Annotated in this window: 201 protein-coding genes and 1 riboswitch (2 of these 202 only partly in view); of the genes, 84 read left to right on the forward strand and 117 right to left on the reverse strand. The window is 69.7% G+C overall.

The genetic code is table 11. The annotated features are described in order from the left end of the window. The 24 genes from B0I29_RS10565 to B0I29_RS10680 all read right to left on the reverse strand — a co-directional run. Positions 1-1172: the 5' portion of a MinD/ParA family ATP-binding protein gene (locus B0I29_RS10565; RefSeq protein WP_111648750.1), read on the reverse strand. The gene continues 523 nt to the left of window position 1, outside the view; the window shows 1172 of its 1695 coding nt (coding positions 1-1172); its start codon is at positions 1170-1172; its stop codon lies off the left edge, out of view. A 202-nt stretch (positions 1173-1374) separates the two neighbouring features. Next, entirely contained in the window at positions 1375-2286 is a 912-nt protein-coding gene (locus tag B0I29_RS10570) for a hypothetical protein (protein ID WP_245972427.1), read from the reverse strand. A 91-nt stretch (positions 2287-2377) separates the two neighbouring features. Next, on the reverse strand, positions 2378-3307 hold the full coding sequence (locus B0I29_RS10575) for an RluA family pseudouridine synthase (protein WP_111648752.1): 930 nt from the start codon (positions 3305-3307) through the stop codon (positions 2378-2380). Then, positions 3304-3894: a signal peptidase II gene (lspA, locus tag B0I29_RS10580; RefSeq protein WP_111649141.1), complete on the reverse strand. Its 591-nt coding sequence runs from the start codon at positions 3892-3894 to the stop codon at positions 3304-3306. The genes B0I29_RS10575 and lspA overlap by 4 nt, the downstream gene beginning before the upstream one ends. Further along, positions 3867-4280 carry a TraR/DksA family transcriptional regulator gene (locus B0I29_RS10585; RefSeq protein WP_111648753.1) on the reverse strand — a complete coding sequence of 138 codons (414 nt, stop codon included), beginning with the start codon at positions 4278-4280 and terminating at the stop codon, positions 3867-3869. The genes lspA and B0I29_RS10585 overlap by 28 nt, the downstream gene beginning before the upstream one ends. Before the next feature lie 292 nt (positions 4281-4572). Then, a complete protein-coding gene (locus tag B0I29_RS10590; protein ID WP_111648754.1) occupies positions 4573-4857 on the reverse strand; it encodes a DUF167 domain-containing protein in 285 nt (94 codons plus the stop codon). A 111-nt stretch (positions 4858-4968) separates the two neighbouring features. Continuing rightward, a complete protein-coding gene (locus B0I29_RS45665; protein ID WP_181557760.1) occupies positions 4969-6039 on the reverse strand; it encodes an MSCRAMM family adhesin in 1071 nt (356 codons plus the stop codon). 54 nt (positions 6040-6093) lie between these two features. Further along, positions 6094-6909 (reverse strand): DivIVA domain-containing protein, encoded by an 816-nt coding sequence (locus tag B0I29_RS10600; RefSeq protein ID WP_111648755.1) that lies wholly within the window; start codon positions 6907-6909, stop codon positions 6094-6096. A gap of 42 nt (positions 6910-6951) precedes the next feature. Continuing rightward, complete coding sequence (locus B0I29_RS10605; RefSeq protein WP_111648756.1) at positions 6952-7257, reverse strand: YggT family protein; 306 nt, start codon at positions 7255-7257, stop codon at positions 6952-6954. A 23-nt stretch (positions 7258-7280) separates the two neighbouring features. Further along, positions 7281-8009: a cell division protein SepF gene (locus tag B0I29_RS10610; RefSeq protein ID WP_111648757.1), complete on the reverse strand. Its 729-nt coding sequence runs from the start codon at positions 8007-8009 to the stop codon at positions 7281-7283. A 219-nt stretch (positions 8010-8228) separates the two neighbouring features. Beyond that, a complete protein-coding gene (locus B0I29_RS10615; protein WP_111648758.1) occupies positions 8229-8942 on the reverse strand; it encodes a YggS family pyridoxal phosphate-dependent enzyme in 714 nt (237 codons plus the stop codon). A gap of 9 nt (positions 8943-8951) precedes the next feature. Next, positions 8952-10067: a cell division protein FtsZ gene (gene ftsZ, locus B0I29_RS10620; RefSeq protein WP_111648759.1), complete on the reverse strand. Its 1116-nt coding sequence runs from the start codon at positions 10065-10067 to the stop codon at positions 8952-8954. 294 nt (positions 10068-10361) lie between these two features. Next, positions 10362-11129, reverse strand: a complete 768-nt coding sequence (locus B0I29_RS10625) for a cell division protein FtsQ/DivIB (protein WP_111648760.1) — start codon at positions 11127-11129, stop codon at positions 10362-10364. Positions 11130-11131: 2 nt separating this feature from the next. Then, positions 11132-12568, reverse strand: a complete 1437-nt coding sequence (murC, locus tag B0I29_RS10630; protein ID WP_111648761.1) for a UDP-N-acetylmuramate--L-alanine ligase — start codon at positions 12566-12568, stop codon at positions 11132-11134. 31 nt (positions 12569-12599) lie between these two features. Beyond that, on the reverse strand, positions 12600-13703 hold the full coding sequence (murG, locus tag B0I29_RS10635) for an undecaprenyldiphospho-muramoylpentapeptide beta-N-acetylglucosaminyltransferase (RefSeq protein ID WP_111648762.1): 1104 nt from the start codon (positions 13701-13703) through the stop codon (positions 12600-12602). 1 nt (position 13704) lies between these two features. Next, a complete protein-coding gene (locus B0I29_RS10640) occupies positions 13705-15093 on the reverse strand; it encodes an FtsW/RodA/SpoVE family cell cycle protein (RefSeq protein ID WP_111648763.1) in 1389 nt (462 codons plus the stop codon). A 140-nt stretch (positions 15094-15233) separates the two neighbouring features. Beyond that, positions 15234-16349: a phospho-N-acetylmuramoyl-pentapeptide-transferase gene (mraY, locus tag B0I29_RS10645; protein WP_111648764.1), complete on the reverse strand. Its 1116-nt coding sequence runs from the start codon at positions 16347-16349 to the stop codon at positions 15234-15236. Beyond that, a complete protein-coding gene (locus B0I29_RS10650) occupies positions 16346-17734 on the reverse strand; it encodes a UDP-N-acetylmuramoyl-tripeptide--D-alanyl-D-alanine ligase (protein WP_111648765.1) in 1389 nt (462 codons plus the stop codon). Before B0I29_RS10650 ends, mraY begins: the two co-directional genes overlap by 4 nt. Continuing rightward, positions 17731-19227 (reverse strand): UDP-N-acetylmuramoyl-L-alanyl-D-glutamate--2,6-diaminopimelate ligase, encoded by a 1497-nt coding sequence (locus B0I29_RS10655; protein WP_111648766.1) that lies wholly within the window; start codon positions 19225-19227, stop codon positions 17731-17733. The genes B0I29_RS10650 and B0I29_RS10655 overlap by 4 nt, the downstream gene beginning before the upstream one ends. A gap of 78 nt (positions 19228-19305) precedes the next feature. Next, entirely contained in the window at positions 19306-21657 is a 2352-nt protein-coding gene (locus B0I29_RS10660) for a peptidoglycan D,D-transpeptidase FtsI family protein (RefSeq protein WP_111648767.1), read from the reverse strand. A gap of 6 nt (positions 21658-21663) precedes the next feature. Continuing rightward, positions 21664-22278 carry a cell division protein FtsL gene (ftsL, locus tag B0I29_RS10665; protein WP_221401736.1) on the reverse strand — a complete coding sequence of 205 codons (615 nt, stop codon included), beginning with the start codon at positions 22276-22278 and terminating at the stop codon, positions 21664-21666. Positions 22279-22280: 2 nt separating this feature from the next. After that, positions 22281-23342, reverse strand: a complete 1062-nt coding sequence (gene rsmH / locus B0I29_RS10670; protein WP_111648769.1) for a 16S rRNA (cytosine(1402)-N(4))-methyltransferase RsmH — start codon at positions 23340-23342, stop codon at positions 22281-22283. A gap of 251 nt (positions 23343-23593) precedes the next feature. Continuing rightward, positions 23594-24025: a division/cell wall cluster transcriptional repressor MraZ gene (mraZ, locus tag B0I29_RS10675; RefSeq protein WP_111648770.1), complete on the reverse strand. Its 432-nt coding sequence runs from the start codon at positions 24023-24025 to the stop codon at positions 23594-23596. Positions 24026-24530: 505 nt separating this feature from the next. Next, on the reverse strand, positions 24531-25367 hold the full coding sequence (locus B0I29_RS10680; RefSeq protein WP_245972429.1) for a C40 family peptidase: 837 nt from the start codon (positions 25365-25367) through the stop codon (positions 24531-24533). A 6-nt stretch (positions 25368-25373) separates the two neighbouring features. Further along, positions 25374-25555: riboswitch (cyclic di-AMP (ydaO/yuaA leader) on the reverse strand. Positions 25556-25944: 389 nt separating this feature from the next. Between B0I29_RS10680 and B0I29_RS10685 the strand changes: the two genes are divergently transcribed. The 3 genes from B0I29_RS10685 to B0I29_RS10695 are packed head-to-tail and all read left to right on the forward strand — an operon-like array spanning position 25945 to position 28651. After that, positions 25945-27165, forward strand: coding sequence for a Mur ligase family protein (locus B0I29_RS10685; RefSeq protein ID WP_111649143.1), 1221 nt, complete (start codon positions 25945-25947; stop codon positions 27163-27165). Next, positions 27155-27868 (forward strand): type 1 glutamine amidotransferase, encoded by a 714-nt coding sequence (locus tag B0I29_RS10690; RefSeq protein WP_111648771.1) that lies wholly within the window; start codon positions 27155-27157, stop codon positions 27866-27868. Before B0I29_RS10685 ends, B0I29_RS10690 begins: the two co-directional genes overlap by 11 nt. A 42-nt stretch (positions 27869-27910) precedes the next feature. Beyond that, positions 27911-28651 (forward strand): TVP38/TMEM64 family protein, encoded by a 741-nt coding sequence (locus B0I29_RS10695; protein ID WP_111648772.1) that lies wholly within the window; start codon positions 27911-27913, stop codon positions 28649-28651. 163 nt (positions 28652-28814) lie between these two features. On the opposite strand, the gene B0I29_RS10700 is transcribed toward B0I29_RS10695, so the two are convergent. Together B0I29_RS10700 and leuS are read right to left on the reverse strand one after the other, a co-directional pair. Next, a complete protein-coding gene (locus B0I29_RS10700) occupies positions 28815-29933 on the reverse strand; it encodes a winged helix DNA-binding domain-containing protein (protein ID WP_111648773.1) in 1119 nt (372 codons plus the stop codon). A gap of 57 nt (positions 29934-29990) precedes the next feature. Further along, positions 29991-32783, reverse strand: coding sequence for a leucine--tRNA ligase (leuS, locus tag B0I29_RS10705; protein WP_181557761.1), 2793 nt, complete (start codon positions 32781-32783; stop codon positions 29991-29993). A 401-nt stretch (positions 32784-33184) separates the two neighbouring features. On the opposite strand from leuS, the gene B0I29_RS10710 reads away from it, so the two are divergent. The 3 genes from B0I29_RS10710 to B0I29_RS10720 are packed head-to-tail and all read left to right on the forward strand — an operon-like array spanning position 33185 to position 37976. Then, positions 33185-34231 carry an AAA family ATPase gene (locus B0I29_RS10710; protein WP_111648774.1) on the forward strand — a complete coding sequence of 349 codons (1047 nt, stop codon included), beginning with the start codon at positions 33185-33187 and terminating at the stop codon, positions 34229-34231. A gap of 2 nt (positions 34232-34233) precedes the next feature. After that, positions 34234-35532 carry a DUF58 domain-containing protein gene (locus B0I29_RS10715; RefSeq protein ID WP_111648775.1) on the forward strand — a complete coding sequence of 433 codons (1299 nt, stop codon included), beginning with the start codon at positions 34234-34236 and terminating at the stop codon, positions 35530-35532. After that, positions 35529-37976, forward strand: coding sequence for a transglutaminase TgpA family protein (locus B0I29_RS10720; protein ID WP_111648776.1), 2448 nt, complete (start codon positions 35529-35531; stop codon positions 37974-37976). The genes B0I29_RS10715 and B0I29_RS10720 overlap by 4 nt, the downstream gene beginning before the upstream one ends. Before the next feature lie 786 nt (positions 37977-38762). Here B0I29_RS10720 and B0I29_RS10725 read toward each other — a convergent pair. The 9 genes from B0I29_RS10725 to B0I29_RS10765 all read right to left on the reverse strand — a co-directional run bounded on the left by B0I29_RS10725 (position 38763) and on the right by B0I29_RS10765 (position 50157). Beyond that, a complete protein-coding gene (locus tag B0I29_RS10725) occupies positions 38763-39155 on the reverse strand; it encodes a DUF3040 domain-containing protein (RefSeq protein WP_111648777.1) in 393 nt (130 codons plus the stop codon). Between the two features lie 231 nt (positions 39156-39386). Further along, positions 39387-40559, reverse strand: a complete 1173-nt coding sequence (locus B0I29_RS10730; RefSeq protein ID WP_111648778.1) for an alkaline phosphatase family protein — start codon at positions 40557-40559, stop codon at positions 39387-39389. Positions 40560-40569: 10 nt separating this feature from the next. Then, on the reverse strand, positions 40570-41313 hold the full coding sequence (locus B0I29_RS10735) for a methyltransferase domain-containing protein (RefSeq protein ID WP_111648779.1): 744 nt from the start codon (positions 41311-41313) through the stop codon (positions 40570-40572). Positions 41314-41332: 19 nt separating this feature from the next. After that, a complete protein-coding gene (locus B0I29_RS10740; protein WP_111648780.1) occupies positions 41333-41728 on the reverse strand; it encodes an SSI family serine proteinase inhibitor in 396 nt (131 codons plus the stop codon). A gap of 45 nt (positions 41729-41773) precedes the next feature. Further along, positions 41774-45103 carry an error-prone DNA polymerase gene (locus B0I29_RS10745; protein WP_111648781.1) on the reverse strand — a complete coding sequence of 1110 codons (3330 nt, stop codon included), beginning with the start codon at positions 45101-45103 and terminating at the stop codon, positions 41774-41776. A gap of 12 nt (positions 45104-45115) precedes the next feature. Further along, positions 45116-46831 (reverse strand): DNA polymerase Y family protein, encoded by a 1716-nt coding sequence (locus tag B0I29_RS10750; protein ID WP_111648782.1) that lies wholly within the window; start codon positions 46829-46831, stop codon positions 45116-45118. Next, positions 46831-47628, reverse strand: coding sequence for a hypothetical protein (locus B0I29_RS10755; RefSeq protein WP_111648783.1), 798 nt, complete (start codon positions 47626-47628; stop codon positions 46831-46833). Before B0I29_RS10755 ends, B0I29_RS10750 begins: the two co-directional genes overlap by 1 nt. A gap of 631 nt (positions 47629-48259) precedes the next feature. Then, positions 48260-48760 (reverse strand): SAV_6107 family HEPN domain-containing protein, encoded by a 501-nt coding sequence (locus B0I29_RS10760; protein ID WP_245972431.1) that lies wholly within the window; start codon positions 48758-48760, stop codon positions 48260-48262. A 398-nt stretch (positions 48761-49158) separates the two neighbouring features. Then, on the reverse strand, positions 49159-50157 hold the full coding sequence (locus B0I29_RS10765) for an ArsR/SmtB family transcription factor (RefSeq protein ID WP_111648784.1): 999 nt from the start codon (positions 50155-50157) through the stop codon (positions 49159-49161). Between the two features lie 71 nt (positions 50158-50228). Here B0I29_RS10765 and B0I29_RS10770 point away from each other — a divergent pair, with 71 nt between their 5' ends. The 8 genes from B0I29_RS10770 (at position 50229) to B0I29_RS10805 (ending at position 58547) form a co-directional block, all read left to right on the forward strand. Next, positions 50229-51413: an MFS transporter gene (locus tag B0I29_RS10770; protein WP_111648785.1), complete on the forward strand. Its 1185-nt coding sequence runs from the start codon at positions 50229-50231 to the stop codon at positions 51411-51413. Between the two features lie 16 nt (positions 51414-51429). Next, a complete protein-coding gene (locus B0I29_RS10775; protein WP_111648786.1) occupies positions 51430-52242 on the forward strand; it encodes an SDR family NAD(P)-dependent oxidoreductase in 813 nt (270 codons plus the stop codon). 3 nt (positions 52243-52245) lie between these two features. Beyond that, on the forward strand, positions 52246-52716 hold the full coding sequence (locus B0I29_RS10780; RefSeq protein ID WP_111648787.1) for a YbaK/EbsC family protein: 471 nt from the start codon (positions 52246-52248) through the stop codon (positions 52714-52716). Positions 52717-52720: 4 nt separating this feature from the next. After that, a complete protein-coding gene (locus B0I29_RS10785) occupies positions 52721-53425 on the forward strand; it encodes a monooxygenase (RefSeq protein WP_111648788.1) in 705 nt (234 codons plus the stop codon). Between the two features lie 3 nt (positions 53426-53428). Beyond that, complete coding sequence (locus tag B0I29_RS10790) at positions 53429-53995, forward strand: GNAT family N-acetyltransferase (RefSeq protein ID WP_111648789.1); 567 nt, start codon at positions 53429-53431, stop codon at positions 53993-53995. After that, entirely contained in the window at positions 53992-54756 is a 765-nt protein-coding gene (locus tag B0I29_RS10795) for a carotenoid biosynthesis protein (protein WP_221401924.1), read from the forward strand. The genes B0I29_RS10790 and B0I29_RS10795 overlap by 4 nt, the downstream gene beginning before the upstream one ends. Beyond that, the gene (locus tag B0I29_RS10800) at positions 54753-56021 is read left to right on the forward strand and encodes a glycosyltransferase family 2 protein (RefSeq protein ID WP_245972433.1); all 1269 of its coding nucleotides are present in this window, start codon (positions 54753-54755) and stop codon (positions 56019-56021) included. The genes B0I29_RS10795 and B0I29_RS10800 overlap by 4 nt, the downstream gene beginning before the upstream one ends. Before the next feature lie 1101 nt (positions 56022-57122). Further along, positions 57123-58547 (forward strand): phytoene desaturase family protein, encoded by a 1425-nt coding sequence (locus B0I29_RS10805; RefSeq protein ID WP_111648790.1) that lies wholly within the window; start codon positions 57123-57125, stop codon positions 58545-58547. A 17-nt stretch (positions 58548-58564) separates the two neighbouring features. Here B0I29_RS10805 and B0I29_RS10810 read toward each other — a convergent pair whose 3' ends face one another. The 3 genes from B0I29_RS10810 to B0I29_RS10820 all read right to left on the reverse strand — a co-directional run bounded on the left by B0I29_RS10810 (position 58565) and on the right by B0I29_RS10820 (position 62141). Then, positions 58565-60280, reverse strand: a complete 1716-nt coding sequence (locus tag B0I29_RS10810; protein WP_111648791.1) for a substrate-binding domain-containing protein — start codon at positions 60278-60280, stop codon at positions 58565-58567. A gap of 130 nt (positions 60281-60410) precedes the next feature. Further along, positions 60411-61151: a class I SAM-dependent methyltransferase gene (locus B0I29_RS10815; protein ID WP_111648792.1), complete on the reverse strand. Its 741-nt coding sequence runs from the start codon at positions 61149-61151 to the stop codon at positions 60411-60413. 66 nt (positions 61152-61217) lie between these two features. Then, entirely contained in the window at positions 61218-62141 is a 924-nt protein-coding gene (locus B0I29_RS10820) for a LysR family transcriptional regulator (protein ID WP_111648793.1), read from the reverse strand. A 146-nt stretch (positions 62142-62287) separates the two neighbouring features. Here B0I29_RS10820 and B0I29_RS10825 point away from each other — a divergent pair, with 146 nt between their 5' ends. The 3 genes from B0I29_RS10825 to B0I29_RS10835 are packed head-to-tail and all read left to right on the forward strand — an operon-like array spanning position 62288 to position 65639. Continuing rightward, a complete protein-coding gene (locus tag B0I29_RS10825) occupies positions 62288-62953 on the forward strand; it encodes a succinate dehydrogenase cytochrome b subunit (protein WP_281270882.1) in 666 nt (221 codons plus the stop codon). A gap of 2 nt (positions 62954-62955) precedes the next feature. After that, a complete protein-coding gene (locus B0I29_RS10830) occupies positions 62956-64896 on the forward strand; it encodes a fumarate reductase/succinate dehydrogenase flavoprotein subunit (protein ID WP_111648795.1) in 1941 nt (646 codons plus the stop codon). Further along, positions 64896-65639, forward strand: a complete 744-nt coding sequence (locus B0I29_RS10835) for a succinate dehydrogenase/fumarate reductase iron-sulfur subunit (RefSeq protein ID WP_111648796.1) — start codon at positions 64896-64898, stop codon at positions 65637-65639. Before B0I29_RS10830 ends, B0I29_RS10835 begins: the two co-directional genes overlap by 1 nt. Before the next feature lie 153 nt (positions 65640-65792). On the opposite strand, the gene B0I29_RS10840 is transcribed toward B0I29_RS10835, so the two are convergent. Further along, positions 65793-66191, reverse strand: coding sequence for a nuclear transport factor 2 family protein (locus tag B0I29_RS10840; protein ID WP_111648797.1), 399 nt, complete (start codon positions 66189-66191; stop codon positions 65793-65795). Positions 66192-66257: 66 nt separating this feature from the next. Between B0I29_RS10840 and B0I29_RS10845 the strand changes: the two genes are divergently transcribed. Then, complete coding sequence (locus B0I29_RS10845; protein WP_245972435.1) at positions 66258-66806, forward strand: TetR/AcrR family transcriptional regulator; 549 nt, start codon at positions 66258-66260, stop codon at positions 66804-66806. Here B0I29_RS10845 and B0I29_RS10850 read toward each other — a convergent pair. Then, positions 66758-67381 (reverse strand): TetR/AcrR family transcriptional regulator, encoded by a 624-nt coding sequence (locus tag B0I29_RS10850; protein ID WP_220091303.1) that lies wholly within the window; start codon positions 67379-67381, stop codon positions 66758-66760. The genes B0I29_RS10845 and B0I29_RS10850 overlap by 49 nt on opposite strands. Before the next feature lie 46 nt (positions 67382-67427). On the opposite strand from B0I29_RS10850, the gene B0I29_RS10855 reads away from it, so the two are divergent. Then, positions 67428-68834, forward strand: coding sequence for an FAD-dependent monooxygenase (locus tag B0I29_RS10855; protein ID WP_111648799.1), 1407 nt, complete (start codon positions 67428-67430; stop codon positions 68832-68834). Between the two features lie 353 nt (positions 68835-69187). Here B0I29_RS10855 and B0I29_RS10860 read toward each other — a convergent pair whose 3' ends face one another. Genes B0I29_RS10860 through metF form a run of 4 tightly spaced genes read right to left on the reverse strand, consistent with a single transcriptional unit; the run spans position 69188 to position 72715 of the window. Further along, positions 69188-70600: an MFS transporter gene (locus B0I29_RS10860; protein ID WP_221401740.1), complete on the reverse strand. Its 1413-nt coding sequence runs from the start codon at positions 70598-70600 to the stop codon at positions 69188-69190. Between the two features lie 47 nt (positions 70601-70647). Next, the gene (locus B0I29_RS10865; RefSeq protein ID WP_111648801.1) at positions 70648-71106 is read right to left on the reverse strand and encodes a MarR family winged helix-turn-helix transcriptional regulator; all 459 of its coding nucleotides are present in this window, start codon (positions 71104-71106) and stop codon (positions 70648-70650) included. Between the two features lie 39 nt (positions 71107-71145). Next, entirely contained in the window at positions 71146-71784 is a 639-nt protein-coding gene (locus B0I29_RS10870; RefSeq protein ID WP_111648802.1) for a CDP-alcohol phosphatidyltransferase family protein, read from the reverse strand. Positions 71785-71791: 7 nt separating this feature from the next. Further along, the gene (metF, locus tag B0I29_RS10875; protein ID WP_111648803.1) at positions 71792-72715 is read right to left on the reverse strand and encodes a methylenetetrahydrofolate reductase [NAD(P)H]; all 924 of its coding nucleotides are present in this window, start codon (positions 72713-72715) and stop codon (positions 71792-71794) included. 26 nt (positions 72716-72741) lie between these two features. Here metF and B0I29_RS10880 point away from each other — a divergent pair, with 26 nt between their 5' ends. Beyond that, on the forward strand, positions 72742-73812 hold the full coding sequence (locus B0I29_RS10880; RefSeq protein ID WP_111648804.1) for a polyprenyl synthetase family protein: 1071 nt from the start codon (positions 72742-72744) through the stop codon (positions 73810-73812). Positions 73813-73833: 21 nt separating this feature from the next. Here the strand turns inward: B0I29_RS10880 and B0I29_RS10885 are convergent, their stop codons facing one another. Then, positions 73834-74184: an Rv2175c family DNA-binding protein gene (locus tag B0I29_RS10885; protein ID WP_111648805.1), complete on the reverse strand. Its 351-nt coding sequence runs from the start codon at positions 74182-74184 to the stop codon at positions 73834-73836. A gap of 36 nt (positions 74185-74220) precedes the next feature. On the opposite strand from B0I29_RS10885, the gene B0I29_RS10890 reads away from it, so the two are divergent. From B0I29_RS10890 to B0I29_RS10900, 3 genes are all read left to right on the forward strand, one after another. Further along, the gene (locus B0I29_RS10890) at positions 74221-75021 is read left to right on the forward strand and encodes a hypothetical protein (RefSeq protein ID WP_146616760.1); all 801 of its coding nucleotides are present in this window, start codon (positions 74221-74223) and stop codon (positions 75019-75021) included. A gap of 142 nt (positions 75022-75163) precedes the next feature. After that, a complete protein-coding gene (gene pknB, locus B0I29_RS10895) occupies positions 75164-77155 on the forward strand; it encodes a Stk1 family PASTA domain-containing Ser/Thr kinase (protein ID WP_111648807.1) in 1992 nt (663 codons plus the stop codon). Next, the gene (locus B0I29_RS10900; protein WP_181557762.1) at positions 77146-78021 is read left to right on the forward strand and encodes a deoxyribonuclease IV; all 876 of its coding nucleotides are present in this window, start codon (positions 77146-77148) and stop codon (positions 78019-78021) included. The genes pknB and B0I29_RS10900 overlap by 10 nt, the downstream gene beginning before the upstream one ends. On the opposite strand, the gene B0I29_RS10905 is transcribed toward B0I29_RS10900, so the two are convergent. Continuing rightward, entirely contained in the window at positions 77987-78901 is a 915-nt protein-coding gene (locus B0I29_RS10905) for a LysR family transcriptional regulator (RefSeq protein WP_111648808.1), read from the reverse strand. The genes B0I29_RS10900 and B0I29_RS10905 overlap by 35 nt on opposite strands. Before the next feature lie 71 nt (positions 78902-78972). On the opposite strand from B0I29_RS10905, the gene B0I29_RS10910 reads away from it, so the two are divergent. Further along, complete coding sequence (locus B0I29_RS10910) at positions 78973-79662, forward strand: CTP synthase C-terminal region-related (seleno)protein (RefSeq protein WP_111649149.1); 690 nt, start codon at positions 78973-78975, stop codon at positions 79660-79662. Here the strand turns inward: B0I29_RS10910 and B0I29_RS10915 are convergent. From B0I29_RS10915 to B0I29_RS10945, 7 genes are all read right to left on the reverse strand, one after another. Continuing rightward, positions 79659-80564: an IPT/TIG domain-containing protein gene (locus B0I29_RS10915; protein ID WP_111648809.1), complete on the reverse strand. Its 906-nt coding sequence runs from the start codon at positions 80562-80564 to the stop codon at positions 79659-79661. The genes B0I29_RS10910 and B0I29_RS10915 overlap by 4 nt on opposite strands. After that, positions 80564-82096, reverse strand: a complete 1533-nt coding sequence (locus tag B0I29_RS10920) for an IPT/TIG domain-containing protein (RefSeq protein WP_111648810.1) — start codon at positions 82094-82096, stop codon at positions 80564-80566. Before B0I29_RS10920 ends, B0I29_RS10915 begins: the two co-directional genes overlap by 1 nt. Before the next feature lie 60 nt (positions 82097-82156). Continuing rightward, positions 82157-83131 (reverse strand): IPT/TIG domain-containing protein, encoded by a 975-nt coding sequence (locus tag B0I29_RS10925; protein WP_111648811.1) that lies wholly within the window; start codon positions 83129-83131, stop codon positions 82157-82159. 10 nt (positions 83132-83141) lie between these two features. Continuing rightward, positions 83142-84650, reverse strand: coding sequence for an IPT/TIG domain-containing protein (locus B0I29_RS10930; RefSeq protein ID WP_111648812.1), 1509 nt, complete (start codon positions 84648-84650; stop codon positions 83142-83144). Between the two features lie 57 nt (positions 84651-84707). Further along, positions 84708-85727, reverse strand: coding sequence for a threonine aldolase family protein (locus B0I29_RS10935; RefSeq protein ID WP_111648813.1), 1020 nt, complete (start codon positions 85725-85727; stop codon positions 84708-84710). After that, the gene (locus B0I29_RS10940; RefSeq protein WP_111648814.1) at positions 85720-87126 is read right to left on the reverse strand and encodes a class II 3-deoxy-7-phosphoheptulonate synthase; all 1407 of its coding nucleotides are present in this window, start codon (positions 87124-87126) and stop codon (positions 85720-85722) included. Before B0I29_RS10940 ends, B0I29_RS10935 begins: the two co-directional genes overlap by 8 nt. Before the next feature lie 67 nt (positions 87127-87193). Further along, entirely contained in the window at positions 87194-88687 is a 1494-nt protein-coding gene (locus B0I29_RS10945) for a glycosyl hydrolase family 18 protein (RefSeq protein ID WP_111648815.1), read from the reverse strand. A 240-nt stretch (positions 88688-88927) separates the two neighbouring features. On the opposite strand from B0I29_RS10945, the gene B0I29_RS10950 reads away from it, so the two are divergent. From B0I29_RS10950 to B0I29_RS10965, 4 genes are all read left to right on the forward strand, one after another. Next, complete coding sequence (locus B0I29_RS10950) at positions 88928-89605, forward strand: DUF429 domain-containing protein (protein ID WP_111648816.1); 678 nt, start codon at positions 88928-88930, stop codon at positions 89603-89605. A 144-nt stretch (positions 89606-89749) separates the two neighbouring features. Beyond that, positions 89750-91603 (forward strand): SCO2524 family protein, encoded by a 1854-nt coding sequence (locus B0I29_RS10955; protein ID WP_111648817.1) that lies wholly within the window; start codon positions 89750-89752, stop codon positions 91601-91603. A 2-nt stretch (positions 91604-91605) separates the two neighbouring features. Continuing rightward, positions 91606-92508 (forward strand): SCO2523 family variant P-loop protein, encoded by a 903-nt coding sequence (locus tag B0I29_RS10960; protein WP_111648818.1) that lies wholly within the window; start codon positions 91606-91608, stop codon positions 92506-92508. Beyond that, on the forward strand, positions 92505-93485 hold the full coding sequence (locus tag B0I29_RS10965) for an SCO2522 family protein (protein WP_111648819.1): 981 nt from the start codon (positions 92505-92507) through the stop codon (positions 93483-93485). Before B0I29_RS10960 ends, B0I29_RS10965 begins: the two co-directional genes overlap by 4 nt. Here the strand turns inward: B0I29_RS10965 and B0I29_RS10970 are convergent, their stop codons facing one another. After that, positions 93486-94388, reverse strand: a complete 903-nt coding sequence (locus tag B0I29_RS10970; RefSeq protein ID WP_245972437.1) for a DUF6879 family protein — start codon at positions 94386-94388, stop codon at positions 93486-93488. 50 nt (positions 94389-94438) lie between these two features. Further along, positions 94439-95389, reverse strand: coding sequence for an SCO2521 family protein (locus B0I29_RS10975; protein WP_111648821.1), 951 nt, complete (start codon positions 95387-95389; stop codon positions 94439-94441). Between the two features lie 152 nt (positions 95390-95541). On the opposite strand from B0I29_RS10975, the gene B0I29_RS10980 reads away from it, so the two are divergent. Beyond that, positions 95542-96516: an FAD-dependent oxidoreductase gene (locus B0I29_RS10980; protein WP_111648822.1), complete on the forward strand. Its 975-nt coding sequence runs from the start codon at positions 95542-95544 to the stop codon at positions 96514-96516. On the opposite strand, the gene B0I29_RS10985 is transcribed toward B0I29_RS10980, so the two are convergent. The 4 genes from B0I29_RS10985 to B0I29_RS11000 form a co-directional block, all read right to left on the reverse strand. Next, entirely contained in the window at positions 96479-97243 is a 765-nt protein-coding gene (locus B0I29_RS10985) for a GNAT family N-acetyltransferase (RefSeq protein WP_111648823.1), read from the reverse strand. The genes B0I29_RS10980 and B0I29_RS10985 overlap by 38 nt on opposite strands. Positions 97244-97376: 133 nt before the next feature. Beyond that, complete coding sequence (proC, locus tag B0I29_RS10990; RefSeq protein ID WP_111648824.1) at positions 97377-98183, reverse strand: pyrroline-5-carboxylate reductase; 807 nt, start codon at positions 98181-98183, stop codon at positions 97377-97379. 60 nt (positions 98184-98243) lie between these two features. Continuing rightward, positions 98244-99272: a 6-phosphofructokinase gene (locus tag B0I29_RS10995; RefSeq protein ID WP_111648825.1), complete on the reverse strand. Its 1029-nt coding sequence runs from the start codon at positions 99270-99272 to the stop codon at positions 98244-98246. A 216-nt stretch (positions 99273-99488) separates the two neighbouring features. Then, positions 99489-101843, reverse strand: a complete 2355-nt coding sequence (locus B0I29_RS11000; RefSeq protein WP_181557763.1) for an ROK family protein — start codon at positions 101841-101843, stop codon at positions 99489-99491. Positions 101844-102066: 223 nt separating this feature from the next. Between B0I29_RS11000 and B0I29_RS11005 the strand changes: the two genes are divergently transcribed. Next, positions 102067-103338: an MFS transporter gene (locus B0I29_RS11005; protein ID WP_111648827.1), complete on the forward strand. Its 1272-nt coding sequence runs from the start codon at positions 102067-102069 to the stop codon at positions 103336-103338. A 19-nt stretch (positions 103339-103357) separates the two neighbouring features. Beyond that, positions 103358-105166, forward strand: coding sequence for a glycoside hydrolase family 3 protein (locus tag B0I29_RS11010; protein ID WP_111648828.1), 1809 nt, complete (start codon positions 103358-103360; stop codon positions 105164-105166). Between the two features lie 1007 nt (positions 105167-106173). Here B0I29_RS11010 and B0I29_RS11015 read toward each other — a convergent pair. Continuing rightward, positions 106174-107661 carry a DHA2 family efflux MFS transporter permease subunit gene (locus tag B0I29_RS11015; RefSeq protein ID WP_111648829.1) on the reverse strand — a complete coding sequence of 496 codons (1488 nt, stop codon included), beginning with the start codon at positions 107659-107661 and terminating at the stop codon, positions 106174-106176. Positions 107662-107755: 94 nt separating this feature from the next. On the opposite strand from B0I29_RS11015, the gene B0I29_RS11020 reads away from it, so the two are divergent. Then, positions 107756-108409 carry a TetR/AcrR family transcriptional regulator gene (locus tag B0I29_RS11020; RefSeq protein ID WP_111648830.1) on the forward strand — a complete coding sequence of 218 codons (654 nt, stop codon included), beginning with the start codon at positions 107756-107758 and terminating at the stop codon, positions 108407-108409. A gap of 38 nt (positions 108410-108447) precedes the next feature. On the opposite strand, the gene B0I29_RS11025 is transcribed toward B0I29_RS11020, so the two are convergent. Further along, the gene (locus B0I29_RS11025) at positions 108448-108951 is read right to left on the reverse strand and encodes a polyadenylate-specific 3'-exoribonuclease AS (RefSeq protein ID WP_111648831.1); all 504 of its coding nucleotides are present in this window, start codon (positions 108949-108951) and stop codon (positions 108448-108450) included. A gap of 22 nt (positions 108952-108973) precedes the next feature. Beyond that, positions 108974-109828, reverse strand: coding sequence for a phosphotransferase enzyme family protein (locus B0I29_RS11030; protein WP_111648832.1), 855 nt, complete (start codon positions 109826-109828; stop codon positions 108974-108976). Positions 109829-110064: 236 nt separating this feature from the next. Between B0I29_RS11030 and B0I29_RS11035 the strand changes: the two genes are divergently transcribed. After that, entirely contained in the window at positions 110065-110751 is a 687-nt protein-coding gene (locus tag B0I29_RS11035) for a Crp/Fnr family transcriptional regulator (protein ID WP_014441566.1), read from the forward strand. On the opposite strand, the gene B0I29_RS11040 is transcribed toward B0I29_RS11035, so the two are convergent. Further along, entirely contained in the window at positions 110726-111421 is a 696-nt protein-coding gene (locus B0I29_RS11040) for a lysophospholipid acyltransferase family protein (RefSeq protein WP_111648833.1), read from the reverse strand. The genes B0I29_RS11035 and B0I29_RS11040 overlap by 26 nt on opposite strands. A 141-nt stretch (positions 111422-111562) precedes the next feature. Here B0I29_RS11040 and B0I29_RS11045 point away from each other — a divergent pair, with 141 nt between their 5' ends. Then, the gene (locus B0I29_RS11045; RefSeq protein ID WP_111648834.1) at positions 111563-112381 is read left to right on the forward strand and encodes a DUF308 domain-containing protein; all 819 of its coding nucleotides are present in this window, start codon (positions 111563-111565) and stop codon (positions 112379-112381) included. A gap of 59 nt (positions 112382-112440) precedes the next feature. Beyond that, positions 112441-113895, forward strand: coding sequence for an alpha,alpha-trehalose-phosphate synthase (UDP-forming) (locus tag B0I29_RS11050; RefSeq protein ID WP_111648835.1), 1455 nt, complete (start codon positions 112441-112443; stop codon positions 113893-113895). Here the strand turns inward: B0I29_RS11050 and B0I29_RS11055 are convergent. Genes B0I29_RS11055 through B0I29_RS11080 form a run of 6 tightly spaced genes read right to left on the reverse strand, consistent with a single transcriptional unit; the run spans position 113875 to position 118858 of the window. Next, a complete protein-coding gene (locus tag B0I29_RS11055) occupies positions 113875-114510 on the reverse strand; it encodes an alpha/beta hydrolase (protein ID WP_111648836.1) in 636 nt (211 codons plus the stop codon). The two genes, B0I29_RS11050 and B0I29_RS11055, sit on opposite strands and share 21 nt — an antisense overlap. Beyond that, positions 114507-115850: a flavin-containing monooxygenase gene (locus tag B0I29_RS11060; protein WP_111648837.1), complete on the reverse strand. Its 1344-nt coding sequence runs from the start codon at positions 115848-115850 to the stop codon at positions 114507-114509. Before B0I29_RS11060 ends, B0I29_RS11055 begins: the two co-directional genes overlap by 4 nt. A gap of 25 nt (positions 115851-115875) precedes the next feature. After that, entirely contained in the window at positions 115876-116556 is a 681-nt protein-coding gene (locus tag B0I29_RS11065) for an endonuclease/exonuclease/phosphatase family protein (protein WP_111648838.1), read from the reverse strand. A gap of 2 nt (positions 116557-116558) precedes the next feature. Further along, positions 116559-117509, reverse strand: coding sequence for an ROK family glucokinase (locus B0I29_RS11070; RefSeq protein WP_111648839.1), 951 nt, complete (start codon positions 117507-117509; stop codon positions 116559-116561). Positions 117510-117532: 23 nt separating this feature from the next. Next, entirely contained in the window at positions 117533-118378 is an 846-nt protein-coding gene (locus tag B0I29_RS45670; RefSeq protein ID WP_181557764.1) for a hypothetical protein, read from the reverse strand. A gap of 27 nt (positions 118379-118405) precedes the next feature. Next, entirely contained in the window at positions 118406-118858 is a 453-nt protein-coding gene (locus B0I29_RS11080; RefSeq protein ID WP_111648840.1) for an SRPBCC family protein, read from the reverse strand. 153 nt (positions 118859-119011) lie between these two features. On the opposite strand from B0I29_RS11080, the gene B0I29_RS11085 reads away from it, so the two are divergent. Together B0I29_RS11085 and B0I29_RS11090 are read left to right on the forward strand one after the other, a co-directional pair. After that, the gene (locus B0I29_RS11085) at positions 119012-120628 is read left to right on the forward strand and encodes a GAF domain-containing sensor histidine kinase (RefSeq protein ID WP_245972484.1); all 1617 of its coding nucleotides are present in this window, start codon (positions 119012-119014) and stop codon (positions 120626-120628) included. A gap of 7 nt (positions 120629-120635) precedes the next feature. Next, entirely contained in the window at positions 120636-121301 is a 666-nt protein-coding gene (locus tag B0I29_RS11090; protein ID WP_014441555.1) for a response regulator transcription factor, read from the forward strand. Positions 121302-121313: 12 nt separating this feature from the next. Here B0I29_RS11090 and B0I29_RS11095 read toward each other — a convergent pair whose 3' ends face one another. Both B0I29_RS11095 and B0I29_RS11100 read right to left on the reverse strand, forming a co-directional pair. After that, positions 121314-121745, reverse strand: coding sequence for a DUF4395 domain-containing protein (locus tag B0I29_RS11095; protein WP_111648842.1), 432 nt, complete (start codon positions 121743-121745; stop codon positions 121314-121316). An 8-nt stretch (positions 121746-121753) separates the two neighbouring features. Then, positions 121754-122188, reverse strand: coding sequence for a MarR family winged helix-turn-helix transcriptional regulator (locus B0I29_RS11100; protein WP_245972439.1), 435 nt, complete (start codon positions 122186-122188; stop codon positions 121754-121756). A 134-nt stretch (positions 122189-122322) separates the two neighbouring features. Here B0I29_RS11100 and B0I29_RS11105 point away from each other — a divergent pair, with 134 nt between their 5' ends. After that, positions 122323-123552: an MFS transporter gene (locus B0I29_RS11105; protein WP_111648844.1), complete on the forward strand. Its 1230-nt coding sequence runs from the start codon at positions 122323-122325 to the stop codon at positions 123550-123552. Between the two features lie 702 nt (positions 123553-124254). Here B0I29_RS11105 and B0I29_RS46595 read toward each other — a convergent pair. The 6 genes from B0I29_RS46595 to B0I29_RS11135 all read right to left on the reverse strand — a co-directional run bounded on the left by B0I29_RS46595 (position 124255) and on the right by B0I29_RS11135 (position 130983). Next, positions 124255-124854, reverse strand: coding sequence for a TlpA family protein disulfide reductase (locus tag B0I29_RS46595; RefSeq protein WP_111648845.1), 600 nt, complete (start codon positions 124852-124854; stop codon positions 124255-124257). A gap of 21 nt (positions 124855-124875) precedes the next feature. Beyond that, positions 124876-126789, reverse strand: coding sequence for an ABC transporter ATP-binding protein (locus tag B0I29_RS11115; protein WP_111648846.1), 1914 nt, complete (start codon positions 126787-126789; stop codon positions 124876-124878). 170 nt (positions 126790-126959) lie between these two features. Next, positions 126960-128096 (reverse strand): glycosyltransferase family 4 protein, encoded by a 1137-nt coding sequence (locus B0I29_RS11120; protein WP_111648847.1) that lies wholly within the window; start codon positions 128094-128096, stop codon positions 126960-126962. Beyond that, positions 128096-129340: a M48 family metallopeptidase gene (locus B0I29_RS11125; RefSeq protein ID WP_111648848.1), complete on the reverse strand. Its 1245-nt coding sequence runs from the start codon at positions 129338-129340 to the stop codon at positions 128096-128098. The genes B0I29_RS11120 and B0I29_RS11125 overlap by 1 nt, the downstream gene beginning before the upstream one ends. Before the next feature lie 19 nt (positions 129341-129359). Continuing rightward, positions 129360-129566, reverse strand: coding sequence for a hypothetical protein (locus B0I29_RS11130; protein WP_111648849.1), 207 nt, complete (start codon positions 129564-129566; stop codon positions 129360-129362). A gap of 55 nt (positions 129567-129621) precedes the next feature. Beyond that, positions 129622-130983 (reverse strand): NYN domain-containing protein, encoded by a 1362-nt coding sequence (locus tag B0I29_RS11135; RefSeq protein ID WP_111648850.1) that lies wholly within the window; start codon positions 130981-130983, stop codon positions 129622-129624. A 95-nt stretch (positions 130984-131078) separates the two neighbouring features. Here B0I29_RS11135 and B0I29_RS11140 point away from each other — a divergent pair, with 95 nt between their 5' ends. The 5 genes from B0I29_RS11140 to B0I29_RS11160 all read left to right on the forward strand — a co-directional run bounded on the left by B0I29_RS11140 (position 131079) and on the right by B0I29_RS11160 (position 136521). Continuing rightward, entirely contained in the window at positions 131079-132815 is a 1737-nt protein-coding gene (locus tag B0I29_RS11140) for a DEDD exonuclease domain-containing protein (RefSeq protein WP_111649150.1), read from the forward strand. A gap of 208 nt (positions 132816-133023) precedes the next feature. Continuing rightward, entirely contained in the window at positions 133024-134796 is a 1773-nt protein-coding gene (locus tag B0I29_RS11145) for a RelA/SpoT family protein (protein WP_111648851.1), read from the forward strand. 20 nt (positions 134797-134816) lie between these two features. Next, positions 134817-135341, forward strand: a complete 525-nt coding sequence (locus B0I29_RS11150; protein ID WP_111648852.1) for an NUDIX domain-containing protein — start codon at positions 134817-134819, stop codon at positions 135339-135341. Then, entirely contained in the window at positions 135338-136177 is an 840-nt protein-coding gene (locus B0I29_RS11155) for a sugar phosphate nucleotidyltransferase (RefSeq protein ID WP_111648853.1), read from the forward strand. Before B0I29_RS11150 ends, B0I29_RS11155 begins: the two co-directional genes overlap by 4 nt. A 56-nt stretch (positions 136178-136233) precedes the next feature. After that, positions 136234-136521, forward strand: coding sequence for an Lrp/AsnC family transcriptional regulator (locus B0I29_RS11160; protein WP_111648854.1), 288 nt, complete (start codon positions 136234-136236; stop codon positions 136519-136521). A gap of 65 nt (positions 136522-136586) precedes the next feature. On the opposite strand, the gene qcrB is transcribed toward B0I29_RS11160, so the two are convergent. From qcrB to ctaE, 4 genes are read right to left on the reverse strand one after another with little or no spacing between them, the layout of a single operon-like run. Further along, positions 136587-138188, reverse strand: a complete 1602-nt coding sequence (gene qcrB / locus B0I29_RS11165; protein ID WP_111648855.1) for a cytochrome bc1 complex cytochrome b subunit — start codon at positions 138186-138188, stop codon at positions 136587-136589. Beyond that, positions 138185-139291 (reverse strand): cytochrome bc1 complex Rieske iron-sulfur subunit, encoded by a 1107-nt coding sequence (gene qcrA, locus B0I29_RS11170; protein ID WP_111648856.1) that lies wholly within the window; start codon positions 139289-139291, stop codon positions 138185-138187. The genes qcrB and qcrA overlap by 4 nt, the downstream gene beginning before the upstream one ends. Continuing rightward, positions 139288-140136, reverse strand: coding sequence for a cytochrome bc1 complex diheme cytochrome c subunit (qcrC, locus tag B0I29_RS11175; RefSeq protein WP_111648857.1), 849 nt, complete (start codon positions 140134-140136; stop codon positions 139288-139290). The genes qcrA and qcrC overlap by 4 nt, the downstream gene beginning before the upstream one ends. Positions 140137-140187: 51 nt before the next feature. Beyond that, positions 140188-140784, reverse strand: coding sequence for an aa3-type cytochrome oxidase subunit III (ctaE, locus tag B0I29_RS11180; RefSeq protein WP_111648858.1), 597 nt, complete (start codon positions 140782-140784; stop codon positions 140188-140190). A 124-nt stretch (positions 140785-140908) separates the two neighbouring features. Here ctaE and B0I29_RS11185 point away from each other — a divergent pair, with 124 nt between their 5' ends. From B0I29_RS11185 to B0I29_RS11200, 4 genes are all read left to right on the forward strand, one after another. Then, entirely contained in the window at positions 140909-141865 is a 957-nt protein-coding gene (locus B0I29_RS11185) for a cytochrome c oxidase assembly protein (RefSeq protein WP_245972485.1), read from the forward strand. Between the two features lie 48 nt (positions 141866-141913). Continuing rightward, entirely contained in the window at positions 141914-142339 is a 426-nt protein-coding gene (locus tag B0I29_RS11190; protein ID WP_111649151.1) for a response regulator, read from the forward strand. A 36-nt stretch (positions 142340-142375) separates the two neighbouring features. Then, positions 142376-143434 carry an anthranilate phosphoribosyltransferase gene (trpD, locus tag B0I29_RS11195; RefSeq protein WP_111648859.1) on the forward strand — a complete coding sequence of 353 codons (1059 nt, stop codon included), beginning with the start codon at positions 142376-142378 and terminating at the stop codon, positions 143432-143434. 128 nt (positions 143435-143562) lie between these two features. Next, a complete protein-coding gene (locus B0I29_RS11200) occupies positions 143563-143766 on the forward strand; it encodes a hypothetical protein (protein WP_111648860.1) in 204 nt (67 codons plus the stop codon). A gap of 55 nt (positions 143767-143821) precedes the next feature. Here the strand turns inward: B0I29_RS11200 and B0I29_RS11205 are convergent, their stop codons facing one another. Together B0I29_RS11205 and ctaC are read right to left on the reverse strand one after the other, a co-directional pair. After that, complete coding sequence (locus tag B0I29_RS11205; protein WP_111648861.1) at positions 143822-144292, reverse strand: cytochrome c oxidase subunit 4; 471 nt, start codon at positions 144290-144292, stop codon at positions 143822-143824. Between the two features lie 6 nt (positions 144293-144298). Further along, entirely contained in the window at positions 144299-145255 is a 957-nt protein-coding gene (gene ctaC / locus B0I29_RS11210) for an aa3-type cytochrome oxidase subunit II (RefSeq protein ID WP_221401951.1), read from the reverse strand. A gap of 145 nt (positions 145256-145400) precedes the next feature. On the opposite strand from ctaC, the gene B0I29_RS11215 reads away from it, so the two are divergent. Then, positions 145401-146546, forward strand: coding sequence for a cysteine desulfurase family protein (locus tag B0I29_RS11215; RefSeq protein WP_111648863.1), 1146 nt, complete (start codon positions 145401-145403; stop codon positions 146544-146546). Beyond that, positions 146543-146752, forward strand: coding sequence for a sulfurtransferase TusA family protein (locus B0I29_RS11220; protein WP_111649152.1), 210 nt, complete (start codon positions 146543-146545; stop codon positions 146750-146752). The genes B0I29_RS11215 and B0I29_RS11220 overlap by 4 nt, the downstream gene beginning before the upstream one ends. Before the next feature lie 57 nt (positions 146753-146809). On the opposite strand, the gene B0I29_RS11225 is transcribed toward B0I29_RS11220, so the two are convergent. From B0I29_RS11225 to B0I29_RS11240, 4 genes are all read right to left on the reverse strand, one after another. Beyond that, positions 146810-147310 (reverse strand): P-loop nucleotide/nucleoside kinase family protein, encoded by a 501-nt coding sequence (locus tag B0I29_RS11225; protein ID WP_111648864.1) that lies wholly within the window; start codon positions 147308-147310, stop codon positions 146810-146812. A 16-nt stretch (positions 147311-147326) separates the two neighbouring features. Beyond that, positions 147327-148304: a carbohydrate kinase family protein gene (locus B0I29_RS11230; protein ID WP_111648865.1), complete on the reverse strand. Its 978-nt coding sequence runs from the start codon at positions 148302-148304 to the stop codon at positions 147327-147329. A gap of 117 nt (positions 148305-148421) precedes the next feature. After that, complete coding sequence (gene erpA, locus B0I29_RS11235; RefSeq protein WP_111648866.1) at positions 148422-148790, reverse strand: iron-sulfur cluster insertion protein ErpA; 369 nt, start codon at positions 148788-148790, stop codon at positions 148422-148424. Between the two features lie 90 nt (positions 148791-148880). Further along, on the reverse strand, positions 148881-149987 hold the full coding sequence (locus tag B0I29_RS11240; protein ID WP_111648867.1) for a glycerate kinase family protein: 1107 nt from the start codon (positions 149985-149987) through the stop codon (positions 148881-148883). A gap of 62 nt (positions 149988-150049) precedes the next feature. Between B0I29_RS11240 and nadA the strand changes: the two genes are divergently transcribed. The 3 genes from nadA (at position 150050) to B0I29_RS11255 (ending at position 153475) form a co-directional block, all read left to right on the forward strand. Further along, positions 150050-151228 (forward strand): quinolinate synthase NadA, encoded by a 1179-nt coding sequence (nadA, locus tag B0I29_RS11245; RefSeq protein WP_111648868.1) that lies wholly within the window; start codon positions 150050-150052, stop codon positions 151226-151228. Positions 151229-151434: 206 nt separating this feature from the next. Continuing rightward, positions 151435-152790, forward strand: a complete 1356-nt coding sequence (gene murA / locus B0I29_RS11250; RefSeq protein WP_111648869.1) for a UDP-N-acetylglucosamine 1-carboxyvinyltransferase — start codon at positions 151435-151437, stop codon at positions 152788-152790. 67 nt (positions 152791-152857) lie between these two features. Beyond that, on the forward strand, positions 152858-153475 hold the full coding sequence (locus B0I29_RS11255; RefSeq protein WP_111649153.1) for a DUF3043 domain-containing protein: 618 nt from the start codon (positions 152858-152860) through the stop codon (positions 153473-153475). Positions 153476-154350: 875 nt separating this feature from the next. Here the strand turns inward: B0I29_RS11255 and B0I29_RS11260 are convergent. Together B0I29_RS11260 and B0I29_RS11265 are read right to left on the reverse strand one after the other, a co-directional pair. Further along, entirely contained in the window at positions 154351-154659 is a 309-nt protein-coding gene (locus B0I29_RS11260) for an AzlD domain-containing protein (protein WP_111648870.1), read from the reverse strand. Then, positions 154653-155567 carry an AzlC family ABC transporter permease gene (locus B0I29_RS11265; RefSeq protein ID WP_245972441.1) on the reverse strand — a complete coding sequence of 305 codons (915 nt, stop codon included), beginning with the start codon at positions 155565-155567 and terminating at the stop codon, positions 154653-154655. Before B0I29_RS11265 ends, B0I29_RS11260 begins: the two co-directional genes overlap by 7 nt. A 64-nt stretch (positions 155568-155631) precedes the next feature. Between B0I29_RS11265 and B0I29_RS11270 the strand changes: the two genes are divergently transcribed. After that, complete coding sequence (locus B0I29_RS11270; protein ID WP_111649154.1) at positions 155632-156186, forward strand: helix-turn-helix domain-containing protein; 555 nt, start codon at positions 155632-155634, stop codon at positions 156184-156186. Here B0I29_RS11270 and B0I29_RS11275 read toward each other — a convergent pair. The 4 genes from B0I29_RS11275 to B0I29_RS47400 all read right to left on the reverse strand — a co-directional run bounded on the left by B0I29_RS11275 (position 156183) and on the right by B0I29_RS47400 (position 159231). Then, the gene (locus B0I29_RS11275; RefSeq protein WP_111648871.1) at positions 156183-157133 is read right to left on the reverse strand and encodes an ABC transporter ATP-binding protein; all 951 of its coding nucleotides are present in this window, start codon (positions 157131-157133) and stop codon (positions 156183-156185) included. The genes B0I29_RS11270 and B0I29_RS11275 overlap by 4 nt on opposite strands. Continuing rightward, positions 157130-157930 (reverse strand): ABC transporter permease, encoded by an 801-nt coding sequence (locus tag B0I29_RS11280; RefSeq protein ID WP_111648872.1) that lies wholly within the window; start codon positions 157928-157930, stop codon positions 157130-157132. Before B0I29_RS11280 ends, B0I29_RS11275 begins: the two co-directional genes overlap by 4 nt. Continuing rightward, positions 157923-158774, reverse strand: coding sequence for an ABC transporter permease (locus tag B0I29_RS11285; RefSeq protein WP_111649155.1), 852 nt, complete (start codon positions 158772-158774; stop codon positions 157923-157925). Before B0I29_RS11285 ends, B0I29_RS11280 begins: the two co-directional genes overlap by 8 nt. Positions 158775-159075: 301 nt before the next feature. Then, positions 159076-159231, reverse strand: coding sequence for a pentapeptide repeat-containing protein (locus B0I29_RS47400; protein WP_111648873.1), 156 nt, complete (start codon positions 159229-159231; stop codon positions 159076-159078). Between the two features lie 922 nt (positions 159232-160153). Here B0I29_RS47400 and B0I29_RS11305 point away from each other — a divergent pair. Together B0I29_RS11305 and B0I29_RS11310 are read left to right on the forward strand one after the other, a co-directional pair. Beyond that, a complete protein-coding gene (locus tag B0I29_RS11305; protein ID WP_146616761.1) occupies positions 160154-164338 on the forward strand; it encodes a WG repeat-containing protein in 4185 nt (1394 codons plus the stop codon). Positions 164339-164347: 9 nt separating this feature from the next. Next, positions 164348-165346, forward strand: coding sequence for an aldo/keto reductase family protein (locus B0I29_RS11310; RefSeq protein WP_111648877.1), 999 nt, complete (start codon positions 164348-164350; stop codon positions 165344-165346). Here B0I29_RS11310 and B0I29_RS11315 read toward each other — a convergent pair whose 3' ends face one another. Together B0I29_RS11315 and B0I29_RS11320 are read right to left on the reverse strand one after the other, a co-directional pair. Beyond that, positions 165347-166174: a site-2 protease family protein gene (locus B0I29_RS11315; protein WP_111648878.1), complete on the reverse strand. Its 828-nt coding sequence runs from the start codon at positions 166172-166174 to the stop codon at positions 165347-165349. It abuts the gene before it with no gap. A 1-nt stretch (position 166175) separates the two neighbouring features. Then, positions 166176-166373, reverse strand: a complete 198-nt coding sequence (locus tag B0I29_RS11320) for a hypothetical protein (RefSeq protein ID WP_111648879.1) — start codon at positions 166371-166373, stop codon at positions 166176-166178. A gap of 83 nt (positions 166374-166456) precedes the next feature. On the opposite strand from B0I29_RS11320, the gene B0I29_RS11325 reads away from it, so the two are divergent. Both B0I29_RS11325 and B0I29_RS11330 read left to right on the forward strand, forming a co-directional pair. Then, positions 166457-168205: a bifunctional adenosylcobinamide kinase/adenosylcobinamide-phosphate guanylyltransferase gene (locus B0I29_RS11325; RefSeq protein WP_111648880.1), complete on the forward strand. Its 1749-nt coding sequence runs from the start codon at positions 166457-166459 to the stop codon at positions 168203-168205. Further along, positions 168189-168932 carry an adenosylcobinamide-GDP ribazoletransferase gene (locus B0I29_RS11330; protein ID WP_111648881.1) on the forward strand — a complete coding sequence of 248 codons (744 nt, stop codon included), beginning with the start codon at positions 168189-168191 and terminating at the stop codon, positions 168930-168932. The genes B0I29_RS11325 and B0I29_RS11330 overlap by 17 nt, the downstream gene beginning before the upstream one ends. 2 nt (positions 168933-168934) lie before the next feature. Here the strand turns inward: B0I29_RS11330 and gcvT are convergent, their stop codons facing one another. Further along, on the reverse strand, positions 168935-170026 hold the full coding sequence (gene gcvT / locus B0I29_RS11335) for a glycine cleavage system aminomethyltransferase GcvT (protein WP_111648882.1): 1092 nt from the start codon (positions 170024-170026) through the stop codon (positions 168935-168937). A 121-nt stretch (positions 170027-170147) separates the two neighbouring features. Between gcvT and B0I29_RS11340 the strand changes: the two genes are divergently transcribed. Next, entirely contained in the window at positions 170148-171677 is a 1530-nt protein-coding gene (locus B0I29_RS11340) for a leucyl aminopeptidase (RefSeq protein WP_111648883.1), read from the forward strand. Here the strand turns inward: B0I29_RS11340 and B0I29_RS11345 are convergent. Then, positions 171674-171988 carry a hypothetical protein gene (locus tag B0I29_RS11345; RefSeq protein ID WP_111648884.1) on the reverse strand — a complete coding sequence of 105 codons (315 nt, stop codon included), beginning with the start codon at positions 171986-171988 and terminating at the stop codon, positions 171674-171676. The genes B0I29_RS11340 and B0I29_RS11345 overlap by 4 nt on opposite strands. Before the next feature lie 163 nt (positions 171989-172151). Between B0I29_RS11345 and lpdA the strand changes: the two genes are divergently transcribed. The 6 genes from lpdA (at position 172152) to B0I29_RS11375 (ending at position 179136) form a co-directional block, all read left to right on the forward strand. Next, positions 172152-173543, forward strand: coding sequence for a dihydrolipoyl dehydrogenase (lpdA, locus tag B0I29_RS11350; protein ID WP_111648885.1), 1392 nt, complete (start codon positions 172152-172154; stop codon positions 173541-173543). A 36-nt stretch (positions 173544-173579) separates the two neighbouring features. Then, the gene (gene sucB, locus B0I29_RS11355; RefSeq protein WP_111648886.1) at positions 173580-175388 is read left to right on the forward strand and encodes a 2-oxoglutarate dehydrogenase, E2 component, dihydrolipoamide succinyltransferase; all 1809 of its coding nucleotides are present in this window, start codon (positions 173580-173582) and stop codon (positions 175386-175388) included. An 83-nt stretch (positions 175389-175471) separates the two neighbouring features. After that, positions 175472-176389, forward strand: a complete 918-nt coding sequence (locus B0I29_RS11360; protein WP_111648887.1) for a TIGR01777 family oxidoreductase — start codon at positions 175472-175474, stop codon at positions 176387-176389. 64 nt (positions 176390-176453) lie between these two features. Then, on the forward strand, positions 176454-178328 hold the full coding sequence (locus tag B0I29_RS11365; RefSeq protein ID WP_111648888.1) for a DUF6311 domain-containing protein: 1875 nt from the start codon (positions 176454-176456) through the stop codon (positions 178326-178328). A 14-nt stretch (positions 178329-178342) separates the two neighbouring features. Next, positions 178343-178972 (forward strand): lipoyl(octanoyl) transferase LipB, encoded by a 630-nt coding sequence (lipB, locus tag B0I29_RS11370; RefSeq protein WP_111648889.1) that lies wholly within the window; start codon positions 178343-178345, stop codon positions 178970-178972. After that, entirely contained in the window at positions 178972-179136 is a 165-nt protein-coding gene (locus B0I29_RS11375; RefSeq protein WP_111648890.1) for a peptide ABC transporter substrate-binding protein, read from the forward strand. Before lipB ends, B0I29_RS11375 begins: the two co-directional genes overlap by 1 nt. A gap of 1029 nt (positions 179137-180165) precedes the next feature. Here the strand turns inward: B0I29_RS11375 and aspS are convergent. After that, complete coding sequence (gene aspS, locus B0I29_RS11380) at positions 180166-181407, reverse strand: aspartate--tRNA(Asn) ligase (protein WP_111648891.1); 1242 nt, start codon at positions 181405-181407, stop codon at positions 180166-180168. A gap of 386 nt (positions 181408-181793) precedes the next feature. Here aspS and lipA point away from each other — a divergent pair, with 386 nt between their 5' ends. Further along, complete coding sequence (lipA, locus tag B0I29_RS11385; RefSeq protein ID WP_111648892.1) at positions 181794-182690, forward strand: lipoyl synthase; 897 nt, start codon at positions 181794-181796, stop codon at positions 182688-182690. A 51-nt stretch (positions 182691-182741) separates the two neighbouring features. On the opposite strand, the gene B0I29_RS11390 is transcribed toward lipA, so the two are convergent. From B0I29_RS11390 to B0I29_RS45680, 3 genes are all read right to left on the reverse strand, one after another. Continuing rightward, positions 182742-182927: a hypothetical protein gene (locus B0I29_RS11390; RefSeq protein WP_111648893.1), complete on the reverse strand. Its 186-nt coding sequence runs from the start codon at positions 182925-182927 to the stop codon at positions 182742-182744. A gap of 62 nt (positions 182928-182989) precedes the next feature. Further along, complete coding sequence (locus B0I29_RS11395; protein ID WP_245972445.1) at positions 182990-186067, reverse strand: helix-turn-helix transcriptional regulator; 3078 nt, start codon at positions 186065-186067, stop codon at positions 182990-182992. Further along, positions 186064-186228, reverse strand: coding sequence for a hypothetical protein (locus tag B0I29_RS45680; protein WP_181557765.1), 165 nt, complete (start codon positions 186226-186228; stop codon positions 186064-186066). Before B0I29_RS45680 ends, B0I29_RS11395 begins: the two co-directional genes overlap by 4 nt. A 171-nt stretch (positions 186229-186399) precedes the next feature. Here B0I29_RS45680 and B0I29_RS11400 point away from each other — a divergent pair, with 171 nt between their 5' ends. The 4 genes from B0I29_RS11400 (at position 186400) to B0I29_RS11415 (ending at position 191151) form a co-directional block, all read left to right on the forward strand. Next, complete coding sequence (locus B0I29_RS11400; protein ID WP_111648895.1) at positions 186400-187092, forward strand: DUF4191 domain-containing protein; 693 nt, start codon at positions 186400-186402, stop codon at positions 187090-187092. 209 nt (positions 187093-187301) lie between these two features. Continuing rightward, positions 187302-188966, forward strand: coding sequence for a right-handed parallel beta-helix repeat-containing protein (locus B0I29_RS11405; protein ID WP_111649156.1), 1665 nt, complete (start codon positions 187302-187304; stop codon positions 188964-188966). 44 nt (positions 188967-189010) lie between these two features. After that, positions 189011-190168 carry a type VII secretion protein EccE gene (locus B0I29_RS11410; protein ID WP_111648896.1) on the forward strand — a complete coding sequence of 386 codons (1158 nt, stop codon included), beginning with the start codon at positions 189011-189013 and terminating at the stop codon, positions 190166-190168. Further along, complete coding sequence (locus B0I29_RS11415) at positions 190165-191151, forward strand: hypothetical protein (RefSeq protein ID WP_181557766.1); 987 nt, start codon at positions 190165-190167, stop codon at positions 191149-191151. Before B0I29_RS11410 ends, B0I29_RS11415 begins: the two co-directional genes overlap by 4 nt. Here the strand turns inward: B0I29_RS11415 and eccCa are convergent. Then, positions 191148-195095, reverse strand: a complete 3948-nt coding sequence (eccCa, locus tag B0I29_RS11420) for a type VII secretion protein EccCa (RefSeq protein WP_111649157.1) — start codon at positions 195093-195095, stop codon at positions 191148-191150. The genes B0I29_RS11415 and eccCa overlap by 4 nt on opposite strands. 126 nt (positions 195096-195221) lie before the next feature. Between eccCa and eccD the strand changes: the two genes are divergently transcribed. Next, positions 195222-196604 (forward strand): type VII secretion integral membrane protein EccD, encoded by a 1383-nt coding sequence (eccD, locus tag B0I29_RS11425; protein ID WP_111649158.1) that lies wholly within the window; start codon positions 195222-195224, stop codon positions 196602-196604. 4 nt (positions 196605-196608) lie between these two features. Further along, entirely contained in the window at positions 196609-197979 is a 1371-nt protein-coding gene (gene eccB / locus B0I29_RS11430; RefSeq protein WP_111648897.1) for a type VII secretion protein EccB, read from the forward strand. A 912-nt stretch (positions 197980-198891) separates the two neighbouring features. Here the strand turns inward: eccB and B0I29_RS11435 are convergent. The 3 genes from B0I29_RS11435 to B0I29_RS11445 all read right to left on the reverse strand — a co-directional run bounded on the left by B0I29_RS11435 (position 198892) and on the right by B0I29_RS11445 (position 201043). Next, complete coding sequence (locus tag B0I29_RS11435) at positions 198892-200220, reverse strand: S8 family serine peptidase (protein ID WP_181557767.1); 1329 nt, start codon at positions 200218-200220, stop codon at positions 198892-198894. A 159-nt stretch (positions 200221-200379) separates the two neighbouring features. Continuing rightward, a complete protein-coding gene (locus B0I29_RS11440) occupies positions 200380-200664 on the reverse strand; it encodes a WXG100 family type VII secretion target (protein WP_111648899.1) in 285 nt (94 codons plus the stop codon). Positions 200665-200695: 31 nt separating this feature from the next. Further along, positions 200696-201043, reverse strand: a complete 348-nt coding sequence (locus B0I29_RS11445; protein WP_111648900.1) for a WXG100 family type VII secretion target — start codon at positions 201041-201043, stop codon at positions 200696-200698. Between the two features lie 154 nt (positions 201044-201197). Between B0I29_RS11445 and B0I29_RS11450 the strand changes: the two genes are divergently transcribed. Continuing rightward, positions 201198-202172 (forward strand): hypothetical protein, encoded by a 975-nt coding sequence (locus tag B0I29_RS11450; RefSeq protein WP_111648901.1) that lies wholly within the window; start codon positions 201198-201200, stop codon positions 202170-202172. A gap of 1606 nt (positions 202173-203778) precedes the next feature. After that, positions 203779-204345: a hypothetical protein gene (locus B0I29_RS45685; RefSeq protein ID WP_181557791.1), complete on the forward strand. Its 567-nt coding sequence runs from the start codon at positions 203779-203781 to the stop codon at positions 204343-204345. Positions 204346-204873: 528 nt separating this feature from the next. On the opposite strand, the gene B0I29_RS11465 is transcribed toward B0I29_RS45685, so the two are convergent. Next, on the reverse strand, positions 204874-205269 hold the full coding sequence (locus B0I29_RS11465) for an RDD family protein (RefSeq protein ID WP_111648904.1): 396 nt from the start codon (positions 205267-205269) through the stop codon (positions 204874-204876). A gap of 191 nt (positions 205270-205460) precedes the next feature. On the opposite strand from B0I29_RS11465, the gene glnA (B0I29_RS11470) reads away from it, so the two are divergent. Continuing rightward, positions 205461-206885 (forward strand): type I glutamate--ammonia ligase, encoded by a 1425-nt coding sequence (gene glnA / locus B0I29_RS11470; protein WP_111648905.1) that lies wholly within the window; start codon positions 205461-205463, stop codon positions 206883-206885. Positions 206886-207038: 153 nt separating this feature from the next. Next, on the forward strand, positions 207039-207230 hold the full coding sequence (locus tag B0I29_RS11475) for a hypothetical protein (protein ID WP_111648906.1): 192 nt from the start codon (positions 207039-207041) through the stop codon (positions 207228-207230). Between the two features lie 91 nt (positions 207231-207321). Here the strand turns inward: B0I29_RS11475 and B0I29_RS11480 are convergent, their stop codons facing one another. From B0I29_RS11480 to mptB, 4 genes are all read right to left on the reverse strand, one after another. Continuing rightward, positions 207322-207957, reverse strand: a complete 636-nt coding sequence (locus tag B0I29_RS11480) for an ElyC/SanA/YdcF family protein (RefSeq protein WP_181557768.1) — start codon at positions 207955-207957, stop codon at positions 207322-207324. Positions 207958-208033: 76 nt separating this feature from the next. Beyond that, a complete protein-coding gene (locus B0I29_RS11485) occupies positions 208034-210163 on the reverse strand; it encodes an esterase-like activity of phytase family protein (protein ID WP_111648908.1) in 2130 nt (709 codons plus the stop codon). A gap of 9 nt (positions 210164-210172) precedes the next feature. Next, positions 210173-211309 (reverse strand): glycosyltransferase 87 family protein, encoded by a 1137-nt coding sequence (locus B0I29_RS11490; protein ID WP_111648909.1) that lies wholly within the window; start codon positions 211307-211309, stop codon positions 210173-210175. Then, a complete protein-coding gene (gene mptB / locus B0I29_RS11495; protein WP_111648910.1) occupies positions 211236-212639 on the reverse strand; it encodes a polyprenol phosphomannose-dependent alpha 1,6 mannosyltransferase MptB in 1404 nt (467 codons plus the stop codon). Before mptB ends, B0I29_RS11490 begins: the two co-directional genes overlap by 74 nt. Positions 212640-212696: 57 nt before the next feature. Between mptB and B0I29_RS11500 the strand changes: the two genes are divergently transcribed. Beyond that, positions 212697-214397, forward strand: a complete 1701-nt coding sequence (locus tag B0I29_RS11500; RefSeq protein WP_111648911.1) for a hypothetical protein — start codon at positions 212697-212699, stop codon at positions 214395-214397. A 119-nt stretch (positions 214398-214516) separates the two neighbouring features. Here B0I29_RS11500 and B0I29_RS11505 read toward each other — a convergent pair whose 3' ends face one another. Continuing rightward, the gene (locus B0I29_RS11505) at positions 214517-214708 is read right to left on the reverse strand and encodes a hypothetical protein (protein WP_111648912.1); all 192 of its coding nucleotides are present in this window, start codon (positions 214706-214708) and stop codon (positions 214517-214519) included. Between the two features lie 148 nt (positions 214709-214856). On the opposite strand from B0I29_RS11505, the gene B0I29_RS11510 reads away from it, so the two are divergent. Further along, a complete protein-coding gene (locus tag B0I29_RS11510; RefSeq protein WP_111648913.1) occupies positions 214857-215243 on the forward strand; it encodes a MarR family winged helix-turn-helix transcriptional regulator in 387 nt (128 codons plus the stop codon). A gap of 143 nt (positions 215244-215386) precedes the next feature. Continuing rightward, a complete protein-coding gene (locus B0I29_RS45175; protein WP_146616763.1) occupies positions 215387-216397 on the forward strand; it encodes a hypothetical protein in 1011 nt (336 codons plus the stop codon). Positions 216398-216406: 9 nt separating this feature from the next. Here the strand turns inward: B0I29_RS45175 and B0I29_RS11520 are convergent, their stop codons facing one another. The 3 genes from B0I29_RS11520 to B0I29_RS11530 are packed head-to-tail and all read right to left on the reverse strand — an operon-like array spanning position 216407 to position 221326. Further along, positions 216407-219430, reverse strand: coding sequence for a bifunctional [glutamine synthetase] adenylyltransferase/[glutamine synthetase]-adenylyl-L-tyrosine phosphorylase (locus B0I29_RS11520; RefSeq protein ID WP_111648915.1), 3024 nt, complete (start codon positions 219428-219430; stop codon positions 216407-216409). Next, a complete protein-coding gene (locus tag B0I29_RS11525) occupies positions 219430-220257 on the reverse strand; it encodes a type 1 glutamine amidotransferase (protein ID WP_111648916.1) in 828 nt (275 codons plus the stop codon). The genes B0I29_RS11520 and B0I29_RS11525 overlap by 1 nt, the downstream gene beginning before the upstream one ends. Then, complete coding sequence (locus B0I29_RS11530) at positions 220229-221326, reverse strand: acyltransferase family protein (protein WP_146616764.1); 1098 nt, start codon at positions 221324-221326, stop codon at positions 220229-220231. The genes B0I29_RS11525 and B0I29_RS11530 overlap by 29 nt, the downstream gene beginning before the upstream one ends. A gap of 84 nt (positions 221327-221410) precedes the next feature. Here B0I29_RS11530 and B0I29_RS11535 point away from each other — a divergent pair, with 84 nt between their 5' ends. Both B0I29_RS11535 and B0I29_RS11540 read left to right on the forward strand, forming a co-directional pair. Continuing rightward, the gene (locus B0I29_RS11535; RefSeq protein WP_181557769.1) at positions 221411-222349 is read left to right on the forward strand and encodes a quinone oxidoreductase family protein; all 939 of its coding nucleotides are present in this window, start codon (positions 221411-221413) and stop codon (positions 222347-222349) included. 525 nt (positions 222350-222874) lie between these two features. Beyond that, positions 222875-224038 carry a low temperature requirement protein A gene (locus tag B0I29_RS11540; protein WP_245972449.1) on the forward strand — a complete coding sequence of 388 codons (1164 nt, stop codon included), beginning with the start codon at positions 222875-222877 and terminating at the stop codon, positions 224036-224038. A 93-nt stretch (positions 224039-224131) separates the two neighbouring features. Here B0I29_RS11540 and B0I29_RS11545 read toward each other — a convergent pair whose 3' ends face one another. After that, complete coding sequence (locus B0I29_RS11545) at positions 224132-224557, reverse strand: DUF350 domain-containing protein (protein WP_111649160.1); 426 nt, start codon at positions 224555-224557, stop codon at positions 224132-224134. Positions 224558-224746: 189 nt separating this feature from the next. Here B0I29_RS11545 and B0I29_RS11550 point away from each other — a divergent pair, with 189 nt between their 5' ends. Together B0I29_RS11550 and B0I29_RS11555 are read left to right on the forward strand one after the other, a co-directional pair. Then, positions 224747-225328 (forward strand): RNA polymerase sigma factor, encoded by a 582-nt coding sequence (locus B0I29_RS11550; RefSeq protein WP_111648919.1) that lies wholly within the window; start codon positions 224747-224749, stop codon positions 225326-225328. A 23-nt stretch (positions 225329-225351) separates the two neighbouring features. Continuing rightward, the gene (locus tag B0I29_RS11555; protein WP_111648920.1) at positions 225352-226053 is read left to right on the forward strand and encodes a hypothetical protein; all 702 of its coding nucleotides are present in this window, start codon (positions 225352-225354) and stop codon (positions 226051-226053) included. 171 nt (positions 226054-226224) lie between these two features. On the opposite strand, the gene glnA (B0I29_RS11560) is transcribed toward B0I29_RS11555, so the two are convergent. Then, positions 226225-227577: a type I glutamate--ammonia ligase gene (gene glnA / locus B0I29_RS11560; protein WP_111648921.1), complete on the reverse strand. Its 1353-nt coding sequence runs from the start codon at positions 227575-227577 to the stop codon at positions 226225-226227. A 112-nt stretch (positions 227578-227689) separates the two neighbouring features. Here glnA (B0I29_RS11560) and B0I29_RS11565 point away from each other — a divergent pair, with 112 nt between their 5' ends. Then, positions 227690-229474 (forward strand): NAD+ synthase, encoded by a 1785-nt coding sequence (locus tag B0I29_RS11565; protein ID WP_111648922.1) that lies wholly within the window; start codon positions 227690-227692, stop codon positions 229472-229474. A 100-nt stretch (positions 229475-229574) separates the two neighbouring features. Continuing rightward, on the forward strand, positions 229575-230405 hold the full coding sequence (gene panB / locus B0I29_RS11570; protein ID WP_111648923.1) for a 3-methyl-2-oxobutanoate hydroxymethyltransferase: 831 nt from the start codon (positions 229575-229577) through the stop codon (positions 230403-230405). 1 nt (position 230406) lies between these two features. Here panB and B0I29_RS11575 read toward each other — a convergent pair whose 3' ends face one another. Beyond that, a protein-coding gene (locus tag B0I29_RS11575; protein ID WP_111648924.1) for an RNB domain-containing ribonuclease crosses the window boundary here: on the reverse strand, positions 230407-230686 show its 3' portion. 1151 nt of this gene lie beyond the right edge of the window; 280 of the gene's 1431 nt are visible here — the last part of the coding sequence; the start codon falls outside the window, past its right edge; the stop codon is at positions 230407-230409.

Consider the following 230686-nt stretch of genomic DNA (forward strand, 5'->3'; position numbering starts at 1 on the left):
TCCTGGAGCAGCGCGTCGCCGTGCAGGTTCTCGATGCGCATCAGGTCGGCGAGCAGGTGCTTGATGGTCCGGGCGTGCCGGGCCGAACCGGCACGCAGACCGAGCGTGCCGCGCAGCTCGTTGTCGTCCCAGGCCAGCACGCCACGACCGCGCACGCTGCCGATGGTGGCCGCGGCCAGCACGGTCGCGGTGGTCTTGTGCACGCCGCCCTTGGGGTTGGCGAACGCCAGCACCCGCGGCTTGCCGAGCTTGCGGCGCAGCACCGAGGCGGCCCGGTCGCTGCCGTCGTCGTTGCGCGTCTGCCGCCACTCGATCCGGGCGCCCGCGGCACTGGCGGCAGGCGAGATCGGCGCCGGCTGCGGCGCGGGGATGCGCGGCGCGGCCTGCGGGGGCACGACCGGCCCCTGCGCGGCCGGATTGCGAGGGTACGCGGGCGCGGCCGGCGCCGGCGGATAAGCACTCGTCGCCGGAGGCTGCTGAGCCAACGGCTGCGGCGCCAGAGACTGCGGCGCCAGAGACTGCGGCGTCATCGGCGGGGCGGGCGGTGCCACGGGTGCCGCGGCCTGCGGAACGACCGGCGGGGCCGGCGGAGGCTGGGCGGCCGGAGCGTATGCCCCACCGGCGTAGCCGTTCGCGAAGCCGCCGGCCGGCGGCGGGGCCGCGTAACCGTTGGCCGCGGGCGGCGGGTACCCGTTCGCCGGATAGTCGCGCGCCGGTGAGGCGTACCCGGAAGGGGCCGCACCGAAATCACGCACCGGAGGTTGTGGGGGTTGGGCCGGAGGCTGCTGATGCGCCGGAGGCGCAGCGCGGCCACCCGGCTCGAAGAAGCTGCTCGGCTGCTCGGGCTCACGCCGGGCCTGCCAGCGAGGGTCGAGCGGGTTGATCGGACGCTGCGGAACAGCGCGCTGCTCCGGCGGCGGTTCCGGTGCGCGGCGCTCGGGAGCGGGCTGCTGCGCCCGGGGATCGAGCGGGTTGAAAGGCCGGCGCTCCACCGGGGCCGCGCCCCGGCCTGGCTGCTGCTGGCCCCATGGCGCCTGCTGTTGAGGCTCCTGCTGCTGCGGAGTCTCTTCCGGCTCTTCGCTGCGGTTGCCATGCCGAGCCCGGTCGAGCAGCGCCCGCCAGCGCGGGGCTGGTTCCGCAGGCCGGCCCCAGCCGGTCTCGGTCCCGTCCACGGCTCGTCCTCTCTGCGCCTACCCGATTGTCATCCTCGGCGATGGTCTAAGCCTTCAGGCGATGTTCTCGCCCCCTGACAGGCTACGGACGAGACCCAGTTCGGGCCACCGGCCGACCGCCCATCCTCGGGTCATTCTTGATCACATAGCGGCACGCTGGTCGTGCACGTGCATCCACCCGAACGTTTCGGGGTCGGAAAACCTAACGGCCGGGCACTTCGGAGGGCGTGCTGTACCCGTCGCGAACAGGACTCGCGTCCGCCGCCGAGGGTACGGCAACCGGAACCTCGGAGGGGAATACGGACTGCGGTGCGGCGGTAGTCGAACTTTCGGGTGAGGCGGATGTCACAGCGGCCTCGATCGACGACGGTATAGGCGTAGGTGTGGCGGAGGCAACGCCTGCTTCGAGGGATGGCACGGCCGGCACCGACGGCTGTTCCGAGACGGTGTCCGTCTCCTCGGGCAGCGGCGGCCGGAACTCCGCCTTGTCCAGCTGGCGCACTTCCGGCGCCGGGTCGACGACCCGGACCACCGGGGTCGCGGCCAGGCCGCTCAGCACGTTCGGCGCGGCACGCACCACGACCGCGAAGACACAGTCACACCCGGCCCGGTACGCGGCCGCCTCCTGAGCCGCCGTGCGGGCAGCGCTCTGATAGGCGGCCCGCAAGCGGCGCTCGTTGCGCCCGTCGCCGCTCAGCGCCTCGCTCAGCCGGAGGTATTCCGCCTCCTCCTGGTCGCGGGACACCGCGGCGGCGAGCATCCCGCCGATCACGTCGGCGGGCAGCTGATAGACCGGGATCCGGGTCACCTGGGTACGCGCGTCCGGAAGCGGCACCCGCGTGTAGACCTGGGCCACTGTCGCGCCGGCCAGCAGCGCCGGGAGGCTGCTCGGTGACGCGTACGACCGGAGGGTGACCAGCGCCCAGGTGTCGCCGGAGGTGCCGAGCGTCTCCACCTCGTGCTTCGCCGCGTCGGAGTAACCACCGACGGACTGGCCCTCCACCACGCCGACCCGGACCACCTCGCCGGTCGACTCACCGGCGGGCAGTTCGCGGTCGGCCCAGATCAGTGCCGAGACCAGTGCCGTGATAGCCGCCAGCGCGACTCCGGTCATGATCAATGACCGGAGTGAGCCGCCCCCGAACCTGACGAGGACCGCCCGCAGACCAGGCGCGGGGCCCACGTTTCACTCCCGACTGCTGTGGCTAGCTGCTGGCGTCCTCCAGGACGTCCAGCGCGTATTTCAGGTCGTCAGGGTAGTCGCTGACGAACCGGACCTCATCGTGCGTCCGGGGGTGGACAAACGCCAGTTCGCGGGCGTGCAGCCACTGACGGTCCAGTTTCAGCCGGGCGGCCAGGGTGGGATCCGCACCGTACGCCGTGTCACCGACGCACGGATGCCGCAGCGCCGAGAAGTGCACCCGGATCTGGTGGGTACGCCCGGTCTCCAGCCGCACGTCCACCAGGCTGGCCGACCGGAACGCCTCAAGCGTGTCGTAGTGCGTCACGCTGGGCTTGCCGTCCGACATCACCGCGAACTTCCAGTCAGCGGTCGGGTGCCGGTCGATCGGGGCGTCGATGGTGCCGCGCAACGGATCCAGGTGCCCCTGGACCACGGCGTGGTACCGCTTCTCCACCTCGCGCTCCTTGAACGCCCGCTTCAGCTCGGTGTACGCCACCTCGCTCTTCGCCACCACCATGAGGCCGGTGGTGCCGACGTCGAGGCGGTGCACCACGCCCTGCCGCTCGGCGGCACCGCTGGTCGCCACGTTCTGGCCCATCGCGGCCAGCCCGCCGATCACGGTCGGCCCGGTCCACCCGGGACTCGGGTGAGCCGCGACACCGACCGGCTTGTCCACCACGACGATGTCGTCGTCGCTATAGATGATCTTCATGCCGTGCACCGGCGCGGCGACGATCGTCGGCGCGGCCACCGGCGCGGGCAGGGTCACCTCGAGCCAGGCGCCGGCCGTGACCTTCTCCGACTTGAGCCGGGCAACACCGTCCACCAGCGCGTCACCGGACTCCACCAGGTCGGCCGCGGCCGTCCGGGAAAGCCCGAAGAGGCGGGAGACGGCCTGGTCCAGGCGCATGCCGTGGAGCCCGTCCGGGACGGGCAGGGATCGCTGACTCATGCTGGCTCCTCGGCCTTCTTTTTCTTGGCGACGAGCCGGCTGCCGTCACGCTGCCGGCCGGTCAGCTCCAGCAGGACCGCGAGCACCACACCGACGCTGAGGCAGCTGTCGGCGATGTTGAAGACGGCGAAGTACTCACCGTACGGACCGAAGACGCTGATCATGTCGACCACATGGCCGTGCAGGAAGCTGGGCGCCCGGAACAGCCGGTCGCCCAGGTTGCCGAGCGCGCCGCCGAGCACCAGGCCGAGCGCGATCGCCCACGGCACCGAGCGCAGGCGCAGCGCCATCCAGCCGATCCAGCCGACCACCACGATGGTGATCAGCGGGAAGACCCAGGTGAAGGAACTGCCGAAACTGAACGCGGCTCCGCTGTTGCGCAGCAGCGACAGATAAACCAGACCACCGAGGATCCGGACCGGCTCGCCCGGATCCAGGTTCTCGGTGGAGAGGTGCTTGACCCACTGGTCGAGCGCCACGGCGATCACCGCGGTCGCGCCCAGGACGGCCACGGCGCGGGGGGCGAACCGCGGTCTCGCGGTCACCGGCTCGTCGGCGTTCAGCGTCGTTCCTCCAACTGCTTGCACGGGATACAAAGAGTCGCGGACGGGAACGCCGCCAGTCGTTCGACCGGGATCTGGTTACCGCACCGCTCACACCAACCGTAGTTGCCCGCTCCGAGCCGATCGATGGCGCGTTCCACCTGTGTGATCCGCTCGAGCAGGTTGTTGGCCAGCGTGATCTCCTGCTCCCGCTCGAACGTCTTGGTGCCCGCATCGGCCTGGTCGTCCCCGGCCGAGTCGGCGACCCGCTCGCGCTGCAACTCGGTGATCTCGCTGAGCGACTGATCGTACTCGGCCTGCAGCTCGGTGAACCGCGCGACCAGAGCCTGCCGGATCTCCTCGGTCTCCGCCTCGCTGCGGCTGCGCTCCGCAGCGGACGAACCGGACCGGACTTCGGTTGCCTTGGCCATCGTCGCTCCCTCGGCCGCGCCCGGCGCGGCGATCCGCGGTCTGCGGGACTCCTCGTCCCTTGGTCTGTTACCCCGTGAGCCCGGTGGGGTCCCCGGCCGTAGATCTTCCCCCACCTGCACAAACGGCGCGGCAGGAAACAGCCGCGCACGCGTTGAGGTTGGCAAGGATACGGAAGGTGAAGTGGCCCGACAACCCACCATCCCACTCGGTTCCGACAAACCGGCTGAAACGAGTCAGCGGGCCGTCGAGTTACCGACGATACACCCCACGTGACTCACCGATTACCAACAGTCATTGAAGTAGAGCCGTGAGTCGTTGTTCCCACTCACCCGCCGGTGCCGTGACCGTGAACACCTTGTCCCGGCTGGTCGCGCCGAGCCGCAACTCGACCGCCGCCGGGCGCAGGCCCAGCGCCTCGGCGAGGGCTCTGCGGACGGCCTCGGTGGCCCGGCCGTCCACCGCCGGGGCACTGACCGCGACGATCACCGCGGGGCCGTGCGGGCCGTCGTAACGGCCGCCGACCTTGTTGCGACCGGCGCCGGGGCGCACCCGGACCGCGACCGATCCGGGCCTCACCGCCGGACCGGCTCTGATCGCCGGCCAGGCCTGATCGCGCGACCGGCTTTGATCGCCAGGCCGGGGTCATCACATCGCCGGGCCGGGGTCATCGCATCGCCGGATCGAGAGTCATCGCTGGGAGACGGCGGCGACCAGCCGGTCGACCGGCCGGCACAGGCCGCACGGGCTGAAGCCGAGCTCGACCGCCTCGTTCACCGGCAGCGGCTCGGTGAGCCTGCCGACCAGATGCGGGCAGTCCGCCATGTGGTACCGGGGGCGGCCGTCGACCACGAGCACCTCGGCGTCCAGGCGGGCCACCAGGACCGCGTCGGCCGGGCGCACCGACTGCGGCAGCGGCTCGTCGTCCGGGTCGTCGTCGTCCGGCTCGTCGAACTCGTCGTCGGCCTCGTCCACGAGATCGGCCGTCTCGGCCGGGCGGCGTTCCTCACCCGGACGCCGCCAGGGCGGGTCGTCGGCGTCGCTCACCCGGGCCGCGCCGATCGTCGAGGCGGCACGGTCGTAATCGGCCGCGGCCGGCTCGTCGGCGAAACTGGGCGTGGGGCCGAAATCAGACCTGGAGTCGGAATCCGCGTAGTCTGCGGCACGGGACGGAACGCCGTCCGATTCACCCGTGAGATGGTCCGCCGCGTCCCGTTCGCCGGCCGCGCGAGCGGCTTCCGGGGAGTCGTCGAAGTGTTCCGCGGCGCCCGCATGCGGAGTGGCCGCGCCGGCCTGATCGGCGAAGCCGGATTCGGCTGCGAACACCGGCCCGGCCGAGGCAGAATTTTCGGGGTACGGATCCTCGTCACCGGCGTACCGCGCGGACTCGGCGTACTGCGCGGAGCCGGAGTACTGAGCTGACTCTGAATATTGAGCCGACTCGGAGTATTGGGCTTCATCCGCGTAATCGGCGGACTCCGAGTACTGGGGGCCGGGCTCCGGGTACTCAGCGGGCTCTGCGTAATCAGCAGGATCGGGCTGGCTCCGGGACGGCGTCTCGGGCATCGGACCTGGGCGTTCCCAGTTGTCCTGCTCCGCGGCGCGGCGGGCGGCCGTCTGGCGCAACCCGAGAACGAGGGCAGCCGCGACGAGCAGGCTGACCACGATCGAGGCTATGAGCAGATTGCTCGAGCCGTTGATCAGCCCGAACGCGAGAAACAACACCGCGACGGGGATGAGCAGGAGACTAGCAACGATCATGGCTCATCCTCGTCGCGGTTCGGTTCTCGATCGCGGTACCGGGAGGGTGTCCGGTCAGCGACCCGATTCGATGGAGTTGGTCCGGCTGCCGCCGTACGAGCCGGCGAGGCCGGCTGCGGCGAGACCACCCGAACCACCAACAGCGCGGCCCGCGTCGGCCCTGGTCAGCTCGGCCTCAAGGCCCTGACCACGACCGTCCAGGTCACGCAACTGGCTCTCCAGGTACGCCTTCAGGCGGGTGCGGTACTCCCGCTCGAACTGCTTCAGCTCCTCGATGTGCTTCTGCAGCGCGGTCCGCTTGGCGTCCAGGCCGCCCATGGCCTCCTGGTGCCGCTGGCGCGCGTCCCGCTCGAGGGCGTCGGCCTTGGCCCGCGCCTCGCGGGTGACCTCCTCCGCCTTGGAACGAGCGTCGGAGAGAAGCTTGTCGGCCTCGCGGCGAGCGTCCGACACGTGGTCGTCGGCGGTCCGCTGGGCCATCATCAGGACGCGCAGCGCCTGCTGCTCGCCATCGGCGGCGGTCTGGGCAGCACCCGGGCCGGGGCCCTGGGCACGGACCTGCTCAAGCTCAGCCTGCATCTGCCGGGCAGCCTGCTCGGCTGCCGACTTGTCCCGCTGCACACGGTCGAGCTGGGCTTTCAGGTCGTTGAGCTCGGCTGCCATGCGGGGATCGGCACCCGGGGCCACTGGTGCGCCACCCCGGCCGCCGCGCTCCACCTGGGCGCGCAGCTCGTTGTTCTCCTCGATCAGACGGGCGAGCTCGCGCTCCACCTCGTCAAGGAAGGCGTCGACCTCCTCCTCGTCATACCCCCGCTTGCCGATCGGGGGCTTCTTGAAGGCGACGTTGTGCACGTCGGCCGGGGTCAGCGGCATCGAAACTCCTCGGGTCAGTCGCGGCCGCGGTTGGGGCTGCTGCTAGCTGTATGTGTTGATCAGTGGAACCAGCACGAAGTTCATGAGCACGAACAGGATAACCAGCAGCACGATGGAAGCCAGGTCCAAACTCACGTTACCAATGCGCAGCGGTGGGATCACACGCCTCAACGCCTTGAGAGGTGGATCCGTGACGCTCCACACCGATTCGAGTCCGGCGGACGCACCCCGGCTGGGCTGCCATCGGCGTCCGTACTGGAGTACCGCACCCAGCACGAATCTGGCCAGCAGCACCATGAAGAAGAGGTACAGCAAGATATAGAGAGTCTGGAACACGATCGACAGCACGTTCGGCGGATCCCTCGTTCGGGTCAACTCTGAGTGAAGAAGCCGCCCTCAGCGATCTTGGCCTTGTCCTCTGCGGTGACCTGGACATTCGCCGGTGAGAGCAGGAAAACCCGGTTGGTCACGCGCTCGATCGTACCGCGAAGACCAAAGGCCAGCCCGGCGGCGAAGTCAACGAGGCGGCGAGCGTCGGATTCATCCATCTCGGTGAGATTGATGATGACCGGAACGCCGTCGCGGAAGTGCTCGCCGATCGTGCGCGCCTCCCGGTACGTGGTGGGGTGCAGCGTGGTGATCTGGTAACGCTGCTCCTCCTCCACCGGACGCGGCTGGACCTGGGGCTGGACCTGCGGCTGCGGCTTCAGCGCGAGGTTCTCCCGGGTCGAGTAACTGAGCGCGTTGCCCTGGTCCGATGCCGCCTGCGGCCGGGTGATGGAGCGCACGCTCGCCCGATCGAGGCGCTCGCTCTCTTCCCGTTCGAGGTCGGCACGAGCCGCGGACACCCGGTCGAGCCGGGTGCGCTCGGAACGCGCACGCGGAACGGCGCGCTCCTCTTCTTCGTCTTCCTCGGCGAACTCGTCGGCGTACCGGTCGCTGGAGTAACGCTCGCGATCCCGGTCGCGCTCACGACCCCGGTCGCGGTCACGGTCGCGGTCACGGTACGAGGTCTCGCGGTAGCCGCGGTCGTCGTATCCGCGGTCGTCGTCCTCCTCGACGAGGCCGAGCCAAACGCCTGCCTTACGCAACGCGCTCATGCCGCCCCTCCCTGCCGAGCGTCCATGCCCCCACCTCCGTGTCCGCTGTGCGGCCCGCGCCCCCTCGGCGTGCCGCGTCCCCCCTTGTGCGAGCCGAACACACGGGTCCGATTCGGACCCACGACCCGCTGCGACGCTGCGTCGTCGGACGCGTCGGCCGTCGTGCTGGTGGCGCGTCGCGTAAAACAACACCTGTGTAGTTTGCTGCCCGGCGCAAGGCTACCGCAGCGAGTTTCGCATCCCGAGTAAAGATGTACCGATCCGTACGTGTGTCGCCCCGTGCCGGACGGCCGCCTCAAGATCGCCGCTCATACCCGCGGAGACCGTCGTGGCGCCCGGATACCGTTCGCCCATCTGTCCAGCCAGTACGGCCAGACGTCCGAACGCACGATCCGGATCCCAGCCCAGTGGCGCCACCGCCATCACGCCGGCGAGCCGGAGACCGTCCGATGAGGTCACCGTGTCGGATACCCGCCAAAGATCATCTTCAACCACGCCGCCACGTGATGGATCTCCGTCGAGACTGATTTGGATCAGAATGTCGAGCGGAACCTCGCGGGTCTGCGCCGCCCGGCCCAGCGCCTCGGCCAGGCGCTCGGAACCGACCGACTCGACCACATCGGCGTACCCGGCAACGGATTTGACCTTGTTGCGCTGCAGTTGGCCGACGAAGTGCCAGCGCAGGCGTACCCCAGCGGCCTGTGCCTGCGCTGCCTTGGCAGCCGCTTCCTGGTCTTTGTTCTCCCCGACGTCGGTGACGCCGAGCCCGGCGAGCAACAGAACGTCGCTCGCCGGGTACGTCTTGGTCACCGCGGTAAGGGTGACGCCGCCCGCCGGACGACCGGCCGCCTCACAGGCGCGCGCGATCCGGTCCAGCACTTGCTGAAGGTTGGCGGCGAGCTCGGCCCGCCGCCCTTCACTATCACGATCCATCGACGGTGCTCAGGAACCGTTCTTGAGGAAGTCCGGCACGTCCACATCGTCGAAGAGCACCCGACGGGGCGGAGGGGTCGTGTTCTGCACCGGAGCCACCGGGGCCGGCGTGCTGACCGGCGGCGAGCTGGGCTGCGGAACGACCTTGCGCACCGGCTCGGCCGGCTTGTACGAAGGCGTGCCCCCGTCGAAGCCCGCCGCGATCACCGTGACACGCACCTCGTCGCCGAGAGCGTCGTCGATGACCGCACCGAAGATGATGTTCGCGTCCGGGTGGGCCGCGTCGGTGACCAGCTGCGCCGCGTCGTTGATCTCGAACAGACCGAGGTCCGAGCCACCGGCGATGGAGAGCAGCACGCCCCGTGCACCGTCCATGCTCTGCTCCAGCAGCGGGCTGGAGATCGCACGCTCGGCCGCTTCGACCGCGCGGTTGTCGCCGCGCGCGCTGCCGATGCCCATGAGCGCGCTTCCCGCGTTGCTCATGACGCTCTTCACGTCCGCGAAGTCCAGGTTGATCAGACCCGGCGTGGTGATCAGGTCGGTGATGCCCTGAACACCGGAGAGCAGGACCTGGTCGGCCTGGCGGAACGCGTCCATCATGGAGATGCCGCGGTCGCCGAGCGCGAGCAGCCTGTCGTTCGGGATGACGATGAGCGTGTCGCACTGGTTGCGCAGCTCGTCGATGCCGGCCTCGGCCTGGACCTGGCGCCGCTTGCCCTCGAACGAGAACGGGCGGGTGACCACGCCGATGGTGAGAGCGCCGAGCTTGCGCGCGATGTTCGCGACCACGGGCGCGCCGCCCGTGCCCGTTCCGCCGCCCTCGCCACAGGTGACGAAGACCATGTCGGCGCCCTTGAGCACCTCTTCGATCTCGTCCCGGTGGTCCTCGGCGGCGTTCTTGCCGACCTCGGGCTGTGCGCCGGCGCCGAGGCCCCGGGTCAGCTCGCGGCCGACGTCGAGCTTCACGTCGGCATCGCTCATCAGCAACGCCTGGGCGTCAGTGTTGATCGCGATGAACTCGACGCCTTTCAGCCCGACCTCGATCATGCGGTTCACGGCGTTAACGCCGCCGCCGCCGATACCGACGACCTTGATGACCGCAAGGTAGTTGTGTGGTGGTGTCATCGGTGTCCAGCCTTCCCTTCCAGGGTGGTCGAATGTCGACGGCCCCTGCGGCCCAAGAACCGCACTTCAACATTCGCTGCCGTACAAGGGAGGGCGAGGAAACCCTCACCCTCTACTAGAGGTCTAGAGTTATGTCAACTACTCAAACCTCTCGACGCAACGTAAGCAAACATCTCGCTGCGACCAAAGACCCTGGACGGCGTGTCGCGTCCGCTTACGTGGCGAGTATCCGACTCACCCGTAACCTTAGACGTATTGTTCCGTTTCTGCGGGCTTGTCCGGTTAACCGGATTTCTACCTGATCGTCACGACCGTCGGAGCGCTGACGTCGATCTCCTCGCCCTTCTGGCCGAGCAGTTCGGTCGCTACTTTGCTCTTTTCGTCGCTTTTCGTGTCGTCGCCCCAGATGACGACACGACCCTTCCGCAACTCCAACCGGATCTGCACCGGCGAGGGGACGGCCACGGCGACGAGTTGTTTGCGAAGTTCGTCACTGAGAGCGCCCAGCACGGTCAGCGCCGAACCGGTGTTCGTGTCCAGCGGCCCCGGCGCCGAGAGACGCGCCAGCGGCAGGCCGGCCGGCTGCTCCGCCACGGCCCGGAACGGCACACCCTCGTCGTCGATCAGGATGAAGCCCTGCTTGGCCGGCACCGCGGCCACCGCCACCCGTTCGACGACCTCGATCACCACGGTCGACGGCCAGCTGCGGTTGATCAGTACCCGGTCCACCGCCGGCAGGCCGCGTACCCGGGCGCTCGCCGCGCCCAGGTCGACCCGGGCCAGCGGGCGGTCCGGCTCGATCGCGGCGGCCGCGCGGATCTGCTCCGCGGAGAGCAGCTCGGCGCCGACCACGTCGACCTCGCGCACACCCAGCACCGAGGTGCCGTAGACCAGCCAGACCAGGCCACCGGCGACCAGGAGCACACCGGCGGCGACCATCCACGGCATCGCGGCCCGCAGCTTGCGCTGACGTGCCCGGGCCATGAACCGGCGTGCCGACGACGGCACGGCGTCGGTGTCCGCGCGTACCAGGCGCCAGTTGCGGTTGCCCCCGCCCGCCACTGCTACCCCGCCAGGTCGGGTTGCTGGTCCGCCTCGGCGAGCGCGGCCAGCAGCTCGTCACCCATCAGCGAGATCGGCGGCGCGCCCATCGTGACCACCACGTCGCCGGGACGGCTGCGGCGGACCACCTCGGCGGGCACGTCGTCCCAGTCCGGCACGAAGACCTTGCGGTCGTCCGCGAGGTCGATCGCCGCGGTCAGCGCCCGGCCACCCTCGCCCGGCCCGCGGGTCTCCCCCGGACCGAAGACCTCCATGCAGATCACCTCGTCGGCGACCGCGAGACCCTCGGCCAGCTCGGCCTGAAGGTCGCGGGTGCGGTACACCCGGTACGGCTGGAAGACCACGAGCAGCCGGCCGTCGCCGGCCACCTCGCGCAGCGTCCGCAGAGCGGCCTTCACCGACGTCGGGTGGTACGCGTACTCGTCGTAGACCCGCACGCCCGCGGCGACACCCTTGCGCTCGAACCGGCGGCGCACACCCGGGAACGACTCCAGGGCCTCGGTCACCTTGTCCAGCGGCAGGCCGAGCTTCAGGGCGGTCAGCACGGTGGCCGCGCTGTTCAGGCCCATGTGCTTGCCGGGCAGCGCCAGTTTCAGCTCGCCGAGCGGCTTGCCGTCCAGCTCCGCCTGGTACCGCACGCCGCTGGTCGAGGAGACGATCTCGCTGATCCGCAGATCGGCGCCCTCAGCCTCGCCGTACGTGTAGACGGTCTTGCCGGCCGCCCGCAGATCAGCGATCAGCTCCTCGGTGCCCGGCCCGTCCGCGCAGGTCACCACGAACCCGTCGGCGAGTCCGCCGAACTGGAGGAAACCGGCTTTCAGCGACTCCAGGTCGCCCCAGTTGTTGAGGTGGTCGCCCTCGATGTTCGTGATGATCGCGACGTGCGGCCGGTAGATCAGGAACGACTTGTCGCTCTCGTCCGCCTCGACCACGAAGTGCGGCCCGCTGCCGTGGTGCCCGGCCGCGCCGGCCGCGGAGATCTCGCCACCGATCACAAAGGACGGGTCGTGCCCGGCGTGCTGCAGGATCACCGTCATGATCGAGGTGGTGGTGGTCTTGCCGTGGGTACCGGCGATCGCGATGCTCTGCCGGTTCGTCATGGCCGTCGCGAGGGCCTCGGAGCGGTGCAGCACCCGCAGACCGCGGCGGCGCGCCTCGGCGAGCTCGATGTGGTCCTGCGGGATCGCGGTCGAGTAGACGACCGTGTCCACACCGTCCAGGTTCGACGCCACGTGCGACATGTGCACGGTGCCACCGAGAGCCCGCAGGGCCGCCAGGGCAGGCCACTCGCGCAGCTCACTGCCGGAGACCGGCACACCACGGGTCAGCAGCAGGCGGGCCAGGCCGGCCATGCCGACCCCACCGATGCCGATCAGGTGCACGCTGCCCAGGTCCTCGGCGGTCAACTCACCGGCCGGACTCAACTCCGCCGTGCTCACGATTTAACTCCCTTGACGAAGATGAGATGCATCAGCCGACCGCTTCGAGCACGTAGCGCAGCAGCGCCTCGTCGCCGTCCCGGCGTCCGTACCGGGCCGCGGCGGCGCCCATCCCGGCGAGCCGCTGCCGGTCCCGGGCCAGCGGGATGATGTTGCGTTCGATCCAGTCCGGGGTCAGCTCGCTGTTGTCCACGAGCAGGCCGCCACCCGACTCCACCACCGGCAGCGCGTTGCGGCGCTGTTCCTGGTTGCTGAACGGGTACGGCACGTAGACGGCCGGCATGCCGAGCGCCGTGGTCTCGGCCACCGTGATCGCCCCGCCCCGGCAGAGCATCAGGTCCGCGGCCGCATAACCGAGTTCCATCTCGGAGAGGTACGGCACCACCACGTACGGGACGGGCAGGTCGTTCGGCACCTCGAACGGGTCGTTGCGGCCGCCCTGCACGTGCAGCACCTGGATGCCGGCGTGCGCGAGCCGCTTGGCGGCCGCAGCGACCGCCAGGTTGACCGTACGAGCGCCGGAGGAGCCACCGGAGACGAAGAGCACCGGCAGGTCCGGGCGCAGCCCGAAGTGGTACAGAGCCTGCGGGCGCAGCGCCGGCCGGTCCATGTGCGTGATGCCGGTCCGCAGCGGTACGCCGACCAGCCGGGCGTTGCGCAGCGACTCGGCCTGCTCCAGCTGGTGCGGGAAGCCCACCGCGATCCGCTTGGTGAACTTCATGCCCATCCGGTTCGCGACACCCGGCGGCACGTTCACCTCGTGGATCACGATCGGCAGCTCGCGCCGCCAGGCCGCCAGGTACGCCGGCACCGACACGTAACCGCCGAATCCGACGACCACCTCGGCCTGCACCTCGTCGATGATCTCGCCGGCCGCGTGCGCGGACTTGTACATCCGGTCCGGCGTGCGCAGCAGGTCCAGGTTCAGCGACCGGGGAAGCTGGAACGCCGGGATCGAGCGCAGGTCGTAACCGGCCGCCGGGATGAGCGTGTTCTCCATGCCCTTCGGGCTGCCCAGCGTGGTGATCCGAATGTTCGGGAAGTGGCGTCGTAACGCGTCGGCGAAGGCGAGCAGCGGATAGATGTGCCCTCCGGTGCCTCCGCCGGCAAGCACGACCGACCGCAGCGAGCTCATCTCACCGTCTCCTTCCGTCCCCCGCACCGACAGGCTTTTTCTGGGCCGGCGGACGCGCCGAACCCGTGCGCCGCGGCGGGGGCAGCGGCGGCAGCGGGGCCCACACTAGTCGTACCCATCTCGGGGTCGGACGGGCGTTCAGCGCTCGCGCCGCGTCGGGTTCCGCCCGGGCGAACGACGCCAGCATGCCGATCGCCGCCAGAGTCACCACCAGAGCGGTTCCACCTGCGGAGATGAACGGTAGCGGAAGGCCGGTGATGGGCAGCAGCCCGACCACCCCACCCATGTTGATCACGGCCTGGGCGACCAGCCACGTGGTGATCGCGGACGCCGCGAGCCGCCGGAACGGGTCGCTGGAGCGCCGCGCGATGCGGAACCCGGTGTACGCCAGCACGGACAGCAACGCCAGCACCACGGCACAGCCGACCACGCCCAACTCCTCGGCGACGATCGCGAAGATGAAGTCGTTGTCGGCCTCCGGCACCCAGCCCCACTTGAGCGCGCCCTTGCCCAGCCCGACGCCGAACCAGCCGCCCTCGAAGATCGCCGAGCGGCCCTGGATGATCTGGTAGCAGGTGCCGTTCGGGTCACACTTGTCCAGCGGCGTGAGGAAGCTGGTGAGCCGCTCCAGGCGATAGTTCGGCTCCCCCGCGGTGCCGGAACCGGCGCCCCGGGACGCCGCGGCGATCAGCAGACCGACACCGGCGAGGCCGAGCACTCCGAGCGCGGCGAAGAACCTCATCCGTACGCCCGCCGCCCAGAGCAGGCCGACGATCAGGGAGAGCAGCACCAGCATGGTGCCGAGGTCGTTGTAACCGACCAGCACGAACAGCAGCCCGATCACCGGGAACAGCGGCATCGCCAGCTCACGCCAGTGCCCCAGTTTCGGACCCTTGCGGGCGATCACGTCGGCACCCCAGAGCACCATGCCGACCTTCGCGAGCTCACCCGGCTGCAGGCTGACCGGCCCGAAGTACAGCCAGTTCAGCTCGGCCTTGATCGGGCCGATCGAGCCCTTGCCGATCTTCGCCGACGCCAGCGCGTGCAGCACCGCGAGGATCACCAGCAGAACGATGGCGATGCCCATGATGTATTTGCCGAGCGTCCGCAGGGTCTGCGCGGGCAACCGCTGGCACACCCAGAACCCGACGAGCCCCAGCAGCGCGTAGACAGCCTGGCTGGAGATGTCCGCGAAGGCGTTCCCGCTCGCCGCGAACGCCTTCACGCTGGTCGCCGAGAACACCATGGTGAGCCCGATCAGCAGCAGCAGGCCGGAGCTGGCGATCAGCAGGTAGTAGGACGAGAGGGGTCGAGCCAGCAGCCCGTGCACCGCGGGCATCAGCTGCCGGCTCAGCGACGGGCGGGCCTTGTGAATACGGTCGTCCGCCATGACCCCATCATCGTCCGATGTCCACATGCCGGACGGTCACATCCCGGGCGTGTCGCGATTGTTCCCCGTCACCCCCGGCCCTCGGTACGGGACACGACCGAGGGGCGGGAGTGCGGTCACGCGTACCCAAGAAAGGGTTTTCAGCCCATGACCGCGAGGTGGTCGCTGTAGAAGAGGCCCAGGCCGATCGCGGCGCAGATGCCGGCGATGATCCAGAAGCGGACCACGATGTTGACCTCGCTCCAGCCGGCCAGTTCGAAGTGGTGCTGGAGCGGTGACATGCGGAACACACGTTTACCGGTGGTCTTGAACGAGATGATCTGGATGACCACCGACATCGTGATGATGACGAAGAGGCCGCCGATGATGACCGAGAGCAGCGTCGTGCGGGTGGCCACCGCCAGGCCGCCGATGAGGCCGCCGAGGGCGAGCGCACCGGTGTCGCCCATGAAGATGCGGGCCGGGTTGGTGTTCCACCAGAGGAAGCCGACGCACGCGGCTGCTGCCGCCGCGGAGATCATCGCGATCTCCAAGGGGTCGCGGACCTGATAACAGTGCGCTTCGGTCAACGCGCTCGTGCTGCGGTAGTTGTCGTCACCGCACCAGTGCCGGTACTGCCAGAAGCCGATCAGTGAGTACGCGCCGAGCACCAGGATCGACGCGCCGGTGGCGAGACCGTCCAGGCCGTCGGTGAGGTTCACGCCGTTCGACATCGCCATGATGACGAAGACGAAGACCATGACCGAGCCGACCTTGCCGACGTCCAGCCAGCTGACGTCGCGGATGAACGAGATGTGCTCGCTCGCCACGGTCTGCCCGTTGGTGCTCGGGAAGTTGAGTGCCGCGATGCCGAAGCCGGTACCGATCAGCAGCTGGCCGAGGAGCTTGCCCTTGGCGCTGAGACCGTCCGAGTTCTTCTTGCGGACCTTCAGGAAGTCGTCGAGGAAGCCGACGGCGCCGCAGAAGACGAACAGACCGAGCAGGACCAGGGCGGTCATGGTCGGCTTCTCCTGGGCGATCTGCCGGTCCGGCAGGGTCGTCAGCGCCAGATGACCTGCCACGTACGCGAAAACCGTGGCAAGGATGAACGCCACGCCGCCCATCGTGGGGGTGCCCCGCTTGCCGAGGTGGCTCTGCGGGCCGATGGTGCGGATCGGCTGTCCGGCCTTGAGCGCCGAGAAGACCTTGATCGCGATCGGGGTGCCGAACAGCGAGATGAGAAAGGCGACCGCGGCCGCGACGATTACTGCCCTCACGTGGGCTGAACCTCCCCGAGACGCAGCCAGTCGGCGACGTCCCATGTCCGGTACCGGGAACCCTTGACCAGCACGACATCGTCGGCGCGCAGGTCCTTTCGCAGAATCTCGATGGCGGCGGCCTGGTCGGCGGCGAAGTACGCGGTGCCGCTCCAGCCGCTCACGGTAGCGGCGCCGTCCAGGATCGGACGGGCGTTCCCGGCTACCGCGATCAGCCGGTCCACACCGAGTTCGGCGGCGAGCCGGCCGACGTCGTTGTGCCCGGAGATCTCGTACTCGCCGAGCTCGGCCATGAAGCCGAGGACGGCGGTGGTGCGGCGTTCGGCGCCCATCGACGCCAGGGCGCGCAGCGCGGCCGACGTCGAGGAGGGGTTGGCGTTGTACGAGTCGTCGATGACCGTCACGCCGGCCGGATTCTGGAAGACGTCCATCCGGCGGCCGGAGACGATGCCCACCTCGCCGAGGGCCGCGGTGAGATCGTCGAAGTCCATGCCGGCGGAGAGCGCCACGGCGGCAGCGGCCAGGGTGTTGGAGACCTGATGCCGGCCGACAACGGCCAACCGGACTTCGCCCGATTTTCCACCAAATTTCAGCGAATATGTGGCTCGGCCTTCGGAATCCAGCGTCACGTCAGCCGCGTGCACGTCAGCCGCCGCCTCCCCGGTGGAGACAACCCGCGCCGACGTCCGCTCCGCCATCCCGGCCACCAGGGGATCATCGGCGTTCAGCACCGCCACCCCGTCGGCCGACAACGACTCGACCAGCTCGCCCTTGGCCAGAGCGGTCCCCTCCACCGACCCGAACTCCCCGATGTGCGCTGCGCCCACATTGAGCACCACGCCGATCCGCGGGCGGGCGATATCGGTCAGATAGCGAATGTGCCCCACACCCCGGGCGCCCATCTCCAGCACCAGGAAGCGGGTCTCGGCGGTCGCCTGCAACACCGTGTACGGAAACCCGAGCTCGTTGTTGAGCGATCCGGCCGGAGCAACGGTCGGCCCGAGACGGGCGAGAAGCTGCCCGATGTAGTCCTTGGTCGTGGTCTTCCCGGACGAGCCGGTGAGCCCGACGACGGTCAGCTTGTCCAGCCGGCCGACAACGACCCGGGCCAGCTTGGCGAGAGCTTCCAGCTGGTCGGTGACGACAACCGTCGGCACGCCGGTCTCCTTGGTGCCGAGCACACCGGCGGCGCCGGCCGCGACGACACCGGCAGCGTAGGAGTGACCATCCACCTTCTCACCGTCGAAGGCGACGAAGAGACCACCGAGGCCGACCTTGCGGGAGTCGTACTCGACAGCACCGGTGACGACGTCATCCGCCGAAGACACCGGTGAAACCCGGCCACCGACGATCGTGGCGATCTCGCCGAGAGTCATGGGGATCATGAACGGCCTCCCAAAGCGGCTCCCAAAGCAGCTGCCAGCTCGATGCGGTCGTCGAACGGCAGCACCTCGCCGCCGACCTCCTGGCCCTGCTCGTTGCCCTTGCCCAGCACCGCGATCACGTCACCGGCCGACGCCAGCCGCACGGCCTCGTCGATCGCCGCCCGCCGCCCGCCGATCTCGATGACCTTGGCGGCTCCGGCAGACGACAGAGCACCCTCACGCACGGCGGCCCGGATCAACCCCGGATCTTCGGTACGCGGATTGTCGTCAGTCACGATGACCAGGTCCGAGCCGTGTGCGGCGGCCTCGCCCATCAACGGACGCTTGCCCTTGTCCCGGTCCCCGCCGGCCCCGATCACGCAGATCAGCTGCCCGCCCCGGACCCCGGCGAGCTCGCGCAGCGCCGCCAGAGCGGCCACGATCGCGTTCGGCTTGTGGGCGTAATCGACAACGCCGAGGATCTCGCCGGGGGCGTCGACCTGTTCGAGCCGGCCGGGCACGCCCTTGCACGCCAGGATTCCCTCACCGGCGACCACGGGGTCGATGCCGGCCCCGGACAGCAGCGCGAGGGCCAGCAGCGCGTTGGCGACGTTGTGAAGCCCGGGAAGGGCCACTCCGGTCTCCACGGTGACGCCGTCCGGGCCGTGAGCGGTGAAGAGCTGCCCGAAGGCGGCCGGCCGCACGTCAGAGGCCCACCAGCTCGCCCCGACATTCCCGGAAGCAGAGTAAGTGACCGACTTGTCGCGATTTAAGCGCATAACCGCATCGTCGTCGTAGTTAAGAACCTCAACAGCCGCTCTACCGTCAAAAAGTCGAGCTTTAGCCTCGAAATACTCTTCGGACGACGGATGGAAATCCAGGTGATCCTGCCCGAAGTTCGTATAACCGGCAGCCGCGAAAGCGATCCCGTCAGCCCGCCCCATGACAAGAGCGTGACTGGAAACCTCCATCACCACGGCGGTCACCCCGCGCTCGACCCCGGCCGCGAGAATCGCCTGCAGATCAGTCGCCTCCGGCGTGGTCCGCACGCTCTTGACGACGAAGTCGTCGAGCCGCGTCTCCACCGTCCCGACCAGCCCGGTGACCAGCCCGGCCGCACGCAGCCCGGCCTCCACGAGATAGGACGTGGACGTCTTGCCCGCCGTCCCGGTCACCCCGATCATGGTGAGCCGCCGCGACGGCTCCCCGTAGATCGCCGCCGAGACCGCGCCGAGCACCGCCCGGGGATCGTCGACGACGAGTACCGGCAAGCCGGCTTCGAGAGCCGGCGCCAGCCCATCAGAATCGGTCAGGACAGCCACCGCCCCCGATGCGGCAGCGGACCCGACAAATGAGGCGCCATGCCGGTTCGCACCGGGCAGCGCGGCGTAAAGGTCGCCGGGGCGCACGGCCCCGCTACTGTGAGTGACCCCAGTGACATCGATGTCACCGCCCGCCGCATCCGCGCTGATCAGCTCTGCGAGCTGGCTCAACGGGACCGGCGTGACGTTCATGGGTCGGGGAATGCCTGACACGGCGTCAGACCCTACCCGGTGCCGCACAGGTTCCCGTCAACGCCATGCGGCATGGGTTCATGGATGGATCTTGAAGGTCGGCTGCTTCGTACCGGACGGTGGCACACGGTAATGAAGCAGGGTGTACGACATCATCTCGCTGAAGGATGGCGCCGCCACCTCACCGCCACTGCCGGTGGCGACGTCCATCGACACGGCGATGACGTACCGCGGGTTGTCGGCGGGCGCCATGCCGATGAACGAGCTGGCGTTGTGACTGGTGTACTGCCCGTCGATGAGCATCTTGCCGGTGCCGGTCTTGCCGGCGACCCGATAGCCGGTCACCGCGGCGGCGCCACCGGTGCCCCCCTTCGTGTCGACTACGGCCTCCATCAAGGTCCGCAGCTGCGAGGCGACCTGCGGGTCGAGCACCTTGTGCGTCTCCGGCTCGGCGGCCGGGGTCACCTTGCCGTCCACACCGGAGATTGTCGACTTGATCAGCTGCGGCTGGATGTAGGTGCCGTCGTTGGCGATCGCGCCGTACGCCGCCGCCATCTGGATCAGCGTGGCCGAGACACTGTGGCCGATCGGCACCGAGCCGGACGCCGAACCGCTCCACTCCTCCGGCTTCAGCAGCAGGCCCTCGGCCTCACCCGGCATGCCCTCGCCGGTCGCCGAGCCCAGCCCGAATTTCTGCTGGTACGCGTAGATCTTCTCCTTGCCGAGCATGTCCCCGATCAGGATCGTGCCGACGTTGGAGGAGAGCGCGAGCAGACCGGGCATGGTCATCTCGGTGCCCTTGTCCATCGGGTGGGAGTCCTTGAAGTCCTCGCCACCTCGCTCCAGACCGGGGCCGATCTTGAGTGTCGAGTCCGGCGTGATCAGACCCTCCTGCAGGGCCGCGCCGAAGATGAACGCCTTGTGGCTGGAGCCCGGGTCGGTGACGACGCTGGTCGGCACGTCGATCCGCTCCTGCGAGTCGTAGTCCTCCGGCTTCGCCGCGTTGTAGGCCGGGTAACTCGCCTGGGCGAGCACCTCGCCGGTCCGCGCGTCGAGCACCACGGCACCGGCCACCGTCGCCTTCTTCTTCTCCGCCTCGGCGTCGAGGATGCGCTGCACCTCGTACTGCACGTCGCGGTCGATGGTGAGCTGCAGCGAGTTGCCCGGTTTGGCGGCGGTGAACTGCTCGTACCCGCCCGGGATCGCCGCGCCCAGGGTGCCCTTGCCGACCTCGAAGACGCGCTTGCCGTCGGTGCCGTGCAGCAGTTCGTCGTACCGCGCTTCGAGGCCTTCCAGGCCGTGGTGGTCGTCGCCGGTGAAGCCGATCAGGTTCGCCGCGAGGTCCTTGCCGGGCACGTCGCGCCGCTCGTCGCTGTGCGTGTAGATGCCCGGGAGCTTCATGCTCACGATCTTGTCGGCAACCCCGACGTCGACGCCGCGAGCGAGGTACCGGAACTTCAGCCAGCGACCCAGCGACTGCTTGCGCTGCATCAGCTCGATCAGCTTGGACTGCTGCACACGGAGCAGCGGCGCCAGTTGCGCGGCGACTTCCGGGATCTTCTTCTGGAGCTTCGCGTTCTCCGGGTCGACGTAGACGTACCGCGCCTCGACACTGTGCGCCAGCACCGCGCCGGAGCTGTCCAGGATGCTGCCTCGCGGCGCGGGAAGCTCGACAGTGCTCAGCCGCCGCTCCCGCAGCGCGAGCAGACTGGCGGCCTCCTCCGGGGACGTCGCGACCTGCAGCACCACGAGCCGCACGCCGATCGTGACGAACAGCGAGAGCGCCAGCACCGTACCGAGTCGCAGCCGCCGGGTCCCGCTCGCGAGCTTCGGCGGCTCTGCCGCCACCCTCTTCTCCGGACGCTTCGGTCGCGCGGGCGGCCTTTTTTGGGTACGGGGGACAGCACGGTCCCGCGGAGTCCGGCGTCCACCCACCCCGTCGTCCTGGGCAACGCGAACACCGTCACCACGGCCACGAGTGCGCGGCTCGGTGTCGCCGCCGGCCGGCTTGCGCTCACGAGCCCGCGGTGGCGCCTCGGTGCGCCGGGCGGTGTCCTTGGTCCTGGCCTCAGCGCGACGGCCGGCGTCCTTGTCCCTGGCCTCGGCGCGGCGGGCGGTGTCCTTGTCCCTGGCCTCCGCCGGGTCCTTGTCGTCCACCGGCTTGCGGCCACGGGCCCGGGACGGCGTCTCGCCGCCGTCCAGCACCTGCAGAGCCGGCCGGAACGGGTCGGCGTTCCGCCCGGAGCGCGGCGCCCGGCCCCGCTCGGCCACGGTCCGTCCGCGCGGGGTGTACGCGCGGGCGTCACCGATGCTGGAGCGGCCACGGCGGCCCGGGTTCTCCTCGGGCTCCTCGGCGGGGAGGTCCCGCGACGCACCGCGCCGGGGCTGCGTACCCCGGCGCGGTGTCTCGTCGTCTGCTCGCGGCGACATGGTCGGTTACTGCCCAGCGCCCGCGGTAGCGGTGCCGGCCTTCTCAAGACCGCCCTGAGCGGTGACGCCCGGCTGGCCCCGGCCCGGCGTCGGAATCCGGCTGATCTTGCCGTCCGGAAGCCGGATCATCGCCGGCGACTCCGCCATGACCAGGCCGAGCCGTCGAGCCGCGGCGTGCAGGTTGCCCGGGTTGGACGCCTGGATGAGCTGCTGCTCCAGGCTCTGCTGCTGCTTGTCGAGGGTCGCCTGCTCCTTCTGGAGCGCGTTGAGCCGGAAGGACTGTTCCATCGTCTTCGTGTTGATCAGGAGGATGCCGAGCACGCCGACGAGCACCAGGGCGATCACGGACGCGGCGAACGTCGCACGCGGTGCCCGCATCGGCAGCGGCGGCGCCACCCAGAGCCGCGGACGGCCCGTGGTGGACGGCTCGGCCGCTGTCACCGACAGCTCGGTCACCTCGAGTGCGAGCGCTGCGGTGCCGTCGGCCTCCGGCTTGCCGCGGCGCGTTGTGCGTACCGACTCGGTCTCCCGGGCGCGGCTGGTCCGGCTCACCCCCCGGGTGCCCGTGTCACGGGACGCCGCACGGCCCCCCGACCGCGGCGCTTCGAATCGCTCGCTCATGCTCACCCCTCCCCCTCGTTCGCCCCCGGGCGTAACCGCCCTTGTTTCCCGCGCGTTGACAGTCGGGACCGTTCGCGGCCGGTCCCCGATGTCTGGTCCTGCTCGTCGATCCGTTCCACCGCGCGCAGTTTCACCGAGGCTGCCCTCGGGTTCTCCGCCACTTCCGCCTCGCTGGGCAGCTCCGACCCCCGGGTCAGCAGCTTCAGCGTCGGACCGGTACCGGGAAGCTCGACCGGAAGGTCGATCGGCCCGGTGCTGCGCGACCTCGCGGCAAGGGCGCGCTTCACGATCCTGTCCTCCAACGATTGATAACTCATCACCACAAGCCGGCCCTTGGGCGCCAACGCATCCAAAGCAGCCGGAACCGCACCCTCAAGAGCGTCCAGTTCGGCGTTGACCTCAATGCGTAGTGCCTGGAAGGTCCTTTTTGCGGGATTTCCACCCGTTCGGCGCGCGGCGGCGGGGATCGCGTCCTTCACCAGTTCGGCCAGGCGAGCCGTCGAGGTGATCCGGACCTTCTGCCGTTCCCGGACGATCGCCGAGACCACCCGTGGCGCGAACTTCTCCTCGCCGTACTGCCGGAGGATGCGAACCAGCTCACCCGGCTCGTACCCGTTGACCACGTCCTCGGCGGTCGCACCCCGCGACTGGTCCATCCGCATGTCCAACGGGGCGTCCTGCGAGTACGCGAAACCGCGGTCCGCCTCGTCCAGCTGCAACGAGGAGACACCGAGATCGAACAGTCCGCTGTGGATCATGGGAATGCCGAGCTCGCCCAGTACCCGGGGAAGCTCGTCGTAAACGGCGTGCACGAGGTGTGTGCGATCACCGAAACGGATCAGCCGGTGACGTGCGTGAGCGAGCGCCTCGGTGTCCCGGTCGAGTCCGATGAGGACCACATCCGGGAACCGCTCCAGGACTGCCTCGGCGTGCCCGCCGAGACCCAGCGTGAAGTCGACGTGAACGGCGCCCGGCAAGGTGAGACCCGGGGCGAGCAGCTCAAGACAGCGCTCGAGCAGCACCGGCACGTGTGTGCCTCGCGGCTCCCCCATATTGACCCCCATAGCCCTGCCCGTTCACGTAGCACCCTGGTGTTGCCTTGTACTTCGGCCGTTCTCGCCGGCCCGGCCGCCAGTCCGTACCGCCAGATCCCCATCCGCTCTGTCCTGTGCGGGCCTTTCCCTGACAGGAAGGCCAGCCCCGGACACGCGCCTGGCGCCGGGGAAGAGGCGCCAGGAGCGGGAGCGGCTGGAGATCTCGCAGTACGGCGGCAGTGGCGTCCGGACCGCACAGCGGCCCACCGAGGTGCCACGCCTTACAGTCCGCCGGGCAGCACCCCCTCCTCGATGTCGGCGAAGTCTTCCTCGCTCGCCATGAGGTAGTCATCCCAGGACTGCTTGTCCCAGATCTCGACCCGGGTGCTCGCACCGATCACCACGAGGTCGCGGCCGAGGCTCGCGTACTCCCTCAAGTGCGCCGGGATGGTGACCCGGCCCTGCTTGTCGGGAACCTCGTCGTGCGCGCTGGCGAAGAACACCCGGCTGTAAGCCCGGGCCGCCTTGTTCGTCACCGGCGCCTCACGCAGCTGACCGGCGATGCGCTGGAACTCCGGCATCGGGAACACGTACAGACAGCGTTCCTGCCCTTTGGTGATCACGACACCTCCCGCCAGCTCATCACGGAACTTCGCCGGGAGGATCAGCCGGCCTTTTTCGTCCAGGCGCGGGGTGTGTGTGCCGAGGAACATCGGCCCAACCCCCCTTGCCTTGGCGTCGCGTCCCTTCGCGGTGGAACGGTCTCGCCTGTCAACTCGGGCCGGCAGTCCCAGGTCGGTTCCTCGGCCCTGCCACTGCGCCCCACTCTACTCCACTTCCCTCCACCTGCAACCCGAATGAGGTCGCTCGCGAGGCCTTTTCGCGGACGTAGTTCCTGGTCAAAGGCGGTGGGCCGAAGTGGAGGGCCCGACCATGATCAACGGGGTCTGGTTTCCGACATCGAGCACAACAGGTCCGATATCTCCCCGTTCACAGTGTGGGAGTGGCCCCTGAACCACCTAGGTGGAGGAAAAGGGAGGCCTCCGGTGGAGCACAGTGGAGGCCTTTCGGCAACGCGTACCGAAGCAGAAACGCCTGTGGGGCGTGACCCAGGATCGGGCCACACCCCACAGGCGTGATCTCAGCCACGGCACCACCATGCCGCCGCCGGTCTTTCCTTACTTACTGCGCTGTCCTGCTGGTGCCTGTTCTGATAGATCAGGCGACAAGGCGGCGCACGACGTAGTTCGAGTTCCAGATCTTGTGCTTGCCGACCCGGGCGCCGGTGTGCGGCGAGTCGTAGACGTAACCGTTACCGGCGTAGATGCCGGCGTGGTACCCGTACGAGCCGTTACGGAAGACGATCAGGTCACCGATCTTCTTGTTGCTCTTGGCGACCTTCTTGCCGTAGCTCTGCTGCGAGTTCGCCTTGTGCGGCAGCGACTTGCCGGCTGCCTTCTTGTAGACGTACTTCGTGAACCCCGAGCAGTCGAAACGCTTGGGGCCGGACGCGCCGTACTTGTAGAGCGCGCCCTTGTGCTTCTTGGCCTCGGCGAGGATCTTGGCGCCACTGGCCTTGACCTTCACCGTGGTCTTGACGGTGGTCACCGTCTTGTAGCCCGAGCCGTTGAAGATCGTCCGTACCTTGTACGTGTTCTTCGGCGCGTACTTGAGGGTGACCGTCCCGTTCTGGTTCTTGACGGACTCGGTGTCCCACGTACGCCACTTGCCACCGACATAGCCCTGAAGACGGACCGTGCCCTTGGCGATCTTGCCGGTACGCGGGTCGATGACCTTCGCGGTCACCTTGAGCGTGGAACCCCACTTGAGGTTCCGGGTGTTGGCCTTGGCAGACAGCCTGGGCGTGACCGTCGCCGCCGCGGCCGAAGCCGTGGTGGTGCTGGCGACCTTGATGACCGGGGTGGTGCTGGCAGCCGCGGCGGGTGACGCGGTGACCAGCTGCCCGGCGCAGAGGCAGAGACCCAGAGACAGTGCGACAGTGCCGGCAGCGCGCGAGGAGTTGCGGCGGCCATGGCGCGAACGAAGTTCGTGCACGGTTGAGAATTCCCTCCGGCACGCCTGCGAGGTTAGCTGTCGGGTTCGGGCGGGAAGGTGTGCCCGGTCGCCGAGGCGACTTCACCCCAAGGTCGTCCCGTGATCGCCACGTGGAGCCGCGGCGCGGGACGGACCACAAATGGGTCCCCCGTCCCTGCCCCCAGATGCCTGTTTGGTGTTTCAGGTGTTCCTGCGGTCGCACCATCCAGCTCGGGGCAGGGCTCGGCGTTAGCCAGGCTGGTGCGAACCGGCGAGCGGATGCCGCCGGCTCACCCTTGGTACCCGACCGTCCGCGTGATCGTTAGCCCCGAAAATGTGACGCAGAGTGATTGGCACATTTGTTGATGTCCAGTTTGTTACCGGGAGGAGACAAATGCCATTACGCACCGAGGTCGCGCGATCACGATCAGTCGAAAGTTACGGGTGAAACAGAACACACAATTAGTCGTCACTCCAACCGGAACCTTGGTCAAAACGACGAGACCGGCACAAACACAAGTCGCACGCGATCTTGACCGGTCGGCAACTGGACGTAACCTTTCGGTCCGGTACCCTCGCTGGCGTGACGGACGGGAAGATGCCTCTTATCGCCAAGGTCGCGACCACCGCGTCGAAGACCGCTGCGGCGCTCTCCAGGGCCGCGGGACGCGGCGACGGTTCGGTGATCGGGGGCTGGATCGGCCTCAAGATCGATCCGGACCTCCTGGCTCACCTCTCTTCCGGCCGGGCAGTGGCGCTCGTCTCCGGGACCAACGGGAAAACCACCACGACGCGACTCACCGCGGCCGCCGTCGGCGTGCTCGGCCGGGTCGCCACCAACTCGTTCGGCGCGAACATGCCGACCGGCCACACCTCGGCACTGGCGAAAGAGGGTCACACCCCGTTCGCCGTGCTGGAGGTCGACGAGCACTACCTGGCCCAGGTGATCGAGGCCACCCGGCCCAAGATCGTGGCGCTGCTCAACCTCTCCCGGGACCAGCTGGACCGGGCCAAAGAGGTGTCGATGATGGCGCAGCTGTGGAAGACCGCGCTCGCCAGCCAGCAGCACATCAAGGTCGTGGCGAACGCCGACGACCCGATGGTGGTCTGGGCGGCCAGTGCCAGCCCGCAGGTCACCTGGTTCAGCGCCGGCCAGCGCTGGCTCGACGACTCGTTCGTCTGCCCGGAGAGCGGCCACCCGATCGAGCGGGCCAACGGCGACTGGTGGTGCACCGGCTGCCCGCTGCGCCGCCCCCGGGCCAACTGGTCGGTCGAGGACGAGGGCGTGATCGACCCGCGCGGTGACTGGCACCTGGTCAAGCTCCAGCTCCCCGGCAAGGTCAACATCGGCAACGCGGCCACCGCGCTCGCCGTCGCCGCCGAGTTCGGCGTACGCCCGATAGAGGCACTGCCCCGGCTGGCCCGGGTGACGTCCATCGCAGGCCGGTACGCCCAGGTCGACCGGGACGGCCGCAACATCCGGCTGCTGCTCGCCAAGAACCCGGCGAGCTGGCTGGAGGCGTTCGACATGGCCGAGCAGGCCCCGACGCTGCTCTCCATCAACGCCCGCGACCCCGACGGCTTCGACACCTCATGGCTGTACGACGTCGACTTCGCGCCCCTGCGCAACCGCCCGGTGCTGATCACCGGCGACCGCGCGTACGACCTGGCCGTCCGGCTCCAGGTGAACCAGGTGCCGTTCCGGCACGTACTCAGTTTCGACGAGGCGCTGCGGGCCGTTCCGCCGGGCCGCCTCGAAGTGATCGCCAATTACACGGCGTTCCAGGACATCCGAGCGGAGTTGGACCGTGTCAACTGAGTCTCTGCGGATCGTGTGGATCTACCCCGATCTGCTCTCGACCTACGGCGACCGGGGCAACCTGTCGATCCTGGCCCACCGCGCGGCCGCCCGGGGCATCCCGGTGGAGACCTACGAGGTCCGCTCCGACCAGCAGATGCCCACCTCCGCCGACATCTACCTGATCGGTGGTGGCGAGGACGGGCCGCAGGCTCTGGCGGCACAGCGGCTGCTCACCGACGGCGGTCTGCACCGCGCGGTCAACCAGGGCGCCGCGGTTCTGGCCATCTGTGCCGGTTACCAGCTGTTCGGCCACTCGTTCTTCGCGAAGGGGGCCAAGTGCGCGGGACTGGGACTGCTGGACATCTCTTCGGACCGGGGCGTCACCCGGGCCGTCGGCGAACTGCGGGGCGACATCGACCCGCGACTCGGGCTGCCGCCTCTCACCGGATTCGAGAACCACGGTGGGCGTACCCACTTGGGAGCGCAAGCGGCTCCCCTGGCGCGAGTGACCGCGGGAGTGGGCAACGACGGCCAAACCGAGGGAGCATGGGCCGGGAAGATTCTCGGAACGTACTCACACGGACCGGCGCTCGCTCGCAACCCAGCTATAGCCGATCTGCTACTGCGCTGGTCAACAGGCGCGGATAGGCTTGCGCCGCTTGACGACACCTGGGCCGACCGGCTCCGGCAAGAACGGCTGGAAGCAGCAAGCGCGGTCTGATTTATTGTTCGGAACCGACGACAGTTGGGGCGGTACGCCTGCATGACCGACATCCTGATCGCCCCGCGGGGCGTAGTGACGAACTCCGCGGACCCTCAGGACGCTCCGATCAGCTGGAAGCGCCGTCTCATCCGTTTCGGCACGCTGGGCGGCGTGGTGGGAGCTCTCGCGATCGCAGCGGCGACGCTCCCACTGCGCGAGATCGGCGACAGCGTCGAGACCCTCGGCGCGGTCGCGCCGGCCGCCGTCGCGGTGGTCGGTGGCCTCCTGCTGTCGGTCCTGGTCCCCCGCACCATGATCACCCTGCTCTGCGGCCTCCTGCTCGGCGCGGCAACCGGCGCGCTGGCCGCCCTGGCCGCGGCGATCATCGCGGCGACGGCGACGTACTACGCCGGCCGCTGGGCCGGACGCGGCGCCCTGAAAGCCCGCGCCGGCAGCAAGCTGGACCGCCTGGACGGCTGGCTGAACCGCCGGGGCCTCGCCGCGGTCCTGCTGGTCCGTTTCCTCCCCCTGGCCCCGTTCGGCCTGGTCGGCTACGCCTACGGCACGACGAGCGTCTGCCGCAAGCGCTACCTGCTCGGCACCACGATCGCGGCGATCCCGTCGACGGTGACGTACGCGGTGATCGGCGCGGCAGTGGCCGCACCGGGTTCGATGAGCGCGGCAACGCTGGCCCCGGCCGCGATCGGCTTCGCCATCTCCACGGCGATCGTGCTGCGCTGGCGCTACACCTCCCGCCGCGACGCAACGGCCGCTGCCGCCGCCGTGCCGGCGATGGCCTGACCCTCCGGCGTTTCCCACTCCCCGGGGTTTCCTCTCCCTTCTTGCTTGCTGCCCGGCTTTCTTGTGAGATCCGCGCGCGGATCTTGAGCGTCTCTCGCCGGCAAGCGCCTGGTGGCCGACCGACAGGTCGGCACGGCACGGCAGCCACGCGGCCTGGGTCCGATCATGGCCGTGCTGGCAGGGTCCTTGTTTCGGCGGCCGGCAGAGGCTTTGTCCACCAGTGGGCAGATCGGGCATACACCAGCGGCTCCCGCATGCTCAGCAGCGTCGACAACGATGCCGCCTCCCGCTCCAGCTCCTCCCACACCGCCCTCGGCCACTGGTGGAAAGCGGTCACCTCGATCCCGCCCGGCACCGCGCGCCACACCCCGGCCACGAACCCGTCGACCAGGACGCACGGCAGGACGTCGCCGTTCATCCGGATCACGGCTTTGCGGTACTCAGGTGGGATCACCCGGGAGCGGTCCGCGTAGGCGAGCAGCATGTTGTCCCACATCGGTAGCAACCGGGGCGGAGCGGGCGTGTCCTCCGGCGGAATCAGGCCGCCTGGTACGTCGTACCCCTGGGAGGTGAGCGTGAGCGAATCGCCCAGGGCGGCCACCGCGGAGCGCACGACCGCACCCGGCAGCAGGGTGAACTGCCGGATGTCGGCGAGCGTTGCCGGACCGAAAGCGGTCAGGTATCTGAGCACCAGCTGCTGCGCCGACGCGGAGCGCGACGAGTCCGGCAGGCTGACCGGCGCGGCGCTGAACGACCGGCTGCCGAACAACCACGGCCCGGGCATCGGCACGTGATGGAGCTGGGCAAATGTCCGCAACGCCCACCACAGGCCGGTACTGTCGCCGCCGAAGCGCTCGGTCAGCATCGCCGAGATCTCGGGCACCGAACGAGGGCCGGAGGCAAACTCGATCAGCGACGGCAGGAACGCATCCACGTCCGATATTGATAAGCCGGAGCGGACGAATCTGGCGTCGCCCAGGCGGGCCGCGCGCAGCACGCTCACTACGGCGTTGTGAAGGAACGGATAGTCAAGAGCGTGCACGGCGTGCAGCGTGATCCGCATCAGGGTGGCTTTCACGATGGTGCCGCCGGCGAACGCGGCGTCCAGGTCGGCGGGATCGAAATCGGCCACCCGGTTCCAGAGCGCGAGGTACGGCGAGGCCGGTGACTGCGCCTGCAGGCCGACCAGCCGGCGGATCGCCGAGGCCGGCGGGACCGGCGCGCGCTCCAGCAGCATCTGACGCGCCAGCATGGCCCGGTTCAGCCCTCGCGCACTGATCATCGAAATCCCATCAAAAAGGCCCGCCGCACATGATGCGACGGGCCCATCGAACGAACGTCAGATCACGACCGAGACCAGGCGGCCCTTCACCACGATGACCTTCTTGGGCTCGCGGCCCGCGATCACCTCGGCGACGGCCTCCAGCGCTGCCGCCCGCACTTCGGCCTCATCCGTTTCCGGCGAGACCTCGACGCGGCCGCGGACCTTGCCGTTGACCTGCACCGGGTACGTGATCGAGTCGGCCACCAGCTGTGCCGGGTCAGCGACCGGGAAGTCCGCGTACGCCAGTGTGCCCGAATTGCCCAGCTTGCCCCACAGTTCTTCGGCCATGTGCGGGGCGAACGGCGCCAGCATCAGCACCAGCGGTTCGATCGCCTCGCGGGAGACGGTGGGCAGCGGGGTCAGCGTGTTGGTCAGCTCGATCAGCTTGGCGATCGCAGTGTTGAACCGCAGCTCGGCCATGTCCTCGCGTACCCCAGCAATGACCTTGTGCAGCACCTTGCGGGACTTGACGTCCAGCGGCGCGTCGGAGACGCGCGAAGCGCCGGTCTCCTCGTCGACGACCAGGCGCCAGGTCCGCTGCAGGAAGCGCTGCGAACCGACCACCGCGCGGGTCTCCCAGGGGCGGGAGACGTCCAGCGGACCCATCGCCATCTCGTAGACCCGGAACGTGTCGGCGCCGTACTGGTCGCACATCTCGTCGGGGGTGACCACGTTCTTCAGCGACTTGCCCATTTTGCCGTAGGACCGGGTCACCTTCTGGGAGCCGTGGAAGTACTCGCCGTCGCGCTCGACGACCTCCTCGGCGGGCACGTAGAACCCACGGTCGTCCTGGTACGCGTACGCCTGGATGTAACCCTGGTTGAACAGCTTCTTGAACGGCTCGAACGACGAGACGTGGCCCAGGTCGAACAGGACCTTGTGCCAGAAGCGGGAGTACAGCAGGTGCAGCACGGCGTGCTCGACACCGCCGACGTACAGATCGACGCCGCCGCTGTCACCCGGCTGACGCGGGCCCATCCAGTACGCCTCGTTCGCCGGGTCGACCAGCTTCTCCGCGTTGTGCGGGTCCAGGTAACGCAGCTCGTACCAGCAGGAGCCGGCCCACTGCGGCATCGTGTTGGTCTCGCGGGTGTACATCTTCGGGCCGTCGCCCAGGTCCAGCTCGACCTGCACCCAGTCCTTCTTACGGGACAGCGGGGTCTCCGGCTCGGTGTCCGCGTCCTCCGGGTCGAAGGTGCGCGGCGAGAAGTCGTCCACGTCGGGCAGCTCGACCGGCAGCATCGAGTCGGGCAGCGCGATCGGCAGGCCGGTCTCGTCGTAAACGATCGGGAACGGCTCGCCCCAGTACCGCTGCCGGCTGAACAGCCAGTCCCGCAGCCGGTAGGTGGTCGCGCCGGAACCCTTGCCGTTCTCCTCCAGCCAGGCGATCATCGCGGCCTTCGCCTCGACGACCTCCTTGCCGTCCAGCCACTCACTGTTGATCGCCGGTCCATCTCCGGTGAAAGCACCTTCACAATCCTCAGGAGCTTCGACCGTACGGATGATCGGCAGTTGGAAGACCTCCGCGAAGGCCCAGTCGCGTTCGTCCTGGCCGGGCACCGCCATGATCGCGCCGGTGCCGTAACCGGCCAGCACGTAGTCGGCGATGAAGACCGGGATGCGTGCCCCGTTGACCGGGTTCTCCGCGAACGCGCCGGTGAAGACACCGGTCTTGACCTTGCCGTCGGCGGTCCGCTCTTCCTCGGTCTTGGCCGCGGCCTGCGCCCGGTAAGCGGTGATCGCCTCGGCGGGGCTCTCGTAGCCACCGGTCCAGACGTCCTTCGTGCCGTTCGGCCAGGCACCCGGGGCGATGCTGTCGACCAGCTCGTGCTCGGGCGCCAGGACCATGTAGGTGGCGCCGAACAGCGTGTCCGGGCGGGTGGTGAAGACGGTGATCTTGTCGGATCCCGCCGGGAAGTCCACGTGCGCGCCCCGCGACCGGCCGATCCAGTTGCGCTGCATCAGCTTGACCGGCTCCGGCCAGTCCAGCGAGTCCAGGTCCTCGACCAGCCGGTCACCGTACGTGGTGATCCGCATCATCCACTGCTTCAGGCTGCGCTTGAAGACCGGGAAGTTGCCGCGCTCGCTGCGGCCGTCCGGCGTGACCTCCTCGTTGGCCAGCACGGTGCCCAGACCGGGGCACCAGTTGACCGGGGCCTCGCTCATGTACGCCAGCCGGTGCCCGTCGATCTGCTCACGCCGCTGCGCCGGGGTCAGATCGGCCCACTCCGGGGTCGCCTCGAACTTCTCGATCAGCTCGCTGATCGGCCGCGCCTTCTGGACGGACGGGTCGAACCAGGAGTTGAAGACCTGCAGGAAGATCCACTGGGTCCAGCGGTAGTACTCCGGGTCGGTCGTCGAGAACGAGCGCCGCTCGTCGTACGCCAGACCCAGGCGGCGCAGCTGGTGCTTGTACCGCTCGACGTTGGCGGCGGTGGTGACCGCCGGGTGGGTGCCGGTCTGCACCGCGTACTGCTCGGCGGGCAGGCCGAACGCGTCGAAGCCCATCGGGTGCAGCACGTTGAAGCCGGCCATCCGCTGGAAGCGGGTGTAGCAGTCGGTCCCGATGTACCCCAGCGGGTGCCCGACGTGCAGGCCGGCGCCGGACGGGTACGGGAACATGTCCTGCACGTGCAGTTTGGGTGCTCCGGCACGCGGGTGGGCCGGGTCGGCCAGCTCGCCGACCGGGTTGGGTGCCTGGAACGTCCCGTTCTCGGCCCAGTAGGCCTGCCAGCGCAGCTCGATCTCACCGGCCAGCGCAGCGGTGTAACGGAACGGCGGGGTCTCGGTCTCGCTCATCTTCACCATCTCGTCTTTCAGCAGCTCTTCTTGTCGAACAGGGAGCTGAAGGGCATAAAAAAGCCCCTCACGCAGGAGGGGGCGCCGTGCCTGGTCCGTCTTAACGGATCAGCACGGCCGGCTAAGGAGCAGAACGGACCGAGCCATGCGTTGGATGATACCCGCCGCCCGTCACGCACGGCGACCGGTATCCCGACGGGCGAAATAGCCGGAGCTGTCCACAGGCGACCGTTTCTTTATCTCGAATCGGTCTCGATCAGGCCTTTCGGTGATGTGCACGTGCGGGGCTAACCTGTGGGGACGGGCGGCGAGCGCCGGAGGCCCACGGCCGCTGGGTGCCCGCAACCTTCGATGCCCCTTGACGGTGGGTGATATTCACCCAGGGGGTAATAACAACTTGGAGGAGGCCCGTGACAACGCCGACCTGGGGCGAGCCGGCAGGCCCGCTGACGAACGCCGAGTTCGCCACCGCGACGCAGGCCATCATGGCCAACATCGAGCAGGTCATCGAGGGCAAGAGCGCCACGGTGCGGCTGGCGCTCGCGGTGCTGCTCGCCGAGGGGCACCTGCTGATCGAGGACGTGCCTGGCGTCGGGAAGACCAAGCTCGCCAAGGCGCTCGCCCGGTCCATCGACTGCTCGGTGCGCCGCATCCAGTTCACGCCCGACCTGCTGCCCAGTGATGTCACCGGAGTCAGCGTCTACAACCAGGAGACGCGCGACTTCGAGTTCAAGCCGGGCGCGGTCTTCGCGAACCTGGTGGTCGGCGACGAGATCAACCGGGCCTCGCCGAAAACCCAGTCCGCGCTGCTGGAGTGCATGGAGGAGCGGCAGGTGACCGTCGACGGCACCACGTACGAGCTGCAGGCTCCGTTCATGGTGATCGCGACGCAGAACCCGATCGAGATGGAGGGCACCTACCCTCTCCCCGAGGCGCAGCGTGACCGGTTCACCGCCCGCATCGCGATGGGCTACCCGGACCCGCGCGCCGAGCTCGCCATGCTCAGCGGCCACGGTGACCACGACCCGCTGACCGACCTGCGCGCCGTCACCGACGCCGCCATGGTCCGCCGGCTGATCGCCACGGCTCGCGACGTGCACGCGGCCGAGGCCGTCCAGCAGTACGCGATCGCCCTGGTCACCGCGACCCGGGAGGCTCCGGAGATCCGTCTCGGCGCGTCGCCCCGGTCGACCCTTCAGCTGCTGCGTACCGCCAAGGCGGTCGCCGCGCTCGAAGGCCGCGACTACGTGCTCCCGGACGACCTCCAGGCGCTCGCGGTTCCGGTGCTCGCCCACCGGATCATCCCGACCGCCGACGCCCAGCTGAACAGGCGTACCACCGACACGATCGTGTCGGAGATCGTGCACCGGCTGCCGCTCCCGCACGACCGGGCCCGCAACCCGTACGACACCCGTGACGGGCGTACGCCGACGTCGTACGAGTCCCGGGGGCGGTGAGGATGCGGGAGGCGCTGCGGGGGCTCACCACACGCGGCCGCTCGTTCCTGGCCGCGGGCATGGCCGCCGCGGTCTCGGCGCTCATCCTCGGCGAGCGTGACCTGCTGCGGGTCGCGGTCCTGCTCGCCGCGCTGCCGCTGCTGGCCGCGTGGTACGTCAGCCGCAGCCGCTACAAACTGGCCTGCACCCGTTCGCTGGACCCGGGCCGGGCGCCGGTCGGCTCCAGCGCGCGGGTGATCCTGCGCCTGCAGAACATGTCCCGGCTGCCCACCGGCACGATGCTGCTGGAGGACCGGCTGCCGTACGCACTGGGCAGCCGGCCCCGGGTGGTTCTCGAACGACTCGGGGCACAGCAGGCCAGCTCGGTGGCGTACACGGTCCGTGCCGACGTGCGCGGCCGGTACCCGATCGGCCCGCTGATGATCCGCCTCACTGACCCGTTCGGCCTCTGCGAGCTGACCCGATCGTTCCCCTCGGTCGACAAGCTCATCGTGATCCCGCAGGTCACCGCCCTCCCCCGGGTGCGGCTCGCGGGTGAGTACGCGGGAACCGGCGAGAGCCGCGCCCGCTCGGTCGCCGTGCACGGCGAGGACGACGCGGCCACCCGGGAATACCGTCGTGGCGACGATCTCCGCCGGGTCCACTGGCGGTCGACAGCGCGTACCGGTGAGCTGATGGTCCGCCGCGAGGAGCAGCCCTGGGAGAGCCGCGCCACCGTGGTCCTCGACACCCGGCTGTACGCGCACCGCGGCGAAGGACCGACCGCCAGCTTCGAGTGGGCGGTCTCGGCCGCCGCCAGCATCGCCATGCACCTGCGCCAGGAGGGCTACAAGCTCCGCCTGGTGACCGGTTCCGGCACCGACCTGGACGCCTCCGAGGCCGGTGGGGAAGGACTGATTCTGGACACCCTGGCCGACGTCAAGCTCAGCCAGACCGGCGACGTCGCGTCCCTGGTCGAGAACGTCCGGCGCCGCTCCGACGGCGGCCTGGTGATCGGCCTGTTCGGGGCGCTCACGGTCGCCGAGTCGGAGTTGCTCGCCGGCCTGCGCGGCAACGGCGCGACCTGCATCGGGTTCGCCATCGACAGCTCCACCTGGGTCCCGATGACCAACGGTGACCGGTCCGAGTCCGATCGGGAACACGCGGCCGCGTCGGTCGCCCTGGTCCGCAGCGGCTGGAAATCGGTGCCGGTGACGCACGGTGACACCCTGCCGGCACTCTGGCCCTCGGTGGCCCGGGGTTCGCAGGGCTTCGCGTACCGGGCGGCGATGGCCGAGACCGTGAGCGGGGTGGTCCGATGACCGGCCGCCGTCGTCTCGGGCTGATCGCGGCGGCCGCGACCCTCCTCGCGGCCGCACCCCTGTCGTCCATCTTCGATTCCTGGACGTGGCTGTTCCAGAGCATCCTCACGGTGGTCCTGATCGCCGGCGCCGCGGTCGCGGCCCGGACCCTGCGGTTCCCCACCTGGGCGCAGACGATCGCCATGATCTTCGCGCTGGTGCTCGCGCTGACCTGGATCTTCCCGAGCGGCAAAGAGCTCCTGATCCCCCAGCCGGCCACCTTCACCCACTTCGCGGACCTGATCCGGCAGGCCGGCGAGGACACCCGTTCATACGGTGTCCCGGTCCCCGACCGGGACGGCCTGCTGTTCGTGGCGGTCCTCGGCATCGGCGCCGTCGCGATCGTGGTCGACCTGCTGACCGCGGTCTTCCGCCGCCCGGCCCTCGCCGGGCTGCCGATGCTCGCGATCTACTCGATCCCGGTCGCGGTCTACCTGGACAGCGTCCCGGTGTTCCCGTTCATCATCGGCGCGACCGGCTACATGTGGCTGCTCGTCGCCGACAACGTCGATCGGGTCCGCCGCTTCGGCCGCCGCTTCACCGGCGACGGCCGTGACGTCGACGTCTGGGAGCCGTCACCGCTCGCCTCCGCCGGACGCCGTCTCGGTATGGTGGGCGTACTGGTCGCGGTGCTGCTGCCGCTGGCCGTGCCGACCGTCTCCGGCGGCCTGCTCACCCGCCTCACCCAGAGCGGCAGCGGGATCGGCCTCGGACCAGGCGGCACCGGCAACGGGCAGATCAACCTCTTCGCCGCGCTCAGCGGTCAGCTCACCCAAAATGCCACAATCAACATCATTAAGGTACGCACAAACGAGCGCGAGCCGTTCTACCTGCGGTTCGGCGTGGCCGACGTGCTGAACGCGGACGGTGTCGGCAACACGGCCCCGCGCGGCAACCCGATGTCCGAGGGCCTGGCGGACCCCTCGACACAGGCCTCCACCGACCGGGCGACCTACACCGAATACGAAGCCGAGATCGAGGTAGCCGACGGACTGCGGCAGAACATGCTGCCGGTCTACAACTACCCGACCGGCGTCGACGGGCTCAAGGGCAACTGGTCGTACGACGGCGGGCAGCAGGTGCTCTACTCGACCAAGTCCACGACCGGCAACCAGAAGTACAAGGTCACCTATCTGCGTCCGCGGTACACCGCCGCGCAGCTGCGCACCGCGGAACCGCTCGACGAGAGCAACGGCCTGTACCGGGAGTTCACTGCCGTACCCGCCGACGAGGCCGTGCAGACCAGGGTCGACGAGCTGATCGAGGACGAGGACACCGACTACGACAAGGTGCGGGCCATCTACGACTCGTTCTCGTCGAAGAACGGGTTCAAGTACAACCTCTCCACCCAGAACACCGGCACCGCCTCGGACATCGCGGCCTTCCTGCAGAACAAGTCCGGGTACTGCCAGCAGTACGCGGCCGCGATGACGTGGATGGTGCGTGCCGCCGGCATTCCGGCACGGGTGGCGTTCGGCTTCACCCGGGGCACGGCGCTGGACGACAACACGTACCAGATCACCAACCGGAACGCGCACGCCTGGACCGAGGTCTACCTGGACGGTTTCGGCTGGGTCCCGTTCGACGCGACCCCGGCCGGCAACGTGCAGGGCTCGACCCGATCGTCGTGGGCGCCTGATGTCGAAAGCCCTGCCCCCGAGGCTTCCAGCTCGGCCGGCGCAGCCGCTCCGGGCGCCGAGTCGTCCGCCGCACCGGGCGGCGTCGAACGTCCCGAGCAGGCGAACGACGGCGGCGGCACCGCGCTCGACGAGGGTGTCGTCCCGGACGACGGTTCCTGGACGCCACTGCTGGTCGTCGCCGGCATCGCGCTGTTCCTGGCGATCCTGCTGATCCCGGCGTTCCGGCGCGCCCTGCTCCGCCGTCGCCGCCACGCGGCGACGACGGGCGGCCCGGCACCGGCGGTGTCGAGTACGTCCGGCGTGGCCGGCGACATCACGGTGACCACCGAGTCGGCCCGCGCCCGCGAGGACGCGCACGCCGCCTGGGACGAACTGATCGACACGATGGTCGACTTCCGCGTACCGGTGGACCCCACCGAGACGCCGAGGGTGACCACCCAGCGGCTGGTCAGGGACAACCTGCTCACCGACAACCCGGCCGAGGCAGCGGCACTGCTGGGCCGGGCCGAGGAACGCGCACGGTACGCCCGCCAGCCCATGCAGGGCGCCGAGCTGACAGCCGCCCTGCGCCAGGTACGCACCGGCCTGGCCGGAACAGCGACGTTCCGGACGAAGGCCCGGGCCACGCTGATCCCGCCGTCGGTCCTGCTGAGCTGGCGCCTGACCATCGCCGACCAGTCAGGCCGGGCAGCCGAGGCAATGAGCCGGCTACGGGAGTCAGCCTCCCGCTTCAACCCCCGCCGCCTCCTGTCCCGATCCCGCTGACGAGTTCCAAGCCACCCCACCAACCAGTTCCGAGCCCACCGACCAACCAGAAAGGGCGCCACCTCGACGAGGTGGCGCCCTTTCCGCACGTTCCCAGCCCCCGACCCCGCCAGCCTCGGCCAGCCTCGCCCGAACTCGACACGCACCCGGGTTTCGCCGTTCTGTGGACCAGTAGTGGGCTCGATCGGCCCGACGCCTCTCGCGGCGAGGCGTTGCTTCACAGATCTTGTGAGGTTCTGCCGTCCGATCGACCACAACCGCACGAGTTTCCGGGAAGGCTGCCGCTGTGGTGTCAACGACGGCTCGCCTCCGAGCACCCTGGTGACGCTCTGCCACCGCAACGGTGGAGTATTCCGGCTTTGTGGAGTCCTGTAGGGGTCAGAACACCCCAAGGCCTCCAAGATCAGGCCGCACCCCTAGCCGGACCCCCACACTCCGTAACCATTCGATGAGACGAGCCACCCCAACTCGCCAAGATCGCAAAAGAGCCGGCCCACCCACCCGCCGAGGCCGGGGCAGGGCACAGGACGCGAGCAGAGTGGGACGGGCAGGGCAGGGCGGGACGGGGGCAGGGCGGCGGTCAGGCAGCCGGCACGCAACGCGGCAACAGGCGACGCGGCCAAGCAGGCAGCGCACGGTTGAACGAGCAGGCAACCCACGACCAAGCGAACAGACACCCCCCACTGCGCCGGGCGCTACGGCGGGGTCAAGGCATGGGGATATGACGAAGGCGGCCGGGGTGGCCGCCGTTCGTCGGGCGCCGGTTGTCCAGCCGGCTCGGCTGGGTCAGCGATGACCCTCCGGGCGCTGGCGCCACCGGTCTTCGAGCCGGTCGATGAGGCCGCCCTTGCGTCCGCCGCCCTGCCTCGTGCGCCGGGTCGCTGTGCCGCCGACTGACTTGAGGTCGGGTGCCTGGCCGCGCCGGCGCGACTGCATCGCGAAGGCGGCTGAGCCGAGCATGACGACGAATCCGGCCACGCCGAGAGGCGTGTTCTGGCTCACGGTCCCGAAGACGACTAGTGCGAGACCAAGGACGATCACGAACGCGGCAACGAGGAGCCGGCGCCGTGCGTGGAAACGCGGGTCGCTGGCCCGCACAGCCGAGGCGAACTTGGGGTCCTCGGCAAGCGACCGCTCGATCTGATCGAACAGCCGCTGCTCGTGCTCCGAGAGCGGCACGGCATTCCTCCCCGGGCGCTTTGCCGGCCCCGGTTCGCGGGGACGGCGGTGGTGCAGGTGTGGTGATGCGGGGCAGCCGTCGGCTGCCTTATCACGCAAGTCTACGAGCGGGGTGGCGGGTCGGAAAGCCGGACGACCGCCGAGTGCGGGTGATTTTCCGTGCCCTCAAGATTGGTTCGTCCCAAAAGACCGACTGCACGCGCCGAAGTGGCAATGATCACGCCCAGTGAGTTAGCGGACGACCAACAGTGGGATCGTCATCTCTGCCGCTGTGGCCGAGCCGTGGTATGCCACCAATCGTCCCGCTGCGGCCGGCTCCCACTCGGAGGCGAGCGCGACGGCCCGCCCCTGGCAGAGCACCACGACGTCGCCGATCCGCCCGGCGTGCGACGGCGGCACCTCGCCGAACCAGCCCTCGCCGATCGCCTGGTCACGGGTCATCACCCGGGCGTCCGCGCCGAAAACTCCGCGCCAATTGGCGATCACGTCGGCTTCGGCGCCCTCGGCCGCGTACAGATAACGCACCCGAGGCTCGCCCGCGACCGCGACCACACCCTCGCGCAGGGCCGAATTGTCCGCCATGTCGTATCGACCGGCCAGCGGAACATTGAGCTGGCCGTGATCGGCGACCACGAGCAGAGCGGCGTTCGGCGGGAGGCCGTGCACGATCTGATCGAGGATCTTGTCGACGCCCCGGGCGGCGGCCTGCCAGGTCGGCGAGTCGATGCCGTCCTCGTGGCCGAAATGGTCGAGATCCGGGTGATATCCGTAGACGAGCCCCGGCGAGCGCCGCAGCGCCGCGAGCATCCCCTCGGCCACCGCGTTCCCGTCGTCGGCGCCGACGTAACGGCCGCCGCGGTTGGCGGCGAGGCTCAGTCCGCTGCCCTCGAACGCCGATTTGCTGACCACGGTGACGTCGACGCCGGCCGCAGCGGCGGTCTCCAGCCTGGTCGGCACCGGCTGCCACTCGCGGGGATCCGGGTCGTCACCCCAGGCGATGTGGGTGAGCACCCGGCCGTCCGGCCTGCGCACCGTGAAACCGAGAACGCCGTGCGCGCCCGGCGGCACACCCGTGCCGAGCGTGACCAGACTGACCGGGGTGGTCGACGGAAAGCCGGCCGTCAGCGTGCCGGCGTGGCCACGACCCCCTGCCGCGAGATCCGCGAGCACCGGCGCGTGCTTCGAGGCCAACGGCAATTGGTACGCCCCAAGCCCGTCCACCAGCAGCACACCGACCCGGTCGATCCCGTCGAGACGGGCGGTCAGCCCGAGGACGTCGACGGCGCCGGGCACCCCGAGCACGGCCGACACACTGGGCAGCAGGTCGGCGAGGCTGCCCGTGCCGTACGCCGGCGGCACGATCCGCAGCGCGTCAGCCGGGAGCCCGTCCGCCGGGACACTCATGGCAGCGCCCTCACGACCGGCGGGCGAACAGGTGCAGCTGGGAGGCGATGTCCCGGAACGGCGGCTGGGAACTCAGCTCCAGCTCCAGATCGAGCACGGCCTGCGGGTCGTCCTCGATCACCGTGGCGGGCAGGAGGTCGGCGACCACGCGTACCCCATGGATCTGCTCGACCTGGAGTCCCGCGGCCGTGAGAAGAGCAGTGGCGCTCGCCGCGTCGAACCTGCGAAGCAGGGTGTCGCGCGGGCCGGCACGGCCCGCCGGATCGGTGACCAGCGAGGCGGCCGCACGCAGATGGCCGTTGATCGCGCGGCCGAGGATGGCCGCCGCACGGCTCGCCACCAGCAGGCTGACCGCGCCGCCGGGCCGGAGCGCTGTCGCGATCGCCGAAGCCACACGGGCCGGGTCGTCGACGACCTCGAGCACCGCGTGGCAGAGGATGAGGTCGGCGCTGCCCGGCTCGACGAGGGAGGCGAGCGCGTCGCCGTCACCCTGCACGGCGTGGATCCGGTCGGCGACGCCCGCGTCACTGGCCCGCCGGGTGAGCGCGGCGAGCGCGTCCGGGCTCGCGTCGATCACGGTGACGGTGTGCCCGGCCTCGGCGAGCGGCACGGCGAACCCGCCGGTCCCGCCGCCCACATCGAGGACGGTCAGCGTCTTGCCGGCGTGCTGTTCCAGCTCCTTGCGGAGGACGGCCCAGACCGCGGCGGTACGAGCCGTGACGAGGGGCCGGCCGGTGCGCGCAGAAGTTTCCACCCCGGCAGCCTAGCGACCTTCAGAACTGGAACAGGACACCCGTTGCACGGTTCATCTCGCAGGTATTGCCGTAGGTGTGCCGCCAGCTCACATCGCGGCCCTGCCAGACGCCTTTGAGCTCGGCGGTCACCGGCTGGTAGAGCAGGATGCACATCCGGTCGCCGGCCGGCAGCCTGGCCGGGTCGGCATCGATCTTCCGCAGCAGGGCGCATGCCTCGGCGCCCTTGGGGTGGCCGCCACCGACCGGGTCGCAGGAGAGTTTGACCGCGCTCGCGAAGCCGGCTTTCGCCATGTAGGTGAGCGTGAGGTCGCTGCCCTCGGGCAAGCCGTACGAGCCGGCCTCCGGCCGGGGACCGGGTCCGCCGCCGAGGATCGCGGCACCGGCCACCACGAGGCCGAGCACTGCCTGAATCATGATGCACCCCTAAAAAGGCGCACCTTACCTCGCAAATAGTGCAATTTATCGGAAATCGCGGGACGCCGGGCTGACCGGTGGTGTCACCGCGTCGAGCCGGTCCGCCACCAGGTTCAGTACGCCCTCCACCTTCTCCAGCCGGCCGCGTACCAGCAGGGCCGTGCTGCTCCGGGCCACTCGCCGGTACCGCATCCACAGCCCCGGCGAGCAGGTCACGTTGAGCATCCCGGTCTCGTCCTCCAGGTTCACGAACGTCACCCCGCCCGCGGTGGCCGGCCGCTGCCGATGGGTGACGATGCCGCCGACCCGGATCCGGGTGTTCGCCTCCACCTCGGCCAGCTGGTTGATCGGCAGCGCGCCGGCCGCCTCCAGCTGCTCCCGGATGAACTTCGCCGGATGCGTGTCCGGCGACAGCCCGGTCGCCCAGACGTCCGCGACCAGCACGTCCACGTCGCTCATGCCGGGCAGCATCGGCGCCTCGGTGCCGGTCACCGTGCCGGGCAGCCGGTCCGGCTTGTCCTGGGAGGCGGCGCCGGCGGCCCAGAGCGCCTCCCTGCGGGACAGCCCGAAACTCGCGAACGCGTCGGCCGTGGCGAGCGCCTCCAGATGCGTGGTGGAGCAGCCGGTACGCCGGGCCAGGTCCGTCATTGACCGATACGGACCATGGTTCAGGCGCTCCTCCTCGATCCGCTCGGCGAGGTCGGCTCCGATCGTACGAATGCTGGAAAGGCCTTGGCGGACGGCCGGGCCGCGCAGTCCCCAAGCGTGCGGAGGCTCGGCGGCCGCGGCTTTTCTGCGGGTTGACGGGGTGCTTTCCAGCGTCGCCGCCGCGTCGCTGAGGTTGATGTCCGGCCGGCGCACCTCGACGCCGTGCCGCCGCGCGTCGTCCACCAGGGACTGTGGCGAGTAGAAGCCCATCGGCTGCGCGTTGAGCAGGGCCGCGCAGAAGGCCGCCGGGTGGTACCGCTTCAGCCAGGCGCTCGCGTAGACCAGGTAGGCGAAGCTCATGGCATGGCTCTCCGGGAAGCCGTAACTGGCGAACGCGGACAGCTTGTGGAACAGGTCGTCGGCCAGCTCACCGGTGATCCCGTTGCCGGCCATCCCCTCGTACAGTCGCTTTTTGATCCTTTCCATCTTGGTGATGGAGCGTTTTGAGCCCATCGCGCGCCGCAGCTGATCGGCTTCGGACGGGTCGAAGCCGGCGACGTCGATCGCGAGCTGCATCAGCTGCTCCTGGAAAAGCGGCACACCCAGCGTCTTGGCCAGCGCGTTCTTCATCAGTGGATGCGGCACGTCCGGCGCCTCCAGGCCGTTTTTCCGCCTGATGTACGGGTGAACAGAACCGCCCTGAATCGGACCCGGACGGATCAGGGCCACCTCGATCACCAAGTCGTAGAACGTGCCCGGCTTGAGGCGGGGCAGGGTCGCCATCTGCGCGCGGCTCTCCACCTGGAAGACGCCGACCGAGTCCGCCCGGCAGAGCATCTCGTAGACCTCGGGGTCGTCCAGCGGCATCGTCCCCAGGTCCAGCTCGTCCTCGATCATGTCGTACGCGTAGTGCAGCGCCGACAGCATCCCGAGCCCGAGCAGGTCGAACTTGACCAGGTCGACGGCGGCGCAGTCGTCCTTGTCCCACTGGAGCACCGAGCGCCCGGGCATCCGGCCCCACTCGACCGGGCAGACCTCGATGATCGGCCGGTCGCAGATGACCATGCCGCCGGAGTGGATGCCGAGGTGGCGGGGGAAGTTCTGCACCTCGTTGGCGGCGTTGATCACGCTCTGTGGTATGTCGTTGTCACTCGTCGCCACGTCGCCCCAGCGGTCGATCTGTTTGCTCCAGGCGTCCTGCTGTCCCGGGGAGAAACCGAACGCTTTCGCCATGTCGCGGACCGCCGATCGCGGGCGGTAGGAGATCACGTTGGCGACCTGGGCGGTGTGCTCGCGGCCGTATTTGGCGTAGACGTGCTGAATGACCTCTTCTCGGCGGTCAGATTCGATGTCGACGTCGATGTCGGGTGGGCCGTCACGTTCGGGGGCGAGGAAACGCTCGAAGAGCAGGCGGTGTTTCACCGCGTCCACATTGGTGATGAAGAGGGCGTAACAGACCGCCGAGTTGGCCGCTGAGCCACGGCCCTGGCAGTAGATCCGACTGTCCCGGCAAAATCGGACTATGTCGTAAACGACGAGGAAATATCCGGGAAAGCCGAGCTCCTCGATCATCTTCAGCTCGTATTCCAGCTGGTCGTAAGCCCGCCGGTCGTCGTCCTCGTATCGCTGGCGGGCGCCGCGCATGGTCAGCTCGCGCAGCCAGCTCATCTCGGTGTGCCCCTCCGGCACGTCGTAATCGGGCAGTCTCGGCGCCACCAGGTTCAGGTCGAACGCCAGGTCCTCGCCGTACATCGCGGCGTTCGCCACCGCGCCCGGGTAATCGCTGAACCGGCGGGCCATCTCATCGCCGCTGCGCAGGTGGGCGGCGCCGGCCGCGGGCAGCCAGCCGTCCATGTCGTCCAGGCTGCGCCGGGCCCGCACCGCGGCCAAAGCCGTGGCGAGCCGGCGTCGGGACGGTGCCGCATAGTGAACGTTTCCGGTCGCGACCACCTCCAGTTTGCGGCTGCGGGCCAGCGCGTACAGGTAGTCGTTGCGGTCGCCGTCGCACGGGTCGGCGTGGTCGGTCAGCTCGACCGCCACGTTCGGAGCGCCGAACAGGTCGGCGAGACGATCCAGCTCGTACGCCGCCTCTTCGACACCGTGCGTGGCCAGGGCCAGCGGGACCGTCCCCTTGCGACAGCCGGTCAGCACCAGCACGTGGTCCTTCAGTACCTCGGCGATCTGCTCCAGGCTGCCGTAATCGGGTTTGCCCTTCTCGCCGCCTCGCAGGTGCGCCTGCGAGATGACTCGGGCCAGTCTCGCGTACCCCTCGTGGCCGTGCGCGAGAGCGAGCAGGTGGGCGCCTTCCGGGTCTGGCTCGCCGTTCTGCGGGCGGGTCAGGCCCAGCGACAACTCGGCGCCGAAGATCGTCGGCAGACTCAGCTCGCGGGCCGCCTGGGAGAACCGGACCACGCCGTAGAAACCGTCGTGATCGGTGACGGCCAGCCCGGTCAGGCCGAGCCGGGCAGCCTCCTCCGCCAACTCCTCCGGGTGGCTGGCGCCGTCGAGGAAGCTGAAGTTGGTGTGGCTGTGCAGTTCGGCGTACGGCGTCGAGCTCTCCGTGCGGATCAGACCGGGAGCCGGACGGTACGGCTCGCGCTTGCGGGACCAGGCCGGCGAGTCACCGCCGTCGCCGTCGATCGCGAGGGGGTCGAGCACCGCCGGGCCGGTGCCGGACAGTGCTCGTTCCAGCTGTGCCCAGGGCACGTCCGGGTTGTGGAAGCCCATCAGTCGTCCTTGTCAGTCATAGATTGCTTCCACCTGCCAGCGGCCCCGGGAGAGGGAGAGCAGCAGTGCCCGGCCGCTCTCGGTCGTCATCTGGAAGCGGGCCCGCCGGCGTGCTTCGTCCGGCGCCCACCAGCGCTCGTCGACCGGCCAGGGTCCGGCCCAGCCGGTGATCTTCTCGGGCCGGGCGCGGTCGATGGCGAGGGTTGCCGGTTCGCCGGTCAGTTCGAGGCGGGCGCTGACGCCGACCGGGTTTCCGGCGGTGTCGCGGACGGTCGCGGGGAGGGGTTCGGGGAGGACTATCGCCGGCGAGGGGCGAGGGAGGCGGCCAGGCCAGGAGGGGTTTTTCCGCTTCTCCTTCTCTTTGGGCTCACTTTTAGTGGCTCGCGCGGCCATTTCCGAATTTTCGGATGTGTCGATCTGGTGGATCGGGCGCAGGTGCGTCACCGGCGCCATCCGTCCCAGCAGCGGCTCCGTCACGATCCCCGGGATCGGCTCACGCTGCTCCGCGGCCGGACGCGACGGCTCCCGCTCGTCACCCCACGGCACCAGCCGCACCTGATCATCCGCCGACCGTCCCCCGCCGAGCACGACCGTCACCACCGAATCCGGCCCGAGCAGGCCCTGCACCCGGCTGAACGCCCGATGCGCCCGCTCACGCTCCGCCCCGGTCTCGCCCCACAGTCCGGGCTGGAGTCCGAGATGGACCATCACGCCGTCCGGAACGAGCCGCATCCGGACCAGCCCCGCCGTCGGCCCGCCCGGACCACCACGCCGAGCACCGGTGAGCCATCCGTCCAGCTGCCAGCGCACCCGTTCCGCGATCGCCGCGGAGGTGAGCGTGCCGTCGTGCCGCCACACCCGGTACAGCTCCTGGCCGTCCGCGGTCACCGCCTCGATCCCGAGCCGGGTGCAGGCCAGCCCGTGCGCGGCGAGCCGGTCATGCAACTGCTCGGCAAGCGCCCGCCCGGCGAACGCCGCCACGTCCACCCGATCCAGCGCCTCGTCGTAGGTCTCCTCCACCGCAAGATCAATCGGCGGCTGCCGCACCGCCAGCGGCCGATGATCAGAACCGGACGCCAGCCGATGCGCCAGCGCCCCCTCGAACCCGAATCGGCTGAGCACGTCACCAGCCGGCAACGCCGCGAACCCACCCAGCGTCTTAACCCCGAGCCGCTTCAGCAGGTCGGTCAGGTCCGGCTTCTCCAAAGCCGAGATGGGTACGCCGGAAAGAAACTCCCGTGTTTTCCCGGCTTCGACGACAAGCCCGGTGCGCGCCGCGATCCCCGCCGCGAACACCCCGTCGGCGATCCCGACCTGGCATTCCACGGCGCAGGCTTGAGCAACCTGTTCGACGATCCGCTCGGCGGCGGCTTCTTCGCCACCGAAGTAGCGGGCCGGTCCGCGTACCGCCACGGCACAGGCGCCCGGCCGGATCACCTCGATCCCGGCCACCACGTCCTCAATAGCGGCGACAACCGGTTCGAACGCCCTGGCATCCCGCCCCGGATCATGCTCAACCACGATCACATGCGGACACAGACTCTGCGCCTCCCGCCGCCGAATCCCCCGCCGAATCCCCTCCCGCCGAGCAGCCTCGGAGCAGGCCAGAACCCGGTTCCCGGCGAGCACCACCACAGCAGCCCCGGAGGACACCCCGTCCACGATCTCCGCGGCCACAACCGGCCAGTCCGGACACCAGACCAGCAAAGCTCGAACAGCCGTCTCCACTAGCCCCCACCTCCGGCAACCCGCTCCCACGGGTCCACCAGCCGCAGCCCACCGCCGCCTCGACCCTCCACAGTGGCCATCTCGCGAGAGCTCGCCGACTCCGGGACGGCTGGGCGTTTCGTGCGAATCGGGGGGATTGCCGCATGGGCGGTGACGCCGGGCATCCACATGACGACCTCGCGGGGGCGAGCTGCCGCACCCCGGCCTCGGGCCGTGACCGTCACTTCGCGGCGGCGCAACCGGCCGCGGCCGGCGCCGAGTCCTTCCCAGTGGCCGTCACCCACGCGCAGGGTGACGTCCGCGCCGGACCAGTCACCGAACGGGACGAGCACACTTCCACGCTGCCGGGCCCGAGCCGCCAACCTGCTCACGATCGGCCCCGAGACCGTGCCGGGAACCGCGGTGACCACCACGTCCACACCGTCGATCAGGGCGGCGACGACGGTGGGCCAGTCCGGGCCGGGGTTCGGCACGAGCGCGAGCCGGTCGAGCACGATGCCACTCTCCGCGGCGGCGAGCGCCCCCAGCGCGGGCACACCGACAACCGCACACCAGGAGCCGGCCCGGGAAGCGGCAGCGAGCAACGCCAGCATCAGCGAGGTGCCACCACCAGCGGGCGCGGCCCGCCCGGCATCCACCGACACCGTGCTCCCCCGGCGCAAACCCTGCCACGGAAGCAGCCCACCCAGCTCAGGCGCAACCGGCAGCACGCGGTGTGCCCCGGGTTCATCGGTCTCGGTAGCCGTCCGGACCATCCCCGCAAGGGCAGCCGCACCACTGATCATGCGCCCCGCCACGTAACGCCCCGCTCCACCTAACTCACAAAAGACTCAAACCAGCCGCCCAAATCCCACAACCACCGCCCCACCTCCCATCACCACCACTCCCGTCGCGATCCCCAGGCAAGCCGAGCCCACGTATCGACCAGCCATCAACCAACCCCGCTCGATCTTGAAGAGCTGTGCGAACACGCATCCGCGAAAGCCAACAAGATCGCCGCCATCCGAGCGGACGGACGAGCGGACGGACGAGCGGACGGCGAGAGCAGGAACGGCGTGGAGAGCGGGAAGGAGAGAGAGCCGAGCAGCGCGGAGAGCGACACGGCCAGGAAAGCGGGAAACGGGGAAGGCGAGAAGGGGATGCCGCCGCCGAGGCCCGCGCGAAAGTGCGCCGGCGACGACCCGAACTTGCCAAGATCCGCAACGGGAGCGCCGCGAGCACAAGGCGGCGACCAGGACTTGCCAGATCCGCGTGCGAAGAGCGCCAACCCCCGCCTCGACCTGGACAGAACACCACCCGCCTTGGCTCGGACAGCGCAGCGACTGCTGTGCCCGGGCAGGACGGCCTTGCTTGTGGCCGGCTCGGCCTGGCTTGGGTAGGCGTCGGCCATGACGGTCGGCTCTGGCTGGGCCCGCGGGCGGGGGGTGGTCAGGCTGCCAAGGGCGGTTGGTAGGTCAGGCCCAGGGAGGACTCCGCCACTGTCACGAACTGCTCGGCGGCGCGCAGCAGGTCGTCGGCCTCGCGGGCGCTCACCACGCGGAGGATGCCTGCCTCGGCGGCTGCTCGCTTGCCGGCGCCCAGGGCGAAATAGCCCGCCCAGTCGCTGAACTCGGGCGCCACCAGGGAGAGCAGCGACCAGACGCTCGTCTCCCGGGCTCGCCGGCCGCCGGCGGCCGGTCTCGCTCTTGCCGCCAGCAGGGCCGCCGCGGCGCGCAGGGCGGCCAGGTGCGCTGCCGCGTAGCGAAGACCGTCAGGCTTGGTGTGTGCCGCCTCGATCAAGCCCGCGCGGGCGATCGCCAGCAGCTGCGCCGGTGTGCGGTGCGGCAGCATGTGCGCCGGGACCGTGGGCGTTTCCGCCTTGCCGGCCTCGCCGGGCACCTGTGTTAGACCGGGAGCCGACCTGAGGCCGGGGGCCGTGGTGCTCGCCATGCGCATTTCTCCTCGCCTTTTCCGCAGCCGACGTGTGGTCGAACCGATTGCTGCGGAGGAAGACGCAGCGGGTGGAACCAAGCGGTAACGCCGACCGGGTGCGAAGCTTCCCCACACCACACCCGGCCGGCACCGCCGGCGGGTCCGTCGCCCGCCACCGGGGGTCGGGGGCGGCGAGCGACGGCCTGCCATGTGCGGACCCGGGCCCGCGAAAACCCGGGTCTCACGTGCGGCACTTCGCGGGCGCCGCACCGGGAGGCGAGCCGCGAAACACGCTCCCGGGATCAGAACGAGCGCCCTTTCGAACATCCGTTCTAACTACAGCCGACACTAGCACCCGCCTCCGACAAAAACTCGCCCCGCCACCTACTTTTTCGAACGGATGATCGAACGAAGGTCTAGCCGGCTGCCTTCACCACGGCATCCCCCGCGGGCGTACGCGCGTAAAGAACACTCCGCCCCGCCCGCCGCCGCAGCACCAGCCCGGCGTCCAGCAGCACCTTCAGATGCCGGCCCACCGAGCCGAGCCCCTGCCCGGTGATCGCCACCAGCTGAGTGGTGCTCTTCGGCGGATCGAGCTCCACCAGCACCCGAGCCCGCCCCGGCCCCAGCAACCGTCCCAGCGCACCGGGCAAAGACGCCCCCGACCAGGACGCGAGCTGCCCCGAACACCGGTAGATCACTGCGGACCGCTGCTGCACACCCGAAGACCAGCCCCCGGCCACCCAGCCCCCGGACATGGTCACCGGTACGAAGAGCAGACGGTTCCCGGAGATGTCCTGCGGCGGATAGTCGAGCGCGTTGATCTGCAACCGCCCTTCGCCGAGCCAGCGCATCCCGTCCCGCATCCGGTCCAGCGCCGCCGCCCAGCCGCCGAGGCTGAGCTGCCGCGTACGCGAGAGAATGTCCGCCTCGAGAATCCGGCTGCGCCGCGCCCAGTCCGGTTCCACGGCCCGCTCCCAGATCCAGGTCAGCAGGTCCGCCATCCGCTCGGCAAGATCGTCGCGTTCCCATAGAGCAGCAAGCCGCGCAGCACCGGCCGGCAGCGAGGACGACCGCCCCGCCGTGAACGCCATCGTCAAATCCAGCCGCACCTGCGCAGGCGACGCCGAGCGGACGACCGAAACCTCCTCGGCGAAGCTCGTCTCGACCAGCGGCGGCGCCGGCGACGCGAAATCGGCGACCCATCGAGGCCGCAGCACCGCGCCGACCAGAGCCGCATCGATCGGGTCAGCGTCAAGCCGGGCCCGATAGGACGAAAGGTGCGAGCGCCGGAACTCCGGGTCGCCCACCCCACCCTTGTGCAGCACCATCAACCCGGCCGTCACCTCAGCCAGCGGCGACCGGACGAACCGGCTGCCGGCAAGCGTGTCGGCGTCAACATTCCACCAGCCCACAACAGCACCACCTTTCGCCGGCACGCGAAACATTAACCGCCTGAACCCCCGCCCCCGAAGACTCACGGATCATGCAGACCTATCGGGAGCTGTTCCGCAACCGCGAATTCGCGGCCCTCTTCACCACCGCGTGCGCGCAGAACGCCGCCGGCACGGTCACCGGCTTGGCGCTCGCCACCGAGGTCTACTCCCGTACCCGATCGCCGCTCTTCGCGGCCTTGAGCATGTTCGGACCGTCACTGGCGCAGCTGGCCGGCGCGACGCTGCTTCTCTCCGCCGCGGATCGGTTGCCGCCGCGCGCCGCCATCAGCAGCCTCGCGCTGGTCACCGCGACGCTGGTCGGCCTGCTGTCCACCGGCCCACCGATCTGGCTGATCTTCGTGTTGTTGCTGGGCATGGGTCTGGCCGGTTCGCTCGCCGGCGGTGTCCGGGGCGGGCTGCTCACCGAGATCGTGCCGCCGGACGCGTACGTTCTGGGCCGCTCGGCGCTGAACATCGCGACCGGGACCATGCAGATCGTGGGTTTCTCGGCCGGTGGCCTGCTGGTCACGGTGCTCTCGCCGGGACAGACGCTGCTGGTCGGCGCGGGTCTGCATCTCACGGCGTCCGCGGTGGCCCGGCTCGGCCTGTCCCGTCGCGCTCCGCGCGCCTCGGGACGGCCTTCGGTCGTGGAGACCTGGCGGGTCAACCGTCGCCTATGGACGATCACTTCGGTACGCCCGGTGTACCTCGGCCTCTGGATCCCGAACGGCCTGATCGTCGGCTGCGAGGCCCTTTTCGTCCCGTATTCGCCGACCGGTGCCGGGGTGCTGCTGGCGTCGGCGGCGGTCGGCATGCTCACCGGTGACGTGCTGGCCGGCCGGTTCCTGCCGCCGTCGTGGCGGGATCGTCTCGCGCCGTTTCTCCGGCTGCTTCTGGCCGTACCGTATCTGGCTCTGGCCTTTGATCCTCACCTGGCGATCGCAGCGGTGGCGGTGGTGATCGCGTCGATCGGGTACTGCTCCACGCTGCTGCTTCAGGAACGTCTGGTCGCGCTGGTGCCGGCCGACGCGCGAGGGCAGGCGCTGGGTCTGCACACGTCCGGCATGCTCACCATGCAGGCGGTCTGTGCGGCGCTGGCCGGAACGGTCGCCGAGTTCACCACCCCGGCCGTCGCGATCGGGGTGATGTCGGCCGCCTCGATCACCGTCACCCTCTTACTCGCGCCGGCATTGGGTAGAGGAAGCAGAGAACATGCGACCATGACACCCGCGTAAAAGAAGGAGGCCCGCCATGGGACGGACGATCGTGGTGACCGGCGCGAGTTCGGGTGTCGGTCTCGCCGCCGCCAAGCAGTTCGCCGCCATGGGCGACGACGTCGTCCTGGTGGGACGCGACCCGCAGCGCCTGGCGAACGCGGTCGCCGAGGTACGCGACGCCGGCAACGGACGCGAACCAGGCCGGTACCGCACCGACTTCGACTCCTTCGCCGAGGTACGCGCCCTCGCCGACCACCTGCTGACGAACCTGCCCCGCATCGACGTGCTGGCGAACAACGCCGGTGGGATGGTCGAGCATCACCGGAAGACCACGGACGGCTACGAGGCGACCATCCAGGGCAACCACCTGTCGCCGTTCCTGCTCACCAGCCTGCTGCGGGAACGGCTGCGCGACGCCCGCGTGGTGAACACCGCGTCCCGCGCACACATGCAGGGCAAACCGGATCCGGACCGGCTGGCCGGCGACCCGGCGAAGTACAGCACCTGGCAGGCGTACGGCGCGAGCAAGGCGGCGAACATCCTCTTCGCGTCCGAGGCGGCCCGCCGCTGGCCGGACATCACCAGCGTGTCGTTCCACCCGGGTGTGGTGCGCAGCAACTTCGGCGTGGGCCGGGTGACCCGGTTCTTCTACAAGTACGCACCGGGCCTGGTCACCCCGGAAAAGGCCGGCGCGCTGCTGGTCTGGCTGTCCACCGCGCCGAAGGACGAGCTGGTCCAGGGCGGTTACTACGTCGACCGGGACTCCCCGGCCACACCCGCCCCGCACGCCCGGGACGATTCGCTGGCTGCGAAGCTCTGGGAAGCCAGTGCCGAAGCGACGGGATAAACGATGCTGAACCACCCCAATGTGATCGCGGTCCGGGACGCCCTGGAGAACGCGGGCGCCACCGTGGAGATCACCATCCTGAGCGAGGCCGTGCACACCGCCGCCCTCGCGGCCGCCGCGCTGAACATCGAGGTCGGCCAGATCGCCAACTCGCTGATCTTCGACGCGGACGGCGAGCCGCTGCTGGTGCTCACCTCGGGCGCGCACCGGGTCGACACCACGCGGGTCGCGACGCTGCTCGACATCACGAAACTGCGCCGGGCCACCCCGGAATTCGTCCGGCTGCACACCGGCCAGGCGATCGGCGGTGTCGCGCCGCTCGGCCATCCGAAACCGGTCCGCACCCTGATCGACGTCGACCTCGAGCAGTACTCCGAGGTGTGGGCGGCGGCGGGCGTACCGCAGTCGATCTTCCCGATCACGTACGCCGAGCTCGTCCGGGTGACCGCCGGGACACCGGCGACCGTCGCCTGAGCCCATGTCCGACGACCTGGTCAGCCTGCATGTCTGGCGCATACCGCACCGCTTCGTCGGCTCCGCCATGCTGCGCATGGCCTTCGCACGCCGCCATCTCCCCGGCGTCCGTTTCGCCAAATTCCTGGGTACGGGTACCGGCCTCACCTTCGGACCAGGAGACAGCGACCTGACCCGATGGGCGGCGATCTCGGTCAGCGACCGGCCGGTGCGGTTTCCGGGGTGGGATGCGATCGCCGTGGCACAGGCCCGGCTCGACCTGGAACCGCTGGTCAGCCGGGGCAAGTGGTCCGGCCGGGAACCGTTCCGGCCGACCGGCTCTTCCCGCCGGGTCGTGGACGGCCCGGTTCTCGCACTGACCCGGGCCCGGCTGCGGCCGGCCCGCGCTCTCCGTTTCTGGAACGCCGTCCCACCGGTGGTCCGGGAACTCGCCGCCGCGCCCGGCCTGCTCGCCCGGTTCGGGATCGGGGAGGCGCCGATCGGCTGGCAGGGCACGGTCAGCGTGTGGCGCAGCGCCACGGACCTCACCGCGTTCGCGTACCGTCAGCCGGAGCACCGCGCCGCGATCGCCCGCACACCGACCGACCGCTGGTACGCCGAGGAGCTCTTCGCCCGTTTCGCGGTGCGCCACATCAGCGGCGACCGGTCCGTCCTGGGGTGGTCCTCGGCTGCTGAATCGGAAACCGCCGAGTACAGGGAGCGTACGTAAGCGATGAGGCTCGTTGCTTGGCAGCCGGACGACCTGCTGCGACGGCTGGACGACGTGGTCGCGGTGTACGGAGCGGCGATGGGCTACCGGCCCGAGCTGCTGCAGACCCGGCGTGGCTACATCGGCTCGCACGTACGCCGGCCAGGCTTCCGCGCCGTCGCCACCCTCACCCCGGAGGGTGGCGTCGCCGGTTTCGGGTACGGATACACCTCGGTGGCCGGCCAGTGGTGGCACGACCAGGTCAAGTCGGCCCTGCCCGAACCGGACCGCGAGCACTGGCTGACGGACTGCTTCGAAGTGGTGGAACTCCACGTCCGCCCGGTCGCACAGGGCCACGGCCTCGGCGCACGCCAGCTGCGCGCCCTGCTCGCCATGGCGAAAGGCAAGACCGTCCTGCTGTCCACACCGGAGGCTGACGAGCAGACGTCCCGGGCATGGCGGCTGTACCGGCGGTTCGGGTTCACCGACGTGCTGCGCAACTTCTGGTTCCCCGGCGACGAGCGGGCCTTCGCGATCCTCGGACGGGAGCTGCCGATCGCCGACCGGCTGACCGAGGACGCGGCATCCTGAAGACACGTTTGTCCTGGTGGCTGCTGGGTGTGCTGATCCTGGCCCAGATCTGTTACCCACTCACCGGGGGTTCGGTGCGGGCCGGCCTGACCGTGGCCACGGTCCTGATCGGCGTGCTCCTGTCGGTGACACACGCGCTGCTGTCACGGGGTCTGCGGGCGGCCGCGGCCCTGGTCGGCACGGCGACGCTGGGCGGGTTCGCCGTGGAAGCGGTCGGTGTGGCCACCGGCTTTCCGTTCGGCACCTACGACTACTCCGGTGAGCTGGGGCCGAAGCTGCTCGGCGTACCGCTGATCATCCCGCTGGCCTGGACCTGGATGGCGTGGCCGGCGTGGCTCGCCGCGATCCGGGTTGTCCGTGGCCGGGCGGCGCGGGTGGTTCTCGCCGCGGCCGGGCTCGCCACCTGGGACCTCTTCCTCGACCCGCAGATGGTGGCCGAGGGATATTGGCGCTGGCACGATCCGGTGCCGGCGCTCCCCGGGGTACCGGGCATCCCGGTCGGCAATTATCTGGGCTGGCTGGGGTTCGCCCTGGTCCTGATGGCATCGTTGTCGGTGGCGTCCCGGGTGTCCTCGCCCGTCGCCGGTGACGCGCCGATGTACGCGCTGTGGCTCTGGACGTATGCGTCATCGGTCCTGGCCCACGCCGTTTTCCTGGGGCTGTGGGCGTCGGCGCTGTGGGGTGGGGTGTTGATGGGGGCGGCGGTCCTGCCCCTCGCCCTGGCTCTGGCTCCGCGTCGAAAGCCGGTGCCGGTCGCGTGATCGGCTGGGTGCTGGTCGTCGCGCTGGTTCTGCTCACCGGGCACACCGCGGTCAACGCGCTGCTCCTGCGCCGCCCTCGTCGTGGGGCGACCACTGCCGAACGGGTTGCCGTGCTGCTGCCGCTGCGCGACGAGGCCGCTCGGGTCGGGCCCTGCCTGGAGTCGCTGCTGGCTCAGCGAGGCGTCCCGAACCTCACGATCCACGTCTTGGACGACGGCTCCACCGACGGCACCGCGGACGTCGTCCGGAAGATCGCCGGCGATGCTGTTGTGCTGCACACTGGGGAGCCACTGCCGCCTGGCTGGCTCGGGAAACCGAACGCCTGCCGTCAACTCGCCGACAAAGCGGGCGACGCGGACATCCTGGTCTTTGTCGACGCCGACGTCACCCTGGAACCGGACGCGATCGCCGGTGCGGCCGACCTCCTGCGCCGGGCCGGCGTGACCTTGCTTTCGGCGTACCCTCGAATAGCGGGAGCGGGCCGCCTGGCCCAGCCATTGCTGCAGTGGTCCTGGTTGACGTTCCTCCCGCTGCGCGCGATGGAACGCTCCCCGCGCCCCTCCCTCGCTGCCGCCGGCGGCCAATGGCTGATCGCCGACCGAGCCGGTTATCAGAAGGCCGGCGGCCACGCGGCCGTCCGCGCCGACATCCTGGAAGACATCGGCCTGGCCCGCGCGGTGAAACGCTCCGGCGGCCGGATCACCCTGGCGGACGGCTCGCGCCTGGCCACCTGCCGGATGTACAACTCCTGGTCAGAGCTGGTGGACGGCTACAGCAAGTCCCTGTGGGCGTCCTTCGGCTCCCCACTCGGCGCCACCACCGTCGTGGTCCTTCTCCTCCTTCTGTACGCCCTACCGCCCCTGCTCCTAACCACAACACTCCTAACCGGACTGTTCCCCACGACCGAGCCTCCGCTACTGGCCACACCTCCCCCGCCGCTGTACACGTCTCCCCTACTCTCGGCCGCGTCTCCCCTGCTGCTGGACACGTCTCCCGTGCTCTCGGCCACGTCTCCCCCGCTGCTGTCGGCCCCGTCTCTCCCGTTGCTGGACACGTCTCCGCTGCTGTCGGCCGCTGCGCCGTGGGCGATCGCCTATCTGCTCGGGGTGACCGGCCGCATGATCAGCGCGGCGGCAACGGGCGGCCGAACCTTCCCCGACCCACTGCTGCATCCGCTCTCCATCGTCACGTTCGCCTGGCTGGTAACCCGCTCCTTCCACCGAAAACGCCTGAACCAGCTGTCCTGGCGAGGCCGCCCCGTCTAACCGGGACCACGATCGCCCAGACCAAAGCGGGTGTGTCGATTTCGGGTTCGATACGCACCCAAACTCGACACGCACAACGCATATCGCCTGCCCTGTGTCGACTTCGGGTTCGATACGCGCCCCAACTCGACACGCACAACGCATATCGCCTGCCGTGTGTCGATTTCAGGTTCGATACGCGCCCCAACTCGACACGCACAGGCGGGTCCCTCGTGGCGCGCCGACGTCGGCCCGACGCGAAACCGATCGCCGACCAAGCCGCCCACTGAACAAGCCACCACCAGCCGAGCCGAGCCGCCGGGCGAGCCGAGCCGCCGGGCGAGCCGAGCCGCCGGGCGAGCCGAGCCGCCGGGCGAGCCGAGCCGCCGGGCGAGCCGAGCCGAGCCGTAGCTCAGACATGTCATCCGAGCCTCATACCGTGGCTGAACTACGGCCGAGAAGCACGAGCCGTCGCTCAGCCACGTCATCGCGGTCCCATGACATGTCTGAGCTACGGCTCGCCCCGGCGGCGGTGAGGGCACGGCGGCGGAAGACACCGTGACCTGGCGGGCCTGCGGGCGCTGCCGCCACACCGGCATCGCGCCCGCTTTGACACCACAAGATCGCGGGCAGGGCGGCCGGCGAAGCGCAACCGGCGACGACGGCACCTTGAAACTCGGGCGTCTGCGCCGCCCCGACGACCACATACTCACAAGATCGCGGGAGGGCTGGCCGGCAGAGCGCTGCCGTCGACGGCGGCACCTCGAAACTCGTGCGTCTGCGCCGCCCCGACGACCACAAACTCACAACATCGCGGGAGGGCTGGCCGGCGAAACGCAACCGGCGGCGGCGACACCTTGAAACTCGGGCGTCTGCGCTGCCGCGGCGGCCACTAGCTCACGCGATCGGGCGGGGGTCTGGCGTTGCTTGGGGTGGCGCGGCGGGGCTTCTGCTGGAGGCGGCTTGTGGTGGGGGGTGACGGAGGGCCGGGGCTGGCGGCGGTAGGCGCCGGCGGGAGGGGCCGCAGGTGGCGAGGGCTGGCGGGAGGTGTGGTTGCGGTTGTCGGGCCTGGTTGGGCGTACCCATGGAGGTTGGTGGGGAGAGGGGGCGGAAGATCAGGGGGTGAGTGACATCGTGGTGATCGGTGCTGGGGTTGGCGGGTTGGCGGCGGCGGCGCGGCTGGCGGCGGCGGGGCATCGGGTGGTGGTGCACGAGCGGGCGGAGCGGGTTGGCGGGAAGCTGGCCGTTTTTGAGCGGGACGGGTATCGGTTCGACACCGGGCCCAGCCTGCTCACGCTGCCGCAGGTATTCGATGATCTCGATTTGGATCTGCGGCCGGAGCCGTTGGATCCGGTGGTGCGGCATGTGTTCGCGGACCGGACCGTGCTTGATTCGTCGCCGGTGCACAGTGTTTTTCTGGAGCGGATCGCGGCGGCGATGGGTACGGCGGCGGCTGATGACTGGGACCGGTTCTGGGGTCGGGCGGCGCGGATCTGGCGGGCCTCGTGGGATTCGGTGCTGCGGCGTCCGGTGAGTGCGGCGTCGCTGGCCCGGCTCTCCTGGCGGGTTGGTGATCTTGCGGCGATCGCGCCCGGGAGGTCGCTGCGGTCGCTCGGGCGCACCTATCTCCGGGATCGACGATTGCGGATGTTGCTTGACCGATATGCGACATATACCGGGACTGATCCGCGTCGCGCGCCCGCTGCGCTCGCGGCGATCCCCTACGCGGAACTCACGCACGGCGGGTGGTATCTCCCCGGCGGATTGGGCACGCTCGCGGACTCGCTGCGCGCTCGCTGCATTGATCTTGGGGTACGCGTAGAGCTCAGCTCGCCTGTCGCACGGATCTCGGCCGATCGGGCGGTGCGGGGGGTGGTTCTGGAGTCCGGTGAGTTCGAGCGGGCCGACGTCGTGATATCCGATGTGGACGCCTCGGTGCTCTATCGGGACCTGCTTCCGACGCCGGGGCGGCTGGCCGGGCTTGCCGATCGGAGCCTTGGCGGGTTCGTGCTGTTGCTCGGGGTACGCGGGGAGACGCCGGAGCTGGCGCATCACACGGTGTTCTTCCCGGCAGACTACGACGCCGAATTCGATGCGGTTTTCGGCTCGTCCTCGCGCCGGGCGCGGCCGGTGAACGACCCGGCGATCTTCGTTACCCGGGCTGCCGATCCGGCGGTGCGGCCCGCGGGTTGTGAGGCGTGGTTCGTTCTGGTGAACGCGGCTCGGCACGGGACGGCCTGGTCCGCTGTGGACTGGCAGCGGCCCGGGTTGGGTGAGGCTTATGGGCGGCATGTGCTGGATGTGCTGGCCGGGCGCGGGGTGGATGTGCGGGGGCGGCTGGAGTTCATGGAGGTCCGGACGCCCGCCGAGTTGGCGGGGTCGCCGGACGGGTCGATCTACGGGAGTGCCGGAGGGTTGGTGCGGGCTTCCAATCGGGGGCCGGTTCGGGGGTTGTTCCTGGTGGGAGGGTCGGCGCACCCGGGCGGAGGGTTGCCGATGGTGACGCTGTCCGCCCAGATCGTCGCGGAGGAGATCGGGGCCGCCTGAGCGGAGCGCCGGCCTGGTTATGAGGTCGTGTGGGCTGCCAGGAAGGCCTGGGCCATCGCGGATGCCAGGTCGGCCGGGTTGCGGGCCGCTATCGCTTGGCCGCCGGTCGCACCGGCCATGCTGGTCAGTGCCGTCATGTTGGCGTCCGGGCCGTACCCGACCGCGATGACCGAGACCGGCTTGGCGGGGTCCTGGCCGGCTTCCAGTTTCTGCAGGAAGGTGGCCTGCGGCATCGCGTACTTCGTGCCGCCGTCGGCGCCGTCGGTCAGCACCACCACGACCGTCGCGGTCTGTGCTTTCACCTGGCCTCGCATCGCTTCCACGCCGTCGAGGACGGCCTGGTAGAGCGGGGTACCGGCGGCTTTCTCCGGCTTGTAGGCGCCGATGCCGGCCTGCAGCGCCTTGCGCCGGCTCTGGCCGTCGACGAGGCCGTTGACCGGTCCCAGCGGGACGACCTCGGTGTGTGCCGGGCCGTTGCGGGCGGCAGTGCCGAAGTACCACATGCCGATCGTGGTGTCGTCGCCGAAGAGCTCGGCCGCGCTCACCCCGGACTCGCGCAGCAGCGATGCCTTGGTGCTGGTCCGGCCGGCCTTGTCGGTGACGGGCTCGTTCATCGAACCGGACGAGTCGATCAGCAGCAACACCTGGAACGCCAGGTCACGGTACTGCGCCCACTGCTGAGCGGGGCCGAGCAGCTTGCCCGCCGACTTCGGCAGGCGCAGCACGCCGGCGGTCGGTTCGGTACGGAAACCGGCCTCCACCACAGCCGGCTCGGTGATCGCCTCACGCAGCTGCGCGGCGAGTTTCTTGTCGGCGCCCTTGCGCAGCGTGAACGGGTAGTCGGCCTCGACCCGCCCGTCCACCGGCGGCACACCGGCGAGCCGGACCACGTGCCGCTGCTCCTGGTACGCGGTGAGCTGCTGCTCCAGCACCGGGAAGACCCCGATGTCGTAGACCGCGGTGGTGGCGTCGGTCGCCTTGCCCATCCGTTCGAGCAGCTCGATCGGGTCGGCGCTGGCCTCCTCCAGCCGGCTGCGCAGGGTGAGCGCGCGCAGCTGGGCGATGCCGGCGTCCTTCGTGGTCCGGGCCGTCGCGGCGTGCACGGCATGGACGCTGAGCAGGCCGGCGGTGGTCCGCAGCGGGTCCGGCATGCTGATCGTCGGGAACTTGCTCTCGGTCGCTCCCTGGATCAGCCCGGTCCACGCGGTCTGGCCGTCTTTCGCGTACAGGCTGGTGATGCCCTCCGGGGCGGCGATCAGCACCGGGGAGTACGCGATCGGCTTGCCGGAGACCGCGTACGCCTTGTCGGCGGCAACCGTGAGCCAGGCGCTGCTGGACGGGATCCAGACGTCCGGTTTCTCCTTGCTGACCGCGGTGACGCCGGGTTCCTCGGCGCGGACCACGACCGGCGGGCAGCGCAGCCCGGACGGGTTGAGGGTGGCGGCGGCCTCGCTGATCAGCGGCGCGATCTCCGGCGCGGCGGCGACGGTCAGCTCCGAGTCGGGGCAGGGCGCGACGCTCAGGGACGTGGCCGAGGGCACCGGGGCAGCGGTCGGCGCCGCGTCCGGGGAGCGGTTGCCGTTGTTCATCAGCTGCCAGGTGATTCCGCCGGCGGCTGCCAGGACGGCGAGGACCAGTGCTGCCGCGAGAAGTGCCCTCCGGGGCCGGTGCGGAGGTTCGCTCCACTCACCGGGACCGGCCGGAAGCTCCCTTGGCCACTCGTTGTCGGACATGCCACCTTACCCGTCGTTAACTTCGACATCGATGCGAGGCGGATACTAGTCCGGGATTCACGTTTCGCAATGCGAGTGACGGCATCTCGGCACACTTAATGATCATTTAAAAGACAGCAGAAAATGATCATTAATCCGCTGCCGCGATCACGATCAGTTCTCCGTCGAAGCTGAGGCCGACCGGCTCCCGCCCCCACCCGCCGTACATCTCGTCCACCCGGAACCCGGCTGACTCCAGCGACCGCCGAAGCTCGTCCTCGGTGCGAAACCGCAGCGTAGCCGAGCTGGTGAGCTCCTCACTACCGGGGAAGAGATAGTGATGCGTGAGTGAAACGAGCCCGTCGGCCTCGGCGCCGGCCTCGGTCCACGCCTCGACCACCTCGCCACCGGCGAGCACGATGATCCGCCGGGATTCCTCCGGGTTCCACCGTTCCCATTCCTTCGCCGCCGGGTCTCTGCTGTCGAAGATCAGACGCCCGTCACCGATCATGGAACGACGCAACGCGCGGAGCAGCGCCGACCATTCTTGATCTTCAACGAAGAACTGCGCGACGTGCCCGGTCAGAAAGGCCGCGTCGTACGCGCGGACACCGATCGCCGCGACCGACCCCTCCACCCAGCGGACCCGGGCCGCGCCGGTCTTGCGGCGAGCCGCGTCCAGAGCCGGGCCGGCCGGGTCGATGCCGGTGACCTCATGACCGGCCTCGGCCATCGCGATCGCCAGCCGGCCGGTGCCGCAGCCGAGGTCGAGCACCCGCGGCGCCGAATGCTCGGCGAGCACGGCCATGAAGAAGTCGTCTTCCCAGCCCCAGGGGCATTCGGCGTCGTAGACCTCGACGAGCCGTGGATGCCGATACTCGCCATGCCACACACACGGATGCTAAACGGCCGATAGACAGCTGACTAGTCGAAGTGGACAGTCGTTGCCACGCCGGCGTCAGAGGGCGCGTACCCCGAAGGGAAGCCGGCCCGAAGCGATGTGCTCGACCAGCACCTCGCGGAGCGCGGCCGCCGCGTGCGGCAGCACCGCGCCGCGACGCTGCGCGATGGCGATCGTCCGGCGCATGCCCGGCGGAGCCAGAGGGGTGGCCCGTAGCAGCGGGCGGTTGGCGAGAACCATGCTCGGCACCAGGGCGACGCCGAGCCCGGCTTCGACGAAGGCGAGCACCGCGTCCATCTCGCCGCCCTCGACAGCGAATTTCGGAGTGAACCCGGCCCGCTCGCAGGCGTGCAGGGTGACGTCGCGGATGTCGTAGCCCTTCCGGAACATCACCATCGGCGTGTGCCGCAGCTCGACGAGGTCCAGCTGGCGGGCCACGGTCAGCGGCGGGCCATCGGCGACCGAAGCTACGACCAGGCTCTCGCGTACCAGATCGGTGGTTTCCAGGGCGGGATCCAGGGCGTGCTCGGGCTGGACGATCAGCGCCAGATCGAGCCCGTGCGCCAGCAGATTGGCGATCAGGTCCTGGGAGCTGCCTTCGCTGACGTGCAGCTGAATGTCGGGGTGATCCTCTCGGTACGTCCGGAGCACGGCCGGGACCAGCGAGGAGCAGAGACTCGGCGTGGCACCGAGGCGCACCTCGCCACGGCGCAGGCCGACGATGTCGCGGACCGCGTCGAGGGCCGCGTCGGCATCGGCGACCATGCGTTGCGCGAGGGGCAGGAGGGTCTCGCCGGCGACGGTGAGGGTGATGCCGCCGCGGATCCGTTCGAACAGCGGCGCGCCGAGTGAGGACTCCAACGTGTGAATCTGCTTACTCAACGTAGGTTGCGAGACGCCCAAATTGTCCGCCGCATGGGTGAAATGTCGGGTCTCAGCCACCTCTACGAAGTACCGGAGTTGTTGCAGCTGCACGGTAATAGACTATCGCTATCACTAGCCGCGCGTTCATGCATTAGACGAATGCTCCGGGACTTTCTACCGTCCAGGTTGTGGCGGTAGACACTCCTATTCCGAAGACGACCAACGCAGCGGGTGCAACGGCACGCCCCGCGCCGCGGAAGTCAGTGCGGCCCTCGTCGGTCGTCCTTAAATTTGTCATGGCTGCCAGCGGCATCGTCCTGGTGGGGTTCCTGTTCGCGCACGCGGCCGGCAACCTGAAGATCTTCATCGGCAATGAAGACTTCGACCACTACGCGCACTGGCTGCGCACGATCGGAACACCCCTGCTCCCGGACGTGTGGTTCCTCTGGATCATGCGGATCGGCCTGCTCGTGGCGATCTTCGCGCACATCTGGTCGGCGACGGTACTGACCGTGCGGGCCAAGAAGGCCCGGCCGGTCAAGTACGCCCACCGGCCCAAGGTCCAGGGCAGTTACGCCGCCCGGACCATGCGCTGGGGCGGCGTGATCGTCCTGCTCTTCATCATTTATCACATCCTCGACCTGACCACGCACACCCTGAACCCGGTCAAGGACTCGGCGAACCCGCACGCCAACGTGATCGGCGACTTCGCGCCGGAGCGTTGGTACGTGACGGCGTTCTACGCCATCTCGGTGATCGCGGTCGGCCTGCACCTGCGGCACGGCATCTTCAGCGCCGCCCGCACCCTGGGCCAGCAGACTGCCAAGGGTCAGCGCCGGGCACAGGCGATCGCGCTGGTGCTCTCCGTGCTCCTGGTGGTCGCGTATCTCTCGGTGCCGTTCGCGGTGACGGTCGGATTGGTGAAGTGAAGATGACTGACTTCTGGGCCGAAGGCGAGCCGATCGTCGACAAGGCCGCTCCGGACGGGCCGGTCGAGACCCGCTGGGAGCGTCGCAAGTTCAACGCCAAGCTGGTCAACCCGGCGAACCGCCGGAAGCTGACCGTGATCATCGTGGGCACCGGCCTGGCCGGCGGATCGGCCGCGGCGACCCTCGCCGAGGCGGGGTACCACGTCAAGTCGTACTGCTACCAGGACAGCCCGCGGCGGGCGCACTCGATCGCCGCGCAGGGTGGCATCAACGCCGCGAAGAACTACCGCAACGACGGCGACTCCGTCTACCGGCTGTTCTACGACACCGTCAAGGGCGGCGACTTCCGGGCGCGCGAGTCAAACGTGTACCGGCTCGCGCAAGTCTCGGTGAACATCATCGACCAGTGCGTCGCGCAGGGCGTCCCGTTCGCCCGCGAGTACGGCGGCCTGCTCGACAACCGCTCGTTCGGCGGCACCCAGGTGTCCCGGACGTTCTACGCCAGGGGCCAGACGGGACAGCAGCTGCTGCTCGGCGCGTACCAGGCGCTGGAGCGGCAGATCGGCCTCGGCAACGTCGAGATGAACGCCCGGCACGAGATGCTCGAAGTAATCATCAAGGACGGCAAGGCGCGGGGCATCGTGGTCCGCGACATGGTCACCGGCGAGATCACCACCGAGTTCGCCGACGCGGTAGTGCTCGCCTCCGGTGGTTACGGCAACGTCTTCTTCCTGTCGACGAACGCCAAGGGCTGCAACGTCACGGCGGCGTGGCGGGCGCACCGCAAGGGCGCGCTCTTCGCGAACCCCTGCTACACGCAGATCCACCCGACCTGCATCCCGGAGTCCGGCTCGCACCAGTCGAAGCTGACCCTGATGTCGGAGTCGCTGCGCAACGACGGCCGGGTCTGGGTGCCGAAGGCGCAGAAGGACACCCGCAAGGCCGCCGACATCCCCGAGGACGAGCGCGACTACTACCTGGAGCGCATCTACCCGTCGTTCGGCAACCTGGTGCCCCGTGACATCGCGTCCCGGGCCGCCAAGAACGTCTGCGACGAGGGCCGCGGCGTCGGCCCCGGCGGTCTCGGCGTCTACCTGGACTTCGCCGACGCGATCAAGCGGCTGGGCCAGCCCGCGGTCGAGGCGAAGTACGGCAACCTCTTCGAGATGTACCAGCGGATCACCGGCGACGACCCGTACGAGACGCCGATGCGTATCTACCCCGCGGTGCACTACACGATGGGTGGCCTGTGGGTCGACTACGACCTGCAGTCGACGGTCCCCGGCCTGTTCGTGGTGGGCGAGGCCAACTTCTCCGACCACGGCGCCAACCGGCTCGGCGCGTCCGCGCTGATGCAGGGCCTCGCGGACGGCTACTTCGTGCTGCCGAACACGATCAGCAACTACCTCGCGGCCGGTCCCTTCCCTGCCGTTTCGGAAAAGGATGCCGAGGTCGTCGAGGCTCGCAAGCTCGTCGAGGACCGGATCGCCAAGTTCCTCTCGATCGACGGTGACCGCACCGTCGACTCGTTCCACCGCGAGCTCGGCCACATCATGTGGGAGTACTGCGGCATGGAGCGTACGGAAGAGGGTCTGACCAAGGCGATCGGCCTGATCCGGGCGCTCAAGGAGGAGTTCTGGACCCGGGTGAAGGTGCCGGGCAAGGGCGAAGAGCTCAACCAGAACCTGGAGAAGGCCGGCCGGGTCGCCGACTTCATCGAGCTCGGCGAGCTCATGTGCATCGACGCGCTGCACCGCCGCGAGTCCTGCGGCGGCCATTTCCGGGGCGAGAGCCAGACCCCGGACGGTGAGGCGCTGCGCCACGACGACGAGTTCAGCTACGCCGCGGCGTGGGAGTACTTCGGCGCCGACGGCAAGCCGACCCTGCACAAGGAAGACCTCAACTTCGAGTACGTCCACCCGAGCACGCGGAGTTACAAGTAATGAACATCAAGGTACGGGTGTGGCGTCAGTCCAGCGCTTCCTCCTCCGGGAAGATGGTCAGCTACGACGTCAAGGACATCTCGCCGGACGCGTCGTTCCTCGAGATGATCGACGTGCTCAACGAGACGCTGATCCTCTCCGGCGACGACCCCATCGCGTTCGACCACGACTGCCGTGAGGGCATCTGTGGCGCGTGCAGCATGGTCATCAACGGTGTGGCGCACGGCCCGGAGAAGGCCACCACCACCTGCCAGCTGCACATGCGTCACTTCTCCGACGGCGACGTGATCGACGTCGAGCCGTGGCGTGCCGCCGCGTTCCCGGTGATCAAGGACCTGATCGTCGACCGCGGCGCGTTCGACCAGATCATCCAGGCGGGCGGTTACATCAGCGCGCCGACCGGCACCGCGCCCGACGCGCACGCCGCGCCGGTGCCGAAGAAGGATGCCGACGCCGCGTTCGAGGCAGCGACGTGCATCGGCTGCGGTGCCTGTGTGGCGGCGTGCCCGAACGGCTCCTCGATGCTGTTCACCGCCGCGAAGATCACCCACCTCGGTCTGATGCCGCAGGGCCAGCCCGAGCGCAACAGCCGGGTGATCGACATGCTGCAGGCGCAGGATGACGCCGGCTTCGGCGGGTGCACGAACATGGGCGAGTGTGCCGAGGTCTGCCCGAAGGGCATTCCGTTGAGCTTGATCGGCCGCCTGAACAGCGATTACCGCAAGGCTCTCAGCAAGAGCTGACGCAGTCTGCCGGTGGTGGGGCACAACGGCGTGCTCCACCACTCGGTTCCGCGGTTATCCACAGTCGGGGGTTGTCCACAGGGCGCCCGGCGAAGATCACCATTTCCGGCCACACTGTCCGAGGGGGCTCCCCCAGGGAGGGTGGGCTTTTTTTTACGCCAGCGCCTGCGCGATCGCCACCGTGTGCTGATACTCCCGCCAGTTCGCCAGCTTGCCGTCCCGGGCCGTCAACACCCCGATGAACGGTGCCGCAGCGCTAACCCCGGTCCCCGTGTGGGTGCCGGCCAGTTCGTACTCCACGACGATCACCTCCGGGTCCGCGGTCTCGTGCACCACCACGTTCCGGCAGTCGTCGAAGCGCACCGGAAACGCAGCCCGCCCGGCCTCGGTGAAGGCCAGCACCCGCGCCTTTCCCTCAATCCGCCCCGGTCGCCCCGGCGCCGCGAACGGCGTCTCCACAATCACGTCGTCAGCGAGCATCCCGCCGTCGAAGGTCGTCTCGCCGGCCAGCCAGTGTGCCCGCATCCGCTCGAAGATCTCGCTGGGTGTCACGGCCGCGCTCCTCGCTAAGATGAGTCAGTACTCGACTTGTCCGAGGATAGTGAGTGGAGACTCATCTTGCTAGAGGGTCCACCTCTGCGCGCTGACGCTCAGCGCAACCGCGTACGCATCCTGGACGCCGCCGAGACGGTCTTCGCCGAGCTCGGCCCCGGCGGCTCGACCGAGGAGGTGGCCCGGCGGGCCGGCGTGGCCATCGGCACTGTCTTCCGCCATTTCCCCACCAAGGACGACCTGCTCGCGGCCATCATGAAACGCCTGCTCACCCAGCTCATCGCGGAAGCCGCCGAGCTCGGCGGACCCGACGGGCTGTTCCGCTTCCTGCGCGACCTGGTCGCCCAGGCCGCCGCGAAACGGTCCGTCGTCGACCTGCTCGCCCGCTCCGGCGTCGACGTCCGCCTGCCCGAGGTGGTGAGTCATCTCCAGGATGCCGTCGGATCACTGCTGAGCCAGGCCCAGGACGCCGGCACGGTGTCACCGGACGTGGCATTACCCGAGGTGATGGCGCTGCTCGTCAGCCTCTGCCAGGGCGCACTGCACGGCGGATGGGACGCCGGCCTTCAGGAACGTACCCTCGCTGTGGTCTTTGCGGGCTTGAGCCCGCGCTGAGCCGGCGCCGGACCGCCCAGGCCGGCATGCAGGAACGACGTGAGCGTCTCGATCGCCTCGTCGTCGGGGATCCGGCCGAGCATGTTCTCCGCGAAGGCCGCGATCGTCGTGGTGAACAGCGACGCCATGACGAGCCGATCGCCGGGCAGGTCGAGGCCGTCCAGGTGATCGGCGATGTGGTGCACGTCCGGTTCGAGCATCTCCTGGCTGCGCTGCGCGAACCCGGCGTCGACGATGGCCGCCTGCCGTAACGCCGTCATGATCGTGCCGTGCTCGCGATGGAAGTTCCAATACATCGCCACGTGCCAGCGGATCGCCTCGCGGTCGCGGAAGTCGGTGGAGTGCCCGGCCAGGCCGACGCCGGCGTCACCCTCGGCGAGCAGGTCCGCGAGCAGCGCTTCGAGCAGTTTCTCCTTGCTCGCGAAGTGCTTGTAGAACGAGCCGGTCGCCCGGCCCGCCTCCGCGGTGATCTCCGCGATCTTGGCGTTCAGGTAGCCCACCCGCGCGAAGACCCGGATCGCGGCCGCTTTGAGCTCCGCCTCGGTCGTCGCGGCCTGCTGCTGACGAATCCCCACTGCCACCTCCTTGACGGGAATCTACCAGCGATCCTATGGTGAACTCATGTTCACTGAATCAAGATTCACCGTAATCGTGGGCGCCGGGCCGACCGGGCTGACCCTGGCGCGAGTGCTGAGCCGGCACGGGGTGCCCTACCGGATCCTGGAGGCGTCACCCGGTCCGCCGGCGGGTTCGCGGGGCAAGGGCTTACAACCTCGTACGCTCGAAGTTCTTGACGATCTGGGGTTGATCTCGGATTTTCAGGCCATCGGCGGGCCCTATCCGTCGCTGCTGATCCACGCGCCGGGCGGCTCGTTCGCTCAGCGGATGGACGAGCTGCACGAGCCGACACCGTCCGTGCCGTACCCGAACATGCTGATGCTTCCGCAGTGGCTCACCTCGTCGCTGCTCGCTGATGGGGTGCCCGTCGAGTACGGAATCCGGGTGACCGATCTGGCCCAGGACCCGTCCGGTGTGCGGGTCACCCTCGACAGTGGCGAGACGATCGAGGCGCGCTATGTCGTCGGGGCCGACGGCGGGCGCAGCACGGTGCGCAAGGCGCTCGGCATCGAGTTCGAGGGCTCCACCCACGAAGAGGAACGGATGCTGATCGCCGACGTGTCGGTGACCGGCCTGGATCGCGATCACTGGCACATCTGGCCCGGCGCGTCAGCTTTCCGGCTCGGCCTCTGCCCGCTGCCGGGGACCGACCGCTTCCAGCTGACCGCGCCGGCCGGGTTGTCGGTGCCGGAGGCGGTGGCTTTCCTGGACCCGTCGATCACGATCACCGACGTGGGCTGGACGTCGGAGTACCGCGCCAACATGCGGATGGCGTCCCGCTTCCGCTCCGGCAACATCTTCCTGGCCGGGGACGCGGCGCACGTGCACTCCCCGGCCGGCGGGCAGGGGCTGAACACGGGCGTTCAGGATGCCTACAACCTGGGCTGGAAGCTGGCGTACGGGGGTTCGGCGTTGCTGGACACCTATGAGGCCGAGCGTCTGCCGGTGGCGGCCGGGGTGCTCGGCATCAGCACGCGTCTGCATCAGCGGCAGGTGGACGGAGATGAGGACGCCATGCGGCGCGATGATCCGGTGCTGCGCCAGCTGTCGCTGAATTATCGGGGCGGGGTGCTGGCGGCGGAGCACCGGGCGGGGATGGGCTCTGCGGGGCTGGGTTCTACGGCGCCGGGCTCTATTCGGGCCGGTGACCGGGCGCCGGATGCCGTTCTCGGTTCGGGGCGCCGGATGTTCGACCTGCTGCGCGGCCCGGAGTTGAAGCTGCTGACCTTCGGCTGGCCGGCCGGGTTGCCGGAGCTGCCGGATTCGGTGGTGGTGCATCGGCTGGAGCTGAACTCGGCCTACGACATCCAGGTGCCGACGCTGATGCTGATCCGCCCGGACAACTACGTGGGCTGCGCGACCCATGCCCCCGAAGACATCCTCACCTACCTGAAGCTGCTAACCGCCTGATCCGGCCGGACCGATCTTGCGAGGCTTGCCCTTTGACTTCGCCGACGCCGACGCCGATGCCGATGCCGATGCCGGCGCCGACGCGCCGGGATCAGGTCGCGAGCCGTAGCCCAGACGGGTTATCCAGCTTCCATTCCAGGTCTGAACTACGGCCGGCCGCGGTCGGCCGTAGTCCAGACACGTCACAGACCCGCCATTCCAGGTCTGAGCTACGGCTCCGCACCCCGGTAAGGGCCGACCGCCGTTCGTGAGCCCGACCCGCCACGAATAACGCCCGAACACCTTCCACCTACGTGTCGAGTTGAGGTCCGGATCGCACCCAAACTCGACACACTCTCGATCGGAGCGGAGGACTACGGCGCGGAGAGCTTCGACCCGACGATCGACCCCGGCCCTACGACCGGCGCCGCCGGCGGGGTGCGGAGGGCTGTCACCGTCACCACGAACGCCGCTGCCACGAAGCCCGCTGCCAGCAAGAACGCCAGGGAATAACCCTCGCGCAGCGCCGTCTCCGCGCTCACCCCGTCCGCCACCAGACCCGACGTCCGCCCCGCCGAGACTGCTGCCAGCACGGCCAGGCCCAGGGCCATCCCGGCCTGCTGGGCGGTGTTGTTCAGCCCGGACACCAGGCCCGTGTCCTCCTCCGACGACCCGGCCATCGACAGCATCATCACGGCCGGGACCGCCACGCCGATGCCGAGGCCCATCACGACCAGCGCCGGCAGCACATGCCACGCGTAAACCGGCGACGACGGCGCCTGCGACAGCATCACCAGACCGCCCGCCACCAGGGTCAACCCGCCCAGCAGGACCGGCCGTACCCCAAACCGAGACGTCAACCGGGCCGCCACCAGCAACGAGACCAGCCCGATCATCAGCGGCGTCGGCAGGAACGCCAGGCCGGTACGCAGGGCGTCGAAACCGAGCACCTTCTGCAGGAACAGCGTGTTGACGAACTGGAACCCCAGCCCCGCCGCGACGATCAGCAGCACCGCGCTGTTGGCCGCGAGCAGCCACGGGCGGCGGAGGAGGCGGAGAGGGATCAGCGGGCTGGGCGCGTACTTCTGGCGTACCAAGAAAGCAATGAGCAGCAGCAGCGCGAGCGCCCCGACCAGAATGAGTCCGTCGACGATCGCGTAGACGCCGGCCGAAAGGCCGGCGGTGATCAGGAGCGCGCCCGGAATGTCCAGGCCACCACCCACCACAAGAACGGAAACCGGCAGCAGCCGCAGACCGAAAATGAATGCGGCGATCCCGATCGGGACGTTGATCAGGAAGATGGCGGGCCAGCCGGCCAGGTCGGTGAGTACGCCGCCTACGACGAAACCGATCGCGGCGCCTCCGGCCTGGGTGAAGCTGAAGATGCCCATGGCTCGCGCCTGCGGGCCGGGCGCCGGGTAGAGGCGGACGATCATGCCGAGGATCACCGCGGAGGCGAACGCGCCGCCGGCGCCTTGCAGGAAGCGGCCGGCTATCAGCAGCTCAGCGGTGGGTGCGAAGCCGCAGAGCAGGCTCGCGACGGTGAACAGGGCCAGGCCGGCGAGGAAGACCCGGCGGGAGCCGATGAGGTCGCCGAGCCGGCCGGCGAGCAGGAGCAGGCCGCCGAAGGCCACCAGATAGCCGTTGATCACCCAGGCCACACCGGCCGGCGAGAAGCCCAGATCCTGCTGGATGGCCGGGATCGCCACGGCCACGATCGTGCTGTCCAGAACGATCATCAGGCTCACCGTGTTCAGCACAGCGAGCGTCGCGCCACGAGAACTCATAGCGCTACGCTAACAGATAATCCGATAGCGGACTATCTACAAGAAGATCACTTGCCCCGTGCCCGGCGGATCGGGCCCGGGCCTGAGTCACCGGCCAGCAACGTGAGCAGCTCCAGGAACGACTCCCGCTCGGACGGCGCCACACCCGCGAGGGCCTCGCCGTGCACCCGGTCGACGATCTCCTGGCCCTCGTCGGCGACCCGGCGGCCCTTCTCGGTGACCGCGATGATCCGGGCGCGCCGGTCGGTCACCGACGGGCGGCGCTCCGCGAGACCGCGTTTCTCCAGCTCGTCGACGGTGCTGACCATTGTCGTCTTGTCCATGAAGGAGAGCGCGGCGAGCTGGATCTGGGTCCGCTCCTCCTCCAGCGCGTGCAGCAGCACGCACTGCATGCGCGGCGTCAGATCAACCTCGGCGAGGGCTGCGGCGAGGCGGTTGGAGAGGGAGTGCCCGGCCGCGTTCAGCAGACCGGTGATGTCGCGCTGGGTGCGCTCGGGAGCAGCCATGCAGGCAAGTCTACCTGCGGATAATCCAGCAACAGACGATCAGCGAAGAGAGCGCCGAACGACGACGACCAGCTGCGCGAAGCCGACGATCTGCAGGACAAGCCACACGCTGACCGGCAGGAAAGCGGGAAGAGACAGCGCGCACACGAGCAACCCGACGATCGAGACCGATACCCGGGTAGGCCTCTCCCCCACCGTCACGGCGCCGATCTCCGCCATGCCACTGGCTGCCGCGCGGGCGCGGACATATTCATGAAGCCAGCTCGCCGCACCCGCCGCGACCACCAGCGGCCCGGGCGCGCCCGCCACCCAGAACGCGGCGAGCCAGCCCAGCTCACCCACCCGATCCGCGACCGAGTCATAAACGAACCCGGCCCGGCTCACCCGTCCGGTCACCACCGCCACCGCGCCGTCGAGCCCGTCCGCGACCGCCGCGAGCAGCACCAGCAGCGCACCCGCCACGAGACCGCCGCGCCCGGCCAGCGCCGCGAGCGGCACGGCCAGACACAAGATCACCCCGGCGATGGTCACCGTGAGCGGCGAGATCCGCTTACTGCCGAGAAAAGACCCGATCCTGTACGCGCAAAGCACCCAGCCTCGGACAAGAGGCGACGCCCGCCGTGGATCGAAGCCGCCGTGCAGCGCGGACCAGGCTGTCGCGTACTCGTCCCAGGTCACGATTCTTCTAGGCGGCTGTCGCGACCTCGGCAGGTGCCAGCCGCTGCCAGACCTCCCGGGTCGCGGTCGATCGATTCAGGGTGATGAAGTGGATGCCCGGCACACCCTCGTCGAGCAGCCGCGCACACATCTGGGCACACGTCTCGATGCCCAGCTCACGGATCGCGGCCTCGTCGTCGGCGACCCGCTCGAAACGCCGCAGCAGAGCCTGCGGGAACGGCGCGCCGGAGAGCTGCTGGGACCGCTCGATCGTCGCCATCCGGGTCACCGGCATGACGCCCGCCACGATCGGGGCGTCGCAGCCGGTCGCCGCGACCCGGTCACGCAGCCGCAGGTAGTCGTCGGCCTCGAAGAACATCTGGGTGATCGCGAAGTCGGCACCGGCCCGGCACTTGCGGACGAAGTCGCGGGTGTCGCTCTCCACGTCCGCCGAGCGGGGATGTTTGTACGGGAAAGCGGCCACCCCGACGCTGAAGTCGCCGGACTCCTTGATCAGCCGGACCAGGTCCTCGGCGTAGTGCACGCCGTCCGGGTGCCGCACCCACTCGCCCATCGGGTCGCCGGGCGGGTCGCCACGGACCGCGAGGACGTTGCGGACCCCGGCCCCGGCCAGCCGGCCGATCACGTTGCGCAGCTCGGCGACCGAGTGGTTGACCGCGGTGAGGTGAGCCATCGGCAGCAGCGTGGTCTCGGTGGCCACCCGCTCGGTGACCGCGACAGTGGTGTCCCTGGTGGTGCCGCCGGCCCCGTAGGTGATCGAGACGAAGCTCGGTTTCAACGACTCCAGCTCGCGGATCGCCTGCCAGAGCAGACGCTCGCCCTCATGGGTCTTGGGCGGGAAGAACTCGAACGAGAAGGTCGGCGCCGGCTCACGGATCAGCGCGCCGATCGACGGCGTGCCGGGCAGGCGGGAGGGAAGACCGAGAGACACAAACGCACTGTACTAGCGTCTGGGGCGTGACGACTTCACCTCTCGAGCTGGCCGGCCTGCGTCAACGGGTCGACAAGGCCCTTGCCGGGTTCCTGGCGACCCAGCGAGCCCGGCTACTGGAGATCGATCCGGCGCTCGACGAGGTGGCCGGGACCGTGTCGGCGTTCGTGCTCGGTGGCGGGAAACGGCTGCGGCCGGCGTTCGCCTACTGGGGGTTCCGGGGCGCCGGCGGCACCGACTCCGACGAGGTCGTCGCGGCCGTCAGCGCATTGGAGTTCGTGCAGGCCAGCGCCCTGATCCACGACGACCTGATGGACCGCTCGGACACCCGCCGCGGCGAGCCCTCGGTCCACCGGCGGTACGAGTCACGGCACATCGCCGCGGGCTGGCGTGGTGACGCGACCGGCTTCGGCGACTCGGCGGCAGTGCTCCTCGGCGACCTGGCGCTGGTCTGGTCGGACGAGATGCTGCACGGCTCCGGGCTGCCGCTGGCCGACCTGGCCCGGGCGCGGCAGGTCTTCGACCAGATGCGTACCGAAGTGACGGTCGGGCAGTACCTGGACGTGCTCACCCAGGCGACCGCCGACACGTCGCTGGAGCGCGCCGGCAAGGTGGCCCGGTTCAAGGCCGCCAAATACACAGTGGAACGCCCGCTGCTGCTCGGCGCGGCGCTGGCCGGCGGCGGCCCCGAGGTGTTCGCCGCGTACGCCGCGTTCGGCCTGCCGCTGGGTGAGGCGTTCCAGATGCGCGACGACGTACTCGGGGTCTTCGGCGACCCGGAGCGCACCGGTAAACCGGCCGGTGACGACCTGCGCGAGGGGAAGCGGACGTACCTGGTGGCGTCCGCGTTCGCCGTGATCGACGAGCCGGCCCGGGCCGAGCTGGACGCCGGCCTGGGCGCGCCCGGGCTGGACGACGCCGGGGTGGAACGGCTGCGCGCGATCATCCGGGACTCCGGCGCCCTGGCGGCGACCGAGTCCCGGATCGACACGCTGGGCGCCGAGGCCCTGGACGCGCTGAAGCAGGCCCCGATCGAGGACGAGGCCCGTTCGGTCCTGTTCGCCCTCGCCGAGGCCGCTACGCGCCGCCTCTTCTAGGTTTTTCTTTCTGAAGATCGTTCAGAAGCCCAGCGCCTGCGCACGGCGCTTGACCTCGCGTGCCTGCCACGTGCCGAGGGCGATCGCGGCATTGCCACCGAAGGCCTCATCCGGTTCGTAGAGCCACTTGAGGGCCTCTTCGTCGTTGTACCCGGCGTCGCGCAGCAAGTTGAGTACGCCGGGCAGATGCTTCTGGACGGTCTCGTTCGCCACCAGTTCTGACGGGACGAGCCGGACGCCGTCACGCCGGACGGCGAGCAGGCCGCCGTCACGGATCAGCTGGTGCACCTTGCTGATCGACAGGCCGAGCTTCTCGGACACGTCCGGCAGGGTGATCCATCCGGCCGGGCCGGCGATTACGGGTTCGCTCACTCGTACAGCGTGCCAGACCAGATCGGAGAACTGTTGATGAGCCTGTTGCGGAGGATTCGCGGCGAAGTCGCCGGGGCGTGGCGTTCGGTCGGTTATGACCTGGGCCGGCGTCCTTCCGAGGCGGAACCGGCGGAGATCAGAGAGCTGGACGTCACGTCGACCGGGATGAACACCTTCCCGGGCGCGCTGGTCGACCTGCCCTCGTCGCCGCTGAGGACCGACGCCACCCCACCGAGGCGATTTGTCGCGGTTACGGTGTTCTGCCTACTTGCTATGTCCGGGGCGACCGGTTCGTACTTCGTCGCCACCAGCATTTTCAGCGCGCCGACCGGCAACGTGGCCGAGTCCGCCGAGTCCGCTCCGCAGGCCGCCGCCGAACGGCCGATCCCGGTGGATCAGGCCGCCGGTGGCGAGGCCGGGATGGGTTCCGCGCTGCGGCCGGCGGGGAAGCCGCGGACCACTCCCCCGTCGGCGTCCCCGACGGTTGCCGGCGCGGCCGGCACTGTCGGCACTGCTGGCGCGGCCGGCCCTCAGAAGCCTGTCGCGAAAGTCACTCGCGGCGTTCCCGCCGATGCGGCCGCGCCGGCCACCTCGCGCCAGGAGCGCCCGACGACAGTGGCTCCGGAGCGGACCCGGATCACCGAGTCGCCGTGCGACTGCATGACCCCGCCGGTGCCCACCCCGACGGCTCAGCCGGTCGGCACCTCGCCGTCAGCGTCGGTCCGGCCGTCTGAAAAACCCGACAATTCAACCTCCCCGGCGCCCAGCGGCTCTGTGGGTCCCGCCCCGAGCGACGCCGGCGACGGGCATCACCGTCGCCGCGCACACCGGAATTAGCCGGATAAATCATGCTTCAGGGGGTGGGCCGGGCACGGCCTGGGACAAGTCGTCGCAGGTCAGCGCCGTCCAGGTACCCGTTTGGACTCAGCTATGACATCCTGGTCTACCCCCACGGGAAAGACACATACACTTCACGCCGATGGACACGACAGTCGCCGATACGTTGATCGGCACAACGATTGACGGGCGCTACCGGATCACCGGTCGCGTGGCCCGTGGTGGCATGGCGACCGTCTACCGCGCCACCGACGAGCGACTCGGGCGCGATGTCGCGCTGAAGATCATTCACCCGTCGCAGGCAACGAACGTCCACTTCGTCGACAGGTTCACCGACGAAGCGAAGACGATCGCCCGCCTCAGCCACCCCAACGTCGTCGCGGTTTACGACCAGGGCCGTCACCAGGGTCTTCCCTACCTGGTGATGGAGTTCGTGCAGGGCCGCACCCTGCGCGACGTGCTCAGTCAGCGCACCAAGCTGAGCCCGGTAGAGGCCGTCGCGATCCTCGAGCAGATGCTCGCCGCGATCGCCGCCGCCCACCGCGCCGGCCTGGTCCACCGGGATGTGAAGCCAGAGAACGTGCTGGTCGCCGAGGCGCCCAGCGGCGGCAGCGCCAACCTGGTCGACGCCGTGGTCAAGGTTGCCGACTTCGGTCTGGCCCGGGCCATCGAGGCGAGCACCGTCGACGACTCCGGGCAGCTGATGGCCACGGTGGCCTACGTCGCTCCCGAGCTGGTCCAGACCGGCCAGGCCGACGCCCGCACCGACGTCTACTCGGCCGGCATCGTGCTCTTCGAGATGCTGACCGGCCGGGTGCCGTTCGACGGCGACGACCCGGTCGAGGTGGCCTGGCAGCACGTCGACAACGACGTGCCCGCCCCGTCAAGCGTCGTCCCCGGCTCGCCGGTGGTCCTCGACAAGCTGGTCGCCCGGGCCACCCGGCGCGACCCCGGCGCCCGCCCCACCGACGCGGGCGCGCTGCTCAGCGAGGTGCAGGCGGTCCGCGACGGCCTCGGCGCGGCGAACGTGGAGACGGCGCTGCTGCGCCAGATCCCGTCCCGCCCGATCCCGGCGGACGCCACCTCGATCGTCCCGGCCGTGCCGGCCGCCGACGCGACCGCGTTCGTGCCTCCGGTGCCCGGGGGTTCGTACCATCAGGCCTCGCACCGGCCCTCCTGGGCCCGGCTGCCGGAGCAGGGTGGTGGCGGCCCGCACACCGCGCCGCACCGCCGTTCCGTCGCGCCGTCCGGCGGGTTCTTCGCCGACCGGCGCCGCGTCGTGCTCGCCTCGTTGATCGCCGTGATGGCGCTGGTCATCATCGGCAGCACCTGGTGGGTGACGGCCGGGCGTTACTCCGAGGCACCGACCCTGCTCGCCATGCCGCTGGCGCAGGCGCAGGCGCACGCCGAGGAGAAGGGCTTCGAGTTCCTCGTCGGCGACGGTGTCTACAGCGACACCATCCCGAAGGACTCGGTGGTCACCCAGAGCCCGGGCGCCCAGGAGAAGATCGTCAACGGCGACACCATCACCGTGAACCTCTCTCTCGGCCCTGAGGTGCACCCGGTCCCCGACCTGGTCGGCGTCGAGCTGGCCAACGCCAAGGGTGAGCTGGAAGGCCTCGGCCTCAAGGTCAAAGAGGGCAAGGCCCAGTACAGCGAGACCGCTGCCGAGGGCGTCGTCCTCTCCACCAACCCGAAAGCCGGGACGCAGCTCAAGCCGGGCGAGACCGTCACGGTGGTGCTGAGCCGGGGCCGCGCCCCGATAACGATCCCCGACCTGACCGGTCTCAACATCAACGACGCCCGCGCGCAGCTGGCGGCGAAGGGTCTGACCAGCGTCGAGCGGTCCAAGGACAGCGACGAGCCGGCCGACACGGTTCTCGGCCAGTCACCCAAGGCCGGCACCGGCGTGGAGAAGGGCGCCGAGGTCACCCTCGACGTCAGCAAGGGCCCGCCGCTGGTCATCGTCCCGGACCTGACCGGCCAGCCCTGCCCGCAGGCACAGGCCACGCTCCAGGGGATGAACCTGCAGGTCCAGGTCAACTTCAACCCCAACGGTACGGTCCAGGCGCAGAACCCGGGTGGCAACACCCAGGTGGCGCCGCAGAGTGTGGTGCAGCTTCAGTGCTTCTAGACCGCCGTATCGGGTCGCACACGAAGACGTCGGGCGGGCTGGCGAAAGCCGCCCTCCCGTACGTCGACGCCGCCGGCTCGGAAACACTGCAGGTGTACGTCTCCAACTCGCGGGGCTGGGCTCTCCCGGCCGGCGACCCGAAACAGGACGTCCTGTTCCGGGACGGGTGCGGTGAGCGCGGGATGCCGGCGTTCATCCACGCGTCGCTGCTGGTGAACCTGGGCTCGCCCACCGAGCTGACCGTGGAGCGCTCGATCGCGACCCTGGAGCACGCGCTGCTGCGGGGTAAGGCGATCGGCGCGACGGCTGTGGTCTACCACGCCGGCAGCTCGGTCGACGAGGCTCACGCCGACAAGGCCATGCACCAGCTGCACGAGTCGCTGCTGCCACTGCTCGACCGGGCGGCGGCCGAGGGCCTGCCACGGCTGCTGGTCGAGCCGAGCGCCGGCGGCGGCCGCAGCCTGGCGTCGAAGGTGCAGGACCTGGAGGCATACCTCGAAGCGGTCGAGGGCCACCCGTGGCTCGGCGTCTGCTTCGACACCTGCCACGCCTGGGCGGCCGGGCACGACCTGGCCACCCCGGGCGGCATGACCGAGACCCTGGACGCCCTGGTCATCGCGGCCGGCCCGGGCCGGCTGCAGCTGATCCACGCGAACGACTCGAAGGATGCCTGCGGCTCGACCCGCGACCGTCACGAGACGATCGGCAAGGGCACCATCGGGGCGGCGCCGTTCGCCGAGCTGTTCGCCCACCCGGCCACCACCGGCGTCCCGATCATCGTCGAGACCCCGAGCGTCGAGCATGAGGGCCACGCGGCCGACATCGCCCTGCTCAAAACCCTGCGGGATTCGCCGGCCGGTCAGTAAGACGAGCGGCGAGCCAGGCCGCCGGCTCGTCGCCGGTCCGGGTTGCCGGCGCTCGCAGCATCTCGACCCGGTGGACCAGCCGGGGTGTGCCGACCGGCACGCCCCGCAGCCCGGTCCGCCCGGCCAGCACCGACGCCGGCAGCAGCGCCAGCCCGTGCCCGGCCGCGACCAGTCCGAGCAGGACCGTGACGTCGGCACCCTCATACCGCGGACCTTTGGACACCGCGGTGCCGGCCCTCGCGACCTCGGACACCGTGACGCCGGCCGGTGCCACCTCGGGTGCGTCGATCCAATACGCGTCGGTCAGGTCGGCCAGGTCCAGCGCGGCCCGGCCGGCCAGCGGGTGCCCGTCCGGCACCGCGACCACGGCCGGGTCCTCGGCGATCCCGGTCGCTCCGGCGCCGCCGGGTTCGGGCAGGCGCAGCGGGTCACTCGGCGCGGCGAACCCGTCGACCAGCCCCAGATCGATCTTCCCGGTGGCGGCGTCCGTGACGATCCGGTCCTTCCCCGCGGTGATCACCCGGAACCGGAGCCGGGGCATCGCGGCACGCAGCCCGGCCAGCGCCGCGGCGACCTGCCCGGACCACGCGAGCGGTGTCAGTCCGAGGGTCAGCCGCCCGGGTGGTGCCACGGCGCGGATCACATCGGCGCGGGCGGCTTCGAGGCGTACCAGAATGAGCTGGGCGTGCCGCAGCAGCCGCTCGCCCGCCGGGGTGAGCGTGACCGGGCGGCGGGTGAGCAGCGGGGTGCCGAGGTCGGCTTCCAGGGCCGCGATCTGCTGGGAGACCGCGGACTGGGTGTACCGCAGCCGCTGCGCGGCGAGCGAGAAGGAGCCGGTCTCGGCGACCGCGACGAAGGTGCGCAGCAGGTTCGGATCCACATCACGAATGCTAATGCCGCAGTCACTGATCATCGTTGGACGCGATGCCGGGATCGGCCGAGGATGTCCACATGAAGACGATCGCCCTGGTCGGAGACCGTTCACCGGCCGTACGCGCGCACACCCGGATCCCGCAGGCGCTCGACGCGGTCCGGGAGCTCGAACAGCTGGATCTGGACGTGTACTGGGTGCCGACCACGGCGGCCGCGGAACCTGACGCACTGAACGGTTTCGATGGCATCTGGTTGACGCCCGGTAGCCCGTACCGAAATGAAGCCGGCGGCATCGCCGCGGCCTGGACCGCACGCAGCGCCGGGATTCCGTTCCTCGGCACCTGCGCCGGCTTCCAGCACGCCATGCTCGAGTTCGCGCGCGGGGTCTGCGGCCTGAGCGACGCGCGGCACGCGGAGAACGAGGGGCCCGCCGGCGAGGATCTGATCGTGGAGCTGTCCTGCTCGCTCGCCGGGCATGAGGCGGCCGTCGATCTGGCGCCCGGATCGCTGGTGGAGCGGCTGATCGGCGCGTCCCGGACCGTCGAGCGGTACCACTGCGCCTACGGTCTCGCGGCCGGCAGCCTGGACCTGCTGCGCGCGCACGGCATGCGTTTCACCGGGCACGACGACGACGGCGAGGTACGGGTGGCCGAGCTTCCCGGCCACCCGTTCTTCCTCGTGACGCTCTTCCAGCCGGAGCTGGCCGGCGACGACCCGCACCCGCTGATCCGCGGTTTCGCCCGGGCCGTCGCTCTCAAGACCCCCTAGTTCTGGGTGTACGCGAACGCCGCGGCCGGAGTGAAACGGCTCGGGGTGCCGGCGGCGGAGGTGAAGGCGACCACCACCGGGCCGGGCTCGGCGGCCGGCGGGACCACACAGAAGAACTGCGGGTTCGTGGTGCTGCCCTGCCGGACGCAGTCGGCGTCCTCGCCGCCGAACGTGAAGCCGGTGGCCCCGCTCGGGTTCGCGCCGGACACCTTGACCATGGTGGTGATGCCGCCGGCAAGCGGGCTGGACTTGACCGTCAGGTTGGTCACCACCGGCGCCAGGGTGACCGTGGCCGGGGCACCGGTGATCGTGTCGTGCACGACGGTGAGCTGCGCGGACTCGGCGGCGGTGGTCGGTACGTTGATCTTGAGGCGGCTCGCGTCGACCCAGGTGGCGGAAAGCTTGGTCTTGTTGTCGAGCAGCACCGAGACGAGTTCGGCGCTGAACTCCTTGGCGGTCGCGCCGAGCGTCCCGCCGGTGACGGTGAGCACGAGCGGGCCGCCGCTGGCCTTGGCGGTCAGGTTCCCGGAGACGCCGAGCGGGCTCCGGTAGGTGATCCGGCTCCGGGGTGACGCGGCGCTCTCGGCAGAGCCGGACGCGACGCTGATCGGGGTGAGGCCGTTCGTGCCGACCGGCGCCACGGCGGTGATCTTGGTGGCCGAGACGATGCTGAACGAGGTCGCGTCGGTGTTGCCGAAGCTGACCGAGTCGACGCCGGTGAAGTTCGTGCCGGTGATCGTCACGGTGGCGCCGCCGACCGTACTGATCTTGTTGGGGGTCACCGTGGAGACGGCGGGGGCGGCGACCGCGGCCGATGCGGAAACACCGGTGACGGCCAGCAGTGCCATGGTCGCGGTTACCGCGGCGGCGCCGCGGAGCAGGTTGTTCACGGTGTCACCCATCAGTCGAGGTCGGTGTAGCTGAACATCGCGGCCGGGGTGAACCGGCTGGCCGTGCCGCTGCCGGCGGTGAAGCTGACCACCACCGGGCCGGCCTGGGCCGCTGACGGCACCGTGCACAGGAAGTTCGTGGCGCCGGAGGCGGTGCAGGTGGCGGCGGCGCTGCCGAACGTGAAGCCGGTCGCCACCCCCGCGCCGGCCACCGTGATCTTGACGGTCTTGCCGCCGGCGAGCGCGTCGCTGGTCACCGACATCGCGGTGATCACCGGGACCACGTTCAGCGTGGCGGCCGGACCGTCGAGGGAACCTCGCACGATGCGCAGATCCATCGTTCCGGACATCCGTGACGGCAGGTCCACCCGCAGCCGGGTCGCGTCGACCCAGACGGGCGTGAGCGGGTTCTTGACGCCGGTGACGCGTACCTTGATCTGCTCGGCGGCGAACTCGGCGGCGCTGGCACCGAGCGTGCCGCCGGCGATCGTCAGGACGTGCGAGCCGCCGCCGGCCCGGACGAACTGATCGGTGGCGACGACGCTGAGCTCGCCCCGGTAACCGACCTTCGCGGCGTCGCTGTCCGGGCTGACGCCGGCCGCTGTGGTGATCTTGACGCGGGCCGGGCCGGCCGCACCGGGCGGCGCCCCCGCGACGATCTGGGTGGCCGAGACCACCTCGAAGAAGGTCGCGGGAACATCGCCGAACATGACCGCGTCCGCGTCGGACGGATCCACGCTGAGGAAACCGGCACCGGTGATCGTCACCTCGGAGCCGCCGGCCGTGCCGATGATGGCCGGCGAATTCCGGCTGATCTCCGGGAGGTAGGTGACGGTCCCGGTGGAGGCCGGTCCGGCGTACCCGTTCTGCACGAGCCGGATCGGGACCGCCCCGGTCCGAGCGGACTTCGGAACGGTGATCCAGACGTGCTCGGCGTCCTTCCAGGCGGCCTCGGTGGAGAGGTCACCCACCTTCGCGGTGACCTTCAGGGCGGCGAAGGCGGCCGCCGTGCTGCCGGCGCTGCCCGTGGCGACCGTGGCGAGGACCCGGGAGCCACCGGTGGCGGCGGCCGTGGTGTCGTCGATCTCGGCGGCCAGGGTGGTGCGGTACCCGAAGGTCGCGGCGCCGGTGTTGGTCCCGAGGATGTTGACCACGTTGACGGCGACGTTCCCGGCCGTTCCCGGCGGCACCATCGCCACGATCCGGGTGTCCGAGGTGACCACGAACATCGATGCCGGCACACCGCCGAACGTGACCGAGCCGGGATAGGTGGCGTCGACCGTCCGGAAGTTCTGGCCGGTCAGGACGACAGGTGTGCCGCCCTCGATCGGACCGGTGGCCGGGGAGACCCCGGTGATCACCGCGCGGGTGAGAGCCGGCTTGGTCAGCGTCGGTGACGGTGTCGGGTCGCTGGCGGCCCCGGCACGCGGCCGGGTCTGTCCTGCGGAGTAGGCGGGCTGGGCGATGAGCAGCCCGAACCCGGCGACGGTGGTCACGGCGGTGGCGATGGCGGAGGCCCGGCGGGCACGAGATCGGTTTCTCATAGCGAGGGCACTTATCGGCGGTCCGGCCGGGCACTTGAGGCCCGGCCGGCAGACAACGGGTCAGTTATCGGTGTACGAGAACAGCGCGGCCGCCGTGTAGACGCTGTCCACGTCGGTGCCCGAGGTGAAGCTCACCGCCACCGGACCGGCCTCCTCGGCGGCCGGCACCCAGCAGATGAACGAGGGACTCGCGACGCTGCCCTCCTTGGTGCAGTCGGCCGGGTTCTCGCCGAACATGAAGTCGGTCGAGTCGCCGATGCTGGCGCCGGCCACCTTCACGACGGTCTTCACCCCGCCCGCGAGGGTGCTGTATCGCACGCTGAGGCTGGTGATGACCGGGGCCAGGGTGATCGTGGCCGTGTCGCCGACGATTGAGTCGTGCACGACAGCGACCTGCGCCGTGTCGGCCGGGGTGGCCGGCACGGTGATCTTCAGATGGGTCGCGTCGACGTACGACGCCGTGACCTTGACCTTGTTGACCAGCACCGAGATGGCTTCCTTGGCGAACTCCTGAGGGGTCGCGCCCATCGTCCCGCCGGTCACCGTGAGCACGAGCGGGCCGCCGGCGGCCTTGGCCACCGGGTCGCCGGAGGTGTCGATGCCGAGTGGTGCGCGGTACGTGACAACGCTGATCTTCGTGACCAGGCTGTCCCCTTCCGCAGCGGCGACGACCACCGGTACGGCACCGCTGAGCCCCTCCGGCGCCACTGCGGTGATCTTGGTGCTGGAGACGACGGTGTACGAGGACGCCGGTGCGTCGCCGAAGCTGACCCCGGAGACATCGGTGAAGTCCTTGCCGACGAGCGTCACGGAGGTGCCGCCCGCGGTGCTGACCCGCGACGGGCTGATGCCGGAAATCGTCGGCCGGCCGACCTGCTGAGCCGCGCCGGTGGTGATGGCGGAACCAAAGGCCACGCCGCCGGCGGAACCAGAAGCCACGCCGCCGGCGGCACCGAAAGCCGCGCTGGACGCCGCACCGGTGAGGACGAGAGCGCCTGCCGCCACTGCGGCCGCGCCACGAAGGATGACGTGCACGGTGACCCTCTCAGTCGAGTTCTGAATAGCTGAATGCCGACGCCGCGGTGTAGCGGCTCGATGTGCCGCCACCCGTCTTGAAGCCGACCGCCACCGGACCGGCAGCGGTGGCCGCCGGGACGGTGCAGACGAACGCGGTGGTGGTCCGAGGTGCCGGCTTGCAGGTGGCCGGGTTCGCGCCGAACGTGAAGTCGGTGGCCGAGTCGGTACCGGCCACCGAGATCTTCACGGATTTGCCGCCGGCGAGGGCGTCGCTGGTCACCGACATGTTGGTGATCACCGGCGCGACCGGGAGCGTGGCCGAGGGCCCGGCCGTCACGTCCTGCAGGATGGTCAGGGTCAGGGTGTCGGTGGTCATCGACGGCAGGTTCACCCGTAGGTGGGTCGAGTCGACCCAGGCGGTCTGCAGCTTCGTGGTGCCCCACTTCACGCTGATCTTCTCAGCGGTGAACGCCTTCGAGCTGTCACCGACCGTGCCGCCGGTGACCGCGAGGGTGTGCTGACCGCCGTTCGCCCGCAGGAACTGGGTGCCGCCGGCGTTGTCGAAGGTGAGCGGGCCCCGATAGATGAGCTTGGCGGCGTCGGAGGCGCGCGACGCACCGGTGGCGGTGGCGACCTGCACCGGGACGGTACCGGCCTCCGCCTCCGGGATCACGGCGTTGATCTGGGTGGCCGAGACGATGGTGAACGAGGTCGCCGGTGCGTCGCCGATGGTCACCGCGGACTCGTCGGTCTCGTCCACGCCGAGGAAGCCCTCCCCCACGATCTGCACGGTGGCGCCGCCCGCGGTGCTCACCCGGGTCGGCGACACCCGGGTGATCACCGGGTAGTAGTCGACAGTGCCGGTGGAGGGCGGACCGGCCACACCGGCCTGGATCAGAGTCACCGTGGCGGAGGCCGCAGTGCCGGTCGGCGGGACGGTGATCCGCACGTGCGTGGCGTCCACCCAGGCGACAGTGGCGCTCTCCTCGCCGACGGCGGCGCTGATCCGCATGCCCCGGAACGCCGCGGCGGTGGCGCCGATGGTGCCGCCGCTGACCGTACCGATGATCTTGGCGCCGCCGGCCGCGCTGGCCTGGACGTCCGCGATCTCGACGCCGAACCCCTGCTGGTAGGTGAACTTGCCGGTCGACTCGCCGGAGCCGTCCGAGCCGGTCACCTTCACGGTCACCGGGCCGGCCGTGCCGGGCGGGCTGACCGCGGTCAGCTCCTTGTCCGACCTGATCACGAACTTGGTCGCCGCGACATCGCCGAACGTGACCGCGTCCGGGTTCGTGCGATCCAGCGTGAGGAAGTTCGTCCCGCGCACGGTGACGGCGGTGCCGCCGGCCTGTGCGCCGCTGGTCGGCGTGAAACTCGTGACCGTTGGGAGGGCGAGGACGCCGGCCCGGGCCGGTGAGGACGCCGGGGCGCCCGCGGCCGCGAGGACCGCGCCGGGATGCACCACGACCACCGAAAATCCGGTGACCGCGGCGGCGACGATAGCGGTGGCCCTGCGGGCCCGAGTTCTGTTACCCACGAGGACCCTATCGGCCGCCGAGGCCCCGAATTTTGCCTAATCCGGCGAGCAGCCTGATCAGGCCAGCAGCGAGCTGAGCACGTCAATCGCGTGATCCACCGCGGCGTCGTCGACGTCGAGGTGGGTGACCAGCCGCGCCGTGCGCGGCAGCATCGCCGCGATCAGGACGCCCTGCTTGGCTGCCTCCGCAGCCAGCGTCGGCGCGTCCAGCGCCGATTTCGACAGATCCAGGGGTACGAGGTTCGTACGCACCCGGTCCGGCTCCACGACGCCGAACTCGGCGAGTGCCTCGGCGATCTGGTGTGCCCGCTCGTGATCCTCGGCGAGCCGCTGCACGTGGTGGTCGAGCGCGTACCGGCCGGCGGCCGCGAGGACGCCGACCTGGCGCATGCCGCCGCCCATCCGCTTGCGGAGGATCCGGGCGCGGGCGATCTTCTCCCGGCTGCCGACCACGAGCGAGCCGATCGGCGCGCCGAGGCCCTTGGAGAGGCAGACCGAGAGGGTGTCGAAGAGCGCGCCGTACTCGGCGAGCGGCACACCGTCGGCGACGTGCGCGTGCCAGATCCGGGCCCCGTCGCAGTGCAGGGCGATGCCGTGGGCGTCGGCGGCCGCGCGCAGGTCCTGCAGCACCGAGAGCGGGACGACGCCGCCGCCACCGAGGTTGTGGGTCTGCTCGACGGCGATCGCCGAGGTCGGCACCGACGGATATCCGGCCGGGCGGATCATCCCGGCGATCCGCTCGGGGTCCAGCGCGGCGCTGTCCGGGCTCCAGGTGCGGGTGGAGATGCCGCCGAGCATGGCGGCCGCGCCCAGTTCGTACGTCACGACGTGCGCGTCGGCCCCGGCCAGCAGCTCGCCGCCGGGCGCGACGACGAGCTGGAGCGCGATCTGGTTGGCCATCGTCCCGGACGGGGCGAACAGTGCCGCCTCGTGCCCGAAGAGGGCCGCGACGTGCAGTTCCAGCGCGTTGACCGTCGGGTCGTCGCCGAAGACGTCGTCGCCGACGGCCGCGGTCGCCATCGCCTCCCGCATGCCCGCGGTGGGCCGGGTGACGGTGTCCGAACGCAGGTCAGCCACGGAGCATCTCCGCGACCAGGAACGCCAGCTCCAGGCTCTGCTGGGTGTTCAGCCGCGGGTCGCAGGCGGTCTCGTACCGGCCGGGCAGGTCGAGGTCCTCGATGCCCTGTGCGCCGCCGAGGCACTCGGTGACGTCCTCGCCGGTCAGCTCGATGTGAATGCCGCCCGGGTGGGTGCCGAGGCCGCGGTGCACCTCGAAGTAACCGAGCACCTCGTCGACGACCCGGTCGAAGTGGCGGGTCTTGTACCCGTTCGAGGACTCGTGGGTGTTGCCGTGCATCGGGTCGCACTGCCAGACGACCTTGGCGCCGGTCGCTGTCACCTTCTCCACGATCGGGGGAAGGGCGTCGCGGACCTTGCCGTTGCCCATCCGGCTGATCAGCGTGAGCCGGCCCGGGATGTTCTCCGGGTTCAGCTTCTCGCAGAGCTCGATCGCGGTCTCCGGGCTGGTGCCGGGGCCGAGCTTCACACCGATCGGGTTGGCGATCCGGCTGATGAAGTCGATGTGCGCGTGGTCGAGCTGCCGGGTCCGCTCACCGATCCACAGGAAGTGGCCGGAGAGCCCGTACGCCTTGTTGTCCGAGACCCGGGTGAGCGCCCGGTCGTACTCCAGGGCGAGCGCCTCGTGCGAGCAGTACAGGCTGACCGTGCGCAGCGCCTCGGCGTCGGTCATGCCGCAGGCGCGGATGAAGTCGAGGGCGCGGTCGATCTCGCGGGCGATCGCCTCGTAACGCTCACCGGCCGGCGAGGCACGGACGAAGTCCTTGTTCCAGTCGTGCAGGCCGTTCAGGTCGGCCAGGCCACCGGCGAGGTACGCCCGCAGCATGTTCATGGCGGCCGCCGAGTTCGCGTACGCCCTGATCATGCGCTGCGGGTCGGCGACGCGGGCCGCCTCGTTCGCGTCCAGCGAGTTGATCAGGTCGCCCCGGTACGCCGGGAGGCCCAGCGAGTCGGTCAGCGACGACCGCGGCTTGGTGTACTGCCCGGCGACCCGGGCCACCTTCACCACCGGCATCGACGCGCCGTACGTCAGCACGACCGCCATCTGGAGCAGCGTGCGCGCGTTGGCGAGCAGGTGGCTCTCGGTGTTGTCGGCGAAGGTCTCGGCGCAGTCGCCGCCCTGCAGCAGGAACGCCCGGCCCTCGCAGACTTCGGCGAGCTTGACCCGGAGCTGGTCCACCTCGTACGGCGCGACGATGGACGGGACGTTGTCGAGGACCTTGCAGACCTCGGCGACCTCGTCCATGTCCTGCCACGGCGGCATCTGCAGACGCGGCAGGCTGCGCCAGCGGTCGAGGCCGAGGGCCTCGTCCTCCGCGGAGTCGGTGGAGGGGCGGGACGTCTGCAGTGCCGGGTTGCCCACCCCCGGATGACTGAGCTGGTGCCACTCACGGCGCATAGGCAAAGCGTACGGAAGAGGGGCACCGAGCTTGCGCCCGGTGCCCCTCTGTCTCACTACCTAGCTATTACAGGTTGCCCTTGATCGCGGTGATCAGCTCACCGTTGGTGGTGTCACCGGAGAGCTCCCAGAAGAACGCGCCGCCGAGACCCTGGTTCTTCGCGTAGGTCATCTTGCCGGCGATGGTCGACGGGGTGTCGTAGCTCCACCAGTTGTTGCCGCAGAAGGCGTATGCCGTGCCGCCGACGGTTCCGGTGGCCGGGCACTTGGTCTTGAGGACCTTGTAGTCCTCGATACCCGCCTCGTAGGTGCCGGTGGCAGCGCCCGTGGCCGAGCCGCCCGGCGCCGCCTGGGTGACCCCGGTCCAGCCGCGGCCGTAGAAGCCGATGCCGAGCAGGATCTTGGCCGCCGGAACGCCCTTGCTCTTCAGCTTCTGGATCGCGGCGTCGGAGTTGAAGCCGGCCTGCGGGATACCGGTGTACGAGGTCAGCGGCGAGTGCGGGGCGGTCGGGCCCGCGGCGTTGAACGCGCCGAAGTAGTCGTACGTCATCGGAAAGACCTTGTCGAGCTTCGCGATGCCGGAGGCGTAGTCGGCGACGTCGAGCTTGCCGCCGTTGCTGCCGTCGGCGGAGATCGCCGAGGTGATCAGGTTGCTGGAGCCGAACTTGGTGCGCAGCGCCGAGATGACGTTGGCGTACGCGGCCGGGCCACTGGTGTCACAGGTGAGACCACAGGCGTTCGGGTACTCCCAGTCGACGTCGATGCCGTCGAACACGTCGGCCCAGCGCGAGTCCTCGACCATGTTGTAGCAGGACTCGGCGAACGCAGCCGGGTTCTTGGCCGCGTCGGAGAAGCCACCGGACCAGGTCCAGCCACCCATCGAGTAGATGACCTTGAGGTGCGGGTACTTCGCCTTCAGCTTGCGGAGCTGGTTGAACGAGCCACGCAGCGGCTGGTCCCAGGTGTCCGCGACGCCGTCCACGCTCTCCGCGGCGGTGTACGCCTTCTCGTAGTCCGCGTACGAGTCACCGATCGAGCACTTGCCGCCCGTGGTGTTGCCGAACGCGTACAGGATGTGGGTCAGCTTCGAGGCGGAACCCGACGTGTCGATGTTCTTCACGTGGTAACCGCGGCCGTAAACGCCCCACTCGGCGAAGTAGCCGACGACCCACTTGCTGCCGGTCGGCGGGTTCGTGGTCGGGCTGGTCGTCGGCGGCGTCGTGGGCGGCGTCGTCGGCGTGGTGGTGGGCGGCGTGGTGGGGGTCGTGGTCGGAGTCGTCGTCGGCGGCGTGGTCGGCGTGGTGCCGCCGTCGCAGACGCCGTTGTCGATCCAGACGGCCCACTGGGTGCTGTTGGTCGCCGGGGACTCGTTCTGGGTCCACCACTTGGCGGTGTAGTTATGGCCGCTCTGCGAGGCGACGTTGTCCTTCACATAAACGGCGGTGGAGCTCCAGGGGGTGGCGCATGCTGCGGCGGCTGACGCGGACACGACCGGGACCGCGACACTTGCCGCGAGCACGACCGCGCCGGCGAAGATCGCCCGGCGGGCGGTTTTCTGCACGGGGATGTCTCCTCAAACAGTTAGGAAACTTTCCAAAGAGAGGGATGCAGAGACCGTAGTCACATCGATTAACAACAGTCAAGCAAGGTGGGGACCTTTAAGGTCTGTTTAACATCGGGAAGCTGGCGATGACGGCGTGCGTTCATACGGGCACTGCGCGTAGTCTTAGATCATGACCATCTTCGACGTCAGCATTGGCGCCCCCACCCACTGCGCGACCGATTTGGACTATCCCCGCCGATGAGCATCCACGTGATCGGGGTCGACGCGTACGCGCTCGGCTGGGTCGGCGTCGAGCTCCGGGACGGCGCCTTCGGGCGCGCGGTGCTGGCGTCCACTCTCTACGAGATCGTCGCGGGCAGCTCCGGCGCCGCGGTGATCGGCGTCGACATCCCCCTAGGCATGCTTCCCGACCGATGGCGATCCGCCGACACCCTCGCCGCCGACCAGCTCGGACCACGCCGCAGCAGCGTCTTCCGGGTGCCACCCCGTCCGGTCTGGATGGAGCAGGACTTCACCTCGGCGAACCGGCTCTGCCGCGAGCTGACCGGCGCCGGCCTGAGCCGCCAGTCCTGGGCGCTGCGGCCCAAGCTCCTGGAGGCGAACGCCATCTGGGAGAAACACCCGAGCCTGCTCTTCGAGGCCCACCCCGAGCTGTCCTTCCGGACCATGGCGGGAGAGCCTCTTCCGTACGCTAAAAAGACCTGGAGCGGTCAGGCCCGGCGCCGGGAGCTCCTGGCCCGTAACGGGATCGTCCTCCCGGACCAGCTCGGCCCGGCGGGGCAGGCGCCGCCGGACGACATCCTGGACGCCGCCGCGGTCGCCTGGACCGCGCACCGGGTCGCGACCGGCACCGGGCTGAGCCACCCGAGCCCGCCCGAGGAGGACAACGGCTCGCGGATCGCCATCTGGTATTGATCCACTTTCGGCCGTGGAGCGCGGATTGTAGCCTTTCGGTTACGATCCGCGCTTCCGTCGTACAGGCGGATCACCGGCGAGCGTCTACTTTGTAAACTGGCGTCTCACCAGGCCCCTACTCCGCGAGCGGTAGGTGACTCCGCTATGAGGGTTCAGCCCCGGCAGCAGCTTCTGGAGATCTGGCAAGCGGTGGTCGAGCACTCCTATCGCGACGGCGAGTGGCAGTGGGGCGGCCGCGACGGCCGTAACTCCATCAGCGATGCGGAACAGCTGCTCTGTGTCCTCGGCCCGGCCACCGGGATCGAGCAGTTCGCGCTCGACTCACCGGAGCGTGTCGCCGACGACGTCCAGGCCGCCATGAAACCGCTCGGTGGCGTGATGGACATCCCGCTCACCCTGCTGGAAGCCGTCGAGGCGTACCTGACGACGTACACCGACAAGAACGGCACGCCGATCTTCGCGGCCGAGAGCTACTTCCGCGGGCTGCCCGGCGAGGACATCGCGTCGCTGAACCCGCAGCAGCTCGCCCAGCCGGTGGTCGACTCGTTCGCCATCTCGCTCTCCCTGTCGCTGGCGACCATCGGTTTCGCCCGGCAGTTCCGCAAGAGCCTGAAACGCCGCAGCTCACGGTCCGAGATCGACCGCCTCGAAGCGATGGCGAGCAAACGGCTCTCCGCCGCGATGGTGGGCCTGCTGCGCAGCTTCACGGTCAACATCTTCGACGTGGACTCCCGCGACGGCCGCGCCCTGTGCCGCACTGTCAACCAGCGCAACCTCTCCACCCGGCGGATCGTCCCGATGATCCAGGAGACGCTGCGGGAGATCCGGGCCAGCCTGCGCGACGTGACGATGGGTTCCGGCGCCGGCGTGGCCGACGAGCTGGACCACCCGGACCGGCTCTTCGAGTGCGGCTGGAGCTGGGGAGTGGTCCGTGACGCACCGGCCATCATCACCAGCCAGGAGGTCGGCGACCAGCTGCCCGGCCTGGCCGAGCCGGCGCCCTACATCTACTTCACCACGGTGGCGCTGGACGCCATCGAGGCGCTCTTCTCGACCCGGACCCGGCAGCTGGGCCTGCTCAACGAGGAACAGCTGCGCCTCGCACAGGGACTTCAGCTGCGCTGGGACCTGACCCAGTCGTACTGGTCGAAGATCGCGGTGCCGAGCGGCGGCGGCCGCTGGCCGCTGGAGGACATCCCCTGGCAGCGCACCACGGAGAAAGAGTCCGAATACTTCTCCCTGCACGTCTCCTCGATCGTCGTCCAGGACCTGGTCCGCAAGCGTGCCGGCGACGCCGACCTGGACCGGGTCGGCAAGGTGCTCGAAGAGCTGGCGAACCGATCCCGGATCAACCGCCGGGTCTTCGCCGGCGACCAGTCCTATCTGCTGCATGCGCCCGGCTTCCCGATCAACCTGGGCGGCAGCGACGACCAGGGCGGGCCGCAGCTGACCTGGATGATGTCCGACTTCGCACCGCTGCTGCTGAAACGGACCATCAGCCTGGCCGGGCTGCTCGGCGACCCGCAGCTGCGCGGCCGGATGCTCGCGCTGGCCGACGAGATCTGGAGCCACCTGGACTCCCGGCGCCTGCTCGACGACCGCCGCCGCGGGCTCTGGGACCAGCCGGGCCTGGTGTTCGAGGAGTACGACAACATCTTCGACGCGCCCTCCTGGTACCACACGAAACGTGTCGTCGACTGTCTGATCACCGCGGCCCAGGTGATCACCGAGCCACCACTGCGCAGCGACGAGCTCGCCGGTTTCGCCGGTGACCTGCTGAGCGAGGCCGAGCACATCTACGACCAGGAGCTGCTACAGGGCTCACCGAACGGCGGGCACGCCATGCAGATGGACCTGCTGGCACTGGCCGCCAAGCTCAAGCGCGGCCGGGCCATCCGTGACGAACGGCCCGGCACCGCGTCGGCCCTCGCCATCGACGTGCTGCTCACCCTGGACCGGTTCGCCGCCGCCCGCAGCGATCTCGACGGCGAGTCGTGACCATGCTGGTCTTCGCCACCTCCGACAAGGGGGGAACCGGTCGTTCGGTGACGACGAGCAACGTCGCGTACCAGAGCGCGCTCGCCGGCAACGACGTCTGCTACCTGGACTTCGACTTCGGGTCGCCGACCGCGGGTTCGGTCTTCGACGTCGACTCGGGGCGTCTCGGCGTGCGGGGAGGCGGCCTCCATTCGTACCTTCTGGGCAACGTGGCCGAGCCGCACCGCATCGACGTCTTCGCCGAGACCGAGCGGGACAGCGTCAAGGACCGGGCGTACGACGCGGGCCGGCTGATCCTGATGCCCGGCGACATCGGCGTCGGCGAGTTCCCCAGCAGCCCCGAGCAGGTCCGCCGCTGCGCGACCCTGATCAAGCGGCTGATCGTCGAGTTCGACATCTGCTTCGTCGACCTGAGCGCCGGCCGGTCGTACGCACTGCAGATGGCACTGGCCGCGGCGAAACAGCTGAACGGCGTGAAGACCCGCTGGCTGGTCTACCACCGGTGGACGAAACAGCACGTCATCGCGGCCGCCGCCCTGGTGCACGGCGATCACGGGATCCTGGAGGCCGGCGAGGACCTGGGCTTCGATCGGGAAGAACTGCTGTCGTCGCTGCGGTTCGTGCGGACCGCGCTTGTCGACCCGTCCCGGCCCGGCCTCACCTCCCAGCAGGCCGTGTGGATCACCGAGTGGGACGGCAAACTGCAGGCCATCGCGCAGGCCGAGGGTGCCGGGCCGCTCTGGCTGCTGCACACCGTGCCGCTCGATCCGGTTCTCCAGTGGCGCGAGCAGCTGATCACCGCCCACGACGTGAACAACATCGGCATCGCCAACGAGCGGACCGCCGACGCGTTCAAGCGGCTGTCCGAGCTGCTCCTCGACGACAAGGCCTGGGAGGTCCGGTGACCGGCCCGGAAACCACGTTCCAGGAGCGGTCGGCGCAGCCACGGGTCGAGCAGCTTCCGCTGGCACACGTCTCGATCGAGCTGGGCCACCTCTACATGGAGGATTACGCCGGCGGCATCGAGCAGCTGCGGCGGCACTTCCGCGAGGTGCGGCCCTGGGTCGCCGCCGCGCACGACCGCATCGCCGGGGTTCTCGGGCCGGGAAAGAGCCCGCGGATCAGCACGTGTTTCCTGGTGGACGACTACTTCACCACGTTCAGCAGCCCGGACGAGGTGATCGCCCAGCTCGTCGAGGCGGCCGGCGACAACGGGCTGACCATCGATTACGTGGCCCGCGAGGCCGGCTGCGCCGACGCCGGTGATGTCCGCCCGGCCGAACTGGTGCTGGACCGGCTGGTCGCCGATCCGCAGCCCGGCACCGACGGCGTGTGGCCGCCACCGCAGGACAGCGGCTGGCTCACCAACGGCGACCGGCCGCCCGGCTCGTCCACGCAGCCCGCGATGAGCCGCCGCCTGGGCTGGCAGCCACCGACGGAGAACGCCAAGAACCGCCACTCGATCTTCCTGGCCGTCGAGATCTTCTCCGAGGAACCCGGCGGCCGGCAGTGGTCCTGCCCCTACCTCGCGTCGGTCTGGCAGCTGCTGCGGCTCGGCATGCTTCGGTACGAAGGACGCCCGGTGGCCCCGCCGCAGCCGGTCGGCGATCGGTTGCCGTCCAGCTGGGCGGAGATGCCGGCGATCCTGCGGCTCAATCCGCATGCTCAGCCGTTCAGCGCGTACCGGACGTTGTCCATGCTGGCCCGGCGCTTCCAGAACATCGAGGCGGCGGTCGGCGTGGTGCTCAGCCAGGTGAACGTCGACGAGGAGGTACGTCTCCAGATCAGCAAGCGCGCCGCGGGTGAGAGCTTCGCGCTCCCCCACGATCTGGTGCAGCGGATCTCGTACGTCTTCGACGGCGACACGACCCAGGTGCTGTGACTATCGGGGTGTCGCCACGTCCCACAGCTCGCGGAACCGGTCGCCGCGCTCCTCGACCCGGCTGGGACGCAGCACCAGCCGGGTGTTGACCACGATCGGCGGGTTGTTCTCGTCAAGCCAGGTACCGGTCGTCACCTCGTAACTGATCACGCCGTCGAACAGCACGAAGTCGAAGAGCGAGGTGCGGCGCAGGTCGGTGGCGGTGGAGAGGTCGAGGACGCGTACCTCGACGCCGATGTCCGCGTGCTGGCGGTAAATCTTGTCGAGCGCGGTCTGCCCGCCCGGCTCGGGCCGGTCCTGGATGAATATCCGGCGGATCTTCACCCCGCGCTGCACCGCGTCACGTTGCGAGTCCAGGTACCGCTGGCCGAGGTCGGTGGCCCACATCCCGCCGCCGTCCACCGTGGTCAGGCTGGTCGCGTCGATGCCCCGCCCGGCCGAGTGGGTGAGGCTGAGCAGCCAGTCCCGGTCCTCGCCGTCGTAGATCGCCTCGGCGCCGTCACCGAGCTCCTTGAGGAACTCCGACATCCGGGCCAGCTCGCGCTGGGCCAGCCGGTGGGCGAGCGCCGGTGATTCCGTACCGATCTTGGTGGAGTGCCGGACCAGCTGGCTCAGCAGCTCGGTCTGCACCGCGGACTCCTCGATCAGGCCGAAGAGCTCGGTCGCCTCGCTGATCGCCCGGAACCGCTCGTCGACGCATTCTTTTATCTGGATCGCCTGATCCACCTGGCCGATCTGCACCTCGCGCAGCCGGCCCTCGAACTCCACCAGGAACTGCACCACCAGCGCCGACCCGCCGACCAGCACGGAGAGCGTGACGGACAGCAGCGGGTCCTTCTGCGCGAGGTTGGTCAGGGCGTACGCGATACCGCCGGTGATCAGCGCGACCAGAACCTTGCGCATCACCTCCGACAGGCGGCGGCCCGAGCTCCCTGCCTGCATGGACAGCCCGCTCACGACGCCGGCCCGGCCAGCTGACCGAGCTCGCGCAAGGTGCTCAGCTCGCGCAGCGTGCTCAGGGCCAGGTGGTCGCGGATGCGCTGCACCGAGGCGGCCCACTGCACCCCGAACCCGGCGCGCTGCTCCATCTGCTCCCAGAACCGCCGGGTCCGCACCTCCAGGCGGGCACCGGGCATCCACAGGTGCAGCAGATGGTCGACGGCCGGCCGGATCCGGTCCGCCGCCACCGACGGTTTCGGCGTGGCCAGGGAGGCCCGGGTCACGATGCCGGTCAGCGTGGTCAGCAGCCAGTCGTGCAGGGCCAGGTCCTCGCAGAGCGCCACCACGTCGCCCAGCTCGGTGGCGTGCGTCTCCAGCCGCACGGTCCGGTGGTCGGCGCGCTCCACGGTGAACGTGAACGCGTCCTCGTCCGAGGACAGCTGCGCGGCCCAGCGCAGCGTGGTCTGCCGGCTCCGGAACGGCACCCGCGAGTCGACGAGCGAGCTGGCCCGGACCCGGTCGGCGGTGTGCCCGGCGATCGACGCGAGGTTCAGCATCGGCGGGGCCGGCACCGCGTCCAGGAACGCGTCGGCCAGGGCCCGCTCCTTGTATTTCCCGACCACCTCGACGGTGCTCGGCCGGGCCAGATAATAGGACCATGGCAGCCGCCGGTTGTGCGAGCTGCGCACCGCCACGGTCCGCGCCGACGCCTGCAGGACGTGCCCGCCGGTCAGCACCGCCCGGGTGGTGACCGTGCCGATCGCCCGCGCGGTGCCGTGCGGGCCGGTCGGCACCTGGCAGTCCACCCCGGTCAGTCGCTCCGGCGACACCACGTACGACATCGGGCGGTCGGATCTGCGGACCTGCGCGCCGGTGGTCAGCGCCAGCAATCGCTCGCAGGCGTCGGCCGGCAGCGCCGCGGAAGAAGGCAGCAGGGACGTGAGCACCTCACCGAGAACCAGCATCGCCCCGTGTTGCTCCCGTCTGGAGACTCGTTCCAAGAGTCGATTGGACCGCACCGACCCCGATAGCGCAACGTCCCCGTATTGTCACCTTCCGCATTCATCTCATGTTCATCACCATCGATCACATGGCCTGGTTCGGATAAAATGTACAGATGATCCACGGGACGGACGTGGTCGTTGTCGGCGCCGGAGTCTCCGGCCTGACCTGCGCGGTGCGCCTCACCGAGGCCGGTCATCGAGTGCTCGTCCGCAGTGCGCAACTCCCCGGGCGCACCTCATGTGCGGCCGGCGCGATCTGGGGGCCGCACCTGGTGGCGCACGACCGAGCCGAGGCGTGGGCGCTCGAATCCCTCGCCGTTTTCCGTGACCTGGCCGGCGACCCGGCCACCGGGGTCCGGATGACCAGTGGCGTCGAGGCGAGCCGCAACGGGCTGGTCACCCCGAGACCCGGTCCCGGCGCCGAGGACGTGCGCCGGTGCGAGCCGGGGACACTCCCGGTGCCTTATACGGACGGCTGGCGATTCCGGGTGCCGCTGATCGACATGACCAGCTACCTGGCGTACCTGACGGCGCGGCTTCGCGACGGCGGCGGCGAGATCGCGCTCACCGCGCCGATCACCCGGACGGAGCTGCCCCGGCTCGGCCCGGTGGTGGTGAACTGCACCGGCCTCGGCGCCCGCGCACTGGTGCCCGGCGACACGATCGGACCGGTCCGCGGTGACCTGCTGGTGGTCGGCAACCCGGGCGTCGACACGTTCTTCGTGGAGCACGACGAGGACGACGAGGACGGCCTCACGACGTACGTGTTACCGCAGGGCGACAAGGTGATGCTGGGTGGCAGCCGCCGCTCCGGCGTGTGGTCGACCCGGCCCGACATGGCCGTCCGCGAAGCGATCCTGGAACGCTGCACCCAGGCCGAGCCGGCCCTGGCCGGCGCCCGGCTGCTGGAGCACCGGGTGGGCCTGCGACCGGTCCGCGACAAGGTGCGCATCGGACCGGACGAGCGTCATCCACACGTCATCCACAACTACGGGCACGGCGGCGGCGGGGTCACCCTGTCCTGGGGGTGCGCCGGCGAGGTCCTAGAGCTCACGGACGCCGCAACACATACCATCCGTCGGGGGTGAAGCCCGTTACTTCGTACCCCTCGGTCTCTGCCTTGGCGAAACCGGCGCGGACGCCGGACCGCCAAGCTTGCGCCCGCTCGGGTTCGTGGAGCCGCAGCTTCTCGATGTCGGCCGGGGTCGGCACCAGCTGATGAACGCCGTCACCCAGATCGAGCAGGGCCGCGGGCCGCTCGGTGAAGTCCCACGAGTCGGCCTCCATCGGGGCGGTCAGCCGCATCGGCTCGCCGTCGGTGAACTCCCACTCGATCATCAGCCGGTCGGTCTCGTCGTTGTCGTTGAGACCGTCGTTCAGCTCGCCGTAGTAGTTCCTCTTGTAGCTGAGCACCTTGCTGCTCAGCTTGGCGAGGTTGAAGTACGCGTTACGGCGGACCAGCGGGTCGTAGGTCCACCGGATCACCCGGAAACCCTCGTCCTTGGCCCACTCGGCCTCGTCCTGTTTCAGCAGGTAACCCAGGCCGCGCCCCTGATGACCGGGGCGCACGCCGACGAAGTGCGAGTGGAGGGCGTCCTTGCCGCGGATGGCGACGGCCGCACCGATCATCTCGTCCTGGTCGGTGAACATGCCGACGATGTATCCGTCCGCCTCCACCATCAGTTTCAGGTTGGATGCGTTGATCAGATCGACCGGGGACTCCGCCTCCCAGACCTCGCACAGCAGGCTGACCACCCGTTCGAGATCCTCGATCCGCTCGAGTTTCTGGAAACGCACGGGCTGCACGGGAGTCATGAGTGATCACCACAGTCGATGAGAGCTGGCACCGGCCGCGCTAGTTTGGCGCATGCCGATCGATATTGCGAGAGCACGAACGGGTTGAGTGCTTTCCCCCAACGTAACTCGCCCTGCTCGAAAGGGTTACGAACTACTTCATTTCTCCCGCGATCTGCCTGGCGCGGTCCCGAGCCGCCTCCAGCGCCGTGAGCATCGCCGCGCGTACCCCATGGTTTTCCAGCTCGCGGATCGCCGCGATCGTCGTCCCGGCCGGGGACGTCACCGCCTCGCGCAGCTTCACCGGGTGGTCCCCCGAGTCGCGCAGCATCACCGCGGACCCGACCGCGGTCTGCACGATCAGCTCGTGCGCGGTCCGCCGTGGCAGGCCCAGCAGAACGCCCGCCTCGATCATCGACTCGACGAGCAGGTAGAAGTACGCCGGACCGGAACCGGACAGCGCCGTCACCGCGTCCTGCTGCGACTCCGGCACCCGGATCGTCGCGCCGAGCGGCTTGAACATCTGCTCGGCGATGTCCAGGTGCTCGGCGGTGGCGTGCGGGCCGGCCGAGATCGCCGTCATCGCCTCGTCCACCAGCGCCGGCGTGTTCGTCATGACCCGCACGACCGGGGTGCCCTCGGGCAGCCGGGCCGCGAAGAAGCCGGTGGTCAGCCCCGCGCAGAGCGACACCACAAGCTTCCCGGCGCCGACCCGCCCGCCGATCTCGTCGAAAAGCGTGCCGGCGTCCTGCGGCTTGACCGCGACGGCCAAGATATCCGCTTTGTCGGCAGCTTCAGCGTTGCCGACCACCGCGACGCCGTATTTCTCCGACAAATCCGACGCGCGCTCGGCACGCCGCGCCGTGGCCAGCAACCGATCCGCCGGCCAGCCGGAACGCAGCAGGCCGGAAAGGACGAGCTCGCCCATCTTGCCGGTACCGAGGACTGCGACGGTCTGCACGTTTTGCCTCCGGGCATGAGAAAAGGGGCCGGGAAAGCCCCGGCCCCTTTTCTAACAGGCTCAGTTACCGAAGAAGACCTCAGCCTCTTGGTACCGCTCCAGCGGAACGGTCTTCAGCTCGCCGGTGCCCTCGATGAGCGGGATCCGGACGATGTCGGTGCCGCGCAGCGCCACCATCTTGCCGAAGTCGCCCTCGTTGACGGCGTCGATCGCCTGCAGGCCGAACCGGGTGGAGAGCACCCGGTCGAACGCGGTCGGGGTGCCACCGCGCTGGATGTGACCGAGGACGACCGTGCGGGCCTCCTTGCCGGTCTTCTCCTCGATCTGCTCGGCGAGCCACTGGCCGATGCCGCCGAGGCGGACGTGGCCGAAGCTGTCCAGCTCCTGGTTGTGCAGGACCATCTGACCGTCGAGCGGCTGCGCGCCCTCGGCGACCACGACGATCGGCGCGTACTCGACCTGGAAGCGCTTGGTCACGTACGTCGCGACCTGCTCGACGTCGAACTTGCGCTCCGGCAGCAGGATGACGTTGGCGCCACCGGCGAGGCCGGCGTGCAGCGCGATCCAGCCGGCGTGCCGGCCCATGACCTCGACGACCAGGGTGCGGTGGTGCGACTCGGCGGTGGTGTGCAGCCGGTCGATGGCCTCCATCGCGATGTTGACCGCGGTGTCGAAACCGAACGTGTAGTCGGTGCCGTTGAGGTCGTTGTCGATCGTCTTCGGCACGCCGACCACGTTGACGCCCAGGTCGTGCAGCTTCGTGGCGACACCGAGGGTGTCCTCGCCGCCGATCGCGACGAGCGCGTCCACGCCCTGCTCGGCCAGGTTGGCCTTGATCCGCTCGACGCCACCCTCGATCTTGAACGGGTTGGTCCGCGAGGAGCCGAGAATCGTGCCGCCACGCGGCAGGATGCCGCGGACCTCAGCGATACCCAGCGGCTTGGTCAGCCCCTCGAGCGGGCCCTTCCAGCCGTCGCGGAATCCGACGAACTCGTGGCCGTAAGCGGTGACGCCCTTGCGGACGACGGCCCGGATGACCGCGTTGAGGCCGGGGCAGTCGCCGCCGCCGGTCAGCACGCCGATACGCATTTTTCTTCCCCCTGGATCGGGTCGAGCGAGATGCGGATAGCCCGTAATGGCCCCAGGGACGAACTCGTCGGCAACATTGCCGGGCCCGGGGCGGGCCGCACCCGAACTGTAGTCGCCCTCCTCACACCGGTCGAACGCGCCCCGCTAAAGCCTGACTGTTTCGTTCTCCCCCGCCTCCGGGGTCTTTCCGGTTACCGCCGGGTACGACAGGACGGGTCAGAGGAGGAGCTCGACAGCTCCCAGAGCCTCGGCGTCGAAGCCCAGCTCGGCTCGGACGACGGTCAGGCCGGCGGCGGCGCTCGGTGCGCTGTGGCGGAGCAGCGCCTCGCGGATCCCCTCGACCACGAAGGCGCCCGCCTCCACGAAACGGCCGCCCACCACGACCACCGCCGGGTTGAGGACGTCGCAGAGCGGCGCGACGGTACGCCCGATCAGCCGCCCCGCGTCGAGCAATGCCCGCTGAGCAGGACGATGCCCCTGAGCCGCCAGGGTAAGCAGCCGGTCCTCGCCCTCCGTCGACGCTTTGGAGACCGGCGAGCCGGGCGGGACCGGCGATCCGGGCGCACCGGGCGAGTGAGCGGCAGGGCGGGGCTCGATCAAAGCGCCGAAATACGCCGGCGAAAGGAACGCGGACAGGCATCCCCGACTACCGCAGATGCAGAACGGACCGATCTCCCGCACGTTCAGATGGCCGACCTCCCCGGCATATCCGATCGCGCCCCGGTGCATGCGCCCGCCCACCACGATGCCGGCGCCGGTGTGCTGGTCGGCTTTCAGATAGAGCACGTCCTGCGCGCCCCGGGCGGCGCCGCGGCGCATCTCCGCCAGAGCCGCGAGCTGGGCGTTGTTCTCGACCCGGACCGGACGGCCGACGGCTGCGGCGATCTCTTCGGCGGGTGCGAAGCCGGAGAACATCGGGAGGACGCTGCGGACGCCGAAGCGTCCGGTCCGCGGGTGTACGGGCGCCGGCACACTCACCGCGATCCGCGCTTCCGGTCCGTGGCGGTCGAGCAGCTCACGGGCGAGATCGCCGGCCGCCCGCAGCATCGGGTGCGAGTCGTTGGACATCGGGAACGGCACCGTCATGGTCTCTTCGATCCGACCGGCGCCGTCCGCGACCACGGCACGGATTCCGGGTAAGGCCAGCGCGATGCCGATCAACCGGCCGGAGCCGACAGTGAGCCGGAAATGCGGCGACGGCCGGCCTGCCCGGGTTTCCACCGGAGCACAGAGTTCGACAAGGCCCTCGTGCCGGAGTTCGGCGAGGAGTTCCACGACGGCGGCCCGGGGCAACCGGGTGATCTTCACGAGGTCGCTGCGCGCGGTCGGCCCCTGCCCGCGCAACGCGTCAAGGATCATGTCGCGCCGGACGAGCCGCTCCCGGCGTCCGGGAGAAGGAACCGCGGGGCCGGCCTCGGAGGCCGCCGGCATCGGCAGGAACGCCCTCTCCCCGCGTGCCGCCGGCGTGACCCGCAATGCCGCACCCACCGCTCCCAGCAACGCGGCCCGCCCACCCAGCGCACTGACCCGGACCGCGGTGCTCTCCACTACTTCCGGCTGCGCGTACCGATGCAGTGACTCGGTGACGCCCGCCAGAATCGGCCCGTCCGGCGTGATCAGCGGCCCGTCGAGGACGACAAGCGACGGGTTGATGCCGTTGGCGAGCGCCGCGACCACCCGGCCGATCATGCGTCCGGCGTCGGCGAGGATCCGTTCAGCGGTGGCGTCGGTCCGGGCGAGTTCGACGGCCTGCGACGCGGTCACCGGGGACCCGTAACCGGCCGACAGCGCGGCCAGGATCTGCCGCGGCGACGCGATGGTCTCCAGACATCCCCGGTTGCCGCACTGGCAGAGCGCCCCGGTCTCGTCGACCTGGACGTGCCCGATCTCCCCGGCCACCCCGGTGGCGCCGTGGTGCACCGTGCCACCGAGGAGCAGGCCACAGCCGATGCCGGTGGCGACCCGCAGATAACAGACGTCCTGGTGACCGGCGGCCACGCCGTACCCGACCTCGCCGAGGAGGCTCAGATCGGCGTCGTTTCGGACGATCACACGGTGGCCGAGACGGCGACCCAGCTCAGCGGCGGGTGAGGTACCGGCCCAACCGGGCAGGACGCTGCTGCTCTGGATGACGCCGCCGCTGATCGGTGCGGAGAACCCGGCCACCGTCGACCAGATCCGCCCGGTTCCGGTGATCACCTCGGCAATGGCGTCCAAGGCAGTCGAAGGGTCGGAGGTGTCGATGTCGTGGTGCCGTTCACGCAGGACGTTCCCGGCCAGATCAGCCTCGGCTACGCGTACCCCATCCGCTCCGATGAGAGCGCCCACGACGCCGCCGGCGGCGGGTCCGAGGGTGAGGGACCGCGCGGGGCGACCGGCTCGCGTGCCGGAGTGGGCAGCGGCTTCCTCGGCGAGGACACCGGCGGTGAGGAGTTCGGCGACGAGGCCGTTGACGGTCATCCGGGCCATGCCGGTGCGGCGCACGAGATCGGCGCGACTGATCCGGCCGGCCTCACGGACCGCCGCGAAAATCAGGTCGCGGCGGACCAGGTGGACCCGGCGCCCTGTCACGGGTTCGAACCTAGGCCTTTTGCCGAGTCTGGACATAATCCGGCCCAGGGTGGGATCGGCGTCACACCCACTGGGCTACAAAAGCGGCATAACGCCGGCACAAAAAGCGGAGACACAGGCGAATCATGGCTCTGACCAGGCCTTCCAGCCTCTGGTTTACCGCAAATCGAGTCGATACCTTCAGAAAACAAGCTGTTAACAAAAAGCCCCCGCGAGGTGTGCGATGACCACCATTCAGTCCCGTCCGGCAGCGGTTCAGCAGCCGGCCTCCCCCGCACCGGACGCACCGACCCGGCTGATCGTGGCGATGGCCCTGGCTCAGCTCGGCGCGTACCTCACGATCCTCACCCCGGTCGTCGTCACGATGTCGATCCGGGTCGCGCAGATCGCCCCGGACAGCAAGGCGTCCGCCCTCGGCACTGTCCTGAGTGTCGGCGCGGTGCTGGCGCTGATCGGCAACCCGTTCTTCGGCGCCATGTCGGACCGCACGACATCCCGGTTCGGCCGCCGCCGCCCGTGGCTGATCGGCGGCATGCTGCTCGGCTTCGCCGGTCTGCTGGTCGTGGCCCTCGGCGGCAGCGTCCTCGCGCTGACCGTCGGATGGGCGATCGCACAGCTCGGTGTGAACGCCACGCTCTCCACGCTCACCGTCCTGCTGTCCGACCAGATCCCGACCCAGCAGCGCGGCAAGGTCAGCGGCATCCTCGGCCTGATGACCTCGGTCGCGATCCTGTTCGGCAGCGCGCTCGCGGCGGCACTCTCCGGCAACGCCGTGCTGATGTTCATGGTCCCGGCCGCGATCGGTGTCGCGACGGTGGCACTGCTCGTGGTGATCCTCAAGGACCGTCCGGCCGAGAAGGGCCACTTCGCCCCGTACCGGTTCAGCGAGTTCCTGCGCACCTTTTACATCCACCCGCGCCGGCACCCCGACTTCGCGTGGAACATCGTCAGCCGGTTCCTCATCTGGATGGGCCTGGCCTGCGTCACCACGTACCAGTCCTACCTGCTGATCGACCGCTTCGGTTACACCACCGACAACGTCGCGAGCGGCATCCTGGTCGCCACCCTGATCACCACGGTCGGCCTGGTCGCCGGCTCCACGTTCGGCGGCATCCTCTCGGACCGCACCGGCATGCGTAAGCCGTTCGTCCTCGGCGCCGGCATGGTAATCGCCGTGTCGCTGGTGATCATCGCGCTCGGCAACACCTTCGGCGTCTTCCTGGTGGCCTGCGCGATCTTCGGTGTCGGCGAGGGCGTCTACCTCGCGGTCGACCTGGCGCTCGCCACCGACGTCCTGCCGAACCCGGACGACGCCGCGAAGGACATGGGCGTCATGAACATCGCGAACGCCCTTCCGCAGTCGCTAGTCCCGATCCTGGCCGCGCCGGTCCTCGCGATCGGTGGCGGCTCCAATTACAGCGCCCTGTTCCTGAGCGGAGCGGTGATGGCCGTCGTCGGATCCGTCCTGGTCCGCATGGTCCGCGGCGCACGCTGAAAATTTCTCGGAGGTTGTCATGAGCACCATCGAAGACCGGGTCACCGCCCTGCTCTCCCGCCTCACCCTCGCGGAAAAAGCCGGCCTCATGTTCCACACCATGATCGCGGTGAACCCCGACGGCACGCTGCACGAGGGCGACGGCATGTTCGCCTCCGCGTCCGACCTCGTCGCCGGCAAGCTGATCAACCACGTCAACATCCTGACGATGGCCCCGGTCCCGCCCCAGAAGATCGCCGAGTGGCACAACCGCATCCAGGAACTGGCGGAGAAGACCGGCCACGGCATTCCGGTCACCGTCTCCACCGACCCTCGCCATGGCGTCATCGACAACCCCGCGGCTTCCGCCGCTGCAGGCGGTTTCTCCGCCTGGCCGGAACCGATCGGCCTGGGTGCCACCAAAGACCCGGCATTGGTACGCGAATTCGCCGACATCGCCCGGCAGGAGTACGTGGCCGCCGGCATCCGGGTGGCCCTGCATCCGATGGCCGACCTCGCGAGTGAGCCGCGGTGGGCGCGTACCAGTGGCACCCTCGGGTCGGACGCCGACATGGTGGCGTCGCTGCTCGTGGCGTACATCCAGGGTCTGCAGGGCCCGTCGCTCGGCCCGGACTCGGTGGCGGCGATGGTGAAGCACTTCCCGGGCGCCGGGCCGCAGAAGGACGGCGAGGACGCGCACTTCGCCTACGGCCGGGAGCAGGTCTACCCGGGCGGCATGTGGGATTACCACCTCAAGCCGTTCGAGGCCGCGTTCAAGGCCGGCGTCGCGCAGGTGATGCCGTACTACGGGATGCCGGTCGACACCTCTTTCGAAGAGGTCGGCTTCGGCTTCAACAAGCAGGTCCTGGAGGGTCTGCTGCGCGGCCGGTACGGCTTCGACGGCGTGATCTGCACCGACTGGGGCCTGGTCACCGACGCCGAGATCATGGGTACGCCGATGCCGGCCCGCGCCTGGGGCGTCGAGCACCTGGACCGGCACTCGCGGGTCCTCAAGATCCTGGAAGCCGGCGCTGATCAACTCGGCGGCGAACAGTGCCCCGAACTGATCGTCGACCTGGTCGAACAGGGCCGGATCAGCGAAGAGCGGATCAACACTTCGGTACGCCGAATCCTGCGCGACAAGTTCCGGATGGGACTGTTCGACGACCGCCGGTACGTGGACCCCGCCGCGGCCGGCCGCATCGCCGGGCAGGCGGCGTTCCGGGCAGCCGGGCTGGAGGCCCAGCGCCGCGCGATCGTGGTCCTCGCCGACCGCCCGGCTGGGGTTTCCCCGGCAGGGGTTTCCCCAGCCCCGGCTGGGGTTTCCCCAGCCCCGGCTGGGGTTTCCCCGGCGGTTGCGCCGGTGCTTCCTCTCATTGAGGGGATCGCGGTCTACCTGGACGGCGTCGACCCGGCGGTGGCGGCGTCCTACGCCAAGGTCGTCGACGACCCGGCGCTCGCCGATGTGGCGATCGTCCGGCGGGCCGCGCCGTTCGAGCCCCGTGGCGGCGGTTTCGAGGCGTTCTTCCACGCCGGCCGGTTGGAGTGGACCGAATCCGAGCTGGCGCCGATCCAGGAACTGGCCGCCTCGGTACCGACCGTGGTCGACGTGCTGCTGGACCGGCCGGCCGTGCTCACCCCGCTGGCCGGAACCGCGGCGGCGCTGATCGGCAGCTTCGGCTCCAGCGACGAGGCCCTGCTGGACGTGCTGTTCGGCCGGGTTCGGTCAAGCGGGACGCTGCCCTTCGAACTCCCGTCCTCGATGGCAGCCGTCGAGGCCTCCCGCGAAGACGTCCCGAACGACACGGCCGCACCCCTCTACCCGTACGGACACGGCCTGAAGATCTGAAGAGAAGCCCCGGTAGCACCGGGGCTTCTCCATGCCCAAAGCCGCCCGGCCCCTGACGCGCGTGTCGAGTTCGGCTGCGGATCGCACCCCGCACGGCCGCTCGCCCGCTCACTCGTCCGGCCACTCGTCCCGAACCACAGCGGAGCGGGACCCACGGCCCAAGATCCCCAGGTCGAGGACGATTGTGTCGATTTCGGGTCCTCTACGCCCCCAAACTCGACACACACGCCACAAGTCCCCCGGCCGTGTCGACTTCCGGTTCAATACGCGCCCTAACTCGACACGCATCGGTGGGCCATCCGCTCTGCGTCGACGGGCCACCCGCTCCGCATCGGTGGGCCATCCGCTCTGCGTCGACGGGCCGCCCGCTCCGCGTCGGCTTCGGCTCCTGTCCAGGCGGAGCCCAGGCCCGACCGGTCGGCGAGCCGTAGCTCAGACACGTCATCGGACCCTCATAACAGGGCTGGACTACGGCTCCGCGACCCGAGCCGTAGTCCAGACACGTCATCGCAGCCCCATGACATATCTGAGCTACGGCTCACCTCATCGGCACCGTGAACTACCGCACCAAAACACGCCCAGCAGCCAGAGCCAGCCGGCCAGGATCTTGCTGCCCGGGAGCGCAGGCCCACGAAACCGTCCGATCACAGGGCCCAGCTTGCGCTCACGGTCGCACACGCGCCGAAAACACGACCGCGAGCGCGAGCTGGGAAAGGCCAGCTTGTGCTCGTGGTCGCTCGGAGGGCGAAAACACGACCACGAGCGCGAGCCGGGAAAGGCCAGCTTGTGCTCACGGTCGCTCGGAGGGCGAAATAGCGACCCTGAGCGCGAGCCGCTCCGGTCCTGCATCAGCGCGGGCAGACGTCGGCGGGATGCCTCCTGCCAGCAGAACAGCGTGTGGACCTCGGGCGACAAACCCGAAGTCCACACGCTGCCAGTAACGAAGCACGCTGCCAGTAGAGCCAGTAGAGCCAGTAAAGCCAGTAAGGCCAGTAAAGAAGGAAAGGTCAGTGGGCCATCGCGGGCGGGGCGTCCGGGTCGACGTCCAGCGGGCCGGTGCGGAAGAGCACCGCCGCCACGATTGCCGCCAGCAGGAAGAAGCCGGCCGACCACCAGAACACCGTGTGGTAACTCTGCATCGCGGCCTCCGCCTGCACCTGCGCGGACGGCGTCTTACCGATCATGTAGTCGCTGGCCGCGGTGGCCGCGAAGGAGCTGAGCAGCGCGGTGCCGATCGAGCCGCCGATCTGCTGCACTGTGTTGATCATCGCGGAGGCGACGCCGGCGTCGCGGTGCTCGACGCCCGCGGTGGCGGCGTTCTGCGTCGGCGCGAAGACCAGACCCAGGCCGAGACCGATAATGATCAGTCCGGGCAGGACGCCTGAGACGTACGTCGAGTCCAGCTCGAGCCGGGTCATCAGGACCATGCCGCCGGCGGCGATCAGCGCGCCGAGCGGAACCAGCGGGCGGGGGCCGATCTTCGGCGTGAGCATCGAGCCGGCAGTGGTGGCGGTGAGCATGATGCCACCGAGCATCGGCAGGAACGCCAGGCCGGTTTCGACCGGGGTGAACGCCAGGATCGCGGTCAGGTAGTAGGTGAGGAACAGGAAGATGCCGAACATGCCGGCGCCGGCGATCGCGATCGAGGCGTACGAACCGCCGCGGTTGCGGTCGAGGACGACGCGCATCGGGAGCAGCGGGTGCTCGACGCGGCGTTCGATCGCCACGAAGATGCCGAGGATGACCAGGCCGGCCACGATCGGGCCGAGGGTCATGGCGTCGGTCCAGCCGTCGGTCTCGGCGTTCGCCAGGCCGTAGACCAAGGCGACCAGACCGGCGATCGCGGTGACCGCACCGGGGACGTCGATCTTGCCTTCGGCCTTGATCGGCTCGTCCTTGAGCTTCAGGAAGGCGCCGGCCACGGCGATCGCGGCGATCACCAGGTTGACGTACAGGCACCAGCGCCAGGAGACGTACTCGGTGAGCACGCCGCCGAGCAGCAGACCCATGCCGCCACCGGCGCCGGAGATGGCGCCGAAGATGCCGAACGCCTTGCCGCGCTCAGCGGGCTCGGTGAACGTCGTGGAGAGCAGCGACAGCGCGGCCGGGGCCAGCGCGGCACCGAAGGCGCCCTGGAGCGCACGGGCGAAGATCAGCACTTCGAGGTTCTGCGCGGCACCGCCGAGGGCGGAGGCGAGCGCGAAGCCGATCAGGCCGATGACGAACATCCGCTTGCGGCCGAAGAAGTCGGAGAGCCGGCCGCCGAGCAGCAGCAGGCTGCCGAAGGCCAGGGCGTAACCGGTGACGACCCATTGCCGGCCGGCGTCGTCGAACGCCAGGTCGGCCTGGGCGGTGGGCAGCGCGATGTTCACGATCGTCGCGTCCAGCACGACCATGAGCTGGGCCAGTGCCAGGACGACGAGGGCCCACCAGCGCCCGTTGGACGCCTGGTCCTCACGTCCGGCGGGACGTGGTCGATCAGTAAGCGTGCTCATCGCTGCCTTCCAGGAAGTTGAGGAACATCCTCCGTTTCGGAGGCTAGCAGCAGAAGCTGAGGGATTACCTCCACTTAGTTGTAGGCTTCGACACATGACGGAGACGCAGGTCCGGCCATTGCGGCGAGACGCGCAGCGCAATCGAGAGCGGATCATCGAGGCTGCGCACGAGGTCTTCGCGACCCGCGGCTTCGCGGCCACGCTCGACGACGTGGCCCATCACGCGGGTGTCGGGGTCGGCACCGTCTACCGCCGTTTCCCCACCAAGGAGGCACTGGTCGAGGCGGTCTTCACCGACCGGCTGGAAGACATGATCACGCTTGCCGAGGAGGCGCTCGCCGCGCCGAGCGCGTGGGACGGCCTGGTGGACTTCTTCCGCCGCGCGGCACGGATGCACGCCGGCGACCGCGGGCTGCGCGACGCCGCGCTGACCATGGATCAGCACCATTTCGCGCGGATCGGCGAGCTCATGGTGCCGCTGCTACATCAGATCATCGATCGGGCGCACGCCGAGGGCACGCTGCGGGCGGACGCCAGCATGCACGACTTCCCGATCATCCTGGCGATGATCACCGACCTCGCGCAGAACAGCGCGGCCTGCCGGCCCGAGCTCTACGAGCGGTACCTGCAGCTGATCGTGGACGGGCTGCGCGCCCGGCCGGACAACGGCGACCTCGGCCCACAGCTGACCGAGGACGACGTCCAGGCCGTGATGAAGGAGTGCGTCCCCCCACTGAAAAGCCGCTAAAACCCCACCGAAAAGCCGCTAAAACCCACTAAAAGCCGCTAAAGCGGCTGCGGAGTACTGGCGAGCACCTGCCAGCGCGCCAGGTTGTGCTTGGCGTCGACCAGCGCGTCGTGCCGCCCGGCCATCTCCGGCAGCTTCGGGCGACCGAGGTCGTCCCACCGCTGGCGCAGATCCTTGGTGAACCGCGGTATCTCCCGGGGCAGCGCCGGCATGGCGCCCCACAGCTGAGCGAGCGCGACGTGGTCGTAAGCCGCGTACCAGGCCCAGAGCTCCATCTGCTCGGAGCGGCCCTTGATCGGCTCGATCAGGAACTCGTAGAGGTCCGCACGGATTCGCTCCCGGCTGCGCCACGCCTTGTCGGACGGGGACGGCAGCTTGTCGAGCACGTTGCGGCGCACCCAGGGCACGGCGCGAGAATCGTCGAACTCGGTGCTGACCGCGTAGAACTCGCGGCCGAACTCGTCGACGACACCGATCGAGACGAGGTCGACGATCCGACCGTCCTCGATGAATTCACAGTCATAAAAGTAGCGATAGGCCATCACCGCACATCCTGCTCCATCGTCATCCGGGCATGGACTCCAGGGCCTCCTTCGCCGCACCGAGCCCTTCCGCGCACTCCCAGCGGGCCGCCCGGTCGGCCTGCATCGCCCAGCGCAGCCTCAGCAGCACCGGCAGAGCCGCGTCCAGCTCGTCGGCACGCACCGGCCCGGCGGCCAGGTAACCGTCGAGCATCTCGGCACAGTGATCGGGTCCGCCCGCGTGGGCGACGGCCGCCGCTATGTCGTACACCAGTGGTCCGGTGCCGCAGGCGCCGCAGTGCAGCGGGCCGGAGCGTCCGGTCTCCGGATCGAGGACGAAGGCGTCAGCGGCCGGGTCGCCGTGCAGCACGCCGTAGGTCAGCTGATCGGTCACGGTCAGCCGGGTCGCCGCGGAGACCGCCGAGGAGACCGCCGCGCGCACCCAGGGCTCCGCGTCGAGATGGGCCGCGTCGGGGTCAGGCAACTGCCATGGGCGCAGGCCAGGATGCCGAAAACCTTGAAGAGCCTTGTGTACGACCCCAAGCCGCTCGCCCCACCATTGCTGATCGACCGGATCGCGCCCGTCGAGGTGCCGCCCCGGCAACCGGCGGGACACCGCGAACGCGCCCTGCTCGGTCTCCACGGTCAGCGCTCCGGCGAGCGTGCGTACCGGCTCCCCCGCGTCGATCCGCCGCCCGCGCAGGTGCTCGGCCGCCATCAGGCCGGCCTCCATCGGTTGCCGGGCGCCGGCCTCGGCGAGCCGGGCGATGTACGCCCCGGAGGCCGCGGTGATCTCCCAGCCGCGCGACATCAGGGCCCGCGACTGTTCGGTGATCTTCGATGGAACGAGGTGCCACTGGTCGCGCAATGTCGATTGAAGGAGCTCATCATCCGGCACTGCGGGATTATCTCGACACAAGCCACCAAAGCGACGGACAGCGGGGGCGACAATCACAGTAGGCGATGGGAGGTTTACAGAAAGCAACCGAAGGGACATGATCGTACGGGAGTGAGCTTCGATGTCCGACGAAGGAATGGCGTTCGGGGCGCGCTTCGTGCTAAGAGTGATCGTTCGCGTCGTGGGGCCGGCGCCGGCCGGATCGACGCGTCCCCACCGGGGGAGGGATTAGCGCCGTGGACCATCGCTTGCCGGATTCCGGCGACGCGCTCACCGGCGTGGAAATGTTCGCGGGACTTGAGCCGGACGTACGGCAGCGGGTCATCGCCACGGCCGTTCCGCGTCACTATCGCAAGGGTCAGATTCTTTTCGTCGAGCACGATCCCGGCGACTCTCTGATCATCATGAAACGAGGCGCGGTCGCGGTCTTCCGCACCGCGCCGACCGGTGAGCGCGCCGTGCTCACCGTCGTGCGCCCACCTGACGTGCTCGGTGAGGTGTCCCTGCTGGACGCCTCGACCCGCAGCGCGTCCGCCGAGGCGATCGAGGACTCCCAGGCGCTGTCGCTGTCCCGGGCCGCCTTCATGGACCTGGTGCACTCGAACCCGCGGATCCTGGACGCCGTGATGCGCTCGGTGGGCGGCCTGATCCGCCGCCTCACCGAGCAGAACGCCGATCACGTCTTCCTCGACCTGCCGGGCAGGGTGGCGAAAACCCTGGTCCGACTCTCCGGGGAGAGCCAGGCGCCGATGATCACCATCGAGCTCAACCAGAGCCAGCTCGCCGAGATGGCGGGCGGCTCCCGGCAGAGCGTGAATCAGGCGATCGGGTCGTTCGCCAACCGGGGCTGGCTGCGCACCGAGGGCCGGCGCATCGTCGTCACCGACGTGCAGGCCCTCAAGCGGCGCGCGGGGATGAACTGACGGGGCTCTTCAGGGTGGCCGCGTAAACGTCGACGTACTCGCGGCCGGAGAGCACCATCAGCTCGTACATGAGCTCGTCGGTGATCGCTCGTTCGACGAAGCGGTCACCGCGGCTCTCGGCGTACCGGGAGAAGTCCAGCGGCTTGCCGATCCGGATCCGGACCCGCTTCACCGTCGGGATCAGCGTGCCGGTGGGCTGGATCTCGTCGGTGTTCAGCAGGGCCACCGGCACGACCACCGCGCCGCTTTCCAGCGCGAGCCGGGCCACGCCCGTCTTACCGCGATAGAGACGCCCGTCCGGGGAACGGGTGCCCTCCGGGTAGATCCCGGCGATGTTGCCCTCCTTGAGGACTCTCAGGAGGGTGTCCAGGGCCGCCTGGGCGGCCTCACCACCCGAACGGTCCACCGGGATCGTCCCGGCGCCCACGAAGAACATCCGGGAGAGCCATCCCTTGATCCCCTTGCCGGTGAAGTATTCGGCTTTGGCGACGAAGGTCACTTTCCGCCGGACGATCAGCGGGGTGAAGATCGAGTCGGAGAACGAGAGATGATTGCAGGCCAGGATCACCGGACCGGAGCGGGGAACATTCTCGAGGCCGTCCACCTTCGGGCGGAAGACCAGCTTCAGCAACGGACCGAGGATCACCAACTTGAGTAGCCAGTAGAACACTGACGTCCCTTTCAGTGGATGCCACCGGCGTCCCGGGGCGGGGAGAAGCGTACGAAGCGGGAGCGGCGCGCCACAACGCACTCCCGCAACAGGCGCCTGCCGTGTCACCATTCAAGGCACGGTCGGCAAGGGGGTGCATCGGTGACAACGGGTGGCGCCCGTCGGGGGCGACGCGACAACGGGCTCGACGCGGCGGATTACGCCGTCGCGGGTGACGTGGATCCGCGGGTGGGAGAGCATCTGCTCGATGTTCTGGCTGCCGGCGGCATCGCGGCATACCTTCAACCGACGGCGGATCTGAACCCGATTCTGCGGGCCACGACACTGCCGGCTCGGCCGATCGACCGGCTCTACGTGGATCGCACACGACTCGACACCGCTCGCGAGCACCTGGAGAAGGTGACCGGCGGGCTTCCGGCCACGCCGCCCGCTCCACCGGTGACGACGGACGCACGGCCGCAGGCCGAGGTGGACGCCGAGTGGGACAAGATCATTGCCGGCTTCCACACCACCGACGGCACCGGCGGCACGCCCTGGCCGGACGCGGAGAGCGTGGCCAAGGAGGAGCCGCCACAGACCGGCGGCCGCCCGGTCGGCGAGGACGGCCGCCCGCTGAACAGGCGACGTACCGATCCGCCCCCGGAGGAGCAGTCCCTCCTCTACGGACTCGACACGTTCGGCACCGACCTGCCGGACAGCCCGGACGACGACGAGGACGAGCGTTACGTCCCGCCGCCGCCCCCGCCGATGCCGAAGATGTCGAAGTACGCGGTGGCCGGCCTGCTGAGCGTGGTGGTCGGCTTCGTGCTCTTCCTCTTCCCGCGCCTGATCCCGCTCATCGAAAGCACGTACGTCACGCTCCTCGGCTTCGCCGGGATCGTCGGCGGCGCGGTCACGCTGGTCTGGCGGCTGCGCTCCGGCGACGATGACGACGACTTCGACGACGGAGCCGTGGTCTGAAAGACCCGTGTAACGGATCACATAGACGATCATGGGTGTTCAACCAGTAACCTTCGGTGATGCGCCAGAGTTCGCTCGTCGTCGTAGCCAACCGTCTGCCGCTGGATGACAATGCCGCCCCGGACGGAGCCTGTGAATGGCGCCGCAGTCCGGGCGGCCTGGCCAGCGCCCTGCACGCGATCCTGGAGCAAACTCCGGCCACCTGGGTCGGCTGGGCCGGCGGGATCGGCCCAGCGCCGCAGCTGTCGGACATCGGTGGCCTGCGGTTACGGCCCGTGTCGCTGAGCGCGGCCGAGCTGCGCGGCTATTACGAGGGGTTCGCGAACTCGACGCTCTGGCCGCTGTACCACGACGCCGTCCAGCAGCCGGTCTTCGATCGGGGCTGGTGGGAGACGTACCGCATCGTCAACCGCCGGTTCGCCGAGGCCGCCGCCGAGGTGGCCGAGCACGGCGCCGCCGTCTGGGTGCAGGACTACCACCTGCAGCTGGTGCCGCAGATGCTCCGGGACCTGCGTCCCGACCTGCTGATCGGCTTCTTCATGCACGTGCCGTTCCCGCCGCCCGAGCTCTACATGCAGCTCCCCCGCCGGGTCGAGCTGCTGCGCGGGATGCTCGGCGCCGACCTGGTCGGTTTCCAGCGGCCGCAGGCGGCCCACAACGTCGCCCAGCTCGCCCAGAAGCTGCTCGGCGCGCACGCCACCGACGACGTGATCACCGTGGACGGGCGGACCGTGCACACCGGCGCGTTCCCGGTCTCCATCGACGTGGCCGAGATGCGGGCCCTGTCCAGCTCACCCGACGTGCTCAGCCAGGCCAAACAGCTGCGCCACGATCTGGGCCAGCCGAAACGGGTGCTGCTCAGCGTGGACCGGCTGGATTACACCAAGGGCATCGAGCACCGGCTCACCGCGTACAGCGAGCTGCTGCGGGACGGGCACGTGAAGGTACGCGACACCGTCATGGTCCAGGTGGCCGTTCCCAGCCGGGAACAGGTCGACAGCTATCAGGACCTGCGTGACCGGATCGAGAGCGAGGTGGGCCGGATCAACGGGGAATTCGGCCGGGTCGGCGAGCCGGCCATCCACTACCTGAACCAGCCGTTCGCCCGGTCCCAGCTGGCCGCGCTCTACCAGACCGCGGACGTCATGGTGGTGACCCCGCTGCGGGACGGGATGAACCTGGTCGCCAAGGAGTTCGTGGCGGCCCGTGAGGACGGCGGTGGCGCGCTGGTGCTCAGCGAGTTCGCCGGGGCGGCCGCCGAGCTGGAGCAGGCCTTCCTGGTCAACCCGCACGACGTCGACGGGCTCAAGGAGACGCTGCTGCACGCGATGAGCGCCGAGCCGGCCGATCTGAGCGCCCGGATGACCGCGATGCGCGAGCACCTCGTGGGACACGACATCCTGGCGTGGGCGCGGGCCTATCTGACCGCTCTTGATCACACGGGCCGGCTTGCCGAACGCCTCCCCGACACCGCTGAGAAGGCTCCGGCCGCCTCAGTGCCCTGGCATAGGTAACTGCTTTTCCAGCCAGTCCAGGATCGCGTCGATCGGCTCTTCCCAGCCCTCCTCCAGCATCAGGTCGTGACCCATGCCGGGGAAGAGCAGCGGCGCGCCGCCGTAACCGGCCGCCGCCCGGTCCAGAGCCTTCCGCTTGACCGCCCGATCGTCCGGGCTGCCCGCGACCAGAACCGGCGGATCACCCGCCGGAGCGGGCAGCACGGGCCGGGAGAACAGCGAGAACGCCCGGGCCACCGCCCAGCCGCTCAGCACCGGGGCGGTCAGCACGGCCGCGCGGGCCGGGTAACGCCCCAGCGCCCGGGCCACCACCAGCGCGCCCAGGCCGTGCCCGATCAGCACCGCCTGCCGGGGCAACGACGCGGCAACCTGCACCGTGTCGTGAACCTGGGCCCGCAGATCGCCGCCAGGGCGCGGGCTCAAGGCGTACGAAGAAAAACCGCGACCGGCGGCGTGGCCGAGCCAATGCTCAGCAAAAGAAGGCGACGAGGTTCCCGGCACGAAGAGCAGCGGCGGGTGACCGATGTCGTCCTCGGGCAGCCGGGAGACGACCTCGCGCGCGGCCGGCGGCACCGGGTCGGTCCAGTCCTCGAAACGCACCAGATCGGACTTCACCGGACTGAGCCCATCTCGTTGAGCAGACCTTCGACGGACCGCAGGTAATCCACGTGATCAACCTCGAACCAGTGCCGCTGTGTCGGGATCACCCGGCGGCGTGACCAGCTCTGCACCGGCCGGGTGGACTCCTTCTGCTGCACGGCGGCGGCGCGCTCCGGATCGGTGACCCGCAGCCGCAGCCAGCGAGCCACCGCGACGCTCTGCCAGTGCGCGAGCGGGAACACGCCCGAGTCCGGCTGGAGCAGGCCGATCACCGCGAGCGTCGGGTGCCGCCGGGCGAAAGCGTGCAGGTGCAGGTCGGGCCGGCCGTCCTCGTCGGTGTCGAGCAGCTCGGGCGCGAGGAAGTCGAAGCGGGGCCGGTACCCGGTCGCGGTGATCACCAGATCCGGTTCGATCTTGGTGCCGTCGGTCAGGATCACGCTCGCGCCGTCGTACCGTTCCACGTCCGGGACCGGCTCGATCGTGCCGTGCCCGAGGTAGTACGGCAGCTGGCTGTTGACGATCGGGTGACTCTCGTACGGCCGGTGGTCGGGTTCGGCCAGGCCGTACCGGGTCAGGTCGCCGCTGGTCAGCTTCACCGTCCGGCGATAGAGCCACTGCCGCAGCCGCAGCGGCAGACCCCAGCGGAGCAGGCGGTCGTTGACCTGGTCGGCCGGGCGGCCGAAGACATATTTGGGCGCGAGCCAGTAACCGCGCCGGGTGGAGTGCCAGACCCGGGTGGCCTGCTGGGCCGCCTCGACGGCGATGTCGCAGCCGGTGTTGCCTCCGCCGACGACGAGGACCTTGCGGCCACGCAGCCGGGCCGGGTCCTTGTACGCCGAAGCGTGGATCACCTGCCCGGTGAAGTCCCCCGGCGCTTCGAAGGCCGCGGGCGACCAGTTGTGCCCATTCGCCACCACGATCGCGGCATACCGCTGAACCCGCGACGAGCCACCACCGGTCGACCGGATGGTCACATCCCACTTGCCGTCGCCGGCCGGCACCGCCGACGACACCTCCATGCCGAACCAGATGTCCTGATCGAGGCGGAAGTGTTTGGCGTACCGCTCCAGGTATTCGAGAACCTTCGAGTGGTGCGGGTAATCGGGCCAGGTGTCCGGCATCGGGAAGTCGGGGAACTCCGTCAATGGCCGCGACGAGATCAGGTGGGTGCCGGAATAGATCGGGCTGCGATCGTGGCGCCAGTTCCAGGCGCCGCCGACGGACGTCTCGCGCTCGTAGCAGTCGACCGCGAAACCCTGCTCACGCAGGCTTTTTATCGCGGCCAGTCCGCTGGCGCCGGCGCCGACGACACAGACGGCGTCGCCACGGTCGCCCGGGTCGGGGGTGTCGTGCACCCGGCGATCCTTGCAGAACCGAGGCTTACGAGGAAGGGAGCAGAAGGTCCGTTACGACCGGTAAATGATCACTCGCTCGACGTGCTCGCTCATCGTCGATGATCTCGTAACGGTCGATGGAGATGTCCGGGCTGACGAAGAGCGCGTCGATGCGCCGCTGCGGCAGCGTGGCCGGGAACGTGGGCACGTCCTTCTCCGAGGTGACCAGCCCGTCGGCGACCGTCCGCCAGGCGCCGCCACCAGGGCCTTCGTTCAGGTCGGCCGCCACGATCAGCGGCCCGGTGATCTCCGACGTCTCGGCTTTCCACTCGGCGGCCTGCGCCGGCCGCTCCGCCGGATCCGTCGCCAGGTGCGAGCCGGTCACCACGAACCGGCGCGCGCCCAGCACCGAACCCTCGGCGAACGCCGCGCCGCGCAGGTGCCGGCCCGGTGTCAGCGGAAAGCGCACGCACCAGGTCCGGTGGATCGCCACCCGCAGGCTGACCAGGATCAGGTTGCCGAGCGCCGGTTGACCGCCGGCCGCCACGACCAGGCCGGCCTCACCGGCGAACGCGGCACACCGGTCCCGCCAGCGGAACCGGCGCGGCGCTTCCTGCACCACCAGGACGTCCGGGGCAAGCTCGCGGATCAGCCCGGCCAGGGCCGGCCGGTCGTCCCGCAGCCCGTGCACGTTGTAGCTGACCACCCGCAGTTTCGCCCCGGTCATCGTCAGGCCAGACGTGCCAGGTCAGCGGCACCGACGACGCCTGCGGCGTTGCCCATCTCGGCCGCGCGAACCTCGGCCACCGGGAACCGGTTGCGCTGGGCGAGCTGGTCACGGTACGTCTGCTCGGCCGGGCCCATCAGCAGGTCCCCCGCCTCGACCACACCGCCGCCGATCACCATGATCTGCGGGTCGAGACTCTGCGCGAGGTCGGCCAGGGCCACCCCGAGCCAGTACCCCACCTGGGCGAACGCGTCTTTCGCGACACCGTCGCCGGCCTGCGCGGCCTCGGTGATCTGCCGACCGGTGATCGCCAGGGCGTCGCCGCCGGCCAGTTCCAGGAGCTGACTCGCGCGCTCCGGCTGCTGCCGCGCTCCGGCTCGGGCGAACCGGACCAGGGCACTGCCCGCCGCGTACTGCTCCAGGCAGCCGAGCCGGCCGCAGCCGCAGGGGTGGCCGTCCGCGACCGACTGGATGTGACCCAGCTCGGCGGCGATGCCGTTGGCACCCCGCCAGAGCTTCCCGTTGATCACGATGGCTCCGCCGATGCCGGTGCCCACGGTGATCATCACCATCGAGTCGTCGGCGTGCTTGGCGACGCCGAACCGGAACTCGGCCCAGCCGGCGACGTTCGCGTCGTTCTCCAGGACGGTCGGCAGGCCGGTCGCCTTGGTCACGTAATCGCGCAGCGGCTCGTCACGCCAGGCCAGGTTCGGTGCGAACAGCACTGTCGAACCGGCGGCGTCGATCCAGGCCGCGGCGCCGATGCCGATCGCGGTCGCGTCCGGGTACTGTGCCGCCAGCTCGGCGGCGACCTCGACGATCGTGTCCCGGGTCGCGGCCGGGTCCTCCGCCGGCGTCGGCCGGCGGTTCGACGCGAGCACGTTACCCAGCTCGTCGACCACCCCACCGGCGACCTTGGTGCCGCCGACGTCGATTCCGATGGTCAGCGTCACGCTGCCCGTCCCCTCTGCGAAGTTCACACCGCGTCGCCTGGCCGGGCGCCGTCGCCCGGACCGGCGCTGCCACGGTCCTCGGGCGCCGAAGCGCCCAGGTCATGATCCACGCTACGGTGCCCGCCCGAGCCACCTGCCCCGGCCTCCGCCACTTCTTGGGCAATGGCCGCGGCCTGCGCGCCGGCTTCCGCCTCTGCCGCGGCCTCGGCCTGGGCGATCGCCGAGGCCCAGACATCATGGGTACGCGTACGCGAAGCGCCGAAAACGTCCTCAAACGGCGCCGGCTCCCGCTCCGGAGCGGCCTGCGCCCGGGCCGCCTGCTCCTGAGCTCGCCGGTCCCGGACCGCCTTGGCCGACGCGACGGCTCGGGCCACCGCCTCCTCGGCGGCTGCCGCTCGCGCTTTCGCAGCGGCAGCGGCTTCCCTCGCGCTCTCCGCCGTGGCCGTGGCCCACGGGTCGTCGCCGGCTGTTTCCGCTGGTCCCGGCTCGGGCTCGGCTTGGTGAGTGGCCGCCGCCCAGACGCCGTCCGGGTTTGCCGGCCGCTGCTCGGGTGATCTCGGTGCCGGGGCCGGCTTGGGCCGCTCCCCCGCCATCGTGGAGAAGGCGCGCATCAGCCCGGTCACCCCGGTGACGATGTCGCCGGCACTGCTGGCCAGCCGCTCGGCCGTTTCCGGACTCGGGTCACGCAGCGTCGCGATCACCCGGCAGAGCGGGCAGACACAGCACTCCGCGCTGCCGTTGGCCATCGCGTGCGACCCGGCAGCGCCCCCGAACAGGCCGGAGACCGAATCACTCAGACCGCCCGCCGCGGCCCTCGCGAGGAACGTCGCGACCAGCCGCTCGGCCTCATCACGTGCTGAACCGGCCATCTGCGTTCCTCTCGTCGCGGTGGCGGCTCAGGCCGCCGGCAGGCTCTCGACACGGCGCTTGAGCTCCTTCAACGCCGTATCCATGATCACTTTTTCCGCTTTGCGGCGGAACATGCCGAGCATGCCGATGGCGAGATCCACCGCCAGTGAATACGTCACCGTGGTCGTGCCGCCGGCGGTCTCCACCAGGTCGTAGGAACCGTCCTGGGAGCGCTGCGTCTTGGACGGCGCGATCAGGTGCCACTCGATCCGGGAGAGGTCGTCGGCGTACGCGTACTCCAAGGTGTACTCGTCGACGAGCACCGTCGCGTCGATCTGGAAGCGGACCTGGGCGGCGTAACCGTCCTCGTACTCCTCCACGACCTCGGCGAGTTTGATCGACTCGGCCCAGTCCGGGTAACGCGGGAAGTCGCAGATCACCGCGGCGACACGGGCCAGCGGCGCATGTATCTGGATCGACTGCGTCGAGGTGTCGGCCATGCAGGGAGGTTACTCGCTGGGTGCGACAGACTCCGGATGAGGGCCGCGACGGACGAGCCGATGTCAGCCCCTCCCGATACCATCCCTCACGTGCCAGCTCCAGCAAATGGTCCCGCGCGTCTGCGCCCGGCCGAAGCCGTCGCCCGCGTCGTGATGCTGGCGCTGGTCGCCGTCCTCACCCTGACCGCCACCGAGGACCCGCGACAGCTCGGCTGGATCGTGCTGCTCGCGATCGCCGCGGCGCCCGCCTTCCTGGCGCCCCGGCACCACCTGTGGGCGCCCGCCGGCCGGGCCGCCGAGGTGGTGGTGACCAGCCTGGCCGCCGGTTTCGTGGCGTCCTCGGCCGACACGATCGGGCGGGTCGACGCCGGGTTCGGCGCCGAGGCGGTGCTGCCCTACCTCGCGGTGCCGCTGCTCACCGCGGCGCTGCACCGTCGCTCGACCGAGGGACCCGTGCTGCTCGGCGTCGCCGCGGCGACGATGGTGGCCGGCGGCCTGATCTCCGACTCGTTCGGTGAGCCGGGTTACATCGCGGCCTGCGGGCAGTGGCTGGTCCTCGGCGCGATCGTGACGTTCGCCGCCGAGACGATGCGCCAGCTGCTCCAGCCGCCCGAGCCCACCCCGCAGCCTTACGCGGAGGCCACCCGCCTGCTCACCCAGCTGCGCAGCGTGGCCCGTTCACTGCCCGGCGCGACGCTCGACCCGGGCGGCATCTCCGAGCACCTGCTTGAGGAGCTGCGCGCGGTCGCCCCTGGTCACCGTGCTGCCGTGCTGTCGGCGAGCGGCGGCGGCCGGCTGGTCGTGCTGGCACAGAGCGGGGCCGAGCGGGTCGACTGGGAGACCACCCTCGACGCCGACTCGGCGATCGCGGACGCCTGGGCCACCCAGCAGCCGCAGACGGCCAGCCGCTCGCAGGCGCGCACGCACTCAGGCGGCGAGGCGTCGTCGCTGGTGGTGCCGCTGGTCGCCGGGGTGCGGACGATCGGGTTGGTCATTCTGGAGACTGATGCCGCTGGGGCGTACCCATCGGGGGTGGTCCAAGGGGTGACCGAGGTGACCGGGCCTGCGGCGCTGCGGCTGGAAGCCGCCTTGCTCTTCGACGACGTGCGCTCGCTCGCGACCAACGAGGAGCGCCAGCGGCTGGCCCGGGAGATCCACGACGGGGTCGCGCAGGAGCTGGTCATGGTCGGTTACGGCATCGACAACGCGCAGGCGACGCTGCCGGAGGGCGCCGAGGAGACCGCCGAGGAGCTGCGGACGCTGCGCGGCGAGGTCACCCGGGTGATCACCGAGCTGCGGCTGAGCCTCTTCGAGCTGCGGTCCGAGGTCGATCGCAGCGGCGGTCTGGCCGCGGCCATCGCGGAATACGCACGGACTTTGGGGACGAGTGCCGGCCTGCGCGTGCACTTCACCTTCGACGAGTCGACGGCCCGGCTGCCCGCCGCGACCGAGGCCGAGCTGCTGCGCATCGCGCAGGAGGCGATCACCAACGCCCGCAAGCACTCGGGCGCGTCCAATCTCTGGGTCACCTGCACGATCGACCCGCCGTACGCGGAAATCGAAGTGTCCGATGATGGCAAGGGGTTCGCGGACGAGCGCCCCGATGGCCGATACGGTCTTACCATCATGGCCGAGCGTGCCGAACGCATCCGAGGTCGTCTCAAGATCACGCCGAGACACCCGAGCGGGACAACCGTCGCCGTAGTGCTCGGAACACCGCCTCGGCGCGATAGCGTGCGGGAGAGTGTTTCCGCTCCAGAAGGGGAGTAACCCGACCATGACCACCCCTGCGCCGACCGGGCGCACCAAGGTCCTGCTTGTCGACGACCACGACCTGATCCGTAAAGGGCTGCGACACGCCTTCGAGCGCGACCGGCAGTTCGAGGTCGTCGGCGAGGCTGCGACCGCGGCGGAGGCGGTGCGCCAGGCCGGCGCTCTGCAGCCGGACGTCGTGATCATGGACCTGCGCCTGCCCGACGGCAGTGGCCTGGAGGCCACCCGCGCGCTGCGCAAGAACAACTCGAACATGGGCATCGTGGTGCTGACCATGTACGCGGGCGACGACCAGCTGTTCGGCGCTCTTGAGGCCGGTGCCAGCGCGTTCGTGCCGAAAACCGCCCCCGCCGACGAGGTCGTGGCGGCCGCCCGGCATGCCGCGTCCGCTCCCAGCGCTTTCACCGCGGCCGACCTGGCCGAGGCGATGAAACGCCGGCTCGCCCCGTCCGGGCCGCAGCTGTCCCCGCGTGAGGGTCAGGTGCTCCGCCTGCTCGCCGACGGCATGAGTGTCGCCGGGATCGCGAAGCAGCTGTTCGTCTCCGAGTCGACGGCGAAGACCCACATTTCGAAGCTGTACGAGAAGCTGGGCGCGGCCAACCGGGCGCAGGCTCTCATGACCGCGCTCCGATTGGGCCTGCTGGAAGCTCCCGACGCTCCGAAGTTCTAAAGCTCCGAAATTCTAGACCTTTCGGACATTTTCGGCGGTTCTGTTGCTTAGGCGGCGAATCGCAAGATAGGCCTCGCACCCCAGACAGAGGCCGAACGCGGCGTTGAGGAACGCCGCAAGCAGCCCGAACGCGGCTGCGACGGTTCCCAGTGTCTCCGCGCCCCCGAGGTATCCCCCCGCGGAGACGCTCAGGAACGTGAATCCGACGAGCTGGGCGAAACGCACCGGCGCGGCCGGCTCCCGCTCGGCGGGCGGCCCCAGCCGGGGCAGCACGAGCGCCCGGAAGATCAGGGCGTACGGGCCGCGCCGCGGGTCGTACGCGGTGATGGCGAAAACGACGGCCTGCGCGAGGGCGAGCCAGCCGGAGCCGGTGATCAGCACGAGGGCGATGACGATGCTGGTGAGCGTGGCGGCGAAACGCTGGCCGCGAGGATCAAGTTCCACGACTCCTATTATTCCCCTAAGGAAAGTAGGATTTTGCGTAGCAGGTCGTTGAGTTTTCCCAGCTCTTCTCCGGATAGCGCACCGAGCGCCTGCTGATCGCGGGCCATGCCCTCGAAGATGTATCGATTCCACATGTCCCGCCCCTTTTGGGTGGGCCGGATCAGCACCCGCCGACGATCAGCGCCGTCCACCTGCCGCGTGATCAACTCGGCCTCGGCGAGCCGGTCCAGCCGGCTGGTCATCGCGGCCCGGGTCACATTCGCGGCTTCGGCGAGCTGCGCCGGGGTCGCCTCGGTCGGCCACGGCTGAACCATGAGCACGTGCAGCGTCTTGTAGTCCTGCAGCGTGAAGTCGTCACTCTTGGCAAACTCGGCCGCGTCGGCCCGCTCGATCCACCGCAGGATCTGTTTCATCCGGACCAGGGCGCCCTCGACCTCGGGCACGAAGGCGGGCTCGTCCTTCCAGAACGCCCCCCACCGGGCAACATGCTGATCCACTCCGTCTCCCATGGCCCGATTCTGCCATGCTTCTGATTATTAGTTGCCTGATAGTTAGACGGTGAACTAGTTTCAGGGGCATGACGCGTGACTTCCGTCTGCTCGCCACCGGGCAGGCCCTCTCCTGGCTCGGCAACGGCTTCCAGACCGTGGCCCTCGCGGTGGCCGTGGTCACCACCGGCGGCGGCGCCCGTGACCTCGGACTCGTGATGGCCAGCTCGGTCGCCACGATGCTCGTCTGCACCCTGTTCGGCGGCGTCTGGGCCGACCGCCTCCAGCCACAACGGGTGATGGTCTGGTCCGATCTGATCCGGTTCGCCGCCACCGCCGGCATCGCCTGGATGTTCGCCGTCTCCGGATATCAGCTCGGGCTGCTCTGCGCGCTCTCCGTCGTCTCGGCCGGCGCCGGAAGCTTCTTCACTCCGTCGATGGTCGCGCTCAAACCGATGCTGGTCCCGGCCGACCGCCGCCAATCCGCGAACGCGACGCTCAGCATGCTGCAAACCGCGTGCGGCATCGCAGGCCCCACTCTGGGCGGTATCACCGTCGCCGCCTTCGGCGCTCCGGCCGGATTCGCCGCCAACGCGGTCAGCTTCCTCTTGTCACTGGTCGCGGCCGCGATGATTTCGGTACGCACGGAGCGCGGCCCCCGCCACCCCATGCTCGCCGAGCTGGCCGCCGGGTGGCAGGAGATCCGCAGCCGGGACTGGCTGCTCGGCGGCCTGTTCGGCGCGACGGTCTACCACATCGCCAACGGCATGATCCTGGTCCTGGTGCAGGTGGTGGCCATCGAGCGGCTCGGCGGCGCCCACGCGATCGGCCTGATAGCCGCGGCGGAGGGCTTCGGCGGCTTCCTCGGCGCCGCGATCGGCATGCGGTTCCGCCCCCGGCGCCTGCTGCGGGCGGGCTGGCTCGGCCTGATGCTGATGCCAGTGTGGGCGCTGTCCTACGTCTGGCCCGGCCTGCTCGTCGCCGTCATGGCCGGCGCGGTGATCGGCTACGCCGGCCTGATCTTCTTCGACGTAGCCTGGGAAACCGCGATCCAGGACAACGTCCCGCACCAGATGCTCGGCCGGGTCGCATCCTGGGACTACGTCACGTCGTTCCTGGCGATGCCGATCGGAAACGCCCTGGCCGGCCCGATGTCCGAACGCTTCGGCACCGACCGGGTACTGACGTGCTGCGCAGCGGTGCTCTTCCTGGCCGCGGCGTCCCAGCTGCTGATCCCAGGCTCCCGCACCCTGACCCGAACCCCAGCGTGCCGACCAGAGACGCAACCCGCACCCAACCCATCCACCGTGTCGAATTAGGGCGCAAATCAAACCCCAAATCAACACACAAACAGCGCCAGCCCTCCCTGTGTCGACTTGAGGCGCGAATCAAACCGCAAATCGACACGCAAGCAGTGCCACCCGCAGCGTGCCGAAGCCAGCGTCAGCGCCCACCCTGCGTATCGATTCGAGCGAGCACCCACCCGCGCGCCGACTTGAGGCGGCCGCGACAGCCGCGTGTCGACTTCAGGCGCTCCGATGTTCGGCCTCAAGGGCGGTGAGCACGCCGAGCCAAAGACCCACCGTGAGCTCTCAGCACGGCGGCACCACCAGCACACGGCGGACGGACGGCCGGCGTTCGGGCGTCCGCGGGCGGTCAGTCCCTCGGACGGGCAACGGCCAACTGGCGGGCAACGGCCGAGCGAGCGGTCCGCCGGCCGGGCGGGCGGTCCGCCGGCCGGGCGACGGCAGGCGGGCGGGTGCTTGGCGAGCGGGTTGGCGGGTTTGGCCGAGGCGTGGGCACACGCAAGGGGCCGGCAGCGGTGATCAGGCCGCACAGAGAGCGTGTGTGAGCTCCCGTCTCGGCCCTGGCATGGACGAAGTCGCACCGAGCCGTTGTGTGCGACCCCATCCACGTGGAAACCACGATCGGTGCGCCGCTGTCCACGCCGTTTATTGATGTCGGCAAACGCGCACCGATCGCTCGCGTGTGCGTTCAGCCGCTGGGCCCCGCCTCGTGTCTCAGCTCTTTGGCAGGATTTCGGCCAGTGTGGCTATCAGCTGTGGCTTTGAGGGGACTCCGGTTGCCCTTTTGATGACGCGGCCGTCGGCGTCGAGGACGAACAGGGTTGGGGTGCGCCAGACGTCCAGTTCGCGGACCTCGGTCAGGTGGCTTTCCGCGTCTACTTCGATGTGCTGCACGCCGGGGAGCAGCGCCGCCACCTCGTCGCTCACGCGCCGCACCGCCCGGCACGGCGCGCAGAACGCCGTCGAGAACTGGAGCAGCGTCGCCGGGGCCGACTCCACGCCGAGTCGTTTCAGCAGGTCAGCGCTGAGACGCGTACCCGAAATGTCGGAAGAGTGAGCGGAATCGCCTGGCTCGGCCACCGCCGGGACCGCGGCGGCAGCCGCAACCGGATCGCCCGCGAAAGCCGCATCCGCGCTAGAAGCCAAACCCACCAAACCCACCGCACCCGAACCCGCACCGGCAACCGGAGCCGCCGCCTGGCTGAGGACCGGACTCACCGCCGTCAGCCGGCCATCGGTGCGGCGGCGCCAGAGGCCCACGGCAACCCCGGCCACCAGCACCACAGCGACCGCGCTCACTCCCACCGGATCCATGGGACTACTTTGACACGCGCCTCACGCCGACTGGTAGGCGCTGGCCTGGAGCGTGAACAACTGCGCATACAGCCCGCCGGTCGCCATCAGCTCCTCGTGATCGCCCTCTTCGACCACCGCGCCGTGATCCAGCACGAAAATGCGGTCGGCTTCGCGGACGCTCGCCATCCGGTGGGTGATCAAAACGACGGTCCGGCCGGCGGCGAGTGAACGTAACCGCTGGTAGACGTCGTGCTCGGCGCGGGCGTCCAGGTTCGCGGTGGGTTCGTCGCAGATCAGCAGGGGCGCGTCGCGGTGGAAGGCGCGACTGACCGCGAGCCGCTGCCACTGCCCGCCGGAGAGATCGGCGCCGTCGGTGAAATGCCGGGAAAGCAGAGTTTCGTACTCCCGGGGCAACTCCATCACGAACTCGTGCGCGTCGCCGGCCCGGGCCGACTCCCGCACGTTCTCCAGCGAGGCGACACGGTCGTGGCGGCCGATCGCGATGTTGAGTCTGGCCGAAAATGGCCAGCGGGTCGGCTCCTGCATGACGACTGCTATCTGTTCGCGAAGCGATTCCGGGTGCAGCCTGTTCACGTCCACACCGTCCCAGGTGACAGTGCCCTGCTGGGGGCGGTACAGCCCGGCAAGCACTGCCGCCAGCGTTGATTTGCCCGATCCGTTCTCGCCGACCAGGGCGATGATCTGGCCGCGCCGCAGCGTGAGGCTGACGTCGGCGACGGCCGGGCGGGAGGCGTCCGGATAACTGAACGTCACCCCGTCCAGCACGATCTCGGTGAAACGGGCCGGTACCGCCAGGTCCGGCGACGGCTCGGCCCGCTGCTGGGACAGCTCGCAGAAGCCCTGGAAATCGGCGAAGTACAGGCCGTACTCGTAGACCCGGTTGACCGAAAACGCCAACTCACGGAGCCGGCTGATGCCGATGTTGATCGCATAGGCGGCGGCACCTCCGGCGGCCAGCTCCATCCGGCCGGTCCAGAGCAGCCAGAGCAGCACCACATAGGCAAAACCGGTCAGCAGGCCGCTGAGCGCCTGTCCGTACAGATTGCTGCGTACCGATCTCGTCACCACCCGGATCTCCTCCACCGTGGAGATCCGCAGGAGCCGGCCGACCTCGGCGAGCAGGAATCGCCGTACCGTGAAAGCCCGCACCTCGCCGGCCGGTTCGCGCGCCGCGAGCAGTTGGGCGAGCATGTGCTGGCGCCGCCAGACCGCGACGAGCCGCAGCCGGCTGCGATAGCTGAGCCGGGCCGCGCGCACCGCCGCCCACCCGGTCGGCAGGGCCGCCAGCACCAGTAACGGCAGCAGGACAGGGTGCAGCACGGCGAGCACACCGGCCACCGCGGCCAGGCCGATCACGTTGGTGAACACGTCGATGCCGAAGTCGACGATCCGCTGCGCCGCGTCGATGCCGCGATCCCGGGCCCGCTCCATGGCGTCCCGCCAGTCCGGATCGTCGAATGTCGCCAGGTCGACCCCGGTCGTCAGATCCAGCAGACGCATCTCGGCGGCCTCGAAAACCTGCGGCGACAGCCGGCCCTGCGCCGCTGCCGCCGCCGACGTGAGCAGCCCACGCGCCGCAAGAGCAATGATCAAAATCAACAGCGAGGGTACGGCGGACCGCACCCGTTCCGGAGTCGGACCAGCTTGCAACAGGCCGTCGAAGACACCGACCACACTGATCAGCCCGAGTGCGGCCGCGGCGCCGGCGGCCACCTGCAGCACGAGAACCGCCGCGGTGGTTCGGGCGCTGGCCCGCCACGCCAGCAGCCAGGCGTCCCGAAGCAGCCGTGGCAGACGACGAGCCATCTGCAGAAACGTGGTGTTCGCCGCCTCGGCCGTGCTGGTCAGCCAATAGGGCAGCTCCAGCTCGCCGTCTTCCTCGGTCTCCAGCAGCGTGGCGTTCTCCGGCGCGGGCTCAGCGGTGTCCGGCATCGGCGGCCTCCTATCGGGAGGGGTCCGTCAGCGGCCGGCGCAGGCCGGCTCGAGGCTCCGCAAGCGCGACTGGGCGCGCGACGCACGGACGGCGCGCTGGCATGGCGCGCCGGAAGCCCTGCATTCGTTACTACGCTGCCTCACGAGCGGGTGTCCACCGGGATTCCCCCTCACTCACGAATGTCGCCGGCCAGCAACGAGGTGAGCCGAGCCGCCTGCCGCTCCCATCGCCACTCCTGCTCCACCCAGGACCGGCCGGCCTTGCCCATCGATTTCGCCCGGTCGGGGTCGCTGAGCAGGTCGACGATCCGTCCCGCGATGGCCGGCACGTCACGGCCGCCCACCACGAACCCGGTCTCGCCCTCGCGGACCGCGTCCGGTGCGCCGCCCGAGTCGCCACCGACGACCGGCAGCCCGGTGGCCGAGGCCTCCAGGTAGACGATGCCGAGGCCTTCCACATCGAGCCCGGCCGAGCGGGTCCGGCACGGCATCGCGTAGACGTCGCCGGCCGCGTAGTGCTCGGGCAGCTCGGCCCACGGCACCGAACCGGTGAAGACCACGTCGGCCTCGACGTCGTTCTCCCGGGCCAGCCGTTCCAGCGTCTTCCGGTACGGCCCGCCGCTGACCAGCAGCAACGCGGCCCCCGGGACGCGGCGCCGGATCTGCGGCAGCGCCCGGATCAGCATGTCCTGGCCCTTGCGGGGCACCAGCCGGGAAACGCAGACGACCACCGGCCGGTCGGTGAGCCCGTGCCGTCCGCGCACCTCGGAGCCGTCGACTCCGGGGTGGAATGTGTCCACGTCCACGCCGGGCGCGAGCCGCCGCAGGTCGGTGAGCCCGTGCAGTGCCTTGTCGAGCCGGGTCCGCTGGAAGTCACCGAGGTACGTGATGACGTCGTTGCCCCGTGCGATCCGCCGCAGCAGCCCACGGGCACCGGGCAGGGCCGCCCACCCGATCTCGTGGCCGTGGGTGATGCCGACCGCCCGCTGGATCCCGGCGTTTTTCCGCAGCCCCTGAGCGAGCAGGCCCAGCGGTGCGGCAGCGCCGAAGAGCACGGTGTCACAGCCATGCTGTTTCGCCAGCAAAGCCGCTTTCCTGGCAACCCCGGCGGTGGGCAGCAGTACCCCGGTGTCCTCGCGCACCACCTCGAAAGGCTGCTCCGCGTCGAACGGAGCGGACCCGCGCCACTGCGAGGCGTAAACCACGATCGACCCGGCCGGCTGGCGCACCGCCAGGTTGTGCACGAACTGCTGGATGCCGCCGGGGCGCGGCGGGAAGTCGTTCGTCACGAGCAGGGTGCGGGTCATCAGCGGGCACCCCGGGCGTACGCACGAGCCGCGGCCATCCGCTGCACGGTGGACGGATGTGAGGCGAACATGGCGTGCTCCCAGTGCGGCGGGTCGGGGTCGGAGAGGTTCACGGTGCCGAGACGGCGCTGCATCGCCTCGAAGGTCTCCGGGTCGCCGGTCAGGTCGAGGGCGTGCGTGTCGGCCCGGGCCTCGACGCGGCGGGAGACGAACGCCTGCGCCGGCCCCGCGACCAGCCCGGCGATCGTGGTGAGGACGAGCAGCAGCCCGATCGCGCGCGGCTCGCCGATCGACTCGACGTCGGCGAGCCGCAGCAGCCCGCCCCACGAGCCGATCAGGTAGAGCACGATCACCGAGGCGGCGGCACCGAGCGCGCCGATGACCGTGCCGGTGAGCACGTCGTTGTCCTTGGCGTGGCCCAGCTCGTGTGCGGTCACCGAGACCACCTCGTCGGGCGTGGCCTCGGTCAGCATCGTGTCGTAGACGACGATCCGCCGGGTCGGCCCGAGCCCCGAGACGTACGCGTTCACCGCCCTCGTCCGGCGCGACGCGTCGGCGACCAGCACGTCACGGACCGGCACCCCGTCGCGCTCGGCCAACGCGAGCAGCTCGGTGCGCAGCGGCCCCTCGGCCATCGGCGTGAACTTGTTGAAGATCGGCTCGACCAGCACCGGCAGCACGAACGACAGCAGCACGACCAGCCCGGCCACCCCGGCCGAGGCGAACGCCCACCACCAGTCGGGCGCGAAGTGGGTGATGGTGAAGAAGCCGGCCAGCACGAGACCGCCGAGCACGGCGCCGACCGCGTACGACTTCAGCATGTCGACCGCCCAGCCGGACCAGCTCTGGGTGGAGATGCCGTAACGCACCACGACGGTGTGCCGCCAGATCGCGATCGGCAGGGTGACCAGCTCGGTGACGAGGACGACGAGCAGCCCGCCGAACACCGCCTGGACCAGCCAGTGGTCGCCGACAGCACTGACCAGGCGGGCGCCGATCGGGGTCAGGCCGAGCACCGCCGCCATCGAGAGGCCGATCGCCATCGCGGCGTACCGGCCGGGGCGCAGCTCGCCGTGGAAGTCACGGGCCCGCTCCACCTGCTCGGCGTCGAGCCGGGAGAGGGCATCGAGCTGGTCGGCCCGGGGTGCGGGCGCGCGATGCCACGGGATTTTCGCCGCCGCGAACGCGGCCACCGCCGCGAACAGCACGACGAGCGCGGTTACGGCCCAAGCTCTCGGCGACATCTGATTATCCTAATCATGATCACGCTACGTGCTTGCGGACCATGACCGGCGGCGGTGGTGTCTCCAGCAGCTCCACCTCGAATCCGGCGAGCTCGAACGTCTCGATCGCCCGCAGCTCGGCCGGTGTGAGGTCGGCCAGGCCGTCCGGGGTGTCGATGAGCGCGCTGACCAGACAGCCCTGGCACTCGGCGGTCCGCTCGGCGCAACGACCACAGTCAATGATCATTACCCCTCCAATGTCGCGTGACAGTCACGCTAAGCGAGGGGTATGACACTTTTCCTTACGACCGGGACAACCTGCGGATCAGCGAGTCGGCACCCATCGGGTACGCCCCATGCCGGCGCACCCCGTCGGCCACCTCACGGTCGGAGGAGACCACGACGACCGGGCGGCCCGGTGGCTCGGCTCGCACCAGCTGCCGGATCAGTTCGTCGGCGGTCATCCCCTTGCGGGAGAAGAGCACCCGGACCCCACGCGGGGCCGGCGGCAGCCCGTGCACCCGCTCGGCGCCGTCGAAGACCACGGTGATCTCGTCGCCGGTCTGCGCCGCGATGCCACCCAGTCCGGTGATCAGTCGCTTGCGCTGCTGTTCCAGCGACATGTCGGCGAAGCCGCGCTTGGTCACGTTGTAACCGTCGACGACCAGGTGTGCCCGCGGCAGCGCGAGCAGCTGGTCGAGCCGGCCCGGGTCGTCGGTGTCCTGCGCACGGGCGCGGGAGCGCTCCGGAGCGCTCGGTGGCTCGGCCGACGCCTCGGCCACGAAGTCGGCGGGCAGCTTGTCGGCCGGGCCAAGGGCCAGCTCGCGGCGCAGCCCGCTGGCGGCCTGCCCGATCGTTTCGAGCAGCAGCCAGAGGCGGGCGTCGTCGACCGACCGCGCGTCCTTGGCGGCCTGCTTGCCGGTGGCCGCGGCGGCTTCCGCATCGGCCAGCCGGCCACGCATCCGGCGTAGCTCCGCATCATGGTCGAGGGCGGCCCGCGCCGCCCTCCCCTTTTCCGTCGCCAGCAGGTCGGCGGCACGTTTCTGGGTGGACAGCGCCTCACGCAGCGCCTTGCCCGTCGAGCGGGCCTCCTCGCGGAGCTGACCCATCTCCTCGCGGACCCGGGCGAGCTCGTCACGGAGCTTGTCGGCCTCGACCCGGGCGACCGTCCGGTCGTGCTCGGCGCGGACCGCGCGCTGTTCGGCGGCGCGCACCTGCCCGGCGATCGCGGCGCTGTCCGCCTCGGCGCGCACCGCGTCGCCGGCCGCGTCGATCAGCTCGCGCCAGCCGTCCGGCCTGGCCAGGTATGCCAGCGCGGCGACCTCGACCGGGTCGGCGGCGGCCGGGGCGACACCGTTGGTCACGGCCGCGCCGAGATCACCGGCCTCGGTGACCACCCGGGTGCCGATGCGCTGCCGGAAGAGCGGGTCGGCGACGAGCTGCGCGGCAATGTCACGGCCACCGAGCCGGGCCCGGCGATTCGGGGCGAACCGGGCGACCCGGCGCAGCGGCACGGGCAGCTCGTCACCGGGAAGGCCCGGAAGGGCCGCGGCGGCCAACACCATGATCCGCTGCCGGACGGCCTCCGGCAGGACCGGTTCGGGCACGAACTCCTCCGCCGCCTCCTCATCGGGGCGGTCTTCGGGCTCGAGCGGCGCGGACATCTCCCCATTCTCACACCGGCCATGACCGATTGGCCTCTTGGAGCAAGTGATCTTTTCAAAGGGAACTGTCATACCCCTTGTCTAAGGTGCCGCCCGTGACACAACCCGCATACGTGCAGGGCACTCTGGACTCGCTGCTGACCGCTGACGGATCGGTCGACCCCGCGGCCGTGTCCCTCGCGGACACCACGTTCGTCGTGCTCGACCTGGAGACCACCGGCGGCGCCGCGGACGGCGCGGGCATCACCGAGATCGGCGCCGTCAAGGTCCGTGCGGGCGAGCAGCTCGGCGAGTTCGCCACGCTGGTCAACCCGGGTGTGCCGCTGCCGCCGTTCATCACCGTCCTGACCGGCATCACCGAGTCGATGCTGCGGCCGGCCCCGCCGATCGAGACGGTCCTGCCCACCCTGCTGGAGTTCCTGCGCGGCGCGGTGCTGGTGGCGCACAACGCGCCCTACGACGTCGGCTTCCTCAAGGCCGCGTGTGCCCGGCACGGTTACCCCTGGCCGCAGATCCGGGTGCTGGACACCGCGGCGCTGGCCCGCCGGGCGCTGACCCGTGACGAGGTGCCCAACCGCAAGCTCGGCACCCTGGCCCGGTTCTTCCGCTCCGAGGTCGAGCCGAACCACCGGGCCCTCGACGATGCGAAAGCCACCGTCGACGTGCTGCACGGCCTGATCGAGCGGCTCGGCAGCTTCAAGGTCCACTCGTTGGGTGACGCGATCGAGTTCGCCAAGGCGGTCACCCCGGCGCAGCGCCGCCAGCGCCATCTCGCCGACGGCCTGCCGCACGTGCCCGGCGTCTACCTGTTCCGGGCCGCCGACGACCGGCCGCTCTACGTCGGCACGTCCAAGGACATCGCCACCCGGGTCCGCAGTTACTTCACCGCGGCGGAAAAGCGGGCGCGGATCTCCGAGATGCTCACCGCCGCGGTCCGGGTCGAGGCCGTCGAGTGCGCCCACTCGCTGGAGGCCGAGGTCCGTGAGCTGCGGATGATCGCGACACACGCCCCGCCGTACAACCGCAGGTCCAAATACCCGGAGCGGGTCGTCTGGCTGAAACTGACCGCTGAGGCGTACCCGAGATTGTCGGTTGTTCGTCGTTTCGCCGACGATGGCGCGACCTATCTCGGCCCGTTCTCGTCGCGGCGCACCGCCGAGCTGGCGGCCGCCGGCGTCTACGACGCCGTCCCCTTGCGGCAGTGCAACCACAAACTCTCCCTCAAGACCAAGACGCCGGCCTGCGCGCTGGCTGAGCTCGGGAAATGCCCGGCACCCTGCGAGCACGAGATCTCCACCCAGGAGTACGACGTACGCGCGGCGCTCCCGTTCCGCACTGCCACCTCGGGCGATCCCGGCCCGGTCGTCGACGCGCTGATGTCCCGCATCGACGTGCTGTCCGGCAACCAGCGTTACGAGGAGGCCGCGACCGTTCGCTCCCGTCTGGTGGCCCTGCTGCGCGCCCTGATCCGGATGCAGAAACTGGAGGCGCTGACCAGCATGAGCGAGCTGGTGGCGGCCCGCCGCGACGACAAGGGTGGCTGGGAGATCTCGGTGGTCCGGCACGGCCGGCTGGCCGCCGCGGCGACCTCGCCGCCCCGGGCGCATCCCCGCCCGACGCTCGACGCCGCGCGGATGACGGCCGAGACGGTCCTTCCCGGACCGGGCCCGGTGCACGCCGCGTCGGCCGAGGAGACCGAGCGGATCCTGGCGTGGCTGGAGAAGCCTGACACCCGCTTGGTGGAAACCGCCGGCGACTGGGTGTCACCGGTTCGTGGCGCCGCGCGTTTCGCCACCCTGCTCAGCAGGGCTGAGGGTGCCTCTTCGGCCTAAGACTCGTCCGTTCGCCTATCCGTAACTGACCGTTCGGATGACGCTTGCTCGCTTAGGCTGTAAGGCACGCGCGACCCTCGTGGTGATTCACCTCATTTGGCGGCTTGATGCCTTTGGCGATCAGCCGCCTCGGTGCTTCGCTAGCAGGGAGACGCGGGGCGACTCCAAGCTTCAGGTGGAGCTGGACGATCGGTGAGGGGGTGTCCGGGTGGACGTCGACGCCGGCCACGGCGCCGCTCTGGGGCGTGCCTTGCCGACTGCCCCTTTCACCCGGCGGTTGCGCTCGATCTTCAGCTTCCAGAGCAACGAGGACGATCCGGTCGCCACCCTGACCCGGACGCATCGGAGCATCCACCCGTCCGCTGACGTGGCAGTGGTCCGCCGCAGTTACGCCATCGCCGAGAGCATGCACCGCGGCCAGTTCCGCAAGTCCGGCGATCCGTACATCACGCATCCGCTCGCCGTCGCGCAGATCTGCGCCGAGCTGGGCATGGACACCACGACGATCGTCGCGGCCCTGCTGCACGACACGGTCGAGGACACCAGTTACACGCTGGAGGCGCTGCACGGCGACTTCGGGCCCGAGGTGACCCACCTGGTCGACGGTGTGACCAAGTTCGACAAGGCTTATTACGGCAAGGCCGCCGAGGGCGAGACGATCCGCAAGATGATCGTCGCGGCCGGCAAGGACGTCCGCGTCCTGGTGATCAAGCTGGCCGACCGGCTGCACAACATGCGGACGCTCGGTGCCCGCTCCACCGCCTCCCGCGCCCGGATCGCCACGGCCACGCTCGACGTGCTCGTCCCGCTCTGTGACCGGCTCGGCATCCAGGCGCTCAAGCGCGACCTCGACGACGTGGTGCTCTTCCATCTGGAGCCGGACTCCTTCGCCCGGATCGACGCCCACGTGAAAAACCGTCCCGGCTGGAACGAATACCTCGCCGACGTCTCCGGAAAGGCCCGCACGGCGCTGCGCCGCTCCCGGGTGGACGCCGAGGTCACCCCGCGTCCCCGGCACTATTACTCGATCTGGAAAGACACCGTCGCCGGCGGTGGCGGCATCCCGCTCGACCTGCCCCGCATCGCGGTCATCGTCGACGGCCCGGACACCGACTGTTACGCGGCGCTCGGCGCGATCCACGGCAGATGGCGCCCGGTCGCCGGCCGGTTCAAGGACTTCATCGCCTCGCCGAAAAACAACCTGTACCGCTCGCTGCACACCACGGTCGTGGGTCCGGAGGGCAAGCTGGTCGAGGTGCTGATCCGGACCGAGACCATGCATCGGTACTCGGAGTACGGCGTCGCCACCAGCTTCCGATATCCGAAGGTGGCCGACGAGCCACCGGGCGCCGACCAGCTCACCTGGCTCAAACGAGTACTCGACTGGCAGCAGGACACGACCGACGCGGCACAGTTCCTCGATTCGCTCCGATGTGACCTCGCCGAGGGCCAGATCACCGTTTTCGCCCAGGGCAACGCGCACGAGCTGCCCAGCGGCTCGACTCCGGTCGACGTGGCGTACGAATTGAGTCCCCGCAAGGGTGACCAATGTCTGGCCGCGACCATCAACGGACGTCTTGCCCCTCTCAGCTCCCCCCTTCGCGACGGTGACGTCGTCGAGATCTTCTCCGAGACCGACGAGCAGATCGAGATCGAGCCGAACGCCCCCCGAGGCCCCCGCAAGGAATGGCTCGGATTCGTCAAATCCAGCCAGGCGCAGATGCAGATCAACCGCTTCTTCGATGAGAAGAACGAGCCGGGCATCAGCATCGCCGACAAGGTCCGCCTCGGCCGCGCCACCATCGGTCTCACCCTTCGCAAACATGACCGCGGCCTGGCCAGCGAGGTTCCGCTGCGCCGCCTCGCCGAGGAGCTCGGCTACCCTGACCTGGAAACTCTGCTGGTAGCGGTCTGCGAGCGCAGCCTCGAACCGGACGCTGTGGTCGAACAGCTCATCGCCCTGGTCGACCACCCGGACTGAGCCCGGATAGCCTTACCCGCGTGAAAACTCCTCGGCAATTGCGCGGCCTCGCTTATCAGGTCTTCTATGGGCTGCCGTTGCCGCTGCGCCGCCAGATCGCCCGCGCGGTCTCCCCCAAATACCTCGTCGGCGCGGTCACCGTGATCCGCGATGCGGAGGCGCCCGAGCGCCTCCTTCTGCTGCGTCAGCCGCCGGGCCGCGGGTGGGGACTTCCCGCCGGTTTACTCAAGCGCCGCGAATTGCCCGCTGTGGGTGCCGCGCGCGAGCTTTTCGAAGAGGCTGGGGTACGCCTGGAGCCAGGCGACCTGACACCCGGTAATCCGAACGCCATCGTCCACCCCAACGGCGGCGTGGTCGACACGGTCTGGTTCGGTTCCGTCCCGGCGTCGAGCACCACCCTGACCGTCGACGGCGGCGAGGTGATCGAGGCGGCCTGGTTCTCGATCGACGACCTGCCGAAACTCACCTGGCCGACCGAGCGGCTGCTCGGCATCTACGGCATCGGCCCGCGCGCTGTCGCGCCCTCGCACGAGGATCAGAAGTGACAGCCGAAGTCTGCGGCGTCGTTCTCGCGGCCGGTGAGGGCCAGCGTCTGCGCCCGCTCACCGAGCTCGTTCCGAAGGCTCTCTGCCCGATCGGCAACATCCCGCTGCTGGATCTCGCCCTGCGCCGCCTGTCCGGTGTCGGCCTGGCCGGTCCCGCGTCGATCGCCGTCAACGCCGCCTACCTGGCCGACCAGGTCGTCGCCCACGTCGGTGACCGCGCCCACCTGTCGGTCGAGCCGGACGGCCCGCTCGGCACGTCCGGCGGCATCGGCCGGATGAAGAACTGGATCGACGGGCGGGGCGCGCTCGCCGGCAACGCCGACGCGTACCTGACCGACCCGGCCCGCGAGCCCGGCAAGGACATCGCCGCCCTGCTGGAGGGCTGGTCCGGCGAGACCGTGCGGATGCTGGTCCTGCCCTGCCGCGACGGCGAGACCGGCGGCTTCAGCGGCATGCGCTTCGGCGGCTTCTCCCTGCTGCCCTGGCGGTACATCAAGGACCTGACCGACGAGGACAGCAGCCTGGTACGCACAGCCTGGCGCCCCGCCGAGGCAGCGGGCGAGCTGGAGCTGGTGCCGTACGAAGGCTTCTACCTGGACACCGGCGTCCCTGCCGATTACCTGGCCGCCAACCTGCACGCGGCGGCCGGGGCGAACCTGGTGGCCGAGTCAGCCACGGTGACCGGCGAGGTGACCCATTCAGTGGTCGGCAGCGGCGCCCAGGTGGCCGGCACCGTCTCGAACTGCGTGATCTGGCCCGGTGCCACCGTCGCGGCCGGCGAGACCCTCACCGGCGTGATCCGGGCGCACACCGGCCTGACCGTCCCAGCTCTCTGATCCACGTGGTTAGCATGGGTCCGACTGGTTTTCGCTCAATGCTGAGGAGCCCGCAGGTGAACACCGCGATCGTCCACATCGACTGCGCCACCGACTCGATCCCCGAGGTTGCCGAGGCGCTGGCCTCGCTGGAAGGCGTCAGCGAGGTCTACTCGGTCGCCGGCGGCGTGGACCTGATCGCGATCGTGCGAGTGCCGCGCTTCGACGACATCGCCGAGGTGATCGCCGGCAAGATCTCGAAGACGCCCGGCGTGATCAACAGCGAGACGTTCGTGGCGTTCCGGGCGTACTCCAAGCACGACCTGGAGGACGCCTTCGCGATCGGCCTCCCCGACGCCGACTGAATTCTTCAAGACCAGCGAAAAGGCCCGCCGCATCCGCGACGGGCCTTTCGTGTGGAACCTGTGGATCAGCGGCCGGACTTGATCTCTTCCCGCTTCACCGGACCGCCGACGGCCGGGGAGACCGGCACCTCGGCGGGCTTCTCGACCGGGAAGAAGAAGCCCTTCACCGCGGGAGCCAGAGCGCCGACGCGGTTCATCTTCTTCGGTACGACCCAGCCGGCGTACTCCAGCGGCACCGGGTGGCCGTGCTCGTCGACCGGGCCCAGAGGCTGGTGGACCTCGATGAACTGGCCGTTCGGCAGGCGCTTGATGATGCCGGTCTCGACACCGTGGGCGAGTACCTGACGGTCGTGCTGCTGGAGACCCAGGCAGATGCGGACCGAGATGTAGTACGCCAGCGGCGGCAGGATCAGCAGGCCGATGCGGCCGGCCCAGGTCATCGCGTTCAGGCTGATGTGGAACTTGTCGGCGATGACGTCGTTGGAGCCGGAGATCGTGGCGACCATGAAGAACGAGAACGCCATCATGCCGATGCCGACCCGCTCCGGGTTGTCACGAGGACGCTCCAGCAGGTGGTGCAGACGCTTGTCCTTCAACTTCCGCGCTTCCAGCCACGGGTACGCCAGCGGCAGCGTGAACAGCGCGCCGAGGCCGACCACGGCCGGCCAGAACATCGGCGGGAGGCTGTAGTTGAAGATGTAGATCTGCCAGTTCGGCATGAGACGGACCAGGCCGTCCATGAACATGACGTAGAAGTCAGGCTGCGAGGCCGAGGAGACCTCGGACGCCCGGTACGGCCCGAACAGCCAGATCGGGTTGATCTGGAAGAGGCCGGCCATCAGGGCGATGACGCCGAAGACGGCCATGAAGAAGCCGCCCTGCTTCATCGCGTACCGCGGGAACATCCGCTCGCCGACGACGTTCTCGTTGGTCCGCATCGGGCCCGGCCACTGGGTGTGCTTCTGCTTGAAGACGATGCCCAGGTGAGCCGCGATCAGGCCGAGCAGGATGCCCGGGATGAGCAGCACGTGCGCGATGTAGAACCGGCCGATGATCAGCTCGCCGGGGAACTCGCCGCCGAAGATCGCGGCGGAGAGCCAGGTGCCGATGACCGGGAGGGTCAGCATGATCGCCGAGGCGATGCGAAGACCGGTGCCGGAGAGGCCGTCGTCCGGGAGCGAGTAACCGGTGAAGCCGGCGAAGAACCCGAGCAGGAAGAGCAGGATGCCGATGACCCAGTTGACCTCACGCGGCTTGCGGAACGCGCCGGTGAAGAAGACACGGGCCATGTGCACGATGATCGACGCCATGAACAGCAGCGCTGCCCAGTGGTGCATCTGCCGCATGAAGAGGCCACCACGGACCTCGAACGACAGGTGCAGCGACGACGCGTACGCGGCCGACATCTCGGTACCGCGCAGGCCCAGGTAGGACCCGTCGTACGCGATTTCCTTCATCGACGGGTCGAAGAAGAGCGTCAGGAACACGCCGCTGAGCAGCAGCACGATGAACGAGAACAGGGCGATCTCGCCGAGCAGGAACGACCAGTGGTCGGGGAAGACCTTGTTCAGCAGGCCCCGCAGAGGGGTCGCCCCCTGGAACCGGTCATCAGCGCCCTTGGCGAAGTTGACCGGAGCCTGTGCGAGGTCAATTTTTCGGCGCTTCACGGCCGCTCCCAGAAGTCAGGTCCGACGGTGTCCTTGAAGTCGGACGCTGCCACGAAGAAACCTTCCTCGTCCACTGTAAGCGGCAGCATCGGCAGACGCCGGGTCGCGGGTCCGAAAACCGGCTGCGCGTTGTTGGTGATGAGGAACTGCGACTGGTGGCACGGGCACAGCAGACGGTTCGTCTGCTGCTCGTACAGGCTCGCCGGGCAGCCGGCGTGCGTGCAGATCTTGGAGAACGCGACGAAGTTGCCCCACATCGAGCCGACGTTTCGGCCGTTCTTGTCGGATTCCGCATTTCGCCGCGTCTCGGCCGCGTCGTCCGCCCGCAGGTGGATCAGCAGCGTCGGAGAGTCGGCCCAGTGGTTGGTCGCACCGTGCGGGATGCCGGGGAACACGGTCATCTGACCGCCGGTGGTGACGTCCTCGGGCCGGATCGGGCTGCCGTCCTCGCGGGTGAGCCGAACCAGCTCGCCGCCGTTGTTACCGGGGTTGAAGCCGGTGGTGTACATCATCGGGAGATCACCCTTGTGCGGGTTCTCGATGAGGCCACCGACGATCGGCGCGGCGATCGCGATACCGACCGGCGCGAGGCCGAGCGCGATCGCACCCTTCAGCAGGGGCCGCCGCTGCACACCGAGCTCGTCGGCGACGAACAGCGCCGTCTGCCCGGTGATCAGCCGCTCTTCGTCCGACGACGGGTCGCCGTGCCGCTGCTGGATCGAGAGTTCGTGCGGCAGCAGCTTCTTGGCCCAGGCCAGGATGCCGTAGCCGAGCGCCAGCAGGCCGAAGCCGAGCGTCAGGCCCAGGATCGGCGTGAAGTAGTCGCTCCGCGTGTGGCCGAGCTCGAACTCCCACGGCCAGACGATGTAGAAGACGATGAACGCCAGGGTGAGGACCCCGGAGATGGCGAACAGCAGGGCGATGTTGCGGACGACCCGCTTCTCCGCCTTGGAGTTCTGCCCGTGGAACTGGGACTCGTACGTGACGATCTCGATGTCGTCGCGCCGGAGCCCTTCCTTGACGATGTCGAATCGCGTCAGGTGCGGGTCGTTCACGTCGACCGGCGGGGTGCCGGCCTCGCCCGCGTGGTGCACAGCCGTCATGACTTCCCCGCAATCCAGAGCGACGTGAAGACAAGGAGGACGATGCCGACCAGGAAGATCGCCATGCCTTCCGTCGACGGGCCGTAACGACCGAGGTTGAACAGACCGCCCGGGTCCCGGTCGTCCTGGAGCTGAACCGTGATGTACGTGATGATCTCGCGCTTCTCATCCGGCGTGAGCTGGTTGTCGCCGAAGACGGGCATGTTCTGCGGGCCGGTCAGCATGGCCGCGTAGATCTGCTCTTGCGTCGCGTCGTGCAGGCTCGGAGCGAACTTGCCGGACGACAGAGCGCCACCGCCACCGCCGAAGCCGTGGCAGGAGGTGCAGTTGATCCGGAAGAGCTCACCGCCGCGCGCCAGCGCGTCGGGGTTGGTCTTCAGATCCTCGACGAGTTCGCCCTCGGGAAGCTCGGGGCCGCCACCCAGTTCCTGGATGTACTGCGCCAGCTGCTTCGTCTGGGTCTCGTCGAACTGCGGCGTCTTCTGCTCCGCCTGGGCCTCCTGGCGAGTCATCGGCATGCGGCCGGTGCTCACCTGGAACTCGACGGATGCGGAACCGACACCGATCAGGCTGGGTCCGCGCTCCTCGACACCCTGACCGTCCCGCCCGTGGCAGGAGATGCAGCTGTTGTCGAAGAGTGCCTTGCCCTCCTGGGCAGCGGCGGACAACTGAACGTTGTCCTCGGCGAACGCGCCAGGAGTGAAGGCGGTGTACACGCCTCCGGCGAGCGCGAGTGCCGCGATCATGCGTACCGCTGCACCGAGCCGCCGGCGTGCCCGGCTCGGCGCGCTGCGCCGCCGGGAGAACACCCGGGCACGCCTGCGGGCGGGGGTGTCAGAAGTCATCTGATATGTCCCTTTGGGTGTTGTTGAGATCCTCGCCGTCGGCGCTGGTCACTACTGCAGCCAATAGATCATGGCGAACAGCGCGATCCACACGATGTCCACGAAGTGCCAGTAGTACGAGACGACGATTGCCGACGTCGCCTGCGCCGGGGTGAACCGGCCCATGGTCGTCCGGATCATGTAGATGATGAAGGCGATGAGGCCACCGGTCACGTGAAGTCCGTGGAATCCGGTGGTGAGGTAGAACATCGAGCCGTATCCGTCGCCATTGAGCGTGACGCCGTCGTGCACGAGGTGGCGGTACTCGTTCGCCTGGCCGAGCACGAAGATCAGCCCCATCACGAAGGTGATCGTGAACCAGCGCCGCAGCGCGAACACGTCACCCTTCTCCGCCGCGAAGACGCCCAGCTGACAAGTGACCGAGGAAAGAACCAGGATCACCGTGAACGTGGTGGCGTAAGGGATGTTCAGTGCCTCGGTGTGCTTCTCCCACATGCTGTAATCCGCTGCGCGGATGGAGAAGTACATCGCGAACAACGCCGCGAAGAACATGAGCTCGCTGGAGAGCCACACGATTGTCCCGACGCTGACCATGTTCGGTCGCGTGAGCGAGTGGATCCGGCTCTTGTCGATGGCTGCCGCTGTCACGGCCTCATTATTCATCCGAACAAGGTCCAAGGTCCCCCGGGGTCCCTAATCCGGCACGAGTTGCAGCCCGGAATATTCTGTGACCAGCCGGTAGGCCTAGCCTCGGGGGGTGCTTCTCGACAAAATGGCCCCACTCGCGGCCTCCCGAGGGGATACTGGACTCCCTCCGTTCAGCCCGGCGGCCATCTTCACTCAGTTCAACCTGGTCAGTCTGATCGCACTGGGTCTGGTGATCTCCGCATCGCTGTACCTGTACGGCGTCTGGCGTCTCCAGCAGCGCGGTGACCACTGGCCGGTCGGGCGGACCGTGGCGTTCGTCGCTGGTGGACTCGGCTCCATCGCGGCGGTGTCGGTGACCGGCATCGAGGCGTACGACACCACGCTGATCTCCGTACACATGGTCCAGCACATGGTGCTCTCCATGGTCGGGCCGATCTTCCTGGCTCTGGGCGCGCCGACGACGCTGGCCCTGCGCGTCGTGCGACCGGCACCGCGCAAGCTCCTGTTGAGGACACTGCACAGCCGCTTCGTCCGGGTGCTGACGTTTCCCCTGGTCGCGTTCGGACTGTTCATCGCGAACCCGTTCGTCCTCTACTTCACCGGGGCGTACCGGCAGACCCTTGAGCACGCCTGGCTGCACGAGTTCGTCCACCTGCACTTCGTGGTGACCGGCTGCCTCTTCTTCTGGCCGCTGCTGGGCCTGGACCCGCTGCCGAACCGCTGGCCGTACCCGGGTCGCGCCCTGCTGATGGTGCTGAGCGTCCCGTTCCACACCGTGCTCGGCCTGACGATCATGCAGAGCAAGGAGCTGCTCGGCGGCGACTGGTACCCGAACCTGGGCCTGACCTGGATGGATCCGCACGCCGACCAGGTCACCGCGGGCGGCATCCTGTGGGCCGGCGGCGAGATCGTCAGCGTCACGATGCTCGGCATCCTGGTGGTGCAGTGGGTCCGCCAGTCGGAGCGGGAGGCCAAGCGGATCGACCGCGCCCTGGACCGCCAGGAGGCCGAGGAAGCCCGGGAAAAGGCGAAGATCACAACCCCCGGAGACCCGGCGCCACCGGAGCCTTACGCGAGATAACAGATTCGGTACGATCTGCGGGACCTACGACGTGAGGCGGGGCACATGATGAACGAGTACACCGTTCTGCTCTACAGCGACGACCCAGCTGTCCGCGACCGGATCCGGCTCGCCATCGGCACACGGCCCGCCGCCGACCTGAAAGTCGAGTTCACCGACGCCTCCACCTGGGAGGACTGCCGCCGGCTGCTCGACGAGTACGAGATCGATCTGATGGTTCTGGACGGCGAGGCCTCGCCCGCCGGTGGTCTCGGCATCGCCCGCCAGACCAAGGACGAGTACCTGACTCCCCCGCCCACCTGCGTCGTCATCGCCCGGGCCGCCGATCGCTGGCTGGCGGCGTACGCGCAGGTGGACGCCACGCTGCTCGACCCGCTCGACCCGGTGACCACCGGGCAGACCGTGGCCGGGCTGCTGCGTGCCCGCCGTGACGGCGCGATCCCGCTGGGCACCCAGGGCATCACCGCCCGCTGACAGCTGACGAAAAAAGCAGAAGAGGAAGGCCCTTCCATGGCCGCACGTACCTGGCCCAACCTGACGAGTGCCCTGCTCCGTGGCGACGAGCTCGCCACCGAGGACACCGCCTGGGCCATGGGCGAGATCATGGCGGGCAACGCGACGCCGGTGCGGATCTCCGGCTTCGCGGTGGCGCTGCGTGCCAAGGGTGAGACGCCGGCCGAGCTGGCCGGCCTGGTGCGGGCGATGCTCGCCAACGCCACCCTGGTCGAGCTGCCGGAGAAGACGCGTACCAGCGCGGTGGACGTGGTCGGCACCGGCGGCGACCGGGCCAACACGGTCAACATCTCCACCATGGCGGCGATCGTGACGGCCGCCGCCGGGGTGACAGTGGTGAAACACGGCAACCGGTCGGCGTCGTCCACCACCGGCACGGCGGACCTGCTGGAGCACTTCGGCATCCCGCTGGACCTCGGTCCGGCCGGCGTGGCCCGGACCGTCGCCGAGGCCGGGATCGGCTTCTGCTTCGCGGCGCGGTACCACCCCGGCATGCGGCACGCCGCGGTCACCCGTCGCGAGCTGGGCGTTCCGACGTTCTTCAACGTCCTCGGCCCGCTGACCAACCCGGCCCGCCCGACGGCGGCCGCGGTCGGCTGCTTCGACGCGCGAATGGCGCCGGTGATGGCCGAGGTCTTCGCCGGCCGCGGCGACTCGGCGCTGGTGATGCGCGGCGAGGACGGCCTGGACGAGTTCACCACCGCCGCGCCGACCCGGGTCTGGGTCGCGAAAGACGGCAAGGTGGAGGAACTCCTCATCGACGCGACCGAGCTGGGCCTGCCGCGCAGCGCGCCGGACGCCCTGCGCGGTGGCGACGTCGCGTTCAACGCCGACGTCGCGCGGCGGACGTTCGCCGGAGAGCACGGCGCGGTACGCGACGCCGTGGTACTGAACACGGCAGCGGCCCTCGCGGCACAGAGCGGCTTCCCCGGCGACTTCAGGGACACGCTGCGGGCCGGAATCACCCGGGCCCAGGAGACGATCGACTCCGGCGCCGTGACGGCTCAGCTGGACCGCTGGGTGGCAGCGGCCCAGGCTGCCAAATCCGCCGAATGAGCGAAAACCTTCCAACACGCCGAGCCTAAATGACCGAAATTGCCCGAAATGCGTGACAACGTCTGAATGACATTCGGGTAATAACACCCTCCGGGGTGACAGCACAGGCGAAGGCGAAGGAGACACCCGTGCGCGAACGTGAACTCCGCTGCGTCATCTGCGACGGCGACATGCTCTTCGAGGTTCCGCCCTGCGACGACGGCCACGACGACTGCCCCGAGCTGGTCTGCACCCGATGCGGAGCGGCCGAGGTGGTCGCCCCGATCGTCGTACACATGTGGCTGCCGCCGAAGAGTCGCAAGGTCGCCCCAGAGCAACGCCGGGCGGCATGAACCAAAAAAGCCCGTCTCCCCTGGACCCAGGGAGGCGGGCTTTCTCAGATCGAACTCAGTGGTGCGACGACGTCTCCGGGTGCCGCGTGCCCGAGTAGTACTCGAACAGCATGCCGCAGGACGTCATGACGACCGCGATCAGGCCGAGGGCCAGCAGCCACCACATCCAGAAGACCAGGCCGAGACCGGCGATCGCCGCGGAGAGCGCGATGCCGAACGGCCAGTAACTGCCCGGGCTGAAGAAGCCGACCTCGCCGGCGCCCTCGAAGATCTCGCCGTCCTCGCGGTCCTCCGGACGCAGATCGATGCGGCGGGCGACGAACCAGAAGAAGCCCCCGCACATCGAGCAGAGCAGTCCGGAGAGGATCAGCGCGATGACGCCGACCCACTCGACACCGCCCGCGTACGCCGAGCCGCTGCTGACCGCGCCGTCGGTGGCGGTCGCGTGCGTGTAGAAGCCGTACACCGCAGCCGCTCCGAAGAGGAACACCGCGACGCCGGTAAAGATCTTGTATTCGGTACGCACGTCGCCCTACTTCCCTGCCGCTACGGTCTCGGGCTGGTTCCAGCTGTGGGTCTGGCGGCGGGTGTTGAACGGCGACGTGGTGGTCGCGTAAGCGTCCGCACCGGTGAAGCCGATGACCGCCATCGCCTCCTGGGTCGAGGCGCCACCCTTCTTGGACTCCAGGAACTGGTTGAACTTGGCCTCGGAGACCGTGACCAGCTCGAAGTTCATGAAGGCGTGGTACGTCCCGCACAGCTCGGCGCAGCGGCCGACGTAACGGCCCTCCTTGTCGAGCGTCACCTCGAAGACGTTACGCACGCTGCCCGGGAAGACGTCCCGCTTGAACAGCATCTCCGGCACCCAGAACGAGTGGATGACGTCCTTGCTGGTCTCCTCGAAACGGATCTTCTGACCGACCGGCAGCACCAGGATCGGGATGACGTCCGAGGACCCGATGGTCGAAGCCACCGTGTTGGCCTCTTCGCCCATACCGTCGCGGTAGTTGAACTGCCAGTTCCACTTGAACGCGACGACCTCGACGACCTGGTCGGGGTTCTTCGAAAGCTTGTCCACGCTGGTCTGCACGATGGCGGTGTAGTAGAAGAGCACCGCGACGATGAGAACCGGCGTGACTGTGTAGAGAATTTCCAACGGCATGTTGAACCGGGTCTGCACGGGCAATTCCTCGCCGCGCTTGCGGTACCGGATCACACACCAGAAGATCAGACCCCACACACCGACGCCGACCACGAGGGCCGCGATCGTCGATGCGATCCACAGGTCGTACATCTGATGTGCCTGCAGGCTGATGCCCCGGCCCGGCCATCCGAAGTGGCCGAACGCGCTTCCCCAGTCCTCGATCGAGCACCCCGAGAGCAGCGTCAGCAGCGTCGCACCGCCGAGACCCAGCCCGGCCGCCCGGCCTAGTGCCCGCGGCCGTGTGGCCGAACTCCTTGCGCCCACCTGCTTCTGCCTCCTTAGCAGTTGCCGCCTGCCCAAACCGGACACCTGGCGGCAAGGCTCACCGACGGTCGCACACTACTCGACCAAGAACGGACCGCCCGCGACCGGGGGGCCGAGGCCCTCCGCAAAGCAAACTCCCGGACATCCGGACGATACCGTTCCCTGTGTGGATTACACAGGCGATCCGGCCGGGCCACCGGTATACCTGGACGCGGCGAGCGCGGCGCCCCTCCATCCGGTGACACGAGAAGCCCTGCTGGCGGCGCTCGCCGACGGCTGGGCGGACCCCTCGCGCCTCTACGCGGCAGGCCGCCGGGCCCAGCAACTGCAGGAGGCGGCCACCGCGGTGGTCGCCGAGATCCTTTCGGTACGCACGGACGAAGTCTCCTTCTGGCCCTCCGGAACGGCCGCCGCCCAGGCCGCCGTCCTGGGTGGCCTGGCCGGACGGCAGCGAGCCGGCCGCACCCTGGTCCACTCGGCGATCGAGCACTCGGCCGTCCTGCACGCCGCGCGGTCCACTGAGGCTGCCGAGGTGGGAGTGAACCGTCTCGGCCGGCTCGACCTGGACGCGTGGGACCGGGCCGTGTCCGCACCCGGCGTGGCCCTGGCGAGCCTGATCAGCGCCAGTCACGAGGCCGGAACCGTGCAGCCCGTCGAAGAGGCGGCGGCGGCCTGCGCCACGGCCGGCGTGCCGCTGTTCGTCGACGCCGCTCAGTCGGTGGGCCGGTTACGCGTACCCAAGGGGTGGTCTCTGTTGAGCGCGAGCGCGCGCAAATGGGGTGGGCCACCGGGGGTTGGGGTGCTGGTGGTGCGCAAGGGTGTGCGGTGGCTCTCACCGCAACCACAGGATGATCTTTATCGCCCACGCGCGCAGGGCGCGCTCGACCTGCCCGCGGTGGTCGCGGCCGCGGCAAGCCTGCGGGCCGTCGTGGCCGAGGCCGAGGCCGAGAGGGTACGCCTGACCGAACTCACCAACCGGATCCGGAACCGTGTCGCCGAGACCGTGCCGGACGTGGAGATCGTCGGCGACCCGGTCGACAGGTTGCCGCATCTGACCACGTTCAGTTGCCTCTACGTGGACGGCGAGGCCCTGCTGCACGCCCTGGACCGGCACGGGTTCGCGGTGTCCTCAGGCTCCTCGTGCACGTCGTCGACGCTGCGGCCCAGTCACGTCCTGGAAGCGATGGGCGTGCTCAGCCACGGCAACGTCCGGGTCTCGCTGCATCGCGGCACCACCTCGGCGGAGGTGGACCGTTTCCTGGCGGTGCTGCCCGGGCTCGTCGAGGACATCCGGAAGGAGGCCGGGTTCTGATCACGCTGGACTGTCTCGGACAGCGCTGCCCGCTGCCGGTGATCAAACTGGCCAAGGCCATGCCGGGCGTGGCGGTCGGCGAGATCGTCCGGGTACTCGCGGACGATCCGGCCGCGGCCAACGACATCCCCGCCTGGTGCCGCATGAAGGGGCAGGAGTTCGTCGCCGGCCACGGCCATCAGTTCGACGTCCGCCGGGTTGTCTGAGCTAGCTGGCTCCGCTTCGCTCCGCGGGTGATTGCCTTTTAACCGGTGAGATGGCAATCACCGGAGGTAACTGATCACCTGGGGAGCCGGGTCCTTCGCCAGGAAGGTGTCGACCACCAGGCGCGGGCCCAGGTACGGCTCGTACTCCGCCTGCCGCTCCAGGACGCGCACCCAGTCCGGCACGCCGTCGTGGTCGCGGGTCGCGTAACGAGCCTCGACCCGGCGGCGGTGCTCCGCGTCGTCGCCGCAGACCACCTCGACGACACGCAGCGGCACATCCATCCGCTCGGCCAGGTCCACCCAGAGCTGGCGGGCCGACTTCACCGGATTGACCGCGTCGATGATCACGTGGTGGCCGATCTTGAGCTGTTCCTCGGCGAGCGCGGCGACCACGCCGTAAGCGGCGAAGCCGGGGCGATGCTCCTGCACGTCGTAGCGCTGGAGCGTGAAGTCGACAGTGTCGACGGCGAGCACCGCCGCCGGCAGCTCGGTGGCGACCTGCGCGGCGAGGGTGCTCTTGCCGACGCCGGGAAGCCCGGCGAAGACCGCGAGAACCATGGTGTTTCCCTGTTTCCTAGCTGGGGAGGTGGGGTGCGATCTCGGCAGCGGCGTCGTCCCCGTACGCGGCAGCGAAGCGCTTGCTGAAATCGCCGGCCTTGATGTCGTACTCCTGGGTGCCGACGGTCTCCAGGACCAGGGCCGCCACCAGGGAGCCGACCTGCGCCGAACGCTCCAGGCCGAGGCCCCAGGAGACGCCGGCGAAGAAACCGGCCCGGAAGCCGTCGCCGACACCGGTCGGGTCCTCGCCGATCACACCGGGGACGACCGGCACGTGGATGCGCTCGATCTCCTTGCCGGTGATCTCCACGCCGTCCTTGCCGAGCGTGGTGACCCGGATCTTCACCTCGTCGAGAACCTGGTCGGAGGTGATGCCGGCCTTCGTCTCCAGCAGCGAGCGCTCGTACTCGTTCGTCATCAGGAACTCGGCGCCGCGGATCAGGCTGATCACGTCCGAGCCGTCCATCCGGGCGAGCTGCTGCGACGGGTCGGCGATGAACGCGTAACCACGGGCACGGCACTCCTGCGAGTGCCGGAGCATCGCAGCCGGGTCGTTCGCGCCGACGAGCACCAGGTCGAGGCCGCCGGCCCGCTCGTTGACCGGGGCCAGCTCGATGTTGCGGGCCTCGCTCATCGCGCCGGCGTAGAAGGAGGCGATCTGGTTCAGGTCGTCGTCGGTGGTGCAGACGAAACGGGCGGTGTGCGCCACGTCGCTGATGTGCACCGAGTCGCAGTCGACCCCGTGCCGCTCAAGCCAGGACCGGTAATCGGCGAAGTCGGCGCCGACCGCGCCCACCAGGATCGGCCGCAGACCCAGCTTGCCCATGCCGAACGCGATGTTCGGAGCCACACCGCCGCGCCGGACCACCAGGTCGTCGACGAGGAAGGAGAGCGAGACCTTGTGCAGCTGGTCGGCGATCAGCTGGTCGGCGAACTTGCCGGGGAAGTGCATCAGGTGGTCGGTGGCGATCGAGCCGGTGACGGCGATCTTCATTTCGGCCCTCGAGGATAGGAAACAGGGGGCTGTTACGTCCTGAGACTACCGGCCGGTGAAGCACAACAGGCCGTCCCGTTAACGGGACGGCCTGTTGATCGATAGTTCTGGTGGCTCTTAGTGGAACGAGTCGCCACAGGCGCAGGAGTTCTGCGCGTTCGGGTTGTCGATGGTGAAGCCCTGCGCGTCGATGCGGTCCGCGAAGTCGATGGTCGCGCCCGCGAGGTAAGGAGCGGACATGCGGTCGACGACTACGCCGACTCCGTCGAAGTCGTTCACGACGTCGCCGTCGAGCGAACGCTCGTCGAAGAAGAGCTGGTAACGCAGGCCGGAGCAGCCACCGGGCTGTACGGCGATGCGCAGGCGCAGGTCATCGCGCCCTTCCTGCTCGATCAGGGCCTTGACCTTCACCGCGGCGACGTCGGTGAGGTTGATGCCGCTCGGGGCAGTCGCCTCGGTCGACTCGGTGTGCGCTTCTGTGGTCACGTAGGTATCTCCCTGCCAGGTGCGGTCATGTGCCGTACAGGACCAACGCTAACCCCATAACCCGGGATTCCCAATCTCAGGGATCACAGATCACCTACTCCATTGGGCGGCCAGTGCTCCCGAAAGTTCTCGCAGGCCGCGCGCGGGTTCCGCGAGGGCCGTCTCGACCGAACCGAAATGCTCCACGAGCGTGTGCGTCTCGGTCACCCCGGCCGCCGCGGCCTCCCGGTACCCGGTCTCGTTGCGCCCTGCGAGCACCACGCACGGCAGGCCGCGGTCCCGCGCGCCGGCCGCGATCCCGGCGACCACCTTCCCGCGCAGCGACTGATGGTCGAACGACCCCTCCCCCGTGATCACCAGATCGGCGGCGTCGAGCTCGGCGTCCAGCCCGACCAAATTCGTGACCAGGTTGATACCCGAAGTCACCCGGCCACCCAGCGCGATCAGAGCGGCCCCCAGGCCGCCTGCCGCGCCTCCACCTGGTTCTTCTTTCAGATGGGTACGCCCGAACGCCTGCTCCAGCACACCCGCGAAATGTTCGAGAGCGGCGTCGAGCCGCAGCACGTCCTCCCGCGAGGCGCCCTTCTGCGGGCCGAACACATTGCTGGCGCCGTGCAGCCCGGTCAGCGGGTTGTCGACGTCGGTCGCGGCCACCAGGCTCACCTGACGCAACCGGGGCTCACCGGCCAGACCGGCCGCGGCGATCAGCGGGCCACCGCCGTACGGAAGGGAATTGCCGGAGACGTCGACCGGCCCGGCGCCGAGCGCGGCCAGCATCCCGGCCCCCGCGTCGTTCACCGCCGAGCCGCCGAGGCCGACCACGACCTCGGCCGCGCCGGACTCGACAGCGGCCGCCAGAAGCAGGCCGAGCCCGTACGAAGTCGTTGATTTGGGGTCTCGCTCGGAGGTCGCCAGAAGATGCAGGCCGCAGGCCTGCGCACTTTCCACGTAGGCGGTGCTGCCGGTCAGGAAGATCTCGCCCTGGACCGGCCGGCCGAGGGGGTCGACGGTGTTCACCGGTATCCGCCGGCCGTCGAGGGCGGCCGCCAGTACATCGACGAAACCTGGCCCCCCGTCGGCGAGTGGCCGGCGAACGAGCACGTCATCGGGGACGGACCAGCCCTCCGCGATCGCATCGGCGACGGCGGGGGCAGAAAGGGTGCCGGCGAACTTGTCCGGACAGATCAGTACGCGCACACCCGCGAGTGTGGCAGCACACCCCGTCCGGGCGCAGCTTCTGTCCGGCCCCCTGTGTAACGATGAGGGACGTGACGTCGACCTGGACCGAACCCGCGAACACCCCCCTCGCCCTCCTGCTGCTCGGTCAGAACACCGACCCGGCCAGCGAGCGGGGCGTCGACTGCCCCGGCGATCTGCCCGCGCCCAGTGACCCCGGCCTGGTGGCCCGGGCCACGGCGGCGAAAGAGAAGCTGGGCTCCCGCGTCTTCGTTCTCGGTCACCACTACCAGCGCGACGAGGTCATCCAGTTCGCCGATGTCACCGGCGACTCGTTCAAGCTCGCCCAGCAGGCGGCGGCCCGGCCGGACGCGGAGTTCATCGTCTTCTGCGGCGTGCACTTCATGGCCGAGAGCGCGGACATCCTCACGACTCCGGATCAGCAGGTGATCCTGCCGGACCTGGCGGCCGGCTGCTCGATGGCCGACATGGCCGTGCTGGGCCAGGTGGAGACCGCCTGGGAGCACTTCGAGGACCTCGGGATCACCGACCAGATCGTCCCGGTGACCTACATGAACTCCTCCGCCGACATCAAGGGCTTCGTCGGCCGCAACTCCGGCGTCGTCTGCACCTCGTCGAACGCCAAGCGCGCCCTCGACTGGTCGTTCGAGCAGGGTTCCAAGGTCTTCTTCCTGCCCGACCAGCACCTCGGCCGCAACACCGCGGTCCTGGAGATGGGCATCGACCTCGACGACTGCGTCCTCTACGACCCGCACAAGCCCAAGGGCGGCCTGACCGACGAGCAGCTGCGGAACGCTCGCATGATCCTCTGGCGCGGTCACTGCTCGGTGCACGGCCGGTTCACCATCGAGAGCGTGCGTGAGGTGCGGGAACGCGTACCCGGCGTCAACGTTCTGGTGCACCCCGAGTGCCGCCACGAGGTGGTCCGGGCCGCCGACTACGTCGGCTCCACCGAATACATCATCAAGGCCCTGGACGCGGCGCCTGCCGGGTCGTCCTGGGCGGTCGGCACCGAGCTCAATCTGGTACGCCGGCTCGCGCTGGCCCACCCGGACAAGCAGATCATGTTCCTCGACCGGGCGGTCTGTTACTGCTCGACGATGAACCGCATCGATCTGCCACACCTCGTCTGGACCCTTGAGGAGCTGGTCGCCGGCCGTGTGCCCAACGTCATCTCGGTCGACGAGAAGACGGCTCGCGAGGCACGCGTGGCGCTCGACCAGATGCTCGCCCTGCCGTAACGCACAGTAGTCAAGTGAATCCACCCGTCCGGTGGATTTTTTAAGGCTGCCTTAGTCAACAGCATTTAACGGCGTTTCGCGCCGCGCTACGACTGGCGTATTTGTCACTCAGCGCTATGCTTCCCCGGTTGCAGAATCGGGTACCCCCACCCTTGCTCTGCCCCTCGTACACCGGGCGGCCCACCGCCCGCCGGCTGGAGGTTACGTTGACCGACGATGTCCTGATCGTGCACGGCGGTACGCCGTTGCAAGGTCAGATCCGGGTCCGTGGCGCCAAGAATCTCGTTTCCAAGGCAATGGTCGCCGCCCTGCTGGGCGAGACCCCGAGCCACCTCTACGACGTGCCGGGCATCCGGGACGTCGAGGTCGTCCGCGGCCTGCTCGAACTGCACGGCGTGAAGGTCAGCGACGGCGTCGAGGACGGCGAGTTGGTGATGGACCCCACGAACGTGGAGAGCGCCAGCACCGACGAGATCAACGTGCACGCCGGATCCAGCCGAATCCCGATCCTGCTCTGCGGGCCGCTGCTGCACCGCCTCGGCCACGCGTTCATTCCCGACCTGGGCGGCTGCCACATCGGGCCGCGCCCGATCGACTTCCACATCCGGTCGCTGCGGGAATTCGGCGCCGTCGTCGACAAGACCCCGGAGGGCATGCACCTCAGCGCTCCGAACGGTCTGCACGGCGCCAAGCTGGAACTTCCGTACCCGAGCGTCGGCGCCACCGAGCAGGTGCTGCTCACCGCGGTCCGCGCCGAGGGCGTCACCGAGCTGCGCAACGCCGCCATCGAGCCGGAGATCATGGACCTCATCTGCATCCTGCAGAAGATGGGCGCGATCATCACGGTGCACACCGACCGGGTCATCGAGATCCAGGGCGTGCCTCGTCTGACCGGCTACGAGCACAAGCCGATCCCGGACCGGATCGAGGCCGCCAGCTGGGCCGCCGCCGCGCTCGCCACCCGTGGCGAGATCGAGGTGGTCGGCGCCCGCCAGGCCGACATGATGACGTTCCTGAACGTCTTCCGGTCCATCGGCGGCGAGTTGAAGATCACCGACGACCGGATCGCCCGTCCCGGCGTGACCGGCGCCGAGGGTGGCATCAAGTTCTGGCACCCGGGCGGCGAGCTGAAGGCCGTCGCGCTGGAGACCGACGTGCACCCCGGCTTCATGACCGACTGGCAGCAGCCCCTGGTCGTGGCGCTCACCCAGGCACGCGGCATCTCGATCATGCACGAGACGGTGTACGAGCAGCGGCTCGGCTACACCGACGCGCTGAACTCGATGGGCGCGACCATCCAGGTCTACCGGGACTGCCTCGGCGGCACCCCGTGCCGGTTCGGCCGCCGCAACTTCATGCACTCCGCGGTCATCGCCGGCCCGTCCAAGCTGCACGCCGCCGACCTGGTCATCCCCGACCTGCGGGCCGGTTTCGCGCACCTGATCGCGGCGCTGGCCGCCGAAGGCACCTCCCGTGTCTACGGCGTCAACCTGATCGAACGCGGCTACGAGGACTTCGAGGCCAAGCTGGCCGCCCTCGGCGCCCACGTCGAGCGTCCCTGAGCTGCATCTTTGTCACGATCAACGGCGCGGTGTGTGTCACACCGCGCCGTTTGGCTACGCTCGTGGCGTGTCCCCGCTGTTTCGCCGCAAGCCAGCTGACGTCGCCCCCTCCCAGGTGGAGGAGGAGGTGAACGCTGCCGACAACCGGCCCAGGAGTTACACCCCCAGCAAGAAAGAGCTGGGTGTCGCCACTCCGAAACGCGCCGCCACCGGCCGCCGCGTGCAGGACAAGGCCCCGGAGAACCGCAAAGAGGCCTACAAGCAGATGCGCGAGCGGCAGCGGTCCGAGCGCGCCGAGGCCAACGCCGGCATGCGCGAGGGCGACGAGCGTTACCTGCTCGCCCGCGACCGCGGCCCGGAGCGTTCCCTGGTCCGCGACATCGTCGACTCCCGCCGCACCGTCGGCTCCTGGTTCATCGCCGGCGCCGTGGTCGTGCTGATCGGCTCCTCAGTGCCGAACCGCACGATCCAGAACATCAGCACCCTGATCTGGGCCCTGCTTGCGTTGGCCGTCCTGGTCGACAGCATCCTGATCGCCCGCAAGATCAAAAAGATGGTGTCGACCCGGTTCCCGCAGAGCACGCAGCGGATGGGGTCCCTCTATCTGTACGGCATCATGCGAGGCCTGACCTTCCGCCGCATGCGCATCCCGAAGTCCAAGGTCGAATACGGCGCCAAGCTGTAAGAGCAGTTTTCCCCCCAGCGCGCGCCAGGCGTCCACAGCCGGCGCGCGCTACCCATTCCAACAACCAACACCCAGCCCCGCCGTGCCGGGCCGGGCCGGACAGGCCGCCGTGCCATGCCGTGCCGCCCCGCCGTGCCGGGCCGCCGTGCCGTGCCGGGCCGCGGCGCGCTGGGCCATGCCGGGCCGGGTCTTGCCGGGCCGGGCCGCAGCGCGCCGAGCTGGGCCGGGCTGGGTCGCGGCGCGCCGGGCCGGATTGCGACGCGCTGGCTGGACCGGGCCGGGCGAGGGTGGGCCGGGCAGGGGCAGGCCGAGGGGCGGGGCGGGGTCGCACCGAGCAGCGTGTCGATTTCAGGTGCGAATCACACCTCAACTCGACACACACAGGCTGGATCCCCACGAGCGTGTCGACTTCAGGCGCCCTCCGCACCCCAACTCAACACAGCCTGGCAGGAACCGCCGCACGCCCTCGCCCTCAGTCAGCCGCGCTCCGATCGCCCCGTTGGCCCGCCGCACGGTGCCGCCACGCCGTCGCTCGCAGATCTTGTGCGGTTCGGCCGTCGGATCGACCGCAAACTCACGAGTTTCGGGAGGTCGCCACCGTGGCGGGTCGATCTCGGGTGGTTCGCGAGTTCCTTGGTGACGCGTTGCCACCACAACAGTGGAGAGTGCTGGCTTTGTGGATACCTGTGGGGGTCAGGGCACCTACAGGTATCCAAGATCGGGCCGCCGCCGACAGCGCACCTTGTCGGGCGCCCACCCTCCGTAACTGATCGGTGAGACCCCGCTCGCCGCTGGTCTGCTGGGCCGCTGCGGATCTTGAGTGATTTTCTACGTTGGAGGGTGTGGGGCGGCACAAGATCTGGATGGTGGGGCTGTCAGGGGATGCCGGCCAGGCGTAGGAGTGCCGCCACTCCCGCTGCTGCTACTACGACCACCACGAAAGGCGCTCGGCGCCAGGCGAGCAGGCCGCCTACCAGCACGCCGGCTGGGCGGGCCACCCCGGCGAACTCGCTGCCGGCCATCAGCGCGGCCGTCGCCGCCAGCGCGGTGAGCAGGGCGGCCGCCGCCATTGGCAGGACGCGTTGCAGGGAGTCGGAGAGTTCGAGACGTTCGCGCAGGAGTACCCCGCTGAGACGGATGATGTAGGTACCTACGCCAAGCGCCACAATCGCCGCGATCAGCATCGGGTCTCCTCAGCCGACGAGCCAGCGACAGCCGACCAGCCCGTGGCAGCCGACCAGCCCGTGGCAGCCGACGAACCAGTGGCTGCCGACGAACCAGTGGCTGCCGAAGCGGCAGTGGCCTGTGACGTGACCGCGCCCGCGTCATCTACGGCCGACGAACCCGTGGCAGCCGACGAGCCCGTGGAACCAGTCGACGCCCCGGCATCGGCCGACGACGCCGCCGGCTCCGGGCCGGCGCCACCCCGGCCGTGCAGGAAACGCCTCGGGAACAGCAGCACCAGCAGGCCGAACAGCGCGCACAACACCGGCAACCCGGCCGGCAGAACCGGAGTCAACCCCACCGCGATCACGGCTCCGGCCAGCGCTACCAGCCGCGTGACCCGGTCTCGCAGCGACGGCAGGATCAAGGCGATCAGGGCCGCCGGGAACGCCGCGTCCAGGCCGAACGCGTCCGGGTCCCCCGTGGCGCCGCCCAACAGAACGCCGAGGATCGTTCCGACGTTCCAGGTGATGAAGAGTGTCGTGCCGACCAGCCAGTAGATCCGGCGGCGCTGCACGGGATCCCGCTCCGCCAGGGCGAACGCCACGGCCTCGTCGGTCATGATGTGGCTGCCCACCAGACGATCGCGCCAGCGGCCGCCGATCGTCGAGGCGATCGTCAGGCCGAACGGCAGGTGGCGGGCGTTCAGCAGCAAACCCGCCAGGACCGCCGCGATCGGGTTGCCGGCGGCGAGCAGGCCGGCCGCGAGGAACTGGGAGCCGCCCGCGAAGACCACTGTTGACATGGCGATCGGCGCCCACGTCGGTAAGCCGTACGCAATCGAGATGGCGCCGAACGACGCACCCACCGCGACCATGGCCGCGCCGAGCGCGCCCACGTCCCGCAGCGTTCGTTTAAACGTACTCATGTTCGCTACGATGAACGAGCGCGAAGCGTTCGTCAAACCGAACAACCCGTCCGATGGAGCGAACATGCAGCAGCCGGCACCGCCGCTGGCCGTCATCGCGGCCGCCCTGCGCCGGGAGCGGGACCGCGCCGGGATCACCCTGACCGAGCTGGCTCGACGCGCTGGACTGGCCAAGTCGACGCTCTCCCAGCTTGAAGCCGGCACCGGCAACCCGAGCATCGAGACGCTGTGGGCGCTCGGGGTGGCGCTCGACGTGCCGTTCAGCCGGCTGGTCGAGCCGCCCACGTCGCCGGTACGGATCATTCGTGCTGGTGAAGGGCCGAGACTGCGGTCGGATCACGCGGATTTCGTGGCGACGCTGCTGGCTACCGGATCGCCGCAGACCCGGCGCGACATCTACATGATGGAGCTGGAGCCCGGTGAGCCGCGGGAGGCCGCAGCGCACATTCCGGGCAGCGTCGAGCACATCGTGGTCTCGAAGGGGCGGATCCGGACCGGCCCGGTGGACGAGCCGGTTGAGCTCGGTCCTGGGGATTACGTGACGTTCCCGGGAGACGTGCCGCATCGGTACGAAGCCCTGGAGCCGTCATGGGCAGTTTTGATCATGGAACATCGCTAGGAGTCGGTGTAAAGCCGCGCCACCACGTCCTCGATGTCCGGCTCCAGCACCGACAGGTCCCGCACCCCGACCGCCGCCACCAGCCCCGCCACCGCGGCGCCCGCTGCCACCGACTCCAGCGCGAACGTCACCCGATGGCCACCCGCCTCCACCGACGTCACGACCGCGCCGGGCAGCGAGAAGTCCGCGGGCAATGGCCGTTCCAGATCAGCCACGAGACTGCGCCGGGACCCGTAGCGCGAGTGCAGCGCCTCGATCGTCCCGTCGTGCACGACCCGGCCGTGGTCGATCACCACGAGCCGCTCGCACAGCCGCTCGATGTCAGCCAGGTCATGCGTGGTCAGCACCAGCGTCACGTCACCGGTCGCGCCCAGCTCACCGAGGAACGCCCGCACGGCCTGCTTGGACACGACATCGAGGCCGATCGTCGGCTCGTCGAGAAACAGCACTTCAGGGCCGTGCAGCAGGGCCGCCGTCAGCTCACCGCGCATCCGCTGGCCGAGCGACAACTGCCGGACCGGCGTATCCATGAACGAATCCAGGTCGAGCAGCGCCCGGCATCGCCGCAGCCGCGCTTCATGATCCGCGGCCGGCACCCGGTAGACGTGCCGGAGCAACCCGAACGACTCGCGCAGCGGCAGGTCCCACCAGAGCTGGGAGCGCTGACCGAAAACGACACCGATCCGCAGCGCCAGCCGGGTGCGCTGCGGCACCGGCGTGAACCCGCACACCTCGATGAAACCGGAGGACGGCGTCAGCACGCCGGTCAGCATCTTCAGCGTTGTCGACTTTCCGGCCCCGTTCGGACCGATATATCCGACCATCTCGCCACGTTCGATCGACAGGCTCACCCCGTCGACGGCAGTGACGACACGTTTCTCTCGCCGGAATCGGCCCGCTTTTACGCGTACCGAAAAGGTCTTTCGCAATTCACGAACTTGAATCATGAGCCTGTGCTCCGATAGTGGCGGATTCCGATGCGCCAGACGACGGCGGCTACAGCCGCTGCGGCGAGCGCGACCAGCGGTGAGAGATAGCCGGCCACGGCCGGCAAACCCAGCGGATCGGCTCGGCCCAGGAGCGCCAGCGCCGGCTGATAAGCGACAAAACCAAACCCCATCGCGTACGCGAAAAGGCTCCTGAATCCAGCGCCATAAACCGTGATCGGGTACGAAGTGAAATCCCGCCCGCCATAGGTGAAGGCGGAGCCGATCTCCCCGGAGTCGACCCACCAGAAAGCGAGCGTGGCACTGATCACGAAGATCGAACCGAAGAAGGCAGCCGCGGCCAGTGGCGTCACGACGATCAGGACAACCCGCGCCGGCGTCCAGTCGATGTGGTTCATCACGACCGCACCGCCGAGCACGGTGAAGCCGAACACCACGCGCAGCGCCTTACGCAACGGCAGGTCCATGAGCAGCAGCTGCGGCAGGGCGGGCAGTGGCCGGACCAGCACGGCGTCGAGCGCCCCGGTCCGGACATAGGTCTTGAGGCGATCCACGTTGCCGACCAGCATGTCGGCCAACGCGAACCCGGCCGAGCTGAGACCGACCATGAGCACCGCCTGGGCCAGAGTGAATCCGCCCACCTGCGGCGTCGCGCGGAACAGCACGATGACCGTGATCACGTCGAAGACCGTGGCGCCCATGTTGCCGACCAGCTCGACCACGAACGATGTCCGGTAACTGAGCACCGACCGGGTCTGCGCGCCGAACAGCGCCGCGTACGCCCGCAGCTCACCCACCCTGGACCACCAGCCGGCGTTCGGCCCGGCGCTGCACCAGCACGGTCAGGCTCAAGGTCAGCACTGCCCAGAAGGCCTGCACTCCGACCAGTCCGGCCTGCATGGCCGGACCGTCACGTTCGGTAATCACGTCAAGTGGCGCCTGAAGGAGGCTCGGGAGTGGCGTACCCAGCCAAAGAGTGACGGTGGCCCAATCGGGCAGAAGTCGCAGCGGGAAGTAAAGGCCGCCGAGGACGCCCGAACCCAGCGTCCAGAGGATCATCGGCCCGCGGGCGTCCTGGAGCCAGTAAGCGGTCGCATTCACGACATAACGGCAGGCGAAGCAGATGACCACGGCGAGGATCACAGAGACCGCGAAGAGCGGGACGGTCTGCCAGCGAGAGGGCACGTGAAGTGGGAAGAAGATCGCACCGGCCACCAGCGGCGGGCCGAACCGGGTGAGCATCGCGTGCAGGGCCCGGCCCAGGTCAGCAGCGAGATAGCTGGTCACCGGGGAGACCGGACGTAACAGGTCGGCGGCGATGTCGCCGGTGCGGATCCGATCGGACAGCTCGGTCCAGCCCCACATCCCGATCACCGCGAGTAACCCTTGACCCACCCAGACGTACGTCGCGAGCTGCTCCACGTCGTAACCCCCGGGCCGCTGCCCCACCGCCCCCGCCGCGACGGCCAGCAGCACGTAGCAGCGCAGGAAGCCGAAGACTATGTTGGTGAACGATCCGGCTATGGTGGCTTGCCGGTAGGTGGAGTACCTCCGGAAACCCGACCTGATAAGCACACCGAAAGTAGTGGCCGAGCCGCGGAACGGACCGATTCGAGAGATCGTCAGCACTCTGGCGTCGATCCGGCTCACGCCGTTAATCTCCTTTCGAATACCCCCCGCAGTGGAGCCGGGCGACTCTAACCCGGTCCCCGGCCTGCCACCGCACGATTTTTGGACAAGGTGGAGTACGCCGTGACGGAGAGTCGCCAACTGCCGGGCCGCCCGTTGGCCGCCCGATGAACGGTTGGAGCTCCCGGCCGGGCCCGGACAGCTGGGACGACGAGCCGGCGTGGGTCTACGAGATCACCTGGGAGTGGGAAGCCCTCCCCGGTCAGCGCTACCCGGGCGACCCCGGACGCCGAAAGGCCGTGCAAACCCCGGTCTACGAAGCGTCCCGAGGCAGCTCCGCCCCGGTCAGCGCCGCGCCGATCAGCTCGGTGCCGACCAGCTCGGTGCCGACCAGCGCCGCACCCATCAGTTCCATCCCGACGAGCAGCGTCCCGACAAGCTCCGTCCCGATGAGCGCCGCGCCGGTCAGCCCGGGCGCGGACGGTCGCGGCCGAGGCCGCGCAACGGTCGGCCCAGCGCCGGTTCCGGCTCCGTCGTGGCCCGAGGATCAAACCCAGCGAGGGTACGAGGAACCGCGCGGCCCTCGTGACGATCCGTCCTGGAACCGGCCCGTCAACGCTCACAACCGCGTCGACGACCGCCCGTGGCAGGGCGGCGGCGATCAGCGTCGTGGCCCGGGCCCGGTCTACGGCCAGGGGCCTGGTTCCGCCCCCGGCTCCGGCTCCGTGCCTGGCTCTGGTCCTGGTTCTGGTCCTGGTTCCGCTCCTGGGCCTGGCTCCGCTCCTGGTCCTGGTCCTGGGCAGCAGGGTCCGGGTCAGTACGGTTCCGCGCGTCCGGCGGCGGCCGCAGGGCGTGGGGTGCCGGTGAATCCTGGGCATCCGCAGGGTCCCGGCGGGATGCCGTCCGCACCTGTCTCGCCCGGCCGCTCCGGTCGGCCGCCGGCAGGGCGGGCTCCTCAGCAGCCGAACGCTCCCGAGGGCCAGGGTCAGCCCGGCCAGTGGGGCCGTGGTCCGGTCCAGCCGCAGGGTTACACCGGCCGTCCCAGCGGTCCCGGCTATCAAGGTGGCCCGGTTCCGCCCGGTTCCGTTCCGCCTGGTCCGGTTCCACCCCAGGGTCCCGGCCGTGGTGGGCAGGTCCCGCAGCAGCACCCGGGTGGTCCCGGCATGCCGCCGCAGGGGGACGGTAGGCAAGGGCCGGGTCCTCAGGGCCGGTTCGGCGGTACGCCGCAGCCTGGTGGTCCTGTCGGGCCGCCGCGTCCGCAGCAGGATCCCGGGTTCCGCGAGCCCGGTCTCCAGGGTCGTCGTCCCGAGCACCAGGGTGGCTGGCCCGGCCAGGACGGCCGGCCTGTCTCCGACCAGCAGGGTCTCCGGCTCGGTCCGGATGGACGGCCGATGTCTGAGCAGGGCTCTCGTCCGGCGCACGAGCAGGGTGGGCGTCCAGGGCACGAGCAGGGTGGGCGTCCGGGGCACGAGCAGCAGGTTCCGCGGCTGGGTCTGGACGGGCGTTCGGTGCCGGGTCAGGTTTCGCCGGCTGGGCCGGCCTACGGCAGTGCCCGCCCGGCACCGCCCGAGGCTTTCCCGGCATATGCCGACGAACGCCGTACTCCACGCGAAGGCCGCACCCCGGAAGCGCCGTTCGACCTGCGCCCGGTCCCCCAGGATCGGAACGCGCCGGCTCCGTCGCGCCCCGCACCGCAACCGACACGCGTCACTCCGCAGCAGCCGGTCATGCCGCCTGCCGCGGTCTACCCGCACGCCCAGCCCTCACCGGCCGGCCCCGGCGTTCCCCAGCCCCACCCCGCCTCCGGCCCGGTTCGCCCGGCCGCCGGTCCGGGTGGGGGTGGCCTTCCTGTGCAGCCGGGTTCTGGGCCGGCGCGGCATGGCGTGGTTCCGGTGGTTCCTGGTAACGGCGGCGAGGGCATCCGGCCGGCTGGTTCGGGTCCGATCGCGCCTGTTTCCGGGCCGGGATCTGCCGCTCCCGTGTCCGGGCCGGCGCCGATCTCCGGCTCGGGCGTTTCCTTCCGCCCGGAGGAGTCCGGCGACAGTCAGAACCGTTTCCACGCCGGGGAACAACTCCGGGGCGGATCCCACTTCCAGGGCGGCGAGCCGCCACGCCACGGCGACCGCTTCCCGACCGGCGCCCAGCCGCGCGGCGAGGAGCGCTTCCCGGGCAGCGAGCAACCGCGCCGCGAGGAACGCTTCCCGACCGGCGAGCAGCCTCAGCGGGAAGAGCGTTTCCCGACCGGGGAGCAGGTGCGCCGGGATGAGACCGGGCGCGCGGTTGACGCGCGGCAGGCTGATCTTGCTGGGACGCAGGAGGCGGACTACGAGCATCGGCAGGTGATCGACCCGCGCCGACTGGGGACGCACGCTGCCGGCCCTGATCTCGGGACTGTTGCTGGTTCGCCGGCGGAGGCAGTCATTCCGCCGGTGGAACGACGTCCCGCCGCGCACTCTCGGCCTGACGAACCCGTCGCGCCGGTCCGTCGTGAGGAGCCTGCTGCTCCCGGGGTTCCGGTTGAGCCCGCTGCGGCTGAGGAACCGCACGGTCTTGGCTGGTTGCTTTCGATGAGTGGGCTCGGCGCGACCACGCCGGTTCCCGAGGCGGAAGCCGAGCCTGAAGCTGAGCCGGAGGTCGCGCCCGAGGTGCGGCCGCAGGGCTGGTTCGCGCCCGCCATCGAATCCGACGAGGAAGCCGAAACCGACAATTCGGCTCTGGAAGAGCCCGCCGCGGGGCATATCGTCGCGGAGGAGTTGGTCGCCCAGCAGTCCATCGCCGAGGAGCCGATCGCCGAGCAGTTCGTCGCCGACGAACCGGTTCTCGTCGCTGAGCAGTTGGACGTCGAGGAGCCGGTCGTCGCCGCTGAGCGGTTGGACGTCGAGGAGCGGGTCGTCGTCGAGGAGCCGGTTCTCGGCGAGGAGCCGGGCGTCTTCGACGGGGCTGTCAGCGATGGGGCTCTTCTGGCGGAGACTCTCACCGTTCGGTCGATCGCGCAGGATCTGCCCAGCAGTGAGCTTCCTGTCGAGGAATTCGTTGTCCAGCAGCCCTTCGGTGAAGAACTGGTTTCCGAGGAGGCCGTTGACGAGGAAACTGTCGCCGAGGAGCCTGCGGTCGACGTCGCGCCCGTTGTCGAGGAGCCTGCGGATCGGCTCGCCGACGCGGTGATCGTCGACATGCCGGTACCCGCCGCGTTTGTCGCTGACGAGCCCGTTGTCATTCGGCACCTCGCGCAGGCGTCGCTCGATGACGAGCCTCTTGCCGAGACGCCGGTCGCGGGCGGCCCGATCCCGTTCGAGCCGGACGTGACCGAGCCCGAGCCGATCGAGCCCGAGCTGACCAGGCACGAGCCGATCAGGCACGAAGCGATCGAGCACGAGGTCGTCGGCTCAGAGGTGGCCGGCTCAGAGGTGGCCGGTTCAGAGGTCGCCGGGCCAGACCTGAGCGAGCCGGACACGGACGCTGCGAACGTGGACGTGCTTGAGGCTGACGTTCCTCAGGCCGTTGACGCGGGCGCCATTGACGCGGGCGCCATTGACGCGGGCGCCATTGACGCGGGCGCCATTGACGCGGGCGCCATTGACGCGGGCGCCATTGACGCGGGCGCCATTGACGCGGGCGCCATTGACGCGGGCGCCATTGACGCGGGCGCCATTGACGCGGGCGCCGCTGACGTGGACGCCGCTGGCGGGTCGGGGGGCGAGGCTGGCTTCGGTGGTGGGGTCGCTGTTGAGGAGCCTGATTTTGACAAGGACTTCGCTGAGTTCCAGTCCTTCGGGGAGCTGACGGCCGAGGAGCCGGCCGACGGTCGGCCGGGCTTTGACCAGCCTTTTGCTGACTTCCAGTCGTTCGGCGGCTCAGCGCCTGCCGATGAGGTCTCCGACGAGCCGGCCAGCGAGATCGTCACGGCGCCGGTCGCTCTGCTGGAGCCGGCTACCGAGCCGATCACCACGCCGACCACCACGCCGGTCGAGGCAGCGGCGGTCGAGACAGCCCCCGTCGAGACAGCCCCCGTCGAGACAGCGGCGGTTGAAGCAGCGGCGGTTGAAGCAGCGGCGGTTGAAGCAGCGCCGGTTGAGGCGGCTGTTGTTGCCGCTTCGACTGCTGAGACGGCTCCGGCTGGGGAGCGTGCGCCTGTCGCCGCGGTCAGGGCTGAGAGCCCCGTCGACGCGGTGTTGGAATCCCGTCTGTCCGAAAAAGGCCAGGCGGCCTCGGAGGGCTCGGATCGGCCTGCTTTGGGCGTACCCAAGCGGGAGCCGGTGCGGCAGCGCCGGGACCAGCGGTCGGTGGGTGACCGGCGGCGGGCTGATCCTGAGGAGATTTTGGCGTCCTACGCCTGGACCTTCGATCCGGAGACCCTGCGTGAGCAGGTCGATGAGCCGGACCGGCTCGGTGATCTGATCGATCGGCTGACCGACCGGCTGGAGTTCGCCGAGCGCGACAACGTGCGGGCTGGGCTGCTGAGCCTGCGGGCTGTGGTGTCGCGGGTTCTCGGTGACCTGGACGAGGCGCTCGAGGACGCGCGGGAAGCGGTTCGGCACGCTGAGGCCAGCGGGGAGCTGCGACCGGTTTCGATCGCTCAGGCTCGGTTGGCGCACGTGTTGCAGTGGCGGGGTGAGTTCGCTGAGGCGGACCGGCTCTACGCACAGGCCGATTCGGTGGAGCTGCCGTCGCGGACCCGGGCTGAGATCTTCGAGCTGGCCGGGCGGTCGGCGTTTGAGCAGGGGCGGTTCCTGGAGGCGGTGAATCACTTCGAGCGGGCGCTCGACGTGCGGCAGGGCGGTGACCCGGAGCTGATCGAGCGGGCCGAGATGGCGCTGGACGCGATCACTAAGAAGACCGCGTCGCAGAGCTGGGGGCCCTATCCGCGCAGTCGCGACGAGCTGCTGGGGCGGGTCACCGCGCCGATGCCGCTGCTCGACGACGGCGCCGGGTTGTGGGGATTCGCGGCCGCGGTCGAACCGAGCTTCGCCGAGGTGCGACCGTTCGCCGAGGGCGCGGCATGGGTACGCCGACCCGACTCCCCCGCGTGGGAGCTGATCGACCCGTCCGGAAATCCCCTGATAAATCGGGAATATCTCCAGGTGCAGTCCTTCGCCGAAGGGCTGGCCTGGGTTTCCCGGCAGCCCCAGGGCGGCTGGTTCGTGATCGACCGGCAGAACCGCGCGGTGGTGAACGGACAGTTCGAGGACGCCCGGCCGTTCCGGCGGGGTATCGCGCTGATCCAGCAGGGCGGCGTCTGGGGCGCCGTCGACCGGCACGGCCGGATCGCGGTGCCGCCGGGCTGGCCGGCGTTCGCGACGACGCTGCACATCGGCGGCGACCTGGACGGGTTCAGCGACGAGGGCCTGGCCGTGGTCAGCGCCGGCGAGCGCCTCGGTGTGCTGGACCGGACCGGCCGGCTCGTGGTGGAGCCGTTCTTCGAGAAGCTCGTGATCCACCCGTCGGCGTTCCTGGTGTCGCAGAACGGCCGGTGGGGTGCGCTGACGCGTAAGGGCGAGCCGCTGGTCGACCTGGTCCACGAGGACCGGGCAGCGGCGGTGGAAGCGATCGAAGAGGAAGCACGACCAGTCCTGTAGAAACAGGGGATGAAGCACCGTCATCTCGGCCGCTCCGGCCTGCTGGTCAGCGAGATCGCCTACGGCAACTGGATCACCCACGGTTCCCAGGTCGAGGAGGATGCCGCGCTCGCCTGCGTGCGCGCGGCCCTCGACGAGGGCATCACCACGTTCGACACCGCCGATGTGTACGCCGGAACCCGCGCCGAAGAGGTGCTGGGCCGAGCCTTGAACGGCGAACGCCGCGAAGGGCTGGAGATCTTCACGAAGGTCTACTGGCGTACCGGGCCGGGCGCGAACGACAGCGGGCTGTCCCGCAAGCACATCATGGAGTCGATCGACGGTTCGCTGCGGCGGCTCGGCACCGAATACGTCGACCTGTACCAGGCGCACCGGTTCGACCACTTCACGCCGCTCGAGGAGACCATGGAGGCCTTCGCCGACGTGGTGCACCGGGGCAAGGCGCACTACATCGGGGTGTCCGAGTGGACCGCCGGTGAGATCCGGGCCGCCAAGCCGCTCGCCGACGAGCTGAAGATCCGCCTGGTGTCGAACCAGCCGCAGTACTCGATGCTGTGGCGGGTCATCGAGGCCGAGGTGGTGCCCGCCTCCGAGGAGCTCGGGCTGGGCCAGATCGTCTGGTCGCCGCTCGCCCAGGGTGTGCTGACCGGCAAGTACAAGCCCGGTCAGCAGCCGCCGGCCGGTTCGCGGGCCACCGACGAGAAATCCGGCGCCGGGTTCATCGCCCGCTGGCTGGAGGACGACGTGCTCACCGCGGTGGCGCGTCTCGAGCCGATCGCCGCCGAGGCCGGGCTCACCATGGCCCAGCTCGGCGTGGCATGGGTGCTGCAGAACCCGAACGTCTCCGCCGCGATCATCGGCGCGTCCCGGCCCGAGCAGGTACGCGACAACGTCAAGGCATCCGGCGTGGAGCTGGACGCCGGCCTGCTGAAGGCGATCGACGAGATCCTGGACCCGGTCGTGACCCGGGACCCGTCGCTCACCTCCAGCCCGGCCAAGCGTCCTTGATCAGGTGCTGCTCCAGAACCGCATGAGGTCGAAACCGAGTGCGTAGAGCCACGGCTCCACGTTGATCAGCCCGGCGAGCCAGTTCACCGCCACGTAGAAGTACTCACCCACCTGCGTCTGCCAGAGCAGCAGGAACAGCAGGAGGAAGCCCCACGGGGCGACGAGGTTCCAGGCGCGCTGGTACGCCGGGCTGAACCACGGCGAGATGATGCTGCCGCCGTCCAGGCCCGGCACCGGGAGGAAGTTGAGCACGCTCGCCGTCACCTGGAGGAACGCGAGCAGCGCCAGCGCCGCCCAGAACTCCAGATGCCCCGAGTCGCTCAAGCTGTACTGACCGGTGACCGTCGGTGCCAGTTCCGGTGCCATCCCGGCCAGGAACGGCACCGCCACGACCAGCGCGAGGACCACGTTGGTCAGCGGTCCGGCCGCGCTGATCAACGAGTCCTTGAGCCGGCTGCGGATGTACTGATGGTCGATCCAGACCGCGCCGCCGGGAAGGCCGATGCCGCCGAGGATCACCACGATCACCGGCAGCACGATCGAGAGCAGCGGGTGGGTGTACTTCAGCGGGTTCAGCCGCAGGTAACCCCGGTCGGCCACGCTCAGGTCACCGGAGAAGAACCCGGTGAGCGCGTGCGCGTACTCGTGCAGGCAGAGCGAGATGATCCAGCCCGAGATAACGAAGAGAAAGACGTCGATCCGGACGTTCCCGAAACTGGTCCAGGTCATGACGCCACTGACCGCGAAGACCGCGACGATCCCGACGAAGACCGGGCTCGGCAGGAAGGCGTTGCGCGGTGTACGCGTGAAGACCGGTTCGTAAGTCACGTCAGTCCGCCGGCGTGAGACTCATCTGGTAGTCGACCCGGTCGTCCTCGACCAGCACGACCGTACTGACGCCGGTGGTCTGCAGCTGGCGCCACTCCTGACCGATCCAGGACTCGGCGTCCGCCTGGCTGCTGAACGTCTCGGCGGGTCCTTCGACCGGCTTACCGTCGACGTCCTCGTACCGCCAACTCCACGGCATAAGCCGCCCCCTCACGTCGTCTGCGTCGGTGGGCTTCCACCCTACGGCTTGTCCGCGTGCGGACCGGCTCTAAGGTACGGGGCATGTCCGAAGATCGGTGGAACACGGTCCTGGTGCTCGGCGGAATCCGCTCCGGCAAATCCGCGTTCGCCGAATCCCTGGTGGCAGACGCGCCGTCGGTACGGTACGTCGCTACCGCGATCGGCGGCGAGGACGACCCTGAATGGCTGGCCCGGATCGAGGCGCACCAGCGCCGGCGTCCGCAGTCGTGGTCGACCGAGGAGACCGGACCCGACCCGACCAGGCTCACCGCGCTGCTCACCGAGGCCAAGCAGGACGAAACGCTGCTGGTCGACGACCTGGGCGGCTGGGTCGCGGCGGTGCTGGACCCGGCCCGGCAGCCCAACGACGACGAGGCCGACGTGGCCGCGCTGGCCGAGGCGGTCCGCGGGTGTGCGGCGCGTGTCGTGCTGGTGAGTCCCGAGGTGGGTCTGTCGCTGGTGCCGGTCACGCCGATCGGGCGGGCGTTCGCTGACGCGCTGGGTGTGACGAACCAGGCACTCGCGAGCGCGTGCGACGGCGTGGCGCTTGTGGTGGCCGGGCAGACGACGTGGCTGAAGAGGGAGATCCCGGCCGAGCGTCTCGAGCCGAAGCCGGCGCAGCCGGTGGCAGCGGCCACGCCGGCCCCGCCTCCCCCGCCGGTGCGGACGCCGGTGGTCGTGACACCGGCCAAAGAAGAGCCGGCCGAAGAAGAACCGACCGCGAATTTGAGCGCCGCTCTCTCCGGCGCCACCATGACTCTCCCGCTCATCTACTCCGGTCTCACCGAGATCGCCCCCGGCATGGACCTCCCCCTGCCCAGCAGCGACGCCGGCCCGGACGCCCGGGAACGCCTCGGCACCCTGGACCTGCCCGGCGCCGGCATCGGCGCGCTGGCCGAGGCCGTCGAGTTCGCCGCCGCCACCCAGGACACCACGACACCACGGCCGTGGTCCGCGGTCCGGGTCGTGCTGATCGCCGGCGGCCACGAGGGTGACGCCACCGCCGGAAGCGACCTGGCCGACATCGAACGCCGGGTCACCGAGGCCGAACTGGGCACCGGCCTGCTGGGCCGGCTCGCCGGTGAGGCCGGCGCGGACATCTCGGTGCTGCGTGCCGGAGCGGCCGGCGCCATGGAGGACGGCCCGGTCACCGGCGACGAGACGGTCGAAGCCTCGCTGCGTCAGGGCTGGCAGCTCGCCGACGCCGCCGCCGACGCGGGCAAGGACGCGATCGTGCTGGCCGGCCTGGGCGCCGGCCTGGAAGCGGTCGCCACCGCGGTGCTCTCCGCCACGACCGGCGCCGAGCCGGTCGCGATGCTGCCCCGGGTGCTGGTGCCCGGCGGCCGGTACGACGACCACGCCTGGATGGTCCGCTGCGCGGCGGTACGCGACGCCCTGCACCGCATCCGCCAGGAACCCCGTGGCGCCAACGACATCCTGCGCGAACTCGGCGGCCCGGCCCTGGCCGTGGCGACCGGCGTGCTGCTCGGCGCGGCCGCCCGCCGCATCCCGGTGCTGCTGGACGGCCCGCTCGGCATCGCGGCCGGCCTGGTCGCCCGGGACCTGGCGAGCCAGACCCGGCACTGGTGCCTGCTGCCGGAGGCGGGCACGCTCGCGCTGGTCAAGCAGGGCGCCGACGTGCTGGGCCTGACGCCGGTGCTGCAGATCGGCCTGGACCTGGGCGAGGGTGCCAACGCTCTCGCGGTGCTGCCGGCGTTGCGTACCGCGATCGGTCTGGCCTCGATCCTTCCGGTGCACCCGGGGATGATGGCGGATCACGAGGTTGTTTGACGGGCTCCGGCTCGCGATCACCACGCTGACCGTTCTGCCGCTGCGGGCCAGTCGCTGGGACCGCCCCACAGCCGCCGTGGCGATGTCGCTGGCCCCTCTGGTGGGCGCGATGATCGGCGTGGCTCTCGCGGGCGTCTCCGAGGGTCTCCGGGCGCTCGGATCGCCCGCTCTGGTCGCGGCCGGCGTGACGGTCGCGGCCGGCGCGCTGCTGACCCGCGGGCTGCACCTGGACGGCCTGGCCGACACGGTGGACGCGCTGGGGTCCTATCGCTCCGGCGATAAAGCCCTAGAAATCATGAAAAAAGCAGACATCGGACCGTTCGGCGTGGCGGCGGTCGCGACCACCCTGCTGATTCAGGCCGCCGCGCTCACCGAAGCCGGCGCCCTCGCCGTCATCACCGCCTGGGCCACCGGCCGCCTCGCCATCACGGTCGCCTGCCGCAAGGGAGTGGAAGCCGCCCGCCCGGAAGGCCTGGGCGCCATGGTCGCGTCCACTGTGCCGCTCCCGGTGGTCCTGACGGCCGCGGCCGCCGTCGCCGCTCTCGCGACTGCCGCGACACCGGGCCGTCCCTGGCAGGGGCCCCTCGCCGTCGCCGCCGCACTCACCGTCGTGGTCCTTCTCGTGCGCCATTGTGTACGCCGATTCGGCGGCATCACCGGCGACGTCCTCGGAGCAGCAGTCGAGTCAGCCACGACGGTGGCCCTGATCGCCCTGACCCTGGGCTGAAATCAGCGGACCGACGGGGTCACGAACGGCAGCTTGACCAGCTTGGCCTCGACGCGGCGGCCGCGGATGTCGATCTCGACGACGTCGCCCTCGGTCAGGCCGGCCGACGTGTCGAGCAGCGCCAGGGCGATGCCCACCTTCTTCGTCGGCGAGAACGTGCCGCTGGTGGTCTCACCCAGGTCGCGCTCCCCCGCGTACACATGCATGTGACCGCGCGGGATCCCGCGGCCGGTGATCTCCAAACCGGTGAGCCGGCGGCGGGGTCCGGCGGCTTTCTCCGCGATGAGCGCGTCCCGGCCCCAGAAGGCGGGCTTGGTCCAGCCGACTGCCCAGCCGGAGCGGGCCTGCACCGGGGAGATCTCCAGGGAGAGTTCCTGGCCGTGCAGCGGGTAACCCATCTCGGTCCGCAGCGTGTCGCGGGCGCCGAGGCCGCAGGGGCGCACGCCGGCGTCGATCAGCGCGTCCCAGACCGCGACGGCGTCGTCCCAGCCGACCACCAGCTCGTAACCGTGCTCGCCGGTGTATCCGGTGCGGCAGACGATCAGCTCGGCGCCGTTGAGCGTGGCGGTCTCGAACGACATGTAGTCGTGCGCGGTCGGCAGGCCGAGTTTCGCGAGGACCTCGGCGGACTGCGGGCCCTGCACGGCCAGGACCGCGTGCGAGCGGTGCTCGTCGGTGACCGTGATGCCGTCCGGCGCGGCCTCGACGAGGCGGCGGACGACCTCGGCCGTGTTCGCCGCGTTCGGGATCAGGAAGACGTGGTCGTCGCCGTACAGGTACGCGATCAGGTCGTCCACCACGCCGCCGGAGGAGTCGCAGCAGAGCGTGTACTGCGCCTGGCCGGGCTGGATGCGGCCCAGGTCGTTGGTGAGGCAGGAGTTCACGAAATCGGCTGCGCCGGCGCCGCGTACCTGGGCCTTGCCGAGGTGGGAGACGTCGAAGACACCGACGCCTTCGCGGACCGCGGCGTGCTCGCGCAGAACGCCGCCGCCGGCGTATTCGAGCGGCATGTCCCAGCCGCCGAAGGCGGCGAACTTCGCGCCCAGCGCGGCGTGGCGTTCGTGCAGCGGAGAGTGGAGAAGCTCGGCAGACATGAGACTCAACTTACCGGTGACCTTGGGGCTGGTTAGAGTCGCGGGGACAGCTACTTGCTTTCCCACCAGCCGGGAGCGCGCCCACCGGTGGCGCCCGGCCCCGACGTCCCGGAGTGCCCGAGTGACCCAGCCCAGCCTCAGCCTGGTCGACACCGACCCGGCCGAATTGGCGGTCGATGCCATCGTCATCGGCCTGCACAGCCAGCCCGAGGAGGACGGCGCGCTGCTGCCCGCCGCCGGCGCCGAGAGCATCGCCGCGGCGTTCGACGGCAAGCTGACCGCGACGCTGGCTCTGCTCGGCGCGAGCGGCGCCCCCGGTGAGGTGACGAAGCTCGCCACGCTCGGCACGGTCGCCGCGCCCCTGCTGATCGCCGTCGGCCTCGGCAACGAGCCGACCGGCCCCGCCCCCGACCTGGAGACCCTGCGTCGCGGCGCCGGCGCTGCGGTCCGCGCGCTCGCCGGCAGCGGTACGGTCGCGCTGGCCCTGCCGTCCGCCGACGAGGACGCCGCGCCGGTGCTGCGCGCCGTGCTGGAAGGCGCGCTGCTCGGCGGATACCGGTTCGCCGGTTACAAGACGAAGCCGCAGAAGAACCGCCGCGACCCGGTCGCCGCGCTCCAGGTGCAGGTGCCGGACGCGTCCGACGAGACCGCGCTCGCCGAGGTACGCCGCGCCGAGGTGGTCGCCCGCGCCGTGCGGCTGACCCGCGACTGGGTCAACGAGCCGCCGAACGTACTGCGCCCGGCCGACTTCGCCGACCGTGTCGTCGCCGAGGCCGAGGGCACCGGCCTGGAGGTCGAGGTCCTCGACTTCGAGCAGCTCAAGGCCGGCGGTTACGGCGGCATCGTGGCGGTCGGCCAGGGTTCCGAGGCCCCGCCGCGGCTGGTGAAGCTCACCTACACGCCGGAGGGCGTCACCGACCCGAAGCGGGTCGCGCTGGTCGGCAAGGGCATCACGTTCGACACCGGCGGCGTCAGCATCAAGCCGTCGGCCGGCATGTGGGAGATGAAGTCCGACATGGCCGGTGCGGCCGCCGTCGCCTCCGCGCTGCTCGCGATCGCCGCGATCAAGCCGGGCGTCGCGGTCTCCGGTTATCTCGCGATCGCCGAGAACATGCCGTCCGGGTCGGCGTACCGGCCGGGTGACGTGATCACGATGTTCAACGGCAAGCGGGTCGAGGTCTTCAACACCGACGCCGAGGGCCGGATGGTGCTCGGTGACGCGATGGCGCGGGCCTGCGCCGACGGCACCGATTACCTGTTCGAGGCGTCCACTCTGACCGGCGGGCAGGTGATCTCGCTGGGCAAGCGGATCTCCGGCCTGATGGGTTCGGACGAGGCGACCGCGCTGGTCGAGGCGGCCGGCGCGGCGGTCGGCGAGCCGGCGTGGCGGATGCCGCTGCCGGACGACGTCCGCAAGGGCATGGAGTCGGAGATCGCCGACATCTGCCAGACGAACGCGAACCTGGACCGGGCCGGCCACATGCTCCAGGGCGGCGTGTTCCTGCGGGAGTTCGTCACCGAGGGTGTCGAGTGGGCGCACATCGACATCGCCGGCCCGAGCTATCACACCGGTGAGCCGAACGGTTACTGGACGAAGGGCGGCACCGGCGTGCCGATCCGCACGTTCCTCCAGCTCATCGACGAGCTCTAGAGACGTTTCTGCCGCTCGTTGTAATCACGCATCCGCTGCGGGTAGCCCATCAGCTTGACGTCGTAGATCGGCATCGAGAGCTGGTGGGCGAACCGCCGGGCGATCTCCGGTGATTCGATCCGGCGCCGGGTCCACTCGCCGTCGTGTGCGACAAGCAACACGGTGGTCTCGGTCACTGTGGTCTGCGGTTCGATGAATGCCTCAACACCGCGCCTGGAGCGTACGAATTCCGTAAGATGTTGCAGATCTGCCTGGTTCACCGGCCGGCCGCTGGGGCCACCGGAACTCCGACGTCGCCGAAACCAAGCCACTGTGCCTCCCCGCGTACGATCCGCCAAGCGTACGGCGACGCGCCGAGTCCAGGGGCACCTGACTGCATTGACCGGGTCCGCAAGTGACAAGATGTCAGTGACGGGACTGTGACCGTTTCCATTGTGTGACCCACACGGAGACGATGCGACCACTGGAGTCAACGTGAGCCAGCCCAACGGCGAAACCTTCGACATCGTCATTCTCGGCGCCGGTAGCGGTGGGTACGCGGCCGCGTTGCGTGCGGCCGAGCTCAACCTCTCGGTAGCCCTGATCGACAAGTCCGAACTGGGCGGCACCTGCCTGCACCGCGGTTGCATCCCGACCAAGGCGCTGCTGCACGCCGCCGAGATCGCGGACCAGACTCGCGAGAGCGAGCAGTTCGGCGTCAAGGCAGATCTTGTCGGCATCGACATGGCCGGGGTGAACGCGTACAAGGACGGCGTCGTCAGCCGCCTCTACAAGGGCCTCACCGGCCTCCTCGGCCACAACAAGAACATCACGGTCGTCGCCGGCGAGGGCAAGCTCGTCAGCAAGGACACCGTGGAGGTTGCCGGCCAGCGCTACACCGGACGCAACATCATCCTCGGCACCGGCTCGTACTCGCGCTCGCTGCCCGGCCTCGAGGTCGACGGCAAGCGGGTGCTCACCAGCGAGCACGCTCTGAAGCTGGACCGCGTACCGGCCTCGGCGATCGTGCTGGGCGGCGGCGTGATCGGCGTCGAGTTCGCCAGCGTCTGGAAGTCGTTCGGCGCCGACGTCACCATCATCGAGGCCCTGCCCCGACTGGTCGCCGCCGAGGACGAGGAGATCTCGAAGCAGGTCGAGCGCGCCTTCCGGAAGCGCAAGATCAACTTCAAGGTCGGCAAGCCGTTCGAGAAGGTCGAGAACACCGAGAACGGTGTCAAGGTGACCATCGCCGGCGGCGAGACCATCGAGGCCGAGGTCCTTCTGGTCGCGGTCGGCCGCGGCCCGGTCACCGCCAACCTCGGGTACGAGCAGCAGGGCATCACCCTCGATCGCGGCTTCGTGATCGTCGACGAGCGTCTGCGCACCGGCGTCGGCAACATCTACGCCGTCGGCGACATCGTCCCCGGTCTGCAGCTCGCGCACCGCGGCTTCCAGCAGGGCATCTTCGTCGCCGAGGAGATCGCCGGTCTGAACCCGGCCGTGATCGACGAGGCCGGCATCCCGCGCGTCACCTACTCCGACCCCGAGGTGGCCTCGATGGGCCTCACCGAGGCGAAGGCCAAGGAGAAGTACGGCGCCGACAAGATCTCGTCGTACAACTACAACCTCGGCGGCAACGGCAAGAGCCAGATCCTGAAGACCGCGGGCTTCGTGAAGCTGGTCCGGGTCAACGAGGGCCCGGTCGTCGGCATCCACATGGTCGGCGCCCGGATGGGTGAACTCGTCGGCGAGGCGCAGCTCATCTACAACTGGGAGGCCTTCCCCGAGGAGGTCGCCCAGCTCGTACACGCCCACCCGACGCAGAACGAGGCGCTGGGCGAGGCCTTCCTCGCGCTCGCGGGCAAGCCCCTGCACGCGCACAGCTGATCTGCACGTTCATCGCGTTAAGGAGTTTGGGGAAAAATGCCGGTATCGGTAACCATGCCGCGGCTGGGAGAGAGTGTCACCGAGGGCACCGTCACCCGCTGGCTCAAGCAGGAGGGCGAGCGGGTCGAGGCGGACGAGCCGCTGCTCGAGGTCTCCACCGACAAGGTCGACACCGAGATCCCGTCGCCAGCGGCGGGCGTGCTGACCCGGATCGTGGTGGGCGAGGACGAGACCGCCGACGTCGGCAGCGAGCTCGCTGTCATCGCCGGTGACGGCGAGGACGCCGGCGAAGCCGCTCCCGCCCCGGCCCAGCAGGAAGAGGCCGAGCCGGAGCCCGAGCCCGCTGCTCTCGACACCCCGTCGACCGAGAAGCCGGTCGAGGAGGAGGCCTCCGCCCCGCAGACGGCGGCCCCGTCCGGTGGTTCCGCCGAGGGCACCGCGGTCAAGATGCCCGCACTCGGTGAGAGCGTCACCGAGGGCACCGTGACCCGCTGGCTCAAGCAGGTCGGCGAAACCATCGAGGTCGACGAGCCGCTGCTCGAGGTCTCCACCGACAAGGTCGACACCGAGATCCCGTCGCCCGTCGCCGGCACCGTCCTGGAGATCAAGGTCGCCGAGGACGAGACCGCCGACGTCGGCGCCGAGCTCGCCATCATCGGTACGCCGGGCTCCGCGCCCGCCGCCGAGACGAAGCCCGAGCCGAAGCCCGAGCCCAAGGCGGAGCCGAAGCCCGAGCCCAAGCAGGAGGCGCCGGCGCAGCCCGCACCTCAGCCGCGGATCGAGTCGGCCCCGGCACCGCAGCTGGCTCCGGCCGCCGAGGCCAAGCCGGCCACCCCGGCCCCGTCCCAGCCGGCCGCTCCGGCCGCCGAGACGGTCAAGTCGAACGGCGCCGGCGACGCCGGTTACGTGACGCCGCTGGTCCGCAAGCTGGCCGCCGAGAAGGGCGTGGACCTGTCCTCGCTCGCCGGCACCGGTGTCGGTGGCCGCATCCGCAAGCAGGACGTGCTGGACGCCGCTGAGAAGGCCGCTGCCGCCAAGGCCGCTGCCGCCGCTCCGGCGCCCGCTGCCACCCCGGCCGCTGCCCCCGCCAAGGCCGCTCCGGCCAAGGCGGAGCCCAGCCCGCTGCGTGGCCGCACCGAGAAGCTGACCCGCATCCGCGCCACGATCGCCCGGCGCATGGTCGAGTCGCTGCAGGTCTCGGCGCAGCTCACCACGGTCGTCGAGGTGGACGTCACCAAGATCGCCAACCTGCGGAACAAGGCGAAGGCCGACTTCCAGGCCAAGCACGGCGTGAAGCTCACCTTCCTGCCGTTCTTCGCCCTGGCCACGGTCGAGGCGCTGCAGCAGCACCCGGTGGTCAACTCCTCGATCGACGTCGAGGCCGGCACGGTCACCTACCACGGCTCGGAGCACCTGGGCATCGCGGTGGACGCGCCGAAGGGCCTGGTCGTCCCGGTCATCAAGGAAGCCGGCGACCTGAACCTGGCCGGGCTGTCCAAGCGGATCGCGGACCTCGCGGACCGGACCCGCAACAACAAGATCGGCCCGGACGAGATCGGCGGCGGCACCTTCACGCTGACCAACACCGGCAGCCGGGGTGCGCTCTTCGACACCCCGATCATCAACCAGCCGCAGGTCGGCATCCTCGGCCTCGGCGCGGTCGTCAAGCGCCCGGTGATCGTGAACGACCCGGAGCTCGGCGAGATCATCGCGCCGCGCTCGATGGTCTACCTCGCGCTCAGCTACGACCACCGGATCGTGGACGGCGCGGACGCGGCCCGCTTCCTCGGCACGCTCAAGGAGCGGCTGGAAGGCGGCCACTTCGAGGCCGATCTCGGTCTGTAAACAGCACGTGTGACCGGGGGCATACCGAAAGGTGTGCCCCCGGTTTGTTTTGCGGTGAGAGATCTTCGGGAAAGAATCAGCACATGCGGATCGTCATGGCGGGTGCCTCAGGCTTCCTCGGCACCAGGCTCGTGGACCGGCTGCGCCAGAGCGGCCACGACATCACCCGGTTGGTACGCCGACCGACCCAACGTCCCGACGAGGCCACCTGGGACCCAGCGCAGGGCCGGCTGGACCTCTCGGTGCTGGCCGGCGCCGACGCGGTGATCAACCTGGCCGGGGCGAACATCGGCGACCACCGCTGGACAGCGCGCTACAAGCGGGTCCTGCGCGACAGCCGGCTCAACACCACCGGCACCATCGCGCGCGCCCTGACACAGCTTCCGGAGGCCGATCGCCCCCGCACCCTGCTCCAGTCCTCCGCCACCGGCTGGTACGGCGAGACGGGCGAACAGGCGGTCACCGAGGACGCCTCGGCCGGTTCCACGTTCCTGGCCGACCTGTGCCGGGTCTGGGAAGCCGCCGCCCGTCCCGCCGAGGACGCCGGTGTCCGGGTGGTGCTGCTGCGTACCGCGCCGGCGATCGATGCGGGCGGCTCGCTGATCAAGCCGCTGCTGCTGCCGTTCAAGATGGGCGCGGGCGCCCGGATCGGCGGCGGACAGCAGTGGATGGCCTGGGTGGCGCTCGCCGACTGGCTCAACGCGGCCGAGTTCCTGCTGGAGCGTGAGGACGTGGCCGGCCCGGTCAACATCGTCGCGCCCAACCCGGTCCGCAACATCGACTTCACCAAGGCCTTCGCCCGGACGCTGAACCGGCCGGCCCTGCTGGCGGTGCCCGGCCCGGCGCTGGACCTGGTTCTCGGCGAGCTCGCCGGTGAGGCTCAGCGCAGCCAGCGGATCCTGCCGGGAGTGCTGTCCGGCGCCGGTTTCGCGTGGGCGTACCCGACGATCGAGGGTGCTCTGTCGGCCGCGCTGCGACCCGATCACGCAACGGTTACCTGAGCGTTGGCCATGAAGGCAGTGATGGCCCCCTGATTGCGGGGTCGCTCTTGCTAACCTGCCGCTGATGTCCGTAACCGCCCCCGCCCCCGCCGCGTCCGCCGATCCCCCGTCCGACTCCGCGGCGTCACCGCCGAGATCTCGGCCGTGGCGTGCGCATCTGACCGTCGCCGTGATCGCTCTGGCGCTCGCCGTCTATGTGACGAGCGGGCTGTGGCGCGCGCCGTACCAGCATGTTCTCTCCGACAACGTCGGTGACCAGGCATGGTTCGAGTGGCTGCTGGGCTACGGCGTCTACATGCTGAGCAACGGCGCCAACCCGTACTTCACCGACATGATGAACGCGCCGCTCGGGGTGAACCTCGCGGCGAACACGTCGATCACGGTGTACTCGGTTCTCTTCGCTCCGCTGACCCATGTGGCCGGGCCGCAGGTCACATTCGTGACGATCCTCACGCTCAACCTCGCCGGGTCGGCCTTCGCGTGGTACCTGTTCTTCCGCCGCTGGCTCGCGGTGAGCCCGATCGCCGCCGGGCTGGCCGGCCTGTTCTGCGGGTTCGCGCCCGGCTTCGTCTCGCATGCGAACGGTCACCTGAACTGGTCGGCCGGCTGGGTCGCCCCGTTCGTGCTGTGGCGGGTGATGAAACTGCGCGAGGAGGGCCGCTGGCTGCGTAACGGCCTGCTGCTCGGCGTCTGCCTCGCGGTCGGCTTCTCGATCGCGCCGGAGGGCCTGTTCTTCACCGCGATCGCGAGCGGCGTGTTCATCGCCGTGTGGTCGTTCGCCAAGGCGGTCAAGCACGAGGCGATCGCCGCGGTCCGGACGGTTCTGAAAGCGCTCGGTGTGGCCGCCACGGTGGCCGGTGCGCTGCTGGCGTACCCGCTCTACATGCACTTCGCCGGGCCGCAGTCGTTCTCCGGCACCGGCTTCAACCAGCGGTACTTCGTCGAGGACGTAGCGGCTTACCTCGCCTTCCCGAGCCGGTCGGTGGCGGCACTGTTCGGACTCGGCTCCGAGCTCGGCCCCAATCGGACCGAGGAGACGTCCTTCTTCGGCGTACCGTTGCTGATCTTGATGCTTGTCGCTTTTGTGATCCTCTGGCGGCGGGCGGAGCCCGGCCGCCGCGCCACGCTGCGCGCGGTGGGCGTGACCGGTGCGGTGTTCCTGGTCCTCTCCTGGGGCCCGCGGCTGAACTGGATGGGCGCTGAGCTGCCCATCCCGCTCCCCTACGCCGCGCTGGCCTACGTGCCGCTGTTCGACTCGGCGCTGCCGCTGCGGTTCGCGCTCGCCTTGGTCGGCGTCTTCGGGATCCTGCTCGCGTTCCTGGTCGACGACCTGCTGCGCGGCCGGGAAACCAAGAACACCCGGATCGGCCTCTGGGCCGCCATCGCGGTGAGCCTCATCCCGATCTTCCCGCTTCCGGTACGCGTCCAGGACCGCGCCACCGAGCCGGACTTCATCGCGAACGGCACCTGGCAGCAGTACGTCACCGAGGGCGGCGTGCTCACCGCGCTGCCGTTCGCGCTGAACGTGCACGCGGACGGTCAGCGCTGGCAGGCGTACACGATGGCCCGCGGCGGCGCGCAGTTCCGGATCCCGGACGGGTACTTCCTCGGCCCGATGACCACCGGCGAGGAGGGTCGCAAGGAGATGGGGCGGATCGGCGCCCCGCCGCTCTCCACCGACTGGCTGTTCACCCGAGCGGCACTTTATGGGTACGTTCCACGGCTCACCAACGCCGATCGGGAACGCGCCCGGTCCGACCTCGCGTACTGGGATGTCGAGGCGATCTTCCTGGCCGACGAGATCACCGGGTCGGATCACAAGATCCTGTTCCGGGAAGCCGTGAAGACGGCCGCGATCCAGCTGTTCGGCGAGCCCGAGCGGGTCGACGACGTGCTCCTGTGGCGGATCCGCCCGGGAGTCGACCCGGTCAGTAAGTGAGTACGCTGGCTGCTGTGACTACTGATGTGCTGACCGTCCTCCGACCCGGTCTGGTCGATTACGTCCAGGCGTGGGAAGAGCAGAAGCGTGTCCACGAGGCTGTCGCCGATGGTTCCCGGCCGGACACGATCCTGCTGCTGGAGCACCCGAGCGTCTACACCGCGGGCAAACGCACCGAGGCCGCCGACCGGCCGTTCGACGGCACACCCGTCGTCGACGTCGACCGCGGCGGCAAGATCACCTGGCACGGTCCGGGCCAGCTGGTCGGTTACCCCATCCTGAAACTGCCGGACCCGGTCGACGTGGTGGCCTACGTCCGCCGCACCGAGCAGCTGCTGATCGACGTGTGCGCCGAGTTCGGCGTCATCGCGGAGCGGGTCGAGGGCCGCAGCGGCGCCTGGGTCCGAGCAACTGACGGCGGCCTCGACCGCAAGATCGCCCAGATCGGCATCCGCGTCGCCCGTGGCGTGACCCTGCACGGCTTCGCACTGAACTGCGACTGCGACCTGCAGAACTTCAACAACTTCATCCCGTGCGGCATCCGCGACGCCGGCGTGACCTCACTGAGCGCTGAGGCCGGCCGCCCGATCACGGTGGCCGAGGTGCTCCCGGTCGTCGAGCGGCACCTGCCTACGCTGTTCTGATGGCTCTTTACCGCGATCCCCGTGACAAGCGGGTCTTCGTCCCGAAACAGGGTGGTGGGGTGGCGCTCAACTTCGGCCACCCCGTCGCCTGGACGATCCTGGTCATCACCACCATCGTCCCGTTCACCATCGTCGCCGTGGTAACCCTGGCAGTGCTCCTCTAGCCCCACCCCCGCACACAAGATCCGACCCAGCGGGCTGTCGCTGCTGGCCCGGCTGCGGCCCGGCTGCCCGGCTGTGGCGCTGCTGGCCACAGCCGGCCCGGCTGTGGCCCGCTGGCCCGGCTGTGGGCCCGCTGGTCAATTGCGGTAGCTGCTCAGCGAGGGCTGCGTGAGTTGGAACCGCGGTCGGGCGTGTTCTGCCGCCGCAAGTTTTCGTCGCCGTGGGGACGAGCCGTAGCTCAGACACCTCATAGAGCCCGATGACCTATCTGAGCGACGGCTCGCCCCAGCAGCCGGTTCGCCGCAACCGAATCCGGTCCGCCCGCCGGGCAGCGCCGGGCAGCGCCGGGCAGCGCCGGGCAGCGCCGGGCAGCGCCGGGCAGCGCCGGGCAGCGCCGGGCGCATCAAACCGCGAGCGCCCCGCCCGGTGTGTGTCGAGTTAGGGCGCGTATCGAACCCAAAATCGACACGGGCAGGCGATTCGCAGGGTGCGTGTCGAGTTGGGGCGCGTATCGAACCCGAAATCGACACACTCGTCTGGCCTGCGCGATCTTGGGCCTTGGTTCCCGTCGGGGTGTGGTTGGGGGACCACGATCGCCACGGAAGGACTGAGGGCGGACCAAACGAAGCCAGCGTGTCGACTTTGGGCGCAATCCGCACCTCAACTCGACACACAGCTCACAAACGAAGCCACCGTGTCGACTTTGGGCGCAATCCGCACCCCAATTCGACACACGGTCGGTGCGCCAGCACGGTCAGCGCGGCCAGCGCCGTCAGCACAGCCAGCACGTCAGCTCCGCCGGCACGGTCAGCGCAGTCGGCGCGGTCGGCGTGGTCCGCGCGGGTTGTCTGTGTTTGGGGGGTGCTGGTGGGCGGGACCTTGACCCGGCAGCCGTCGCCGGTGGGCGCGCAGCGGCCGGGAGTGGGCAATTGGTCGCGGTGTAGGCCCGGTGCGGCCGTTGATGCGTTTGTCGGGCCCCGGTCACGCGTACAAAAGCGTAAGCGTGACCGGAGCTCCTGGAATGACCCGCGTCAGGGTGCGAGCCGCTGCAGGTCGCGGGGGAAGGCCGTCACCTCGCGCACGTTGGCGGCGCCGACCAGGCGTGCGACCAGGCGTTCCAGGCCGATCGCCCATCCGCCGTGCGGTGGCATGCCGTAACGGAAACCGTCGAGGTAGCCGCGGTAGGGCTCCAGGGACTCGCCTTCCAGCGCCTTCACGTAGTCGTCGTAACGATGCAGCCGCTGGCCGCCGGTGACGATCTCCAGGCCGCGGAAGAGCAGGTCGAAGCCGTTCGAGTACCGAGGGTCGGCGGACGGATGCGTGTAGAACGGCCGCTTGCGCATCGGATAGCCGGTCACGTAGACGAATTCGGAACCGTGCTCGCGCAGCGCCCACTCGCCGAGGGCCCGCTCGTGCGCCGGGGCGAGGTCCGGCTCGTCCGCGGGCGCGCCCGCGATGCGCAACGCCTCGGCGAAGTGCACCGCCGGGATCTCGGCCGGCACCGGCGGAGGCACGAAGCCGGTCCGCGTGGTGATCTCCTCGAACATCCCGGCGAGGGTGTCGCGCAGAGCGGCCATGACGTCGCGGTGGTCGGTGATGAAACCCATCTCCGCGTCGAGTGACGTGTACTGCGCGAGGTGCCGCGCCGTGTCGCTCGGCTCGGCGCGGAACACCGGCCCGACCTCGAAGACCCGCTCGAAGACGCCGACCATGAGTTGCTTGTAGAACTGCGGCGACTGCGCCAGATAACCGGGCCGTCCGAAGTAGTCCAGTTTGAACACGTTCGCGCCGGACTCGGTCGCCGACTCGACGATCTTCGGCGTCTGGATCTCGATGAACCGCTGCGCTTCGAGGGCCTTGCGGAACCCGGCGGTCGCGGCGGCGGCGATTCGCAGGTTCCGCGCGCGCGCCGGATGCCGCAACGCCAGCGCGGCATGGTCCAGCTGGGCGGGAAGGCCCGCGCTCAGCGCGGGTCGATGCAGTTCAAACGGCAGGGGTACGTCGACACGGCTCAAGATCGCAATCTCCGGACCGGTCAGTTCGACGCCACCCGGCGCCTGCTCGTTGGCCGTGACCGTGGCCGTCACTTCGACGACACTGCCCTCGGTGAGCTGCTCCGGCGCCTCCGTCATGATCACCTGACTGAACCCGGCGGCGTCGCGGACGATCAGGAACGCCACTTTTTTCAGCTGCCGTACTCGATGGACCCAGCCGGCGATGGTGACTTTTTCGCCTTCGTGCGCGGCGAGTTCGGTGGAGAGGATGCGTTGCATCGCGGGTTACCTCCTCTAGGTGCTGCAACGCGGCCCCAGGGAGGTGTGGGCGAGCGGGATCCTCGCGGTGCCACCACACCTTCACGCCCGCTTGTCGCGGGCGCCTCTTGGTCTTGCTCGGCTCAGGGGTGTCTTCGCGCTCCGGCGTCGGGCCACCATCACAGCTGTCGGTGGCTCTCTCGGCCGGCGGATCGGAGCGGTACTCGGTCCCATCACTGCCGTGACCGGAAGGTTAACGGGGTGCTTCCAGGGGCGCATCCGATTTTGCTGCGCTTACCGTGATCGCTCTCACAGAAACGGCTACGTGAGCCTCGTCGCCCACGCGATACGACCGGCTGTCTCGGGCGTAATCTCGGGTTGTGACTATTGCTCCCGAGGGCCGCCGCATGCTGCGCATCGAGGCGCGCAACGCCGAAACTCCCATCGAGCGGAAGCCGCCGTGGATCAAAGTCAAGGCGAAGATGGGGCCTGAATACACGCAGATGCGTGGCCTCGTCCAGAAAGAGGGCCTGCACACGGTCTGCCAGGAAGCCGGCTGTCCGAACATCTACGAGTGCTGGGAAGACCGCGAGGCCACCTTCCTGATCGGCGGTGACCAGTGCACCCGCCGCTGTGACTTCTGCCAGATCGACACCGGCAAGCCGGCCGAGTTCGACGCCGACGAGCCCCGCCGCGTCGGCGAGTCCGTCGCCACGATGGGCCTGCGGTACGCCACGGTCACCGGCGTCGCCCGCGACGACCTGCCCGACGGTGGCGCCTGGCTCTACGCGGAGACCGTCCGCCAGATCCACAAACTTCAGCCGGGCTGCGGCGTCGAGCTGCTGATCCCCGACTTCAACGCGGACCCGACGCAGCTCGCCGAGGTCTTCGGCTCAGCGCCCGAGGTGCTCGCGCACAACGTCGAGACGGTCCCGCGCATCTTCAAGCGGATCCGTCCCGGCTTCCGTTACGAACGATCCCTCGACGTGATCACCCAGGCCCGCAAGGCCGAGCTGGTCACCAAGAGCAACCTGATCCTGGGCATGGGCGAGGAGCGCTCCGAGATCTCGGCGGCGCTGCGCGACCTGCACGCGGCCGGCTGCGAGCTGATCACCATCACGCAGTACCTTCGCCCGACACCCCGCCACCACCCGGTCGAGCGCTGGGTGAAGCCGGAGGAGTTCGTCGAGCTGCGCGAGGAGGCCGAGCAGATCGGCTTCGCCGGCGTGATGAGCGGGCCGCTGGTCCGTTCGTCGTACCGGGCGGGCCGCCTCTACAAGCAGGCCCTCGACGCCCGAGGCTGACACGTTTTTCGCACGAGTGCCCCGGAAGCTGCCCAGCTTCCGGGGCTTTCGTTACTTCTTCGACTTCTTGCCCTTCTTCCCGGAGCCGGCGCCCGCCGGGTCGGGGGCGACCATCGGCATCAGCTGGTTCGCGAAGATCAGCACGAAGGGCGCGACCCAGGCCCACCAGGGCACAGCGGAGTCCGGCCCGAACAGGGCTTCAACAACCTGGTACGTCATGTCGAGAGCGTTGTCCACGATCGGCCTCCGAAGGGGTGAAGGGCTTCAGCCCTATGTATCGGAGGTCACCCGGCCGCTCTTTAGGAATCCAGTAAACCCAGCCTGCGGGCCACCGCCGCTGCCTCACCCCGGTTGCTGACCTCGAGTTTCGCGATGATGCGGGAGACGTGCACGCTCGCCGTTTTCGGTGAGATGAACAGCTGCGCGGCGATCCGGCTGTTGCTCTGGCCCTCGGCCACGAGCCGCAACACCTCCCGCTCCCGCGAGGTGAGCACGTCAGCAGGCGCGGGGTGTCCCGGACGTCCTGGCGTCTCGGCTGCCCCAGCGCCTCGGCCGCCGCCGAGGCGGACCCCGGAGCCTCGGCTGCCGCCGGGCCGGATCCCGGTGCCTCGGCCGCCGAGGCGGACCCCGAGCCGCCGGCCCAGCACATCAACGGCCGCGAGCAGTGGCGCGGCACCGAGCTGCCCGGCGATCTCGGCCGCCTCACCGAGCGCCTCGGAAGCCGCCGGCCGATCAGCGGCCACCGCTTCGGCGTAGGCCAGCAGAGCCCCGGCCAGCTGAAACCGCTGCCCGTCAACCCGCCAGGCAGCAACCGCCGCAGCCCACAAAGCCGCCGAGTCAGCCACCGAGCCGCCTTGTGCGGTCCGCCAGGCATCACGATCCCCGCCCTGTGCGGCCCGCCCGGCATCATGCTCGCCGGCGGCATGGGTCGGCTCGCTGCTCAGGAGTGCTGCCACCTCTGCCGCGGAAGCCAGCTCGGCCGGATAGCGGGCCGGCAGCACCGCCGCCGTCTCGCGGATCGCCGCGCGCGTCTCGTCGTCGCCGGCCACCCGGGCTGCCGCGATCAGCAGCGCCCACCCGTATCGCGGCCGCTCCAGGATCCCCGGCTCATGGACCGCTGTCCGGGCGACGGCCCTCGCACCCGCCACGTCGCCGGACGCCAGATCGGCGACGATCCGCAGCTCCAGCAACGGCACCCGGTGCTCGGCGGTGAGGAACGGTTTCGCCAGGAAGCCGGTGGCCCGGCTGACCAGGGGCGCCGCCCCGTCGTGCCCGCGGGCCAGCCGGATCCGGGCGCGCAGCCACAGCCACGCCACGGCGAGGATGCCGGGTGGGTCGAGCCGGGCCGCCTGGGCGAGGCAGGCGTCGGCCTCGTCCCAGCGGCCCTGTGCCATCAGGGCCTCGGCGTGGTTAGCCAAGAGGTAGACCCCGGTCGTCCGGCTCACGCCGACCCGGTCGGCGTGCGGGATGCCCTCGGCGGCGGCCTCGGCGGACTCCGTGTAACGCCCCAGCTCGAAGAGTGAGTCGGAGATGTTGACCAGCGCGTGAGCGAAGTTCGGCAGGTCGCCGGCGGCGCGGGCCCGCTCGACCGACCGCCACATGTCGGGCAGGCCGTCCTCGGCGGCGATCCGCCCGGCGCACACCTGGCCGAGCGTGATGTCCGCGGCGACCTGTGCGGCCTCGTCGCCGAACTCGGAGGCGGCCGCCTTGATCTCCTGCGCGATCCGCCCCGCCTCGTCGCCGTCGATGCCGGCCATCTGGTAGGCCACGTCGCCCAGCAGCTGCAGCCAGGCCAGGTCGCGGGGCGCCGACTGCAGCAGCCGGTAGGCCTCGCGGGCCTCGGGCGCGCCGTCGCTCTTGCCCGCGTTACGCAACAGCTTGGCCCGGCGGATCAGCAGCCGGGCCGCGCGCAACGGCTCCGCCTCACAGTCCAGGTCGCCGATCGCCGCCCGGGTCAGGCTGAGCGCCCGCATGTGGTCGCCGGAGTCGATCGCGACGAGCGCTGCTTCCTCCAGCAGGTCCAGGTGCGTCGTGTCGAGCCGGGCGGCCGCGTCGGGCACCTGCTCCCACAACTCGAGCACGCGCTCCAGGAGGCGGGCCTGCTCCGCGTACGCATAACGGCTGCTAGCGGCATCAGCAGCGCGACGCGCGGCAACCAGCGCGCGGGGATGATCGTGGGCCGCGTGCCAATGATGGGCGATCTCGGCCGGCGCGCGGTCGGGCGCGACCAGGTGCGGCGAGGCCTCGACCACCTCGGCGTAACGCGCGTGCAGCCGGGCGTGCTCGCCGGGCAGCAGGTCGTCGTGGACGGCCTCACGGACCAGGGCGTGCCGGAACTCGTAACCCCCGGCCGGATCGAAAACGATCAGCTGGGCGGCGACCGCGGCGCGCAGTGCGGACTCCAGCGCCGGCTCGTCCACCCCGGCGACCCGGGCCAGCAGCTCGTGGCCGAACTTGGTGCCGCCGACCGCGGCCACCCGCAGCACCCGCTGAGCGTCGTCGGGCAGCAGGTCGACGCGGGAGAGGAGCAGGTCGCGCAGCGTCTCCGGGATGTCGCCGCAGCGCGGGTCGGCGGTGGAGGCGAACTGCTCGATGAAGAACGGGATGCCCTGGGCCCGCTCGCAGACCGCGTCGACGGTGAGCGGGTCGGGCTCCAGGCCGAGCAGGTGGCCGAGCAGCTCGGCGGTGCCGTCGCGGCCGAGCCGGTCGACCTCGAGGCGCTGCACGCCGCGAACCCGGTCGAGCTCGGCGAGGAACGGCCGCAACGGATGGCCGCGGTGCAGCTCGTCGGTGCGATATGTCGCGATCAGCAGCAGGCGCCGCACCCGGACCGAGCGAAGAAGGTAGCCGATCAGATCGCGGGTGGACCGGTCTGCCCAGTGCAGGTCCTCAATCGCCAGGATCAGCGGGCGCTCCTCGGCAAGCCGGGCGAAGAGCCCGCCGACCAGCTCGAACAGGTGCCCGCGGCGGGTCTCGGCGAGATCGGGTGGCGGGCCGAGCTCGGGCAGCAGCCGGGCGAACTCGGCCTCCCGCCCGTCGAAGACGCCCCGGCCCTCACCGCGGGCCAGCTGCCGCAGCGCGGCCGCGAACGGCGCGAACGGCAAGCCCTCCTCACCCAGCTCCAGGCACTGCCCGTGCAGGATGCGGACCGGTTCGTCGCTCAGTGACCGGCAGAACTCCTCGACCAACCGGGTCTTGCCGACGCCGGCCTCGCCGCCGACCAGGACGGCCGACGGCTCGGCGCCGCGCACACGCTTGAGCGCCTCGTGCAGCGCGGCCAGGTCGGCCTCGCGGCCGACCAGAACCGAGCTGTGGGCACCCACCGTCATGAGGTCGAGCATGCCACGCGGGTACGACAGATTTTCCTGCCCGATCACGCGACTGACTGCCCGGACGGCCTTTTGAATCGGGGCCAATGGCGTGGTTTTTCCGGCCGGAGCGCCCGCGCACGCCGGTACTGCGCGGCCTCCCGGGCCAGCTCCTGCCCCTGCTGACGGATGAGTTCGAGCTGGATCTCGGGGTTGGTGAACGGGATCATCGTGCTTCTCCTCGCGATCGGTGCGTTTCTTGCACCACTGACTCTTCGCGCGAAGGCAGGACCCGGACATGGGTACGACGCCCGATTCCCGGACCCACCCCTCCTTACCGGAGGACTCCTGAGGTGCCCGGGACGCCGTAAGGTACCTGAGCACCACTACACTTTGCGGCTATGGCAAAGCCCCAGGAGAAGGTGTCGTTTCGCGAGCGCCTGAAGCAGATCGGCCAGGTGTTTTCGTTCACGGCAAAGCAGGACAAATGGTTCGTTCCGCTGGTCATCGCGGCAGTTGCGATCCCGGTGGCGCTGACTGTGGTCGTCGTGCTGCTCACCGGGGGCTGGGTCTGGATCCCGGTCGGCGTCCTCTTCACGCTGCTCGCCGTGCTGATCGTGCTCAACCTGCGCTCGAACACCGCGATGATGAACGTGGCGGAGGGCCAGCCCGGCGCCGCCGCCTCGCTCATGGAGAACATGCGCGGCGACTGGCGGGTCCGCGCCGCGGCCAGCTCCACGACGCAGTTCGACATGGTCCACGTGATCGTCGGCCGCCCCGGCGTCATCCTGCTCGCCGAGGGTGACCCGCAGCGCGTGCGCTCCCTGCTCGGCCAGGAGAAGCGCCGCCTCGTCAAGGTGATCGGCAACGCGCCGCTCTACGACTACATCATCGGTAGCGAAGAGGGCCAGCTCCCGGTCCGCAAGTTGCGTTCCACGATGCTGAAGCTGCCGCGCAACCTCACCGGCAAGGACGTCAACTCCCTCGACAAGCGGCTCGGCGCCCTGATGGCCCGCCCGCAGATGCCGAAGGGCGCCATCCCCAAGAACATGCGCCCCAGCAAGGGCGCTTTCCGCCAGCAGCGCCCTCGCTGACCCCAGGCCCACCGCCGGCCCGCGTTCCCCTCGCGCTTCACAGCGCTGGGGTACGCGGGCCGCGCTATTTCTCCTCAACCCACGCGATCGTGGCAAGTGGCGATCGACAGGGGCCTCCATGATCGGTCCGGGGCGATAGCCTCGATTCACGCCCCGTGCGGAGTCGCAACCGGACGGTGATCAACCGGACGCATGAAGGAGTTCCGCTCGTGGTCAGCACCCTGGCGGTTCCCGGCAGCTATCCGACTCTGCGCGATGCCCTGGAGGTCGCGCCGGACGGGGCGGTCGTCGTGATCGCGCCCGGCACCTACAAGGAGCGGCTCGAGATAGCCGGGCGGCGACTGACACTGCGAGCCGCCGGCGGCGACGGTGGTGATGGCGGCGGTGTGCTTGTTGACGCGTCCGAACTCGATGGTCCGGCGCTTGAGGTCACCGGGGGCGCGGTCGTCGTCGAAGGATTGAGCCTCACCTCGGGCGACTACCCGGCCGCCGTGGTCAAAAGCGGACATCTGACGATCAAAAAGTGCGAGATCACGGCGGGCTACGGCGCCGGGGTGCAAGCCAGCGACGGCGCCACGATCGAGGCCGATGAGATCAGGATTCTGCGCGCGCAGTACGGGTTCGTCTTCTCCGACGCGGGCGGCACCGTCGAGTCCAGTGAGATCAGAGGGATCTCCGACGACGGGGTGATCGTCCGGCTCGGCGCGGACCCCACCATCAGAGGCACCACCGTGGCCGATTGTGGTTATCGAGGCATCTACATCTATCAGTCCAGCCGGCCGGTCATCGAGCGCTGCGACATCTCCGGCACCGGTGACGCCGGCATCGTGGCGGCGCACGGCAGCTCGCCGCGGATCGTGGAGACCTGGGTGCATCAGACGATCGGTTCGGGGATCGTCGTCGGGCCCGGCTGCACCGCGACGATCGAGAAGTGCCGGGTGGAGCAGACCGCCGAGCCCGCCGTGTACGTCGACGAGAAAGCGACCGCCACCGTCGACCTGACCGGCAGCGGCGGCCTGACCCGGGCCAAGACCACCGCACAGGACGACGCCGAGGTGGATCGACTGCTGTCCGAATTGGATTCGATGATCGGCCTCGACGGGGTAAAAGACGAGGTCCGCTCCCTGATCGACGAGATCCAGGTGAACGAGTGGCGGCGCGGCGCCGGGCTGAGCGTCGGCGCGGTCAGCCACCACCTGATCTTCACGGGCGCTCCGGGCACGGGCAAGACCACGGTCGCCCGGATCTACGGCCAGCTGCTGAAAGCGCTCGGCGTGCTGCCGCTCGGCCAGTTCCGCGAGGTGTCCCGGCGTGACCTGGTCGGACAGTACATCGGGCACACCGCGGAGAAGGCGACGTCGGTTTTCGAGGCGGCGATGGGCGGGGTGCTGTTCATCGACGAGGCGTACACCCTCGCCCGGGCCGGTGGCGCGGCGGCCGATTTTGGTCAGGAAGCGATCGACACCCTGGTGAAGCTGATGGAGGACCACCGCGATCAGGTCGCGGTGATCGTGGCCGGGTACACCAAGGAGATGTCCGACTTTCTGGACGCCAACTCGGGTCTGGCGTCCCGGTTCGCCAAGACTCTGGAGTTCGAGAACTACGGCCCCGACGAGCTCGTGATGATCGCCGACCGGATCGCGCGCAACGACGACTACATCTTCGCCGCCGGGCTGCCGACCGCGTTGCACGAGCACTTCTCCGGCCTGGAGCGAAATCGCAACTTCGGCAACGCCCGCGAAGCCCGCAAGCTGCTCGAAGGCATGCGCAAAGCCCAGTCCGGACGGCTGCGGGCGATGGGCCGGATGCCGAGCCGCGACGATCTACGGACGCTGATGCTCGACGACCTGCGAGCGGCCACCCGACGATCATGACTACGCGGATAGGATGTGTCCACTACGGATCGTAGGGAGAGGGTGTGGCAGACGATACGGTCAGGGCCGTCCCCCGGCGCGGCCATCTCGGTTCGCTGTCCTTGAGTCAGATTTTGATCGCTGAGGGCGCCCTCCTCGCCGTCATCGCCGCCGCCACTCAGGGCGTCATACCCGCACTGGTCACCGCGGTGCTGGCGGCCGGCCTGCTGGCCGCCGCCTTCGCCCGACGGCAGAACCGCTGGTGGCTGGAACACCACGCGCTCACCCGCGATCACCGCCGCCGCCGCGCCGCACGCCGCCAGGCCGGCGAAGGTCCGATTTTGGCCGCTCTCCGGACGATCGCGCCCGGCCTGACGATCACCGACATCGCCGGAAGAAACCCGCACGAGGAAACCGGCATCGCCCGCGACGAAGCCGGCTGGTTCGGCGTCGTCGCCCTCGATCCCCAAGCCGCGGTCCCCCTCGAAGCCCTGGTCAGCACCATGACCGCTACCGGTCAGCCCGGCGTGATCCTGGAACTCGTCACCCACACAGTCCCGGCCCCCAGCACCGATCTCCCGCCGGCCTCCCCGGCCGGCGCCTCCTACCGCCAGCTGCTGGGCTCCGCGCCGATCCCCTCCCACCGGGAGTCCTCGATCAGCGTCCGGCTCGACGCCAAAGCCCTCGCCGAGTCCGTTCTCGATCACACCGCCGACCTCAACTCGGCAGCCGCTCTGACCGCCGCGCTGACCCGCAAGACCGCGACCGCGCTGCGTCGCCTCGGCATCCCCGGACGCGTCCTCGACGCCGAAGAGCTGCTGGAGCTCCTGGCCCGATCCTGCGATGTCGAACCCGCCTCCCTCGCCGACGGTCCCGGCGTCGACGAAGGCTGGACCCACTGGCGCTCCGGCCGCCTCGTGCACCGCACCTACTGGCTCGAGACCTGGCCGAATTCGGTCACCGAAATCGGACCACTGTTCGCCTGGGCCGCGACCGCGCCGGCCGCGCAGACGACCGTCGCGCTGATCCTCGACCCGAAAGGCGACGACGTGGCAGTCCGCGCGTTCATCCGCCTCGCCACCAGGCCCGATACCGACCTCGACGCCCTCGATCGGGTCCTTCTCGAGGGTGTTCGCCGGGCCGGCGGCGAGCTTCGCCCGCTCGACGGCGAGCAGGGCCCCGCGACCTACGCGACGGCTCCCACCGGAGGTGGCGCGGGATGACAAACCCGCCCGGCGCCAGCCAGTCGCCTCGCGACAGCTCCCCCTTCAGCACGACCGATTTCGGCACGACCGATTTCGGTACGCCCGAACAACCCGCCGTCCCCACCCAGAGGCCGGCCGACCCCCAGCTCGCAAAGGCATCGCACCCCTACGCCCAGGCGGGGCAGCAGACACCCACCGCCCGCGCCTCGGCCCCGCTGGTCACCACGGCACCCCTGGCCCGCCCGACAGCACCAGCACCGAACCGCCCGCCGGACGAACCGAACAAACCCGGTGACACAGAACCCGCCGGACCGTCCGGCCGTACCTCGCGGCTGCGGATCGGCTGGCACTCGATGCCGCGTGCCGGTCTGCGCCGGATCACCGTCACCCCGGTCACCGGAGCGGGGCTGCTCCTCGGGCGTAATCAGCAGCAGATTCCCGTACCCCTGAAGCTCTTTTCGCCGAGGCCGGAGCGCGTCGCTCTGATCGGTGGCGCCTGGGCCGCGCAGCTGTTGATCTTCCGGGCGTTCTCGATCGGCGCCCGTGCGATCGTGGTGACCACCGAGCAGCGGGCCTGGTCCGGGTTCGGTGAGCGGGCCACCGGGCAGTACAACCGGCTCACCGTGCTCGGCGGCGAACCGAGCAGCCTGCCGTCCGGCACCGCGCAGACGCCGTCGCTGATCGTTTACGACCTCGGTGTGACCGGCCCGGCCACCGCACCGCCGCTCGGACCGTGGTCGACGCAGCTCACCGTGCTGCGGCAGCTGGACCGGCCGGGCGTCGCGGCGCTGCAGGAAGCCGGCCTGACCCTGATGCAGCGGCTCGGCGGCGACGAGGCCACCCTCGCGGCGGCGACGCTGCGGCTGGACCAGCAGAACGGGCAGCTGCTCCAGTTCATGACCGACGACATGCTGGCGGTGGCCGGCAACGGCCCGGACCAGTTCGTCTTCCTGAACCAGACGGCGCTGGAGCAGCAGTACGTGGGGATGCCGAGGCGTTAACGGCTCGGCGGCGTCCACGCCAGCTGGACCAGCCGGGCGCCGTGTTTGCGGGTCACCATCCAGGCCCGTCCCGGCGGCAGGGGCTGCGGTTTCAACGTGCCGAACAGCGGACCCTCCTCGCGCGGGCCGGACATCACGATGCCCGGCGACGCCAGCTCCCGGATCCGGCCGATCATCGGCTCGAAAAGCGCCCGGCTCGCCCCACCGACGCGCCGGGTGACGACCACGTGCAGGCCGATGTCGCGCGCCTGCGGCAGGAACTCGATGAGCGGCTGCAGCGCCGTCTGACCGACCAGGTCGTAGTCGTCGATCAGCACGTACAGCTGCGGGCCTTTCCACCAGCTGCGGCTGGCCAGCATCTCCGGTGTGACGTCCGGGCCGGGCAGCCGCTCGCGCATCGCCACTGCCACCTGGTTGATCAGGTCGGTGGTGATCTGGGCGGACGTTCCGTACCCAAGGGTGTGCTCGGCCGGGACGCAACCGAGCAGGCTGCGCCGCAGATCGACGAGGAGAATCCTGGCTTGCGCCGGGGTGTGGCTCGCCGCGATCGACTTGGCTAGGCCTCGCAGGAACGAGCTCTTGCCGGACTCGACGTCGCCGAAGAGCAGCGCGTGCGGCTCGTTGTCGAAGTCCAGCCAGACCGGCTGGAGGTCGGCCTCGGCGACGCCGATCGGGATCTTCTCACCCTCGGCGGGCGGCAGACTTTCGTACGGAAGCTCCGCCGGAAGCAGGCGCACCCGGGGCGCCGGAGCGCCGGGCCACTGTTTGATGGAGAGCTTGACCAGCTCGGCGACCGCGGCGGCGAGGTCCTCGTTGCGCTGCTCCCGGTCGATGCGGGGCAGCGCGGCGAGGAAGTGGTAACCGTCCGGGGTGAGACCACGTCCCGGCGCGGACTCCGGCACGTTGACCGCTTCACGCCGGTTGATCGCCGAGTCGCTGGGTTCGCCGAGCCGCAGCTCGATCCGGGTGCCGAAGACGTCGCGGATCTGCGGGCGGATGTCCATCCAGCGGTTCGTCGCGGCCAGGATGTGTATCCCGAAACCGAGGCCGCGGTTGGCGATCTCGTGAACCATCGGTTCCAGGTCCTCGAACTCACTCCGCAACGTCGACCACCCGTCGACCACCAGGAAGACGTCACCGAACGGGTCCTCGGCGAACCCGCCCTGCACCTTGGCCCGCCGGTACGCCGCAGCGCCCTCGACGTTCTCCCGGGCGAACAGCTCCTCACGGGCGCGCATCAGCCCGTGCAGTTCGGCGATCGTCCGGCGTACCCGATCCACGTCGCGCCGGGTCGCCACACCGCCGACGTGCGGCAGGTCGGTGAGCGCGCCGAGCGGCCCGCCACCGAAGTCCAGGCCGTAGAACTGCACCTCACGCGGCGTGTGGGTCAACGCCAGAGACACCATGAGCGTACGCAGGAGGTTGGATTTTCCGGACTGTGCGGAACCGACCACGACCACGTTGCCGGCCGCGCCGGAAAGGTCCAGCCAGAGCGGGTCACGGCGCTGCTCGAACGGCTTGTCGACGACCCCGCCGAGAGCGTGCAGTGATCCGAACCGGTCAGCCGCGTCGACGGCCAGCCCCCGCTCCGGAAGGGTGATCGTGGGCGGCAGCATCTGGCCGAGGGTGGGCGCCACGTCGAGCGGCGGCAGCCACACCTCGTGCGCAGGGCTGCCGTTGCCTTCCATCTGCCGGACGAGGATTTCCATCAGGGTGTCGCCCGTCAGGGCTTTTTCCGCTTCTTCGGCTTCTTGCGGGGTCGACTTTTCGTCCTTTTTGGGCGGAGCCGCATAAAACGTGGAGAACTCCCGGATCGGATTGCTGGTCCGCATCCCGCCGGCGATGGACGCGCCGTCCCGCCGGACCGGGCCGGAGACATATGCCGCCTTCAGCCGGATCAGCCCCTCGGTGCCGGTCCGCAGATATCCGTGACCGGGCGACCGGGGCAGCTCATAGGCATCGGGCGCACCCAGAACGGCCCGGCTCTCCATCGACGAGAACGTCCGCAGCCCGATCCGGTAGGACAGGTGCGATTCCAGCCCGCGCAGCCGCCCTTCCTCCAGTTTCTGCGAGGCGAGCAGCAGGTGGATGCCGAGCGAGCGGCCGACGCGTCCGATCTGGACGAACATGTCGATGAAGTCGGGCCGCGCGCTGAGCAGCTCGGAGAACTCGTCGACGATGAAGAGCAGGCTGGGCAGCGGCGCGAGCGGCACACCCGCTGAGCGGGCCCGCTCGTAATCACGCTGCGAGGCGTAGTTGCCCGCCTTGCGCAGCAGCTCCTGCCGCCGGGTGAGCTCGCCGGAGATCGCGCCGAGCATCCGGTCGACAAGCGACAGCTCACCCTCCAGGTTCGTGATCATCGCGGCGGTGTGCGGCAGCCGGTCCAGCGAGGCGAACGTGGCACCGCCCTTGAAGTCGACAAGCACGAAGTTGAGGATCTCCGGGCTGTGCGTCAGCCCGAGCGCGATCACCAGCGTGCGCAGCAGCTCGGACTTGCCGGAACCGGTCGCACCGACCAGCAGACCGTGCGGGCCCATCCCGTCCTGGGCCGACTCCTTCAGGTCGAGCTCAATCGCCCGGCCGTCCAGCCCGACGCCGATCGGCACCCGCAGCCGGTCCCGGTTCGGCCGGCTCGCCCACAGATCAGACAGATCAATTCCGTACGGGTCACCGACCTCCAGCAGCTCCGCGAGACCCATGTCCTGGTTCACCGCGGGCTGATCGGCGAACGACGCGGCGGAGAGCCGGAGCGGGGCGAGCTCCCGGGCCAGCACCTCGGCCTGCTCGGCGCCGAGCGCGTCGGCCCGGCCCACCTCGGCCGGACCATCCATCGTGGTCCCGGTGATCGTGCCGTCGGGTGCGATCTCAAGGACCACCGAGCTGTCGTCGAGCAGCCGGGGCGGCGGCACGGACAGGTCGATCAGGGTCACCCCGGCGACGCCGCCCTCGGTCATCAGGTGGTCGGATCCGGCGGTCGAGCCACCGTCGATGACCACCACGACGTGCGCGCCGCCGGGTGTCACACCGGGGTCGAAGCGGGGGCGGTTGACCAGCACGTCGTCGAGCATCGCCTCCAGCGCCGGGATGCTCGGGGCGACCAGGCGTACCGGGCCGACCGCGTCGGTCTTGCCCGGGTGCTGCGAGTGCGGCAGCCATTTCGCCCACTCCCAGCCGGCCCGCCGGTCATCCGGCACGCAGATGCCGATCCGGAGATCGTCAGGAGCGTGGAAGACGGCCATCTGGGCGATCAGCGCGCGGGCGAGGTCGTGTTGCTTCTTCTCGTCGCTGCCGCGCAGGTAGATGTGCGAGAAGTCGCGCAGCGACACCGAGACCGGCAGGTCGGGGACCACCGAGTACGCGTTGACGAACCGCCGCAACGCCGTCGCGCAGAGCGGCTCCAGCTCGTCGACCGGCCGGGTCTGCGGCGGCACCAGACGGGTCGCCACCTCCTGCGGGCCGACCGCGACCCGGATCACGGTGAAGTCGGCGTCTCCCCGCCGGCGTTCCCAGAGCCGGCCGCTGTCCGGCAGGCTCCACAGCGTGTCCGGGTCAGGGTTGCGGTAATACAGCGCCTCACGCTGCTGCCGGATGGTGTCGCGCAACTGGGCCCGCAACTGGGAGAGGTGCCGCAGGTACTGCCGGCGGGCCTCGACCATCTCGCGTTTGCCCGGGCCACCCGTGTTGGTGGCCATCATCGCCATCATGCCGAGCATCGAGACGCCGTACATCGCACCGGCCACATAGGTGATCGGTCCACCGCGCTGCGCGCCCATCATCAGCGCCATCGCGGCAGCACCGGCACCCATCGGCAGGATCATCATCATCCTGGTCCACGCCTTGCCGGTGGGCTGCGGAACCTCGGGCGGCGGGTCCAGCAGGACCTCACCGGCGGGCATGGCGGGCGCGGGCCTGCGCGGCGGGCGCTTGATGATCGTGACAGTCACACTGGGCTCCCCGTTGGTGACGGATCGCATCAATCCTATCCGTCCAACTTGATCGCCGCTGTGATCCCCCATTCGTGTCGGTGGATGCTGCTACGTTGAGTGCGCGCAGGAACGCAGGAGGTGATCATGACCGCTCCGGGAGGGCCGAGCCTCGCCCGGGTGACCATCGCCGCACCGACCCGCCGCATGGATCTGGCACTGCCGGACAACATGCTCGTCGCCGAGTTGCTGCCCCACCTGCTGCGGCACGCCTCACCCGGCGAGCCGGCCGATTTCGCCGGTGGCTGGGTGCTGCGCCGGGCCACCGGGACCGTGCTCGAGCCGGGCCGCAACCTCGCTGCCCAGGGCGTGCGCGACGGCGAGCTCCTGCACCTGAGCCCGGCCCGGGAGGACTGGCCCGAGCTGGCGTACGACGACGTGGTCGAAGTGATCGCCAGCGGTTCCCGCCGCGCCGGGCGGACCTGGAGCGACAGCGCCACCCGCCGATGCGGGCTGGCCGTCACCGCGGGCGCGTTGCTGCTCGGCATCGCCGGCCTCGCACTCGACGGTCCACCGTGGGTGGTCACCGCCGTCGTCGCCCTCGGCGTGGCGCTGGCCCTGACGGTTTCCGGCATCCTGCTCTCCCGCGCGTTCAGCGACGCCGGCGCCGGCGCGATCGTCGCGGCATCCGGACTTCCGTACGCGTTTCTCGGCGGCGCCTGGCTGCTCTCCGCCCCGTCGATCGGCGCGCCCGGCCTGCTGCTCGGCTCGTCCGCCCTGCTGGTGCTCAGCGTCCTCGGCCATGTCGGTGTGGCCGGGCTGACCAGGCTCTTCGTGGCCGGCACGGCGGCCGGGCTGACCGGTCTCATCGCGGCTGCTCTCGCGTTGGCCGGTGTCTCTGCCGATGGCTCGGCGGCGGTGGCTCTGACGGCGGCTATCGGGCTGCTTCCGGCGTACCCGGTGCTGGCCGGCTGGCTCGGCCGGCTGCCCTTCCCCGAGCTGCCGAACCGCGCCGAGGAGATCCTCAAGGACAAGCCGGTCCCCCGCCGCGAGGACGTCTTCACCGCGGTGGTCCGATCCGGCGAGGTGCTCAGCGGCCTGCTGCTCGCGGCCGCCCTCTCCAGTTTCGTGGCGATGACGTTCCTGGCGCTCAACGATCCCGGCGTCTCCGCGGTGCTCCTCATGGTGGCCGCCGTGTCCGCCCTGCTCCTGCGCGCCCGGCTGCTGCCCACCCCGACCCAGCGGGTGCCGCTGCTGGTCGCCGGTTTCGCCGGCCTGGCCGGTCTCGGGGCCGGACCGGTGATCAGCGGTGCCGTGCCGGGCCTCGTGCTGCTCGCCGGTGCCATCGCGGTCGCGGCGATCGCGCTGCCCGCGGCGCTGATTTTCAGCCGCCGGCCGCCGTCGCCCTATCTCGGCCGGGCCGCCGACATCCTCGACGTCGTGGCGATCATGGCGTTGATCCCGCTGGCCTTCGCGGTGATCGGGGTCTTCGACAACATCCGGGGGCTGTTCGCCTCGATCGGCGGGTGAGCCCGTGACGTCCCGTCGCGATCAACTTCAGTCGTACCAGTTCATGAACCAGCGAGTGATCTCCGCGTTCGTGATGCGCGAAACCGATCCGGCCCAGTCACCGCTGCGGCGGGGCATCGGCGCGCTCTTCGGCGGCCTGATGGTCGCCCTGCTGATCGCGGCGGGTTTCGGCATCTACGGCGTGCTCACCCGCACCGGCCCGGACCAGTGGCAGACCGACGGCTCGGTGGTGGTCGAGCGGGAGACCGGCGCCAGCTTCGTCTACCTTCGCGACAGGCTGCATCCGGCGTTGAACTTCACGTCGGCGAAACTCGCCGCGGGCCGGCCGAACCCTCGCGTTTACCGGGTCTCCGCGAAATCACTCATCGATGTGCCGCGCGGCGTGACAATCGGCATCGCCGGCGCCCCGGCCTCGCTGCCGGACCCGAAACAACAGGTCCGTCTGCCATGGACGATGTGCGCAGCGCCCGGGGCGGACATCGCATCGGTGCTGCTGGTCGCATCCGCCGGCCCGGCCGGTGACCCGCTCGGCGACCGTGCGTTGCTGGTCGCCGGTGACCCGGCCGGCGGCGTCAACCTGATCTGGCAGGGCCGCAAACACCTGATCCGCAACGCCCGGGTCACCGTCCCGGCGCTGTTCGGCGCGGCCCAGCCCACCCCGGTGCCGGTCGCCTGGCTGAACACCCTGCCCGCCGGCGCCGACATCGCACCCGCCGACGTGAACGGCCGTGGCGACAATTCGGACGCCGTCGACGGCTTCGACAACGGCGACGTGCTCTTCACCGAAACAGCCAGCGGCCGCCAGTTCTACCTGGTGCTGAACGACAGGCTGGCCCCGATCACCGCCCTGCAACAGGCGGTTCTGAACGCCGCCTCACCCGGCGACCCGCAGGAGATCTCGGTCAACGACCTGTCCCGCTTCCCGGTGCAAAACCTGGACCCACCGGCAAACCCGGACCCGTCCGCCGACCCCTCCGTCCTGGGCCCGGCAACAGTGCCGACTCTGTCCGCCATCGGCCAGAACCAGGCAGCATGCGCCATCACCCGCGACGCCGCCGCACCCCCGGAGGTAACGACGGCGGTGCCGGTGGCGGCCCTGTCAGCGGCCGTACCGACAGGCGGCGGCCGCACCCTCGCCGACGCGGTCCAGGTCCCCGCCGGACGCTTCGAGCTGGTCAAGGCCGCAGGCGGCCTCCAGCTGATAACCGATTCCGGGGTACGCCACGCCTTGGCGGACCCCGATGTCGCAGCGCTTCTGGGTTATCGCCCAGAGGACGCGATCAGCATCCCGACGCAGCTGCTCAACACGATCCCCGAGGGCGTGACCCTGGACCCGGCCAAGGCCCTGACCCCAGCACCCCCCACAGCCGAGTAACAACCTGCCAGCAGCCGTTCCGAGAGCCCGACACAGGCCAACGTCCACCCGCCCGGAACCGTCCCGCCCGCCTGTGACGTTTGGATTGTCGGCAATGTTGCGCTTGCGAGCGAGTTCCGCTTGCGAGCGAGGCCGGGGTTTGCCGGCAAGCCGGGGTTTGCCGACGAGCCGGGCGTTGCCGACGTCGCCCGCGAGCCGAGCCTTGCCGGGTTTGCCGGGGAGGCGGGGTTGCCGGAGTTGCCCGTGAAGCCGGCGTTGCCCACAACGTCCGCTGGCCGCCCGCGACCGTACGACCGCTGCCATCGCCCGCCGGACTTTCGACCCCAAACGGCCGACCGGCGCCACTCTTCTCCCCGAACCCTCACGGAGAGTGCGCGCCCGGCAAGGAGTGCCGTCAGTGCCGGCCCGATCTTGGATACCTGTAGGTGCCCTGACCCCCACAGGTCTCCACGAAACCAGCACTCTCCACTGTTGAGGTGGCAACGCGTCACCAAGGAACTCGCGAACCACCCGAAATCGACCCGCCACGGTGGCGGCCTCCCGAAACTCGTGAGTTTGCGGTCGATCCGACGGCCGAACCTCACAAGATCTGAACGATTCCTCGCAGCAAGAGCCGCCGCACCGCCCGAACCCACTACCGGTCCACAGAACGGCGAAAGTCGAGCGGCCAAGGCTCGCCAAGATTTGCCCAAGACTCGAAGCGGCGCAATCAGTCGCCGCGCCAGCCCTCGACGGGCCAGACGCAGACGAGCGACGCTGGCTTATCCGGCACAGCGACGCTGGCTTATCCGGCACAGCGACGCTGGCTTATCCGGCACAGCGACGCTGGCTTACGCGGCGTGAGAGCGAGCTAGCGGCTTCCGGTTTCGACCGGAGCCCAAAGCGTCCGGTTCCGGCAGGTTGAAGCACCGGCTAGCGGCGTCCGGCTTCGGCTGGTTGGATGCGTTCGTCGAGCAGCATTACCGGTGGGCCGGGTTCCAGGGGCTCGTCGCGCGCCGGCGGGGGTGACGCCATCGCCGGGCGCCACTGCTGTCGGCGACTGCGACGCATCGCTGCCGCCGCGACGACGACCGCCACCGCGAGGATCCCCGCGAACAGCGCCCCGATCAGCGCAAACGTCCGCCTCTGACTCTCCGCCGCGGTGTCCGGCAGCGGCGCGGGCTCGACCTCCGGCAGCGCACGGTCTTTCGCCGGCGCCAGCTGACCGGTGATCGCCGCATACGGGTCGACCACTCCGGCTCCGAACGCGGGCCCCGACGGCGCCGGCGCTGCCGTTCCGGCAAGCAGCCGTCCGACCGCCCGGGCACTGAGGTCCGGTTTCCGGTCGTGGAGCAGTGCCGCGGCGGCACCCACGAACCCGGCCGCCACGCCGGTCCCACTCACCTCGACGAAGCCTCGCCCGGTCTGCAACACCGGAACGGCGACGCCCGGCGCGACGAGATCCACGAAATCACCGCGTTGCGAGTCAGGCCAGATCCGGCCGTTCTGGTCGATCGCACCGACGCCGATCACGTCCCGGTACGCCGCCGGATACGGAGTCGGATTCCCCTCGTCAGCACCACCCAGATCACCGACGGCCGCGACCACGACAACGCCCTGGTCGATCGCGGCAGCGACGGCCGCCTCAAGATCCGGATCGTCCTCGTAGACCGGACTGACGACAACCGCGACATCAGCACCGTTGCTTACCGCCTGATTCAAACCGACAGCGATCGCGTCCGGGTCAGGCTCAGAACCGGCTGGATCATCGAGCTGCACCCGGATTGGCAGGATGCGCGAATTCGGCGCCAGCCCAACCACGCTGGCACCGCCATCGCCGTCCCCGCCACCGCCGTCCGCCCCGCTGTCCCCGCCGCCGTCACCCGCGCCGCCGTCACCCGCACCGCTGTCACCCGCACCGCCGCCGGCCGCGCGGCCGGCGACCACGCCCGCGACCTGGGTGCCGGTCCCGGTGCAGTCCTCATTTGCCAGGCCGCCGTCCACGGTGTCCACTCCGTTGAAGACGCGTTGTCGCAGCTGCGGCTGCCCGGCATCCACACCGGTGGAGAGAATCGCGACCCGCGCCCCGGTTCCGTCAGCGACGGTTCCGATCGCGGCAGCCCGCAGCGCCGATCGCGCCCAGGAAGCGACGATCTCGTCAGCACCCGGTTCCGCGCAGTTCACGCCAGGAGCCGCGAAGGCAGGAGCAGGCGCGAGCACACCCACCAGAGCGGCGACGGCGACGAATGCCACGTGCCTCATGGCGACCCCTTCCAAAGCGCTGTCCAGAACCGGCCGAATACCACTGCTATCTCGTTTCAGGCCCGAGCCGATCCCCGTCAAGGCAATCGGCCGGAAGGTTGTGGAGACGGACCGGCCGCCGGCTCGGCACCGGCGGCCGGTCATCCGTCTTCACGGAAATCACATGTTGGCGGCGATCTGCTGGTCGACCTGCTGCATCCGCTCGGCCGACGTGCCCAGACGGACACCGACGCCGGCCAGCGCGGCCTTGATCTCGGTGGCGCCCTGGTTCCACTTCTGCCGGGCCTCGTCGCAGGCGGTGCCGGCCGAGCCGGTCCAGTCCGCGGCGAAGAGCTGTGTGAACGCCGTGTACAGGTCGTTCAGCTGCTGGTCCATCTGGTTCTGGAAAGCGTTGATCGACGACGAGGTCTCGGTGATCTGGCCGAAGTTGTAGGTGATGTTCATTGCTGATCTCCCCGGTCTCGGTCGCGTGCGCTCAGCCGCGAAGGATGCTGACGACGGAACTGTCGGTGCCGGCGGCGGCCCCGCGGATTGCCTGCGCGGCCTCTTCGTCGTTCACGCCGTAGGTCGTGGACGCGGCGGACATCTTGCCCGCCAGTTCGTCGAGAGCGCTCATGATCTTCGACAGTCCGTCGTTGAGCTGCACGGAGACGTCCTGGAGCGCGTTGTTCGCGGTGCCGGCGAAAGCGCCACCGCTGAGGGCCTGGATCTGACCCATCACCCTGTTCATGCCCTGCGAGATGTTCTGTCCGGTGTCACCGCAGCGGTTCGCCATCGCGGTGAGCTGTTCCTGTGTGGCGTGGACCTGCCCGATACCTGCCATTGCCTTTCTCCCCAGTCTCTCGAAAGTGGGTTATGCCCTCCCGTACGCCTTCCGGACTGACTCGGTTCGAACCAGTTCCCGAAAGAGTGCGTACTCTCCAGCGTCACCCGATCACGGCAAGCAACAGTGATCATGATTGATGCGGGGAGGCGTGATGGGTACCGAGAACCCCTATCCGGAGCAGACCTCGGCGAACGCAACGGCACCGTGGCTGCGCGGCGGCCCTGCCGTGGACGTCGATCTCGACGGCCTCCGTGAGTACGCACGGCTCCTCACGAGTCAGCAAGCCGACATGGCGGCACGTTCCGGATATCTCACCCCGCTGACCGACATGCCGGCCACTGCCTTCGACGGTGACGTGCTGGGTGAAGCGGACGCGGTCCGCGCCGGTTTGCAGGCGAACGCCGCCGAGCTCGGGTCGTACCTGAGCAAGCTCGCCGAGTCGCTGGGCAACGTGGCGAACGCCGCGCAGACGATCGCCGAGAGCTACCGATCCGGCGACGCGGTGTCCGCGGCCTCCCTGAACGACGTGCTCTTCGCCTTCGGCGACAAGAGCGTGCCCCGGCCGGCGGGCCTGCCGGAGAATCTCGGTGCCACGTACCTCGAACAGCAGATGGCCGTCACCGCCGCACCTCCGCCCGCGGACAGCGCGCTCTGGCAGCAGGGCCCGATCACACCGGTCTCGGCGTATCAGACCATACAGACGTCGACCGGCCCGAACGGCGAACGGCGCGAAGTGTCCACAGTGACCGCTCCGGGCGGTGTCACGACGGCCACCACCACGATCGTCGATCGCAACGGCGAGACGGTCTCCACCTCCAGCACACGCACATCGGCCCGCGTCGACGGCCCGGTCCGGACCACGACGGTGGAGACCTTCACCGCGGACGGCAAGCTCACTGCCACCACCGAGACAAAGACACGGTACGAGGGAACGAGCGTCACCGAGCAGTCCACCGAGACGGTCGACGCCGAGGGCCGGACCACAAGCCTGACCACGGAAAAGGTTGATCCGGCGACACGGGAGAGCACCACGAGCACGTACCGGCCCGATGAGAGTGGCCTGCTCGAGGAGACGAACCGGGTGTCGACCGGCACGCGTACATCCGGCCCACACGTGAACGGCTGAGTCATGGGCGAGTACTGGGGAGCCACCGCCGATCCGAATTACGGGTACAGCCCGTACAGCGGGCAGCTGCATTACGGCACGCACCCGCCGTCGCGGATCCCGTTCACGTCGCCGCCCGGGGCGGGCAACCCGCTCACCGTGGAGGCGGTCTCCGTCAAGATCCGGAACCTGCACCCGGAACAAATGGCGGCGCTGGCCGACCAGTGGCAGAACGCCTGGTCGCTCATGGCCGACGTACGGAATTTCGTGGTGCAGCAGAGCACCGTGCTCCAAGACGAGCACTGGAAGTCGCCGGCTGCCCGTGACGCATTCCTGCGCCGTGGTCCCGGCGAGGCTCTCACCTATCTGGACGTCTGGATGGATGCCGCCCAGAACAACATCACCGCCCTGCGCCACCTGGTCAACGTCTCGCTGGACGCCCGCCGCGACCTGGACCAGCTCCTCCTCCGTTACGAACGCGAGCTGCGCGAGGCGCAGAACGTCAGCTTCGGCGAGAACCTGGGCTCCTTCCTCACCAGCGGCGTCAGCTGGAGCGCAGCCCGCGCCGAGGAGATCGAGGAGGACCAGACCGAGATCCGCGAGAGGTACCGCCGCGAGGCACAGACCCTGGCACAGCGTTACGGCAACCAGTTCTTCGATTACATCGCCGTGGTCGCCAACGGCGTCGGACCCCCGGTCCAGCCGATGAATGCCGTACTCAGCCAACCCTCTGCCCTCCCTCCTGCCGGCACGCCGGGCGGCCTGCCCGGCATCGGCCAGAACAACCCGGGTTTCATCAACGACCCGGTCTCCAACCAGCCCGGCCAGAATCAGCCCGGCCTCAACCCGCCCAACCTCAATCCCCCAGGCCTCAACCCGCCCGGCCTCAACCCACCGGGAGTGACTCCCCCCGGCCTGACTCCCCCAGGGCTGGTCCCGCCGGGACTCACGCCTCCCGGTCTGAACCCGCCAGGCGTGACCCCGCCCGGTCTCAAACCCCCGGGTGTAACGCCCCCACGCCTCACACCGCCTGGCCTCACGCCGCCCGGAGTCCTGCCGCCAGGCGTTCTGCCGCCAGGAGTCGTGCCTCCGGGCACGCTGCCTCCCGGCGGCCTGCCCGGATCCGGCAATCTGCCGCCCGGCGGCCAGTTCCCGAGTCCTGGAGGGCTGCCTCCGGGAACCTCGATTCCGCCCGGAACGATCCCGCCCGGCGTCACACCGCCCGGGACGCTTCCGCCCGGCGCGACTCCCGGAACCGTTCCGCCGAACGTGCTCCCCCCAGGCCAGGTCGCTCCTCCGGGCGCCTTCCCGCCCGGATCGCTTCCGCCCGGAACGTTCCGCCCGCCGCTGCCCGGCCAGTTCGGCCGGCCCGGCCGCGCACCTGGCGCCGTGCCCGCGCCCGGCACTCTGCCTCCACCCGGCAGCGCCCCGCCGCCGGGCCGATCTCTTCGCCGCCCGACTGGACCCACGCCAACTCCCCTCCCTCCGACCGGCCGCGAAATCCGTCGCCCGAACCAACCGCCCTTGCCAGCCACCCCTCCGACCGCCCGCCCGAGCACCGGACGCCCGGGCGCCATTCCGGGCACCCCCGGCGCCAGCCGGCCCGGCGCCACTCCAGGTGCCCCCGGTGCCGGTCGTCCGGGCGCCGTTCCGGGCGCCCCCGGTACCAGCCGGCCGGGCGCCATTCCAGGTGCCTCCGGCACCGGACGGCCTGGCTCACCCAGCGGCGGCCGCCCTGGAACCCCGCCGGGCGCCGGACGCCCCGGAGCTCCAGGTACTGGACAGCCCAACACTCCGGGCAGCGGACGCCCTGGCACGCCGCCCGGACTCGGACTACCTGGATCACCAGGCAGTCGCCGCCCCGGTGAGCAGGGAGCTGGCCGCCCCAGCGCTCCAGGCACACCCGGTGCAGGCCGGCCTGGACTCTCGTCCGGCGCACCCGGCGCACCCGGCGCACCCGGCGGACCTGGTCGACCCGGCGGACCTGGTCGACCCGGCGGACCTGGTCGACCCGGCGGACCTGGTCGACCCGGCGGACCTGGCGGACCTGGTGGGGTGCCTGGTGGGGCGGTGCCGCCTCGTGGTGGCCGGAGTGGGCAGGGCGGTGCTTCGGGCGTACCCCCGCAGGCGCCTCAGGGTGGACGGCCTGGAGTGGGCGACGCAGGTCGGCCGCCGGCTGGCTCGCCCGTTCTGAGGAATCCCACCGGGGAGCGTGAGCGGCAGCCCGGCAGTGCGGAAGAGACGCGCCCGGGCGCAGCCCGTGGCGTGGGAAACCGGCCCGGAACCGCGCCTCCGGTGCTGAACCGGCCGGTCTCACCCGCCGCGCCGGATGCGCGAACGGCACCTGCCTCAGGGCGGGAGCGGAGCTCGGCCTGGTCGGACTGGCTCGACGAGGAGACCCGGGCTCAGGCGCGGCCTGGTGTCATCGGTGCGCCCGAGCGGGCGCGTCCGGAGGAGGGACCGTGGGGACTGCGCAGCCCGGCGGTCACGCGGCCGGATAGGGCTGTCGCTCCTGAGCTGGGCAGGCGACGGTTTGGCGATGAGCCTGTGCCGGTGCGGGAGACCGGTGATCTGGTCACGCATGAGCAAGCCTTCGGGGTGCGGACGCCGGGTGGCGGCGTGGTCGGGAATTCGTCCGCCCCAGCGTTCCCCGAGGACGATCGCGACGGCCAATAAATTTTGCTTGTGGCCGCCATCAATCATTGTCATGGCCTGCGGATTGTCAGCTCCGTGGAACTCCTGCCACGATGGAACCCGCGGCACGATCGTGCAGGCCGCGACCTTGACCATCCATGATCATCGCGGGGATGAAGAGGCCGAGCAGCACGCCGCGGATCAGCCCGCGGCGCAGGCCGATCACACCCCCATCTGGATACGACGCGCAGCGGATGCGGGCGAGCCGCATTCCCGGCGTCTGACCGAAAAGTCCGAGGAAGAAGGTGTTCGCCACGACCAGGATCAGAACCGGCGGCCAGGCCACCTCGGCCGGGCTGGCGAAGATGCTCGCGATCAACAGGCAGAGCACCCAGTCGACGACGATGGCCGCCAGTCGCGGGCCCAGGCCGGCAGGCGCCAGGCCAGCAGGTGTCACGGGGGATTCGTTGACGGAAGCAGCCACGTCTTCGGAGCGTACGCGATAGTGTCCGGATGATCAGCGCGCGCTCTTGCCGTGCCTTGCCGACTCAGTCCGTAACACGGCAGAAACAATAGGGATACGCCAGGGCAACCCCGTACCCATAACGTCGCGACCAGCCTTGCCAGGTGGCGGCCCATGCCGCCCGGTATCGGAAAACTGTGCCAGGAGGACGTGTGTTCGCCAATCCCGAGGAACTCCTGCGATACCTCAAAGACGAGGACGTCAAGTTCGTCGACGTACGTTTCTGTGACCTGCCGGGTGTTATGCAGCACTTCAACATCCCGGTTGAGTCGTTCGACGACAGCGTTGTAACCGACGGCCTCGCCTTCGACGGATCCTCGATCCGCGGCTTCCAGGCCATCCACGAGTCCGACATGATGCTTCTGCCGGACGTCGCGACCGCGTTCATCGACCCGTTCCGCATCCAGAAGACTCTGGCGCTGAACTTCTTCATCCACGACCCGTTCACCCGCGAGGCCTACTCGCGTGACCCGCGGAACGTGGCCAAGAAGGCCGAGGCGTACCTCGCCGCCAGTGGCATCGCCGACACCGCCTTCTTCGGTGCCGAGGCCGAGTTCTACATCTTCGACTCGATCCGGCACGAGACCTCCGCGCACCAGGCGTTCTACTACATCGACTCGATCGAGGGCGCGTGGAACTCCGGCCGCGAGGAGGAGGGCGGCAACCGCGGTTACAAGACCGCGTTCAAGGGCGGCTACTTCCCGGTCTCCCCGGTCGACCACTACTCCGACCTGCGTGACGCCATGGTGCGCCGCCTGATCGACACCGGCTTCACCGTCGAGCGTTCGCACCACGAGGTCGGCACCGCGGGCCAGGCCGAGATCAACTACAAGTTCTCGACCCTGCTGCACGCCGGCGACCAGATGCAGCTCTTCAAGTACATCATCAAGAACACCGCCTGGGAGCACGGCAAGACGGCGACGTTCATGCCGAAGCCGCTCTTCGGTGACAACGGCTCCGGCATGCACACCCACCAGAGCCTCTGGCTCGGCGGCGAGCCGCTGTTCTACGACGAGACCGGTTACGCCGGCCTGTCCGACATGGCCCGCTGGTACATCGGTGGCCTGCTGCACCACGCGCCGTCGCTGCTCGCGTTCACCAACCCGACCGTCAACTCGTACCGGCGCCTCGTGCCGGGCTACGAGGCCCCGGTCAACCTGGTCTACTCGCAGCGCAACCGCTCCGCCTGCACCCGCATCCCGGTGACGGGCAGCAACCCGAAGGCGAAGCGCGTCGAGTTCCGCGTGCCGGACCCGTCGGGCAACCCGTACCTGTCCTTCTCGGCGCAGATGATGGCCGGCCTGGACGGCATCAAGAACAAGATCGAGCCGCCGGCTCCGATCGACAAGGACCTGTACGACCTCCCGCCGGAGGAGTGGGGCACCGTCAAGCAGGTGCCGGGCTCCCTCGACGGCGTGCTCACGTCGCTCGAGTCCGACCACGAGTACCTGACCGCCGGTGGCGTCTTCACCGACGACCTGATCTCGACGTGGATCGACTACAAGCGCGCCAACGAGATCGACCCGGTCCGTCTGCGCCCGACCCCGCACGAGTTCGAGATGTACTACAACGTCTGATCCGCGAATAGCGGTAAACGGCGGTCACCCTCGGCTTCGGCCGGGAGTGACCGCCGTTTCGCGTACCCGCCTCGATGCGCCGACCACCTTGAACCCTGGCAGTCGCCGCATCGAGGGATTCGGATCGGCGGATGCGGCATTAGCTTTCCGGCCATGACGAAAGCGAACCCACTCCGCTACGAGATGCGCATGAAGCCGGAATTCGCGCGTGAGTACACCCGCGAGCAGGTCGTCGGCGCGCCCTTCCGTTACCCGATGGGCGGCCACATGATCTCCACCGGCCTCGTCGTCGGCTGGATCGACGAACCTGACGGCGCCGTGACCCTCACCGTGGAACAGGGCTGAGCTGCCTGACAAACACCAGCACCCAGTAACTGACGCCGCCTGGACGAACGCCAGCACTCAGTAACCGACCCCGCCTGACGAACGCCAAGACTCAGTAATAGTCGCGTTTGCCCAGGTGTTCGGCCGTACGCCATAGGAGCCTGGACCGGCGCTCGACCGCAGCGATCGCGGCTCTGGCGTCGCGGGGCAGGGCCGCGCCGACCAGCCAGCTCACCGGTGCGGCCAGCGGGCTCTCCCGGGGCTCGCCCGGCGCCACCACCCCGAGGTACGGCCGCCGCAACGTACGCGGGGCGATCACCGACAGAATGCGGCTCAGGTGGCCGCGCTGGGCGACGATGGCGACCGGTTGGCCGCCGCCGAAGTGGCCCTCGTGCTCGGAGCGGAGCAGGTTGGAGACCGTGTCGACGGAGTGGCGTTCGACGCCGATGACCTCTGGTGGCACTCCGGCATCCAGGAGCCATGACCGCATCAGATCAGCCTCGGGGATGCCTTGGAAGACCTCGCCCTCCGGCGAGGTCCAGGCCCGGCCCTTGTGGTCGATCGGGGACTTGTATCCGGAGCAGACGATCCGGCCGGGCACGGCCAGCTCGACGGCTAGGCGGCAGCGGGCCTCGCCTTCCAGGTTCAGCCCGGTGCCGTCGCGGTTGCGGCCCCGGCCGGGCACCAGCACGTGCCTCACCTCGGCAAGCGTGAGTCCGGGCGTCCCCGGCAGCACTTCCAATTCCACCCACCCAGCATGAGACCCGGCGCTGACCAGAAGATCAGCGCCGGGTCAGAAAAGCAGCAGAACTACCGGACAGACCTCAGAGCAGGCGGCCCAGGTTCAGGAAGACCGTCTCGCCCGTCGAGTCGTCGAGGCCGTCGTTGTCGGTCACGGCGTAGGTGCGCCCGTCGCCGGCCACCGCCAAGCCCTCGACCTTGTCCTGCACCCAGCCACCACCGGCCTGCAACAGCGGCAGCAGGTCCTTGCGCAGTTTCTTGGTGACGACCGGAGTACCCGTCCACGTCGCCGGGACGTCGAACGTGTAGATCTTCTTGACCGCGGCGAGCGTGCCCCGCTGGTTGTCGCGCTCGATCACCGCGAACGTTTCGGCGTCGACCGCTACCAGCTCGGACAGGCCGACCCACCCCGTCGGGGCGGTGTCGAGCGGGTACAGCAGCCACGACCAGGTCTTGGTCACCGTGTCGTAGCGGCCGATCCGGGCCGTGTTCGCCGGGTCGCCCTTGATCGCGCGCTGGACGGCAACCCAGACGTACTTGCCCACCTCGGCGACGCCTTCGAGGCCGTTGCTGGTGATCGCGGCGGCCACGTCGGCGGAGAGCGGAATCTCTTCCTGCACCACGCCGGTGGCGTTCAGGCGTACCAAAAGGTTGGGGGCTTTGCCGGCGCCGGTGCCTTCGACGGACAGCCAGTAACCGCCCTGCTTGCGAGCGACGATGCCCTCGGCGTCATAGCCGGTGGGCGAGCCGTCCTTCGTGACCGTGAGTTGCTGGGAGATGACGCCGTCGGTCGACAGCGTCAGGATCCGGGTCGGGGTGTAGACCGAATCGGTCACCGACACGAGCTGGTCACGGCTGCCCGGCACCGGGGAGAGCGCGGAGAGCGCACCCCACGGGATGGAAGCGACCGACGAGACCTGCGTGTCCGAGCCCGGCGCGTCCAGCTTGAAGACCTGGATGCCGCCGCGGATGCCGATCGACGGGTCCTCCTCCTCGCTGGCGACGACGACGAGGCCGCGGGACGGCACGGCGACGACACCCTCGGGGGCGTTCGTGGTCGGCATCAGCTGCTTGAACTTCGGCGCGGACGGCTTGGAGACGTCGTAGGCCGCGGTGAAGTTGCCCCGCTCCGAGTTCACAAAGAGGTAGGGAACGCCGCCCATCCGGGCAAACGCCACGTTCTCCACCTCGATGCCCTTGGCATCCGAGCGCTTGTCCGGGTACTGGCCGTGCTCGACGGCGATGTGCTCCAGCGTGTTGCCGGCATCCCAGACGACCTTGCCGGTCTTCTTGTTGAAGATCGTCCAGCCGCGCGAGCCGCCCTCGTAGTCGCCCTCGTTCGCGGTGGCGAACAGGTCGTCGTTGATCCAGGCGACGCCGTCCGGCTCGCGCTTCGCGGTGATCGAACCGTCGAGCGAGATGGTGTCGTCGTCCAGCGTGTCAACGCCGCTGACCGTGACGGTTCCGGCGGAAAAATCAGAAACGACCTTTTTGGTACGCAGGGAGACCACCGCGAGATGATTGTTCTCCTGCAGAGACACGACGGCCTCGTCACGCGAGTTGATGCTCACGTACTCCGGTTCGGGGTCGGTCGGAGCGACCGCCGAGAGACCTTCCAACGAGACCTTGGTGACCTTCCAGGTCGCCACGTCGATCACGGACAGCCAGCCGGGCGGCGCCTGCGGGATCGCGCCGTCGTTGACGTCCTCGTCGCGCTCGTTCTCGATCGCGACGGCGATGTACCGGCCGCTCGGCGCGACGGCGACCGAGTCGGGCTGTCCGCCGAGCTCGATCGACCGGACGACCGCGCGGGTCTTGGAGTCGATCACCACGAGCTTGCCGGACGGGTCGGTGAAGCTGGTCCGGGTGTTGACACCGGCCAGCAGCAGACGGCCCAGGTGGGCGACCGACGTGGGCTCGCCGCCGACGGCCAGCGTCCCCGCCGGGGCCGGGCGCGACGGGTTGCTGATGTCGACGAAGCCGAGGCGCTTGCCGGGGCTGTCGGTGTAGACGACAGTGCGGCCGTCCTCGGTGACGGTCGAGATCTCGGCCGCCGCCGTGTCGTCGATCGACGAGTTCAGGTATGCGGGGAACGTGGAAAGGCGCTGGAACGTGTTGGCATAACCGTGCGCGGCCGCCGCGGTGGGCACGCTGCCGACGGCAGCCAAGGCCACGACGGTGGCAACCGCCGAGGTGGTACGGCGAATGGACATGCGCTCTGACTACGCGATGATCTTGTCGCTTTCATGGATTTCAGACGAACTGCGGGTGCCGAGGGGTGTCCAGAAGAGCAGAGCCAGGCTGAACCAGACATAAATGTTGCCGCCGAGCAGCTCCAGGGGCGGCCGGGGCCGTTTCTCCCACAGCCAGGTGAGGTGCGAGGTCATCAGTACATAGCCCGAAATACCGAGGTACGGGCGTCCCATCTCGACACATCGCACCAACGCCGGAATCAACCAGACACAGTGGTGGATCCAGGTGACCGGGCTGATCAGGCACCCCAGGACACCGGTCAGGGCGAGGCCGCCGACGACGTCGTCCGGCGCGCGGAAGACCCGCCATCCCCAGGCCGCCAGCGTCGCCACGACACCGACCAGCCAGACCCGGGACTCGACCGTCTCGATCGGCAGGCGCGCGAGCAGACCCCGCTCGGACTGGTTCGACAGGTAATACAGCAGCCCGACCCGGTTGGTGTCCCAGAGCGCCGACGTCCAGAACTCCCGGGACTGATCCGGGAAGAGCGCCCCGGCCAGCAGCGTCGCGGCCGCCGCCGATCCGATCGACGTGGCGAGAGCACGCCAGCGCCGGGTGACCAGCAGGTAGAGGATGAAGACGCCGGGTGTCAGCTTGATCGCCACGGCCAGACCGATTCCGACACCGGCCCACTTCCGGCCACGGGCCACGCCGAACAGCATGTCCGCGGTGACGAGGGCGAGCAGCAGCGTGTTGACCTGACCGAAGGTGATCGTCTCGCGTACCGGCTCGAAGAGGAGCGCGAGCAGCATGGCGATCGCGATCGCGTAGCGGAACGGCCAGCCTTTCTGCCGGATGTACGGCCCCGCCAGCCACCACATCAGCGCCGCGGTCGTCGCGATCGTCGCCACGCTCGCGACCGCCGCCACCAGCCACAACGGCAGGTAGGCCATCGGCGACATCACCAGGCCCGCGAACGGCGGATAGGTGAATCCGTACGGCGTACCCGGTCGCAGAAAGTCGTAGACCATCCCGCCGTCGCGGAACCAGTACTGGACCGCCCCGTAATAGACCTTCGAGTCGAAGTACTCGTTACGGAGCCCGGTGAAGACGATCGCCCCCACCGTGAGCAGCGCCAGGCCGACGAGAGTGCTGATTCGCTTCATGCAGGACTTTCCACGCTAGACAGCCGGCGAGCACGGTCATGCCGACGGCGCCCTGCGTCTTCGTGACGAGGGCCAGGTTGTATCCATCCGGCAGGCAGAGCGCCGCGGCCACCGCGAACGGGGCGACCAGCCACCGGGTCTCCTTACGCACGGTCGCGGCGAGCACGGCCAGGGGCCAGAGGGCGTACCACGGGTGGAACACCGGAGCGAGCAGCACGGTCGCGGCCAGCGCCAGGCCCGCGTAGTGCACCGCATCCCTGGAAAAAGCACGCACCCAGAGGACCACCAGCACCACGGCCAGAGTGATCATTCCGAGCACCCGGGTCACCGGCACCGCGCTCGGCACGCCGAGCACTTCCAGGGTCAGGCCCACCGCGGTCGGCAGCGCGGTCCACTGCACCGACACGCCGCTTCCGGACAGGCCGGTCACCCAGCCGAGGCCGAGGCCGGCGCCGAGCGAGACACCCACGAGAGCCGCCACCGCTCCCCCGCCGAGCGCGACCGCCGCACGCCACCAGGGCTTCGGCAGGAGCAGCAGAGCGAACGGCAGCACCACCACGGCGGTCGCCTTCACACCGACGGCGAGGCCGAGCAGCACGCCTGCCGCGATCATTCGCGGCCAGGTGATCGCGGCCTGCGCCACGGCCAGACCGGCCACCAGCAGGGCGACCATGACCGCGTCGTTGTGCGCGCCGGAGATCAGATGAATGGGCACGAGCGGACACGCGAGGAACAGCCACACCGCACGTTCCGGCGGCACACCGGCGCGCCGCGCCAGCATCGGCAGGCACCAGCCGATCACCGCGACACTCAGAACCGCGATCAGCCGGAGCACCGCCACGGTCCCGGCAAGCGACCCACCGACCGTCGCCGCCAGCGCCGCCAGCACCAGGAACACCGGCCCGTAAGGCGCCGGAGCGTCACTCCAGGTAGGCGAGACGGCGTCGGCCCAGGGACAACCCAGAAGATCAACCCCGCCGGAGTACGGGTCGAGGCCCGCCGCCTGCTGCCAACCCTGACAGGCGTACGAGTAGACGTCGTAACTGGCCAGCGGCAGGAACGGCACCAACGGCGCAGCCCAGAGCGCCGCCGTGAGATAGGCCCAGCGTAACGACGGCACATCCCGCCGGCCCACCCACCACGCGCCGATCAGCAGCACGGTGCCGGCCAGCCAGCTGACCGGGAGCAGCACACCGTTGTCACCGGAGAAGATCGTGCCCGGTGTCACGTTGGGTTTCCACGGGCTGGAGGCGCCGCCGAGCCAGGCGGCCACCGCCAGCAGCAGACTGCCTGCCAGCCCCGTGTATCGGACGAGGGACGGACGGGGCATGGCGACGACCCTACCGTGACAGGCTGCTACCTCCGGGAAACCGGTAGGGTCGGCGGGATGTGGGCCCGGCACCGGCTGGAATGGATCACCGCGCTGGGAGCGGCGATCCTCGGCGGCATCTACCTTCTGCTGCCCCGGATGGGCTCCGACCTCGCCGCTCAGGTGGCCCGCGCGGACTTCTTCGCCGGGCACGGCCTCACCCCGGTCGACCTGAGCTGGTACGCCGGCGTCGAACAGTTCGGCTACAGCCTCGTGTCGCAGCCCGTGATGGCGCTGCTCGGCGTACGCGTCACCGGCGTGCTCAGCCTCGTCGCCGGATCGGTGCTGCTCGCCGTGCTGTTCCACCGGACCGGAGCAGCACGGCCCTGGCTCGGCGCGGTGTTCGGCACCGTCGCGTTCACCGGCAACCTGGTCAGCGGCCGCGTCACGTACGGACTCGGCGTTTGCTTCGGCATCGCCGCACTGGTCCTGCTCACGGTTCCCCGGCTACGCCGTTTCGCCGCGGTCGCCGCGTTCCTCGCGTCCGCGACCAGCCCGGTCGCCGGCCTCTTCACCGGCCTCGCCGGCGCGGCACTACTGCTGACCGGGCAAAAGCCGGCACCCGCCGGACAAAGGCCAGCACCCGCCGGGCAAAGGCCAGCACTCGCCGGACAATCGCTGGCCGAAGGGCAATCGCCGGCCGAAGGATCGCCGGGCCGGCACCGGCTGGGCAGGTGGGACGGGCTTCTGCTCGCCATCCCGGCGGCCGTGCCGCTCGCCCTGACCGCGCTGCTGTTCGGCGACGGCGGCTGGATGAACATCAGCCGGACGGACACCGTGCGCGCCGTCGTGACCGGCCTGGTCGTGGCCGTTTTCGTGCCGATCCGGGCGGTGCGCGCCGGGGCGCTGATGTCGTCGGCCGGGGTGCTCGCTGCCGCGTTGATCCACACTCCGGTCGGGCTCAACGCGACTCGGCTCGCGGTGATGTTCGGGCTGCCGATCTTGGCGGCTTATGGTGCGGCGCTCACACGCACGGCAAACGCGCATATTTCGGAAACGGGCGCCCCGAAAAGGCGTACCCATGAAAAGCGTGACCGGATCGCCGGGATCGCGCTGCTCGCGGTTTTGATCTGGTGGCAGCCGCCGGTGGTGATCGACGATGTGCGCGACATCGGGAATCCGGCATCCGATCCAGCCTATTTTGAACCGCTTCGCGACCGGCTCGCCGCCGAGAAGTTGACCGGGCGCGTCGAGATCCCGCCGACCCGCGCCTACTGGGAAGCCGCCTCGATGGGCGATGTCCCGCTGGCGCGAGGCTGGCTGCGTCAGGCCGATATTGATCGGAACCCGCTCTTCTTCACGACGGTGCCCGGCGCGTCCGGAACCGGCGTCGAACTGACCGCCGACAGCTACCGCACCTGGCTCGACGAACAGGCCGTCCAATTCGTCGCGGTGCCCGACGTCACCCTCGCCTGGCCGGGAAGATCCGAAGCTCAGCTCGTGACCAGCGGATTGCCTTACCTCACCCTGATCTGGTCGCATTCTCACTGGCGTCTGTACGCCGTAACGAACCCCCGCCCGATCGTCCCAGGCTTGGTCCACCAGGACGCGGCATCAGTGATCTTCGACGCCCCGAGTGCGGGCTCGGTGGATGTGCGCGTCCGCTATCACCGCTGGCTGACCGTTTCTGACGGTGCAACGGTTAGCGCCGCCGGCGACTGGACCCGGGTGAACGTCCCGGCACCCGGCCGCTACACACTCACCAGCAGCCTGCGGTGAGGTTCGCCCGCCGCCGGTGACATCGACTGTCGATGCTCAGCGCGGGCGCTCGCCGATGTCGTGAGTTTGTGCCGCCATATCGACCACAAACTCACAAGATCACGCTCTGCGGCGCTGGGTTAGCGGGCGGCCTTGCGCCTTGCGCGCTGTTCGCGGGTGATGCGCTTGCGGTTTTCCAGGTCGCGTTTCCACTGCTCACGGGCGTGTTCGTCGCAGCCCTGCACGGCGCCCTTGGTCTGTGCCGGGCCGATCAGGGACCGGAATGCCCAGTCGTCGAACGTCTGGTGGAACCAGTTCGAGAACTTCGACATGGAGCTCGCCTCCGACACTTTGCGGGCCAATGGTTGGTACACCAACTATTGGTAGACTAACCGCTGACCTGAGGAGACACGAACCGTGAGTGATCCAGACCACTCCAGCACTGACCCGCTGGCGCTTGAGCAGCAGGTTTGTTTCGCCATGTCGGTGGCTGCCCGCAGTGTCGTGGCGATCTACCGGCCGCTTCTGGAGCCGATGGGTCTGACCCACCCTCAGTACCTGGTGATGCTCGCTCTCTGGCAGCACGCCCCGCTGTCCGTGCGCCGGCTCAGCGAGCTGCTGCAACTCGACCCGGGCACCCTGTCGCCGTTGCTGAAGCGCCTTGAGGCGATCGGATATCTGCGGCGGGAGCGGGATCCCGCTGACGAGCGCAGTCTCGCGATCACGCTGACCGAGCGGGGCCGGGCGCTGCGGTCCGACGCCGAGCGCATTCCGCCGGCCGTTGTAGAACGGCTCGGGATGCCGCTTGAAGAATTGAGAAGTGTTCATGCCGCGCTGACTCGGGTAATCGCTGCCGCTACTCGCTGAGACTGTCTCGCAAATCGGCTAGTAATCCGTCACCCGTATCGGTTGATCGGCGGAAACGTCACCCTTAGCGGCCTATCGCCATCCTCTGCGGCGCGATTCACTGAATTCCCGGAAATTTCCCGTTGTCCTGGGATCCGGCGAGGATGACGGGAGTCGACCAGCCGATGTGGATCTGCGGCAGCTGTGGCGAGACGAACGACGGCGATCCGCACGCCTGCGAGGCGTGCGGCCGACCGGCCCGGAGCACCGAGCCGACCCGATGGGACGCGTTACCGCCGAGGCCACAAAGACCGGAACCCCGGAAAACGGAGACCCGGCAGACCGAGCCCCGGCATGCGGAGCAGCCGAAACGCAACGATCTCCCGGAACGCTGGGAGCCGAGGAACGCCCGCAACGCACCACCCTCGGTAGCCGGCCGCCCATGGCCCCCGCCACCCGAAAACCCGCCACTCGAAAACCCGCGATCTGAAAACCCGCCACCCAAAACCCTGGCACCCGGGAACCCGGGACCCACCTGGATCCCGGAACCCGCCGACCCCGTCGACGACGAGCCATCCGGCCGCCGGCTTGTCCCCGCCGTCCCGATCGTCGTTCTCGTCGCGGCCCTGGCCGCCGCCGCGATCCTCGGTGGACCCCGCCTGATGGAATCCACCGCCGAGCAGGACAAGAAGACGAGCAGCAACGCACAGCGGCAGACCAAACCACCGCCGCCAACCCGCGAAGAAAGCGTCATCGAGCCGAAAAAGCTGGTCACGGTAGCCGACGACGTGACGCACGAACGCGCCCCCGAGGTCGCCGCGATGCTGGAAACCTATTTCACCGGCATCAACACGAAGGATTACGCCAAGGTGGCCGAGGTCCTGGACCCGGCCGGCGAGCTCGACCCGGACGACCCCGACCAGATGGCCCGGTTCACCGACGGCACCGCCACCGCGAAGGACTCCGACATCGTGCTGCGCGAACTGTCCGACCTGGGCCCCGGGCGACTCGGCGCGGACGTGACGTTCAAGAGCGAGCAGGACGCCGGCGACGGCCCGGACGACCGCCTCGACGAAACGTGTACCGACTGGCGAGTCAGCTACACGCTCACCGAAAGAGCCACCAAGGACGGTTACCGGATCTTCAACGGCGAGGGCACCTCAAACGCCTGCTGAGAAGAAAGATCATGACTCCAGCACCCGTTCCATCGCCGCCCGGGACCGCCTGGTCAGCCGCAGATACCGGTCGACGAACTCACCCGGATCGCCGCCGCCCAGAAGGAGCACCGCGCCCGCCAGCTCGACCCCGTGCCGGGGCAACTGGTCGGTGGGCCGGCCGCGGACCAGCGTGAGCGCGTTACGCACCTGAGCCGCGAGGGTCCACCCGGCGATCATCGCGGACGCGTCCGACGAGTCGACCAGGCCGGCCCGGCACTCCGCGTCCAGCGCCTCCATGGTCCGGGTCTTGCGCAGTTCCGGTTCGGCGTGGGCGTACCGCAGCTGGAGCAGCTGGACGGCCCATTCGACGTCGGCGAGGCCGCCGCGGCCCAGTTTCGTGTGCGTGTTCGGGTCGGCGCCGCGCGGCATCCGCTCGGTCTCGACCCGGGCCTTGATCCGGCGGATCTCGATGACCTGCTCACGGCTGAGACCGCCGGACGGATAACGGACCCCGTCGGCGAGCTGCTCGAACTCGGCGCCGAGCGACGCGTCGCCGCAGACGAACCGGGCCCGCAGCAGCGCCTGGGCCTCCCAGACCTTCGACCAGCGGGCGTAGTACTGCTCGTACGCCTGCAGGCTGCGAACCAGCGGACCCTGACGGCCTTCGGGGCGCAGATCCGCGTCGACGCCGAGAGCCGGGTCGGGCGCCGGTGTCTGCAGCAGCCGGCGCAGTTCCTCGGCGATGCCCCGGGCCGCCGTGCTGGCCTCGCCGTCCGGGGTGCCGGGCGGAGCCGTGTACACGAAGAGCACGTCGGCGTCGGAGGGGTAACTCATCTCGTACCCGCCGAGCCGGCCCATCCCGATGATCGCGAAGCGGAAGCCCGCCGGGCCGGGTTTGGTACGCCTGACGATCCGCAGCGCGGCACCGAGCGTGGCATCGGTGACGTCGGAGAGGGCCATGCCGATCATGTCGACGTCCAGCGGGCGCTCCGGGGCGAGCTCCTCGTCCTGACTGAGGATGTCGGCGCAGGCGATCCGGAACAGCTCCCGGCGGCGCAGGGCGCGGACCGCGCTGATCGCTTGAACAGGATCGGTGGCGTGCCGGTCACCGGCCGCGGCGAACCCGTCGAGCAGCGCCTGCCGGGGCCGGGGCAGCAGCTCGTCGTCGTCAGCGAGCAGCCGGAGCGCTTCCGGGTCACGGGTGAGCAGGTCGGAGGCGTACCGAGAGAGGCTGAGGACCCGGGCCAGGCGGCGGGCCACCGGGCCGCCGTCACGCAGCAGCCGGAGGTACCAGGGTGTGCTGCCCAGTTTGTCGGAGACCTGGCGGTAACTGAGCAGGCCACGGTCCGGTTCCGGGGCGTCGGCGAAGTCCTGCAGCAGCATCGGCAGCAGGGTCCGCTGGATCGCGGCGGTCCTGGTCACGCCGCCGGTGAGTGCCTCAAGATGCCGCACCGCGCCGGCCGGGTCCGCGAAACCGAGGATCACCAGGCGTTTGCGGGCCGATTCCGGCGTCATCCGCAGCTCTTCGGTGGGCACCCGGGCGACGGCTTCGAGCAGCGGCTGGTAGAGCAGTTTCACGTGCAGGCGGCGGACGTTCGCGGCATGGCCGACCCAGTCGGACCGGAACGCCTGGACCGCGTCACGCCCGGGCAGCGCGGTGTACCCGAGGGCGGCCGCGAGCCAGCGCAGACCGGCCGGATCGTCGGGCACGGTGTGCGTACGCTTGAGCTGTTGAAGTTGCAGTCGATGTTCGACGCCGCGCAGGAATCGGTACCCGCGGAGCAACGTCTCGCCGTCCTGCCGGCCGACATAACCGCCGGTCACGAGCGCGCGCAGCGCCGGGAGCGTGCCGGGAGCGCGCAGCGTCTCATCGATGCGCCCGTGCACCAGCTGGAGCAGCTGCACCGCGAACTCGATGTCGCGCAGCCCGCCCGGACCACGCTTGATCTCGCGCTCGACCTCTTTCGGCGGCACGTTGTCGATGATCTTGCGGCGCATGTCGCGGACGTCGGCGACCGCTTCCGGACGCTCGGCCGCGTGCCACACCAGCGGCGCCAGATCGGCCAGCCAGTCCTGCGCGAGAGCCAGATCGCCGGCGGCCGGACGCGCCTTGAGCAGCGCCTGGAACTCCCAGGTCCGCGCCCACCTGCGGTAATAGGCCTGATGACTGGCGAGGGTGCGGACCAGCGGGCCACGACTGCCCTCCGGGCGCAGCGCGGCGTCCACCGGCCAGGCGACCAGGCCGCCGATCTCGATGAGCCGCGCCGCGACGGTGGTGCCGGCCGCCAGATCCTCGTCGCCGGCGGCCACGAAAATCACGTCGACGTCGGACACGTAGTTCAGCTCGTTGCCACCGCACTTGCCCATCGCGATCACCGCGAGTCGCGGCTCCGGCGTCCCGGCCGGCAGACCGGCCACCGCTATCGCGTACGCCGCCGCGAGCGTCTCATCAGCCAGGCGCGACAGCGCGGCCATGGTGGGTTCAAGACCACGACCCCCGGTCAGGTCCGCGGCCGCGATGCGCAAGAGCGAGATTCGGTACGCGGTACGAAGCGCCGGAACAGTAGGAGGACGATCGCCCATCGAGTCCTCAAGGGCAAGGCGACCCTCTGCGTCCGGGGGAAGACCGCTCTTGCCGGTCGCGAGGGTGCGCCACTCGTCGGGGTTGGCCACCAGGTGGTCGCCGAGCGCCGACGAGGCGCCGAGCACGGCCAGCAGCCGGCGTTTCAGGCCCTGGTCGCCGTAGAGCTCGCCGAGCAGTTCCGCGGTGGCCGCGTTGTGCACGAAGACGCTGCCCGGACCGGTCGGCCGGGCGCCGTTGCTGCGCTCCGCGGCCCGGCTCACCGACTCGGCGAGGCGGTGCAGCTGACGCAGTGCGAGGTTCGGGTCGGCGGTCTTGGAGAGCGCGTCGAGCAGATCGGCGGCGGCCGCGTCGACCGGGCCCTGGGTCGTGGCGTCCCACAGCCGGAGCCCGTCCTCACCGAGCAGGTCGGTGGCGCGGGCGCCGTTGTCGGCGAAGCCGTACCGGGCGAGCCGGCTGGGCCTGGTCATCATTGCCCCAGAAGTGGCAGGGTCCGGCCGGTTCCGAGGTTCGGTATGTCGGCGTCCGGCAGGGTGCCCAGCGCCAGCGAGGCGAACCGCTGGGCGAACGGCTGCCAGACCTCCTCGACGTCAGGCAGCGACTCGGCCGTGGCCAGCACCACCGACTCCTGGTCGTAACCCAGCTCGTCCAGGGTGGCGGCGTCGCTGCGGGCCCAATTCTCGATCATCGGCACGTCGCACTCGATGTGGAACTGGGTGCCCCATGCCCGATCGCCGATCCGGAACGCCTGGATCGGAAACCGGCTGGAGGCGGCGAGCAGCACCGCGGTGATCGGCAGCTCGGTGATCTCGTCCCGGTGCCACTGGGTCACATCGGGCAGCAGCGGCACCCACTTGAACAGCGGGTCGGTGTCGGCCGCGTCCCGCTTGCCGATCAGGCCGGGACCGATCTCCGGGCCGGAGGTGCTGAGCTGCACTCGGCCGCCGTGCGCGGCCGCCAGCAACTGGCCGCCCAGACAGATCGCGAGGGTGGGCACGCGGTAGCGCACCGCTTTACGCAACAGCCCTTCCAGCGCCGGGAACCAGGGCGCGCCGGGCACGCCCGCCTCATCCGCGTACGCGTTCTGGTCGCCACCCAGCACAATCAGCGCCGCGAAACCGTCGAGTGTCTCAGGCAGCTCGTCACCGGCATGCGGGCGCAGCACGGTGAGCGGAAGGCCGGCCTCGGTCAGCCAGTCACCCAGCCGGCCGGGGCCGTCGGACGGATCGTTTTCGATGACGAGCGCAGCAGTCCCCACGCCGTCGAGGCTAGTCGCTCCGGCGGGCCAGGACCGCATCAGCGGCAGGTGCGGTCTCCGGTGCGGTTTCCGAGCCGGTTTCTGATGCGGGCTTCGTTCTGGCGGCAGGCACCGGAGCGGGGGTGCCACCACGCGGGCGGTCCACTCCGACCAGCCAGCCGGCCAGACCTGGTACGCGGCTCAGCGTGTACGCGATCGACCAGGACAGGACGACCAGTGCGGTGTAGAAGAACGGCATCCGCAGGTCGGTCCAGGTGGACAGTCCCCAGATGATCGCGGGGTGGATCAGCACGACGACCAGGCCGCTCTGCGCCACCGCGATGACGAACCGCTGGATCACGGCCGGCACGGCCGGCGTCAGCACCTCGGCGACAAGGACCAGGCCGGCGCCGATCAGCACCGCCACCAGCACGCCGAGCACCGGTGTGCCGAGCCGGGCGTACTTCATGTCGACGGTCTCGGCGAGCCCGGTCGCCACCAGGGCGGCGCCGGCCGCGATCGCCAGCAGGCCGGTCACCAGCGGCACCGGGATGCGCTCGCGGAAACGCTTGAGCTCCTGGCCGACCAGGATGAAGAAGAGCGACGGCAGGGCCAGGCCGATCCAGAGCGGCAGCGACGACAGCGACTTGCCGGTCAGGTAACCGGCGACCAGCCCGAGCAGGCCGAGCGCCCAGGCGGCGGAGCGCGGCGCCGGCTCCAGCAACCGGGCCAGAATCGCGGCGAAGAAGAGCGCGGCCAGGAACCAGAACGTGGTGAAGAGACGATTCGCACCGACCAGGGTGAGGGTGCGGCGCACCTGGTCGACGAACTCGTACTCGTTCAGGATCAGGCAGCCGATCACCAGGAACGGCACGCCGAGCAGCGCCAGCCAGGTCACGTACGGCCGGCCGATGCTGAGCCAGCGCCGGTTGATCTCGTCGCCGGCCGGGCGCCCGTAACGCCACAGGTACCCGGTCAGGAGGAAGAAGACCGGGACGTGCCACGCGTACACGGTGGGCGGAAGCCACGGCGGACGGTACGGCAGGTGTCCTGCCAGGACTGCGAGGATGGCGAGAACCCGGATCGCATCGAGGGCAGCGGATCGGGGCGGCCGGGAAGAGCCAATCACCGGCGCCACTATAGCCGCAACCTGTGGTTGTCCTGTAGACAACCTTTCGGTCAGCCTTGATTCAATGGGGGCATGCTCGCCGCGATGATCACCTCATTCGGCGGCCCCCATGTGTTCGCTCTGGACGAGGTGCACGAGCCGGTGCCCGGCCCGGACGCGGCCGTCGTCGACGTGACGCTGGCCGGCGTGAACTACGCCGACGTCGCCCGCCGCCGGGGTGTCTACGAGAAACCCGAACTCCCGGCGATCCTCGGCGCCGACGTCGTGGGCCACCTCCGCTCCGACGGCCGCCGCGTCGCCGCGCTGCTGCGTACCGGCGGCGGGTATGCACAGGTCGCGGCCCCTCTGCGGCGGTACGCCGTGGACGTCCCGCCCGGTGTCACCGACGAGCAGGCCCTGGCCGTGCTGGAGCAGGGCCTGACCGCCTGGCACTGCCTGCAGACCCTGGGCCGGGTCGGCGGCGACGACCTGGTCGTGGTGACCGCCGGCGCCGGCGGGGTCGGCCACCTCGCGGTGCAGCTGGCACGCTGGGCCGGCGCACGGGTGGTAGCGCTCGCCTCGTCGGAGTCGAAACGGGCGTACGCCGTCGAGCTGGGCGCGCACGCCGCCGTCGACTCGAACCACCCGGACCTGGGTACGGCCGTACGGCAAGCCCTGGGCGAGGCGCCGACGCTGGTGCTGGACGGTGTCGGCGGCCGGACGTTCGAGCAGCTACGGGCGGCTCTGGCGCCGTTCGGGCGGGTGGTGACCTACGGCGAGGGCGGCAGTGGCGCCGTGGTCGCGGTGGAGGATCTGATGACCGCGTCGACCGGGGTCCTCGGGTTCCGGCTGCAGCGGGTGCTGGACGACGAGGAGCTCTACCGATCAGGAGCGGCCCGGCTGTTCCACCTGGCTGGACGGGGTCTGCTGCGAGCCCGGATCGGCGGCCGGTACCCACTCACCGCGGTGTCCCGAGCCCACGCCGACCTGGAGAGCCGCAGAACCAGCGGAAAGCTGGTCATCGACGTACGCAAACTGCACTGATCGACGCGCCCGCGCGGGGCCGTGATGTCCAGCCCGTGCCATGTCATCGCAGCCTGAACACCGCTCTGAGCTACGGCTCGCCCCCGCGGCCGGGCAATCTCGGACCGCTGTACCCGCCGGAGTGTGCCTCCGAGACCAAGATCGCGCCTGACCTCCAACCCCGCACCGCGGTCACGGCCACACCCCGCCGTGGTCACCGCCGCGGTTCAGACGGGCGTGTCGATTTCGGGTTCGATACGCCCCCAAACTCGACACGCACCCCGCGAATCGCCCGCCCGTGTCGATTTCAGGTTCAAAGCCCGCCCAAACTCGACACGCGCTGGCGGGGTACTCGCGGCGTGCCGCCTCCGACCCCGCCACGCAGACCAGCCCCGGCCACTGACGCGAGCCGACCGTCAGGCCCGAGCCAACCGCGACAGGGCACGCCCGACCGCGGTTCGGCGTCACGCCTGACTGTGGTTCGGCGTCACGCTTGGCCGGTGAGCTGAAAGCTGGCTGAAAAGCTGCTGTTTTAAGCTCCCCGCCATGACACTGCAGCAGGAGACGCCCGGCATCCGGGTGTCCACGCTCGAGCTCTTCTTCGACCTAGTGTTCGTCTTCACGGTCATGCAGCTCAGCGAGACTCTTGCCGACGACCTGACACCGCACGGACTGCTCAGCGTCCTGTTGATCCTGGCCGTGCTCTGGTGGATGTACTCGGGGTACGCCTGGCTCACCAACGCGGTCGGCCCGATCACCACGACCCGGCGCACGCTGCTGCTCGCCGGGATGTCCGGTTTCCTGGTGATGGCGATCGCCATCCCGGAGACGTTCGGTGAGTACGGCTGGATCTTCGGAATCGCCTACGTCGTGGTGACGATCGTGCACTCGGTCCTGTTCCTGCGCGCCGGCCCGCACGCGGTACGCATGCTGCGGCTCCTCGCCCCGATGAATCTGCTCGCCGCCCTGCTGGTGCTGGCCGGCGGCCTGCTGCCGGAGCCGTACCGGCTGGCTTGCTGGATCGCGGCGCCGCTCGTGCAGATCGCCGCCGGGTACGCGCACCCGCTGGAGATGCACTCCCTCGCGGGCGGGCACTTCGTCGAGCGGCACAGCCTTGTCATGATCATCGCGATTGGCGAGTCGATCATCGCGATCGGGCTGGGGTTCCGTGAGGTGCCGCTGGACGGCGGGGCGATCCTGGTCGCGGTGCTGGGACTCTGCATCGCGTACTACCTGTGGTGGTGCTACTTCGCCGGTGACGATCGGCGCTCCGAGCGGGTGCTGGCCGGGTGCGTCGACCCCCGCCGCCGGGGCCGGCTCGCGCTGAACGCGTGGGGCTGGGGGCATGTGCCGATGCTGCTCGGCATCGTGGTGACCGCGGTCGGGATCAAGAAGACCGTGGGGTACGCGTTCGAGCCGATGCACTGGGGAACGGCGCTGGCGCTCAGTGGCGGTGTGGCGATCTATCTCGTCGGGCACGCCGTTTACCTGCGGATGCTCGGGCTGCCGGGCATCGGTTACCGGCTCGTGGTCGCGGCCTCGGTGCTCGCCGTGATCCCGCTCGGGCACTGGGTGGCGGTGGCGCAGCTGGCGGCGATTCCGATCATCATGTCGGCCGGTGCGATCGCCGAGGATCTGCCTCGGGTGCGGCGGCTCGGGATGGTGGCCGCCATCGGGGATTTCGGGCGGACGGAAAGTGTGCCCGACTGAGGCCGTTGGACCGGGTCCCGCAATGCCTTTGCTTGCGGGGCCCCGGCCGCGGTCTTCGCGAAACGTGAGGCTTGGAGCGTACTGAAAAAGGTTTTAGGAAATGCAGGCGCAGACGATCAAGGCGGCGCCGAAGTGCGAGGCCGCGCTGACGAGGGCGCCGCCGTGTCGGTCCGGGGTGCAGATGACCTCGCCGAGTTTGCCGGGAGTCATCCAATCCAGGACCAGGAATGCCAGGCCCATGATGCCGATGCCGAGCAGACCGAAAATGACCGTCGAGGCCAGGCCCTGCCCGAATGAGTCGTAACTGGTGAAGATGGCGGTGAAAACGATCGCCGCGATGCCGAGCTGGTTCGACGCCAGCAGCAACGATGCGTTCGGGTTGCGTTCCACCCAGATCAGGTCCCGCAGCTTGCCGGGGGTGAGCAGATCGATCAGCAGATAGCCGACGGCCATGAGGCCGATCCCGACCAGCCCGAAAACGATGCTGCGCCCGGCGCCCTCAAGCAGGTCTTCCAGCACGGCCTCTCCCTTGTCGCACGATGTCAGCACCCGACCGTATCGGAGACGATCTACCACGTCTTCAAGCGCATCCGAATTGTTGTCGCCCCAGTTCTGTGACAGATTCTCGCGTCGCGGCGCTGTAAGTACGGGAGGTCGCCTGTCTGGCGTCTCCCGCAGTGCTTAAACGGGGAGAGGCGCGGAGGTCGCATGCTGGCACCGGAGGAGCTCGACGCGGTCGTGCGCGCTGCGCAGACCGGCGACGAGAACGCGTTCCGGCAGCTCTACCGCCTGCAACAACCGGTTCTGCTTCGCTACCTGCGCGTGCTGGTCGATGAGGACGCCGAGGACGTCGCGTCCGAGGCCTGGCTGCAGATCGCGCGCGACCTGCACTCGTTTCGCGGTGACGGCGACGGGTTTCGCGGCTGGACCGCGACGATCGCCCGGCACCGCGCCATGGACCTGCTGCGAGCCCAGCGCCGCCGTCCGCAGCCGGCCGGTCCGGCCGACGAATACCTGAAAGAGATACGCGCGGACGACGACACCGCCGACCGCGCGCTGGAACTCGTCACCACCGATGCCGCGCTGGCGCTCATCGCGACGCTGCCGCAGGAGATGGCCGAGGCCGTGATGCTGCGGGTCGTCGTCGGCCTCGACGCCAAGAGCACCGGAAAGATCCTCGGCCGCCGCCCCGGAGCGGTACGGACCGCCGCCTATCGAGGCCTGCGTCTGCTCGCCCAGCGCGCCGCGGTGACACATTTTCCGGTACCGGCGCTGAAGGAGATGAGATGAGCAGCCCTGAGAGAGGAGGCCCGATGGACCGGAAGACAGCGGAGAGTTTGCTGCGCGGCAGCGTCCCCGGGCACCCGCTGGCTGACCTCCTGTCCGCGGCGAAGGCGCCCGCCACGGACCGGGAACTGGCCGGGGAAGCAGCCGCGATGGCCGCGTTCCGGGTTGCCGCTCACTCCCCCGACACGGCAATCACCCGGAGAAATCCCATGCTCAAACTTCTGAGCCTCAAGGTCGCGGCGGCCGCTTTCGCCACCACCGCGACCGTCGGCGGCGTGGCCCTCGCCGCATCCACCGGAACGATCCCGAACCCGATCTTCGCGTCGTCCTCGGCCAAGCCGTCGCACTCGAAGGCGTCGCCGAGCGTGTCGCCTCACTCGAAGCCGTCGTCCGCGCACCCGAAGCCGTCCGGATCGGCGTCGGGTTCGCCTTCGCCCAAGCGCCTCGCCGATCTCTGCAAGGAGTTCGACGGCCGTGACTCCGACGGCCGGCGGCGGGCCCTCGACGACGATCACTTCGGTGATCTGGTCCGGAAGGCCGGCAAGAAGGACCGGGTCGAGCGCTTCTGCTTCGACTTCGGCAAGCCGCGGCCCAGCGGCAGCGTGAAACCCAGCTATTCCGGCAAGCCTCAGGTCAGCTTCAGCGCACGGCCCGGCGAGAACGGCGGCGGGGATAACGGCGGCGGGGAACAGCCCGGCGGCGGGGACTGGGACAACGAGGGCAAATGAAAGCTGGCACCCGGTGGATCGGATCAGGGGAACGGGCGATCCATCGGGTGTCTTTTAAGGTCGGCTGACAACGGGGTCGCCCCCACCCCAGCGTAGGCAGCCGAACCAGTCAGGCGGCGGTGATCCTCACTCTCCACGGGGAGGATCGCCGCCGCCTGGCGTATCTGGCTCTTACAGCGCGCCGAGGTAGCGCTGGCGCTCGTACGGCGTGACCTCGCGGCGGAACTGCTCCCACTCGGCCCGCTTGTTGCGGAGGAAGAAGTCGAAGACGTGCTCGCCGAGCACCTCGGCGATGAGCTCCGACCCGGCCATCACGTCGATCGCCTCGGCCAGGTTTTCCGGCAGCGCCTCGTAACCGGCGGCCTTGCGCTCGGCCGGCGACAGCGACCACACGTCGTCCTCGGCGCCCGGAGGAAGCTCGTAGCCCTCCTCGATGCCCTTCAGGCCGGCGCCGAGCATGACGGCGAACGCCAGGTAGGGGTTGGCGGCCGAGTCGATCGAGCGGACCTCGACGCGTGCCGAGTTCGGCTTGCCGAACGCGGGGACGCGGACCAGCGCCGACCGGTTCAGGTGGCCCCAGCTCACGAACGCCGGCGACTCGGTGATCCGGTCCGGCAGCTGCAGCGGGAAGAGTCGCTTGTACGAGTTGACCCACTGGTTGGTGACGGCCGTGTACTCCCGGGCGTGCACCAGCAGACCGGCGATGAACGACCGCGCTGTCTTGGACAGCTTCTGCGGGTCCTCGCTGTCGTAGAAGACGTTGCGCTCGCCCTCGAACAGCGACAGGTGGGTGTGCATGCCCGAGCCGGGCTGGTCGGTGTACGGCTTCGGCATGAAGGTGGCCTTCACCCCCTGGGAGAGCGCCACCTCCTTGACCACGTGCCGGAACGTCATGATGTTGTCGGCCGTGGTGAGCGCGTCCGCGTACCGCAGGTCGATCTCCTGCTGGCCGGGCGCGACCTCGTGGTGGCTGAACTCCACCGAGATGCCGATCCGCTCCAGGGCCAGCACGGCCTGGCGGCGGAAGTCGCGCGCCACGGCGTGGGTGGTGTGATCGAAGTAACCGCCGGTGTCCACCGGGATCGGCACCGAGCCGTCGTTGGTCCCGTCCTGGATCAGGAAGAACTCGACCTCGGGGTGGGTGTAGAAGGTGAAGCCCTTCTCGGCGGCTTTCGCCAGCGAGCGGCGCAGCACGTGGCGCGGGTCGGCCCAGGCGGCGCTGCCGTCGGGGAGCAGGATGTCGCAGAACATCCGGGCGCTCTCGCCGCTAACGCCGCCCTCGAACGGGAAGACCTGGAAGGTGGTCGGGTCCGGCATGGCGACCATGTCCGACTCGTAGACCCGGGCGAAGCCCTCGATCGCCGAGCCGTCGATGCCGATGCCCTCTTCGAACGCCGACTCCAGTTCCGCCGGGGCAACCGAGACGCTCTTGAGCGTACCCAGCACATCGGTGAACCAAAGACGGACAAAACGGATGTCGCGCTCCTCGAGCGTGCGAAGCACGAACTCCTGCTGTCGGTCCACTTCCACCCCTAGTGCCGTTATCGATTCTCATGCCGAGACTACGCTGACCACCGCCTGTGACGTGCTCCTGGGTCGGGATCGAAAGGCCCGGTCTGGGGGAACAATAAGGGCCATGCCCACGCTGCGCATCGCCCTTGCTCAAGTGAACTCGACAGTCGGTGACATTCACGGCAACGCCGAGGCGGTGCGCCGCTGGTCCCGCGAAGCGGCCGGCGCCGGAGCGCACCTGGTGGCCTTCCCCGAGATGATGCTGACCGGGTACCCCATCGAGGACCTGGTCTTCCGCAACTCGTTCGTCGCGGCCTCCCGGCAGGCCCTCGACGACCTGGCGATCTCCCTGGTCGGGGACGGCCTCGGCGAGCTGGCCGTGGTGGTGGGATACGTCGACGCCGACGGTCCGGCGCACACCAGCTCCGACGCGGTCTCCGGCAAGGGCCGGCGGGACGCGTCGGCCCTGCTCTACGGCGGCCAGGTGGTCGCCACGTACTTCAAGCACCACCTGCCCAACTACGGCGTCTTCGACGAGGACCGGTACTTCGAGCCGGGCTCGTCGCTGACCGTCGTGCGGCTCGGCGGGGTGGACGTCGCGCTGACCGTCTGCGAGGACATCTGGCAGGCCGGAGGCCCGTTCACCGCGGCCCGGCGGGCCGGCGCCGGCTTGGTCGTCAACATAAACGCCTCACCGTACGAGTTGAACAAGGACGATGTACGCCTTCCCCTGGTCCAGCGGCGAGCCGCCGAGGCCGGGGCGACGGTCGCGTACGTGAACGCGGTCGGCGGGCAGGACGAACTGGTCTTCGACGGCGACTCGATGATCGTCTCGCGGGACGGCGAGCTGCTCGCCCGGGCGGGGCAGTTCACCGAGGGGCTGCTCGTCCACGACCTGGATCTGCCGGCGGCCGACGCGGCGCCCAACGCGGAGGGCTCGACCGACGCGGCGAAGCCACTGGTCGAGCAGTCGATCCCGGACGAGATGGCGATCCACCGGGTTTCCGTCCTTTCCTCCTTCGCCGCCTTGAACACTGCTAAAGACGGCGGCATCGCCGAGCGGATCTCCGACGAGGCCGAGATCTGGGCGGCGCTCACCCTCGGGCTGCGTGATTACGTCGACAAGAACCGCTTCCGCTCGGTGATCCTCGGGCTCTCCGGCGGCATCGACTCGGCGGTCGTCGCCGCCATCGCGGTGGATGCCCTCGGGCCGGAACGCGTCTTCGCCGTCTCGATGCCGAGCGGGTATTCGTCCGAGCACTCCAAGGACGACGCCGCCGAGATGGCCAAGCGCACCGGCCTCGACTATCGGACCGAGGCGATCCAGCCGATGGTCGACGGGTTCCTGGCGAACATGTCGCTCTCCGGCCTCGCGGTGGAGAACCTGCAGGCCCGAGTGCGCGGCGTGATCCTGATGGCCCTGTCGAACCAGGAGGGCCACCTGGTGCTGACCACCGGCAACAAGAGCGAGCTGGCCGTCGGGTACTCCACGCTCTACGGCGACTCGGTCGGCGGATTCAATCCGCTCAAGGACGTGCCGAAGACCATGGTGTGGAAGCTGGCCCGCTGGCGGAACACCCAGGCGAACGCCCCGATCCCGGAGAACTCGATCACGAAGGCCCCGAGTGCCGAGCTGCGCCCGGACCAGAAGGACTCGGATTCGCTGCCGGATTACGACGTCCTCGACCCGATCATCAAGGGGTACGTCGACCAGGACCTCGGCCGGGCCGCACTGGTCGAGGCCGGCAACGATCCGGCCCTGGTCGACCGGGTGCTCCGCATGATCGACCTCGCTGAGTACAAGCGGCGGCAGTCAGCGCCCGGGACCAAGATCTCGGGCAAGGCGTTCGGCCGTGACAGGCGCCTGCCGATTACAAACTCGTTTCGCGAAGGTGCAAAACCCTTGTGAAAACCTCCACTGACCTCTGACGGGCGGGCGGTTTCCGGTGCGATTATTTGCGCACCCGGGGACCGCATCCGCGCGGCCTCGAGGGAAGGAGATTTACGAAATGTCGGAAATTGCCACGCTGTACGGCGGTCCGCCTACGCGCCGCGTCCGCACCCGCGACCTGATCAATGCCAAGGTCCGCGGCGACCGCTGGCCGATGCTCACGTCGTACGACCAGTACACGGCCTCGATCTTCGACGAGTCCGGCGTGCCGGTCCTGCTGGTGGGCGACTCCGCCGCCAACAACGTCTTCGGGCATGAGACCACCCTGCCGATCACGGTCGACGAGCTTCTGCCTCTGGTCCGCGCCGTGGTCCGGGCCACCAAGACCGCGCTGATCGTCGGCGACCTGCCGTTCGGCAGCTACGAGGAGGGCCCCACCCAGGCCCTGCGCACCGCCGTCCGGTTCATGAAAGAGGGCGGCTGCCACGCGGTCAAACTCGAGGGCGGCCGGCGCGTCGCCCCGCAGATCGAGGCGATCACCGGCGCCGGCATCCCGGTGATGGCGCACATCGGCTTCACGCCGCAGCGTGAGCACACCATCGGTGGGTACCGCGTACAGGGCCGGGAGAACGAGGGCGCCGAGGTCATCTCCGACGCCCGCGCGGTGGCCGATGCGGGAGCGTTCGCGGTGGTCCTGGAGATGGTCCCCGGTGACGTCTCCAAGCAGATCACCAAGGAGCTGCAGATCCCCACGGTGGGCATCGGCGCCGGTCCGGACACCGACGCCCAGGTGCTGGTCTGGCAGGACATGGCCGGTTTGCGGACCGGCAAGGCGCCGCGCTTCGTGAAGCGTTACGCCGACCTGTCGGGCGCGCTCAGCGAGGCCACCCGGCAGTTCGCCGCCGAGGTCCGCGGCGGCGAGTTCCCGGCCGCCGAGCACACTTTCTAAGTCAGGCTTGTTCGAACCGCACCGTCCGGGTAACCCGGTCCGCTGTCACCAGGCGGACCGGGACTCGGCGGCCCAGCGGCAGATCACCCGTGCACCGCGCCCGCACGGCCGGCTCGTCGATCGCGATCATCGCGGACGCCGGCCGTTTCGCACCGGCCTCGTCCCGGTCCAGCACCGCCGCCTCGAACGTCTCACCGACCCGGTGCTCCAGCAGCACCGCCTCGGCGAGATCGATCGCGCCCCGATCCGCGGCCGAGGCGACCCGGTCGGTGCTGGACATG

It is taken from the genome of Actinoplanes lutulentus, assembly GCF_003259845.1.
GTDB lineage: Bacteria > Actinomycetota > Actinomycetes > Mycobacteriales > Micromonosporaceae > Actinoplanes > Actinoplanes lutulentus.

What these genes read in the sequence shown, in the direction of transcription:
- B0I29_RS11020 (WP_111648830.1), top strand. Translation starts at nt 107,756, where the DNA reads ATGACGGAGACGCAGGTCCGGCCATTGCGGCGAGACGCGCAGCGCAAT.
- B0I29_RS10615 (WP_111648758.1), bottom strand. Translation starts at nt 8,942, where the DNA reads ATGGATCGTGATAGTGAAGGGCGGCGGGCCGAGCTCGCCGCCAACCTT.
- B0I29_RS10760 (WP_245972431.1), bottom strand. Translation starts at nt 48,760, where the DNA reads ATGGCGAGCACCACGGCCCCCGGCCTCAGGTCGGCTCCCGGTCTAACA.
- B0I29_RS11130 (WP_111648849.1), bottom strand. Translation starts at nt 129,566, where the DNA reads ATGATCATTGACTGTGGTCGTTGCGCCGAGCGGACCGCCGAGTGCCAG.
- eccD (WP_111649158.1), top strand. Translation starts at nt 195,222, where the DNA reads ATGACCGCTCCGGGAGGGCCGAGCCTCGCCCGGGTGACCATCGCCGCA.
- B0I29_RS10975 (WP_111648821.1), bottom strand. Translation starts at nt 95,389, where the DNA reads ATGCTGGTTCTCGGTGAGGTGCTCACGTCCCTGCTGCCTTCTTCCGCG.
- B0I29_RS11125 (WP_111648848.1), bottom strand. Translation starts at nt 129,340, where the DNA reads ATGTCGCCGAGAGCTTGGGCCGTAACCGCGCTCGTCGTGCTGTTCGCG.
- B0I29_RS10695 (WP_111648772.1), top strand. Translation starts at nt 27,911, where the DNA reads ATGACCGACATCCTGATCGCCCCGCGGGGCGTAGTGACGAACTCCGCG.
- panB (WP_111648923.1), top strand. Translation starts at nt 229,575, where the DNA reads ATGTCGGAAATTGCCACGCTGTACGGCGGTCCGCCTACGCGCCGCGTC.
- B0I29_RS10920 (WP_111648810.1), bottom strand. Translation starts at nt 82,096, where the DNA reads ATGAGAAACCGATCTCGTGCCCGCCGGGCCTCCGCCATCGCCACCGCC.
- B0I29_RS10970 (WP_245972437.1), bottom strand. Translation starts at nt 94,388, where the DNA reads ATGCGCAAGGTTCTGGTCGCGCTGATCACCGGCGGTATCGCGTACGCC.
- B0I29_RS11445 (WP_111648900.1), bottom strand. Translation starts at nt 201,043, where the DNA reads ATGGCAGGTATCGGGCAGGTCCACGCCACACAGGAACAGCTCACCGCG.
- B0I29_RS10960 (WP_111648818.1), top strand. Translation starts at nt 91,606, where the DNA reads ATGCTGGTCTTCGCCACCTCCGACAAGGGGGGAACCGGTCGTTCGGTG.
- B0I29_RS10955 (WP_111648817.1), top strand. Translation starts at nt 89,750, where the DNA reads ATGAGGGTTCAGCCCCGGCAGCAGCTTCTGGAGATCTGGCAAGCGGTG.
- B0I29_RS45665 (WP_181557760.1), bottom strand. Translation starts at nt 6,039, where the DNA reads ATGATCGTTGCTAGTCTCCTGCTCATCCCCGTCGCGGTGTTGTTTCTC.
- mraZ (WP_111648770.1), bottom strand. Translation starts at nt 24,025, where the DNA reads ATGTTCCTCGGCACACACACCCCGCGCCTGGACGAAAAAGGCCGGCTG.
- B0I29_RS11270 (WP_111649154.1), top strand. Translation starts at nt 155,632, where the DNA reads ATGCAGCAGCCGGCACCGCCGCTGGCCGTCATCGCGGCCGCCCTGCGC.
- B0I29_RS11375 (WP_111648890.1), top strand. Translation starts at nt 178,972, where the DNA reads ATGGCTCTTTACCGCGATCCCCGTGACAAGCGGGTCTTCGTCCCGAAA.
- B0I29_RS11365 (WP_111648888.1), top strand. Translation starts at nt 176,454, where the DNA reads ATGTCCGTAACCGCCCCCGCCCCCGCCGCGTCCGCCGATCCCCCGTCC.
- B0I29_RS11265 (WP_245972441.1), bottom strand. Translation starts at nt 155,567, where the DNA reads ATGAGTACGTTTAAACGAACGCTGCGGGACGTGGGCGCGCTCGGCGCG.
- B0I29_RS11450 (WP_111648901.1), top strand. Translation starts at nt 201,198, where the DNA reads ATGGGTACCGAGAACCCCTATCCGGAGCAGACCTCGGCGAACGCAACG.
- sucB (WP_111648886.1), top strand. Translation starts at nt 173,580, where the DNA reads ATGCCGGTATCGGTAACCATGCCGCGGCTGGGAGAGAGTGTCACCGAG.
- B0I29_RS11260 (WP_111648870.1), bottom strand. Translation starts at nt 154,659, where the DNA reads ATGCTGATCGCGGCGATTGTGGCGCTTGGCGTAGGTACCTACATCATC.
- B0I29_RS10570 (WP_245972427.1), bottom strand. Translation starts at nt 2,286, where the DNA reads ATGACCGGAGTCGCGCTGGCGGCTATCACGGCACTGGTCTCGGCACTG.
- leuS (WP_181557761.1), bottom strand. Translation starts at nt 32,783, where the DNA reads ATGGTGAAGATGAGCGAGACCGAGACCCCGCCGTTCCGTTACACCGCT.
- B0I29_RS11435 (WP_181557767.1), bottom strand. Translation starts at nt 200,220, where the DNA reads ATGAGGCACGTGGCATTCGTCGCCGTCGCCGCTCTGGTGGGTGTGCTC.
- B0I29_RS10790 (WP_111648789.1), top strand. Translation starts at nt 53,429, where the DNA reads ATGAGGCTCGTTGCTTGGCAGCCGGACGACCTGCTGCGACGGCTGGAC.
- B0I29_RS11535 (WP_181557769.1), top strand. Translation starts at nt 221,411, where the DNA reads ATGATCACCTCATTCGGCGGCCCCCATGTGTTCGCTCTGGACGAGGTG.
- B0I29_RS11275 (WP_111648871.1), bottom strand. Translation starts at nt 157,133, where the DNA reads ATGATTCAAGTTCGTGAATTGCGAAAGACCTTTTCGGTACGCGTAAAA.
- ftsL (WP_221401736.1), bottom strand. Translation starts at nt 22,278, where the DNA reads ATGAGCGAGCGATTCGAAGCGCCGCGGTCGGGGGGCCGTGCGGCGTCC.
- B0I29_RS10775 (WP_111648786.1), top strand. Translation starts at nt 51,430, where the DNA reads ATGGGACGGACGATCGTGGTGACCGGCGCGAGTTCGGGTGTCGGTCTC.
- B0I29_RS11115 (WP_111648846.1), bottom strand. Translation starts at nt 126,789, where the DNA reads ATGCCGGACACCGCTGAGCCCGCGCCGGAGAACGCCACGCTGCTGGAG.
- B0I29_RS10915 (WP_111648809.1), bottom strand. Translation starts at nt 80,564, where the DNA reads ATGGGTGACACCGTGAACAACCTGCTCCGCGGCGCCGCCGCGGTAACC.
- mptB (WP_111648910.1), bottom strand. Translation starts at nt 212,639, where the DNA reads ATGCCCCGTCCGTCCCTCGTCCGATACACGGGGCTGGCAGGCAGTCTG.
- B0I29_RS11310 (WP_111648877.1), top strand. Translation starts at nt 164,348, where the DNA reads ATGAAGCACCGTCATCTCGGCCGCTCCGGCCTGCTGGTCAGCGAGATC.
- B0I29_RS11485 (WP_111648908.1), bottom strand. Translation starts at nt 210,163, where the DNA reads ATGTCCATTCGCCGTACCACCTCGGCGGTTGCCACCGTCGTGGCCTTG.
- B0I29_RS11490 (WP_111648909.1), bottom strand. Translation starts at nt 211,309, where the DNA reads ATGAAGCGAATCAGCACTCTCGTCGGCCTGGCGCTGCTCACGGTGGGG.
- qcrC (WP_111648857.1), bottom strand. Translation starts at nt 140,136, where the DNA reads ATGACTTCTGACACCCCCGCCCGCAGGCGTGCCCGGGTGTTCTCCCGG.
- B0I29_RS11325 (WP_111648880.1), top strand. Translation starts at nt 166,457, where the DNA reads ATGTCCGAAGATCGGTGGAACACGGTCCTGGTGCTCGGCGGAATCCGC.
- B0I29_RS11520 (WP_111648915.1), bottom strand. Translation starts at nt 219,430, where the DNA reads ATGACCAGGCCCAGCCGGCTCGCCCGGTACGGCTTCGCCGACAACGGC.
- B0I29_RS10835 (WP_111648796.1), top strand. Translation starts at nt 64,896, where the DNA reads ATGAACATCAAGGTACGGGTGTGGCGTCAGTCCAGCGCTTCCTCCTCC.
- B0I29_RS10770 (WP_111648785.1), top strand. Translation starts at nt 50,229, where the DNA reads ATGCAGACCTATCGGGAGCTGTTCCGCAACCGCGAATTCGCGGCCCTC.
- pknB (WP_111648807.1), top strand. Translation starts at nt 75,164, where the DNA reads ATGGACACGACAGTCGCCGATACGTTGATCGGCACAACGATTGACGGG.
- B0I29_RS11080 (WP_111648840.1), bottom strand. Translation starts at nt 118,858, where the DNA reads ATGGCCGACACCTCGACGCAGTCGATCCAGATACATGCGCCGCTGGCC.
- B0I29_RS45680 (WP_181557765.1), bottom strand. Translation starts at nt 186,228, where the DNA reads ATGATCCCGTTCACCAACCCCGAGATCCAGCTCGAACTCATCCGTCAG.
- B0I29_RS10910 (WP_111649149.1), top strand. Translation starts at nt 78,973, where the DNA reads ATGAAGACGATCGCCCTGGTCGGAGACCGTTCACCGGCCGTACGCGCG.
- B0I29_RS11415 (WP_181557766.1), top strand. Translation starts at nt 190,165, where the DNA reads ATGACAAACCCGCCCGGCGCCAGCCAGTCGCCTCGCGACAGCTCCCCC.
- B0I29_RS10720 (WP_111648776.1), top strand. Translation starts at nt 35,529, where the DNA reads ATGACCGGCCGCCGTCGTCTCGGGCTGATCGCGGCGGCCGCGACCCTC.
- B0I29_RS10780 (WP_111648787.1), top strand. Translation starts at nt 52,246, where the DNA reads ATGCTGAACCACCCCAATGTGATCGCGGTCCGGGACGCCCTGGAGAAC.
- B0I29_RS10855 (WP_111648799.1), top strand. Translation starts at nt 67,428, where the DNA reads ATGTTCACTGAATCAAGATTCACCGTAATCGTGGGCGCCGGGCCGACC.
- B0I29_RS10860 (WP_221401740.1), bottom strand. Translation starts at nt 70,600, where the DNA reads ATGAGTTCTCGTGGCGCGACGCTCGCTGTGCTGAACACGGTGAGCCTG.
- B0I29_RS10715 (WP_111648775.1), top strand. Translation starts at nt 34,234, where the DNA reads ATGCGGGAGGCGCTGCGGGGGCTCACCACACGCGGCCGCTCGTTCCTG.
- B0I29_RS11305 (WP_146616761.1), top strand. Translation starts at nt 160,154, where the DNA reads ATGTCTGAGCAGGGCTCTCGTCCGGCGCACGAGCAGGGTGGGCGTCCA.
- B0I29_RS11555 (WP_111648920.1), top strand. Translation starts at nt 225,352, where the DNA reads ATGGACCGGAAGACAGCGGAGAGTTTGCTGCGCGGCAGCGTCCCCGGG.
- B0I29_RS10585 (WP_111648753.1), bottom strand. Translation starts at nt 4,280, where the DNA reads ATGGCCAAGGCAACCGAAGTCCGGTCCGGTTCGTCCGCTGCGGAGCGC.
- B0I29_RS10810 (WP_111648791.1), bottom strand. Translation starts at nt 60,280, where the DNA reads ATGTCCGACAACGAGTGGCCAAGGGAGCTTCCGGCCGGTCCCGGTGAG.
- murG (WP_111648762.1), bottom strand. Translation starts at nt 13,703, where the DNA reads ATGAGCTCGCTGCGGTCGGTCGTGCTTGCCGGCGGAGGCACCGGAGGG.
- B0I29_RS10980 (WP_111648822.1), top strand. Translation starts at nt 95,542, where the DNA reads ATGATCCACGGGACGGACGTGGTCGTTGTCGGCGCCGGAGTCTCCGGC.
- B0I29_RS45175 (WP_146616763.1), top strand. Translation starts at nt 215,387, where the DNA reads ATGACGGGAGTCGACCAGCCGATGTGGATCTGCGGCAGCTGTGGCGAG.
- B0I29_RS11400 (WP_111648895.1), top strand. Translation starts at nt 186,400, where the DNA reads ATGGCAAAGCCCCAGGAGAAGGTGTCGTTTCGCGAGCGCCTGAAGCAG.
- B0I29_RS11230 (WP_111648865.1), bottom strand. Translation starts at nt 148,304, where the DNA reads ATGAAGATCGCCGTCACCGGCTCGATCGCCACCGACCACCTGATGCAC.
- B0I29_RS11050 (WP_111648835.1), top strand. Translation starts at nt 112,441, where the DNA reads ATGCGCCAGAGTTCGCTCGTCGTCGTAGCCAACCGTCTGCCGCTGGAT.
- B0I29_RS11565 (WP_111648922.1), top strand. Translation starts at nt 227,690, where the DNA reads ATGCCCACGCTGCGCATCGCCCTTGCTCAAGTGAACTCGACAGTCGGT.
- B0I29_RS11105 (WP_111648844.1), top strand. Translation starts at nt 122,323, where the DNA reads ATGACGCGTGACTTCCGTCTGCTCGCCACCGGGCAGGCCCTCTCCTGG.
- B0I29_RS10600 (WP_111648755.1), bottom strand. Translation starts at nt 6,909, where the DNA reads ATGCCGCTGACCCCGGCCGACGTGCACAACGTCGCCTTCAAGAAGCCC.
- B0I29_RS10785 (WP_111648788.1), top strand. Translation starts at nt 52,721, where the DNA reads ATGTCCGACGACCTGGTCAGCCTGCATGTCTGGCGCATACCGCACCGC.
- B0I29_RS11510 (WP_111648913.1), top strand. Translation starts at nt 214,857, where the DNA reads ATGTCGGTGGCTGCCCGCAGTGTCGTGGCGATCTACCGGCCGCTTCTG.
- rsmH (WP_111648769.1), bottom strand. Translation starts at nt 23,342, where the DNA reads ATGGGGGTCAATATGGGGGAGCCGCGAGGCACACACGTGCCGGTGCTG.
- B0I29_RS10575 (WP_111648752.1), bottom strand. Translation starts at nt 3,307, where the DNA reads ATGAGTCAGCGATCCCTGCCCGTCCCGGACGGGCTCCACGGCATGCGC.
- B0I29_RS10685 (WP_111649143.1), top strand. Translation starts at nt 25,945, where the DNA reads ATGCCTCTTATCGCCAAGGTCGCGACCACCGCGTCGAAGACCGCTGCG.
- B0I29_RS11010 (WP_111648828.1), top strand. Translation starts at nt 103,358, where the DNA reads ATGAGCACCATCGAAGACCGGGTCACCGCCCTGCTCTCCCGCCTCACC.
- gcvT (WP_111648882.1), bottom strand. Translation starts at nt 170,026, where the DNA reads ATGTCTGCCGAGCTTCTCCACTCTCCGCTGCACGAACGCCACGCCGCG.
- B0I29_RS10655 (WP_111648766.1), bottom strand. Translation starts at nt 19,227, where the DNA reads ATGAACGTCACGCCGGTCCCGTTGAGCCAGCTCGCAGAGCTGATCAGC.
- B0I29_RS46595 (WP_111648845.1), bottom strand. Translation starts at nt 124,854, where the DNA reads ATGGATCCGGTGGGAGTGAGCGCGGTCGCTGTGGTGCTGGTGGCCGGG.
- B0I29_RS10985 (WP_111648823.1), bottom strand. Translation starts at nt 97,243, where the DNA reads ATGACTCCCGTGCAGCCCGTGCGTTTCCAGAAACTCGAGCGGATCGAG.
- B0I29_RS11120 (WP_111648847.1), bottom strand. Translation starts at nt 128,096, where the DNA reads ATGACCCGCACCCTGCTCGTGACGAACGACTTCCCGCCGCGCCCCGGC.
- B0I29_RS11135 (WP_111648850.1), bottom strand. Translation starts at nt 130,983, where the DNA reads ATGTCCGCGCCGCTCGAGCCCGAAGACCGCCCCGATGAGGAGGCGGCG.
- B0I29_RS11090 (WP_014441555.1), top strand. Translation starts at nt 120,636, where the DNA reads ATGACCACCCCTGCGCCGACCGGGCGCACCAAGGTCCTGCTTGTCGAC.
- B0I29_RS11550 (WP_111648919.1), top strand. Translation starts at nt 224,747, where the DNA reads ATGCTGGCACCGGAGGAGCTCGACGCGGTCGTGCGCGCTGCGCAGACC.
- B0I29_RS10830 (WP_111648795.1), top strand. Translation starts at nt 62,956, where the DNA reads ATGACTGACTTCTGGGCCGAAGGCGAGCCGATCGTCGACAAGGCCGCT.
- aspS (WP_111648891.1), bottom strand. Translation starts at nt 181,407, where the DNA reads ATGCAACGCATCCTCTCCACCGAACTCGCCGCGCACGAAGGCGAAAAA.
- B0I29_RS11190 (WP_111649151.1), top strand. Translation starts at nt 141,914, where the DNA reads ATGAACGAGTACACCGTTCTGCTCTACAGCGACGACCCAGCTGTCCGC.
- B0I29_RS10730 (WP_111648778.1), bottom strand. Translation starts at nt 40,559, where the DNA reads ATGAGTGTCCCGGCGGACGGGCTCCCGGCTGACGCGCTGCGGATCGTG.
- B0I29_RS10650 (WP_111648765.1), bottom strand. Translation starts at nt 17,734, where the DNA reads ATGATCCCCATGACTCTCGGCGAGATCGCCACGATCGTCGGTGGCCGG.
- B0I29_RS11085 (WP_245972484.1), top strand. Translation starts at nt 119,012, where the DNA reads ATGCTGGCGCTGGTCGCCGTCCTCACCCTGACCGCCACCGAGGACCCG.
- B0I29_RS10950 (WP_111648816.1), top strand. Translation starts at nt 88,928, where the DNA reads ATGAGCATCCACGTGATCGGGGTCGACGCGTACGCGCTCGGCTGGGTC.
- B0I29_RS11065 (WP_111648838.1), bottom strand. Translation starts at nt 116,556, where the DNA reads ATGACCGGGGCGAAACTGCGGGTGGTCAGCTACAACGTGCACGGGCTG.
- B0I29_RS11440 (WP_111648899.1), bottom strand. Translation starts at nt 200,664, where the DNA reads ATGAACATCACCTACAACTTCGGCCAGATCACCGAGACCTCGTCGTCG.
- B0I29_RS10700 (WP_111648773.1), bottom strand. Translation starts at nt 29,933, where the DNA reads ATGATCAGTGCGCGAGGGCTGAACCGGGCCATGCTGGCGCGTCAGATG.
- B0I29_RS10940 (WP_111648814.1), bottom strand. Translation starts at nt 87,126, where the DNA reads ATGCGCCGTGAGTGGCACCAGCTCAGTCATCCGGGGGTGGGCAACCCG.
- qcrA (WP_111648856.1), bottom strand. Translation starts at nt 139,291, where the DNA reads ATGACGGCTGTGCACCACGCGGGCGAGGCCGGCACCCCGCCGGTCGAC.
- trpD (WP_111648859.1), top strand. Translation starts at nt 142,376, where the DNA reads ATGGCCGCACGTACCTGGCCCAACCTGACGAGTGCCCTGCTCCGTGGC.
- B0I29_RS10660 (WP_111648767.1), bottom strand. Translation starts at nt 21,657, where the DNA reads ATGTCGCCGCGAGCAGACGACGAGACACCGCGCCGGGGTACGCAGCCC.
- B0I29_RS10865 (WP_111648801.1), bottom strand. Translation starts at nt 71,106, where the DNA reads ATGGCTGCTCCCGAGCGCACCCAGCGCGACATCACCGGTCTGCTGAAC.
- B0I29_RS45670 (WP_181557764.1), bottom strand. Translation starts at nt 118,378, where the DNA reads ATGGCCGGTTCAGCACGTGATGAGGCCGAGCGGCTGGTCGCGACGTTC.
- B0I29_RS11360 (WP_111648887.1), top strand. Translation starts at nt 175,472, where the DNA reads ATGCGGATCGTCATGGCGGGTGCCTCAGGCTTCCTCGGCACCAGGCTC.
- ftsZ (WP_111648759.1), bottom strand. Translation starts at nt 10,067, where the DNA reads ATGACACCACCACACAACTACCTTGCGGTCATCAAGGTCGTCGGTATC.
- nadA (WP_111648868.1), top strand. Translation starts at nt 150,050, where the DNA reads ATGAGGGACGTGACGTCGACCTGGACCGAACCCGCGAACACCCCCCTC.
- B0I29_RS11540 (WP_245972449.1), top strand. Translation starts at nt 222,875, where the DNA reads ATGACACTGCAGCAGGAGACGCCCGGCATCCGGGTGTCCACGCTCGAG.
- B0I29_RS11225 (WP_111648864.1), bottom strand. Translation starts at nt 147,310, where the DNA reads ATGGTTCTCGCGGTCTTCGCCGGGCTTCCCGGCGTCGGCAAGAGCACC.
- B0I29_RS11475 (WP_111648906.1), top strand. Translation starts at nt 207,039, where the DNA reads ATGACGAAAGCGAACCCACTCCGCTACGAGATGCGCATGAAGCCGGAA.
- B0I29_RS11185 (WP_245972485.1), top strand. Translation starts at nt 140,909, where the DNA reads ATGGCCCCACTCGCGGCCTCCCGAGGGGATACTGGACTCCCTCCGTTC.
- B0I29_RS11025 (WP_111648831.1), bottom strand. Translation starts at nt 108,951, where the DNA reads ATGGCCTATCGCTACTTTTATGACTGTGAATTCATCGAGGACGGTCGG.
- B0I29_RS10890 (WP_146616760.1), top strand. Translation starts at nt 74,221, where the DNA reads ATGAGCCTGTTGCGGAGGATTCGCGGCGAAGTCGCCGGGGCGTGGCGT.
- B0I29_RS11005 (WP_111648827.1), top strand. Translation starts at nt 102,067, where the DNA reads ATGACCACCATTCAGTCCCGTCCGGCAGCGGTTCAGCAGCCGGCCTCC.
- B0I29_RS11320 (WP_111648879.1), bottom strand. Translation starts at nt 166,373, where the DNA reads ATGCCGTGGAGTTGGCGGTACGAGGACGTCGACGGTAAGCCGGTCGAA.
- B0I29_RS11525 (WP_111648916.1), bottom strand. Translation starts at nt 220,257, where the DNA reads ATGCGGTCCTGGCCCGCCGGAGCGACTAGCCTCGACGGCGTGGGGACT.
- B0I29_RS10640 (WP_111648763.1), bottom strand. Translation starts at nt 15,093, where the DNA reads ATGGCGGACGACCGTATTCACAAGGCCCGCCCGTCGCTGAGCCGGCAG.
- B0I29_RS10610 (WP_111648757.1), bottom strand. Translation starts at nt 8,009, where the DNA reads ATGAGCGCGTTGCGTAAGGCAGGCGTTTGGCTCGGCCTCGTCGAGGAG.
- B0I29_RS10740 (WP_111648780.1), bottom strand. Translation starts at nt 41,728, where the DNA reads ATGATTCAGGCAGTGCTCGGCCTCGTGGTGGCCGGTGCCGCGATCCTC.
- B0I29_RS11500 (WP_111648911.1), top strand. Translation starts at nt 212,697, where the DNA reads ATGTGGGCCCGGCACCGGCTGGAATGGATCACCGCGCTGGGAGCGGCG.
- B0I29_RS11015 (WP_111648829.1), bottom strand. Translation starts at nt 107,661, where the DNA reads ATGAGCACGCTTACTGATCGACCACGTCCCGCCGGACGTGAGGACCAG.
- B0I29_RS10745 (WP_111648781.1), bottom strand. Translation starts at nt 45,103, where the DNA reads ATGGGCTTCCACAACCCGGACGTGCCCTGGGCACAGCTGGAACGAGCA.
- B0I29_RS11505 (WP_111648912.1), bottom strand. Translation starts at nt 214,708, where the DNA reads ATGTCGAAGTTCTCGAACTGGTTCCACCAGACGTTCGACGACTGGGCA.
- lipA (WP_111648892.1), top strand. Translation starts at nt 181,794, where the DNA reads ATGCTGCGCATCGAGGCGCGCAACGCCGAAACTCCCATCGAGCGGAAG.
- B0I29_RS10995 (WP_111648825.1), bottom strand. Translation starts at nt 99,272, where the DNA reads ATGCGTATCGGCGTGCTGACCGGCGGCGGCGACTGCCCCGGCCTCAAC.